The following is a 168819-nucleotide window of genomic DNA, read 5'->3' as shown; positions in this document are numbered from 1 at the left end:
TCTCCCATCGCCGGGCCGTGGCCGAGGTCGGGCCGGAGTTCGGACATGCACTCCATGCGGTCACGCGACAACTCGGCCACCGCGGTGAAGTTGACACGAGCATCTCAAAGCGTCATGTGCGTTATGAGTGCACAAGTCTCTACCGGGGATTGCTGCACCGTGCGGTCCGTCCCAAGAACTCCGCGACAACGGCGCGCCATCGGCCCATCAAGACGACCGCGGAGATCGCCGCGACCGTTCGGTGCGATGGCGACAATCGCCCCAACCATGCCGTTGACGTCGCCGCCCCCTTCCAGCTTCCGAAAGCGGATCTTCCGATCGAGGCCTATGTACTGGGGGCATGGCTCGGAGACGGGAGTAGCTGGTCTGGCAGCCTGACGTGCTTCGATGAGGAGATCCTTGCGGAGATCGAAGCGGCCGGACAACCGGTCAAGCGGCGCCTCACCCCGGGGCAGTTCGGTCTTCCGGGGCTCACTCGCAAGATCAAGGATGCGGGGCTGTGGCGGAACAAGCACATCCCGGCCCCTTATCTGCGGGCGTCTGAGGAGCAGCGGCGGGCGTTGCTGGCGGGGATGCTCGACACCGACGGGTACGTGTCGAAGATTGGGCAGGTGCAGCTCGCGTTCGTCAACAAGCGGCTGGCCGAGGGTGCCCACGAGCTGATCCTCAGCCTCGGCTACCGCGTGACGATGACGACCAAGCAGGTCAAAGGCCGGTCCCCCGAGACCTCGATTTATTATCGAATGAATTTCACGCCCGCGGAGACGGTGTTCCGGCTGCCGCGTAAGGCGGCGCGGCAGCGTGCGGTCGTCGACCCGAAGGCGCGGGTGCGGTACATCGTGGACGTGCGGCCGGTGAAGAGCGTGCCGGTGCGGTGCGTCCAGGTCGACAACGCCGACCACATGTACCTGGCCGGACGGTCCTGCATCCCGACGCACAATTCCACGCTCGCGCTCGACTTCGCCCGAGCGGCGTCCATCAAGCATGGTCTGGCCTCGGCGTTCTTCAGTCTGGAGATGGGCCGCAACGAGATCACGATGAGGCTGCTGTCGGCGGAGGCGCGGGTGGCGCTGCACGCGATGCGCTCGGGGACCATGCAGGACGAGGACTGGACGCGCCTCGCCCGGCGGATGAGCGAGGTCGCCGAAGCACCGCTGTTCATCGACGATTCGCCGAACATGTCGATGATGGAGATCCGGGCCAAGTGCCGTCGGCTCAAGCAGCAGCACGACCTGCGTTTGGTGATCATCGACTATCTGCAGCTGATGACGTCCGGAAAGCGCGTCGAGAGCCGCCAGGTCGAGGTGTCGGAGTTCTCCCGTTCGCTGAAGCTGCTGGCCAAGGAGCTGGGCGTCCCGGTCATCGCGCTGTCGCAGCTCAACCGCGGTCCCGAACAGCGGACGGACAAGAAGCCCATGGTGTCCGACCTGCGCGAGTCCGGGTCAATTGAACAAGATGCCGACATGGTGATCCTGCTGCACCGGGAGGACGCCTACGAGAAGGAGTCGCCGCGGGCGGGCGAGGCCGACCTGATCGTCGCCAAGCACCGCAACGGCCCCACCGCCACCGTCACCGTCGCCTTCCAGGGCCACTACAGCCGTTTCGTCGACATGGCCCAATAGCCTCCCGAGTCCACGACCGGCCTTCGCTCGCGATGCCGCGAAAGTGCTGGGCGGGCGCGAATCGGGGATCTCCGGTGCGGGCTTCCTCCATACCGGGTTGGGAAGGGGTGGGTGTGGTGGCTTCAGGGGGTGTTGAGAGGCCCGCGGCCACGGGTGGACATGGCCGTGGGCCCGGACCCGCTGGACTTCGACGGGTGGGTGTCGACCGCGGGTCAGCTTCTGGTCGATCGCGCGTTGCTGGTCACGGATGTCAGGTCACGGCGTAGGCGCAACGTGCGCCGCTTCTCAAGGGAGGCGTCGTGCCCAGGCAGATGGTCGCCTGTACGGTGCCGCCGCGCTGTCCTTTGGAATTGTTGACGCTTGCGCGCAGCGTCTCACAACCGGACGCGGCCTGGGCCTGGGCGGGAACGACGGACGCGAAGGCGATGAGGGCGGCGGCGGTGCCCGTCAGCATCGCCGCGGTCCGCCGGATTCGCGGTTTCATTTCTACGCTCCTTTTTCAGAACAGATCACGCGATTGTCGGCCGGCTCGCGGGCGGTCAGTCACCGATCCTGGCGGTCACCCAGGTGCTACAGGTGTTGATCGGTGCGGAACAGACCCTCAGCGTGATCCTCCCGTTCTCCCGCATGTCGTAGTTGCAGGTCTTGTCCACCTGCGGGAGGGTCACGCGGCAGGTTCCCGAGCGGCCGTAGTCCGTGGACCATTCGACCCAGCTGGCGGTGCCCTGGTAATGCGACACCCATACTTTGTCGCCGTACGAGATGAAACCGCCTCTGGCATAACTGTTGTAGACGACGACGTCTTCAGCGTAAGCGGCCGGGGCGGCCGCGAATGGGACGGCGAACGCGGCGACGGCGCCAACGACGGCGGCGACGGATCGATATTTCATGAACGCTCCGGTGTCTTTCGACGGGCGCCTTGCCCGCCAATCGCAGCATTCCCGGCCGCGAGCGTCATGTCCTTGCCTATGCGTCGCGGCCGCTTGCCGATCCGTCCAAGATCTTTCCGTGTCGGTGCAGGAGCCGGTACTCCTTCGGGGGCATGCCGAAGGAGGCGCGGAAGGTCCGGCTGAAGTGGGCGGCGTTGCGGAACCCCAGCGGGCGGCGATGGCGTGGACGGTGACGTGCCGGAGCGCCGGGTCGATGAGGTCGCGACGGCAGCGGGTCAGCCGCCGTTCCCGGATCCAGGCCGCCACGGTGACGTCCTGGCAGCTGAAGAGGCGGTGCAGCCTGCTCAGCGACAGGTGATGGGCCGCGGCGATCGTGGTGGGCGTCAGGTGGGGGTCGGACAGGTGCGCTTCGATGAAGGCCTGGATCTGGGCGATCATGATCCGGTTCCCGGCCTCGGTCGGGACCGCCCGCTGGGCTTCGAGGTGGTGCGCGCACAGGGCCGTGATGAGGTCGGTCCCGATCCCCGCCAGCCGGGCCGCGTCGGCACGGGTGTGGCCGTGGCCGCTGCTGAGGTCGGTGAAGCACTGCGTCAGAAGCCTGATGACCGTTTCCGCCCCGTGCAGATGCGTGCCCAGCAGCGGATTCAGTGCCTCTCTGGTAAAGGGAAGGAGGCTGGGGTCGATCTGCGCCATGACGATGGTGGAACGGCTGTCGGGACGCCTGTCGTCGCCCGTATGCATGATCCCGTGAAAGGGGCGGGAGGAGTCGAACAGGATGAGTTCGCGGGGCCCGAAAACGGCCTGCCCGTCGGCCTGGGAGAAAGTTTGCGCCCCGTTCAGGCTGAAGACCAGCGACAGCATTTCGGGATCACACTGCGCGATGAGTTTTCTGGACCGGTAGACATGCGACAGAGGCAACGTCAGTCGGGACACCTGTAAGGTGCCGAAGTTCAGAATACGACCGGCGACGCGATAGTCGGTCGTGGCGTCGCTGCGGACGACGACCGGAACCAGCGCCTGCCGGTTGATCTCCTCGAACCAGGAGAACCGTTCCGAGGCGGGAAGATGCTCGGTGGAAACCTCCATCTCGATCACCTGAAGAACCTCGCGAGACGCCCGTTGGCGAGGCGGGTCAAGCCGCCGGACCGGCCGAACTTCCGGCGGGATGAACCGCGTGTGATTCCCAGGGACCTGAAGAGGTCCGCCGAATCGTCAAATGCGGTGACGGCGAGCTCTTCCGTCCATCCGTCGGAGAGGACCGCTTCGCCTGATTGAGGGTCGTAGGCCTGGAGCCCTGTTACCGTCTGGATGATCTCGCACACAGCATGGATTCGCCTGAGCAGACTCAGGGCCGCGTCCCCTTCGCTCCAGTAGGGCACGGAGAGAGACCATTCGCCAGAGATGCAGTACACCTGCAACGCCATCGCCTCGTGGATGATCTCCCAGGCGGGCGGATCCTCCATAACCGAGATATCGCCCAGTAGCTCACGCACCTTGGCGACGACCAGATCCCAGTGCGGTGGGCGAGTGAGGACGTCCGGGCCGGCAGACCGTTCCTCCAGGGCGTCCATGGCGTCTTCCCAAGACTGGCCAGGCTCCGGATCCAGGAAATTAATGGCATAGCTCACGGACACAATCTAGAGGTAGCATACGTCAACCGAGTACGGCACAAGGCCAATGTCAGAAAAGCCATCACGTGCGACTACAAGGTGTCACCAAGTTCGATGACGCTCATCACGTGTTCGATTCGGTGTAGACCTCGAAGCCGTACATTGACAGACCCTTGCCGCAGCCCGAGCACCTGGGGCCGCCATGCAGGATCTCGGTGACCAGGGAACGCGAGGCCAGTTGGCGAACTCGGTGACGTCGTCCTCGCTGGTGAAGCACCGGACGGTGGTGTGGGGTGTCGCGCGGGGGGGCATCAGAACACTCGTCGTGGCGGTGTTGCGGTTACGCTGCGGGCATGCCTGACCAGGAACGCCGTGCCACGGTCGAGGACGTTCACGAGCTGGCACTGGGCATGCCTCACGTGACCGTCGAGCACGGGAAGAGCGGAAATCCCGTCTACCAGGTCGGCGGGAAGTCGTTCGTGTTCTTCCGTACTCCGCGTCCCGATGCCGTCGATCCCGACACCGGGGAGCGCTACCCGGACGTGATCGTGTTCTGGGTGCCGTCCGAGTCCGACAAGCTGGCGCTGGTTCAGGATCAAGCGTCGCCGTTCTTTACGACGCCGCACTTCGACGGGCATCGATCCGTGTTGCTGCGCGGGAGCCGGGTCGGCGAGATCACGTTGCGGGAGCTGACGGAGATCGTCCAGGACGCCTGGCTGTCCCAGGCGTCGCGCCGGAGGGCGACGGACTGGCTCGACGCTCACTCCTGAGGACGGCTCGGCGCCTCGTCCGGGACGGCGACGCCGGAAAGTGTCGGACCCTGTTCGTAGTGTTCCAATCAGCAGTACGAACAGGGGGGCAACAAATGACGATCGTCGTGACCACTCCGACCGGACATGTCGGGTCCCGCGTGGTCAGATTGCTGTTGCAGGCAGGGGTGCGGCCGCGGCTGCTGGTCCGTGACCCGGCGCGGCTCGACGCCGAGATCCGGGAGCGCGCCGACGTACGGCGTGGTGATCTGACCGACGCCGCGTTCGTCCGGGAGGCGACGTCCGGTGCGCGGACGGTGTTCTGGGTCGATCCGACACCGCACACGTCCGAGGAGCCGATCGAGACGTCCGAGCGAACGGCCGGGCCTCTGATCGAGGCGGCTCGGGCCGGGGACGTCCAGCGGGTCGTGCTGCTGAGCAGCGTCGGCGCCGAGAAACGCCACGGGGTCGGGCATATCGACGGCCTCGCCAGGATCGAGGAGGGCCTCGACGCCACCGGCGCCGACACGCTTCACCTGCGCTGCGGCTACTTCTTCACCAACCTCTTCATGGACCTGGACGGCCTGGCCTCCGGCGTGCTGACCACGTCGTTCCGGCCCGACAGACCCATGGCGTGGGTCGATCCACGCGATGTCGGCGACGTCGTCGCCGCCCGTCTCCTCAGCGACACGTGGCGCGGGCACCAGGTGCAGGGCGTCCACGGGCCGGAGGACCTCTCGTTCGAGCAGGTCGCGCGGATTCTCACCGAGGTGCTGGGCAGGCCGGTCGACCTGAACGTGATCGGCGACGACGACGTCCGTGCCGCGCTGCGGTCGGCGGGCATGGCGCCCGGCACCGTGGAGGGCATCGTCGGCATGTCCGCCGGGACGCGCGACCTGACGCCCGAACAGCCGCGCGACGTGCTGACCACAACCCCCAGCACCCTCGCGGCCTGGGCCTACACGCACCTACGCCCAGCCCTCCACAAACCATGACCTAGAACCACCACAGCGCCCGCACCCCCACCACAACCCGCCACAGCGTCACACGCCCAAGTCACGCCGCCGCTACGGATCACCAAGTCGCAGCGGTCATCACGACCACCGTGCTGTGGTCGGTCACGACCGCTGTGCTGTGGTCGGTCACGACCGCTGTGGCGGGACGGGGGGTTGCGGGCCGCTGTGTTGTGGTCGTCGTTGGTGTGGTGGTTGGGCTGGGGTCAGGTTAGGAGGGTGTCTACTTCGGCGTCGTAGAGGAGGGCGGGGTCGAAGCCCATGCCGGTGAAGTGTCCGGCCAGTTCCAGGGAGAGGACGCCGTGTACGCGCGTCCAGAAGATCAGGGCGCGGTGTGTGACCGGGCCGGGGCGGTGTCCCGCTCGGAAGGTGAGGCCGTCCAGGTGCTCGTCGAAGGGGGTTCGGTCCGCGGGGACAGGGGGGACGGCGTCGAGCATGACCGCCATCAGCTCGGCGGCGATCTTGGTCGTGTCGGGCGGTGCGTGATAACCGGGGACGGGGGTCCCGTAGAGGAGGAGGTAGCGGTGCGGGGCCTCCAGGGCCCAGCGGCGCACGGTGCGGGCGAGGGCCGCGAGGTCGGTGCCGCCCTCGGCGGTCGCGCGGAAGGCGTCGGCCAGGCTGCGGTAGGCGTCGGTGATCAGTTCGGTGATCAGTTCGTCGCGGTTGGCGAAGTAGCGGTACAGGGCCGGGCCGCTCATCCCCATCCGCTTGGCGATCGCGTTGAGGGACAGCGCGGAGGCGCCCGCCGTGGCGATCTGCTCCCAGGCGCGGTCCTTGATCTCCGTGCGCACCTGTGCCCGGTACCGCTCGCGGGGGGACGTCGCGATCTCCGCCATGTCACCGCCTCTTCCGTCATTCATCGCCGTCACCACTGACGATAAGTCCATCCGACCGGCGCCCGGGGCCTCGTCCTTGACGGCGGCGCCCGAGTCCGCAACTCTAGTTATAGCTTCTAACTTTTGCGATAGCTTATCGCGTCAGGTTCAGCGACGAAGGGTGTGCGACATGACCAGAGCCAGCCGACGCGCGATGTGGACGCTCGCCGTCGCGGTCGCCGCGGGGGCGACGATGATCACGCCCGCGCTCGCCGCGCCCGGTGGCGGCGACGGGCCGTCCGGCGGCATCGCGTGGCGGGACTGCACCGACGCCGAGTTCACGGGCATGCGGTGCGGGACGATCAGGGTGCCCGTCGACTGGTCGAGGCCGCGCGGCCCGCGCGTCGAGTTGGCCACGGTCAGCCGTCCGGCCGACGACCCGGCGCACCGCGTCGGCACGCTGATGCTCAACAATGGTGCCGGACGATCGGCGATCGAGCAGCTCAGGCTGGCGATGCGCTCCGGGCTCCCGAACATCGCCGGGGACATGGCGAAGCGGTTCGACCTCGTCGCGCTCGACCCGCGCGGCGTCGGGCACAGCGCGCCCGTCCAGTGTTCCGAACCGCTGAGGCCGGAGGGTGTCAGCTATTTCGCGAAGGACCGGCGGGCGTTCCAGCGGCTCGTGTCCCATAACCGCGCCTTCGCCCGCGACTGCGTCCGCCACAACGGCCAGGTGACGGCGAATGTCGACGCCGTCAGTACCGCCCGCGACTTCGAGGCGGTTCGGAAGGCGCTCGGGGAACGGCAGCTCAACTGGTACGGCATCCTCGAAAGCACCGTGCTCGGACGCACCTACGCCGACCTGTTCCCCGGCAGGTTGCGCACCATGGTCCTCGACACCGCGCTCGATGACACCCACGGCACCCTCGGCCGGATCTTCAACGAGGCGGCCGCGGCGGAGCAGGCGTTCGACCGATTCGCCGCCTGGTGCACCGGTTCGCCGGACTGTGCGCTGCATGGTCGTGATGTCGGCGCGGAGTACGACGCGCTCGTCGCCCGCGCCGACCACGATCCCATTCCGGTGGCGGACGGCTCGCACCGTCCGGTGACGGGCGAGGACATTCGCGTCGTCACGCAGAACTACCTGAACATCTCGTTCATCCAGTGGCCCAAGCTGGCGGAGGCCATCGCCAAGGCGCGGGCGGGCGACGCCGTCGGGTTCGCCGTCGAGCCCGACCGGACGTTCGACCGCGTCCAGGCGCAGGCCCAGGCGTGCCTCGACATGGCCCGTCCGGCCCGGACGTTCCAGCAGGTCACGCGGGTGCGCAAGCGTCTCGCCGCAATCTCCCCGCACCTCGGCGGCGCCGTCAGCTCCTGGACGGCCTACGCCGGGTGCATCGGGTCGCCGATCCGTCCCAAGCCGGTGGACGCGGGCGGACGAGTCCACGGCGCGCCGCCCGCGCTGGTCGTCCAGTCCACGCACCAGGCGATGGCCCTGCACTCGGAGGGCCGCGCCCTCGCCGCGCAGCTCCCCGGCAGCGTCGTGCTCAGCCGGGAGGGTGACGAGTACAGCATGTTCCTCATGTCCAAGTGTGTCCGGGACGCCACCAACCGGTACCTGACCGACCGCGTCCTGCCGAAGCCGGGCACGATCTGCACGGACTGACCGCCGCCGTCGTGCCGCGTCCCGCGTCCCGCGCCCCGAAAGGGCGCGGCCCAAAGACGATCAAGGGTTGACTGATCGTCGAACCCGATTCACGCTTGGCGCAACTGACCGGTCAGTCTCCCGTCCCCCTCATTCATCAGGAGACCGGATGCTGTCGCGGGTGACATCCCGCGCGGCGGCCGCCCTGGTAGCCCTCGTCATGCTCGTCGGCGTGCCTCTGCACGTCGACGCCCTTGGCGCGGGCTCCTCGGTGCGACGCAACGCGCACGCCAAGACCATTCCGACACCCCAGAACTACTTCGGCTTCGCCATGGGCACGACCGGCAAGCTCGCCGCGTTCGACAGGATCGAGCAGTACTTCCGACTCGTCGCCGACCGTTCCGACCGGGTGACTTACGAGGTCGCGGACAAGACGACGATGGGCAACGACTATCCCGTCCTTTTCGTCAGCTCCCCGCGCAATCTGCGCAACCTCAAGCAGATCGTGCGTGACAACCAGCGGCTCGCCGACCCGCGCGGGATCTCCGAGCAGGAGGCCCGGCGGCTGTCGGAGCGGAGCAAGCCGGTGTACCTCATCGAGGGCAGCCTGCACTCCACCGAGGTCGGCAACACGCAGGCGCTGGTGGACATCGTGCACCGGTTCGCCACCGAGGACTCCGACTACACCGACACCGTGCTCGACAACGCGGTGCTGCTGATCATCCCGTCCGGCAACCCGGACGGACAGCACCTCGTCGTCGACCACTTCAACAAGACCGCGGGCACCAACTACGACCGCGTGTACCCAGACCTCTACCACCGTTACGTCGGACACGACGACAACCGCGACTGGTTCATGTTCACCCAGCGGGAGACCCGTACGCGGGTCAGGTTGGAGCAGACGTACCGTCCGGTCGTCGCGCACTACATGCACCAGTCCGGACCCGTCGGGCCCCGGCTGTGGACGCCGCCGTACGACGAGCCGCTCGGCAGCGGAGTCGACCCGATCACGCTCCAGTCGGCGACGTCGCAGGGCCAGCAGGCGGCGCGGGCGCTGACCGCCGAGGGCAAGAAGGGCGTCGGCACCGACGACGCCTACGGCATCTTCTGGAACGCCGACGTCATGGCCTTCTCCACGTTCCTCGGCACGTCGCTCTACCTGACGGAGATCGCCACCGCCAAGGACCTTGCCTACCCGTACACCTCGTCCGACGGCAAACCGCTCGGCCCGCAGGACCGGACGATGCGGATGCTCCAGCCCTACGACAAGAACACCTGGACGCTGGAACAGATCGTCGCGTACGCCGAGACCGCCGCCTACGCGGGGATCGAGAACGTCGCGAAGAACCCCGAGTCGTGGCTGTTCAACAACCTGTACCAGACGTCGCGCAACGGCGTGGCGCTGCCGGACGTCGAGCCGGGCACGCCGTATGCCTACGTGATCCCGGCCGGGCAGCGCGACCCGTTCGCGGTCCTGGAGATGATGCGGATCTTCGAGTTCGGACGGGTGGAGATCGAGCAGGCGCTGGCGCCGTTCGCCGCGGGCGGCAAGAGCTACCCCGCGGGCTCGTACGTCCTGCACACCCGGCAGCCGCTCGGCCGCTGGGTCGACCAGCTCCTCAAGATCGACAAGTATCCGGAGAAGGCGGCGCGCAAGTGCGCCCAGTGCCCGCTGATCATGCCGTACAGCGAGACGACGGACAACGTCGCCCTGCTGCTCGGCGTGGACGTCGACCCGATCGAGCAGCCGTTCGGCGCGGCCCTTCGGCGGGTCGACCAGGTACGGCCGCAGTCGACGCGGATGCCCGCGCCGCCCGGTGAGGGCGGCGCCTACCTCGTCGGTCCCCAGTCGTACGGCGTGGCGCACCTTCTGTCCCGGTTGCAGAAGGCGAACGTGCCGACCTTCCGGGCGGCCAAGAAGTTCAGGGAGTCCGGACGGGCGTTCGCACCCGGAACGATCATCGTCCCGGCGAGCCCGCAGGCCCGGCAGGTGTTGCAGGACGTCTCGGCCGCCACCGGCCTGCGCGTCTTCGGGACGGACGTCCCGCCCAGGGTCGAGGGCTTCGACCTCAAGCCCGGTACCAGGGTCGGCCTGATCCGCGGGGCGAACAACATGCCCGGCGGTTGGATGATGTGGATGTTCGACCAGTACGGCATCAACTACAAGGTGGTCTCCGCCGACGACTACGACGACCTGGCCGGGAAGTACGACACGATCGTGCTCTCCGACGGCGTCTCAAAGAACACCATCGTCAAGGGCCTGGACCCGGAGAAGAACCCGCCCGAGTTCCGGTGGGCGCGGGGCGTCGGCCACGAGGGCTGGACGAAACTCGCGGACTACGTCTCCGGCGGCGGCAACCTGGTCGCGATCGGCGGCGCGTCCGAGACCGCCCGGCAACTCCTCAAGCTGCCGATCGACAACGCCGCCCCGTCCGACCCGGCGAAGCTCAACGCGCCCGGGACACTGCTGCGCGCCACCTACGACCCGGACGTCCCGGCCGCCTGGGGCATGCCGGACAAGGCCGCCGTCTGGTTCAACCGCGACGCGGCCTACAAGATCACCGGCGACGCGCAGGTGGCGTCGAAGTACCCCGATGACGGCGACCTGCTGGTCAGCGGCTACGCACACGGCACCTCAACCCTGAACGGCCTGGCCAACGTGGCGACGTTCGACATCGGCAAGGGCCACGCCACGATCGCGGGCAGCGAGATCACCTTCCGCGACTGGCCCCGCCAGACCTGGCCCATCGTCATCAACTCGATCTACCAGGGCCCCTCAACCCCAACAAAGAACTAACCCAGATCGCGGTCGGCGGGCCGCCCCAGCCCGCCGACCGCGACACCCTCCCGGCCCCCGCCCGCGCCACCACGCACCCCAAACCGCCCACACTCCCGTCCGCTCCATGGCTTCTACTGCGGTGGATCTAGTCGTAGGACGGCTGTGTGGTGGACGTGGCGCTTGATCTCCTCGATAGGGGCGTCTGGGGCGAAGGGCAGTTCGGGGTCGTGGTGGCCGGACGCCGACAGGTAGATGGCGAGGACCCGTGCCGCCTGGTCGCCTTCCACCAGGACGGGGCGGCGTTCGGTGTCGTTGCCGCCGGGGGCGTCGCGTTCGATACGGCAGCGTTCGGCGGCCAGCAGGTTGCGAACCCAGTCGCGGGCGCGCGTCGACGAGCAGACGTACAGATGGCCGTCGACGGTGGTGACGTTCACGCCGAACGGTCGTGGCATCCCGCTGCGGCGTCCCACGACGTCGATCACCCGCGGCACTGGCTGACCCTCCTGGTAGGGCGGTGGCTCCTGCGCGCGGAGTTGCTCGATCATCGCCTGGGCCGCCGCTAGCCGGTCGGCGGGAGCGGGGGCGGGAGCTGGGGCGTCGTCCATGGTGCACCTCGAAACGGTCCGTTGGTCCATTTTCCGTCCGCTACGATATGGTCCGCTGGTCCATTTCGGCAAGGGGTGTCTGTGGTGAGCGAGCGGGCGGACGTGGTGCGCAACCGAGCCGCGGTGCTGCGGTCCGCTGAGACGCTGTTCGGCCATGAGGACCCGAGTCGCGTGACTCTCGCCCGCATCGCGCAGAGCGCGAATGTCGGTAAGGCCACCGTGCTGCGACACTTCGGGGATGTCAGCGGCGTCGTCGAAGCCGTCCTGGCGCCTAGGGTCAGCGCACTGCGGGACGCCGCGCTCACGGGCGGCCCACCGCTCGGCCCCGGTGCTCCGGCCCGCGAAGGCATGCACGCTTATGCGGACGCGCTGTTCGACTTCGTCCTGGACAACCGCACATTGATCCGCGCCCTTGAGGGCCGTCGGCCGCACGCCTACTACGCGAACCCGGCCAGCCAGTTCTGGATCAGCGAACTCGGCCGCCGGATCCACGCCGCCGACCCCGCCGCCGACGCCGACTACCTCGCCCACGCTGTGTTCACGGCGATGCGCGCCGACGTCATTGACTACCTACGGCTTGAGCAAGGCATGACGACCGACCGAATTCGAGCCGGTCTCCACACGCTGCTCCCCTGACCGAGGCATTGTGAGCCTGAGCGTCGCAGGGCGGCCGTGCGCTCCGCGTCGTTCGCCCAGGACGATCGCTACCGGTGTCATCGTGGGAGCCGTTCGCGGGTCTTCACGCATCGACGATGGTCACGTCGGACGCCAAGGCGCGGGCGGCGTCGGCGAAGTACTGTTCGTCGGCGTCGTGGGTGAGGCCGAGGATTACGCCCTGGCTGAGGCCGACGAACAGTGCCCGGAGCGCGATGACCAGGCGTTGTGCCTGGTGCGAGGTCAGGACGCCCGCGCTGTGTGATCTTTCGGTGAACAGTTCGATCAGGTGGTCCTCGTGTGCCCGGATGGAGGCGGCGAGTCGTGACCGCAGGTCCGGATCGTGTGCGGCCATGTCGAGCAGGGTGATCTGGAGCGTCAGGGCGGCCATCGCGTCGGGAGCGTCACAACTGCGCCGGTAGTAGCGGGCGAAGGCGTCGACCGCTTCGAGCAGATCCAACTCGGCGGGAACCGTCTGCTCGATCTCCTCGTAGTGCGGCCGCAGGTAGTCGGTGACCAGGGCGACCACCAGTCCGCTCTTGCTGCCGAACAGCGAGTAGACCGCGCCCGTGGTCAGGCCGGCCCGCTCGGCGATCTCGTCGAGCTTGGCGCGGTATCCGTCTCGGGACACGACCTGCAACGCGGCGTCCAGCAGGGCGCGCCGGTTGTGCTCCTTGGCCTCCGATCTCGTTCTTCTCATAGTTTGGTTATTCTAGTAATCAAGTTACGGGAACGCGAGTTGAGGCGAGCATCAGGGAGGAAGCTCATGGCCCAGGGACAGGACATGACATCGGCGGCGCCACCCCGCCGGAGGATCGGGATCATCGCTGACGGCGCTACCAAGGTGGTGCTCGCTGCCGTCTACCTCGTCGGCGCTGCCCCGCTCGGCGACCGGCTCGGCGTGTCCGTCTGGCTGATGGTCGCCTCCGGTGCGGCCCTGCTGATCGGAGGTGGGATCGAGGTCAGGCGGCTACGCTCGCGCGTTCGGGTTTCGCGTCGTCCGACAGGGCGGGACGGCGGCGCGGCAGGAAAAGGGTGACGAGGAGTCCCACGGCCATTCCCACCGCCGTCAGCAGGACGACCACGAATTCGCCGTCGGCGGTCGCGGCGCGCAGTTCGTCGCCGGTCGTGCCGTCGGTGCCGATGTCCGCGATGACGGTGAACACCGCTAGTCCGATGGCGTTTCCGATGTTGAGCGCGGTGGAGGCGATGCCGTTCGCGACGCCCTGTTCGTGCGCGGCGGTGCCGGTCGCGGCGGCGATCCACATGCCCGTCCAGACGATGCCCTGTCCGATGCCCGAGACGATCAGTCCGGGCAGCAGTGCCGTGTAGCTCGCGTCCGCGTCGAACCCGAAGGCCAGGCCCACCGTCCCGATGGCGCCGACCACGAAGCCGATCAGCAGGGTCGACCGGATGCCGATCCGGGACGCGAAGCGCTCGCCGAGTTGGGTGCCCGTCGCGATGGCGATGGACGGAACGAGGAAGGCCAACCCGGTCTCCAGCGCGCTGTAGCCATGCACGGTCTGCATCAGCACGGTCAGGAAGTAGGGCAGAACACCGAACGTCGCCATGAAGATGAACGTGGCGGCCGCTCCGACCGTCAGGCTGCGGTTACGGAACAGCCGGAACGGCATCAGCGGATCGGCACTGCGCGACTCGATCACCACGAACACCACGAGCAGCGCCACGGCCAGCACGGCCGCACCGACCACCAGCGGGCTGCCCCAGCCCAACTCGGGCCCTTCGACCAGGGCGAACACCAGCAGGGTGGAGCCTCCCGTGACGGTCAGCGACCCGGGCACGTCGAACTTGCGGCGCTCCGTGCGCGCCGCGTCCCGTGGGATCACCACCAGCGCGGCCAGCGCGACGAGCCCGGCCAGCGGAACGTTGACGTAGAAGACCGCGGACCAGCCGAAGTTCTCGGTGAGCAGGCCGCCGAGCAGCGCGCCGAGGGTCAGCCCGGACGCCCCCGCGCCGCCCCACACGGCCAGTGCCCGGTTGCGCTGCGCCCCTTCCCGGAACAGCGTGTTGATCAGGGACAGCGTGGACGGCAGCAGGAGGGCGCCGCCGATGCCCTGCACCGCCCGCGCGGCGATGATCGTCGCGGGGTTCGTCGCCAAGCCGCCCGCCAACGACGACAGGGCGTAGATCGTCAGGGCCAGGACGAAGATCCGGCGGCGGCCCAACAGGTCGGCGGCCCGGCCGCCGAACAGCAGGAAGCCCCCGGCGAGGACGACGTACGCGCTGACCACCAGCTGCTGGGTCTGTCCGGGGAAGCCGAGGTCGGCGCCGATCTCGGGCAGCGCGACGAACACGATGTTGAGGTCGAGCGCGTAGATGAGCTGGGCCAGTGCCAGCAGGGCCAGCGTCCAGCCGAGCCGCCTACCGGTGACCGGGCTCTGTGCGTCGGACATGCGAGTGCGCCCCCATGGGTTGCGAGGTGTCGACGGGCGGACCCGCCAAAGTATGACTATACGAATACTGACGTACAGTCGTACTGGAAAGCAACTCATTGTTCGACAGTCGCGGTACAGTGCGACTATGAGGTACCGGCACCCCGATCCCGCTCAGATCCGTATCGACGGAGTCCTGTCGGCGCTTGGCCATCCGGTGCGGCTCGCCTCCGTCCGCATCCTGGACGGCGGCGGCGTGCACAACTGCGGAGACATCGTGAAGATCCTGGGAGCCACGTCGAAGTCGACCATGACGCACCACTGGCGGGTGCTGCGCGAGGCCGGGGTGATCTTCCAGGAGCCGTCCGGCCGGGAGAACCTGCTCCGCCTACGCCGCCCGGACCTGGACACCCGCTACCCGGGACTCCTGGACGCCGTCCTGGCGGGGGCCGCAACCGACGACGTCACCGACTGACGCCGACTTCCCGACGACGTCCGACCGATGCCGCCGTCTCGACGACGTCCGACTGACGGGGACGTCCGACCGACGCCCGGTGAGCCGTCCCACCTGCCTGGACGTGGGGTTGTGGATCGTCCGACGGCAGGCCGGACGGGTGTGGCCTATTCGCTGATGTCGCGGTAGGTCCGCAGATCGGCCATCTGACCGTCCTTCATGCGGACGAGCCAGACCAGCCGCGTGCTCGGGTCTTGTGCGGTCTGGCCGACGGTGCCGACCGCGACGACGAGGTCTTCCTCGCCGAGAATGGATTCGATCTCGAACCGCAGGTCGGGCCGGGCGGCACGGAGCTGCTCGACCGCCTCCCGCACGCCGTCCGGTCCGGCCACCTCGGGATGAGCGTGATCGACCCAGTCGGGATGAAGGATCTCGGACGCGATCGAGACGTCCCCGGTGTTCCACATCTCGAAGTACCGCGCGACGATCTGCCGGGGTGAAAGAGCGTCATCGCTGGTCATCAGCACTCATTTTCCATGTCGGAGGGGGGTGTCGGGCCGCGGCGGGCGCCAGCGTCCTTCTCAGGACGTTCGACGAGCCTAGCCCGATCACGGGGCGGACCATGCCCGACCTCCCGAAATGCCTAGGGAACACTGCCCCTCGCGTTACCCGGGGTGCTCGACAGGTGACGGTGCGGGACGCGAACCCGCGCACGCCGAGCGGCCATCACTTTGTTCTTTCTTCCAACCGGTGGTCCGCGACCTCATTTTCAGGGCGAGCTGCCTTGTGGGAAACGCGACGCCCGCCAGCCAGCAGGGCGTAGAGCGCACCGGACGCCGCTATGCCGGTGGCGATCCAGAACGCGAGCGCGAAGCCCGAATCGTCGGGGAGCGACGTACCGGAGATCGTGCGGGACGCCAGAATCGCGGCGGCGAGTTGGCTGCCAACGGCTCCGCCCACCGTCCGGGCCACGGTGTTGATGCCATTGGCCGTGGCGAGGGCGTCCGGTGGGGTGACGTCGTGAATCAGTTTCGGCAGTGCCGCCATGGCGAATCCGAAACCGGTGCCGATCACGGCGTACGCTGCCACGGCCTGCCATTCCCGGGCGTGGAACATCGCCATCGAAGCGCCGCCGACCGCGCTCAGAGCGAGCCCGACCGCAAGCGGGGCACGCGGGCCGAGCACGCCGCTCACTCGTCCGACCGCCGCACTGGCGGGCAGGCCGAGCAGTGTCCCGGGGATCAGGAGCAGCCCGGCCACCGTGACCGACGTCCCGAATCCGTAGTCGACCAGGCGCGCCGCTTTCGGAGGCAGACCCGTCGGCAACTCGGAGAGCTTGGGCACCAGGACATAGAAGACGAACTGGGTAGCGCCCAACAGAAAGGCCCCGACATGGGCACCCGCGATAGGACGACCGAGCAACAGAGCCGGGCTGATCAGCGGATCCGAAACCCGGTGCTCCCACCACAGAAACACCCCGCAGAACAGGACACCGCCCGCGAACAACCCGAGCGCCCGCCCCGAGGACCAGCCCCAGTCCGGTCCTTCGGTCAGCGCCAGCAGCACACTGACCAGGGCCAAGCCCAGCAGCACGGCACCGGCGACGTCCAACGGCGCCGGAGCGGTCGAGCGGCTCTCGGGCACGTACCGCCAGACGGCGACCAGAGCCAGCAGAATCAGAACGCTGCCCGCGACGAACAGCCACCGCCACGAGACGTGATCGACGATCAGGCCCCCGACGACCAGAGCGACACCCGCCGCGCCGCCCACCATGCCCGAGGTGAGGCCCAGTCCGAACGCCACCCGGCGCGGGGGTAGCACGTCCCGGATCAGTCCCAGGGACAGCGGCAGCAACGCGAGGCTGACGCCCTGGACGCCGCGAAAGGCGATGAGCGCGCCGACGTTCCAAGAGGCCGCCGCGCCGATGTTGCCAAGCAGATGCAGCACCAGCGTGACCAGCAGCATCCGCCGTTTGCCGTAACTGTCACCGAGCCTGCTGATGAGCGGGGTGAGCACCGCGCTCGCCAGCAGCGTGGAACTCAGCACGGCCCACGAGGCACCGGCGGCACTCGTGCCGAGTTCGACCTGGAGGACTCCCAGCGTCGGCACCAGCATCGTCTGCACGAGGGAGTAGGACAGGACGGCCAGGATGAGGGCGAGCAGAGCCTTCGTCCCTGACCTGGCGGCGGGAGCCGTCAATGATCACCCCTGGGTCGACGCGGAAGATTTGCGACCAACGTTCGCTAATTCTGGAGCATAGGCATCACACTCCCTCGGCCACAAGCCCGGGGCCCGGTATGGTGCGCGCATGAACGGACGTGCTCCGGGCCGCCCGCCCGTCCTGTCCCGCGCCCGAATCATCACCATCGCGCGGCGCATCGCGGACGACGAGGGGCTTGAGGCGCTGACCGTACGCCGGGTCGCGCAGGCACTCGGCACCGGACAGGCATCCCTGTACCGCCACATCCAGGACCGCGACGAACTGCTACGCCTCCTCGCCGACGATGTGGCAGCCAACCTCCCGCACCTGCCCGCGCACCCCGATCCCCGCGACCAGATCATCGGCCAATGGCTGGACGCCTACGACTACCTGTCCCAACACCGCTGGGCGGCCCGAATAATCGCCGAGGGCGAGCACGTCGCGGACACCGCGGCCCCCTTCACCGACGGCGCCCTGATCGCCCTCGGCGCCCTCGCGGAAACAACCCCCAACGCGGGGGCTGATCTCCGCCGCATCTACCGCGTCCTGTGGCACCTGCTACTCGGCCACGTCCTCAACGTCCACCCCCTAGGCCACACCCACCCAGAAGCCGAAACCACCACGAGCACCCCCCGCGACGACTACGCCTGGGCCCTCCCACGCGTCCTAGACGCCCTACTCAAAACCCCCTGACCAAAGAACCGACCGGACGCCGGGACCCACAACAACGCCAACACCCCGATCATCACCACCCAACCGACCACGATCAGCACGCGCACCTCGACGCGGTCCTCCGACATGAACAACCACGCCCTTGCCCACGAACTGGATCGCGATCAGGCCGCTCAGCAACACCCGGACCCAGTTGCGCGGGCTTCTGAGTAATACGGCTAGCCCGCAGAAGGCGGCGCCCCACACCACGTGAAAAATGTCGGCAAGCACATGCGGCGGATAGACCAGGGCGAATAAGTGGCCCGCAAGCAGGACGAACGTCCCCGCGATCGCCGCCGTCACAGTCCAAGGCACGCTGCTACGCGCGGCCAGCGAAGTCATGAGTCCTCTCGTGATCGCCATGCCGCCCATCACAACGCTAGAACCCCCTCCCCACCCAGACCATGGAGCTATCCCCAGGGAACTCGCCGATCCCGCTGCACCCGCACGCGGTGAGGCCGGTCCACCGCAGGCCCCATGCTGAGTCACCGCGATCTCCAGAGCGGTGACTCGGGGTCAGACCTTGCCTGTCCCGTGGCACCCTGGGCAGTTGCGCTGCTCGGTCTTGTTGTCCACGTTGTAGGTCTGTTTGCCGGTTCCGTTGCACATGGAGCAGTCGACGGGTTTGCTGTGCTTGCCCATTTCAGAGGGTCTCCACCTCGTGTGCCGGTTCGTCCAGCCAGATCCGTGTGCCCGCACGGCTCACGGACAGACCAAAGCGTTCCTTTCCCGGCTGTCCCCAGTTGGTCCACTGGTGGTAGACGGTTGTGATCTCGTTCCATAGGTCGCGGGGGCCCGACTGCTCGACGTCCGCTGTCGCGGAGCCGGGCTGGTGGACGACCAGGGCGCGGGAGTCCTCACTGCGTGCCGCCAAGCGGTAGGAGCCGTCGTCGTTGTCGAAACCGCCGCCCTCCACGCCTGGCATGCGTCCAGCCAAGGCGACGTCGAAACCCTGTCCGGCCTCGGCGATCTCGCGAGGAGCCACCGTGGACCGGGACTTGCGCACGTCTCCCTCCACCAGGCTGGGCGCTCTGCGCTGGCCGCGCAACAGCATGAAGCCGCACGGCTCTCCGACCGTCCCGGAGGCCGTCCCGTCTTCGACGACGGTGAGCTTGACGAGGTTGCCTGTCTTCCAGCCCGGCATCCATGGCAGCACGACCACTCCGCCGGGTCGGGTCTGTTCCACCCAGGCATAGGGGATGTCGGACGCTCCGACAGTGACATGCACTCGGTCGTAGGGGGCCCGCGCGGGCCAGCCCTGCGTCCCGTCCGCGGTGACCACCTGGACGTCGAGCCCGATGGAACGCACATTCGCCGCCGCCCGCGCGGCAACGGCGGCATCGACTTCCACACTGACGACATTGGCGTCGCCGACCTCGTGCGCCAACAGGGCTGCCGTCCACCCGGTGCCCGTTCCGATCTCCAGCACCCGATCGCCAGGACCGGCGTCCAGCAGGTCCAACATCTGGGCGACCAGATGCGGGGCGGACGTCGAGCTGGTGGCGACCGCGCGGGGATCGGCATCGGTCTTCGCCACGAGGTCGACCGCGCCGTCATCGAGCTGAACGCCGATCGCGGTGTCACTGTGCACGACCTCCCACCAGCGCGCCGGGTCCTCTGCCCGATCGATCCACGAACTCGGATCGTCCATAACGGGCCCCACCACGGCAACGTCCGGGACGAAGAGGTGACGCGGCACCTTTTCCAGCAGGAGCTCCCAGCGAGCCGTGGGCTGGACGCCGGGGCCTGTCACGGTTCGACGCCCATGAAGTCGGCGAGGTCAAGCGTCGCCTGAGACGGCATCCTCGGCCGCGCGTCCAGCAACTCCCGGGTGATGTCCCGCGCATACTGCTGATACCGCAACCACGACGGGTGCTCCCGCCGGATCGTGGTCATGATTTCAGTGGCCTTGCCCGAGTCGCCAGTCTGTAGCTTGGCCTGGGCCACGACCAGGCGGTGCCGGTCCCACCCGGAAGTGTTGGTCTTCCCGACATCGCGTGGCGCATTCTGGGCCAGCTCCAGTGCCTTGTCCGGGTGCCCGTCGAGCACTTCGATTTCAGGGCCGAGCAGCGCCGTGGTCAACGGCCCGAACGCGACGTGTCCAGCACAGTCGCCATGCTGACGGCCGAGCCGGGCCCCGGCGGCGTTGGCGGCGTTTACATACCCGCGTGCCTCCTTCGGCCGGTTGTTGCGCGCTGCCGCCGCCGCTGCCCGTAGGAGTAGGTACCCCCAGCCAGACAGCTCGTCCGCCGTCGCATCGCTCATCTTCGGTTCGGCCTGGTCGGCGGTATCGACGCATAGCCGCTCCACCTCGGCGAGGCGGCCCTGTCGCAGCATCGCCCACGCCTGGGCGGACACGGCAGAGGCGGCGAGCGGGGTGTGCCCGATCTCCAGCGCGTCCCGCAACGAGGCGTGCAGAGAGATCAGCGCGAGGTCATGCGCGCGAATCTGGATCAGGTACCGGCCGGCCAGGCCGGTGACGTCGGCGCGCAGCCGGAGGGCCTCGCGGTGCTCGTCGCCGGCGTCATGGGCATCGACGTGGTGATGTGCGGACCGGACCAGGGCGGGCATCAGCACGGCGAGGTCGTCGTAGGCGTCGGCGTGGTACTTGGCCGCTACGGCTGACACGGCGGCGCGGAGCCGACCGAGGTCCGGTTGGTCGGCGTCCGCAGTTCCGTAGAGAGGCTTGCCTCCCATGCCGACGGGTGGGTTGATCGCGGAGCGCATGTCGGCGAGGACCATCTCGTCGACCGCGGCCTCCTTCGGTTCGGGTGAGGATGCCGCGACGAACCACACAGTGGTGACGCCGAGTGCGCGGGCAAGCTGGTGGTAGGTCTCCATTCGACATGTGCCGCCCTGCTCCAGCTTCTTGATGACTGCGAGGGAGAGACCCGCCCGCTCGGCGAGTTCTTCCTGTGTCATTCCGCGTCGACGTCGCAGCTCCCTAACGCGGTCCGAAATGCTACTTTTGTGCACGGGCCCTGCCCCTTTCTGACGGTCTCGACAGCCTCAGAGTAGGTCGCAGGGCCCGCCGCGTCAGGGTCTAGAGACAAACGGCCACGCTCCGTATCCCTTGCAAGGTGGGCGAATCGAAACAGCCGCGCATCATCCCTGTATTCGATCCGTGACTCTGCGTAGCTTCACCGGCAACCCCGCAGCCAGGGAGCCGAAGATGAATGACGCAGATGAAGCACCGTACCCGTCAAAGGCCGAAGTGTTACAAGCCGAGTACGCGCACGAATGGGATATCTGGCGGGAAGTCCGGCCCAACGGACGGCACGGTGACTGGGTCGCCGAGACCCTGCCCGATGTTCCTGACCACCAATTGTTGCGGGCCAAGACCATTGATGGGTTGGCCGCGCAACTGCGCGAGGCCACGTCATGATCGCGGTCACTGATGCGACGGTTCGGCTTGATGTCGCGCCTATTCAGCGGGCTGAGATCCGCGAGTTGGAGCGCCGGTACGGCGTGAGGGCGCGGTTCGGGTTCTTTACGCGGGAGTGGTGGGCGCTGGATGGCGATCGCCTGGTAACGGCCGCGACTCCCGACCGCCTTGGCGAAGCGGTCATGCTGGCGCGCTGGTCGGATGGACGCGGGGCGTCGCCATGAGGCCACGCGGTGACCTGGCCCTGGCGGTGGGGCAGAGCTGATGAATGGTAGGCGCTCACAGATTCTCGGAGGTGATAGCCATGTGCGCTTCGGTCCTTGCCCCGGAGGTTCCGACGATCGTCCTTGAACCGTGTGATCAGGCTCCTCGGTTGGCACGGGGGTTTCTGGCGGAGCGGTTCGTGGAGTGGGGGATCGAGGACGACTACGTCGGGCGGCTTGTCGCCAGTGAGCTGGTCACGAATGCCTGGAGGCATGGGGAAGGGCCCATTGTCGTGCGGGTGTTTCGCGACGGCGGCGCGGTGGTCGTCGAGGTGTGGGATGGCGGAGAGGGGCGGCCGGTCATCAGGTCAGAGGACCTCGACGCCGAGTCCGGGCGAGGGTTGATGCTCATGGCGCAACTGGTGCGGACGTGGGGTTTTCGTCCGCTCAACGAAGGAGGGAAGATCACGTGGGCAAGGTTTTAGCGAACGTCTTGCGGGTGCGACGGGCTGTTCTGAGATGGCGCACCTTGCGGAATACGGACACCGCCATTCGATATCTGGACGCGCTCGTTCCCGAGTTGGAGCGACGCGGGCGGCGCTGTGTGAAGACTTATCACCCGGAGGTCATTCCCGTCCGTGTCCCACTGCTCAGGGTCTATGGCGCCGATCTCGCCATGACTTTGTGTGTGCTGGCCGGGCCCGGTGGCTGGGGGTTCTACGAGGCCCCGCATGGATTGTGTGGGTATCTGCATGACTGCGATGACATCGAAGCTGCGGCCAGGACCGTAGATCACTTTCTCCACGTTCGGTCCGTGCGCGATGAATGAAGACGGCGTCCAGCGGCCTTGATGGGCTGGTGAACGTGCTCGTCGGCGCGGCGGATCGGCTCCATGGCGGGAGAGAGCCGCTTCAGTGCTGGGCGGCTGAGGAGTCGATCTCTTTGATGATCTGGCCGCCGAGTTCGCGTTCGAGGAGCGCCATTCCGCTCGTCTCGGCAGCGGTGTCGTCGGCGTCCGCGTCGCCCTCGGGGTCGACCTCGTCGCTCTCGTCCACGGGTGGTGGGCTGGGCGGTGGCGGTTGTGTCGATTCCGGGTGTGGGGCTGGGCGCTCGTCGCTGTCGCGTGGGGCGGGAGCCGGTGGCGGGGTTGGCGGGGCGGCGGGTTGCGATGGGGATCCGGAACCGAAGCCCGCGGCGGGTTGTGAGGAGCCGAAGCTGGACGACGGGCCGCCGGATGGGCGTCCCGTGTCGGGTCGTTCGCTGCCGCCGCCTCCGCCGACCACGGTGTCGATGCGCCAGTCGACGCCCATCCGCTCCTTGAGGACCGCGCGGAGAACCACATCCCTGTTGCCGCCCACGAAGTTCTTTCTCGCGCCCTCGCCGTCGAAGGAGAGTGTCAGGACATTGCCGTCGACCGAGACGGGACGCACTCCCGAGGCCACCGCCGTCCACGCGACGATGCTCTTCTGCTTCACGGCTTGGACGATGTCCTGCCAGTGTTGCTGGACGGTCGACACGTCCATTCCGCCCCCGCCGCGAGGCTGCGCGGCAGGTGCGTCGGAGGCCGGTCGGCCGCCCGGGGCAGGAGGCCCTTGAGCTGCGGCCCTGTCGTTATCCACAGAAGCCCGTTCGGCCCCCGGAGCGCCGTGGCCAGGGCCGATACTAGAAGTGGGGGGGCCCACCCGGGGTTGTTCTCGGGGTTGCTCTCGCTCCGACCGTCCCGCCTGGCCCGGCCCCGTCTGTCGGGTCTGGTCTGCTTGTTGGGTCTGTGGGGGGTTCGCGTTCTGGGGCGGGGCGCTCTGTGAAGGGGTGGCTGGCCGGGGTGAGGTCGGTGGGACGGGGGTGGACGGCGTTGGGGAGTGATTGCCGCCTGGCGCGGAGGTGCCTTGGGGGGCCTGGCGTTCCAGTTGGTCCAGGCGGGCTAGGACGGAGGACTCGTCCTGGTAGGCCGCGGGGAGGAGGATGCGAGCGCAGATCAGTTCGAGGAGCAGTCGCGGGGACGTGGCGCCGCGCATCTCGGTGAGGCCGGTGTGCAGCAGGTCGGCGGCGCGGGTCAGTTCGCCGGGGCCCAGCGACGACGCCTGGCGCTTCATCTGGTCCAGTTCGTCCGGTGGCGCGTTCAGCAGGCCCGAGCTGGCCGCCTCCGGGACGTTCGACAGGATCACCAGGTCGCGGAGGCGTTCCAGCAGGTCGGCGGCGAAACGGCGCGGGTCCTGGCCGCTTTCGATGACGCGGTCGATGGCGGCGAACACGGCGGCGCCGTCGCGGACCGTGAACGCGGCGATGACCTCGTCCAGGAGCGCCGAGTCGGTGTAGCCGAGCAGCGAGACGGCGCGAGCGTAGGTGATGCCCTGTTCGTCCGAACCGGCCAGGAGCTGGTCCAGGACAGACAGGGTGTCGCGGGCGGAACCGGCGCCCGCGCGGACGGCCAACGGGAGGGCCGACGGCTCGTACGAGACGCCCTCGGCCTTCAGGATCTCCTCGACCAGTTCATGGAGGACGCCGGGCGGGATCAGCCGGAACGGGTAGTGGTGGGTGCGCGACCGGATCGTGCCGATGACCTTCTCGGGCTCGGTGGTCGCGAACACGAACTTCAGGTGCGGCGGCGGCTCCTCGACGAGCTTCAGCAGCGCGTTGAAGCCGCCGCTGGTCACCATGTGCGCCTCGTCGATGATGTACACCTTGAAGCGCGCCGACACCGGGGTGAAGAAGGCCCTTTCCCGCAGGTCGCGGGCGTCGTCGACGCCACCGTGGGACGCGGCGTCGATCTCGATCACGTCGATGTGGCCCGTCCCGGAGGGGCCGAGGGCGACGCAGGAGTCGCATTCGCCGCACGGGTCGGGAGTCGGGCCCTGCTCGCAGTTCAGCGAGCGGGCGAGGATACGGGCGCTTGACGTCTTGCCGCACCCGCGCGGACCGCTGAACAGGTACGCGTGGTTGATCCGGCCGTTGCGCAGCGCCTGTTGCAGAGGCTCGGCGACGTGCTCCTGCCCTTTCAGCTCGGCGAACGTCGCTGGCCGGTACTTGCGGTACAGAGCCAGACTCATCGGGGGCCCGCCCTCCTCGGGAAGCAGAGCGTCAGTATGTCGCCGTCAAACCAAGGGACCCCCCGCACACCCGCCAGAGCCTGCTTATCCTTGCTGCCTTCCGGCCCTGGGGAGGTTCACAGGGTGACGCCGTGCGAGGGGTCGACCTCAGTCTATGGCATCCCCAGCCCCGGATTGGCACGCTTACGCGCGTAGTCTCCGCCGCATGCCCACCTCGACGCACGACACGCTCCTGCACATCGCCGAACGGACCCACTGGGACGCCGCCCGCGTTACGGGAGGCCCGTACAGCATGTCCACATTGGGCAGAACACTCGATGAAGAGGGCTTCATCCACTGTTCGTCTGACATGACTCAGGTGGACGGTGTCCTCAGCCGGTTCTACGGCGCCGTACCCCGCTCAGACCTGGTTCTGCTGGTCGTCGACGTGTCCCGTCTGGGGGTCCCCGTCCGGTACGAGCAGGTCGGCGACGAGGTCTTCCCGCACGTCTACGGGCCGATCCCGATGCCTGCCGTAATCGATGTCAGGTCAGTGCCCGAGAACCGGTAGGCTGCCCCGTGGAGGATTCGCCTAGTGGCCTAGGGCGCACGCTTGGAAAGCGTGTTGGGTTCACGCCCTCACGAGTTCGAATCTCGTATCCTCCGCTCGTCTGACCTGGCTTAACGCGATGAGGGTGGCACCCACGGGTGCCGCCCTCATCGCGTTCAGTCTCAGTTGCCCTTGCGGAAGCTCACCCAGGGCCGGGCCTGGCCTCCTGGAAAGACAGATTCACTGCACCGAGGGTGCCCAGCAGCTCAGAGCCGCCGGACGATGCATCGCCCTCCAACGCGCCGTGGCCGTCCAAGCAACCGGCATGACCTTCTCCACCGAATCCGCCGAGGACTTCGTCCACGAACGCCCGGTCCAGGTCGGCAAGGTCACCAAGGGCACCACCCTCAACGCCAAATAGTCCGACGTTTTGCCTATCAACGTCCGAAGCCCGCCCGAGTCGCTCATCTGACCTGCCGAAACACATTTGGATTTCCCGAAGCTGCACCAGCGTCGTGCATGCGCGGCGGCAGGAGTGGTCGGCGAAGGAGTGCGGTCGGCGGGCGGCCACTCCTTTTACGCTGGACCAGTGAAGTCTGTGGTGTTCGATGTCGGCGAGACCCTGGTGGACGACACGCGTGAGTGGGGGGCGTGGGCTCGTTGGCTCGGCGTCCCCGCTCACACGCTGTCGGCGCTCGTGGGCGCCGTGACCGCCCAGGGGCGCGACAACGCCGACGCGCTGCGGTTGATCCGGCCGAATTTCGACCTGCCAGCCGAACGCCAGGCCCGAATCAATGCGGGATGCGGTGAGCAGATCACCGAGGCCGACCTGTACGGCGACGTCCGCCAGACCCTGGCTGGGCTGCGCGCCCGGGGTCTGTGGGTCGGCATCGCGGGCAACCAGACCTCGCGCGCTGGTGACTGCCTGCGTGCACTGGACCTGCCTGCCGACGCCATCGCCACCTCACAGGAGTGGGAGGTGGCCAAACCGGACCCAGCCTTCTTCACCAGGCTGGCCGAGTGGGCACCCGGCACGCCCGGTGAGATCGTCTACGTCGGGGATCATCCGGCTAACGACATCGGACCCGCCAAGGCCAGCGGGCTACGGACGGCGCTCGTCCGCCGGGGACCATGGGGGTACCTGTGGGCAGACGACCCGGAGGGCGGCGGGGCTGCGGACTGGGTGCTCGACGGCTTGGCCGAACTTCCCGACCTCCTCAGCTGACAACCGGCGCTTGCCGAACGCGGCCGTGTACCGTACCCGCAGTAGCTATTACGGAGCGTTCGGTGACCCGGGACAAGCAGGTCGGCCATCGCATCGCCGCAAGACGCGTGGCGCGCCGCCTCACTCAGCGCCAACTGGCCGAGAACGCGCACATCTCGCTCAGCACCTTACGCAAGGTCGAGCAGGGCAGCCGCTCCGCCACCGACCGAGTCCTGGAGTCGATCGCCGATGCGCTCGGGGTCGCGCCCGAGGCCCTCACTGGCCGCCGGGTACATACCGACAGCCGCGTGCATGCGGCGGTTCCCGACCTTCGCGCCGCGATCGACGCATATGACATCCCCGATGACGGGCCGGTGCGGCCCCCCGCTCGGCTGCGCGAGGCGACCGACGCGGCAATGCGGCGCCGCCTGACCGCCCAGTACACGCGCCTGGCCGAAGAACTTCCGCCACTGCTCACCGAGCTATCGCGTGCCGTGCTGGTAGGTGGGCCCCGGCGGCGCATCGCTGCGGGCCTCCTCGCTGCGGCCTACCGCTCCGCCGACGCCGTCGCCTACAAGTACGGCTACTACGACCTGTCCGCGCGACTGATCGAGCTGATGCGCCGTTCCGCGCAGATCGCTGAGGACCCGGCGCTGATCGCCACAGCTGCCTACGTCCGAACTGAGGTGTTTTTCGCCGGAAGTCGTAGTCTCGCGCCTGGGCTGCGGGCGCTGGAAATCGCGCTTGACGACCTGCCGCCTCTGGCCTCGGTGGATCTGCGCGCTGCTGCGGGCGCCCTGCATATGCGTGCCGCCGTCGTGGCAGCCAGACTGACAGAGGACTTCGCAGCCGTCGACGACCACATCAAGGAGGCCCGGCGCCTCGCGCAGGAGGTACCCGAGGGCGTCTACCACGGAACCGCCTTCGGCCCGGCCTCGCTGCATGTCCACGAAGTCTCGGTCGCTGTCGAACTCGGGGACGCGACCGGTGCCGTCCAGCTCGCGTCGGGGGGGAAGACAGCCGTCGAAAGGCCGCAGCTGGACGGCCTGCCCGCAGAACGCCGCTCGCACTACTACGTCGACTTGGCACGCGCTCAGCTGTGGCTGGGCATGCGGGACGAGGCGGTTACCTCGCTTCAGACGGCCCGGCAGATCGCTCCCCAGCACGTCCGCGAGCATCCGTTCGTCCGGGATGCCCTGGTAACTCTGCTTCGCCTACATGTGTCACCTCCGCACGCCTTGGTCGCATTCGCCGAGTGGGCGCGCGTCATTTAGGCAGCTCAGGTGCTGTGACACCAGGTGTGTCACTTCCTGGCCTTGTGAGGCACGAGCATCGGTGTACGGGCCAGTGCGGCTGCACGGCCCCCGGGTGACAAGACGGCCCCGACCCACTGTTCGTGCAGTGGGGGCTCCGGCCTGACCGGAAGGAGACTTCGGCTGTGAAGAAGGTACCGCCTTCGCCACGCTCCAAGGGAGCGGGCGGCGATGAGGCGGAGCGGGCCGAGTGGCTCGACCGCCTCCATGAGGACTTCCCCGGCTGGGCGTTCGGGTACGCGCGGTACTCCAAGGTTCCGTGGGAGGCCCAGCGTTACCCGTTCCGTCTTCCACCCGGCGGCGGCGTCTCCTGGATCGAAACCACCACCCCGGAAAGGCTCCGCGAACTCGTCGGCGGCGTCCTCCAACTCGAGGCACAGCTCGACGCCGAGGACGGCGCACGGACCGCCGATGCGGTTCCCTCCGAGCGGTGTGTGCGGTGACCGCACCGTGCTGTGCCCAGCGGCGTGACGCGGCGCGGCGGGTGTGGCTGGGTGCCCTTCTCTGGTTTGGGGGTCTCGGCCCGTGGTGGCTGACGCTCGCGGGCCGTTGCGCCTGCGAGGAGTCGCCCCGTGGGCGCTGACGACACGACACGCATCAACATCGAGTCGATCCACCAAGCCGAGATCTACGACCTGGAGAACCGGTTCGGAGTGATCGCGTGGTTCGGGCACCACACCCGGCACTGGTGGGCGCTGGACGGCGACCACCTCGTTGAGGCCCGCACGCCGGACCGGTTGGGCGAGGAGATCATGGGTGCCCGCTGGTCGGACGCCCAGAGGCAGGCGCCTGACAGCGGCGCGTGCGGCGACGGGGAGGGCCAGGACGTCACCGAGTTCTTCGTCCCCCGGCGCCGATGAGCTGGAGCGGCGCCGCCCCTCTGATCCACGTTCGTCAACCGCTCGCTCACCGCTGTCCGGAACCGCCGGGCGGCGGCCCGACCCAACGAAAGGACTCAACGTCCAGGAACCCAGAGTGCTCACCTGCCGGCTGGCTACCAACCCAGGAGTCTGCCGGACGGCTTACTCCCAGAACTGATTAGGAACCATGAACCCCCAAGGTCCCTTAACACGCGACGATCACCCCAGCACGAACACGACCGTCGCTGGCGGACCCCCCTCCGACGCCTTCACCCGCGCCCCAAAGCTGTCGGCTGCGCCGTCGTGGTCTCTGCGGTACGCGCTGGCCGCGCCGTTCGTCAAGCTGGCGGCGGTGTTGGTCTACCTCGTCGTGGCGACGGTCGCGCTCACGATCACGGGGGCGGCCCCGAGTCGCGAGGACAAGACCGGCCAACTCGTCCTGGCTGCGGCGTGCACGGTGGCGGCCGGGCTCGCCACGCTCTGGCTGGTGGCCGTGTGGCGGCACAAGCGGGTACGGCCACGCCTGGCCGACTTCGCCTTGGTCTGCTCGCCTCGGCGCCCGGGCGCCGTCATCGGGTGGACGCTCGGGACGGGCGCGGCCGTGGTGTTGGCGATGGGCGTCTACGCGCGGCTGGTCCCTGCCCGGCAGGACGCCGCCCAGGCGGTGCATGACGCGCACGGCGCTCAGTTGGCCGCGCTGGTGCTGCTGACAGTTGTCTTGGCCCCGGTCAACGAGGAGGTGTTGTGTCGCTGTGTGGTCTACGGGGGACTGCGGTCCTGGCGCGGGCCGTGGTGCGCGGTGCCGGTTAGCGCCCTGGTCTGGGCGCTGCCGCACGCGGACTGGAAACTGATGCCTCTTCTGGTCGCGGTCGGGATCGCGCTGGCAGTTGTGCGGGAACAGACTGGGTCCCTCGCCCCGACGATCGCGCTGCACTCGGCGTTGAACGCCGCTGCCGTGTCTGTCTACAGTCCCCTGCTCACTGCGGCGCTGGCCGGGGTGATGCTCACCGTCTGCGGCCTCATCGCTCTGCAACCACCCCGTAGGCGCCTGCCTGCGTCATCTCATCAGGCAGGGGTGACCTGGTGACCGGCGGGCAGGCGGTTCCCGGACGGGTGCGATGCCGGACGGTCGCTCTGGACTTCGGCGGCACGATCAGCACCGATCACGCAGACCACATCCTCGGCCAGAAGAGGGTGGAACAACGAGCTGCCGCCGCACTGCACGAGATCGCCGGGATGGGGGTGCGTCTCCTGCTGGCGTCGAATGCGCTGGCACCAGAGACCCGCTGGCCAGCGCTTCAGGCGGCGGGCGTGCATGACCTTTTCGCGGTGGGCCTCATCTCGTACGCACTCGGGGTGGCCAAGGACGAGCCGCTGTTCTACGACCTGGTCCTCACCGCAGCGCGGTGTCCGGCCCGGGAGGTGCTGTTCGTCGGGAACAGCATCGCCGATGACGTGGCCGGGCCAATGCGCGCGGGCATGCAAGCGTGCCTCGTCCGACCAGGCGGGCTGCGGCCCGACGAGCAATTGCCAGATGGCGCGTTGCTGATCAGTCATGTCGCCGAACTGCCCCCACGCCTGGAGATCAGGTGACCACTCTCCAGGCTGCTCGCTGAGGCCACCACACCACCGCCGGAGGCGGATCCCATGCAGACACCCGAAGCGTTCGGCCCGGCTGAGCGGCTGTACGCGGCCGTCCGGGAACGCGCCCCCAAGCTCGCCGTAGCCATCGCCCACGACGACGAGACCGGTCTACCGCACGTGCACGTCACCGCTGGCTACGCCGGGCCATGGACCGTGCGGTGGAAAGGCGGGCGCTACCAAGGGCGGGTCCTCGAAACCGACCCATGGACACGGCTTCCGCACGATCCCGGCGAGGCCGCCGAAGCCATCGTCGACACCCTCCAAACGGTCGACGCTAGCCAACGCCCTTGAAACCCCGCGACCCGGGTTGAAGGCGCGCGCCCGGGTCGCGGTACCAACCCTCACTAGGCGCGCAAGCAGGAAGAGGTGCCTGCTATGACCTTCAAGACCGCCACAGACAACCCGCTCGCAGCACTCGCCGTGCGTCTTCAGCTCTACGGGCTCACCACCCATCTCACCGGCAAGGGGCTACACGTGATCAACCCCAAGGTTCCGGGATGCTGTGACGACGTCCGGCACCCTGCCGACCGGATCACCTGCCATCGGCGGCCCGCTGAGGATGGGCTCGACGGCGGGCGCTGGTTCTGGACGAGTTGGGGTGAGTCCCTCGCGCCCGTTCACCGTGTGGACGACGCGCTCATCCGCGTCCGAGCAAATCTCACCCGGGCGAATCACGAGCGGGATCATCTCGCCGAGATCGGGTAGCGGCCCTGCCGCAGCCCGCTATGCCTTCGACAAGGGGCCGGGTGCCGGGTCGGCTGACCTGGCACGATGCCCAGCCCTTCAGTCTCAGTTCTAGTCTCATTAGCGCAGCGTTCGGGCGCGTTCGGGCCGGTCCGCCGAGAGCCTCGCCTGCTCGACTCGGGCCGATGAGCTGGCGCCCTGTACGGACGTGATCATGCACGGACGGTGGTCAGCAGACTTGGAAAGCGTGTTGGGTTCACACCCTCACGAGTTCGAATCTCGTATCCTCCGCCTGGTATCGAGGCCGGTGTCCTGTGTGGGCACCGGCCTTCGTGTGTCTCGGGAGCCCGCGTACACCTGGGTGGGCTGGGCGTCCAGCACTTCGGCGCGGTGTGCTCTGGCCGGACGCGGACCGGTCGCTTACGGAACCGTAGGTAAACCGGGCGCCCGTTCTTCGTTACTTAGTAACGAAGCGTCTGAGCTGCGGGGTAATGGTTTACCGGACGTGGCAAGCGAGGTGACTCATGTTGTTGAGTTGCCTTCTCGGGGTCATGGCGACGCCGTAGACTCAGGGGGTGATCTTCAAGGCGGTGGGAGAGGGAAGGCCCTATCCGGAGCACGGTCTCTCGTCCAGGGACTGGGCCAAGATCCCGCCTCGTCAGGTCCGCCTCGACCAGCTCGTGAGCACCAAACGGGAGATGGACCTCCAGTCGCTCCTGTCGAAGGACTCCACGTTCTACGGCGACCTGTTCCCCCACGTCGTCCAGTGGCAGGGGGAGTTGTACCTGGAGGACGGCCTGCACCGGGCGCTCCGGGCCGCGCTTCACCAGCGGCAGGTGCTGCACGCCCGCGTCCTCGACCTGGACGCCGTCGACCTGGCCTGACCCCGACCCGAGCCCGAGACCGAGCTGGCCTAACCCCAAGCTGGCCTGTCCCCGAGCTGGTCTGACCTCAAGCTGGTCTAACCCAAACGGGCCTGAACCCGAGCTGGTTTGAGCCCGAGCTGGTCTGAGACCGAGCCCTCGTAGGTCAGACGCGGGCGGTGGTGTTGGACGTTGTCGTTGGTGACGCGGACAGTCCTGCTGCCTCCAGTGCCTTTCGGTACGCCGTCGCGGCCGTCGCCGGGTCCCGGACGAGTTCGAACAGTTCGCCCAGCTCACGGTACAGATGCGCGGCCGGACGCCCGGCGGGCATCGTCGACAGCTGCTCGGCCGCGGCGCGCAGCACGACGTGCGCGGCCCTCGGTTCGCCCTGGGCGACCCGCGCGCGGGCCAGGACGAGACGGGCCAGCACGGTCTTCTGCGTGCGCGACGCGAGGTCGCTGCCGGACGGCCGGGAGTGAGGCTGCGGCGCCGCCAGCGCCGAGCCGGTGTCCAGGAACTGTTCCAGGGTCGAGATGGCGTTCTCCAGGTCGCCGATCAGCACGAGCGCGCGCGCCCTGGCGATGGTGCTTTCGGTGGATTCCGCACCGTCCAGGCACGCCGTCCCCTGAAGGAGCTTCAGCGCCTCCTGCGCGGACTCCGGGGAGCCCTCGGGACGGGGGCGTTCGAACCCGTACTCACCGGCGGGCATCGGGTCGTGCCGCGCGTCGGCCGAGAACGGCATGACGCCCCTGAGCAGCGCCTTGGCGGCCGCGAGGGACAGCCGTGCGCGCGACTGCGCCGGGCCCTGGTCGCTGCGCGCGGCCAGGGCCTGGTCGGCGAGGTACAGGGCGTCGCCGATCGCGCCCTCCTCCAGCGCGCGCAGGCTGGCCCGCTGGTAGTGGACGCTCGCCGGCTCGTCCTCGTCGCTCTTCGGGTGTAGGAGGCGTTGTCCCAGCTCATGGGCCCGCGCGGGGTCGGAGCGATCCACGTAGGCGAGCAGGAGGATCCGTCCGACCTCGGTGTACTCCTCGCCGACGTCCAGCCCCAGCCGGTCGAGCCGTTCGACGGCGCGTTCGCCGAGCGCGACGGCCTGACCGAGGTCGCCGACGGCGTGGTAGCAGCGGGCCAGGGCGATCACCGGCGGCAGCCAGCTGGCCCGTCCCGGGTCGCGTTCGGCGTGCTCGCGCAGCTCCTCGAACAGGGCGATGGCCTCGTCGGCGCGGGCCAGTTCCTCCAGGGCGCGGGCGCGGCCCCACCGGGCGCGGGACGTCAGGTCGGGGTCGTCGCTGCGGGAGATCACCTCGTCGAAGCCGATCTCGGCGCCGGCGGCGTCGCCGCTCAGCAGCGCGAGGTGGGCATGGCGCTCCCGGACCTCGAGGTGGGCGCGCTGCTCCGGCTCGACGCCCTCGGCGAGATACTCGGGCGTGCAGCCGAGGCGCTCGGCGAGCATGCGCAGGACGGTAGGGGTCGGGGTGCGCTTACCCGACTCGATCAACGAGATATAGCTGTCGGAAAGGTCGTGACCGGCGAGCTGTGCCTGCGACAAGCGTCTGGTCAGCCGCAGGTTGCGGACACGTTCGCCGACGTTGCCTGGACCCGGCATGTGGACTCACTTAGCGGAAGTAAACAGGCGGCTGGGGTGCCGACATGATTGCACATTGCGGGTTATCGCACATCGAGAGTAATGAAGCGACGCGTGCTGGGGCGACCCGGCGGGGTGCACCGGACCTACGAGGGTACGCCGCCGCGCCGCCCTGGCGGACCGGTCGAGGCCGGGAGTCGGCCCGGCGATCGCGACACCTGTCACCCTCGGACGGTATCTGACCATCCAGAAAAGATCGCAAAAACCGCCGATATTGACCAGTGCGCCACGCTTCCGGGCCAGCACTGGTCGACGGACCCGGGCCCAGTCGGGCTCGCCGTCCGTCCCGCGGACCGCGCTGTCGGCGCCGATCACGCGGCCGCTAGAACTGGTCGTCGGGGCCGGGGCCGGTGGAGACGTCCTCCGGCTCGACCGTCTCCCGTGGCCTGCGCGGCGGCGGGGGCGGCGGCAGCGGCTCGTCCGGCGCCGGGTTCTTGTTCGGGAAGATCATCTCGCAGACTTCGAGGTAGAGCTGCTCGGGGTAGGGCAGGAAGTCCACGTTGGTGAGCGCCTGGTCCTGACCGGCGGACTCCAGGACGAACTCGCCGTAGCCGAGCATGCGGCCCGCGATCGTCCGCTTGAAGCTCATGTCGGTGACCTTGGCCAGCGGCATCATCGCGACCTTGCGGGTGATCAGGCCCGTGGTCAGCAGCATGCGCTGGTTGGTGATGACGAAGTAGTCGACGGACCATTCCGCGACCCGCCACACGAACCAGGCGAGCAGGATCAGCCAGCCCCACCACACCCAGGTGATGGCGGCGGTGACGGTGTTGCTCAGCACGCCCGCGAGGATCAGGCCGCCGAGGACGAGGGCGACGGGGACCATCAGCACGGCCGGATGCCGCCGCACCGTGATCACCTGGTTCTCGTGCGGGAGCAGGTACTTGTTGACCGACGCGGGCGCGGAGTCTCCGGGGGTGACCAGCCTCATGGGGGCCTCAGCCGATCGCGTTGACGAAGGTGGCGAGGGATCCGGCGGCGGAGGCGAGGCCGTTCGCCGCGTTCTCCACCGACTGGGCCGCGCCGTCCGGCTGCTGGATCACATAGAACGCCACGAAGGCCGCGGCGACCCATGTCATGTACTTCTTGGCGGGCACGGCTGCCTCCCGGAGCATTGACCCCACGGACCCCGATTCAGTTTCGCACAGCCCGCACGACCGGCAAAGCACGCCGCCGACGCGGGTTGCCCCCCGCCCCACGGCCTCTCGCCGCGTACGCGACGGGGCTGTTGTCGCGTCCGCCACGGCATTTCGCCGCGTCCGCCATGGGCTGTTGTCGTGGGCGACACCGGCTGTTGTCGCGCGCGCCACGACATGCTGCCGTAAGCGTTATGCCCTGCGGGATTTACGGGGCGTTGCCGAGGGAGGAGCGGCGGGCCCGGCGGCGTTTGTCCGCCGCGACCGTGGCGAGCACCTCCAGGTGCCTGCGCGCGATCCGTTCCACGAGGTCGGGCGGGGCCGCCCCCGTGACCTCCTCGGCGCCGTGTCGTGCGGCGGACACGCATCGGTCCACCGTGTCCGCGGCGTGCACCCCTTCGAACTCCTCAGTGAGCCGCTCCCCGATCGCGGCATAGCGCGGCAGGTCGCCGTCCCCTTGGTGAGCCATGACGTGTCCTCGCGGTCGCTCGCGCCGCCCGGTCCGTAACGGTCCCCTGTGCCGGGACGGCGGAGGGGAACGCGCGCTGGCGTTCCGTAGGCCCTTCGTACCCTGTGCCGCCGGGAACGAACATCGCCGCCGTCCACGCCCCCGAATCGTGACGCGCCGGGGCGGGGACGGGTGTCAGACGACGCCGTAGAGGCGGTCTCCGGCGTCGCCGAGGCCGGGCATGATGAAGCCCTGCTCGTTGAGGTGGGAGTCGATCGCGGCCGTCACCACCCGGACGGGCTCGGAGATGTCGGAGAACGCCTGTTCCAGGTATTTCAGGCCCTCGGGGGCGGCGAGCAGGCAGATCGCGGTGACGTCGTCGGCGCCGCGCTCGAACAGCAGCCGGATGGCGGCGGCCAGCGTCCCGCCGGTCGCGAGCATCGGGTCCAAGACGTAACACTGCCGCCCGGACAGGTCGTCCGGCAGCCGGGTCGCGTAGGTCTGCGCCTGGAGCGTGCCCTCGTCCCGGACCAATCCGAGAAAGCCGACCTCGGCGGTCGGCAGCAGGCGGGCCATGCCGTCCAGCATCCCGAGCCCGGCGCGCAGGATCGGCACGACGAGCGGCTTCGGGCTCGCCAGCTGGACGCCCTGGGTCGCGACGAGCGGGGTGCGCACGGTGGCCTCCGCGACCCGGACGTCGCGGGTGGCCTCGTACGCGAGCAGGGTGACCAGTTCGTCGGTCAGGCGGCGGAACGTGGGGGAATCGGTGCGGACGTCCCGGAGCGTGGTGAGCTTGTGCGCGACGAGCGGATGATCGACGGCCAGGGTCTGCATGCGCTCACCGTAGACCAAAGACCGCCCATCGCCCGGCTGGCCAACGAACCTGGATAGGACGCACTGAGCTGGGCACTATGGCGTTATGAACAGCGAGAGCGATCAGCGGCCGGGAGGTCCCCCGCGGGCACGCGAGTCCGCACCCGACCCGCCCGGCCCAGCGGCGCCTCCCGCCGAGGCCACCGCACCCCCGCCGACCACCCCGCCGACCCAGCCAGAGACCGTGCCGTCCCCCTCAGTGCCCGAGGCCATCGTGACCGATGTCACAACGGAGCCGGACGTCCCCCCGCGGCCGGGTCCGCAGGGCGACATCTCGCCCGAGCAGGTGCGCGAGCATCTTCGCCGTCGGGCGATCTTCCTGCGGGAACTGGCGGAGGCCCGTGAGCTGCGTCGTCGGGTGACGCCGCACCGGTCCCGGCGTGCGCGGATCCACGCGGCGCTGCGCCGCCGGACCTTCCGCATCAACTGACCGAGACCGGGCCCGGTAGATTCCTGCCGTTGGGCACCGATTCGTGGCGCTGACTCCCGGCCTCACGCGCGGGTGCGGCGGCCAGTTTGGCCGTCGGGTGCGCGAGCGCCGTCCGCATCTGCGACCATGCCCTGGCAGGAGACGCGCCGGTGGGGTGGAAATGACGGATGTGGACGCGACGGACTTCGCGGTCGTGGTGTATCGGGAATACGAGGGCTGGGAGGCCGAGGTCCTTCCGGTCGCGTTGACCGAGGACCTCGCCGGGCTCATCCACGCCCTGCGGCAGCAGCCGAGCCTCGGCGGCACGATCGGACTGGTCTCGGTCGGCGACGACTTCTTCGTCGCGATCCGGCTGCTCGGCGACGACGTCATGGTCTTCCTGTCGGACGTCACGGCGTCCGTCGACTGGCCGCTCGCCGGACAGGTCCTCGACTATCTGGACATTCCGATTCCCGAGGACGAGGAGCTCGACCAGGTCCTCCCCGTCGGCGACATGTCGATCTTCGCCGATCTCGGGCTGGACGAGATGGAGCTCGGCGCCATCTCCGGCGACCTGGAGCTGTACCCGGACGAGATGCTCCTCAGCATCGCCGGTCGCATCGGCTTCGCGCCCGCCTTCGAGCGCGCCACCGACGCCGCCTGACCGCGCCGTCCGGACGACGTCCGCGCGGCCACAGATCGTCACCGGAACCCGGTAACGGGCGCGCACATTTGCGGCGACGGCGGGCTTCGGCGGAGGTAAACGCAGGTAAGGGGTGTGACCGGGGCAACCTCCTGGGTCACAATGAGCACGTGTCCTATTTCGCTGCCGTGTTCGCGCGGACCCCGCAGGGGTGGGTCGGCGCCGAGGCCGTCCTCGCCGAGGCCGAACACGTCGATGACGTCGCCGATCTGATGCGGGAGGCGGCCGTCGAGTCCTATGGCGACATGGTGGTGCTCCTCGTCGAGCAGGACGACGACTGGTTCGCGGTCGTCCGGCTGGACGGCGACGACGAGCCGCGCGCCTACCTCTCCGCCGTCCACGAGGACGGGCTCGGCTCGCTGCTCCAGCAACTCGTCGGGGACGTCCCGGACGGAGACCCCGCCGGTGACCCGGCCCTGCTCGACGACCTGGGCGTCGACGCCGAGCGGCTCGACGACCTCGGCGAGCGCGGGCTGCCCGGGGACGCCCTGCTCACGGTCGCCGAGCAGGTCGGCTTCGGCGAAGAGTTCGACCGTCTCCGTGACTGAACCGCGGCCGGGCCCCGAGACGGCGGCGGTCTACGCGGGCCTCGAACCGGCGATGCGGCGCGCACTGCGGGAGGCGCGCGAGGCGTTCGGCGACGAGGAGGTCCCGGTCGGGGCCGTCGTCCTGGACGGGTCAGGCGAGATCATCGGGACGGGCCGCAACGACCGCGAGCGCAGCGCCGACCCGACCGGCCACGCGGAGATCGTCGCGATGCGGGCCGCGGCGGCGTCGCTCGGGACGTGGCGGCTGTCCGGATGCGCGCTGGTCGTCACGCTGGAGCCGTGCACGATGTGCGCGGGCGCGTCCGTCCAGGCGCGGCTCGGCCGTCTCGTGTACGGCGCCGTCGACCCGAAGGCGGGCGCGGTCGGATCACTGTGGGACGTGGTCCGCGACCGCCGCCTCAACCACCGCCCCGAAGTGATCGCCGGGGTGCTGGCGGACGAGTGCGGCGCGCTGCTAACCGAGTTCTTCGCGCACCGGAGAGTCCGGTAGGCTCTGCGACGGTGGTGTCGCCTAGTGGACGAGGGCGCACGCCTCGAAAGCGTGTGAAGTGCAAGCTTCCGTGGGTTCGAATCCCACCACCACCGCATCTCGAAGGCCGCGGTTCCCTTTCCGGGACGGCGGCCTTCCGCATGTGGGCGCGTTCATGAGTCGGCGGCCGTCCGGCGGGGACGCTGGAAGATCATCGTGAACATGCCGCGCGGATCCGGGCTGTCTGGGTTAGCCGACGGTTACCAGTGCCACGCCTGCTATGGCGATGGCCATGCCGATTCGTTGGACGGCTTGGAGTCGCTCGCTGTAGGCGATTCTGGCGAGCAGGACGGTGATCGCCGGGTAGAGGGACGTGAGGACGGCGGCGAGGCTGAGCATCCCCGCGTGGACGGCGACGAAGTACAGGACGTTCGCGCCCGCGTCCAGGGCGCCGGAGAGCAGGGCGAGGAGCAGCAGCGTCCGTCCCGGCACCGGCGGGCCGAGGTCGCCGCGGGCCGCGACGACCGCCAGCGCCGCCACGACGACGGCTAGGGTGCCGACGCGGGCGCCGACGATCGGCCAGAGGCCGGTGCCGTCCCCGGCCGTCTTCAGCAGGACGAAGAAGATGCCGAAGCACGTTCCGGACACCGCGGCCGTCAGCGGGCCCGAGTCGAGGAGGCGCCGCCTGCCTGGGGACGGGGCGTCGCCCTTCCGGGGTTCCATGCTGACCAGGCCGATCGCGACGAGGCACAGTAGGACGCCGAGCAGCACGGCCACGTCCAGCCGCTCGCCGCGCAGCGTCCCGACCCCGACCGGGAGCACCGCCCCGGCCAGCGCGGACACCGGCGCGACCACGCTCATCGGCCCGCGCGCGAGCGCCCGGTAGAACGTCATCATCCCGGCGCCGCCGCAGACGCCGCCGAGGAATCCCCAGGCCATCGGCGCGGCCTCCATGCTTCCGCCGTGGACCAGGGCGGAGACTGCGACGACCAGCAGCCCCGCCGGAACGGCCCAGACCAGGACACGCAACGCCGTGGATTTTCGAGAGACCGCGCCGCCGAGGAAGTCCGCCACCCCGTAGGCGAGCGCCGCGCCGAGCGCGAGAATCGTGACCATCACGGCCCGCCGACGAGGCGGCTCGCCACCCGCACGTCGGGGGAGATCGTCCGCAGCCGTTCCGTCAGCCGTTCACCGGCCTCCTCAAGCCGCTCGATCGGGTAGGGCTCAAGGCGTTCGAGCAGGAAGAAGCCGTTCTTGGTGGTCTCGGTCAGCCGCGTCCGGACGCACTGGCGCCAGTTCCACCGGCGGCAGGTCACGCCCTCGTCGTCCCGCCAGACGACCTCGCCCGGATCTGGGTGATCGACAGCCGGTTCACCGTTTGCGACAACGTCGAACGGCTCGTCGCCCGTGGCCCGCACCAGCCGCGCCGCGCCCCGGTAGGCGTCGAGATCCTCACCGCCGATCGGCAGCGCGTACTCGACGCTCACCGCGTTGTAGGCGTCCACGACCCTGTTGATTGACGGGAGGGAACTGGCCCGGCGGAGCAGCGCGTCCACCGAGGGCCGCGTCCGCTTGGGTTTCGCCCCGAACGCCCGGTAGGCGTCGTGCCAGGCCTCGACGTGCGGATCGTCCGGGTTGGCCTTCTCGGCCGCCTCGGCCAGCCAACCTTCCGACATCTGGTCGCTGGGCCCGTTCTCCAATCCCTCGGCGGCCACCACGAGCACGGCGAAGTCGGGCCGCAACGCCCGCACGGCCTCGTCGACCACGACCCGGTCCAGCATCCTCGCATCCTCCGTGACGGTCACTTTAATGACATGTGGATACCATCATACCGACCGACGCAAGGTGCGGTAGGACACGTACGGAAGACTGGGGGCCCGAACGAGCAGGGAGGACGGTTGAGCGAGCAGGAGGCGATCGGCGAGGCCGTGGCGCGCACCGTGCGGGCGCTGCGCGCGAGCCACGGCTGGAGCCTGGACGAACTGGCCGGACGCGCCGGGGTCAGCAAGGGAGTCCTGGTCGGCCTCGAGCAGGGCCGCGGCAACCCGAACCTCGGCACCCTCATCCGCATTTCCGACGCCCTCGGCGTACCGCTGACACGGCTCGTCCAGGTGGAGGAAGAGCCGCCGATGCGCCTCTTCCCACCGGAACGACACGTCGTCCTCTGGCGAGGCGAACACGGCGGCACCGGAACCCTCCTCGCCGGAAGCGACCCGCGCCCCTCCCTGGAACTGTGGAACTGGATCCTCCAACCAGGAGAAACCCGAGAAAGCGACGCCCACGTACCCGGCACCAAAGAAATCATCTACGTGAACCAGGGCACCCTCACGCTGGGCGTAGACGGCCGAACAGACCTGGTAGAAGCAGGCGCCGCCGCCGTCTTCGTCGGCGACCGGCCCCACTCCTACGGCAACGAGACCAACGAGGACGTTCGTTTCGTCCTCGCCGTCTTGGACTTGTAATCCGGGGCTGGTCTTACGCCGTCGTCCAGCTCGGTGGTGCACAGGTAGGTCGGCAGGACCGTGATGCCCGCGCCCGCCGTCACGGCGGCCAGGGCAACGCGCAGATCGGGGACGACGACGGCGGGACGTCGGGTCAGCCTGGTGCCGAACGCCCGCCTCGGCCCGAGGCGTAGCCGAAGCCACCCTGGCCGCGCTCGCCTGACCCGACCCATCCCCCGGCCAACCCAATACGTCCGTCTGTCTTCCTTCACGGCCCGGCCGTCTCCGCGCTGGGTCTGGTGTGGTTGGCCTGCTGATCGGCTTGTCGTGCTCGGGGGTTAGGAGGTTAGGCGGACTGGCATGGCTAGGTAGCGGTAGCCGGTGTCTGTTTCTTCGGGGGTCGTCTCGTCGTCTTTCTTGTCGGGGATGCCCGTTAGGAGGGCGGCCTTGGTGGGGCCTGCGCACTCCAGGCGGGCGTGTTGGGTGTCTATGCCTGCCAGACCGTCCAGGAGGTACTGGGGGGCGAAGGCTATGTCGATGTCGTCGCCGGTGAGGTCGACGGCCAGGGACTCGTTGGCGCGGGCGGAGTCGCCGGTGGCGGCGCGGATGCGGACCTCGCCGGACGTGAAGGCCAGTTGGACGGGGGTGCCGCGTTCGGTGACCAGGGCGGCGCGCTTGATGGCCTCGACGAACGGGGCGACGGGGATCTCGGCCACGGACGACCAGGTGCCGGTCAGGCGGGACTTGTAGTTGATGTACTGGTCGTCCAGCAGGCGGCTCGTCATGCTGCGGCCGCCGCCGGACACGCCGATGAGGGTGTCGGCGTCGTGTCCGCCCAGGTCGATGGCGACCTCGGCGCCGCGCCTGATCGCCTTGGCCGTGTCGGCGAGGGTGCGGGCCGGGACGACGACTCCGGCGGTGAAGGCGGGGTCGGCGGGTGACCAGGTGAGTTCGCGGGCGGCGATGCGGTAGCGGTCGGTGCAGGCGAGCCACATCGTGTCGCCGTCGATGTCGATGCGGACGCCGGTGAGCATCGGCAGCGTGTCGTCGCGTCCGGCGGCGGGGGTGACCTGGGCTACGGCGGCGGCGAACAGGTCGCCGGGGATGGTCCCGGCGCGGGCGGGCGGCTCGGGGAGGGTGGGGTAGTCCTCGACGGGGAGGGTCAGCAGGCCGAACTCGGCGGGGCCGCAGCGCACGACGACTTCCGAGCCCTTGGTGAAGACCTCCACGGGGTGCGGGGGGAGGTTGCGGACGATGTCGGCCAACAGTCGTCCGGGTACCAGGGCTCGGCCCGGTTCGGTGACTTCGGCGTCCTCGCGGGCGCGGGCGGACACCTCGTAGTCGAACCCGGCCAAAGTGAGGCGCCCCTCGTCGGTGACCTCGATGAGCATGCCCGCGAGGACGGGGAGCGCGGGACGGGCCGGGAGCGTCCGCGCCGCCCAGGCCACGGCGTCGGCAAGGGTCTGCCGCTCGACTCGGAACTCCACGTGATCTGCCTTTCCCCGATTCTGGCCTACACCCGCACCGTAACCCGGCCCACCGACAGTCAGAACAAGGCGTCTTCGACGATCTTGGATTTGCGTTCGAAGTCGAGGAGGTAGCGCTTGCGGTCCAGGCCGCCGCCGTAGCCGGTCAGGTCGCCTGTAGAGCCGACTACGCGGTGGCAGGGGACGATGATGCTGATCGGGTTGCGTCCGTTGGCCAGGCCGACGGCGCGGGACGCGGATGGCTTGCCGAGGTCCACGGCGAGCTGGCCGTAGGTGGTTGTCTCGCCGTAGGGGATCTCTTGGAGCGCCGACCATACGCGCTTCTGGAAATCGGTGCCCTGGAGGTTGAGGGGCAGGTCGAAGTCGGTCGACTCGGCGGCGAAGTAGGAGGTGAGCTGTTCGGCGACGGTCGCGAAGGGTGCCTCGTTTGGGTCGGCTGGTAGGCCGAAGGTCTCTGTGGGTGGACGGTGCCGTTGCAGGTCCATGTAGAGACCGGACAGGGCTCCGTCCAGGGCCACGAGTGTGAGTGGGCCCATGGGGCTGTCCAGGACGGCATGGGTCGGTTGCACTGGGTTCCTCTCAGGGGGTGGGAAGCAGGTTGATGGCGTGGTCGCCCGTGGCCCACAGGTACTGGACGGCGTAGGCGCGCCAGGGACGCCACCCGGCGGCACGCTGCGTGAGGGCCGCAGGGGTGGAAGGCAGATCGAGTGTCTTGGCGGCGGCGCGGATTCCCAAGTCGGTGGGGATGAACGCGTCAGGGTCGCCTAGTGCGCGCATCGCGATCGTCTCCACGGTCCATGGGCCGATGCCGGGTAGGGCGGACAAGTGGGCGCGGGCCTTTTCCCAGTCACTTCCTACACCGAGGTCCACCTGGCCGTTCGCCAGCGCGTCGACGAGGGTCGTGATGGTGGTTCGGCGGGTTTTCGGGAACGCGAGGGTTTCGGGATCGAGTGCCGACAGGGCGGACGGGGTTGGGAAGAGATGGGTCAGGCCGCCGTTGGGGTCGTCGATGGGGTCGCCGTGGGCGGTGACCAGCCGTGCCGCGTGGGTGCGGGCCGCTGCTGTGGAGACCTGCTGTCCGATGACGGCCCGTAGGGCGAACTCGGGGGCGTCCACCGTTCGCGGGACGCGCCGTCCCGGGGCCTTGTCGACGAGCGCGGCCAGGGCGGGGTCGGTGCGGAGGAGGTCGTCCACGGCGACGGGGTCGGCGTCGAGATCGAGGGTCCAGCGGCAGCGGCTGATCGCGATGGTGAGGTCGCGCAGGTCGCTCAGGGTGAGCGTGCAGGTGATGTGGTCCGGGCGGGGGCTCAGCGCGGCGATGCCGTGGCCGTGGGGCAGCCGCATGGCGCGGCGGTACGCGCCGTCGCGCCATTCCTCGACGCCGGGGACGGCGGTCGCGGCGAGGTGGCCGAACAGGTTGTCGGGGCAGAGTGGCGCGCGGAATGGCAGGCGTAGTGAGAGTGCTCCTGAACCGGCGGGCGGATGTCCCTTGGCGACTCGGTCGCGCAGACCGGTCGGGGTCAGTGCGAACACGTCGCGGACGGTGTCGTTGAAGGCCCGGATGCTGGAGAACCCAGCCGCGAACGCGACATCACCCATGGGGATGGGTGTCGTTTCGATCAGGAGCCTTGCTGTCTGCGCGCGCTGGGCCCGTGCCAGGGCGAGTGGGCCCGCGCCCAACTCGGCGTTGAGTTGGCGTTCGATCTGGCGTGTGCTGTACCCGAGCCGACGGGCGAGGCCAGGGACTCCTTCACGGTCGACCACGCCGTCGGCGATGAGCCGCATGGCGCGGGCTACGACGTCCGCGCGATGGTTCCATTCCGGTGAGCCGGGCGACGTGTCGGGACGGCAGCGCTTGCACGCGCGGAATCCCGCCTGCTGCGCGGCCGCCGCGCTAGGGTAAAAGCGCATGTTCTCGGGTTTCGGTGCCACGACCGGGCAGCTCGGGCGGCAGTAGATCCCGGTGGTGATGACTCCGGTGAAGAACCAGCCGTCGAAACGGGCGTCCTTCGCCTGGACGGCCCGTACGCACCTTTCCGCGTCCTCGTGCATGCTCTCCAGCATCGCCGATGGTCAGGGCGTTCCACTAGCGATAATCCGACATCAACGTCCGAAGCGCGCAGCCGGCATGACCTCCCAGGTAATCGCCCCGCGACACCCGACCTTGGCAGCGTAGGGGGCGTCGCCGGGACGAACCCGGCCGAACAGAGCGGGGTCATGAAATGAGCGATGTTCAGCAGCGGGTGGCGCGTTACCTGGCGATCTGGAACGAGACCGACCCGGCCGCGCGGCGGGCCGCGATCGACGACCTGTGGACCGACAGCCCTGTCTACGTCGACCCGCTCGGTGTCGCCGAGGGACGCGACGCGATCGACGCTTTCGTCGCCGCGGCGCAGGAGCAGTTCCCCGGCCTGGTGTTCCGCGCGGCGGGCACCGTGGACGCCCACCACAACGTGGCCCGTTTCACCTGGGAACTCGGTCCCGAGGGCGGTGAGGCGCTCGTCGTCGGTTTCGACGTCGCGGTCTTCGCCGACGACGGCCGGTTCGACCGCGTCCACGGATTCCTGGACAAGGTTCCCGCCTGACCCAGGCACGGGGCGCAGAGTTGATGAAGCGCGCCGCCGTCGACCGTTACTGGGCGGCGGCGCGGAAGTGGGCTCCACCTCCAGCAGGAAGGCGAGGCCCTCGTTCGCGGCGTGCAATGGCCCAGGTAGTCGCACGCCGATACCGTACTCGGTGTGGACGAGATCTCCTGGCTGGAGGGCGGCCGGGAGCAGTGCGTCCGCTGGCGGTCCGAGAGCGGCGCCCCGGCGCCTCGGCGTGTGGTGGTCGCCGACGACGCGACGCGCGCGGACGACGCCTACCGGCTGGCCTGTGAGGGGACCGCGCTGTTGTGGCGCGGCGACTTCCAGAACGCGCGTCAACTCCTCACGGCGATGGCCCGCCGAATCGATCGCCCGCCACGGCGGCGTGTGCGCAAGCCCGAGCCCTCTCAGGTGCAGGCGTTCCATCTGTTCCGTCAGGCACGGGCCCAGCGCGCGCGGACGCTCGGCATGCTGCTCATCCCCTTCGACCCGGGCCACACGATTCCGCTACGCCGCGCCCCGGACGTGCAGGACGCCTGTACGGAGGCCTACGGCCCGGACAGCGAGCCCTACGTCACGTCTCTGCGTGAACTGCTCGGGCTCATCGGCGCACACGAATGGCGTGCGAAAGGCGTGTCGATCCCCGCGTTGGGCGGTGACCGCATCCATCCGCACTACGGCGTCTTCTCCCCAGTGAGAGGCGAGTACGTGGACTTGGTCGCCGAAGCGCCACTCGTGTCGGGGAAGACAGCGTTCGACGTAGGGACCGGTACGGGTGTGCTGGCAGCCGTCCTCGCACGCCGAGGTGTGGGACGGGTTGTCGCCACGGACAACGACCCGCGCGCGCTTGCCTGCGCCCAAGAGAACGTCGACCGGTTGGACGTGGCGAACCGGGTCGACATCGTCCAGGCTGATCTGTTTCCGGAGGGGCGTGCCGGTCTTGTCGTTTGCAACCCGCCGTGGGTGCCCGCCAAGCCGTCGTCCCCCTTGGAGCGCGCTGTGTACGACCCGGGTAGTCGGATGCTTCGCGGATTCCTCAACGGTCTCGGGGAGCACCTCGAACCAGACGGCGAGGGTTGGTTGATCCTGTCCGACCTTGCCGAGCACCTCGGGCTGCGCGAGCGAGATGAGGTTCCCACGCTGATCGAGTCGTCCGGCCTCCAGGTTGTGGGACGGCTCTCCGCCAAGCCGCGCCATCCACGCGCCACCGACCCCGACGATCCGTTGCACGCCGCCCGTGCCGCCGAGACCACGACCCTGTGGCGGCTCACCAACCGGAAGTCAGACGTGACTCCGATGAGTGGTGTGGGGCCCTATCGCGCCTAGCAGTTCGAGGGCCTCGATGGTGGGGCTCCCCGGTGGCGGGGTGAAAACGACCAGGCACTGGTCTTCGGCAGGGGTCAGCAGGGTCTCCGCGTCGAACTCGATCGCGCCGACCTCCGGATGCAGGACCTTCATGCGGCTGGTGCGGCGCACCGCGACCTCATGCCGGTCCCAGAGCGTCGCGAACTCGTCGCTCGCGCGGCGGAGTCGTCCGACCAGGGCGGACGAGGCGGCGTCGTTGCCCCGGCGGCCCACCGCGGCGCGCAGGTCGGCGACATGGACGCGGCTGTAGTGATCGTGCTCCTCCGGCGGGTACCCGGCCCGGACGAAGGGGTCGGTGAACCACCGCCAGACGATGTTCCGGTCGCCGGGCGCCACCGTGCACATGCAGCCGAACAGGGCCTCGGACATGGCGTTCTGCGCCAGGACGTCCCCGAGGTCGCCGATGATCTGCGCCGGGACGTCCCGCAGCCGGTCGAGCAGGTACAGCAGGCCCGGCCGGACGTGCTCGCCCGCGAACGGCCCGGCCGGAGGACGGTGCCCGGCCAGGACGTACAGGTGGTCGCGTTCGTCCGAGGTCAGCCGGAGCGCCCGGGCGAGCGCGCCGAGCAGCTGAGTGGACGGCTGCGGGCTCCGCGCCTGCTCAAGGCGCATGTAGTAGTCGGCGGACATCCCCGCGAGCTGCGACACCTCCTCGCGCCGCAGCCCGGGAGTGCGGCGCCGGGGCCCCGCCGCCAGGCCGACCTCGTGCGGCCGCAGCCGTTCGCGGGAGCGGCGGAGGAAGTCGGCGAGTTCCCGGCGGTCCATGTCCATGCCTCCATGGTGGGCGATGCGCGGCGACTCAGCCTGGGATCGTTTGTCCTAGTCAGAGCGGTCCGCTCCTCATCGCCGTCCAGCGCGGGCAGCGTTGCGGGCATGACGACACTCACCGTTGGAAACGCCCGTATCAGCTACCGCACGGAGGGTTCGGGGCCCGCGCTCGTCCTGGTCCACGGCGTCGGGCCCGGCTCGCTCATGTGGGACACGATCCTCGACGACCTCGCCGCCCGGAACACCGCGCACCTCCCCGACCTGTCCGGCAGCGACTCCGCCGAGGACGACGGCGCGCCGCTCACCGTCGAGACCCTCGCCGAGCAGGTCATCGCCGTGATCGAACATGCCGGGGCCGGGCCCGCCGACGTGGTCGGCTTCTCGCTCGGCGCCCCCACGGCCGCCGCCGTCGCCGCGCGGCGTCCCGACCTCGTCCGGCGGCTGGTCACCGTCGCCGGGTTCGCGCACGCGGAGGACGAGTACGTCCAGCAGCTGATGACCACCTGGCTGAACCTCACGGCCAGCCCGGAGGGTTTCGGGCGTCTCGGGACGATGACCTCCTTCAGCCGGAGGTTCCTCAACGAGATCGGGCACGAGGCCACCGAACAGATGCACGGGTTCATGCGTCCCGTCCCCGGACGGCTGCGGCAACTCGACCTCCTCCTGCGGCTCGACGTCCGGGACCTGCTCCCGAGGATCACGGCGCCCACGCTGGTGATCGGCTGCACCGAAGACCTGACGATCCCCGTCGAGAACCATCGCGAGCTGGCGGGCGCCATCGCGGGCAGCGAGTACGTGGAACTCGACTCCGGACACGTGGTGATGGGGGAACGGCCCACCGAGTTTTTGAAACTCGTCCACGACTTCCTCGCCCGGCCGTAACGAGCGTGCGCGCGCGTCGAGCACGATGGGGTGATGCGTCCCACAGATCAGCAGACCATCCTCATCACCGGCGCGACGGACGGGCTCGGCCGCGCGCTCGCCGCCGATCTCGCCGCCGAGGGCGCCACGGTCCTCGTCCACGGACGCGACGACCAGCGCGGCAAGGCGGCCCTCCAGGAGATCGGCGGCGCCGCGTCCTGGTACCGCGCCGACCTGGCGTCGCTGGCCGAGACCCGCGCGCTGGCCGAGGCCGTCCGCGCCGACCACCCCCGCCTGGACGCGCTGGTCAACAACGCGGGTATCGGCAACGACGGGCCGCGCCGGGAGAGCGCCGACGGGCACGAGCTGACGTTCCAGGTGAACTATCTGTCCGGATATCTGCTGACCCGGCTGCTCCTGCCGACCCTCGTCGCGTCCGCGCCCGCGCGGATCGTGCACGTCAGCAGCATCGGCCAGCAGGCGATCGACTTCGACGACGTCATGATCACGCGCGAGTACGACGGGATGCGGGCCTACCGGCAGAGCAAGCTCGCCCAGATGATGTTCACCGTCGACCTCGCCGACGAGCTGGCCGGGACGGGCGTCACCGCGAACGCCCTGCACCCCGCCACCTACATGCCGACGAAGATGGTCACCGCCACCCCGCTCAGCACCCTGGAGGAGGGCGTCCAGGCGACGCGCCGCCTCGTCACCGACCCCGACCTGGACGGCGTCTCGGGACGCTTCTTCAACGGTCTTCAGGAGGCCCGCGCGGAAGCCCAGGCCCACGACCCCGAGGCCCGTGCCCGCCTGCGCGCCCTGTCCGACGAACTCACGACCCCCTGACACCCGCCGGGGCACACCGGTGGGCGCACTTACCGCATGCTGGTGCGAACCCGTAGTCTCGTGGGACGGACATCCGGTGGCTGGCGGAGCGCCAGAGACAAGGTCCGCGCGCGGGCCGTGAGAAGGAGTGCACCGTGGAACCCGGTGGTCAGTTGAACATGCAGGAACTGCTCCAGCAGGCGCAGGCCATGCAGGAGCAACTCTTCAGCGCGCAGCGCGAGCTCGCCGAGGCCGAGGTGACGGGAACCGCGGGCGGCGGCCTCGTCACCGCGACGGTGAACGGGCAGGGCGAGATCACGGGGCTGGTGATCGACCCGAAGGCCGTCGACGTCGACGACCCGGCGGACACGGCGGAGACCATCGCCGACCTGGTCCTGGCAGCGATCCGCGACGCCGGACGCGAGGTCCAGGAGTTGCAGCAGGAGAAGATGGGCCCGCTCGCGCAGGGCCTCGGCGGCGGCATCCCCGGCCTCGGTGGCGGCGGCGGAGGCGGCGGTGGGCTGCCCGGCGGTTTCCCGGGCCTCGGCGGCGGCCCCGGCGCCTGAGCGCGACAGCGCGCGCCAGGACACGGCGCACGCCAAGACCACAGCGCACGGCCAAGACAGACGACCCAAGTCAGACGACCAAGACAGACGACCTGAGACGCGGCAGAAAGGAGGGGTCCGTTGTACGAAGGGGTGGTCCAGAACCTCATCGACGAGTTGGGCAGGCTGCCGGGCGTCGGTCCCAAGAGCGCGCAGCGGATCGCCTTCCACCTGCTCGCCGCCGATCCCGGTGACGTGGAACGGCTCGGCAAGGCGCTCAAGGAGGTCAAGGACAAGGTCCGCTTCTGCAAGACCTGCGGAAACGTCGCGGAAGAAGAGGAGTGCCGGATCTGCCGTGACGCCCGCCGCGACCCCCAGGTCATCTGCGTCGTCGAGGAGTCCAAGGACGTCGTCGCGATCGAGAAGACCCGCGAGTTCCGCGGCCGCTACCACGTGCTCGGCGGCGCGATCAGCCCGATCGAGGGCGTCGGACCCGACGACCTGCGCATCCGTGAGCTGATGCAACGCCTCGCGGACGGGACGGTGACGGAGCTGATCCTCGCCACCGATCCCAACCTGGAGGGCGAGGCGACGGCGACGTACCTCGCCCGGCTCGTCAAGCCCATGGGGCTCACCGTCACCCGTCTGGCCAGCGGCCTGCCGGTGGGTGGCGACCTGGAGTACGCCGACGAGGTTACGCTCGGCCGCGCATTCGAAGGACGGAGGCTGCTCGATGTCTGACACCAACAGCCCGCAGGACTGGAACGCCCTGGCCGAACGGGTCGCGTGCCATGTCGACAACTACCTGAACGGTCTGGAGGCCGTGGCGCGCGGTGACGGCGGCACGCACACCATCCCTCTGCTCCTTCTCGAGGTCTCGCAGGTCATCCTGGCGGGCGCGCAGCTCGGCGCCAGCGCCGACGTGATCCTCCCGGACAACTGGGAACCCGAGGTCGGCGACGATCCCGATCTCGACAGCGTCCGGCAGGGCCTGTCCGAACGCCTGAAGGTGATGGACGAGTACGTCGAGGTCTTCGACCCGTACAAGGACACCGAGGCGACGTCGTACCGGCTGTCGGACGACCTCGTCGACGTCGCGAGCGACCTCGTCCACGGGCTGCGGCACTACAACCAGGACCGTCCGCTTGAGGCGCTCTGGTGGTGGCAGTACTCGTACTTCAACCACTGGGGCAACCACGCCGGTGCGGCCCTGCGCGCCCTGCACGCCTTCGTGGCGAACTCCCGCCTGGACGTCGCGTCCGAGGCCGCCACCACCTCGTAACGGCTCGGCACGTCGTGGCGGCTCAGCCGGGGGCGCCGGGCCTGATCGGTGCGTCGAGTGCCGCCGCGACCAGTTCGGCGGCCTTCTCGGCGTCCGAGCCGAGCTGTCCGCCCTCCCCGGAACCCCACGTGTACGCCTCGAGTTCGTCGTCCCACCAGACGACGACCGTGCGGCCCCGGTGTGCGGCGCGCAGCCCGGCCTCGCCGTCGGCGCCGGGCCGCGACACCGACACCTGCGGGGCGCGCCGCCGTAACGCCGCGAACAGGATGTGAAGCGGGTCTCTGCGGACGCGTGGCAGTTCCTCGAACGCGGCCATCGGCTCTCCCTCGGGTCGGTCCCCGGCTGGCGGACGCCCGGACCGGGATCGGCGCCGGGGTGGCGGATCGACGTGCGGGACGCGATCCGCCGTTACATAGACGCCCGACCCCGCCCCCGGGTGGTCATTCGGGGCCGAACGGCCAGTTCGACGGCACGGTCAGGGTGCCTTGTAGCTGGTCAGCGCGTCCCAGTCGATGTTCGGTGGCGTGATTCCACGTTCGGACAGGTACGCCTGGGAGCGTGTCTGCCCGTCCTCCAGCCACTCCTGGTAGGACGGCGGTTCGCGGTGGCCCGCGGGGCGCGGCACGCGCGCCGGGGTCAGCATCCACTCGCCCCGGATCTCGGCGGCCTCGCCGGTGACGAGCAGCGAGGCCAGGTCGCCCGCGTGCCCGTCGTGCCGGTGCCACAGCAGGTCGGCCGGGCCCGAGGTCCCGGCGAACGGTCGCGCCGGACGGAGCCGCAGCGTGCCCGCGTCCGTCCACGAGACCGTGGCCCGCGTCGAGCAGGGCGCGCCATGCCGGTCGCGGGCCGCGAACACCGCCGTGGGGTAGCGGGTGAGCGCGTCGGAGATCCGTTCGTTCATGGACGCGCCGTCGGGCGGCGGCGGTTGCCAGTCGCCGCCGGTTACCGCGGGCTCCAGGACGTCCACCCGCAGCGGTGTGACGACGATGGGCAGCCGCGTGTAGAACCAGCCCATCGCACTGCGGTAGAAGGGGTCGTCGGTCGCGTCGGCCCATGGGGGACGGGCGTCCAGGACACCGCGCCAGTAGCGTTCGAGGTCCTGCGGCGGCAGCACGACCTCCGGGGCGGTGGCCCTGCCCTGGATTAGCACCACGGGCATGCCGGTCAGCCCGCTTCCGGCGGGATCCGAGTACAGCAGCGCGACCCGGCCGTCCCGGCGGATGTCGAGCACCTTCCGCGAGTACGCGGCCGGGGTGGTCAGGACGATCTCCCCCCGCTCGCCGAACCACACTCCCGCCATCGGTCTGGTGCTCACGCCCCCGGCCGGGGTCAGCGTGGTGAACTCCAGGACCCGCGTGCTGGACAGGACTTCCGCTACTTTCGCGTCAAACTCCACGAACCCCTCCGGAACGGTCTAGGTGGACGGAACGCTAAGACCTGACCGGCCTCCGCGATCATCTGGAAGGGGTCCGCATCCGGTCACGATATGGCTAGGTTGATCATTGCTTGGCACGTTGGTCGGAGCGTCCCGCTCGGGCCGGGGCGCGCGCTAGGAATTGGGGGCCGCGGATGCGGCGACGGCTGGTCGCTCTCGGGCTGACGGGATGCCTCGCCGTGAGCGGGTGCGGAGGCGGCGACGGGTCGTCCATCCTCGACGAGAAGACGCTGGTGGCGGGCGTCCGGCCGGACCTTCCCGGCATCGGTTTCCGGCAGGCGGACGGACGGTTCGAGGGCCTCGACGTCGACGTGTCCCGCTACCTGGCCGAGCGGATGGGGAAGAAGGTCCGCTTCGCCCCGGCGCTGGCGGCCGACCGGGAGCGGCTGCTGCGCGACGGCGAGGTCGACATGGTGCTGACCTTCTGGCTGGAGCCCGAATGGACGCAGCGGCTCGCGTTCGCGGGCCCGTACCTGCTGTCGTACCAGGACATCCTCGTCCGGAACGACGAGCATGCGGTGCGCGGCGTGCGTGACCTCGCGGGACGCAGGATCTGCGCCGTCACCGGGTCCGGCGCGGCGGAGGCGGTGACGCGGGAGCGGCAGGTGGCGGCGGTGCCGGTGCCCGCGAAGTCCTACGACGACTGCATGCGGATGCTCGCCGACCACCGCATCGACGCGATCACGACGAACGACACGATCCTCGCCGGGCTGAAGGCGCGGCAGGGCGGCGGGTTCCGGCTGCTGAACTCCAGGTTCGGCGAGCGGCGGACGGGCATCGCGATCCGCAAGGGCGACCCCGACGGGTGCGAGGCGCTCAACAAGGCCATCACGCGGATGTACCAGGACGGCACGATGGCCTCGCTCATGAAGAAGTGGTTCGGCACGTCCGGCCTGGACCTGTCGGACGTCGAGGTCCCGCAGTTCGAGGGCTGCCTCTGACCGTCCCGCCGAGGTTGGGGCGCGCCGTCACGGGCATGACCGGTTCGGCTGAAGGGGGCGGCAGTGGAGCAGGGCGGGAACGGGTGGCCGAGGCTGCGGGTCGACGACTGGGTCGAGACGCGCGACACGTTGCACATGTGGGCGCAGATCGTCGGGAAGGTCCGGCTCGCGCACGCGCCGCTGGTGAACCACTGGTGGCAGGTGACGCTCTACGTCAGCCCGCGCGGCCTCACCACGTCGGCGATCCCGTACCGGGACGGCGTGTTCGACATCGAGTTCGACTTCGTCGACCACCGGTTGCGCCTGCGCTCCGGCAGCGGAGCCGCGCGCGATGTCGGGCTGGTCCCGATGCCGGTCGCGGAGTTCTACGACCGGACGATGCGCGCCCTCGCCGACCTGGGGATCGAGACGGACATCCAGGGCCGTCCGAACGAGGTCGATCCGTCCATCCCGTTCGCGGAGGACGACCAGCACACCTCCTACGACGCGGCGGCGGCGCACCTGTTCTGGCGCCAACTGCTCCAGGCGGCGCGGGTGATGGGACGGTTCAGGTCCAGGTTCACCGGCAAGGTCAGCCCCGTGCACTTCTTCTGGGGCGCGATGGACCTCGCCTGCACGCGCTTCTCCGGCCGGACGGCGCCGCGCCACCCGGGCGGCGCCCCGAACTGCGGCGACTGGGTGATGGAGGAGGGCTACTCTCGGGAGCTCAGCAGTTGCGGCTTCTGGCCGGGCGGCGGTGAGGAGGGCGCGTTCTACGCCTACGCCTACCCCGAGCCGGACGGGTTCGCCGACCGTCCGGCGGGGCCGTCCGCCGCCTTCTACAGCCGCGAGAACGGGCAGTTCCTGCTGCCGTACGAGGCGGTGCGCGCCGACCCGGACCCCGACGAGGCGCTGCTCGAATTCCTCCAGGACACCTATGCGGCGGCGGCCGACCTCGGCGGCTGGGACCGGCCCGACCTGGAGGTGGACCCGGCGCGCTGGGACCACCTGGCGCGTCAGGGCTGAGGAGCGCCGTACCCCGGCTCGGACCCGGGGCCCTGCGGCTGACCCTGGCCTGTGCCGCCACCGCTCGTGACGGCGTTGCCCGTGACGCCCTTGCCCGGGTTGCCGTTGTTGTTGCCGGGGCCTCTCGGCGGAGTCGCCGTATGCCTCGGCCTCTTGGTCTTCTTCTGCTGGCCGGGCGGGGTCGACTTCTTCTGCTGGCCCGGCGCCCCGGCCTTGCCGTGCTCCTTCGACGGGGAGGACGAGGGCGACGGCGTCGGCGAGGTGCCGGGCGTCGGCGTGTACGGGGGGAGACGGGTCGCCGGGGTCGAGTCGCCGCGCTTGCCCTCGCGCTTGTCGAACGTCGGGCTGGGGGAGAGCGCGGGGCTCTGGCCCGGGAGCTGGCCGGTGATCGTGGCGTAGGCCGCTCCCCCGGTCAGGATCAGCGAACCGCCCACGACGGCCAGGACCTTGATCGTCAGGAAGCGGCGCAGCATCGCCGCGCGGGACCGGCGTTCGGGGACCGGCGCGGCCCGGAACGCGGCGACGGCGGCGTCCTCGCCCGCCAGTTCCTCCGGACGGCCGGGCGCGGCGGCGGCGGAGAGCAGGGCGCGCAACCGGGCAGGCCCGACCGCGCCGTCGAGAAGGCGCTCGGCGGCGCGTTCGTCGAGGCCCGGGGCCCGATGCTGGTCGCTCATGTCACCCCTTCAGCGCCTGTACCACCGCTTTTGTCACTCTGGGCGAGCGGAGCGGGGTCGGCGGGGGCGGCGGACAGCCGCTCGGCGAGGCGCCGCAGCCCGCGGTAGGCGGCGGTGCGGACGGCGCCCGGCCGCTTGCCCAGGACCTTCCCGGCGGCCTTGGCGTCCAAGCCGACGACGACGCGCAGCAGCACCGCCTCGGCCTGGTCGCGCGGGAGTTCGGCGATCAGCCGGAGGGCGTCCTGGGTGGCGATGCCGTCGAGGGCGTCGATCTCGGTGTCGGTCTCGGCGGCCATCGTGACCAGCTCGTCGACGGGAAGGTCGGAGCCGGGACGCCGCGACTTTCGGCGCAGGTGGTCCAGGGCCCGGTGCCTGGTGATCGTGGCGGTCCAGCCGCGGAAGCCGTCGAGGTCGCCGCGGAACGAGGGCAGGTCACGGGCGATCTGCAACCACGCCTCGGACGTGACGTCCTCGGCGTCCGCGCCGACGAGCGCGCCCGCGAAGCGGATCAGGCGGGGCTGGACGTCGCGGTAGAGCATGCGAAAGGACTCCTCGTCGCCGTCCTGCGCCGCCCGCAGGGCACGACCGAGTTCGTCCTCGTCGGCCCGTTCCACCCCCACCATTGTGCAGGGATTCGGATGACCGTGTGACACGTACGCGGTGGTTCGACGCTGAAGCAGTCATGGACACGCCTCTCGGCACCCGCCCGCTGCCACCGGTCACGGAGACCGAACCGGTGTTCGTCGACGCGACCGGCGGGCGTGCCCGGTTCGGACGGCGCCTCGGCCTCGCCGCCGGGGCGGTGCTCGTCGTGTTCACGGGCGCGGTCGGGATCGGCCTCGCGACCGGGCCGAACGTGCCGTTGACGCCGTGGAGCGAACCGTCCACCCGGCCGAGCGTGCGGCTGAGCCGTCCGGCGACCCCGACGGAGCGGCCGGACGGGCGGCGCGCCGCCGCCAGCCCCGAACCCGCGAGGCGACCCGCGCGCACGGCTCCCGCGGCGCCACCGGCGAAGCCGTCCGCCGCCGATCCCGCTCCGCCCAGGACGACCACGACCCCGACCCGTCCGGGCAGGTCGCAGGCCAGCCCGCCAGCGTGGGGGCGTAAGAAGAAGAACCGTTGACCGCACGGCACGGCGAGCCCAGGGGGCACTGGGTCCTGCTGATCCTCGGCGGCCTCGTGCTGGCGATGCTCCTGCTGCTGGACGGGTTCGCCGCCAACGTCGTCGGTGAGGCGCCGCGCGGGGAGGATCCGGCCACGGGGCGCGTCCCGGCGGCGGTCAGCTCGGGCGGGCCGGTCGTCAATCTCTCGGAGGGCGTCCCGCACAGCAGGCGCCTGCCGCCGAAGACGATCGCGCTCACGTTCGACGACGGACCCGACCCGACATGGACCCCGCGCCTCCTGGACGTCCTGCGCCGCCACCGCGCGCACGCGACCTTCTTCACCGTCGGCGCTCGCGTGGCGCGGAACCCGGGGCTGACCCGCCGGATCCTGCGCGAGGGCCACGAGATCGGCTCGCACACGTACACGCACGCCGACCTCGCCGCCGTGCCGGCATGGCGGGCGCGCCTGGAACTGGACCTCACACAGCGGGCGCTGGCGGGGGCGGCGGGCGTCCACACGAGGCTGCTGCGGATGCCGTACTCGTCGCGTCCGGACGGCCTGACCGGGCCGGAGTGGCAGGCCGCGAGGCGGGCGGGCGGGGACGGCTACCTCGTCGTGTTCACCGACCGCGACACCGAGGACTGGAGGCGTCCCGGCGCGGACGCCATCGTCCGGGCCGCGCTCGCCGGGTCGAAGCGCGGCGAGGGCGCGGTGGTGATGCTGCACGACTCGGGCGGCGACCGGTCCGGGACCATCGCGGCCGTCACGCGGATCATCGAGCGCCTCCAGCCGCAGGGGTACCGCTTCACGACGCTCACGCGGGCGTTGGGGCTGCCGTCCGCCGAGGTCCGGGTGCCCGCGTGGGAACGTGCCATCGGCTGGACGCTCGTCACCGCGCAGCGCGCCGCGTCCGCCCTCACCGCCGCGATGAGCGTGCTGTTCGCGGTGGCCGGGGTCGCGTACATGCTGCGCCTGGCGGTGCCGCTGCTGTTCGCGCACGCGCATCGGAACAAGACGCGGACCGCCGAGGAGCCGATACCTGGCGGGGGGATGCCGCCCGACCCGTTCCCGCCCGTCTCCGTGATCGTCCCCGCGTACGACGAGGAGGCGAACATCGCGGCCACGATCGCCTCGCTGCTGGACACCGACTATCCGGGCACCGTCGAGGTGATCGTGGTGGACGACGGGTCCACCGACCGCACCGCGCCGATCGTCGGGTCGATCGCCTCGTCCGCCGTCCAGCTGATCCGCAAGCCGAACGGCGGCAAGCCCAGCGCGCTGAACGAGGGGATCGAGGCCGCCCGTGCCGAGATCCTCGTGCTCGTGGACGGCGACACCGTCTTCCAGCGCGACACGATCCGGCACCTCGTGGCGCCGTTCGCGGACCCCCGTATCGGCGCGGTCAGCGGCAACACCAAGGTCGCCGACCGGGGCGGCCTCCTCGGTCGCTGGCAGCACATCGAGTACGTGATCGGCTTCAACCTCGACCGGCGGATGTTCGACGTCCTGCGGTGCATGCCGACCGTCCCGGGCGCGATCGGCGCGTTCCGCCGGTCGACGCTCGCGCGGGTCGGCGGCGTCCCCGGCGACACCCTCGCCGAGGACACCGACCTCACGATGGCGATCTGCCGCACCGGGCTGCGCGTCGTCTACGCGGAGAAGGCCCTGGCGTGGACGGAGACGCCGTCGTCGCTGCGGCAACTGTGGCGGCAGCGCTACCGCTGGTGCTACGGGACGATGCAGGCGATGTGGAAGCACCGCCGCTCGGTGCTCGAACGCGGCGGCTCGGGACGGCTCGGCCGCCGTTGCCTGCTCTACCTTGCGGCCTTCCAGGTGCTGCTACCGCTGTTCGCGCCCGTCACCGACCTGTTCGCCCTGTTCGGAGTGGTGTTCGGTGATCCGACGGTGCCCGTCCTCACGTGGTTGGCGTTCGTCTCCGCGCAGGCCGCCACCGGCGCCTTCGCGCTGTGGCTGGACGGCGAACCCATCCGCCCGCTCTGGTCGCTGCCGCTCCAGCAGTTCGTGTACCGGCAGCTGATGTATCTGATCGTCGTCCAGTCCGCCGTGACGGCGCTGCTGGGCGCGCGGCTGGGCTGGCACACCGTCCGCCGGACGGGCGCCTCAGCCGACCTCAGAGACGCGACCGTCAGAGCCAGGGAACAATCCGGCGGACCCGTCGGTTACACATGACGGCCGGTGTGCCTGGTGTCCCCGGGCCTCACCTTTCGCCTTCACGGAATACCGTTCGGCTGGAGCCGTGTCGTGCCATTCGCCGAGAGGCGACCCACACACCGGTTCAGACCGAGACCCCGCCGGGTCGCACGACCCGGTGGGGTCCTGGTCGTTTCGGGGCCGCTGCCAGACTTGCGGCATGAGTCTCGCGGCGCATCTGGAAGAACTCGGCCGTCCGCTGGTGGACGAGCAGCTTCGGCACCCCACTGTGCGGGGCATCGCCCAGGGGAACCTTGACGAGGCGGTCTTCCGCTCCTGGCTCGAACAGGATTACCTCTTCCTGCACGACTACGTGCGCGTATTCTCGCGGCTTGCCTGGCAGGCGCCCGCGGCCCATCTTGGAGACCTCGTCGACCTGGCCTACGCGACGTTTCACGAGGAACTCGATCTGCACCGGTCGCTGTCCGCGAGCTTCGAGGCCGACCTGGAGGGCGCGACGAAGGGCCCGGCCTGCGCGGCGTACACGTCGTTCCTGCTGGACAGCGCCGCTGTTTACGCCGACGGTCTCGCCGCCCTCTACCCCTGCATGTGGGGCTATTCGACGCTCGGACGGCGGCTCGCCGAGAAGCCGCCGTCCGAACCGCGCTACCGCCGGTGGGTCGACACCTACGCCGACCCGGGATTCGCCGAGCTGACCGCCCGCATCGCCCAGATGATCGACGAGTCGGGCGCAGACCCGGGCACAGCCGAACGACTGTTCCTGGAGGGCATGCGTCACGAACTCGCCTTCTGGGACGTCCCGCTCTGACCGGGCCCCCGCTGTGTCGGCTGTCCCGCGCTGCCGACCCGGCGCTGGCCTCCTTCGTCGCCACCTTGCGGTCAGCGGGCTTCGGAGCCCGTGGTCAGCGGCTTGAACCCGCGCAGGCGCAGGCTGTTGCTGACCACGAAGACCGAGGAGAACGCCATCGCGCCCCCCGCGATCATCGGGACGAGCAGGCCGGACGCCGCCAGCGGGATGGCCGCCACGTTGTAGGCGAACGCCCAGAACAGGTTGCCCCTGATCGTGCCGAGCGTGCGCCGGGCCAGCCGGATCGCGTCCGCCGCGGCCCGCAGGTCGCCGCGGACGAGGGTCAGGTCGGACGCCTCGATCGCCACGTCCGTGCCGGTGCCCATCGCGAGGCCCAGATCGGCCTGCGCGAGCGCGGCGGCGTCGTTGACCCCGTCGCCGACCATCGCGACCGTCCGGCCCTCGGACTGGAGGCGCTTGACGACGTCCACCTTGTCCTGAGGTAGGACGTCGGCGATGACCTCCGTGATCCCGACCGCGTCCGCGACCGTCCTGGCCACGGTCTCGTTGTCGCCGGTCAGCAGCACCGGACGCAGCCCGAGCGCCGTCAGCTGCTCGATCGCCTCCCGCGACGTCGGCTTGACCTGGTCGGCGACGGTGACGACCGCGCGGGCCTCGCCGTCCCAGCCGACCGCGATCGCGGTGTGGCCGAGGTTCCGTGCCTCCTTCATCGCCTGTTCCAGCTCGGGTGTGAGCCGCTGCGCCCATTCGGCGAGGAGCTGCGGACGGCCCGCGAGGACGCCGTGACCGTCCACCATCCCCTGGACGCCCAGCCCCTCGACGTTGGCGAAGTCCTCGACGGTGCCGAGTTCGCCGACCCGCTCCGTGGCGCCCTTGGCGATCGCCTGTGCTATCGGGTGCTCGGAAGCGTTCTCCAGCGCGCCCGCCAGCCGCAGGACGTCGGCCTCGTCGACGCCGTCGGCGGTGATGACGTCGACCAGGGCCATCCGTCCGGTGGTGACGGTGCCCGTCTTGTCCAGGACGACCGTGTCGATCTTCCTTGTGGACTCCAGTACCTCCGGGCCCTTGATCAGGATGCCGAGCTGCGCGCCGCGTCCCGTCCCGACCATGAGGGCGGTCGGGGTGGCGAGGCCGAGCGCGCACGGGCAGGCGATGATCAACACGGCGACCGCCGCCGTGAACGCCGCCGCGAGCGGTTCGCCGGTGCCGATCCAGAAGCCCAGCGTGCCGAGCGCGAGCGCGATCACGACCGGCACGAACACGCCGGAGATCCGGTCGGCGAGCCGCTGCACCTGCGCCTTGCCGGTCTGCGCGTCCTCCACGAGCCGCGCCATCTGCGCGAGCTGCGTGTCGGAGCCGACGCGGGTGGCCCGGACCACAAGCCGCCCGCCCGCGTTGACGGTCGCGCCGACCGCGGTGTCGCCGGGGCCGACCTCCACCGGGACCGACTCGCCGGTCAGCATGGAGGCGTCCACGGCGGACGAGCCCTCCTCGACCGTCCCGTCCGTGGCGATCTTCTCGCCGGGACGGACGACGAACAGGTCGCCCACGGCCAGCCGGTCGACCGGGACGCGCTCCTCGCGCCCGTCCCGCAGGACCGAGACCTCCTTCGCGCCCAGTTCGAGCAGCGCCCGGAGCGCGGCGCCCGCGCGGCGCTTGGACCGCGTCTCGAAGTACCGTCCCGCCAGGATGAACATGATCACGCCGGACGCGGCCTCAAGGTAGATGTTCATCGACCCGTCCGACCGGGTCATCGAGAACTCGAAGCCGTGCTTGACGCCCAGCTCACCGGCGGTGCCGAAGAACAGCGCCCACAGCGACCAGGTGAAGGCCGCCAGCGTGCCGACCGAGATCAGCGTGTCCATGGTGGCCGCGCCGTGCCGCAGGTTGATCGCCGCCGCCCGGTGGAACGGCCAGCCCGCGTACACGACGACCGGGGCCGCCAGCGTCAGCGACAGCCACTGCCACGCCTCGAACTGGAGCGCCGGGATCATCGCCATCGCGATGACCGGCACCGACAGCACGACCGAGGTGATCAGCCGCTGCCGCAGCGCCGTGAGCCCGTCGTCCGGCTCGGGAGCGGCTTCCTGGGCCCTCGGCGGAGCCGGGAGTTCGGCCTTGTACCCGGCCTTCTCGACGGTGGCGATCAGCTCGTCCGGGGACACGTCCCCGGAGTACTCGACCCGAGCCTTCTCGGTGGCGTAGTTGACCGTCGCGGTCACGCCGTCCAGCTTGTTGAGCTTGCGCTCGATGCGGTTGGCGCACGACGCGCACGTCATACCGCCGATCGCCAGCTCGATACGCTCGGACGCGGTGTCCGTGCTCATCGCTCCTCCTCCGCTTCAGATCGGTCAGTGCGTGTGCGGCTGGTCGTCGTGCCCACCGGTCGGCGCCGCCTGGACGCTCCCTGCGTGCACGGTGAACTCGGCCGTGCGGACCTTGCCGTCGTGCTTGAAGTCCAGGTAGAGCCGGTAGGCGCCTGGGCTCGGCGCCTCGGCGAAGAACGTGATCCCCGGGCCCGGCTCGGTCTCGCCGTCGCCCGGCTCCCCGTCCGGGTGGACGTGCAGGTAGGCGAGGTCGCCCTGGCGCAACGCCACCAGGTGACCGTACGCCTCCAGGTAGGGCTCCAGATCGGTGACCGGCCTGCCGTCCTTGCTCACCGACAGGGTGAGCTCCGTGGACTTGCCCGGGGTGAGGCCGCCGGACAGCGTGACCTCGTACCCGTCCACCTTCGCGACCCGTGCGGGTTCAGGCAGCGGCGCGGGCCGCAGGTCGCCGGGGACGAAGACGTCGGTCCCGAGCGTGAGTTGCCGCTTCGCGCCGTCCGGCTGGACGTCGGTGAAGAACCGGTACACGCCGGGCTTGGCCAGCGTGATCGGCACCGTCCAGACGCCCCCGCCCGCCTCGGACGGGTGCAGATGCTGGAAGCCCGACAGGTCGCGGCGCGCGACGATCAGGTGCAGCCGCTTGCCGTGCAGGGGCGTGTATCCCGTGACGGGCTTGCCGTCCGGGCCGTTGATGGTGAACCGGAAGTCGGTCCGCTCACCGGCCGCCAGCGTCGTCCCACGCGGGACGAGCGTGTAGCCGTCCTCGGAGATCTGGAGACCGCCGGGCGCGTGACCAGCCGCCCCGCCATCTCCGCCGCCCGCGGCACCGCCGTGCCCATGGGACGCCGTCTCGGCCGACGCCCCAACGGGCCCGACGACCTTGCCGAGTCCCGCCGCGCCGCCGAAGACGACCGCCAGACCCACCGCATAAGCTCCGACTTTGGTCGCGCTGTTCATTCCGACTCACTCCGTTCAGAGGCGCACCTGGTGCGCTCCGGTCATGCCTTCAGCTCGTAACCGGCTTCTTCCACGGCGCCCTTGACCTGGACGACGTCGAGGGGCGCGTCACTCGTCACGGTGACCTTTCCGGTCGCCAGATCGACATCGACGCCGGTGACGCCCGCGATCTGCTCGACCTCCTCCGTGACGGAGCTGACGCAGTGGCCGCAGGTCATTCCGGCGACGGTGTAGGTGGCGGTGCTCATCTCGCGACTCCCTTGATTGTTACCCCTAGGGGGTATCTCCCGGGCCTCATCGTGCCATAGCGTTACGCTCCTGACAACCCATACCCCCTATGGGTTATTTCGAGATCCCGGTCACATGCCCGCCGAGTCCGGCCAAGGGAGCGCTTGTGGCGGTTACCCACGGGTCGTTACGCGGAAGTTATCCACACCCTGTGTGACCGCTCGTCCGCGCACTCCTCCACCAGTTCAAGTGGATTCGTAGAGGTATAGCCCTTGAAAACGCCGCCCGCCCGGACGCATCGCGAGTTGTGCACAGGGTTTTCCACAGGCTTCCACAGCCCTGTGGAAACCCCACGACCGGGGGTTTCGTACTCTCTTAGGGAGGTCGTTCGCGTCGCGAGTGGCGCCAGGGCGGGACGGAGTATCCACGTATGCCTGAGTTGCCTGAGGTGGAGGCGCTGGCCGCGTTCCTGCGGGAGCGCGTCGTCGGCCATGTCATCGCCCGCGTCGACGTCCTCGCCATCTCCGCGCTGAAGACGTACGACCCGCCGGTGACCGCGCTCGGCGGGTTGACGGTCACGGGCGCGTCCCGGCACGGCAAGTTCCTCGACCTGGACGTCGACGGCATCCACCTGGTGATCCATCTGGCCCGCGCGGGCTGGCTCCGATGGCGGGACGAGATCCCGACCCGACCCGTCCGCCCCGGCGGCAAGAACCCGCTGGCCCTGCGCGTCCACCTGGACGACGGTTCGGGCTTCGACCTGACGGAGGCGGGCACCAAGAAGGGTCTCGCCGTCTACGTCGTCCGCGACCCCGCCGACGTACCCGGCGTCGCGTCACTCGGCCCCGACCCCCTGAACGACACGTTCACCCCCGAGGCGCTCGCCGCGATCGTCGGCGGAAAACGAACCCAGATCAAGGGCCTCCTCCGCGACCAGAAGGTGATCGCCGGAATCGGCAACGCCTACTCCGACGAGGTCCTGCACGTCGCGAAGATGTCCCCCTTCAAAATCGCCGCCTCACTGACCGAGGACGACGTCGCCACCCTCCACAAGGCCATCGTCACCACCCTGCAAGACGCGGTGGCCCGCTCCCGCGGCCTGGAGGCACAGGACCTCAAGGGCGAGAAGAAGACGGGCCTACGCGTCCACGGCAAGACAGGCCAGAAGTGCCCCGTCTGCGGCGACACGGTCCGCGAGGTGTCGTTCGCGGACTCGTCCCTCCAGTACTGCCCCACCTGCCAGACGGGCGGCAAGCCACTAGCCGACCGCCGCATGTCCCGCCTGCTGAAATAGGGTGCTTGCCCTGACGACCTGGATTAGCGCGCCAGCTAACGCAACTCTGCCGTCAATCGGTTGATGTATGCGGGAGCCACAGTCCGAATCGTGTCTTCCGGGATGTCGCCTTTATGGGCTGCGACGGCGAGATCTACGCCGGGCGTCCGTGCGCCACCGAATAGATCTCGAAGCAATGTGATTCCATTTTCGGTGACACTGCTCACGCGCAGGTCCTGGATGAGGGAATTGAAGGTCGCAGCCACTTGCTGGGCAGGGACGGTGGCCATGATGCGATAGACGTCGCCCGCATCCTTGTTGGTGAGGCGATCTGGGTGAGTGCTGACCCGGGCAAGCCGCTCGCCGATCTTGTAAGATTTGGCTACCAACAGGGCAGCGGGCCCCGCGACCTTGGCGGTGATGCTGCGCGTGTCTGCTGGATCGAGGCTCCGGATGGCCATTGGTCCGCAGTCGACGGCACAAACCTCCAGTCCGGCGACCCAACGTGCGGTCATCTTGCCGTGCGGAGGAATCTTGGCGCTTCTGCTACCAATATTATCCGCGAGATCTTTACCGACAAGGATGTCTAATTCGATCGGAATTCTCTTGTCACCGACACGCTCGGTACGCACCCATAGGCCCGGTTGGCTGGCCTGCATAAGGTCAAATCCGGCCGCCCGTAGCGCTTCGTCCAGCTGTGGGTGATCACCCAGCAGGGCCGGGTCGATGCTCAGGTCGGCGTCAGAAGTAAATGGGGCGTTGCGCATGGTGGCGTCAGGCGTGCGTAGGTAGACAGCCTGGGCCCCGACGACGGTGAGTGCCTCCAGATGTGGACGCAGGGCGGTAAGTCCGTCGAGGAGCACGCGCCGTGCGGCGACGACTAGGTGATCTCGGTCAACGCCTTCAGGGACTGCGGAGATGACTAACTCCCTTTCCGGACACGGATCTTGCCATGGGTTGCGCTTGGCCTCGGGGTTCGGTATCGGCGCAGCCCCGTGACTGAGGCATGGTCACCACGTGGTCGAGACTGAGCAAGCCTTGGCGAGCTTTCGCCGAGTCTTGATTCCCAAAGGTAGATCATAGGGTAGACGGCCCTGATTAAGTAGGCAGACGGTCCGCACGCCACTCTTTCGTATTGCCCTGCATGTAGCTAAGGACAGCTTCGCCCTCTGCGGGCATTCTTCCGGGGCCAGATAGGCAGTCCAGAACGATCTGACTCAAAGCCACGTGGCGCACCCCGCCACGGTCCACGGTCCGTTCGAAGACCACCGGGTCGTGGGCTCGCAGCAGAAGCACATCGGCCCCTTTGTCGACGCGCAACAGGCCGAGTTCGTCTCCAATCTCGTCAGGCAGACGCGGCGCACTGGCGGGATGATAGAGCATCAGCTGTCCCCCCACGGCCAAGGGCGCCACCGCGCGCGCGGCATATGAACCAGTAAGGGCTATCCATTCGCTGTGTTCCGTTAGCATGGCGGGTAGCGCCTTGAGTACCGCGTCGATGCCGTTCGGGGCTACCATGCCGACGTAGGAGTTGTGCCGCAGCAGGTCGTAGTGCTCAGCGCGAAGGCGCAGGAGATCAGGCCAGTCCACTTGAGTGATAACCCGGCCATCGCGCCGGATCAGTCGTTGCTCCTCTAGGGCTTCTACAAGTCGAGAAACATAGGGCAAGCTGAGCCCAGTCACCCTAGCGAGATCCGTGGCTCTGTAGGGCGGGGTGACGTCGGTCAAGATCCGTACAAGCCGAGCAGCCTTGGCCCCAGCCAATGTCGTCCTGCTGCTTCTGGTGGCCCTCGAACGCGGAGCACGGCTCGTGCCCTGGGCGTAGATGGCGATGGCAGGCCTGGAGACACGCAGAGACACGTTGCCGGTGAGGTCAATGTATCCGATGTTGTAGTCCTGCAAGAGCCGTCGGACGCGTGGTGTGATCCAAGGGGCGATCACCAGAAGGTTCGTGTAGTTGCTCACTTGCCGCAGCAACTCCAACTTGGGGAGCAGTTGCTCGTCCACGAGGCGGGGGGAAACTCTACTTCTCAGATCGACCATCACCTGCGTGAAGACGCTGTCGCCGTCTGCCTTTACTTGGATCATGACATCGAGGCGTCGCCTCGTGCTTCTGACCTCCTGCGAGGCTGGCTGGACGGTGACCTTCCAGTCGGGGCCGAGCAGGTCACGCAGGACCGCCAGCCCCTGCTCAAGGAGTGAGTCTGGGGTCAGGGCATCGGGCTCCGCCAAGGGTTCCACCAGGTCATCATGGCAGAGAGAACACCAAGCTTCCGGGTAAACTTGCCCATGACGCCAACTTTCTTCATCGAGGCAAGTGCAGGATCCAGGCAAGTTATCCCCGGAGCGTCACTTGCCTGTGACGGACAACATGCGCTTTGTGTGGGTTGAAGGCGGGCTACGCGCGGGCAGTCGTCTCAGTCATAGCCACGCTGTGGGACGCGGCGGCGCGTTTGCGTAGACCCCAAGGGAGGGAAGAAGACCGGCCCGCGCGTCCACGGGATGACCGGCCAGAGATGCCCGCCTGCTGAAGTGAAAGGTCAGCCCACCGCGACGGCCTCGATCTCCAGCAGCCACGACTCGTCGTAGATGCCGGTGATGATGATCGTGATCGCCGGCCGGTGGTCCCCGAGGACCTCGTGCCGGATCCGGCTGTTCGCCTCGCGGTGCCGCCGGTCGGACAGGTACACGGTGACCTTGGCGAGGTTCTCCACGGTCATGTCCGCGGCGGCCAGCACGGCCCGCACGTTCTCCCAGGCAAGGCGGCACTGCCCGTCGAAGTCGGCGGGAACGTCGCCCTCGATGGTCCAGGGCGGCTGACCACTGATGAACAGGGTCCGCTCCGCACCTCGAACCAGCGCGGCGTGGGCATAGGCGGGTGACGATTCCGGCAGTTCGGCGGGATCCACGGAGTCGATCGAGAGGGTCATCGCGCTCCTCGCAAGCGATGGGGAGGCGCCCATGATCGCAGACCCACGACGCTCTCACCCACCCGTCGCACGGCGACGACGGCGAGCGAGATCGAAGGCTGCGCGACCTGGATCTAGATCCGTACGTCGTCGGGGTCAGAACTCGTCGAGGCCGCCGACCTGGCCGATGGTGAAGATGTGCCGCGTCGCGGCGCAGATCGTCTCCAGGGTGTGGATCGGCGTGCCCTCGGTCGAGTAGGAGGCGCGCAGCACCTGGACGACCCATTCGCCGGGGTCGAGCTGGAGCGTTTCGGCCTCGAAGAGGGTCGCCGGGCGCGAGGTGAGCGTCTCTTCCGCATGCCCGAAGGCGTAGCCGAGCGCGACGATCGCGGCTTGGAGGGAAGGTCGGACGAACTCCGGCTCGGCGATCCTCGTCCCGGTGAACAGGTCGGCACGGAAGTAGGAGGTGGCGACGCGGACGGGCACGTCGTTGGCCGTCATCATCTTGCGGCGGGCGAGGACGTCGTCGCCGGGGTCGACGCGCAGGCATGCCGCCACGTGTTCGGTCGCGGGCTCGTTGCCGATGTACAGCATCCGGCGGCCGGGCGTGATGCCCTGCCGCTCGGCCTCGGTCAGGAACAGGGACGCCGAGCCGCGGGTGGCGGGATCCGTGGGCAGGGCACGCTGGACGATCACCGAGGGCGCCTGGCTGACCGGTGCGGCCGGGGCCTTGGCCACCGGCCCTTTCCGCATCTGCGAGACACGGCCGGGTGTGACGCCGAGCACCTTGGCGATGTCCTCCAGCGTGTGACCGGCCTCGCGGGCCTCAGCGATCGCGCCGCGGCGGATCCGAGCGGCCTCCTCGGTGAGGCCCTGCTGCTCGGTCATGGTGCGGCTGATCGCCCGTGCACGCTCGATCGGGTCGGCGATGGCGGAGATGTCCCGCAATGTCCTTAGATCCACGTGATCGACTCCGGTTTTCGCTGGCGAACTTTAGGGCCCCTATTGCTCGCGTGGCCTGGGCGTTCTAGCCTCACCCCGAGACGACTTTAGGCCCCCTAAAGTCCTTCACGTCGAGGGGTGTCCCATGGGTACAGGCATGTCCGGCCGCGCGGACCAGTCTCCTACAGGGGGGATCAAGGCCGCAGCGTCCCCCCTCGACCGGACCAAGGCCCGGCTCAAGGCGGAGTTTCCAGGCTGGTCCATCATCCACTCCGACCGTGGCCGGTGGTGGGCTATGCGCGGGCCCCTCGACCGCGAAGACCTCAGTAGGGAAGCGTCTGTCGACGCGGACACGGCGGAGGAACTCGCCGAGCGGATCCGGGCGGTCAGCCGTGGCGCCCTGTGACCGGCTGCCCGACGACACGGCCCGAATCGACCCCGTCCCGATCCGGGTCGCGGAGGCGCGGCGGATCGAGGCGCGGTATGGGGGCGTGGTGTGGTTCGGGTACTTCACGCGGGGGTGGTGGGCGCTGGTGGACGAGGCCTACCTCGTCGAGGGCGCGACCCCGGACCGGTTAGGCGAGGCCATCATGGCCGTCCGGCGCCGCGTCCGAAGTGCAGCCCCTCCGCCACCGTGGTGAGCTACTCCAACTGACGGCGATCCATGCCCAACCTTGCTGGCGTTCCGAACCAGGGGTGGGACGGGTCAGGCCCCGGCGGGGCCGGGGCCTGACGGGGTTGTGAGGCGAGCCGGAACGGGGATGGCTCGGTCAGCGGACCTTGGGGACGTTGCCGAACAGCGGGCCGATCTTTGACCAGCGGTTCAGCTGGCAGCCGTCGTCACGGGTGAACTTCGTGTCGATCGGCTTGCCCTGCCAGGTGCCCTTGACCGTGGCGATCTCCGGGCCGCCGTAGATCATGGTGCAGGGCTGGTTCTCGGGAACGGGTTTGAAGGGGTCCTTGACCTTGGTGAGCGCCGCGCAGGCGGCGGCGGCCTTCGGATGGTCGCCGCTCGGCGGCTCGCAGCTCAGGGTCCAGGACTTGGCGGGTGCCTCCTTGGAGGCTCTTACGTTGATCGTCAGCGTGTTCGCCGGTGCGGAGGGCTTGACGGACGTCGTGCCCTGGGGCGCGCCGGCGGGATTTCCGTTTGCCTGTTCGTCGCCGCAACCAGCCAGGGTCAGGAGCATGGCCAGTCCGGGCGCCGCGAACAGGAGCGTCCGATACCGCATGCGTGATTCGACGCAGGGGTGCTTCGCGCGGTTCCATGGGGGTGTGATGAATTTCGGGGACGACGTGCCGGCGGTGGGAGCCGCTGAGGTTCCGCAGGACGGATACCTCCTGGACGTCCGGGAGCAGGACGAGTGGGACGCGGGCCACGCGCCCACGGCGGTCCACATCCCCATGGGGCAGCTCGGCGACCGGGCGTCGGAGGTCCCCCGCGACCAGGAGGTCTTCGTGATCTGCCGGTCCGGGGCGCGGTCCGCGCAGGTGACGGTGGCGCTCAACCAGGCCGGCTGGCTGGCCAGGAACGTCGACGGCGGCATGAAGGGCTGGGCCGAGCTGGGTCGTCCGATGGAGGCCGAGGGTGACGGGACCCCGTACGTCGCCTGACGGCGGGTGCTCCAGTGATCAGTTCCGGTTTGAGTGATCTATGCCCTTTTTAGGGCGGCCGACCGGTTGTACGATCGGCGCGACCGATACCCGCGGGAGCTCGGGCCACAGCCGGGCTGAGAGGGCGACCTTCGAGGCGTCGCCGACCGCATGAACCTGTCCGGGTAATGCCGGCGTAGGGAGCGTGTCCCGTGACGTCCAAGGTCGATCGGCGCTCGGACGAGCGTCCCCGCAACGAGGCGCCGCTCACGCTCGACGAGCCCGCGGCGAAGATCCTTGGTTTCTGGGATCAGAGCGCCTTCTGGGGGAACCTCGGGGTCAGCCTGCTCGCGTTCTCCGGGGCGTACACCGTCCTCGCGCCGAACGCGGACGGCGTGCCGACGCTGCCGATCATGGCGGGCATCGTCGCGATGGCGGTGGGAACGGTCCTGGGCGGGCTGATGCTGGGCCTCGCCGCCGTGCCGGGGGCGCGCACCGGGCAACCGGCGATGGTGCTGCTGCGCGGCCTGTTCGGGGCGCGGCTGTCGTACGCGCCGACCGTGCTGAACATCGCGCAACTCGTCGGCTGGGGCACGTTCGAGCTGATCGTCATCGCGGATGCGGCGCGCGAGCTGTGGGACGGCGTGCCGCGCTGGAGCTACGTGATCGCGGCCGGGGCGATCACGACGGTCCTGACCGTCTGGCCGCTGGGATCGGTGCGGTTGCTGCGCCGGTACGTGACCGTCGCCGTGGTGATCGCACTGGTGTACTTCTACGTCCAGCTGCTGCGCGAGCCGCTGCCCGATCTGACCGATGGGTCGTGGGGCGGGTTCTGGCTCGGGGCGGACGCGGCGCTCGCGGTGTCGATCTCCTGGGTCCCGGTCGCCGCCGACTACACCCGGCATTCCCGGACGGAGCGGGCCGCGTTCGGCGCGGCGGCCGTTGGATATTCCGTTACGCAGATCGTCGCGTACGTCCTTGGGCTGCTGGCGTTGGCGATCGTGGCGGGCGACACGACCAAGGTGTTCGATCCTTTCCTCAACGTCACGCTCGGCGTGGTGTTCTTCGCGATCTTCGTGTTGCGGGAGGCGGACCAGTCGTTCGCCGACACCTACTCGACGGCCGTGTCGATCCAGAACCTCGTGCCGCGCGCCGACCGCCGGGTGCTGAGCGTCGCGCTCGGCGTCCTCGTCACGGTCCTCGCGCTGGCCCTGGACATTGGCGACTACGCCGGATTCCTGTCACTGATCGGTTCGGTGTTCGTGCCGATGCTCGGCGTGCTGGCCGCCGACTTCTTCCTCGGACGGCGCCGCCGCGCGGACGGGTGGGATGTGTCACGTGCGGCGCCGTCCCGCTGGGGCATGATCGCCGCCTGGGCCGCCGGGTTCGTGGTGTACCAGCTCATCAACCCCGGAACCGTCGGCTGGTGGGCGGATTTCTGGGCGGACGTCCAGGACGCTCTGCACTTCGCCCCGCACACCTGGATGAGCGCGTCGGTGCTGTCGTTCCTCGCCGCGGGCCTCGCCGCGCTCCTCGTCGGCAGACTTACTGGAAAGTAAGGTTTCTATGTCGGCCGCCAGGAGGGGGAAACTTTCGGCGTAAGTTGCCCGGCGGCGGCCGGGAGTCCGGTGGCACGATGACAGACGTGCATCACCACGTCCATGACCCGATCGCGCGCGCCGTCATCGAGAGCGCCGCCGACGCCATCGTGGCCGTGGACCAGCGGCACCGCGTCACCGTGTGGAACCCCGCGGCCGAACGGATGTTCGGTTGGAGCGCCGAGGAGATGGTCGGACGGGTGCCCCCGATCGTCCCCGCTGAGCTGAAGGCCGAGCACAACGCCGTCCAGGAACGGCTCCTCACCCGGCGCGGCGACGGCGAGAACGGCGGCGAGAACGGCGAGGACGTCCAAAGCGGCGGGAACGGGAAAGGCGAGGTCGAGGGCGGTCAGATCTCGATCGCGACCCGCCGGTTCCATCGCGACGGGCGCCTCATCGACGTCCGGATCGACACGAGCCTGCTGAAGGACCCGTCCGGGACGCCGCTCGGCTGGGTCAGCGTGTACCACCCGGTGGACGAGGACGAGATCGTGCAGCATCACATGACGGAGCGGGCCCGGCTCGTCCGGCGGCTGAACGACATCGTGGCCGACCTGAACGCCGAACTGGACCTCGCCGTCGTGCTCGACCGGATCACCGCCGCGCTGATCGAGCTGACCGGCGCCGACGCGGGCGGGTTCGTGCGGATCGAGGGCGACCGGCTGCGGCTGGTGAGCATGTCCGGGTTGCCCGAGCATATTCGCGGCACGTCCGCCGATCTGCGGTCGAGCCTCGTCGGCGAGCTGCTGAGATCGGGCAAGACGGTCAAGCTGGCCACCGGAGAGCAGCGGCTCGGCGACCTGATCTGGGCGGAGCTGCGCGGGCTGCACTCGATCGCGCTCGGCCTGTCGTACTTGCAGAACCGTCCGTACGGCGCGCTGTACGCGCTGTTCTCCGGCCGCAAGATCGGGCACACCGAGCTGGAGCTGCTGGAGCTGCTCGCCGGGCACGCCGGGGTCGCGGTCGGCAACGCGGTCGCGTACGCGGAGGTCGTCCGGCAGCGGGCGCACGAGCGCGCGGTGATCGACTCCAGCGCGGACGGGATCGCCGTGCTCGACCGCGACCTCGTCGTCCGGCAGTGGAACCCCGCCGCGCACACCCTCACCGGCATCGCGCCCGAGCACGCGCTCGGTCGGCCGCTGCCGTTCGACATGCCCGCGCTCGGCGAGATGCTGACGTTCCGGCTGGAGTCGGGCACGTGGCTGAACGTGCTGGCCGCCGAGATCGAGGAGACCGGCGAGCTGGTCGTCGACTTCCGCGACGTGTCGGAGGCGAAGTCCCTGGAGGAGGCCAAGGACCTGTTCCTCGCCACCACCAGCCACGAGCTGCGCACGCCGATCACGGTCGTGCAGGGGTTCGCGTCCACGCTGGTCAACCGGTGGGACGAGCTGTCCGACGTGGACCGCCGCGCCGCCGTCGCCACGATCGCCGAACGCGCCCAGTCGCTCGGACGGCTCGTCGAGCACCTGCTGCTCGGCTCCCGCGCGGGCGCGGACGAGCTGGCCGTGACGATCGAGCCGTTCGACCTGACGCGGGTGCTGGAGGGCGTGGTGGCCGGTTTCCGGTCGCTGTCGCCGCTGCACCGGGTCGAGTTGGAGGTCGCGCCTGATCTGCCGTCCTGCCAAGGGGACGCGATGGCGACCGACATCGTCCTCGGGCAGCTGCTGGAGAACGCCTTCAAGTACTCGCCGGACGGCGGGACGGTCAGCGTCCGCGCCGTCCGGGAGGGTTCCGGCATCGTGGTCACGGTGACCGACGAGGGCATCGGCATCCCCGACGGCGACCATGAGCGGATCTTCGAGCGGTTCGTCCAGGGGGAGGCCGGGGACCGCAGGCGGTTCGGCGGCATCGGGCTCGGGCTGTACATCGTGAAGCGGCTCACGGAGGCGCAGGGCGGGTCGATCTCCGCCCATCCGGCCCGGCACGACAAAAGTGAGAGATATCACAGCGACTCGCCGGGGCAGGATGACGCTCGCCGGGTGGAGTCGTCCGGAGGGCTCCCGAATGTCCTGTTGCGTGCGGCGGAAGCGCGCGGACCAGCAGGTGGCGCCCACGCGGGGCACGGAACCAGCATGCGCCTCGTGCTGCTCGCGGCCCGCTGAACGGCCTCGCGCTCATGGACCAACGCGATTACCCAGAGTGGTGAAGGACTGTCCGCAGGGCCCTTCCAGGACCGTTTTGACCAGGCCTTTCGGTGATCTCGGCGGGTGACGGGGTTGGCTTCCGACCGGAGTAGGGGTTGACTCCTGCGGGAAAGTACGGTGTCCACGGGGTGCGGTGGACGAAACGCGCGCGCGAGGAGTAAATCCGCCGTTGGCTGGATAGATCCTTGGATGGTTGCCGTTCGTGACCGGGATTCAGAGCCAGAGGTGATCACCGTGACCGGATGGCCGGTGACTCGTTGTAGAGGTGGCGAAGTGAATCGGTCGGGTTTCCGGTCCCGCCCAACAGGGCATTTCGGACGTACCGGAAGAGCGGCGACGGGTCCCGTCCGAGTCGAGAAACCACGGGGAGGTGAGGGCGTCGAGCGTCGTACTGCTCCCACACGCACCGTCCAGCGTCGCGGTCGCCCGTAAACGCCTCAGCTCCGAGCTGGTCGACTCCGGCGTCTACGAGGACATCGTGGACGACGCGAGCGTCATCGTGAGCGAGCTGCTCAGCAACGCCCTCCGCCACGCGCGGCCGCTGCCGTCCGGCCAGGTCAGGGTGTGCTGGGTGCGGCGCGGCGACGTGCTGGAGCTTGAGGTCAGTGACGGCGGCGCCATGACCGAGCCACGCCGTGGCCCCGGCACGCTGTCCTCGCTCGGCGGGCGCGGCCTCGGCATCGTCGAGGCGCTCTCCGACGGATGGGGCGTCCGTCACGAAGACGGCTCCACGACCGTGTGGGCCGTCCTGCGCACGTTCAAACCGTCCGCCACCAACGGGGCGTCGGCGCCCGCCGTGGCACCCGCCACCATCCCTGACCTGGCCGATTTCCCCGATCTGCTGGACGAGCCTGACGACGACCGCCGCGACGGGACCAGGAACGCGACCGCGCCCAGCCGCGCCTACCCGGCCTGACCGAAATCCCAGGAAATTCCCCGTTTATGGGGCGCACTCTGGAAGAACCACCGCAGACCTTGTATGGTCCTCAGACAGCTCGGGCGATGTCGTGCCCCCGTCGACACCGCCCGAGCTGTTCTATGTCCTGATGTCCGTACGCCCGTGTTCTGTGTCTCGGCGTTCTAGGTCCCGGTGTTCTGTGTCGCGGTGTTCCAGAGTTCCGGGGTGTCGCGGAGAAGCGGGCAGGACATGCAGCGCGGGCCGCCGCGTCCGGTGCCCAGCTCGCTGCCCGTGATGCGGATGACCTCGATGCCCGACGCCTCCAGTTGGGCGTTCGTCTCGATGTTGCGCTCGTAGGCGACGCAGAGCCGGGGCGCCACCGCGAGGGTGTTGTTGCCGTCGTCCCACTGCTCGCGCTCCGCGGTGACGGGATCGAGCCCGGTGTCGATCACCTTGAGCCGGTCCAGGCCCATCGCCTCGGCGGCGGCGTCCAGGAACGGCCGGGGCTCGGCGACGCGCAGTTCGCCGCCGTCGAGCGTGACCGCCCAGGCCGTCAACGAATGCGCGACCGGCGGATACATCACGACCGTGTCGACGTCGACCATGGTGCAGACCGTGTCCAGGTGCATGGTGGCGCGCTCCTGGGCGATCGGGACCGCGAGGACGGTGTGTGCGAGCCCCGCCTCCGTCACCTGGCGGGCCAGCCGCTCCACGCCCGCCGGGGTCGTCCGCTCCCCGGTGCCGACGGCGATCACGCCGGGGCTCAGCAGCAGGACGTCGCCGCCTTCGAGGTGTTCGAGCGTCGGCTCGTAGATCGGCCGCATCCCGGCGAAACGCGGATGGTGCGCGTAGACGAGGCCGAGCAGGTCCGCCTCCCGCCGCCGGGCCTCCATGGCGAGGCTCGTCACCGCCACCCGGTCGCCGATCCACGTGCTGTTGTCGCGGGTGAACAACAGGCCGGGCAGCGGGTCGATGATGAAGTCCAGGCGGTCCATGAGGCGGTAGACGAGGCCGTGGCCCGCCTTCAGCTCCTCGTGCGCCAGGCCCGCGATCAGCGCGTGCGCGAGCCGCTCGGGATCGAGGTCGCGCAGGTACGACTCGACGACCCGGCGGAGCTGGTCGCCGAGCCGCAGGTCCACGACGGCGTCCGCGATGGCCTGCTCGCGGGCGGGCTCGTACTCCAGGGCGTCCTGGAGAAGCTCCACCACGTAGAGGACCTCGACGCCGCGTGACCGCAGCGCTTCCGCGAAGGCGTCGTGCTCCTCCTGCGCCCGGCCCGCCCACGGGATCGCGTCGAACAACAACTTGTCGCTGTTGCGCGGGGTGAGCCGCTTCAACTCCGCGCCGGGACGGTGCAGAAGGACCGTCCGGAGCCGCCCCACCTCGCTGGTCACCCGATGTTCGTTCACCCTCCGCAGTCTAGGTCGTGTGATCATCCGGGCCCCGGCCTGTGCCACCATGCCCTGTGCAACCATGAGAGGGGTGCCCGGCAGATCGGCGGCGCTGCCGCTGCACCTCACGTCGGCGACGTTGCTGCGGGTGTCCGCCGAAGGGGTCGCGACGGCGCTGGTGCTGACCGTCCAGGCGCGCACCGGGGACGCCGCCACCGCCGGGTACCTCCAGACCGCGATGACGCTCCCGTACGTGGTGAGTGGGCCCGTCCTCGGGAACCTGCTGGACCGGGTGGGACGTCCACGCCGCATCGCCGTCCCGCTGGCCGTCGGATACGCCGCCGCCACCGGGCTCCTCCTCGTCACGGCCGGACGCTCCCCGCTGGTCCTGGCGTTGTGCGTCGCGGCGGTGATCGGCTGCACCGAACCGATCGTGGTGGCGCTGACGAGCCTGCTGCCCCGGTTCGTGTCCCCGGCGCGGCTGTCCCGCGCGTACGGGCTTGAGGCGTCCAGCTACAACCTCGCGGGCATCGCGGGCCCCGGCCTCGCCGCGGGACTCGCGGCCCTCGCGGGCGGCCAGTACGCCGGTACCGCCGTCGTCGCGGTCGGGCTGCTCGGCGTCCTGACGCTCCCGCTGCTGCCCTTCCCCGGCCCGGACGGACCCGCCGCGCCGAAGGCGGGCCTCGCCTCGATGATCACGGGCGGGCTGGTCGTCCTGGGCGAGGGCCGCGTGCTGCGCGCGCTCACGGTGGCGACCACCCTCGCGTGGATGGGCTTCGGCGGCGTCGCGGTCACGGCGGTGCTCCTGGCCGAGCACATCGGCGCGGCGCCGAGCGCGGGCGGACGTCTCCTCGTCGCGATGGCGGTCGGCTCCCTGATCGGCTCCCTGGCGTCGAGCCGCTGGCTGGCGCCCAAGCACGCCGAACCCGTGATGCTCGTCGGGCTCGTCGCGTTCGGCGCCTCCCTCGCCGCGCTCGCCGTGACACCGACCACGGCCTGGGCGACGGCCGCGTTCGTCGTGGCGGGCGTCTGCGAGGGCCCGGTGTTCGCCGCCACGCTGATGCTCCGCCAGCGCGAGGCGCCCCCCGACCGGCTCGGCCAGGTCAACACCACGGCGGGCAGCCTCAAGATCGGCGCCTCGGCGCTGGGCGCCGCCCTCACGGCCGCGTCCGCCGACGCCATCGGGGCCACCGGCCTCATCCTGGCGATCGCCGCGTTCCAACTGACGGGAGCCGCCGCCGGGCTGCTCCTGCTCCGTCTTCCCGCAGGTCAAAAACCGATCGACGCCGTGGAATCCGAGACGTAGCCTTCGGGCATGACCATGGCAGTCGGCACCCGGACGCTCGCAGGCCTCAGCCTGCTGAGCGCGGTTCCGACTGCCCTCCCGGCATCGGCATTCGCGGCCGTCGGCGGCGCGCGAAGCTGACCCCTCTCCGTCCCACCCTTCGGAGAACCAGCGGAGAGGCGGCAGCGCTAGAACGTGATGCGGTGTCTGCCCCGGTAGCGAGGCCGCCTCCGGTCCACCGCAATCGCGGCGGACAACAACCCCGCGAACCCGCCGCTGGACGTCACCAGGGCCCAGATGAGAGTTTCCCTGATCACTGGGCTAACCCCCACCGTTCAGCCTTGACTTCACGGCCATGAGCGCATCCGTGATGCGGGCCGCCTCCGCGAGCGGGGCTTGGCGGACGGTGAAGAACCACAACCGCCCGCCGTCATCCTCCCGGGGGTTCACCGTGATGACCTCGGCGAGGCCGTCATCACGGGACACGCGGAGCCCTTCCGAGGTCGTCTCCGCCGTGTATCCGTGGGCGCGCAGCACGCTGCCAAGCGCGTACAGCGCGGGCATAGCATCTGGGGTCATGGGTCGAGTCGCCTCCACGGGCGGTCGGTCCGTAGGCCCCGACACGGCGCGCTACCGCCGTGTCGGGGCCGCTCACTCCCCACCATGCGCTTAGTTACGCAGAGTTGAGAAGAGAATAGAAACGCAGCGAACGGAAGCATTGCGTCCCGTTCCGTACCGTTACGACATGGCGCAGCTTGATGGCATTGAGCCGCTACGGGACCAGCTAGTGGCGGTGATCGCTGCTCGGATCGCATCTGGCGAGTACCGGCGCGGCTCGAAACTGCCCACCGCCGCGCAGCTCGCCGACGAGTTCGACATCTCCGCTCGAACCGTCACGGACGCGATCGCCATCCTCCGCGAGCAGGGTCGAGTCATCGGTGTCCGTGGGAGAGGCGTGTTCGTCAAGCCGGAGGACTAGCCCAACGCGCGTCGTGTGGCTGTGCACGACCCTCTATGTGCGCGACCTTCTACAGGCCCCGGGGCTCGACAGGTTCGGGCAGGCGATGGACCGGGCAGAGGCGGGCGACAACACGGCCATGCTGCTGCGCGGGGTCAAGCGCGACCAGGTGCGGCGCGGGCAGGTCGTCAGCGTACCGGGCGCGATCCGGCCGCATCTGCGGTTCCGGGCGCGCGTCCGGGTGCTGACCGCCGACGAGGGCGGACGGAGTCGGCCGTTCTTCCACGGCTACCGGCCGCAGTTCCACTTTCGGACGACGGACGTGGTCGGCGGCGTCGACCTGGGCGGGGACGGCCGCATGGCGATGCCCGGCGACGCGGTCGACATGACCGTCGAGCTGGGCCGTCCCGTCGCGATGACCGAGGGCCTCGGCTTCGCCGTCCGCGAGGGCGGGCGGACGGTCGGCGCCGGAACGGTCACCGAACTGCTCGACTAGCCGCATCGGAAGGCCCGGCGGGGACCCGCCGGGCCTTCCTCCCCGTGTGGGGACTTTGGGGACTTGGTCCGGTGATGAGGGCGAATCGCTGGCGAAGGGCGATCTTGATGTGGTGGGATTTCGGAATCGTCCCCGGCTGACCCCCCGTCTGGAGAACGTGTGCGATCTGCCCGCGCCCTGATTCCGCTTCTCTCGATCTGCGCGTCCGCCGCGGTCGTCACCGCCGCGGCGGTGGGAGCCAACATCGAGGGTCTGCCGGGCGGGGGCGGTCCCGCCCATGCCGACAGCGCTGCGAACCGTCCCGGCGCCGCCGTGACCGTCACGGCGATGTCGTGGAACGTGTGCGGGGGCGCCAGGCCAGGGTGCCCGCTCGGCGCCGCTCCCGGCAGGCTCACGAAGGAGATCGTCCAGCGGATGCGGGCGACGCAGGTCGGGGGGCGCACGGTCACGGCGAACGCCGTCCTGCTCCAGGAGGTCTGCGAGGGGAACGTGCGCGCGTTCAAGAAGGTCGGCTGGCTGTCGAGCTGGTCGTGGGCGTTCGCGGCGCCGTCCAAGGGCCCGTCCTGCGCGGACGGGCAGGGGCGGCTCGGCGTCGCGATCGGCACGGCCGCGCGGCTCGTCGAGCCGGAGCACGCGAACCTCCCGGCCCCCGCCGGGAAGGCGCGGATCGCGCTGTGCGGCGACGTGCCGTCCTGGACGACCCGGGTGTGCGTCACGCGGCTGGAACAGCCCGAGGACGCGAAATGGCGGCGCAGGCAGGCCGACGCGCTCGCCGGTCTCGCGGGGAGCGGACGGGTCCTGTTCGGGGGTGATCTCGGCGCCGCGCCGCAGAACCGGGCCTTCGACTCGCTGTACAAGTCGTACGCGGAGTGCGACCAGTCCGGGACGTCGCGTTCCGGTGCCAGGACCCGCCAGAACTGGACGGGCGCCGCGGTGGAGAAGGACGACTACCTCTTCATCAACCGGTCAGCCGCCGTGTCGTGCAGCGTGCCGGCGGACCGGGTGAGGGTGTCGGACCACCGGCCGTTGTCGGCCGTGGTCCGCTACCGCTGATCGGCCGCCGCGCTAACGGCTCTTCGACATCTTGGACACGGCCGTCACGGCGAGGACCACCAGGACGGCGATGAAGCCGACGAAGAAGAAGAGCTTCAGCATCGACAGGATGGCGCCGATGACGGTCATCGCCAGCCATACCGCGAGGATGACACCGAGAATGGTCAGAATCGTCTTACCCATGCCCCCACCGTATGCGCTCGTCCCGGCATAGGGCATCACTCTCGGGGACGACCCCGAACGGCTCGGTGCCAGACGTTCGGCGGAGATCCACCCTGATACCCGGCTCGGGGCCCACCCTGACCCGTCCCTGCCCCTCCTCTTGTGCGCGACGCCGGTGCATGATGGTCATATGAGCGATGACCAGTGGGCGGGAAGCCCGGCGGACCGTTGGCGGACCCTGCCCGCGAGAATCCCCCTGGAAGACACGGTGGCCGTCCAGGAGGTCCCGCCCAAGCCCCAGGTGATCGCCGACCCGGGGAACCCCAAACTCGACGAGGCCACCAGGTACCCGGTCTGAGCCGCGCCGCAGGTCAGTAAGGCTGTGCCGGGGGCTGGTTGGGCTGCGCCGGGGGCTGGTACGGCTGGCCGGATGCGGGCGGCTGGTGCGGTTGGCCGGGCGCGGGCTGCTGGTGCGGCGGGGCGTAGCCGCCCGGCTGGGCGAATGGCTGGCCCGGCTGGGCGAACGGCTGGCCCGGCTGGGCGAATGGCTGGCCGGGCTGGGGGAGATGTCCGCCGGGTTGGCGGCTCGACTGGAGGCTGCCCGCGACCATCAGGACGCGCAGGCCGCCGATCGCCCCGGCGACGACGGGCGCCAGTAGGTCCCATTTGTCGAAGTGCGGCTTCAGCACCTCGACGACGAAGTCGGACGGGACGGAGCCGTGCGTGAAGGCGTACGAGAGGATGCCCGTCCGGACGCCGACAAAGAGCGCGACATACCCGGAGATCGCCGCGACGATCGGGGCGACGGGCCCGCGCGGACGGGTCATCATGAGCCCGATCGCGGTCAGGAAACCGACGACGGCGCACAACAGCGCGTAATAGGCGGTGGAATGGCGGAATCCCACCAGCACGTCAGTTTCGTAGATCGCGGCGAACATCAGGATCGTCCCGGCGACCGTGGCGACCGCGCCGCCGACGAGAACGAGCGCGATGGTTCCGAAGAGGGGGGTGGCTGTGCGTGTTCGAGCCATCCGGCCATTAAAGCGGTGATCTTCCGGGACCGCGAGACGGTTCAGGGATCGAGCGACTCGGCCATGGCGCGGAAGGTGGGGCAGGGCCAGCGGGACATGCACGCCCGGCAGCGCCGGATCGGGTTGTCGGGGTCGCTGGAGATGCCGCCCGCCTCCTGCGGGCGGTGCAGGTCGAGCAACCGGACGCCCAGGTCGGCGAATGTCAGGACTTCGTCACGCGCACCGGCGAGGAACGCCAGATCCTCACGGGACAGGCGCGTCTTGATGGGGACGAAGCCGTCCCGGTTGGTCAGGCGGTTCAGATAGCGGGTGGACGTCCGCCACGAACTGGACTTCGCCGAACGCACGCGGATCGCCTCCAGGCGTTCGCGCAGCCGGGCCTCTCTCGGGTCGGTCTCCATGTGCGGCACACCACCTCCGCTGTTGCACGTGCACAGCCTCTCTTACTCTGGCGCCCGGCGAGAGGGGAACCGCCGAGATCGCTTAGGCCCGTGCCCGGAACCTCGACCGAAACTGAATTCGGTCCATTACGGTGTGTAGTTCTCAAAGCGTACAAGCCTGACCGGGCGGCGACACGCCCGTGCCACAGGGGACTTGGCGAACTGTCTGGCCCACGGGCCGTTCGCGAGATAGTGTGCCGGACGTGGAGCTAAACGTTTCGACCGCGTCTCAGGAGGGTCACGCCGTCGTCACGGCGACCGGTGAGCTCGACCTCTACACCGCGCCGCGGCTACAGGCGGCCCTCGCTGGGCTGCTGCGCGAGCAGATCGACCGGATCACGGTCGATCTCAGCGGGGTCGAGTTCTGCGACTCGACCGGCATGAACGTGCTGCTCGCCGCCATGAAGCGACTCAAGGAACAGGGCGGGGCGCTCGACCTCGCCGCCCCGCGTCCGGCCGTCCGGCGCATCCTCCAGGTCACCGGGCTCGACACCGTCTTCACCGTCAACGACGCCGTCCCGGCCCTGGACGCCGGCTGACCCGTCCCGCCGAGTGACCCGTCCGGTCGGCTGACCCGTCCCGGCGGGTGAACGCCCGGCGACGCGGGCCGTTCGCGCGGGTAACGGCTCGTATCGTTCCCGACCGCGCGACCCGCCGCACCGCCGCCACGGACTACGATCGCCGATATGCAGGACGTAGCGGTGATCATCCCGGCCAAGGACGAAGCCGACCGCATCGCGGCCACCGTCAAGGCCGCCCAGGAACTCCCCGGCGCCGACCTCGTCATCGTGATCGACGACGGCTCGTCCGACGGCACGGACCGCGTCGCCCGGGAGGCCGGGGCACGGGTCGTCCGGCACAGCCGCAACCGCGGCAAGGGCGCCGCGATGGAGAGCGGCGCCGAGGCCGTCCGGCTGCTGGACGAGGGCCGCGACGAGCCCCGCCACCTGCTGTTCCTCGACGCCGACCTCGCCGAGACCGCCCGCGAGGCGGCGCCGCTGACCGAGCCGGTGCGCTCCGGCGACGCCGACATGACGATCGCCGTGTTCACCACCACCGTGAAGCTCGGCGGGCACGGGTTCGTCGTCCGGCTGTCCCGCGACGGGATCCGCCGCGCCACCGGCTGGGAGGCGACGGCCCCGCTGAACGGGCAGCGCTGCCTGACCCGCGCCGCGTTCGACGCCGCGCTGCCGCTCGCCGCCGGGTTCGGCGTCGAGACCGCGCTCACCATCGACCTGCTCCGCCAGGGCTTCCGCGTCGCGGAGGTCGAGGTGCCGCTCGCGCACCGCGCCACCGGCACCGACCTGCGCGCCCAGTTGCATCGCGCCCGGCAGTTCCGGGACGTGGCCAGAGCGCTCGCCGCCCGCGAGCCCGCCACGACCCGGCTGGCACGCGCGCTGACCCGGAGCCCGGACGGCCTTCGCGGCAGCCGCCGGTGACCCGACTCGGGACGATCGGGCTGGGCGGCATCGGGCTCAGTCTGGCGTGCTTTCTCTGTACCGCGCTGCTGGGGCCGTCGGTGTTCCAGCCCGCCCTGGGGGGCCCGCGCCACGAGCCGCCGTTCTCGCTGAACGTCGACCCGTCCCCCTACCTGGTGATCGGGCTCGTCGTGACGGGGGTCGCGGTGGGCGCCGCCGGGCTCGTCCTGTGCTTCGTCGCCGCCCGCAGGGGCTGGCGGGTCGGGGCGCGTCCGCTGGTGGTCGCCGGGCTGCTGGTCGCGTTCGCGTTCATGGTGATGCCGCCGGTCGGGTCCACCGACCACCTCAACTACGCCTCGTACGGGCGGATGGCGGCGACCGGCCACGACCCGTACGCGACCCGCGCCGTGGACCTGCCGGGCGACCCCGTCGCCGGGGCGCCCGAGGAATGGCGGACCACGCCCTCGGTGTACGGGCCGATCGCGACAGGCGAGCAGGCGTTCGCTGCGTGGATCGGCGACGGATCGGTGCGGCTGACCGTGTTCGTCCTGTCGGTCGTGAACACGCTCGCGTTCGCGGTGACGGCGCTGATCCTCTACCGGACGGCGAAGGACGAGGAACGACGGCTCCGCACCGCCCTCCTGTGGACGTGCAACCCGCTCGTGCTGTTCCACCTGGTCGCGGGCGCGCACAACGACGTCCTCGCCATCGCGCCGATGGTGGCGGCGCTCGCCGTGTTCGGCGGACGGGCCCGTCCCGGCTGGGCACGGGCGCTCGCCGCGGGCGTGCTCGCCGCGGCCGGTGCGGCGATCAAGGTGCCCGCCGCGCTCGTCGCGGGCGGCGCCGCCTGGACGCTGCTGCGCGACGCGCGGACCGAACGCCGGTGGCGGTCGATCGGCGCCCTCGCCGCCCTGGTCGCCGGGGCCGGAGCCGTCTCGGCGGTCTCCTACGCGCTGGCCGGGCCGCACGCGCTCGACCGGGTGCGGGAGGCGAGCGACATGGTCTCGTTCGCGACGCCCTGGCACCTTCTCGACGAGTCCCTCGGACGCGGCGGTCAGCGCACCATCATCAAGACGGGCGCCGTCCTGCTCGGGCTGGTGCTGTTCGTGCTGCTCGCCCGCGTCCTGCCCAAGGACGACGAGCCGGGCGGCGTCCAGCGGGGCGGTCTCCTAGCGGCGGACGAGGAGCACCGGCGCATCGCGGCCGCGTTCGTCCTCGCGTGGCTGCTCGCCGCGCCCTACGCGCTGCCCTGGTACGACGGGTTCGGCTGGGCCGTGCTCGCCCTACTCCCGTGGACGCGGGTCGACTGGATCCTCCTCGCCCACACCACGGCCCTCAGCCTCGCCTACCTGCCCGCCCGCGCGCCCGCCCGCATCAAGCTGCCGGACGACCTGTCCTGGCTGTTCACCGTCGTTCGGCCGACCGTGGTTCCGTGGACTCTGCTGGCGATTCTGACGGCGCTGGCGATTCAGAGTCTTCGTTCCACAGATCGATCTCCAGCGACCGGACCCCGGCGGCGAGCATCAGCGGAGTCGCCAGGCTGAACGAGACCGACAGGATCACCATGCCCGAGTCGTTCACCAGTGTCCCGATCACGCCGACCGTCAGCGCGCACAGCAGCGCGGGACGCATCGTCACGCTGTGCTCGTAGGCGCGCTGGAGCAGCGACACCCGCCACCGCGTAGGCCGCGCCAGGACGAAGAACAGGAACCCGAGCGCGGCGGCGAGCGGCAGCGTGAGATGCCAGTAGCCGATGCTGTGCACCATGGCGTCGAACTTGCGGACGATGACGCCCCAGGCGTCGCCGTCCATGAGGTCCTGCCAGAACCGGCCGAGGTGCGTCGGGTTGGCGCTCTTGGAGTTGACGTAGGAGATCAGCAGCACCAGCACCGCGCCCGCCACGCAGAACAGCGCCAGCTTCAGCGGTGACACGCGCCGCCCGGTGACCATCAGGCCCAGCATCGCGAACGCGGGGACCATCGCCAGCACGCCGCCGAAGTCGCTGCCCCACGCCGGGAGGCCGTCCACCGCGACCGCGAACGCGCCGATGCCCGCGACGATGCCGAGCGCGAGCCGCTTGCGTCCCGCGCGGACCGGGAACTCCGTCAGCCACGCCGCCGTCAGCATCGCGGCGACCGCGAACAGCGAGAACGCCTGGTTGCCGAAACCGTAGAAACGTCCGGCGACGAGCGCCGTGTACCCCATCAGCGTGTTCAGCTGGAGCTTCGACCCGGTCATCACGTCCAGGGCCAGGACCAGCGCCGTCACCAGGGTGATCACCAGTCCGGGAGCGAACGCCGACCGCCGCCACGGCCCCGCCAGCGCCACCCCGGTCAGCAGCCCGGCGAAGCCGATCACCGTACAGATCAGGATGGGCGTCGCGCTGTCGGCCCGCCACCACGGCAGCAGCCCCGCGAGGAACGACGCGCCGGGCACCGCGCCGCCGAGCAGCGCGATCACCCGGGTGCCGCCCAGTATCCGCGCCCGCGACCTGCGGTCACCGCCGACCCGCCGCAGCGCGAACGCCGCGATCAGGTACAGGACGAGCTGCGTCGCGAACAGCACCCAGTAGAACGACGTCTGGACACTGCGGATCGCCTGCGCCGCGACGTCCTGGTCCTCCAGGGACTCGACCCGGTCCTGCGTGGAGTCGGAGGACGGCTGCGTCCGCCACTGCGACCCGACGGCCTCCTTCGGCTGCCGCAGCCCGAGCAGCTTCAGCGCCGTCGCGGTGAGGTCGGTCAGCGTGACCAGGCCGTCCTGCCGGGTCGCGCTGGACGACATGTACCCGCGTCCGAACAGCCCGGTGTCGCCGCTCGACTTGCTCCGCGCGATCGCGACGCGCAGGTGCGGGGCGACGCCGATGTCGGACAGCCCGGCGACCAGCACCGTCGTCCCGTCCGGGACACCCGCCACGACCTGCGCGACCCGGCGGTCCGCCGCGGCGGTGGCGTCGGCCCGCTTGCGCTCCGACAGCGGGATCTGCTCGCCCTTGGCGTTGACGCCCGCGTCGATGTAGGCGCGGAAAAGGTCGTCCACGTCAACGGCGGTAAGAGAACAGCGCGCCCAATCCTCGGGAGTCGCCCGGTCGGGGGCGTCGACGTACCGGTCCACCCGCCCCCCGCCGTTGCCGACGCCGAACACCGCGCCGGGCCCGACCGCCGTCGTGCAGCCACCCGCCCGCTGGACGGCGTCGCCGAGCAGCCCGACCTGCGCGTGGTAGTTGGTGTCGGCGTTGTCACTCTTGATCTCGGGCCAGCCGGGCGCGATGGCCCCACCAACCGGCGGCGGGCCCGTGGGGGACCGCTGACCGGGCAGGATCGGCGCCGCCGGAAGCGCACAACTACGATGCGGCAACCGCGAACGCTGCCCCGCCGACAACGTCAGCCAACCATCGGTCGGACACGTGTTGGTCCTGGTAGTGCGGATGCTCAGCCCCGCCGCCGACCCCCCCGCCACCAACTTCCACAACGCGGGCGTCTCCGTCCGACCGATGTCACTCCACATCAGCCCCGGCACCCCAACGATCACAACCCGCCCGCTCGGCGCCGCCTCCGCCCGGGCGACCGACCCACCCGAAACAGCGACCGGCAACGCCGTGAGCACAGTGATCAGAAAAGCGAGGAACACACCGATCTTGGCTCCCCGCAAAGTCATGGGGCTCAGGGTACAAGAGGGCGATGACCGTGTTGGGGCCATATCCTGCGGGCTGTGGACGGTCCGAGGGAGCAGGCGGTCGGTGGGCGGCGGTGGACGGCGGCCGATCTGCTGGCCGTTCTCGCGGGGGTCGTGGTCGTCGTGGTGGCGGTGTCGCCGATCGCGGCGCGGTGGCTCGGTAACGAGCCCGACCAGCGGCTTGTCGATCTGGAGGTCTATCGGGAGGGCGGGCGGGCCATCCTGCGGGGTGCTCCGCTGTACGACGTTCTGACGCAGCCGCCGCAGTTTCTGCCGTTCACTTATCCGCCGTTCGCGGCCGTTCTGGCGGTGCCGTTCACGGTGATGCCGTGGCGGGCTGCGCAGTTGGTGTGGACGGGTCTTATCTGTGTCGCACTCGTCATTTGTGTGCGGTACGCCTTCCGTGACCTGATCCGCCGTACCGGACGCTGGGCACCGCTCACAACGGGTGTGCTGGTCGCGGCGATGGCTTGGCTCGACCCGGTTCGTGACCAGTTCCGGTTCGGCCAGGTCGGGGTGTTCCTGCTCGCGCTGTGCCTGGCCGACTGCTGTGCCCGGGCGCCCCGCTGGCCGCGCGGCGCGCTCGTGGGGCTGGCCGTGGCGATCAAGCTGGTGCCGGGCGTCTTCCTGATCTACTTCCTGATCACCGGGCGGCGGGACGCGCTCGGCAACGCGCTGTTCACCGCCGCCGCCGCGACGCTCGGCGGGTTCGCGTTGCTGCCGCACGACTCGTCCGACTACTGGTTCGGCGCGCTGCTCCAGGGCGGCGACCGGACGGGCGCGGTCGACGGCACCACCAACCAGGCCGTGCAGGGGATCGTCGCGCGCATCCTGCCCGAGGGGCCCGCCCGGACGCTGGTGTGGCTCGTCCTCGCCCTGATCGTCGCGTACTGGGGGTTCGTGTGGGCGCGGCGCGCGTCCGAGGCCGCCGAGCTGCGGACGGGGGCCGACTCGTCCAGCCTGCTCCTCGCGTCCGTCGCGATCGTCGGGCTGCTGTCGGTCGTGCTGTCGCCGGTGGGCTGGATCCACCACCTCGTCTGGATGATCGCCGTTTTCGGCGCCCTCGCGGGGGACGGACGCGACGTCCGGCGGTGCCTGGCCGCCTTCGGTCTCTGGTTCCTGTTCCTGTTCCCGGTCCCATGGTGGGGACGATCCCTGATCGGTCCGGAGCACTCCGTCATCTCGGAATTCGCAGGACAGGTCACCCGTGACTTGTTCGGAATCGCCGCGCTCGCGTCGATTGTCGTCCTTGGAACCTGGCTGATCGGACGAACGGAACCGGGGATCGCCGACGAAGATCCTTCGCAACCCGAGGTCAGGATGGGTACGCTCAGCCCGTGATGCTTGTCGCGGTGGCCGTCGCGGGTCTGGTCGCCGGGGTTGCGGGGCTCTCCATCGCGGTGGTCGCCCACAACCGGGTGAACCAGATCGTCGACGAGTGCGGGGAAATGCTCAGGCGCCAGCTCCAGGTCGCGAGCGGGTCGGCGGACGAGCGCGCCCTGCGCGATCTCGCCATCGTCCACTACGACGCCCTCAAGGAGATGTCGGGGCACCGGTCCTTCTCCCTCGCCCTGATCAACGCGGTCGGCGACGGCATCGTCATCAGCTCCATCAACGGGCGCACCGAGACCCGCACCTACGCCAAGGCCATCCGCGACGGACACCCCGTCGAGATGCTCTCCCCCGAGGAGAACCAAGCCCTGCGCGCCGCCCGCCTCGGCAAGGGCCCCATCATCACGATGGACGACCCGCTCCCCGACTTCGGCAACGGCGACCGCACCTCCACCGCGCGCGGCGTCTGACAGCGCCCGGCAACGCCCGCCGGACAACGCCCGCCCGACAATGCGCGGCGCCTGACAATGCGCGGCGCCTGACAACCGGGGCTTGACGTTCCGGGCAGTAGAATCGGTCTCCGACGCGAAACCCACCAGGAACCCACGCACCGGGAGACCCCGTGACCGCAGACGACAGGCCGGAGCGCTACGCCTACCTGGGTCCGCGGGGCACGTTCACCGAGGCCGCGCTGCTGACCCTCCCGGGCGCCGCCGAGGCCGAGCACCTGCCGCTGGCGACCGTCCCCGCCGTCCTCGACGCCCTGCGCCGCGAGGAGGCCGACACCGCCGTCGTCGCCCTGGAGAACTCCGTGGAGGGTTCCGTCCCGACGACCCTGGACGAGCTCGCGACCGGCGAGCCCCTCAACATCGTGGGCGAGATCCACCTACCGGTCTCGTTCGCGCTGCTCGTCCGGCCCGGCACCGGGCTCGCCGACATCAAGACCGTCGCGTCCCACCCGATCGCGCAGCCGCAGTGCCGCCGCTGGCTGCTCGACAACGTGCCGGACGCCGAGTGGCGCGCCGCGACGTCCAACGCCGAGGCCGCCCAGCACGTCGCCGACGGCCACTACGACGCCGCCCTCGCCGGGTCGTTCGCCGCGTCCCGCTACGGCCTGTCCGTCCTCGCCGAGGACATCCACGACGTCGCCGACGCCGTCACCCGCTTCGTCGTCCTGCACCGCCCCTGCCCGCCGCCCGCCCCCACCGGCATGGACAAGACGACCATCGTCGCGTTCATCGGCGAGGACCACCCGGGCGCCCTGCTGGAGATCCTCACCGAGTTCTCCGTCCGCGGCATCAACCTGACCCTCATCCAGTCCCGCCCCACCGGCGCCGGTCTCGGCTCCTACCTGTTCTGGCTCGACTTCGAGGGCCACGTCGCCGACGCCCGCGTCGCCGAGGCCCTGATGGGCCTGCGCCGCGTCTGCGCGGACGTCCGCTTCGTCGGCTCCTACCCCCGCGCCGACCAGGTCCGCCCCGCCATCCGCCGCGGCACCCACGACAAGGACTTCACCGAAGCCGCCACCTGGCTCACCTCAATCCGCACCGGCCGCCCCTAGCCGCGCCCGCCCACACGTCGGCGTTACCAGGGGCGTGTTGTCATGCCCTGATCGCGCACGGTCATAAGGGCTTCGTTGACGTTCGCTGTCGTAGGCTGCGGGCGTGGTCATGGACTTCGATCTTTATGAGCGGGATCTGTGGGACGGGCGTGCGCCCGCGTATGAGCGGGGGTTCGCTCGGGTCACCCGGTACATGGTTGATCCGTTGCTGGACGCGGCCGGGGTCGTGGACGGGACGCGGTTCCTTGATGTGGGGACGGGGCCCGGGTTCGTGTCGCGGGCGGCGGTGCGCCGAGGGGCCGTGGTGTCGGCGATGGACGCCGAGCCCGGCATGGTGGAGGCGGCGCGGCGGAACGTTCCCGGGCTTGACGCGCATGTCTCCGTCCTGCCCGAGGTGCCGTTTCCGGACGGGACGTTCGGCGCCGTGGCCGGGAACTTCGTCATCAACCACGTGGGGGAGCCGCACGTGGCGCTCGCCGCGTTGCGGCGGGTGCTCGGAAAGGGCGGGCGGCTGGCGTTGAGCTGCTGGGTGATGCCGGGGAGCGGCGCGCTCGGGATCGTCCGGGAGGCGACGGAGCGGGCGGAGGTGCCGTGGCCGGACGACATCCCGGCGTCGCCGTTCATGGAGTACGGCGAGACGGCGGCGTTCCGGCGGCTGGTGGCGGAGGCCGGGTTCGGTGACGTGACGGTCGAGGAGGTGACGTGGGAGCACGCCGTCGACCCGGAGGAGTGGTGGGAGACGGGCGCGCTGTCCCGGGTCGGCACCAACGGCGTCATCGTCGGACGGCAGGACGCGGCGACCGTCGCCCGGATCAAGGCCGCCTACGACGAGATCATCGCCGGCTACGCGCTTCCGGACGGAAGGGTGGCGCTCCCCGCGCACGCCCTGCTCGCGAGCGGGATCCGCTGAAGCGGCGATAGTCGCGCGCGCGGGAGGGGGTCCGGCCGGTAGCCTCGGGTCTGTGATCGACCTGCGAGCTCTTCGAGAGGATCCCGAGCGGCTGCGCGCCTCGCAGCGCGCCCGCGGTGAGGATGACGGCGTCGTCGACCGGCTGCTCGACCTGGACGAAAGGCGCCGGACGGCGCTGACGTCGTTCGAGCGGCTGCGGGCGGAGCAGAAGAGTTTCGGCAAATCGGTGTCGAAGGCGCAGGGCGACGAGCGGCAGCGACTGCTGGCGCGGGCCAAGGAGTTGGCGCAGCAGGTCAAGGCGGCCGAGGCCGAGGCCGACCGGCTCGGCGCGGAACTCGACGCGGTGCTGAAGGGCGTCCCGAATCTCATCGAGGACGGTGCTCCTCCCGGCGGCGAGCAGGATTTCGTGGTCTTGGAGCATGTCGGCGAGCCGACGAAGTTCGACTTCGAGCCGAAGGACCATCTGGAGCTGGGCGAGTCCCTCGGCGCCATCGACATGGAACGCGGCGCGAAGGTGTCGGGCGCGCGGTTCTACTACCTGACGGGCGTCGGCGCGCGACTCCAGTACGCGCTGCTCAACCTCGCCGTGGAGCAGGCCGTCGCGAGCGGGTTCGTCCCGATGTACCCGCCGGTTCTGGTGAAGCCGGAGGCGATGGAGGGCACGGGGTTCCTCGGCTCGCACGCCGCCGAGGTGTACCAGCTTCCGGACGAGGAGCTGTACCTGGTGGGGACGTCGGAGGTCCCGCTCGCCGCCTACCACATGAACGAGATCATCGACCGGTTGCCGCGACGGTACGCGGCCTGGTCGTCGTGCTTCCGCCGCGAGGCCGGTTCGTACGGGAAGGACACGCGCGGCATCATCCGCGTCCACCAGTTCGACAAGGTGGAGATGTTCTCCTACTGCGACCCGGCCGACGCGCACGCCGAGCATCTGCGGCTGCTGGAGTGGGAGAAGGAGATGCTCGCCAAGGTCGAGGTGCCCTACCGGGTGATCGACGTGGCGGCGGGCGACCTCGGCGCCAGCGCGGCCCGCAAGTACGACTGCGAGGCGTGGGTGCCGTCGCAGAACACGTACCGCGAGGTCACGTCGACGTCCAACTGCACCGAGTTCCAGGCGCGGCGGCTTTCGGTCCGGTACAAGGACGACGGCGGCCGCAGCCGTCCGGTCGCGACGCTGAACGGCACCCTGGCGACGACACGCTGGATGGTCGCGATCCTGGAGAACCACCAGCAGGCGGACGGCACGGTTCGCGTCCCCAAGGCGTTGCGGAAGTTCCTGGGCCAGGACGTCCTGGAACCCGTCGACCGCTGAAGCCCGCCGGAGCGACCGTCGGAGGCGTCACCTAGGGTTGTTCGCATCTGCCCTGGAAGGTGACATGTCTGAACCTGTGCCGCGTCTGATCGCCACCGATCTCGACGGGACGATCGTGCGTTCCGATGGAACGCTCTCGGAGCGCACGATCGCGGCCCTGGCCCGGGTGGAGCGGTCCGGGGCGATGCTCGTGATGGTGACCGGGCGTCCGCCGCGCTGGATGGCGGGGGTCGCGGCCGCCGTCGGGCATCGCGGCGTCGCGATCTGCGCCAACGGCGCCGTCGTGTACGACCTGCACACCGAGACCATTCTGCGGACCCGGGAGATCCCCGCCGACGTGCTCGCCGAGGCGGTCGCGCGGCTGCGCGCCATCTCGCCCGAGTTCCGGTTCGCCGTGGAGAGCCCGACCGGTTTCGTGGTCGAGGACGGCTACCTGGTCGAGGGCTGGGACGTCGAGTCCCTCGGCGGACGGGTCGTGGACGTCGCCGAACTCGTCCGCCAGAACGGCGCGAAACTGCTGGCGTTCCAGCCCGATGCCGACCCCGACTCGCTGGTGGAGAAGGCCGTCCAGGCGGTGGGCGACATCGTGACCGTCACGCATTCGTCCGGGCATGGGTTGCTGGAGATGAGCGCGCATGGCGTTACCAAGGCCAGCGCGCTTGCCTCGTTGTGTGCTGAACACGGGATCGCGTCGAGTGACGTCACGGCTTTTGGCGATATGCCGAACGATCTGGCGATGCTCACGTGGGCGGGGACATCGTATGCGGTCGCGAACGCGCATCCGCTGGTGCTGGCCGCCGTCACGCATCGGACGTCCCGCAACGACGACGACGGTGTCGCGGAGGTTCTCGAACGCCTCTTCCCGTAGGGACGGCCGCACCCGCGCGTGCGGATGCGGCCGTTCACGTCGTGTCCTACAGGCAGTCGTGTCCTACAGGTAGGGGCCGGACGAGTGGCTGCCGGGGGAATCGTCGTCCGCCCCGGGTGGCATCATCCCGGCGGGCAGGGCGCGCCGCATCTGCTCCAGCTGGGCCCGCGCGGCCATCTGCTGGGCGAACAGCGTCGTCTGGATGCCGTGGAACAGGCCCTCCAGCCAGCCGACGAGCTGCGCCTGCGCGATCCGCAGCTCCGACTCGCTCGGCACCGTCCCCTCCGTGAAGGGCAGTGACAGCCGTTCCAGCTCCGCGACGAGTTCGGGGGCGAGACCGTCCTCAAGCTCCTTGATGGACGAACTGTGGATCTCCCGGAGGCGGGCCCGGCTCGCCTCGTCCAGCGGGGCGGCCTTGACCTCCTCCAGCAACTGCCGGATCATCCCGCCGATCCGCATCACCTTCGCGGGCTGCTCGACCATGTCGGTGACCGACTTGCCCTCGGGTTCGCCGTCACCGGCGCCCTCGACGGTGAATCCGTTCGGGCCGACGACGAGGATCTGCGGATCCTGTTCAGAATGGTTCTTCGAAGGCTCGCTCATAGTCCTTTCATCCTCACACGGTCAACACGACTTTGCCGACGTGACCGCCCTCTTCGAGCAGCCGATGCGCGCTCGCCGCGTCCGGCATCGGGATCCGGCGGTCCACGACCGGCCGGACGGCGCCGGACTCCAGCAGCGGCCACACGTTCTCGCGGACGCTCGCCACGATCTCCGCCTTCTCCGCGTCCGGACGCGACCGCAGCGCCGTCGCGTGCACGAGCGCGCGCTTGCTCAGCAGTTTGCCGATGTCCAGCTCCGCCTTCGTGCCGCCCTGCAACCCGATCACCATCAGCCGACCGCCGGTGGCGAGCGCGTCCACGTTCCGCGCCAGGTACTTGGCGCCGATCAGGTCCAGGATGACGTCGTACGGGCCGTGCTGGACGAAATCGTCTTCGCGGTAGTTGACGGTGACGTCTGCGCCGAGTTCGCGGCAGCGGGCCGCCTTCTCTTCGCTGCCCACTGTCGTCACCACCCGTGCGCCGTGCGCCTTGGCGAGCTGGATCGCGAACGTCCCGATGCCGCTGCCGCCGCCGTGGACCAGGAGGGTCTCCCCGGCGCTGAGGCCCGCGAGCATGAACACGTTCGACCACACCGTGCACGCCACCTCGGGGAGGCCCGCGGCGTCGACGACGTCCACGCCGCGCGGCACCGGAAGCAACTGCGCGGCGGGCACGGCGACCCGTTCGGCGTATCCGCCGCCGCTGAGCAGCGCGCACACCTCGTCGCCGACCCGCGGGCCGGTGACGTCGGCGCCGAGTTCAGCGACACGGCCCGACACCTCAAGACCGGGGTACGGCGGGGTGCCGTCCGGGGGCGGGTAGAAGCCTTTTCGCTGCATGACGTCCGCGCGGTTGACGGCGCTCGCCGCGACGTCGACCAGGACCTCGCCGGGCTTCGGCGCCGGATCGGGCACCGTCCGCCATTCCAGGACGTCGGCGTCGCCCGGTTCGCGGATCACGATCGCGTGCATACCGGCCACGCTACCGGGCGCCCGGACGTGCCACGGCTGGCTCGTCCGTCCCATCCCCAACGTCGATCTCCGCAGGGGACGCATGGTATTAGTGCGCGGGTATCCTGCGTGGGGGTCTGTTTGCCCACCTGCACCCGTGTCGATCATCAGAGGCGTGCCCGAGGGGGAAGAACGGTGGCAAGGAACGAGCACGACGGGCGTTCTCTCGAAGAACGGCTGGCCTCCCTGGACGCGATGAGCGGAGACTCGACTCCCCAACCTCCCCAGCAGACCCCGCCCTCCGGAGCCGAGGGCGAACAGGCCCAGCAGCCTCCCCAGCAGGCTCCGCAGCAGGGCCCGGCCGAGCAGGAGAACGCGCCGCCGCCGGGAGCGGTCCCGCAACCTCCGCCTCCGCCCCCGAACGAGCAGTTCGACCCCAACGCCAACCCCTGGCTCAGCGCGCCGCCGCCCACGTTCCAGCAGGCCCCCGAGGGCTTTCCGCCCGACAACTTCGGGCCGCCGCAACCCCCGCCGTACGAGGGCGGGCCCATGCCGCAGCCGTTCGACGGCGGAATGCTGCCCCCGCCGTACCCGCCGCCGCAGGCACCGTACGACGCCAACGGCACGATCGCGCCGCCCCTCGAACAGCTGCCGCCGTACCCGTCCGAGCAGCTTCCCCCGCAGAACCCCGAGCCCCCGGCCCAGCCGTACGTCCCGTTCGACATCAACACCGGCCAGCCCATACCTCCCGACCCCAGCCCGGGCGGTCAGCCGTACCCGCCGTTCGACCCGAACATCGGCCAGCCATACCCGCAGGACCCGAACATGGGCGGCCAGCTATTCCCGCCCTTCGACCCCCACACCGGCCAGCCGTATCCCCCAGACCCGAACATGGCCGGTCAGCAGTTTCCGCCGTTCGACCCGAGCACTGGCCAGCCTTACGCGCAGGACCCGGGGATGGTCGGTCAGCCGTACCCGCCGTCCGACCCCAACGCGGCGGGTCAGCAGTTGCCTCCGATCGACCCGAGCACTGGCCAGCCTTACGCGCAGGACCCGGGGATGGTCGGTCAGCAGTTCCCGCCGATCGATCCCAACACCGGGCAGCCCTATCCCCGGGTCGACCCGAACACGGGTCAGCCGTACGCGCAGGTCGACCCCAATACTGGGCAGCCGTACGCGCAGGTCGATCCGAACACCGGGCAACCGTACGTGCCGATCGACCCGAACACCGGCCAGCCCGTGCAGGGGTACGGGTATCCGCAGGGGTATCCCGGGCAGGCGCAGCAGCCGCAGAACGCCGACAGCCTCAGTTCCGAGAACCTGCTCGGCGAGCGGCGGATCGCGCCGTCCTCTGGGTGGCGGCGCGCGGTCTACAAGGCGACCGCGGGCAGCATCCACCCGGGGGAGTCGCAGGGTGACCTGCGCCGCAAGGATCTGATCGCGCGGGCGCGGACCGTTGTCGCTGGCGGGCACCACCGGGTCGCCGTCATGTCGTTGAAGGGCGGCGTCGGCAAGACGACCACCACGACCGGACTCGGCTCGATGCTGGGCTCGCTGCGCGGCGACACCGTCATCGCGGTGGACGCCAACCCCGACCGCGGGACGCTCTCGGACAAGGTCAAGCTGGAGACGGCCGCGACCGTCCGCGACCTGCTCAACAGCCGGGACAGGATCCAGCGGTACGCCGACGTCCGGGCGTTCACCTCGCAGAACAACGCGCGGCTCGAAGTGCTGGCGTCCGACCGCGACCCGGCGGTGAGCGAGGCGTTCAGCGCCGAGGACTATGCCGCCGTGGCCGTCGTCCTGGAGCAGTACTACTCGATCTGCATCACCGACTGCGGGACGGGCCTGCTGCACTCCGCGATGGCGGGCGTGCTGAGCCTGGCCGACCAGCTCGTCCTCGTCAGTTCCCCGTCGGTGGACGGTGCCCGCTCCGCGAGCGCCACGCTGGACTGGCTGGAGGCGCACGACCACGGCCATCTCGTCCGGAACGGCGTGGTGGTGCTGTCGATGGTCCGCAACCGCACCCGCAGCCAGGTCGACCTGGACAAGCTCCAGGCCCACTTCGAGAGCCGCTGCCGCGCCGTCGTCCGCATCCCGTACGACGACCACCTGGAGGAGGGGGCCGAGGTCGAGCTGGAGCAGCTCGCCCCGGCGACCCGTGAGGCGTACCTGAACCTGGCCGCCGTCGTCGGCGACGGCTTCGCCTACCAGCGTCCACAGGCGTGATCGCCCGCTAGCGTTACGGTTCGTGAACGGTGTGTACGTGGGTAAGGCGGGTCCGGACGCCGCCGCCGACCGTGGCTGGCTGCTCGGGCACTTCAAGCCGCCGGGGGAGCTGCGTCGCAGCGACGAGGTCGAGGTCAAGTGGGGCGTCCACCCGAAGGGGGAGCGCCGCGCCGAATGGACGACGGGCGAGCGACGCACCGCGTTGCTGGTGCTGGTCAGCGGCCGGTTCCGGATGGAGTTCCGCGATGGTGACGTGGTGCTGTCCGAGCAGGGCGACTACGTGGTGTGGGCACGCGGCGTCGACCATTCGTGGTGCGCGGAGGAGGAGTCGGTCGTCATGACCGTCCGCTGGCCGTCCATCCCCGGATACGCCGTGCCGTGACGACGACGGTGCCGCTATCGTGGGCGGTGGTCATCTGGAGAGTTCGCATAGTGGACTAGTGCAGGCGCCTTGAAAGCGCCCAGGGCTGGGGACAGTCCTCGTGGGTTCGAATCCCACACTCTCCGCTCACACCGCCGCCACGCCTGGTGTCCGAAGTGCCCGGCTCGGTCGTATTCGATCCGTTACCCTCGTCGGCATGTCGCAGACACCCCAAGACCCGGCGGGTACCACCCACCAGTTCCAGAACTTCGCCGCCCAGGCGCCGCCGCAGAAGTCCGGGCCGAACGTCGCGCTCATCGGCGGCATCGCCGCGGCGGTCGTGGTCGTCGTGGCCCTCGTGGTCATCATCGCCATGCTCGCCTGACGCCGTCGTGCCCGTGCCCGTCTGACGGGATCAGCGGCCGGACTTCGAGAAGTGTTGGTAGTCCTTGGCGCCGTTCCATTCGCCGCCCCAGCCCCAGCCGATGGACGCGAACGCCTTGACGACCTTGTCGTCGGCGTGGATGACGCCGGGGTCGTCGTTCTTTCGGTTCTTGTACTTCTTGCAGTCGGCGTGGGCGGTGTGGCCGTCGGCGTAGACGTACGGGTTCTCGCAGGGGTTGATGTCGATCGCGAGGCCGTAGGCGTGCTGGGAGAAGGCCGTCGAGCCTTCGGCGGGACGGCAGTTGAACGCGGAGGTGTTGTCGGCCTCGATCGACTCGAAGTCGCTGGCCTTGTACTTGTCGACCGGTTCCATGCGCTTGATCGGGTAGCGCATGTCGTAGAGCTTCTCGAAGACGCTCGCCACGTCCTTCGCTTCCTTCGCGTTGACGATGAGCTGCCCGTCCTCGTGCGCTCTGTCGTCCATCCCCCAGTACGGCATCTTGATCAGGCGCAGGCCGGACGGCGGCACCGGGCAGCCCTTGCGCCACGAGTACTTCAGGTCACCGGCGCCGACCTTCGTGATCTCCGCCTCGAACGTGGGCGCCGCCGTGGGCCCGGACGGGGACTCCGACGCGGACGAGGTCGGCGCGGGGGAGGCCGTCCCGTCATCGTCGTCGGAACCGCCGCAGGCCGCCGCGGCGGGTGCCGCGGTGATCAGCGCGGCAAGGAAAGCGGCGGTGCGAATAGGCCATCTACCTGGCATCTTTCCAGCATGGCATGTCCAGCGGCATACACGTACGAGCCTGGATTCGCTACCGTGCGAGTGACGGCACGCCCGCCGGATAGGGGCCGGGACGGACGGGCCGTGAAACTCATCCGTCCGCCGGGCATGTCGCCCGCGGTGTCCGGCCCCGGGGGGAGCCGGGATGGCGGAACCTCAGGAGAGGGACCTCCCCAGCCTGGAGGACGAGATCTTCGCCGTGGCGCACAGCGTGGAGGTCGACGAGACCGCGCAGCCGCGCCTCCAGCCGGACAGGGCCCAGGTGTTCGTGGAACGCGCCCGCGTCTTCCTCGGCCGCGACGTCAAGGCGCTGGCGACGGGGTTCGGCAGCTTCCTGTTCGTCGACGCCGTGATGATGTACGCGCCGCTGATGACGAGCCGCCGCCCGAGCCTGTTGCCGCAGTTCGTGACGTTGCTCGTCCTGGCGTTCGGGCTCGGCGGGCTGCTGGTGTGGAAGGTGGGCGGACGGTGGCGGACGTTCGGCCACGGCATGATGCTCGCCTGGGTGTTCCTGACCCTGGTGTCGGTCGGGTTTCTCACCGGCGTGAGCGTCCCGCTCTAGGCCGTGTCCGTCCCGCACCAGGCCGTGTCCGTCCCGCACCAGGCCGTGTCCGTCCCGCACCAGGCGGGGGCCGGGTCAGGGAGTGGCGCCGACGCGTTTGAGGACGAGGGAGAAGGCGCGCCCGACGGCTTCGAGATCCTTGGGGTCGATCGCGTCGATGAAGAACGCCCGGACGGTCTCGACATGGTCGCGGGCGGCGCGGTCGAGGGCGTCGAAACCGTCCTCGGTGAGGTGCGCGTAGACGCCCCGCTTGTCGTTCGGGCAGCTGTCCCGCTTGACCAGGCCCTTGGACTCCAGGCGGGAGCAGGTGTGCGACAGGCGGCTGCGGGACTGGCTGGCGTTCTCGGCGAGTTCGGCCATGCGCAGCCGCCGGTCGGGCGCCTCGGAGAGCCGGACGAGGATCTCGTACTCCGACACCGACAGTCCGTGCCTGGCCTTCAGATCGCGGTCCATGATCTCGGTGAGCCGGACGCTTCCGTCCACGTACGCCCGCCAGTCGCGCTGCTGGGAGGCGTCGAGCCAGCGAGGTTCGCTCATACCACGGAGTATAGGCACAAATTGAAGATTCAACTAATGCGTGTCATTTTCACGTTACCAGGCCCCGGCGACATGGATTCGCGTCCCGAAGTCGCGGAGTCGGGTGACGGGCGGGGACGGCGTGCGCTAGTGTGTTCGAACAGTCGAACACAGGTTCGACGTGATGATCGAACGCGCTCGCCCGGGGAGGCGGCATGGTGGCGACGGTGGCCACGAGGGGGCCGGACGGCCAGGCGCGCTGCGAGCGGCGGCGGGAGCACGCGACACGCCGCAGCGGTTTCTACGCAAATCTACGGCCCCAGCTATATCGCCTCATAGAGTCCGACAGCGTGGACCCCGTACGCAACCCCTATGCCCCGGGCGCCGGGCAGCGTCCCCCGGAGCTGGCAGGCCGCGACCGTGAGCTGAGGCAGTTCGAGGTCGTGCTCGAACGGGTGGCCCGCGGCCGTCCCGAGCGCAGCATGATCGTCACGGGGCTGCGCGGGGTGGGCAAGACCGTGCTGCTCAACGCGTTCCGGTCGATGGCGATCCAGCGGCTGTGGGGGACGGGCAAGATCGAGGCCCGGCCCGACCAGTCGATCCGGCGGCCGGTCGCCTCGGCGCTGCACCGGGCCGTGCGTGAGCTGGCGCCCCGGCACCGCGCGCCCGACCGCATCGAGGAGTTCCTCGGCGTGCTCAAGGCGTTCGCGCAGTCGGGTCCCGAGCCGTCCGGCAAGGAGAAGGCGCGCGCGCACCGGTGGCAGCCCGGCATCGACGTGCCCGCCTCGCGGGGCCGTGCCGACTCCGGCGACCTGGAGATCGACCTCACCGAGTTGTTCGTCGACGCCGCCTCCGTCGCGACCGACGTCGGCGCCGGGATCGCCCTGTTCGTCGACGAGATGCAGGACATCCCGGCCGACGACGTGTCCGCGCTGTGCGCGGCGTGCCATGAGTTGTCGCAGGTCGGCGGCCCGCTGATCGTGGTCGGCGCCGGGTTGCCGCACCTGCCCGCCGTCCTGTCGGCCAGCAAGTCGTACTCCGAGCGGCTGTTCCGCTACGCCCGCATCGACCGGCTCGACCGCGAGTCCGCCGATTACGCCCTGCTCGCCCCCGCCGAGCGGGAGGAGGTCACCTTCACCGAGGACGCCCTCGACGCGCTGTACGGCGCGGCCGACGGCTACCCGTACTTCGTCCAGGCGTACGCCAAGGTCGTCTGGGACGTCGCGCCCGACACCCCGATCACCGCCGACGACATCAAGGTCGCGGCCCCGGAGGCGGAGAGCGAACTGGCGGTCGGCTTCTTCGGTAGCCGCTACGAGCGCGCCACCCCCGCCGAGCGCGACTACATGCGCGCCATGGCGATGCTCGGCGACGACCCGGTGTCGACCGCGTCCGTCGCCGACGAGCTGGGCCGCAAGCCGTCCAGCCTGTCGCCAGCCCGTGACGGCCTCATCAAGAAGGGCCTCATCTACAGCGCGGAACGCGGCATGGTCGCGTTCACCGTCCCGCACTTCGGCACGTTCCTCCGCTCCCAACCCGCCTGATCCCGTCTGACTCATCCGGCCCATCCGATCCCATAACGATCTCTAGCGAAATCGCTAGAGATCTGTAGAGAACGACATCACTACCCTGTCGTCAGCGAACTCTAGGACCCTCTAGCGGCAGGGCTAGAAAGCCGTAGATTCTTCTGTCATGCGCTCTGGCCTTTTCTACGGCTCTCTACGCCCTCCGGTAGAGAAACAAAGAGAGATCGACACAGCAGGTCAGGCGCGGGCCGAGGCCTCGTCGACGATTCTCTAGCCATTTATTGGACGAGTCCAAGAATGGGCTAGAGAATCGCAGAGAGGTCGTGCGCGTCCGGTGCCGTCAGCGCCGAGCGGACCGTCCGGTCGCGTTCGGCGGTCGACACCGCGAACACGACCTCCAGACTTCGTCCGGCGACGCGGGCCGGGAAGACCACGAAACGCCAGCAGCCCTCCCGCCACACGTCCAGCGGGACGGCGCTCGTGATGACGTTCTCGTGCTCCACCCACGCGGGGCTGTTGAAGAGCGTCGCGTACGTCTCTCCGATCGGGCTGCGCCGCCGCTCGCACGGCGTCGACGTGCGCGGACAGCGCGGCAGCCCGCCCCGTTCGAGGACGGCGGCCAGCTCGGGCGACAGCGCGGCCAGCAGCGCCACCTCCACCGCGAGCACCAGCCACACCTGCGCCTGGACGTCGCGCAACACGTCCAGCCCCGCCATCGGCGCCCCGAGCGAGGCGACCCCGGCCCCGGTGAACAGCATCGCGCGCACCACGCTGCGCCGCTCCACCCGCCGGGGGCTCAGCCCGCCGAAACAGCCGCATCCCGCGTCCGGACGGCGGACCCGCAGCTCACCGACCACCCAGGTCGCGGCGGCGAACACCACCGTCGTCGCCAGCCGCACCGACAGATGCGACGTGACCAGCAGCGCCAGCCCGAGCACGCCCTCGCCGAGCCCGAGCCCGACCGCCATCCCGCGGTTGCCGCGCAGCGCGGTCAGCCGCGCGAGGCCCGCGGGCACCGGCACGCCGTGGACGCGGTGCGAGGCGTTCGCCGCCGGTTCCCGGACCGTCAGTTTCGCCAGGCACGCGGCCAGCAGCACCGCCGCCAGCAGCAGCACCTGCGTGTTCTGGAACGCCGTCACCATGCCGCCGCCCCCTCCGGCACGGCCCCGGCGGAGGAACGATCCACCGGGTAGAACCGGCGCCGCGCGCCGCCCGGCAAGGGCCGGATCGCGGCGTTGAAACAGCCGGACTCCAGGTCGCCGCCGAGGCCCGCGAACAGGGCGGGCGTCAACTCCACGATCCGCCCGCGCGGCGACGCCCCGCACTCCACACAGCGGTCGCAGTAGCGTGCCGCCACGCAGCCGCACTCGACGATGGGCACCGGCGCCGCGCGTCCGGTGCACTCGTTGTGGACGGAGACCTCGCTGCCGATCGACAGATACGGGAAGGCGACGCAGCCGGACGGGGCGTCCACGCACCCCCCGGCGTCGCCCTCGGGATCGACCGCCGGGTACGCGGCCCCCTCCCCGTCGACCGCCCGGCCGTCGAACCAGGTCGCCGTGCCGCGCAGCACACTGGGCACGGGCGCGGCGACCCGCGGCGAGGCGAGGTCGTCCGCCCGGTACCCCGGCTGTGACGTGCCCGGATGCACTGCCAGCGGCCCGCCTGGCGTCCGCACGCAGATCACGTCGATCAGGTATCCGGGCTCCAGCCGCGGATGCCGGACGAGTATCCGGCCGAGGGCGCGCGGCGGGATCTCCACCCGGGTCCGGCCCCTGTGCGGGCCCATGTCCACGTCCACGCCGTCCTTGCCGCACGCCAGGATCGTGCCGGTGACCCGGCCGATGTCGGCCCAGACGCGGTCGGCGACGCGGACGCCGCGCGCGGCCGCCCCGTCCCGGACGGCGCGACCCTCCCTCGGCCGGACGATCACCTGGTGGCCCGGTCTGAGCAGGGCGGAGCCCCCGCGACCGCCGTGCCAGACCGCCGTGTCAGGCGCCATCGCCAGGCGGACCTCGTCGTCCACGGTGCCGACGACGAGGAGATGCGGGGCCGTGTCGAGCACGATCCCGGTCACCGCGGTCGGCGGGGGGCCCGCCGGCTCCGGGCTACCGTCGTCCTGGGACGTTCCGAGGACGGCGGCGCGGCGTCGGCGGCGGCTCGCTCCACGGTGTTGAGGTGGCGGCATGCGGGGCTCCGGCGTCCATCATCACTCTGGGCCACAGCTGTTAGGACAGCGAGTCAAGAGTCACGTACGGTGACTCGCGCTGTCGACGGATTTGTCGCGATAAGTCAGCTGGTGGAGGACGTTTGATCTACCCGGGATGAAGATTATCCTCTGGTTGACCCGGATATGTATTTTCCGTATGCCCGAAATTACGATCACCGTGCGATCGTCGACCATACGGGGAGCCGGTGGCGGCTCCGCAACCCCTGGTCCGGTGGTGAGGTGAACGGGACGCGGCACGAGGAGTTCCGCGCGTACGTGGCGGAACGCGGGACCGTGCTGCTCCGCGCCGCGAACCAGCTCACCAGCGACCGCGGCGAGGCCGAGGACCTCCTCCAGGCCGCCCTCGCCAAGACCTATCTCGCCTGGGACCGCATCCAGAACCCGGCCGCCGTCGACGGCTACGTCCGCCGCGCCATGGTCAACACGCAGATCTCCTGGTGGCGCCGCCGCAAACTCGACGTCTACCCGACCGACCGGCTCCCGGACCGTCCGGTGGACGACCACACCGGACGCAGCGAGATGCGCGACGAACTGGGCCGCGCCCTCCGCCATCTCCCCGAGCGGCAGCGCCTCGCCGTCATGCTCCGCTACTACGAGGACATGTCGGAACGCGAGATCGCCGAGACCCTGGGCATCAGCGTCGGAACGGTCAAGTCGACCGTGTCCCGGGGCATGACCAAACTTCGCGAACTCATGACCACCCGCTAGCCCCGATCGGCGCCTCGTCCGGGGCCGGGCTCACACGGGCCCACGCGGGCTCACACGGGCCCACGTGGGACGCGCTGGGACGGGAACGCGCCAACACGTAAGGTCACAGGTGTGGCACTACCCCGCACCTACGAGTCACAGAACTGTTCGATCGCGCGGTCGTTGGAGGTCGTCGGCGATCGGTGGACGCTGCTGGTGATCCGCAGTGCCCTCCAGGGCGTGCGGCGCTTCGACGACTTCCAGGACGAGCTGGGCGTGGCGCGGAACGTCCTCACCGACCGGCTCAACCGGCTGTGCGAGGAGGGCGTGCTGCGGCGCGTCCCGTACCAGGAGCGGCCGGAGCGGCACGAGTACCGGCTGACCCGCAAGGGCGTCGAGCTGTGGCCCGCGATGATGACGCTGATGATGTGGGGCGACCGCCACTACGCGCCCGAGGGGCCGCCCCTGATCATCGGCCACCGGGGCTGTGAGGGGAGCCTGACCCCGCGGTTCACCTGCGACTCCTGCGGCGCGTTCCTCGAACCGACCGACGTCGAACCGCGTCCGGGCCCGAGCGCCTGACCGTAACGAGTTGCTTCACACAACTTTCCGCGCTGCAATGGGTTGCATGGAACAACTCGCTACCCGCTCCTGGGACCTGCGGTTCCGCCCGTACGGGATCGCCGATCGGGTGAGCGTGCTGCGGATGTCGGACCGGCTGTCCGCCGACAGCCTCTACACCCGCTTCTTCGCCGGGACGCCCCGGCTCCCCCGCCACTACGTCGCCCTGCTCGACGGCCTCGACCACTGGGACCGGGAGGCCATGGTGGCGCTGGACCGCGACGAGATCGCGGGCATCGCCGAGTACGTCCGGCACCCGGGACGGCCCTGGCGCGCCGGGCTCGCCGTCCTCGTCACCGACCGGTGGCAGCGGCGCGGCGTCGGCACCGCCCTCGTCGTCTACCTCGCCGAACTCGCCGCCCGGCGCGGCATCACCGAGTTCGACGCGGACGTCGTGCTCACCAACAAGGGCGCCGTCCGGTTCGTCAGGCGCGGCTGGCCGGCGGCGCGCTCGACCAGGGACGGCGCCTCGACCCACTTCCGCCTCCCCCTGCCCAGCACGGCCTGACGTTCCTGCTTACGATGGCCCGCATGACCCAGAACCTGCTCGGCGGCCTGCCTCCGACCGAACTGCCGGACAACCCCGAGGCGCGCGAGTCCCTGGAGAACGGCCTCGACCCGTTCGAGGTCGCCGCCCGCCACCCCGACTACCCGGCCGCGTGGGCCGAACTGGCCGACCGCGCGTTCGCGAACGGCAGCGTCATCGACTCCTACGCGTTCGCCCGTACCGGCTACCACCGCGCCCTCGACCAGCTCCGCCGCGCCGGATGGAAGGGCCAGGGGCCCGTTCCGTGGGAGCACGAGGCCAACCGCGGCTTCCTGCGGTCCCTGCACGCCCTCGGCCGCGCCGCCGCCGCCATCGGCGAGGACCACGAGGCCGAACGCTGCAAGACCTTCCTGCGCGACAGCAGCCCGACCGCCGCCGACACCCTGGAGGCGTCCTAGCCGCCGCCGTCACCCCGTGAGGAGGTCCTCGGCGCAGACGCGGAAGGCCGCGAGCAGCCGGTCACGGTCACCGGCGCGGGTCGCGAGCACGACATGGCTCGGCTCGACGCCCTCCAGCGGGACGGTGGTGAGGTCGGGCCGGTGCCGGATCCCGGCGGGGACGATCGCCACGGCCTGCCCGGCGGCCACGAACTCGTTCTTGTCCTCGACCGCGTCCACGACGGGACCGTCCGGCGCCCGGGACCCGTCGGGGCGCGGGTCGATGCGCCAGTGCGCGTTCCAGGCCGCGTCGGACGACAACAGGGGCAGCGGCTCGTCGGCGATGTCGTCGAGCGTGAGCGACTCGCGGTGGGCCAGCCGGTGGTCGAGCGGCATCAGCACCACGCGCGGCTCGTCGTACAGGACGGTCACATGCAGCCCGCCGGTCGGGAACGGCAGGCGGCACACGGCCGCGTCCACCCGATGCTCCAGGAGGGCCGTGCGTGGCTCGTCCCACTCCAGATGAAGAGAGCATCATGCGTGTTTTCGTCACCGGCGCCACCGGATTCGTCGGGTCCGCCGTGGTCCGCGAGTTGAGGGACGCCGGGCACCAGGTCGTCGGCCTGGCCCGTTCCGACGCGGCCGCCGCCGCCGAAGCGCACCTTGGCGACCTGGACGATCTCCACGGCCTGCGCGAGGGGGCTCGCGCCACGGACGGCGTCATCCGCCTGGCCTACCGAAACGACCTGGTGTTCAACGGCGACCTCGACTCGGCCGGACGGGCCGACCTGCGCGCCATCGAGGCCATCGGCGAGGCGCTCGACGGCACCGGCAAGCCGTTCGTCGTCCCGTCCGGCACCCTGTCGGTCTCCCCTGGCGGCCGGGCCACGGGGGAGGACGAACCCGACCCGGCGTCGCACCGGGCCCCGGCGGAGAACGCGGCCCTCGCGCTGGCCAGGCGCGGTGTGCGGTCGTCGGTGGTGCGCCTCCCGCCCTCCGTGCACGGCGACGGCGACACCGGCTTCGTCCCCGCCCTGATCCGCATAGCCCGCGACTCGGGCGTCGCCGGTTATGTGGACGACGGCGCCAACCGCTGGCCCGCCGTCCACAACCGAGACGCCGCGAATTTGCTCCGACTGGCCCTGGAAGAGGCCCCAGCGGGCGCGCGGCTGCACGCGGTCGATGACGAGGGCGTGCCATTCCGCGAAATAGCCGACGTGATCGGTATTCAGTTGGACGTGCCAGTCAAGAGCATTCCCGACGACGAGAAGAACGCGCACTTCGGTTTCCTGTCCGCCTTCGTGTCGCGGGACGTCCCCGTGTCCAGCGAACTGACCCGAAAGCTCCTCGACTGGCGTCCCACCCGGCCACGCCTCCTCCAGGACCTTCACGTGGGCCACTACTTCACCGGCTGATCGAGCGCCGCGCCCGGGGCGGCGGGTGCTCCGGTTTCCTCGCCGCCCAGGTGCGGGTACGCTTTGATCGCAAGAGGCCCCTTCGCGCACTTGCGGCGACCGGGGCCTTCGTCGTGGGGAAGGAAATGTGGCATGCCTGCCATCGTTCTTGTCGGGGCCCAGTGGGGAGATGAGGGCAAGGGCAAGGCGACGGACCTGCTCGGTGGGGACGTCGACTACGTCGTCCGCTACCAGGGCGGCAACAACGCCGGGCACACGGTGGTCATCGGCGACCAGAGCTACGCGCTGCACCTGCTGCCGTCCGGGGTGCTGTCCCCCGACGTCGTCCCGGTGATCGGCAACGGCGTGGTGATCGACCCGGCCGTGCTGCTCCAGGAGATCGACGGCCTGCGCGCCCGCGGCGTGAGCTGCGAACGCCTGCTGATCTCGGCGAACGCGCACCTGATCATGCCGCACCACCGGGCCCTGGACAAGGTCACCGAGCGCTACCTCGGCAAGGCCAGGATCGGCACCACCGGACGCGGCATCGGCCCCACCTACGCCGACAAGATCAACCGCATGGGCATCCGGGTGCAGGACCTGTTCGACCCGAACATCCTCACCCAGAAGCTCGACCTGGCCCTGCGCGAGAAGAACCAGGTCCTGACGAAGGTCTACAACCGGCGCCGCATCGAGACGGGCCCGATCGTCCAGGAGTACCTGGAGTACGGGGAGCGCCTCCGGCCGTTCGTGGGCGACACCACGCTCGTCCTCAACGAGGCCCTCGACGACGACAAGGTCGTCCTCCTCGAAGGCGCCCAGGGCACCCTCCTGGACCTCGACCACGGCACCTACCCGTTCGTGACGTCGTCCAGCCCGACCGCGGGCGGCGCCTGCGCGGGCTCCGGCATCGGCCCCACGAAGATCACCCGCGTGATCGGCATCATCAAGGCGTACACGACCCGCGTCGGCTCCGGCCCGTTCCCCACCGAACTGCTGGACGAGCAGGGCGAGTACCTGCGCACGACCGGCGGCGAGTACGGCGTCACCACGGGCCGAGACCGCCGCTGCGGCTGGTTCGACGCCGTCATCGCCCGCTACGCCACCCGCGTCAACGGCATCACCGACTACTTCCTCACGAAGCTGGACGTCCTGTCCGGCCTGGACCAGGTCCCGGTCTGCGTCGCCTACGAGGTGGACGGCACCCGCGTGGACGAACTGCCGACCACCCAGACCGAGTTCCACCACGCCAAGCCGATCCTCGAACACCTGGACGGCTGGCAGGAGGACATCACCGGCGCCAAGAAGTTCGAGGACCTCCCCAAGAACGCGCAGGCCTACGTCCGCGCCCTGGAAGACCTCTCCGGCTGCCGCATCTCCGCGATCGGCGTCGGCCCGGGCCGCGACCAGACGCTGTCACTCCGCCCCCTGGTCTGACATGCCCGTAGAGGTCCACGGCCACCGCGGCGCCCGAGGACTCCGCCCGGAGAACACCCTCCCCGGCTTCGCCCACGCCGTGGCCCTGGGCGTGGACGCCATAGAACTGGACGTCGGCCTAACCGCCGACAACGAGGTCGTCCTCAACCACGACCAAACCCTCTCCCCCCACAACCTCAAAGACACAAAACCAGCCCACCCAGGCGACCCGGCCTACCCCTACGTGGGCAAACGCATCCGCGACCTGACCCTCCCCCAACTCCGCACCATCAACGCAGGCGCCGGAGGAATCCCCACCCTCACCGAAACCTGCGCCCTCCTAGCCCCCACACACATAACACTCTCGGTAGAACTAAAAACCGACCCCACCTGGCCACCTCACGAGATCGACCTCCTCCTCGGAACCACGGTGGAAATCCTGACGTCCGCAGGCCTGACAAACCGAACCCGCCTCCTGGCCTTCGACTGGCGAGTCCTAACCCAGGCCCGAGACAACCACCCCACCTTCGGCCGAGTAGCCCTGGCCGAACGCAAGACCCTGACCCCCAACACCACCTGGCTGGCAGGCCAATCCCCAGCCGACCCAGTCTCAGCCGCCGCCGAGATAGGCGCCACGGCCTTCTCCCCAGAACACGTCCTGACGACCCCACCCCTGGTAGAAGCGGCCCACGCCAGAGCCCTCCCAGTAATCGTCTGGACGGTAAACACCCCAGAAGAGATGACTCGCTTCATCGACTACGACGTCGACGCCATAGTCACCGACTACCCCGACCGCCTGATCCAGCTCCAAACCGCAACGCCTCGATGATGAGCAACGGCTACGCGCGCTGAACACGGACCTGATCCGCGTCCGGCCCTCCGAGCAGAGAACGCCCTTTCTCGTAGCGGTACTCAGTGGCACGCCTGATCCGTGCCGTGTCGTCAGCGGCCACGGGTCGCCTCCTCGCAGGCACAGTGACCGGCGAGTGGTAGCCACAAGTTGCCGAGGCCCCCAAACCAGAACAGGGTGTCCATGCACATCCATCGCCGCGCGCCGCGCCGCTGAGCACAGCACGGCGCGGTCACCGGGTGTACCGCTCGGCGGGGACCGTGGCGACGGCCCGTGCGGTGTCCTCGGCGTCGAGCTGTGCCTCGATCTGGAGGACGCCGTCGACGAACACCCAGCCGGGGAAGCCCTCACGGAGGCGGGCTAGCTGCTGCTGGATGTCTTGCGGGGTAGAGGTCATGGGACCGTCCTGGCTGCGACGCGCGTGATTCTTCGGTCACCATTAGTGAACCTTGAGGCACGCAGAGACCCTGTCGAAGCCAGCAGGCAAGCACTGAGTGTCATAGAGGCTGTTCCGGAAGACCGCCGGATCAAGCGTGTGACTCTCACCGCTCGCCGCGTCCTAGAGGCCCTCCCCGAGCAAGCCCGTACACTCCCAGCCGCCCGGGAACTACGCGCATTGACCTCCGCCTAGCCCACCGGATTCTAGGGCTCAGCCACCGGCTCCAACGTCAGCTATGACCTCGACGCCATAGTCACCGACTACCCGAGCGTCTACGCCGAATTCTCGACTAGCCAGTCGGTGGGTGTACCCACGAGGCGAAGCGCTGGTCTGGTGCCGCGTCTTCGCGCCAGTACCTGAGGACGGTCTCGTGCACGATGTCGAGCCGTTCCGCTGCTATGAGGCACGGGAGCGGTTCCCGTCCCCCGGCGTCCGCGTCGAAGGCGACCAGGACAGGCGGTTCCTCACCGAGCCGTCGAGCGATCGACGACGACTCCTCACGAGTGGACGCACGAAAGACGGGGTCGTGGAACGTCGAAGGGCAACTGACGTAGAGCGGCGTGCTGAAGTTCAACTCCAGGCCGTGGTGGTAGGTGAGGTCGAAGTCAGCGGCCAATTGGAACCTTGCGCCGCCCCACGACATGACTTCCCAGTCCCACCAGGAGCCTTCGGGTAGTCGGAGTGCGCCGTGCGACCGTTCAGCGTTCACTTCCAGCCTCCGCGAGGCTCTACAACCAGCCGTTTCGGCGGAAGCCCCTGTGCAGCGAGAAACATGCCAGGGCGATGACCGCGAGGATCATCGGGTAGCCGTAGCGCCATTCGGTTTCGGGCATGAAGGTGAAGTTCATGCCGTAGATCCCGGCTATGGCGGTCGGGACCATGAAGATGGCGCCCCAGGCGGAGATCTTCCGCATGTCCTTGTTGTCGGCGACGGTGACCTGGGTCATGTGGGCCTGGAGGATGGGGTTGAGGAGTTCGTCGTAGGCCTCGACCTGTTCGCGGACGCGGGTGAGGTGGTCCTCGACGTCGCGGAGGTACTCCTTGATCTCGGCGGGGACGAAGCGGCGGCCCGACAGGTGGCGGAGGGGTCCGGCGAGGGGGCCGACGGCGCGCTTGAGCTGGATGACCTCGCGCTTGAGGCGGTAGATGCGGCGGGATTCGTCGGTGCGCTCGGGGGAGAAGACGGCCTCTTCGACCTCGTCGATGTCCTCCATGACGGCGGCGGCGACGGAGACGTAGCCGTCGACGACGCGGTCGGCGACGGCGTGCAGGACGGCGGCGGGGCCGAGGGCGAGGCGGGCCGGGTCCTGTTCGAGGTCGCCGCGGACGGGGCCGAGGGCGCCGTGGGCGCCGTGCCGGACGGTGACGACGAAGTCGGGCCCGCAGAAGATCATGATCTCGCCGGTCTCGACGACCTCGGCGCCGCCGGGTCCGCTGGAGACGTAGCCGACGGTCTTCATGACGACGAAGTGGACGTCGTCGTAGCGTTCGAGCTTGGGCCGCTGGTGGGCGTGGATGGCGTCCTCGACGGCGAGCGGGTGCAGGCCGAAGACCTCGGCGAGGTCGGTGAGTTCGGCGGCGGACGGCTCGTGCAGCCCGACCCAGACGAAGCCCGCGCTGTCGCTGTCGCCGTCCGCGGTGAGGCGGCCGTCGCGGATGAGGCGGACGGCGTCGGCGATGGTCGCGGTGGACGCGCGGTGCCCGTCGATGTAGGCGGCCCAGTCGATGACGGCGGAGTCGCGGCGCGGCGCCCGGACGCCGGGGCGGCCGCGCGTCTTGAACAGCGCGCGCCCTGGGCGGACTCGTGTCATGGCCATGAGGTGCTCCTAACCCGCCTGGCCACGCACGTCGCGGCGCGCTCTACCCGGGCCGGTCAGCGAGGGGAGCGCGCGGGAGCGGTGGCCGGACGCCAGATGGAGGCGGACGGTCGGACAGTCCGGCTCGGACTGTGAGGGTTTTCCGGCGAACTGCAAGGATCACCAGGACTCATCCCGACCACCTCCTTTCAGGCGTCTCGACAGCAGGCGGTCAAGCCCGTGGAAGCTTACCAGCCGACATTTAGGACGCCGTCCCTAACAGTGAGGTTCACATCTCGGGATGTGATGGTCGCCTCAGTGCTCTGGTGCGGGTCAAAGGCCCAGTAAGCTCGCGTGGCGTGCGAGTACTCGTCCTTGGATCGGGTGGCCGCGAGCATGCGCTCGCCCGCGCCCTGCACCGCGACCCCGCCGTGACCGCCCTGCACTGTGCCCCGGGCAACCCGGGCACGGCGGCGATAGCGCAGAACCACCAACTCGATCCGTGTGATCCGACGGCGGTGAGGGAGCTGGCGGAGCGGCTGGGCGTCTCCCTGGTGGTGGTCGGCCCGGAGGCGGTGCTGGTGGCGGGCGTCGGTGACGCTCTGCGGAAGGCGGGCATCCCGTGTTTCGGGCCGGATCGGGCCGCCGCGCGGATCGAGGCGTCCAAGGCGTTCGCGAAGGAGATCATGGCGGCGGCCGGGGTGCCGACCGCCGAGTCCCGGGTGTGCGACACGTCCGCGCAGGTGGAGGAGGCGTTCGACGCCTTCGGCCCGCCGTACGTGGTGAAGGACGACGGCCTCGCCGCCGGTAAGGGCGTCGTGGTCACCGAAGACCGGACCGCCGCGTCCGAGCATGCCGCCGGGTGCGAGCGGGTGGTGATCGAGGAGTTCCTGGACGGCCCGGAGGTCTCGCTGTTCGCGCTGTGCGACGGTGCGCACGCCGTCCCGCTGCTGGCCGCGCAGGACTTCAAGCGCGCCTACGACGGCGACGAGGGCCCCAACACGGGCGGGATGGGCGCGTACACGCCGCTTCCGTGGACGCCGCCGGGGTTCGTGGACGAGGTGATGTCCACGGTCGTCCAGCCCGCCGTGGACGAGTTGCGCCGCCGCGAGACCCCGTACGTCGGAACCCTGTACGCGGGATTGGCGCTGACGTCCAGGGGCGTACGCGTCGTGGAGTTCAACGCGCGGTTCGGTGACCCGGAGACACAGGTCGTCTTGGACAGGCTGGCGACCCCGATCGGGACGCTCCTCCAGGCGTGCGCGATCGGCGGTCTCGACCCGTCGCTGCGGCCCGAATGGCATCCAGGCGCGGCGGTGACGGTCGTGGTCGCCGCCGAGGGCTACCCGTCCGCCCCGGTGAAGGGCGACGAGATCACCGGACTGGACGAGGCCGCCGCGACCCCGGGCGCGTACGTGCTGCACGCGGGCACGAAGCTCGACGAAGACGGCCGTCTCGTCGCGTCGGGCGGCCGTGTCCTCAGCGTCGTCGGCACCGGCGCCGACCTGGGCGAGGCCCGCGACGCCGCCTACGCCGCCGTCGCCAGGATCGGGCTGCGCGGGTCGCATCACCGCGGTGACATCGCGCTCAGGGCGGTGCGCGCGGGGGCGTGACGCCCCGCCCGGACGGCGGACCGCGCGACCTGGGACAATCGTCGGGTGATCGAACGGTACACGCTTCCGGAGATGGGGCGCGTCTGGAGCGACGCGCACAAGTACGAGCTGTGGTGCCGGGTCGAGACCCTGGTGGTCGAGGCCCACGCCGAGGCCGGGACGGTCCCGCCGGAGGTGGTCGAGCCGGTCCGGAAGGCGCCGCCGCCGACGCCCGAGGCGGTGCACGAGATCGAGGCGGTCACCCAGCACGACGTGATCGCGTTCCTGTCGGCGTGGGCGGACAACACCGAGCCCCGGGAGGCGGCCCGGTACGTCCATTTCGGCATGACGTCGTCCGACCTGCTGGACACGGCGCTGGCGATCCAGCTCGTCGAGGCCACCGACATCCTGCTCGCCAAGGCCGACACGCTGGTCGCGACGCTGCGCGACCACGCGCTCGCGCACCGGGCGACGCTGCGGGTCGGCCGCACGCACGGCATCCACGGCGAGCCGGACGTGTGGGGCCACCGCGTCGCCGACTTCGCGTTCGCGACGGCCCGGTCGCGCGACCGTCTCCGCCGGGCCCGCGAGGCCGTCGGCGTGATGGCGATCTCCGGCGCGGTCGGGACGTACTCCAACATCGACCCGGCGGTCGAACTGCACGTCGCGCGCAAGCTCGGCCTCCGCACGGCGGACGTGTCGACGCAGGTCGTGATGCGCGACGGCATCGGCGAATGGGTATCGGCGCTGGCGGTACTGGCGACGGTGTGCGAGGCGATTGCGCTGGAGGTGCGGCACGGGCAGCGCACTGAGGTCCGCGAACTGTGGGAGCCGTTCGGGAAGGGTCAAAAAGGCTCGTCGGCGATGCCGCACAAGAAGAACCCGATCATCTCGGAGCGGCTGGCCGGGATGGCGCGGATCGTGCGGGCGCAGATCGTCCCGGTGCTGGAGGGCATCCCGCTCTGGCACGAGCGCGACATCTCGCATTCGTCGACGGAGCGGATCGCGTTGCCGGACGCCTCCATCGCGCTCGACTACATGCTCAATCTGACGAATCGCCTCATGTCCGGACTTGTCGTCGATGAGGCGCGGATGCTGGCCAACCTCGAATCGACCGGCGGCCTCATCTACACCTCGACCGTCCTGCTCGAGCTGGTCGAGGCCGGGATGTCGCGCGACGACGAGGCGTACCCGCTCGTCCAGAAGGCCGCGATGGAGACCTGGGAGACCGGCGTGCCGTTCCGCGACACGCTGCGCAGGCACGCCGCCGAGAACGGCCTGAAGCTGGACGAGGCGCGCCTGGACGAGGTGTGCCGCCCCGAACGCTTCGTCGAGCGGCTCGGCCCCGTGTTCGACCGCCTGGCCGCTCTCCAGTAGAGACCGATCCGACCGGAGGGACCTTGACGGCGACCCTGACCGAACTGAACGCCTATCCACTCAAAGGCGCCCGTGGCACGGCCCTGACTCGTGCGGACCTGTCCGCGCGGGGCCTGCCGTTCGACCGCGAGTTCATGCTCGTCACGCCCGAGGGCAGGTTCCTGTCCCAGCGGGAGTTGGGGCGGATGGCGCTGCTGCGTCCGTCCTACGACGGCGAGGTCCTCACGGTGCACGCGCCCGGCCTCTCGCCGCTCGTCCACAAGGCCGTGGACGACGGCGAGGTCCTGGACGTGACCGTCCACCGGAAGGAGTGCGAGGGCGTCCACCAGGGCGACGAGGCCGCGGCGTGGTTCTCGGCCTTCCTCGACCAGGACTGCCGCCTCGTCCGCTTCACCGGGCACCGGGACACGTCCAGGGGCGGCGGCGAGCTGATGTTCGCCGACGGGTACCCGCTGCTGCTCATCTCCGCCGAGTCGCTCACCGACCTGAACGCCCGGCTGGACGAGCCGCTCCCGATGAACCGGTTCCGTCCGAGCCTGGTCATCGAGGGTCTCGGCGCGTTCGGCGAGGACGACGTCCGCCTGCTGCGCATCGGCGAGACCGTCATCGAGATGGTCAAGCCCTGCGGCCGCTGCGTCGTCACCACCACCGACCAGGACACCGGCGAACGCGGCCGTGAACCGCTGCGGACGCTCGCCACCTACCGCACCCGCGACCGCGGCATCCAGTTCGGCCAGAACTGCGTCCCGCGCACGCTCGGCACGCTCACGCTGGGCGATCCGGTGAAGGTCCTGGAGCCGCGCCGTAACTGACCGCAACCTGATCGCACCAAGCTTGACCATGATCGGGGTGAACCTTCGCCGTTCGTCGGGCATCCCAAGGAACAGACCGACGTCCACAGGGCGAGGGCCGGATCCGTCACTCCCGGCCCGGTGGTTTACTTGGGTCGCGTTGGCGCAGAGGGGGGATCGTTCGGCGCGCTCGGCCCTCGTGCTCCCACTGGCAGGCACGTACCCCGCATCGAAGGAGTAAGGCGGCATGAGCATGGGCCACGAGGTTCGCTACCGCGTGCGCGGCGGCCGGCAACTGCACGGCACCGTATTCGTCCAGGGAGCAAAGAACGCCGTGCTGCCGATGATCGGCGCCTCGCTCATGGCCTCCAAGGGGCGCACCGTCCTGCGCAACGTCCCGATCATCGAGGACGTGCAGCGCGCGGTGGAGCTGGCCCGGGCCATCGGCGCGAAGGCGGAGCTGCACGAGACCGAGCGGACGCTGGTGATCGACGCCTCCACGCTGAGCAGCCCGGTGCTGCCCGCCGACATCGCGTCCCGGTTCCGCGGCTCGTTCCTGTTCGTCCCGGCGCTGCTGCACCGGCTCGGCGAGGCCGTCATCGAGGGCGTCGGCGGGTGCAACCTCGGCAGCCGCAATCTCGACTTCCACTACAACGGCTTCAAGCGGATGGGCGCCACGGTCACCGAGCAGGTGGCCGACAACGGCGACGGCATCATCCACATCAAGGCCGGTGACCTGCGCGGCGGGACGCTCTACTGCGACACCCCGTCCCACACCGGCACCGAGAACCTGATCATGGCGGCGGCGCTCGCCCGCGGCACCACGCTGATCAAGAACGCCGCGCTGGAGCCCGAGGTGCTGGACAACATCGCCATCCTCCAGGCGATGGGCGCCAAGATCAGCGGTGGCGGCACCGGCTTCGTGACGGTCGAGGGTGTCGAGGAGCTGACCGCCGTCGAGCACACCGTGATGCCCGACCGGATCGACGCGGGCGTGTTCGTGATGGCCGCCGCGATCTCCGGCGGCGACCTGAACCTCGTCGGCGCCACGCTGGAGCACCTGGGCGTCGCCGCCGACAAGCTGGAGCAGATGGGCGTCGAGTTCCACCAGCAGGGCGCCGTCCTCCAGGTCCGCCGGAACCGGACGCTGCGTCCGATCAACGTCATCACCGACGAGTACCCGGGCTTCGCCACCGACCTCCAGTCGCCGATCATGGCGCTGTCCTGCCTGGCCGAGGGCCCGTCCTACATCTATGAGCGGATCTTCGACGGCCGGTTCAAGCTGGCCGGTGAGCTGGCCAAGATGGGCGCCGACATCGAGGTGGACGGCAACCGCGCCAAGGTGAACGGCCCGCGCGGCCTGCGCGGCGCCGAGGTCGAGGCGCACGACCTGCGCTGCGGCAGCGCTCTCGTCCTCGCCGGGCTCGCCGCCGAGGGCGAGACGACGATCACCTCCGGCTACTACCTGGACCGCGGCCACGCGCACACCGCCGAGCGCCTGTCCCAGCTCGGCGCCGACATCGCCCGCGAGGTCGGCTAGCCGCCGCCCGCACCGCGCCGCCGCGCTCGCCGGACCCTCCGCGCAGCCGGGCCCGCCTTGCCAGCCTTGCCCGCCTTGCCAGCCTTGTCCGCGGGCCGCTGCGCCAGCCGGGCCGCCGGGCCGTTGGTCCCGGTGGCGCCGCCGTGGCGGCGCGGCTCCGGAGGCCACTCCGGACAGGCTGAATCGGCCGAATGTGGCCCCGTTCTGACCGACTTGGACGCCGTCCCTGACGAGTCGTGTCACCTCCGCGACCGAAATCCGTTCAGCGCAGTGTGACCGTCCGACTACGTATGGCATGCTGGGGACGCCCCACCTCCGCAGCGGGCATCGCGCTGAACTGGGAAGAAACCCATGGAACGGTCCGGATCGGACGGGCCGAAACGCGGTAGAAAATCACCGGCGCGGGCCCCCGCCCCGGTGCCAACGGATCACTCGTCTTCGCGACCCGCCCGTCACCGGGACGGATGGGTTTCGTCACCGCGTGAACCAAACCGGCGCCACAGGTGTCTACTTTGTGCACAACAGCGCCGGAAGTGCGCAGCCCGGGTGATTTCGGGTCTTGTTTTTCAACTTCGGACGACCGAAGATGCAGGATCAAGGCTGGCCGAATGGTGACAAATTACTGACTAGGGGGTCCCGTAGGTTACTTTTTCGCCGCAGTCTTGATTCGATTTCGCGTCTGAGCGTCACACACCGTCCCCCCGAGCGTGGGGGTTGAGAGAAGACGGCTGAGGGCCCGAGGGACGCGGGAACGGACGAGAACCGCGGTGCTGGGTCAGAAGGCAGGGGCGACAAGCCATGAGACAACCGTTGGGCGGAGCGTGCGCGAACGTGTGGTCGGGGCCGGACCCCCGCCGAGAGGATGGACCGGAAGCGAGCGATCATCGATGACGGCCGCACGAACGGGGTCGGTCACCCCCGACCTCACGATCGGCGTCGTAGGCCCGCATGACCTCGTCGAGAGGGTCATGCTGATGGGCCACGGCCCCACACCGGTACCGAGCCGGCTGGTGGCCGCCGCCTACAGAGACGAACAGGAGGCCGCCGACAAGGTCGTGCGGCTCGGCTCGGGCGTGGACGTGTGCCTTTTCGCCAGTCCCGTCCCCTATGACTTCGCACGGAAGGCGGGCGTCCTCACCATGCCCGCCACCTATGTGCCGTTGAACGGCGCCGCCCTGCAAGGCGCATTACTGCGCGCCTCACTCGACGAACGCTTCGACCCGGCCAGGGTGAGCATCGACGTGCTCGGCCGTGCCGAGGTCGAGGAGGCGTACTCCGAGATCAGCCTGGGCACCGAACAGGTGCATCTGCGGGAGGAGGCCGCGGGTCCCGGCACGCTCGCCGCCTTCCACGAGCGGCTGTGGCGGCGCGGCGCCACCACCGTCGCGATGACCTGCGTCCACGCCACCGCCGAGCGGATGGAGATGGCCGGGGTTCCGACGATCCGGGTCCGCCCGACCGGCGCGGCGATCCGCAGCTCGCTCCAGACCGCCGCGCTCCTCGGCGCCCACCACCGCCTGGAGGAGTCCCAGCTGGTCGTCGTCCTGGTCGACGTCCCGACCCTGCGTGAGACGCCCCGCCGCGTCACCCCTCGATACTGGGCGACGAGCTGAAACTCGCCCTCCACCGCGTCCTCCTCCAGGAGGCGCACCGGATGAACGCCTCCGTCTGGCCCCTGGACGACCACAGCTACCTCGTCATCGCCACGCGCGGGTCCGTCACCGCGTCCACCGAGGGGTTCCGGACGCCCCCGTTCGTCGAACGCGTCCGCGAGGAACTCGGCCTCGCCATCGAGGTCGGCATCGGCATGGGCCGCACCGCGCACGAGGCGGAGAACCACGCCCGCGCCGCCCTCGCCCGCTCCCAGAGCTCCCAACGCGCCCAGGGATTCGCCCTGGACCGCGACGGGCGCGCCCTCGTCCCGGCGCCCCGCACACCGCCACGCACGCAACCGCAGGCCAAGCCCAAGGGCCTGGAGATCCTCGCCCGCCTCGCCGACAAACTGGGCGACCAGGAACAACCCCTCATCGTCGACGCGGAGAACGCCGGAAAGATGCTCGGCGTCACCCCCCGAACGGCCCGCCGCCTCCTGCGCACCCTCGTCGAAGAGGGCCTCGCCTGGCCACTCCCCCCGAACCGCACCCCGCAGCCGGGCCGCCCCCGCCAGCTCTACCGCCTCATCGTCGAAAAGCTCGGCCCCACGAAGACCACCTGACCCCTCAGCGCAACAGCGACAAGCGTTCGATCAGCTCGGCCTCCAGACGCGGCGGCCATGGGAACAGCGGCGCGGCCTCCCGCAACTGGGCGAGGCCATGCAGCCCCACCCAGAGCGCCGTCGCGTCGGAGGCGGGCACCACGCTGCCCGACCTCCCCGCCTCCGCACACGCCGCGAGAGCCCCCCGCAGGACGTCGGAGGCCGTCATGCCCAGCGCCGCCGCGTCTGCGGCCAGGCCGGGCGACCGTTCGGCGGCCTGACCGGCGTCCCACACGGCGCCGAACATGATCCGATAGCGGCTGGGCCACTCCCGGGCGAACGCCAGGTACGCGCCGCAGACCGCGCGCAGGTGATCGACCGGGTCCGGGTGCTCGGGAACGTCCCGCAGGGCCTTCTCCAGGACGGCGAACGCGTCCTGGCACACCGCGAGCAGGAGCGCGTCGCGGTCGGCGAAATGCGGGTAGATGGACGGCGCCGCGATGCCGACCCGCCGGGCGACCGCGCGCAGGGTGATCGCGTGCTCGGTGCCGCCCTCGTCGAGGAGCGCCGTCGCGGCCTCCACGATGTCGGCGCGAAGACGGCCGCCGTCGCCTCGGCGGTTGCCCTGGAACGACGACGACCCCTCCGCACTCGCGTCGCTGTTCACCCGGGACGGCGTCTACCAGGACCTGGCGTTCCAGCAGACCTGGCGCGGCCACCGGCAGATCGCCCTCTGGCACTCCATCACCCACCAGGGCATCACCGGCGTCCGCATCAAGGTGACCAACGCGTTCCGCGGTGGCGACCACGTCGCCGTGCAGTGGACGTTCTCCGGCACCATGCGCGGAGCCCCCGCCTCGTTCACCGTCCCCGCCACGACGATCATGCGGCTGCGCCATGGTCGCATCGTCAGCGACGTCGACTACTACAACCGCGCCGACCTGCTCAAGCAGTCAGGGCTCCCCGCCGACTGGACCCCGCCGACGAGCTGAACGCGCGGGCGCCGCAGAGCATCGAGGAGCGCGTCGAGGCGGGCTTGCCGGATGTCGTTCGCCGAATGTCACCGACTAGGACGTCGGATCGGGGCCGAGGGCGCTGTCCAGCAGTTCGCCCAGGGTGTCGAGTTGGGCGGCCGACAGGCCGTGGAACGAGGTCGCGAAGACGGCGTCCACCGCGTCCTGCCCCTCGGCGCGCAGCCGTTCGCCCTCCGCGGTGAGCCGGTGCCGCACGGCCCGCCCGGGGCCGGGAATCCGTTCGATCAGCCCGCGCCCGGCCATCCGGGTGGCCAGCGAGCCGAAGGACTGGTCTGTCTGGAAGGTCAGCACCGCGAGGTCGTGCAACGAGGCGTCCGGGGACCGGTGCAGATGGCGCAGGGTGTCCCACTGCGCGAGCGACAGCCCGAGCGGCGCCAGCGCGCGGCTCAGCGCGCGGTGGTGGCGATATTGCAGCCGTTTGACGGCGAGGGCGACGTCCGCCGGGCGGTGCTTCATGCGAGCGACCCTATCTACTCACCAAGGTTGCTTATATAAGGAAGCTTATATAAGGTTCCTTATATAGTGAGACAGGAAGGGAGCCTATGAGCACCCGCACCGAGACCGATGCTCTCCGGCGCACCCGCGCCGACACCCGGACCGTTCGGACCTCCACCGCAGGTCCGGTCGAACTGACGATCCGGGACCGCGACCGCACCCGGCCGTTCCTGCTGCTGCACGGCGGCGGGGGCGTGCCGACGATGGCGGATTTCGCCGACCTGTTGGCCGAGCGCACCCATTCCCGGGTGCTGCTGCCCACCCACCCCGGCTTCGGCGGCACACCGGAGGCCGCGGGGCTGACCGGCGTCGCCGGGCTCGCCCGGGCCTACGTCGCACTGGTGGAGCAGTCGGACCTCACCGACGTGACCGTGGTCGGGAACTCCTTCGGGGGCTGGCTGGCCGCGGAGATCGCCCTGCTGGAGAGCCCACGGGTGAGCGGCGTGGTGATCATCGACGGGATCGGCATCGAGGTCGACGGCCATCCGATGACCGATGTCCGCGGCCTCTCTCCGGCCGAGTTGCGGGCGCTCTCCTTCCACGACCCCGGTAGGGCGCCCGTCCCGCCGAGCACCGGTGGCACCGGGCCGAGCCCGGACGTTCGGGCGCTGACGCGCTACACCGGCCCGGCCATGTCCGACCCCACGCTGGCCGAGCGGCTCGGGGGCCTCGACCTGCCCGTCCATGTCCTGTGGGGCGAGAGCGACGGCATCGTCGACATCGAGTACGGCAGGGCCTTCGCCGCCGCGATCCCGATGTCGACGTTCACGCCGCTGCCCCGCACCGGCCACCTCCCCCAGGTCGAGACGCCCGAGGAACTCCTCGGCGCGCTGCTCGACCTCGGTACCCGATGACGTCCGCCGGAACGGAGAGGCCCCTGATGCCCGTCCCACTCACGGTGACCCGGATCGGTCACGCCTGCCAGCTGATCGAGATCGGGCCGGTCCGCGTCCTCACCGACCCGTGGTTCAGCCGGACCGCGACCTACTACCCCGGTGAGCCGGTCGCGACGACCGTCGAGGGCCTCGGCCGAGTCGACGCGCTGGTGATCAGCCATGAGCACTACGACCACTGTGACCTCGACGCGCTGGTCACCGGGGGCTTCGATCTCGACGTCCCGGTCGTCGGGCCCGGTACCGTCGCGGCCGTCGCGCGAGCCAGGGGGACCGCGACCCGCGCCACTACGCCGACGCGGTCGCGCGCCTGGCCCCGGACGTCCAGGTACGGCTCGTCCTACCCGGCACCCCGGTCCCTGTTCCCTGAGTGTTCAGTTGCGGTGGGGGAATTCGCTGGCCGCCGTCAGGAAGGCGTCGTTCTCCTCGGGGGAGCCGATCGAGACGCGGGCGCCCTCGCCGGGAAACGGGCGGACGCTCACGCCCTCGGCGTCGCAGGCCTCGGAGAACTCCATCGTCCGGTCGCCGAGGCGGAGCCAGACGAAGTTGGCCTCGGTCGGCGGGACGGTCCAGCCGTCGGCGAGCAGGGCGTCGCGGACGCGGTCGCGTTCCTTGACGGTGCCCTCGACGCGCTCAAGGAGTTCGTCGGTGGCCGCCAGGGAGGCGATTCCGGCGGCCTGGGCCACCGAGTTCACGCTGAAGGGGAGGAAGGTCTTGCGGATCGCGCCCGCGACCAGCGGGTGTGCGACCAGGAAGCCGATGCGTAGGCCAGCCAGGCCGTAGGCCTTGGAGAAGGTGCGGAGGATCGCCAGGTTCGGACGGTCGCCGCGCAGCGTCAGGCCGTCGGGGACCTCGTCGTCGCGGACGTACTCGCGGTACGCCTCGTCCAGCACCACCAGGCAGTCCGGCGGGACGCGGTCCAGGAACGCCTCGATCTCCGGGCGGCGGACGATCGTGCCCGTCGGGTTGTTCGGGTTGCAGAGGAAGATCAGTCGCGTTTTCTCGGTGATCGCGTCGGCCATCGCGGCCAGGTCGTGCGTCTCGTCCAGGATCGGCACCTGCACCGGGGTCGCGCCGGACAGCGACACCAGCAGCGGGTACGCCTCGAACGACCGCCAGGCGTAGATCACTTCCGCGCCGGGCTCGGCGACGGCCTCCAGCAGCATCTGCGTCATGCCCACCGAGCCGCAGCCGACCGCCACATTGTCGGCGGGGACGCCGCAGAACGCGGCGATGGCCTCCGTCAGCGCCGTCGCGTTGTTGTCCGGGTACCGGTTGATGTTCTTGGCGGCCTCGCCGATCGCGTCCACGACCGAGGGGAGCGGGCCGTGCGGCGACTCGTTGGACGACAGCTTGAACGAGCGGCCCTCGGCCGACACCACGACCTTGCCGGGCTTGTAGGCCACGAACCGGTCGAGGACGGAGCGGAAGCGCGGAGTGGTTGCCTCGGACACCGTTCTCCTCCAGGTGGAACAGGGATGATCGGCCCCCAGCCTACGCAGCGTCCCGCATCATCCAGCAAAGGGCCACGATATGGACGAACTCCCAGTCACGGGTGTCGTCCGGCCACCAGCCACGGTTGAACGCGTCCTCGGCGAAATCCCGCAGATAGCCCATCAGGGCGTCCTCGTCGGGTGTGCCGAGTTCCCGCCGCAGGCCCGCCACGTGCTGGTCGACGGCCGCCGCGAGCCCCGGTGACCCGGCCATCTCCGCGACACCGGCCTCCCCGATGTCGCGGACGAGCAGGCTGAGCATTTCGGGCGACTCACCGTTCATAGGCAGCGAAACTAGCAACCGTCCCAGACCGGTCTCTACGTCACCCCAGGTCACGGCCCCGGGGCCGAAGCATCGGCGGGCGCAGCTGTTCGGCGTCCCCGCGCCGGTACAGGCGGGCGGGACGGCCGCCGTCCCGGGTGGTCGTCCGGTCGGTCGGGATGAGGAACCGGTCCGCGCCGGTGACCTTCCGGTGGAAGTTCCGTGGGTCGAGGTTGGTCCCCCACACGATCTCGTAGACCCGGCGCAGCTCGGCGACGGTGAACTCGGGCGGACAGAACGCGGCCGCCAGCGACGTGTACTCCAGCTTCGCCCGCGCGCGCTCCATCCCGTCGCAGAGGATCCGGCGGTGGTCGAAGGCGGCCCGATCCTGGTGGACGAGTTCGTCCACAGCCGTCCACAGCACCTGGGCACGGCTGGACGCGGGCAGATCCGGCGCCAACCCCAGATACGCGACGCTCACGACCCGCTGCCTGGGGTCACGATCTGGATATCCGTACGTGGCGAGCTGTTCCAAATGGATTCGTACGTCCGCGAGACCTGCCCGTTCCGCCATTAACCGCGACGCCGCGGCGGGCAGGTCTTCGTCCAGCTGAATGAACCCGCCGGGCAACGACCAAGCCTCCAGATAGGGCTCCCGGTCACGCCGCCACCGCAGCGCGCACAGCCGTTGCTCCCGCACGGTGAGCACCACGAGATCGACGGACACGGCCAGGCGCGGGACGGACATGCCGGAAGTCTATTGGGGGCCGGGCGGGGGCGTCCGAACGATGAAGGCCCGGCCTTGGGGGCCGGGCCTCTGCGTTGGAGGGTCAGTCGTGTTGGACGGTCAGTCGTCGTTCTTTGGGGGCTCCGGGGTCGTGGTGGTCACGGCGGGCGCCGAGCCGTTGTGGTTGTTCGAGCCGTTCTGGGTGTTCAGGTTGCCGAGGAGCTGGCGGGCGACACCGAGGCCGGTGCCGCCGAGGGTGAGGGCCTTGGCGAGCATGTCCTCGACGCCCTGGGCGCCGTTGAGGACGACCATGTTGTCGACGTTGCCGAACACTCCGGCGCCCGCCTCGACGATCTGGGGCCACTTCTCGGCGAGCTGCTGGGCGATGACCGCGTCGGTGTTCTTGGCCAGCGCCTCACCGCGGGCCTTGATCGCCTCCGCCTCGGCGAGACCCTTCTGGCGGGTCGCGTCGGCCTGGGCCTCACCGAGCAGCCGGATCGCCTCGGACTCGCGCTGCGCCTTCAGCTGGACCTCGGTCGCGGCGGCCTGGGCGTAGGAGATGCGCTCGTCGCGTTCCGCCTCGGCCAGCTTGACCTGCTCGTACGCGCGGGCGTCGGCGGGCTTGCGGACCTCGCTCTCCAGCCGCTTCTCGGTGCGCTCGGCCTCCAGTTCGGCGTTGCGGGTCTCCTTGAGGATGACCTCCTGGCGGGCCTGCTGCGCGGCCTGCTTCACCTGGCCGTCGTACTCGGCCTTCTTCATCTCGGTGTCCCGGATGACCGCCGCGTTCTCGCGCTCGGTCTCCTGCTCGCGGACGGTGGCCTCCTGGTTGCGCTCGGCCTCGGCGATGCGGGCGGCGGCGGCGACCCGGGCGGCGTGCGGGCGTCCGAGGTTGGAGATGTAGCCGGTCTCGTCGTCGATCTCCTGTATCTGGAGGGAGTCCACGACCAGGCCGAGCTTGCTCATCTCGTCGGCGGCCGAGCCGCGGGTCTCGGACGTGAGCCGCTCGCGGTTGAGGATGAGGTCCTCGACGGTGAGGTTGCCGATGATCGAACGCAGGTGACCGGTGAACAGCTCGTGGATGGCGCCGTCCATCGACTTCTGCTGCTCCAGGAAGCGGCGCGCGGCGTTGGCGATCGAGACGAAGTCGTCGCCGACCTTGTAGATGACGACGCCGCGGACCTTCACCGGGATGCCCTGCTGCGTCACGCAGTTGACTTCGAGGTTGGAGGCGCGGCTGTCGAGACGCAGCCGGCGGGAGGTCTGGAAGCCGGGCATCACGGCGGTGCCCTTACCAGTGACGATCTTGAACCCGAGGCTGTCCACCCCGTCGATCGGCTTGGACCTGGCGCCGAGGCCGGAGATGATCAGCGCCTCGTTCGGCTCGGCGACCCGCCAGATCAGCTTGAACAAGATGATCAATACGATGAGGGCGACGACCACGGCGATCGCCATGACGAGCACGGGCATACGGCCTCCTCATTCTGTTGTGGGCGGCCGGCCCCCGAGGTCAGGCAGGTCCGCGTTTCCCAATAGACGCAGCGGACGATCGTCTGGTTCGTCCCGGAACACGTCCCATATTGGCCGATCCGCCCCGAGACCCCTCCCGGCCCGCCACGCGGCGCGACCAGCGGCCGAGCGCGGCCGGTCGCCGAGCGCGGCTAGGCGCCGAGCGCGGGCGCCACGTAGACCGTGCGCGGCGGGTGGTACTCGACGACGACGACGATCGTGCCGACGGTGATCTCGTCGCGCGGGTCGACGGGGTGGGCGTAGAACGCCTCGGCGCCGCCGCGGACGGCGATCATCACCTCCCCGACCGTGCCGGGACCGACCCTGCCGGTGACCCGGCCCTCCTTGCCGATCAAGGGAAACCCCCGCTCTCCGCACGACGTAAGGCGAACGCTATCCGGAAGACCCCGCCGCCCGCACCAACGGGCCGTCAGGGCAGGATCTCGCCGGTCTGGTCGAGGGCGGCCCGGGCCAGCCGCTCGGCCTCGGCGCGGGTCGCGGTCGGGCCGAAGAGGGTGATCGTGGCGAGGAAGTGGCGGCCGCGGACGACGACGTACCAGGTGCGGGTGCGGATCTTCTCGCTGACCGTGGCGACGCCGACCGTGCGGGAACCGTCGCCGATGTCGCCCTTCGGGGTCTCGACGACGCGGTGCTCGGCCCAGGAGGCACCGGCCCGGGTGCGGAACCGCAGGCAGCCCTCCGGGACGCGGGCGTTGACCTGCTTCTCGGCGTCGGCGGCGGACATGCCCATCAGCGTCTCGGTGACGGCCAGCCCCTTCTTGGTGAACGTGACGAGCGCGGCGGGGACGTCGCCCTTGACGGTGGCGCCGACGCGGCCCGTCCCGCAGTCGCGCTTGTCGACCTCGGTCTTGCGCTGGAGCCGGGCGGCGTTCTGGATGGCCGTGAGCGTGCCGTACTCCCCGGAGTCGGGGTCGCCGACGCGGCGGTAGCCGGGCAGGCGGTCAAGGAGCGCCTGGGACAGTTGGGCGGAGGTGTAGCCGACGCCCGCGACCTCGGCGGGCGCCGTGCCGTGGACGGGACGGGCGCGTTCGTCGCCGCCGCCGCACGCGGTGATCGCGGTGCCCGTCGCCAGCAGCAGCATGATCGGGAGGAGCCTGTGCGCCATGGGCGCGACCCTAGGCGCCGGGGGCCGGACTCGCCGTGGACGACACGCCTTCGGGACGAATCACCCGCCGGAAACGGTCAGGCGTGTTCGCTCAGGCCTCTTCGGCGCGGTCGTTGTACTCGGCCGCGTACTCCTGCCCCGACAGCTTCTGGATCGTCTCGACGATCTCGTCGGTGATGGCGCGGCGGGCCTTGGCGGGCGGCAGGTCGCGGTAGTGGGAGAAGTCCATCGGGGGGCCGATCCGCACGGTGGGACGGGGGCCGAACACGCGCGGGCTGGACGCGCCGATGGGCTGGATCTTCTCCGTCCCCTCCAGCGCGACGGGCAGGACGCGGGCCCCGGACTCCAGCACCAGCCAGCCCACGCCCGTCCGGCCGCGGTAGAGGCGCCCGTCGGGGGAGCGGGTGCCCTCGGGGTAGATGGCGAACGCGCCCGCGTTCTCCAGGACCTCGGCGGCCTGTTCGAGCGAACCCATCGCGGCCCGCCGCGCGCCGCGCCGGACGGGCACGTGCCCGAGGTTGGTGAGGAACCAGCGGACGAAGCCCTTCCTGAGCCCCCCGCCCTCGAAGTAGGCGGCCTTGGCGATGTAGGTGACGGGACGCGGAACGGCGAGAGGGATGATGAAGCTGTCGATGAAGGACAAGTGGTTGCTCGCCACGATGAGCGGGCCGTAGTGGGGCACGTGCTCGCCGCCGATGACGCGGGGTCGGAATAGCAGCCAGAGGATCGGACGCACCACCCGCGTCATGAACGTGTAGAACATCCAGCCTCCCGAATTCGCCACCGCCACTCTAACGTCTACGCCGATCCGGCCCTCGGTCAGCGCACTCCTTTCACCGTGCCGAGCGGGTCAGGAATTGCCCATCCCCTGGTAAATGGGGTGCGGTACCCCCTTATCCACCATTCCTTACTACGTAGTAAGTTTCGCTTCGGTAGGTTATTGTGGTCGTTTCCCGGATGTCCCGGGACGCGGCGGGACGGTGCCGATGGTCCTGTCGGGTAGTGTGAACAGGGGGTACCGGGAGGGCCGTCCGCGCGTGGTACGGTCTGGGCCGCGACCAGGCGACCTGGTTCTTTTCCGAGGAAGCACTTGGATTGAGGGCACCGGTGCGCAATCCTGAGGAGTCACCTGAGATGGCCGGGTACCGCCGGAGTGGGGCGAGGTGACGATGGACTTCGACGTCAATCTGATGCGCGACGACCGCTGCACGCTGGTCCGCGTGCACGGCGACATCGACGTGGTGTCCCGCGAACGCTTCGAGGCCGCGCTGTTCGAGGTCGTGGAGACCGGCGAACCCATGGTCGTCGACATGCGCGAGGTCACCTTCTGCGACTCGACCGGCCTGAACGCGATCGTCGCGGCCAACCGCCGCGCCACCGAACACGGCACCACCGTCGCGCTCGTCGCGCTCCCACCCCGCGTCCAGCGGGTCTTCCACATCACGGGCATCGACAAGTTCATCCCCGTCTACGACACCCTCCGCGAGGCCCTCGGCGACCTCCCGTCCACCTCGCGCCCGTAACTCACGCCCGCAAGGCGACCCCGACCACCCTCCGCGACCACGCAGAGACGCCAACCACTGCGATCGCGTCCGAAGGCTGGTTCGAGCTTGCGAGAACCAGATCGCGAAGCGAGCCGCCAGGCGAGTCGAGAGCGATGCAGCGATCGCACCGCAGTTCACGACGATGGAGGCCCTCCAGGGCCGAAGGAGGAGCGCACTGCCATAGTCACGTGCAGCCCTCGAACTGGGGGACGCTGGTGTTCAGTTTGAGGCCTGAGTCGCCGAACCACTTGGTCAGCAGGCGTTGGGCTGTTCCGTCCTGGTACATGCGGGTGATGGCCCGGTTGACCTCTTCGCAGCCCTTCAGGTCGCCCTTCCTGAGGCCGACGCCGTACTTCTCGTCCGTGAACGGCGCGTTGATCATGCGTCCGGAGCGGCCCGCGGCGAAACCGGCGAGGATCAGGTCGTCGGTGGAGACGGCGTCGAGCCGTCCGGCCGCGAGGGCGTCCATGCAGGCCCCGTAGGTGCCCACCGTCACCGGCTCGGCGGCGACCCGGCGTTCCTCGATGACGCGGCGCCAGGAGTTGGAGCCGGTCACCTCGCAGATCCGCCTGCCCCTCAGGTCGCGCACGTCCCTGATCGCGGTGGCGTCCGCGCGGACGAAGGTGTCCTGGTGGGCGACGTAGTACGGCCCGCCGAAGGTGACCTTCATCTTGCGCTTCGCGGTGATCGAGTACGTCGCGACGATCATGTCGACGGTGCCGTCGGCGAGGGCCTTCTCCCGGACCGACGAGTTCGTCGTCCGGAACTTGATCCTGCTCTTCGGGACGCCGAGCCGGCCCGCGATGTAGGTGGCGACGTCGATGTCGAAGCCCTCGTACGTCCCGTCGGGCCGTTTGACGCCGAGGGCGGGCTGGTCCTCCTTGACGCCGATGATCAGGGAGTCCTTGCCCGCCATGGTCTCCTTCTGCGTGCCGCCGAGCCCGCAGGACGACAGGCAGGCCGCCACGGAGACCACGGCGATCACGGTTCGCGCGGCGCGCATGGACTTCTCCCTCACCGGAACTCGGCCAGCCTGGGGCGGACCCCGACGAGGATCAGCAGGGCGATGGCGGCGGCCCCGGCGGCCGGGACGGCGTTCCAGCCGCGCAGCCCGCCGTCCGCGTCCTTGATCGACTTGTCGAAGGCGTGCTGGTGGACGGCCGTCAGCGCGCTGAGCGCCGTGTCGTAGGCGGCGAAGTCGCGGATCGCGTTGGACGTGCGCCCCATACGCAGGTCGATGGCGCCGGTGCGGTTCGCGGCCGCCGCGAGCCGCCGCATCTGGGCGTCGTTGCGCTGGACGGTCCGGTAGGCGTCCAGCGTCCTGCCCAGCGCGGTGGCCTCGGGGCCCTTGCCCATCCGGCGCGCCTCGTCGCCGAAGAAGCCGAGGAACGGCACGTCCTCGCTTCCCGGCTGGTAGGCGCCGAGCTTCTGCTCCAGGCCGGTGTAGTAGTTCCCGAGGTTCACCGGCTTGTCGCCGATGTCCGGGTAGACCACCGACAGCGACTTGTCGAGGTAGGTCTGCTCGTAGGTGTCGGCGCGGCCGGGGTCGAGGAGGAAGCGGCTCTCGTCGGCGAACGCGCTGTGGCTGATCGCGCGGGCCCTGGACAGTTGCAGGATCGAGTCGAAGCCGTCCTCCTTCGCCGTTCTGATGTGGCCCGCGTGGGTCGTCAGCAGGCCGGTGGCGACGGCGGTGAGCGCGATCGTCGCGATCGTCGCGAGGACCAGCGCCGGGTTGAGGACGCGGCGGAACGTCCGCGCCAGGTACAGCTGCGTCGCGATCAGGAACAGCAGGACGATCACGCCGGTCGCCGCGACCCAGGTGCGTCCGGCCAGCACGGCGGAGCGTTTCGTCTCGTACGACTGCCGGACGTGCGCGCCCGTGTCGAGCGTGATGTTGTACGCCTTCGGCAGCAGTTGGAGCTTCATCAGGTCGGTGGCCTGCCGGTACGCCTCGATGACGTCGGCCGGGAGGGCGCCCGGGGCGTGCGCGGCCTGCTCGTCCAGCTTCATGGCCTGCCCGACGAGGCGCTCGTACTGCCCGAGGCCGTTCAGCACCTCCTGGACGGTCCGCCGCAGCGCCGGGTCGCGCCCGGCGAGCTGCGCGGCCATCACGGCGGCGGCGTCGGCCTCCGCGCGGCGCCGCTCGTACACGCGCAGCGACTCGTCGTACCCGATGCCGAGACGGTGCTCGCGGCCGATGAGCAGGATGTTGGAGACCTGCGCGTCCATGTCGCTGAGCGCGAAGTACAGGGTTCCGGTCGCGACGACCTGCGGGCCCGCGTCGCGTCCGATCGTCTGGACGGAGTCGCGCGCGTTCCCGATCGTCACGGTCAGGACGGCCAGCATCGCGACGATCGCGGCCAGGCACAGCGCCACATGCGTGCCGATACGGCCGGGGATCGTCTTGAGCCACCGGCCGCGCACGAACGTCGCGAGACGTCCCCGGCGCGGCGGGACCGGGTCGGCGGACGGACGCGGCGCCCGCGCGGCCACGGACGCGGGCCCGGAAGGCCGCGCCGCGGGTGGACGGGACGCGGGCGGCGCGGGGCGGACCGGTGACCCGTGCGGCGGAGTCAACGTCATGTGCTCGGGCCTCCCTCCGGTTCGCTGCTGTGCCGCGTTCGTACCGTACGGACAGACCGGGTGTCGAGCGACATTTCATCCGCCTTGGACACGTGTCGCTTCAGCCGCACCGTGCCCCGGGTGGGGTCGACGACGTCCACGACCCTGTCGAGCAGGTCGGATATCTGGTCGTTGCCGACCTCGCGGGCCAGCACCACGGCGCGGCCGAGTCTGGCCGTCGCGGTGTCCTCGTCGCCCTCCCGCCGCGCCTCAAGGCCCTCCTGGACGGCCTCCGCCAGCTCCGACTGGCCGGTGTGGTGCGCGACCCGCCGGTCGATCGTCGTCGAACGGGCCGCGTCGGCGGTCCACTCGGCGAGGACGTTGCCCGTCGCGAGGACCTCGTCGCCCGCGATGAGCTTCACCCACGCGGCGCGCATCTGCCGTCCGACGTCGCCGGGCTCGTCGACCTCGACGCACAGGTGGTACTCGCGGTCCTCGCTGCCCCACGCGCCGAGCGGGTAGTCGCCGGTCTGCGTCCCGGACTCGACGCGCCTGCCGGTGAGGTCCTCCACGGTCGGGACCATCTGCTTGACGAACCTGAGCCGCGCGCGCTGGGGCGTCCAGACGCGCAGGGCGACGTCCGCGATCTCCTTGCTCATCACGGCCCGCGTCATCGCCAGGAAGTCGGCCTCCAGGTCGGCGGGGTCGGGGACGTCGAGGAACCCGCCCAGCAGCGCCGAGGTGATCCTGCGGAGTTCGGCGACCTCCCAGTCGGTGCCGACACCGCGCGCGTCGCAGAGGAAACGTCCGGAACACACTGCCAGCGTCGCGTCCAGTTCCTCGGCGGACTCGTGCTGGTTCTTGCCGTCGGTCAGCAGGACGGCGTGTTTGACGGCGCCGTCGTACCCGGTGAACAGCCGTTCGGTGAGGCGCAGCCACGACCCGATCGCCGTCCCGCCCGCAGCGTGCAGCCGCGCGACCGCGTTCACCGCGCGGCGCCGGGACGTCTCGTTCGCCTCGACGAGCTGCTCCCCGCGCGGATAGATCATGCGGGGTTTGTTGGCCCCCGCGACCACGGCGAAGCGCACGCCGTCGCGGAGCATGTCGACCGCCGCCCGCGCCGCCCGTTTCGCCGCCGCGAGCTTGCCCCGGTACGACATCGACCCCGAGGTGTCGATGAGGATGACCTCGGCGGCCGACGCGCGCTCACCGCCCTCGCCCCAGGAACGCGCCTCCACGGTGACGATCGCGTGCATCTCCCGCCCGTCGGCCGGGAGGAAGGGGTTCTGGTCCACGCGGATCGTGAACCCGGGGACGCCGCTCATCGGCCGGGCTCCCCGCGCTGGTCGGTGTCCCTGCCTGGAAACTCGATGTCCCTGCTTGGAAACATGGTCAGAAGAGGGTCCTTGGGCGCACGGCGTTGGCGCGTCTGACCATCGTGTGCCGGTGCTCGGCGCCGTCGGCGAGCTTGGCGAGGACGCGGTAGGTCTCCTCCAGCTTGGCGCGCAGCGACGCCTCGTCAAGCCCGGTGCCGAGGACGGGCTGCCGGATGCCGAGCGGCAGCGTGCGTCCGGTGCGGACCCAGCCGAGCGCCGCCTCCAGCACCTCGGCGGTGAACATCGCGGCGCGCTCGGTGTCCAGGCGCAGCGACGACAGGCGGCGGCCCGCCTCGACCAGCGCGGGCGCGCCCAGCTCGCCGGGGCCGCGTCCGCGCACCGCGACGGCGACCGCCGCGAGCTGCGCGGCGAGGTAGTGGCTGGAGACCCGGGGCACCGAGTCCAGGACGCGCTCGGCGGAGCGGCGGTCACCGGCCACGAGCCGGGTGCGTGCCAGCCCGAACGCGGCGCTCACATGCGTGGGGTCGGTGCGCCAGACCATCTGGTAGAACCGGTCGGCCTCCGCCAGCGTGCCCATCAGCTCGTAGCAGAAGGCGAGGGCCAGCTTGGGCGCGTGCTCGCCGGGCGCCAGGTCGTACAGGTCGTTGAAGACGGCCGAGGCGTCGCGACCGCGTCCGTCGGCGAGGGCGCGGACGCCGCGGTACCAGTCGACGCGCCAGTCGTCGGGGTCCTGCGCGGCCAGCTCCTCCAGCAGCCGGTGGGCGCCGCCGAGGTCGTCCAGCTCGATCCGGACGCGGACCAGCGCCAGCCTGACCTCCCGGGACGCGACCGGCGCGGCGCTCAGCGCGGCGGCGAGGTCGCCCGGGTCGCGGGCGGTGAGCCCGGCGAGGAACGCGGCCGCCGGGTCCGCACCGGACACCAGCGGGACGGGCAGCGCCGCGGCGGCGGCCGCGGGCTCCAGCGGCACGAGGATCGGCGGGGACCCGGTGGCGGCGGCGTCCGGGCCCACGATGTCGGTGCCCGCCGTGGTCTGCTCGGGCCCGAACAGCGGCGACGGCGCGGGGCGCGGGCGGCCGTCCTCGGCCGACAGCACCTCCCGCAGGACGCCGGTGAGCTGCTCGGCCATCTCGGCGGCGCTCTGGAACCGGCGGGCCGGGTCGGGGTGGGTGGCGCGGCGCAGCAGCCGGTGGTACGACTCGTGCCGCTGGAACAGCGACACCTCCTCGCGGGGCGGCAGGCTGCGCAGATGCCGTCCGGTGTAGCCGCGGAACGGGAAGCTCAGCACCGCCAGCGTCCGGCCCACCGTGTACAGGTCGGACGTGATCGACGGGCCGCGCGACCCGATCTCGGGCGCCTGGTAGCCGGGGGTGCCGAAGATCGGGCTCTCGGCGTCGAACGCGCGCCGCACCCCGCCGAGGTCGATCAGCTTGAGCTGCTCCTCCGACTGGATCGCGTTGTCGGGCTTGAAGTCGCAGTACAGCAGCCCGACGCCGTGCAGGTAGCCGAGCGCGCTCAGCACCTCGAGCCCGTAGGCGATCACCTGGCCGAGCGGCAGCGCCGACCCGTCGCCGTGGTCGCGGCGGACGCTCAGCAGGATGTCCTTGAGCGACCGGCCGCCGACGTACTCCATCACGATGTAGCCGGAGTCGCCGTGCCGGACGAAGTTGTAGATCTTGACGATGTTGGGATGCTCGACCTCGGCGAGGAACGCCCGCTCGGCCGTCGCGGCGGCCAGTGAGTCGGCGTCCCCGGTGTCGAGCAGGCCCTTCAGGACGACCCACCGTTCGCTGACGTTGTGGTCGCGGGCCAGGTACACCCAGCCCATGCCGCCGTGCGCCAGGCAGCCGAGCACCTCGTACTGCCCGCCGATCAGCTCCCCCGCCCGGAGCTTCGGCGTGAACGAGAACGGGTGCCCGCAGTTCCGGCAGAACCCCTCGGTGCGGCCCGGGCGACCAGCCCGGCTGCGGCCGACCTTCTCGTCGCAGCGGCTGCAATAGCGCCGGTTCTCCGGGACCTCCGGCTTCTCCATGATCGCCGAGGCGGGGTCGCGGGCCGGGACGGGCGGCACCTCCACCAGCCCGGCGCCGAGCATCCCGCGCCTGGACGATCCGCTGGAGCCCGTGCCGCGCGAACCGCCGCGCGACGCCGTCCGGCCCGACCCCATGCCCCGGCTTCCCGAGCTTCCGGACGTGGGTCCGGACCGTCCACTCTGCGCGGACGGCACGGACGGGCGTGAGGGCGCGGACGGGCGTGACGGGGCCGACGGGTGCGAGGGGACGGACGGCTGCGGCGGCGTCGGCTGCCTGGTCGTGGCGGGTGCCGGGGGCGTTCGCCCGGCCTGCGCGAACTGTCCCGATCGGGTGGTCGGCGACGGACGCATGGATCTCGGAGGCTGCGTGACCCGGGTCGGCGGCGCCACCTCGGGATACACGACCCCGGTGGGCCTCGCGGGTTCAGCGGGTTCGGCGGGTTCGACGGGCTGCGCGGATTCGGCGGGGGCCGCGGTGGGACGCGACCGCGGCGCCATGCCGCAGACGTCGCAGAAGCCCTCCGTCTCGACCTGGCCGGTGCAGCCGGGCTGGGCGCATCGGTTCATCGCCGGGTCCCCGTCTCGTTCTCACACGCCCTGAGCGCCCGCTGGAACTCGGCGAGCGCCGTGGTGGCCCTGCGCAGGTCACAGGGCGCCGTCCACAGTACGTCGCGCGCCTCGCCGTACAGCTCGGTGAGCCGCTCGTCCTCGACCACGCCCAGCCGGGCGGCCTTGGCCCGGTACGCCTCCAGGCGTCCGCGCAGCTCACCGCGCCGGTCGAGCAGACCGGCACTGAGACGCAGATCGCCGCGGACCCGTTCCAGCGCCTCGTCCGCGGCGCGTTCGAGCTCGGCGAAGCGGCCCGCCATCTCGACCCAGCGGCCCGCCTCGCGGAGCCGTTCCAGGGCGGCGAGCCGGTCGCGGAGCGCGGTGCCGAGGCCGCGGCTCGGCGCGGGCAGGTTCGGCGCCTGGATCTTGGTGAGGGCGGTGGCATGGGTCTCGCGGGCCCGCCGCTCGGTGCCCTCGATCTCCTCGATGGCCGCCGTGACCTGCGCGACGAGCGCGTCGTAGTCGTCGCGCATCCGGGCGACCCCGGCGAGCTCGTCGCCCAGCGCGGTCAGGGTGGCGCGGACGCGGTCGAGCCGGGTCGTGTCGGGGCGCCCGTCCCGGACGAGCGACAGCGGGTCGGTGCGGACGATGCGGCCGAGCGCGGTCAGCTCGCGGCCGACGCGGTCCAGCTCGGGGTGGCGGGTGCCGTCCAGGGAGTGCGCCAGCAGGGCCGTCTCCCGCCAGCTCTCCTCCACCTCCTCCATGGGCAGCAGCAGCGCCGTCCAGGCGGAGTCGGCGGCGGCGATCTCGCCCGCGACGAACGCGTAGGCGTCCGACATCATCGTGACGGCCTCGTCCAGCGTCACCCGCCGCTCGCTCGGGCCGAGGAGCGTGCGGTCGCGCAGCGGGATCTCGCCGCCCGGCAGCTCCACCGACGGGCCGCAGAGGAGGCCGGACAGCGCCACCATCGTCTCCGCGTCCGGACGGGGCGTCTCGTCCCGCAGCGCTGTGGCCTCGTCCAAGACGCATTGGTAGGCGTCGAAAAGGGCCCACAACGTCGTCATTCTGGACTTGGCGTCCTCCCAGCGCCGCCATGTCTCGCCGGTGAGCCTGGCGCCGTCCAGCAGGCGGCTGCCCTGGTGTCCGTCGAGGTCGAGCAGGGAGGAGGAGATGCGGTCGCGGTTCTCGCGGAGCCCGCGCAGGGCATGGTCGACGCCTTCACGGCTCATGGGCGCGGCAGCCCCGGCCCCGCTCTGCTCCAACGTCAGCCCCGCGATTCGCTCTCCCGACCAAGCCCCCGAGCGGTGCCCGGCAAGGCGGTCTGGGAGCATGGACCAGCCAGTATCGGACGTACGCTCTCATACAAGTGTGATCCGTGACACTGAACGAGACAAGCGTCCGCGGCCCCCAAGTTGATCTCGCGGGCCCGAAATCCCTTGGCGCCAGGCGGTTCGCGCGCCCGTACCCTGTCCGCGGGGAACCTCGTTATCCCAGGTGACGTTACGACTTGTAGTGCTCTACGAAGGGAGTGGTGAGTCCGCGGTGTCGGACCCCAGTCATAGACCCGGTGCCCGATGCTGAGCGCGGCGCTGGGAGTGCTCGCGGTGATCCTCCTGACCGCCGCCACCGGATATTTCGTCGCCCAGGAGTTCGCCTACGTCGCCGCCGACCGCGCGACGCTCGAACAGGCCGCCGATCGCGGTGACACCTCCGCCCGGCGGGCCCTCAAGGTCATCGGCAGGGTGTCGTTCATGCTGTCGGGCGCGCAGCTCGGCATCACGATGACGACCCTGGTCGTCGGATTCATCGCCAAACCCGCGCTCGCGGAGCTGATCCGGCCGTTGCTGGACGTCGCGGGCGTGCCGGAGGGCGCGACCGGTGCGATCGCCCTGGCCACCGGGTTCGTGTTGGCGACGCTCGTCCAGATGTTGCTCGGCGAGCTGTTTCCCAAGAACCTCGCACTTGCTCGTGCTGAGTCGCTCGCTCGTGCGTTGTCGGCGTCCACCCTCCTGTACCTGACGGTGGCGGGGCCGCTGATCCGGCTGTTCGACCGGGCCGCCGAACGCCTGCTGCGCGCCGTCGGGGTCGAGCCCGTCGAGGAGTTGCACGGCGGCGCGACGCTGGAGGAACTGGGCGACATCATCGGCAAGTCGCACGACTCCGGGCATCTGCCCGCAGACCTGTCCGGCCTACTGGAGCGGGCCGTGTCGTTCGGCGACCTCACGGCCGACGCGGTGATGGTGCCGAGGCCGCAGGTCAGGACGCTGCCCGCCACCGCGCCCGTCGCCGACCTCGTCGGGCTGATCCGCGAGACCGGGCACAGCGCCTATCCGATCTACGGGCAGGAGGTCGACGACGTGGTCGGGGTCGCGGGCGTCCGCGAGGTCGCCGACGACGCGCTCGACCAGTCCACGCCGGTCGGCCGGGTCGCCCGCCCGGCGCTGCTCGTCCCCGGCAGCCAGCCGCTGTACGGGGTCATCGAGCACATGCGCGACTCCGGCGAGGAGTTCGCCTGCGTCGTGGACGAGTACGGCGGCCTCGCCGGGATCCTCACCTTCGAGGACGTCGCCGAGGAACTGGTCGGTGAGATCTCCGACGAGACCGACCGGCGGGAGGACGCGCCGACGTCGGGACCGGACGGGTCCTGGCTCGTCGACGCCGGGATGCGCATCGACGAGGTCGGCCGCATCACCGGGCTCGACCTGCCCGAGGGCGACGCCTACGACACCCTCGGCGGGCTCGTCATGGCGGGGCTGCGGCGGCTGCCGTGCCCGGGCGACCACCTCACCGTCGAACTGGACGCGGGCGCCGTCGACCTGGAGGTCGTCAGCGTGGCCCGCCGCGTCGCCCAGAAGATCATGATCCGGGTGGCCGCCGGGCCCGGGGTCGCGGAGCGTCCCGAGCGCTCCGACCCGCCGTGCGAGGTGCCCGAACAGGCCGTCTCCGGGGACGGGACGGTGGAGTCGTCATGGACCCGCTGACCACACTGCTGATCACCGCCCTGCTGCTGGTCGGCAACGGGTTCTTCGTGGCGGCCGAGTTCGCGCTGGTCGCCGCCAACCGGCCGCAGCTGGAACGTGCCGCCGCCAAGGGCAGCCGTCCGGCCGTGGCCGCCGTCGCCGGGGTCCGCGAACTGTCGCTGATGCTCGCGGGCGCCCAGTTCGGCATCACGATGTGCTCGCTGGGGCTTGCGATCGTCACCGAGCCCGCGTTCGAGCACTTCCTCGAACCGCCGCTGCACGCTGCCGGTGTCCCGGAGGCGGGCGCGAAGGCCATCGCGTTCGGGTGCGCCCTCGCCGTCATCACGTTCCTGCACATGGTGGTCGGGGAGATGGCGCCGAAGTCGTGGGCGATCGCGCATCCCGAACGGTCGGCGGTGATCCTCGCGCTGCCGTTCCGGGCGTTCGCGAAGGTGTCCCGGCCCATCCTGTCGTCGCTGAACGCGGTGACCAACGCGCTGTTGCGGCTGTTCCGCGTCACGCCGAGGGACGAGATCGACTCGCACACCGACCCGGCGCGGCTGAGCCACCTGGTCGGGGAGTCCCGGCGTCTCGGGCTGATCGGACGGCGCGACGGGGAGCTGCTCCGGCGGGCGATCTCCGCGCGGGAGGCCACGGTCGGACGGCTCGTCGTGCCCGCCACGTCCGTCACCACGATCGGCGCGGACGCGACCGCCGCGCAGATCCGGCGGACCGCCACCGCCAGCGGCCACAACCGGCTGCTGGTCCGCGACGGCGACGGCGCGATGACCGGGATCGTCCACGTCCGGGCCGCCATCACCGAACCCGGCGGGGACCGTCGCGCCGGTGAGCTGGCCCATCCGGCGCCCGTCCTCACGGCGGAGACGACCGTCCTGGACGCGGTCAGCCGCATGCGCCGCGCCCGCGCCCAGCTCGCGGTGGTGAACGGCGCGGGCGGCGAGTTCGCGGGCATCGTCACCCTGGACGATCTCCTCGCGGAGCTACTGGCCACCAACCCGCACTGACGCCGACGACGCATTTGCGACAAACGCGCAGGTATCGACGTGCTGCAATGCGTTTTTCGAGTCATCGTTAGACCCATGAGCGGACACGGAGAGCTCCCCGCACACGACCACGGCCCCGACTCCGGCCAGGGCCACGCTTCCGGTCACGGGCACGGCCACGGGCACGGGCGTGGCTCCGGGCACGGGCACGGTTCCGGTCACGGGCACGGTTCCGGGGGCGGCCAGGGGCATGGGCATTCGTCCGGCCATGGGCGGTCGTTCAAGGGGCGGGTTCTGCATTTCGTGCGGCCGCATTCGCATGAGGCGGCCGACAAGGTGGATTCGGCGATGGAGGCCAGTGCGCAGGGCATGCGCGCCCTGTGGATTTCCCTCGCTGGCCTCGGTGCGACCACCGTCCTGCAAGCGGTGGTGGTCGCGTTCACCGGTTCTGTGGCGCTGTTGGGGGACACGCTCCACAACGCCGCCGACGCGCTCACCGCCGTCCCGTTGGGCATCGCGTTCGTTCTCGGCAGGCGTCCGCCGACACGTCGCTACACCTACGGGTACGGGCGTGCCGAGGATCTGGCGGGCGTGGTCATCGTTCTCGCCATCGCGGTCTCCGCCGTGGCCGCCGGGTACGCGGCCGTCCTGCGGCTGGCTCATCCACAGCCTGTGGACCATCTGGCGGCCGTGGCGGGCGCCGCCGTCGTCGGCTTCGCGGGCAACGAGCTGGTAGCCCGTTACCGGATCCGGGTGGGCCGCCGCATCGGCTCCGCCGCCCTTGTCGCCGATGGCCTGCACGCCCGGACTGACGGGTTCGCGTCCCTGGCCGTCCTGCTGGGCGCGGGCGGCATCGCGCTGGGCGCACCCTGGGCCGACCCCGCCGTGGGCCTGCTGATCACCGTCGCGATCATGGGCGTGCTGTGGCAGACGGCCCGGGAGGTGTGGCGCCGCCTCATGGACGCCGTCGATCCCGCTCTCGTCGACCGCGCCGAGGCCACCCTTTCTTCGACACCCGGCGTGCTGGCCGTGGGTGACGTCCGGCTCCGGTGGATCGGGCATCGGCTGCGCGCCGAATGCGATGTCGTCGTCGATCCCGCGTCCACGGTCGTGCGGGCGCACCAGATCGCCGTCGACGCCGAGCACGGCCTTCTGCACGCGCTGCCCCGGCTGTCGGGCGCGCTCGTCCATCCCGATCCCGAACCGCGCGACGGTGAAGATCATCACGCGGCCCTGGCGGGGCACCGCTGATCGGTGACCTGTGAGACGTTAGTCCCGAGCAGAAGGGGAAAAACGGCCCCGGGCGGTCGATCTGGGACGGGATGGCGTCGGTGAAGCAGCCAACAGACAACAGCGGGCCGGAAGAGAGCCCGGACACGCTTGAGGACGAGGAGCGCACGGCCGCGTCAGGTCCCGAACCCGAGGAGCAGGGCCAGGGCGAGGACCGGGACGAGGAGCAGGGCGAGATCCAGGACGAGGACGTCGTGCTCGATCCTCGGCCGGAGTTCGGCACCGTCCCGATCCCGGAGGCCGGTGGGACGCCGCTGCTCGGCACGGACGCCGTCGCGGACGGCTGGGGCGGCCGCGAGCTGGTCGAGGACGTGTACGGGCCGCTGACGGAGTTCTACGAGGGCATCGACGCGCGGCTGAAGGAGGTGCCCGAGGACGTCCCCCCGGTCGGGTGGGCGCCGCACATCGCGGCGCTGCGGGCCCTGCGCGAGGAGCGGGTCGCCGGTGACTGGGAGATTCTGGCCCGGTTCCTGGTGGCGCCCGGCGCGCTGGAGGCGACCGAGACGCTGCGTCTCGTCCAGGCCGAGGACGTGGACGGGGCCGTCCACGAGATCGTCAAGGAGCTGGCGGCGGCGGACGGCCGGGCGCTGCTGGTCGCGCCCACGCCCGAGCGGGCCGCCCGGCTGCTGCGGACCGTGGAGGACGACCCCGACGTCTTCTCCCTGATGATCGAGACGCAACCGGCGACGGCGGAGTCGCCGTCCGTCCGGACACAGGACCTGCCGCCCATCGTCGACGAGGAGTACGCCGAACCGCCGCCGGTGCGGGAGTTCGGGTCGAACGGGACGGTCGAGTTCAAGGCCCTGACCGAACCCCCCGAAACACCAGACCCCGAACCCGACCCCGATCCTGGGGCGGAGGCCGGGTCGGCGGCGGTGACGCGCGCCGAGCCGCTTCCCGCGGTGCCGCTGACGGAGCCCACCGTCCCCGAGGAGGGCCAGTCGGCGCCGGAGACGCGGGTGCGTTCCGCGGCGTTCCGTCCGATCGGGGAGGCGTGGCGGCTGTCCTGGGAGACGGAGACGCGGCTGCTTCGGCGCGGCCTGATGTGGCTGGAGCAGTGGCCGAGGGACGCGGCCGCGCTGGAGGCCGTCCGGGCGGAGAACCTGCGGCGCCGCGAGGCCCTGGACGCCGTGCGGGCGGAGCTGACCGGCACGATCGAGGAGTCGCGGGACGCCGCGACCGCCGCCGAGCAGGCCGCCGCCGACGCCGACGCGGAGGCCGAGCGGCTCGCCGCCGTCCAGTCGGAGGCGGAGGCCGACCTGGCGGGCCCCCGCGCGGAGGCGGATCGGCTGCGGGCGGTCGCGGACGAGGCGGCGAACGAGGCGAACGCGTTGACCAGGGCGGCCGACGCCTCCTACGCGCGATGCGTCCAGCTCGACGAGCGCGCCAGGACGGCGCAGGCGGAGTTGCATGGCGCGCGGCAGACGGAGGAGTCCCTGACCGACGAGCTGGACCGCGCGCGGGAGGCGCTGCCCGGGGCCGCGGAGGAGGCGCACCGGCTGACGGCGGCGGACGCGGACGCGGCGGGTGAGGGCCACGCGGCGTACTACCGGCTGGTGTCGGCGGAGTCCGCGCTGTCGGCGCTGCGCCGGAAGATGACGCTCGGGCAGCGCCTGCACGTGGCGTCCCCGCCGTCCGAGCTGCGGACGCTGCGCGAGGAGGTCAGGGCCAAGACGCGGGAGGCCGACGAGGCCGCCAAGCGCGCCCGGGAGGCCAAGGAAACAGCGGAACACGCGGAGCGGGTGCGGCGCGGCCTCGCGTCGTTCGTGTCCGAGGGCGGGGCGCGGCTGCGGCAGGCGCAGGAGGCGCAGGAACGTCTGGGAACAGAGCTGAGCTGGCTCGCGACGGAGCGGGAGACCGCGACCGCCGACCACCAGGACCAGGCCCGGCTGGCGACCACCGCCGTGGAGAAGGCGAACGAGGAGGCGGCCCGCGCGACGGCCGCCCGGCAGGCGGCGCAGGCCGTCGAGGCACGGGTGCGCACGGCCCGGACGTCCCGCGAGAAGGCCCTGGCGGCGGCGCGGCAGGCCAGGTCGGACGCGGAGGCCGCCGTGACCCGGGCGGCGGAGACGGCGACGGCGCTCGACCGGCACACCGCCGACGCCGAGGAGGAGCTGACCGCCCACGAGTCCGATCTGGAGACGGCGGTTCAGACCGAGGCGCGGTCGCGGGAGAACGTCCTGGAGATCTGCGGCTCCGACCCGGCCGACGACCCGGGGGCCGTCCCCGCGCACCAGACCCGCGCGATGGCCAGGATCGAGCAGCTCACCGCCTACATGGACGGGGCGCGCGGGCCCGATGGCGACGCCTTGCTCCGCACCGCCGACCTGGTCGTCGGGACGCCGACCGGGGCCGGTCTCATCGCGGGCGACGAGGAGTTCGACGCGCTGATCGTGGCCGACGCGGGCGAGATCACGGACGCGGAGTTCCTCGTCGGCGCCGTCCGGACCCGCCGCTGGATCCTGGTGGGCGCGCCGGACGTCCGTCCCCCGGAATACAGGGAATACGCCGACGCGCCACCGGGCGGCGGGCTGGAGAAGAGCCCGTTCGAGCGCGCCGTGACGGCCGCTTCCGGCCTTGTGGACGTCCGCTGACGGTTCAGTCCCTGTCGTCCCTGTCCTTCCGGTCCCTCTTGTCCTTGTCGGGGACGAGGACGTGCAGCGCCCAGCCGACCACGCCCACCACGATGGCGCCCCAGAACGCGGGCCAGAACCCGGTGACATGGAACGGCAGGTCCAGCTCCTCGGCCAGCTCGCTGGTGAGCCAGAGCAGCAGGGCGTTCACCACGAGCCCGATCAGGCCGAGCGTCAGCACGTAGAAGGCGCACCCGAACACCTTGATGACCGGCTTGATGACGGCGTTGACCAGGCCGAAGATGACGGCGACGGCGACCAGCGTGAGGGCCCGGCGGCCGGCCGTGTCGCCCTCGACCGAGATGCCGTTGATCAGGACCGTGGCCACCCAGAGGGCGACCGCGGTGATGCCCACCTTGAGAAGAATCCGCACACCACGATGATGTTCGCCGGGGACGCCGCTCGCATCCCTCTACGCGGCGATTCGTGCGAACGTTCCAGTCATCATCCGGAACGAGCCCGTCCAACCGGAAACCGGCGCGGTCAGTCGGCGCGGTCGAAGAACGGGGAGGTGGCCGAGACCTGCGAGCGTGGCGCGACCCGTGTGCCCTGGGCGGTGGGGGCGGCGGCCTCACGCCGCTGTTGCCGCCTGTTTCCAGAGGGCCGGGCGGGCGGCGCGGGCTGGGCCGACACGGTCGGCTCCGGCCGGGAGGCGGCCTTGCGGACGCGGGCGAGTTCGCGCTGGAGGCGACGTTTCTCCATCTCCAGGGTGGTCAGCGACTCCTCGTGCTCTTCGCGTAGTTCGCGCAGGTCGCGACGGGTGCGCGCGCGGCGGGCCGCGCCCATGAAGGTGAGTGCCACCCCGGCGACCAGGACGACGGCCGTACCCGCTCCGACCAGGAAGACCTGCCACTGCTCGTGCACGCCCGGCACGGTCTGGCCGAAGACGACGAGGTCCGTGGGCTCGGTGTTGTCGAGCACCACGCCCACGGTCGCGGCGATGGCGACCGCGACCAGCAGGAAACCGAGGAACACCATGCGGAGATCTCCTCTGCGTTGACTCCCGGGGGGGACGGAGGATCTCCACCATGCCAGAAGGCATGGTGATCATATAGTTCCGTTGGATAAATCCAGGTCAGATGGTATTCGTCCGTTTCAATGCGCGTGGTCCCGGTCGCACCGGGTAGTGATGGTCGCCGAAGGCGCGCGTCGAGAGCCGTGGAGGAACCCATGCCCCTGCTGGCCGTCGTGTTCGACTTGGACGGCGTCCTCATCGACTCCGAGCCCGTCTGGGAGGAGGTCCGGCGCGGCTATGTCGCGGACCGCGGCGGCCGGTGGCTCCCCGACACGCAGGAGCGTCTGATGGGGATGAGCACCGTGGAATGGGCCAGATACATCGCGGACGACCTCATCGACGGTGTCACGGCAGAGGAGGTCGCCTACGAGGTGATCGACCGGATGACCCAGCGGTACCAGGAGGCGTTGCCACTACTGCCGGGGGCCGAAACGGTCGTGCGTCGTATGGCGGCGCATCGTCCGCTAGGGCTGTCCAGCTCGTCTCCGCGTGCGCTCATCGACCTGGTGCTTGGCAAGCTCGGGGTGGACTTTCTGTTCCGCGCGACCGTGTCCACCGAGGAAGTCGACCGTGGCAAGCCCGCACCCGACGGCTACCTGACCGTTGCCGCCCAGTTGGAGGTGCCCGCGCGCGCTTGCGTCGCCATAGAGGACTCCAGCAACGGCCTTCGCTCCGCTCACGCGGCGGAGATGACGGTCATCGCGGTTCCCCGTCCGGCGCACCCGCCCGCACCCGACGCGCTGGCCCTGGCGGCCCATGTCGCGGATGATCTTGACGAGATCACCCCGGAGCTGGTCGAGGTTATCCACAAGTGAGAGTTCCCGGGGACGAGGGTCGGAGGCGGCTCCTACTATGGCCGCATGACTTCCCCCGAGATCCCGGAGACGCTCGACGTCCTGCGGCGCGTGTTCGGCTACGACGCGTTCCGGGACGGCCAGCGGGAGATCATCGAGCAGGTGGCCGGGGGCGGCGACGCGCTCGTCCTGATGCCCACCGGCGGCGGGAAGTCGCTGTGCTACCAGATCCCGGCGCTCGTCCGTAAGGGCACCGGCGTCGTCGTCTCCCCGCTCATCGCCCTCATGCACGACCAGGTGACCGCCCTGCGCGGGCTCGGCGTCCAGGCGGGCTTCCTCAACTCCACGCAGGATCTCGGCGAACGCCAGGTCGTCGAGGCGCAGCTCGTGGCGGGCGAGCTCGACCTGCTCTACCTCGCGCCCGAGCGGCTGCGGCTCGCCGCGACGATCGACCTGCTCGACCGGTCCGACATCTCCCTGTTCGCGATCGACGAGGCGCACTGCGTGTCGCAGTGGGGGCACGACTTCCGGCCCGACTACCTGACGCTGTCCGGCCTGCACGAACGCTGGCCCGACGTGCCCCGCATCGCGCTCACCGCGACCGCGACGGACGCCACCCGCCGCGAGATCGCCGAGCGGCTCCAGCTCGAACAGGCCCAGCATTTCGTGGCGAGCTTCGACCGGCCGAACATCCAGTACCGGATCGAACCGAAGACCGACGCCAAACGGCAGCTCCTGCGCCTCCTCCAGACCGAGCACAAGGGCGACGCGGGCATCGTCTACTGCCTGTCCCGCAACTCGGTCGAGAAGCACGCCGCGTTCCTCACCGAGAACGGCATCGAGGCCCTTCCGTACCACGCCGGGCTCGACGCCGAGACACGCGCCACCAACCAGTCCCGCTTCCTCCGCGAGGACGGCCTGGTCGTCGTCGCGACCATCGCTTTCGGCATGGGCATCGACAAACCGGACGTCCGCTTCGTCGCCCACCTCGACCTGCCCAAGTCCGTCGAGGGCTACTACCAGGAGACCGGACGCGCCGGACGCGACGGCCTGCCGTCCACCGCCTGGCTCGCCTACGGCCTCCAGGACGTCGTCAGCCTCCGCAAGATGATCGACAGCGGCGAGGGCGACGCCGCGTTCCGCCGCCGCCAGGCCACCCACCTCGACTCGATGCTCGCGCTCTGCGAAACGGTCGAATGCCGCCGCGTCCACCTCCTGAACTACTTCGGCCAGTCCGCCGAGCCCTGCGGAAACTGCGACACGTGCCTGACCCCGCCCGAGTCATGGGACGCGACCGTCGCCGCGCAGAAGGTCCTGTCGGTGATCGTGCGGCTCGACCGGGAACGGCGCCAGAAGTTCGGCGCCGGGCACATCATCGACATCCTGCTCGGCAAGAAGAGCGCGAAGGTCATCCAGTTCGACCACGACTCACTGAAACCGTTCGGGGTCGGCACCGAACTGCGCGAGACCGAATGGCGCGGCGTCGTCCGGCAACTGCTCGCCCAGGGCATGATCGCCGTCGAGAGCAACCACGGCACGCTCGTCCAGACCGACGCGAGCGCCGACGTCCTGCGCGGAGACCGCACGGTCATGATGCGCCGCGAACCGGAACGTCCCGCGACCAAGCCAGCCAAGACCGCCAAGGACCGCAAGACGGCCCCCGTCGAGCTGTCCGCCGAGGCGATGCCGATCTTCGAACGCCTGCGCGCCTGGCGCGCCGCCACCGCCAAGGAGCAGGGCGTCCCCGCCTACGTCATCTTCCACGACGCGACCCTGCGCGAAATCGCGACGGCCCTCCCGTCCTCCCTGGCCGAACTGGGCAAGGTCAACGGTGTGGGGGAGAACAAGTTGGCCAAGTACGGCGACCAACTCCTGACGACGCTCAACGACGACACCCCCTGAAAGCGGCGGCCTGAATGCGGCGGCGACCCGATTCCCAGGGTTCTCCCAGGGTTGAACGGGGGCTCCTACCAGCCGCCGCCGGTTACATATGCACATGCGAATCAACAGGATTACGCTCGTGTCCGGGGCGAGCGCCGTCAGCCTGCTCGGGCTCGGAATCGGCCTCTACGTCGCCGTCCCCGCGGCCGCCGCCGACCCGTCCCCGACCCCCAAGGCGTCGTCATCCACAAGCGCGCATCCCCGTAAGGCGCACCCGCGTAAGGGCGAATGGGGCAAAGGCCATCCCCACCTGCGCGCCCGTCCCTTCCGCGGCGTCCACGGCGAGGCGACCGTCCGCCGCAAGGACGGCTTCCACACCACCGCCTGGCAACACGGCAAGATCACCGCCATGACGTCGAACACCGTCACCGTCCGCAGCGACGACGGTGTGTCCTGGGCCTGGACGTCCAACGGCGACACCCGCGTCCGCAAGAACAACGAGAAGTCGGCGCTCAAGGCCCTCGCCACCGGCGACCAGGTCCTGGTGTTCGGAGAACAGTCCGGCACGACCCGCACCGCGCGGCTGATCCGCGTCCCCAAGCCGCGCTGACCGGGTACCGTCAGTTCGACGACCAGGCACGATCTGCGGGAGCCGATGAGCGAGAACCGGCGAGTGCTCGTCGTGGACGACGAGGCCAACATCCGCGACCTGATCGAGGTCGCGCTGCGCTTCCACGGCTTCACGACCGTCACCGCGGGCACCGGCGAGGCGGCGCTGGCGGTCGCGGAACACGACCGGCCCGACCTGATCCTGCTGGACGTCATGCTCCCAGACCTCGACGGCTTCGAGGTGTGTCGGCGCCTGCGCGCGGGCGGCGACCAGGTCCCGGTGATCTTCCTGACGGCACGGGACACCCCGTCCGACACCGTCACCGGCCTCACCCTCGGCGGCGACGACTATGTCACCAAGCCGTTCTCGATCGAGGCCCTGATCGCGCGGGTGCGGGCCGTCCTGCGCCGCGCCGCCCCGTCCGACACCGGCGTGCTGCGCGTCGCCGACCTCGAACTGGACGAGGCGCACTGGCGGGTGCGGCGCGGCGGCGTCGACGTCGACCTGTCGCCCACCGAGTTCCGCCTCCTGGCGTACCTGATGCGGAACGAGGGCATGGTGCTGTCGCGGACCCGGCTCCTCACCGACGTGTGGGGCTGGGACCACGGCAACCCGCAGGTCGTCGAGACCTACATCAGCTACCTGCGCCGTAAACTCGACCCGCTCGGCACCCCGCTCATCCACACCCAGCGCGGCGTCGGCTACGCGCTGCGGCCATGACGCTCAACGCCCGCCTCCTCACCGGCCTGCTCGCCATCACCTGCGCCGGGCTGACGATCATGGGCCTGGTGAGCGCCTTCGTCCTGCGCGGCTACCTGATGCACCGGGTGGACGAGCAACTCCAGGGCACCCGCGACCGCGCCGTCTCCCGCCTCCTGCGTCCCGGCCTCCCCGAACAGGGCGTGGCCCCGGCCCGGTTCGTCGTGCTGGCGGTCGCCCCGTCCGGACGAGCACACGTCCTCAGCGGCGAAGACCCCCACGCCGTCACCGAAGTGGAAAAACTGGGTGCCGACAAACTCGCCGAGCACGCAAGCACACTCGCCCCGTTCTCCCTCCCGGGCCTCCGCGCCGTGGCGCGGCCCTGGCGGAACGGCATCGTCGTCGTGGCGTCCCCCCTCGACGAGATCCACTCGGCGGTGCGCAACCTGATCCTCTCGGAGATCGCCACCGCGGCGCTCCTGCTCGCCGTCCTGATCGTCCTCGGCCGCTGGCTCATCGGCCGAGGCCTGCTCCCACTCAGCCGGATGGCCGTCACCGCGCACGCCATCACGACCGGCGGCGACCTGCGCGCCCGCATGCCCGACCCGGGCCACCGCACCGAGGCCGCCCGCCTGGCCGCCGCGATCAACGTGATGCTCGAACGCATCGAGCAGGCGTTCTGGGCGCGCAGCCGCTCCGAATCCCGCGTCCGCGAGTTCGCCGCCGACGCGTCCCACGAATTGCGAACCCCACTGACGACGATCCAGGGCTACGCGGAGCTGTACCGCCACGGCGCCCTCGGCCCCGACGAGCTCCCCGACGCCATGCGCCGCATAGAAGGCGAGGCGGGCCGCATGAACAACCTGGTCACCGCCCTACTGGACCTGGCCCGCCTGGACCGCGAGGCGTCCCTGCACCCCACCCCGACCGACCTGGTGTCCCTCGCCCGAGACGCCATCGCGGACGCGACCGCCGCCGCCCCCGACCGTCCCCTCCACCTGGACGCGCCCGACACCCTCATCACGAACGTCGACGAACCCCGCATCCGCCAGGTCCTGGCGAACCTCCTGGCCAACGTGCAGGCCCACACACCCCCGGGAACACCCGCCACGATCCGCCTGGCACCGGGCATCATCGAAGTAACCGACGAAGGCCCCGGCATGGCCCCCCAAGACGCCGCCCGAGCCTTCGAACGCTTCCACCGCGCCGACCAGAAAACAGCCCCCGGCGCAGGCTTGGGCCTCCCGATCGCCGCCGCCATAGCCGCCGCCCACGGCGGCCGCGCCGAACTGCTCTCCGAACCGTCCAGGGGAACAACGGTCCGCATCACCTTCGCCCAAACTCCCCCCGAAGCCGGACGTTCATAAAAAACCAGCATCCCCCAACCGCATTCCCAAAGAAAAGTCGCCCCCACCAAGCGTCCAGGCAACAGACCGCCAAACTCCACACAACTCACCCCCGCCCAGAGTTAGGCCGCGACCAATCGGGCACGAGCACCAGGCAGGTGGGGGGCTGGACGTCCGTCGCCGCATTCCAGGCGACGAGGAGGCACCCATGACCCAGCCCGACCGTGAGCCCACTCCGCAACCCCCCTTCGCGGACGCGGCGCCACTGGGCCTGGCGGCCTTCGCCCTGACCACATTCCTCCTCTCCGCCAAGAACGCCGGCTGGACGCACGGCACCGACGCCTGGCTCAGCTACGCCCTGGCCTACGGCGGCTTCGTCCAGGTCCTCGCGGGAATGTGGGAATTCCGCAACCGCAACATCTTCGGCGCCACGGCCTTCTCCTCCTACGGCGCCTTCTGGCTCGGCCTGGGCCTCTACGTCCTCCTCGTGGCAGGCGAGACGACCCCCGGCCAAGAGGCCAACGACCTAGGCTGGATCCTCCTGGCCTTCGCCCTCTTCAACACCTACATGATGCTGTGGAGCGCCCAGGTCAACCAGGCCGTCCTGGCCGTCTTCGTCACCCTGGAAGCCACAGAAATAATCCTGGCAATAGGCAACCTCACCACCAGCGAAACAGCCATCAAGGTAGGTGGCTACATAGGCGTACTAACCGCCCTATGCGCCTGGTACGCCTCCGCCGCCGGCGTAATAAACAACATGCTCGGCCGCCCCTACCTAACCGTAGGAAGACCAATCCTAAAAGACCTGATTCCCAGCACCCACCGCCACTGACACCTCAACACACGACTTGCCCCGCCAAGTGGATCATGCTTGGCTCCTCGGTGGAGGTGGGGAGTCATGTATGCGTCCGACGAGAACTGGCGCGAGGTCGACGCCTATTTCGAGGCATCCCTCATCACCGAGGACGACGCGCTCGCCGCGGCCCGGGCGTCGAGCGCCCACACCACCATGCCCTCGGCGGACGTGACCGCCAACCAGGGCAAACTCCTGGCGATGCTCTGCCAGCTCGCCGGTGCGACCCGCGTGCTGGAGTTCGGCACCCTCGCCGGATACAGCACGGTCTGGCTGGCGCGCGCCGTCGGCCCCGGCGGCCACGTGACCACTCTGGAACTGGAAGAACAGAACGCCAAGGTCGCCCGACAGAACCTCGAACGCGCAGGCGTCGCCGACCGGGTCGACATCCTGGTGGGCTCGGCGGCCGAATCGGCACAACGCCTGATCGACACCGGAGCGGACCCCTACGATTTCGTCTTCATCGACGCGGACAAGCCGAGCAACCCGGCCTACCTACGCGCATCGCTGGAACTGACCCGCCCCGGCGCCGTGCTCGTAATCGACAACGTAGTCCGCCAAGGCGCGATAACCGACCCGAACAGCCCCGACAAACGAGTCCAAGGCGTACGCGCGGTAGTAGCCGACATCGCGAACAACCCCCACCTGGACGCCACCACCCTCCAAACAGTTGGCGCAAAAGGCTGGGACGGCTTCACCCTAATCCGCCGAACCAATTGACAGACTCGAATCGCCCCCAAGAACCCTCACCAACGCGAGCATCTCCCGCATGATCCACGTAACGCTGGACACGGACGCCGACCCCATTCCTCTGCTGATGTTGCAAGCCGAGACATGGGAGGTACACATCAGGGCGCCTCTCGCAGACCTGTCCCGGCTAAGCAAAATCCGCACGGCAACATGGGACGACCGACGATCAATCCAAGCAGGCACCTGCGGACTCTCCCCAGTGTTCTGGTCCATCACCAAGGACGCCCAGGCAACGATCCTGATCGGCCAAGACGACGAAACCTGGCACACCGCCTTCCTCATCCCACTAACAGCCATAGACCAGATCGTCACCCTCACCCACTAACACCGCCCACAGCACGGCCATGGCGAAGTCGAGCAGCGGATGCGCGTTGCTGGGGTGCCGCAGCTTGGACAGCGACCCCACTACTCGACGCCCAACCACACAGCAAGTGGCCAAGCCACAGCCCCCTGGCCGGGGCCGCGAGCACAGTGCGGCCCCGCACGCCGTGAAACCTCGACGACACGCCCGCCCGATGGTCTCGTGTAAGGGCTTTGCGACCTCCACCACATCCACGCGGCGACGCCCTCCCCCGCGTATGTCCCGTCCACGGTGATGGCGCGCGGGCACGCTGACCCGTGGACCCTTCGGCCTACGCACACGGGGTCGATCACCAGTTCGTGCTTCCAAGGAGCGCACCAGACTGACGGTTCTATCGACGTGCTTCCGCTGCCTCCGGTGTACCTCTGGGCACTGCACGCACGAGAGTGTCGGTCGTCACCGTCCACCGCCGGTGACGCCTGGCAGGAGAGCGGCTCGTCTCACCACGCGGGCCAGCCACCTGATCGAACTCTGCAACGTCAACCGCGCCTTCGAGCCGTGCTGTGCCGCGGCCGCGATTCGGATTGCCCGCGCGCACGGCTCGCCTTGCAGCGGATCTGGTGGGAGCTGGGCCTGCGTCGCCAAACGCGGCGGCGAGTGCCTTCGGGCTTAGATTGAGCGACCGCGGGACACCGGTGGTGCCCGCAGGCCGACCGGATCCGATTGCGGAACACCACGTGCATCCTGATGGAGGAGGCGGGCGTCCCAAACTCCGTCACCAGCATCTAGGTGGGCGACTAGGACTCGGCGTTCGCACAGAAGATGTACGTGCAGGCGACGAACGAGGATCTTGAGACGGGCGCCGACGTGCTCGGCAAGCTGTACAAGATCAGTTAGGCATGTGAGAGATTGTGAGACGACGGGCCCTAAACGATCTTCAGGGCGCCATCTCGTGAGTGAGAACTAGGGCCCTGACCTGCGTCTACTTGTGCGCACCCGAAGGGATTCGAACCCCTAACCTTCTGATCCGTAGTCAGATGCTCTATCCGTTGAGCTACGGGTGCCTGCTCTCCTGGCTCTCACCTGGAGGTTTGTTCAACGGGCCCAAAGTCTAGCAGGTGGCGCATAGGTGATTGACCCCATGAATCCGGCCCGGCGTCTCCACCCGAGTCTAGGGCACGCGCGCCCTGGACCGGCCGCGGAAGGGCCAGCCCCCACATGGCTGATCACACGTGACGGTGACTACAGCATCGCCTCGCGGGACGCGCTGCGGTCCATGTTCTCCCACTGACACCGAAGGCGTCCTCTATTGGGGCTCGGTTGTGGGTCTTCCGGAGTCGAGCGCATCGCGAATGTCGACGGTCACGCCTGTGAGCCAGCTCGGGGTCGTTGGAGGAAGCTTGCGGAGTCGATCTGGAGGTGTGTGGTCGGGCGGGGCGCTTACTCCAAGGGCCGGAGAACGGTGGCGTCTCGGGTGGTGGTTGCCACGGTGAGGTTTCTGGGCTTGTTGAGGGTTCGGGCTTGATCGTGGCGGCCCCTCGCCGGTCACCCTTCTCGGCGGTGGCGAAGTGGACATGGGCGTTGAGTCGGGCCTTCTGGGCCTTCAATGGTGGTGGCGCGCGCGGCGGGTCGAGCACTCCGAGACCGGGAGGGTCTGCGGGACTGAGGGGGACGTTGGGGGCGGACGCTACTCGGTGCCTTCTTCGTCGTCCGCGATCGTCTCTTCGAGCTTGCGGCCCACCAGGATCCGAGCCAGGCGGGTCGGCCATGGATCTTCCGACATTGCCCAGATGATCTGCTCGGACTGGGTGCGCAGGCCGCCTGGAGGGCCGTCGGGTTCGGGGGCTTTGAAGTTCACCTCCAGCGTGACGCTCACGATGCCGTTGGCACGCTCTGTCGGATGGCCTGTTCGCTCGTCGTGTTCGACGACGCATGCGGCGAGCCGTTGGGAGACGGGGGAGTCTTCTGAGGTGATGATGCCAGCGAGTCGGAGGGCTTCGGCGTAGGGGATTCCCAGCCGAGAGGCGACGGCCTTGACGGTTCCGGGGCGCGGCGAGCGGGGTTGGGTCTTCCAGTTCTCGATGGTGTTGCGCGAGATCTCTGCCCGAGCCGCCAGCTGCTTGTTCGACCAGCCGCGATCGAGCTGGATGGCCTTCAGCCGGTTGTAGAGCTGAAGCGCGGGAGGTTCGGACTGCTTACTCATGTCCTCAGATGTAGCACGGCGCGGGCAGCATTGGGCAGCTTTGGGCAACTCGGGGCAGCCCAATTGTGCATAGAGTTGTTAAGAGATGCTCAGAGTTGTACTGTGATCGTGTCAGCACAGCGCGCTCCTAGGCGGGGAGGGCAGGGGTGGTTCAGTACCTCACCAAGGCGGAGGTGGCCGAGCGGCTCGGCGTCAGTGAGTACACAGTTGGGCGATACATTCGTAAGGGGCTGCTCACCGCGATGAAGACGACCGATACTCAGCAGGGCGCCGTCCGCGTCACCGTCGCCAGTTATGAGGCCTACGTGGCCCGCCATACCGTCTCTCCAAAACGCGCCCGGTAGCCCTACCCGTGAGTGGGTCTTGATCGCGATGGGGTGGGGCGTGTCCGGGGAGCAGCGGAGCGGGAGCCTGCGCTGCGGCAGGGGCTGGGCGCGTGACGTGTGGAGGATGCGTCTGACGCGTAGGTGCGGGTGTTGAGCTTGGCCGGTAGGCATTCCTCCACTGAGGTGTGGAATCATCCACCGATCACGGCGCTCGCGTCTCGTGACGCACAGTTTTCGGGGAAGCCTTGGTAAGGCCCCTGCGCTCCTGGCGAATAGCCTTCTAGGATGCTGACTCCTGAGAGAGATTCTCAGGGACGGGGCCTGGTACCTGCTGGTTCTAGAGACTTCGCTCGGTACCAGGCCCCTGCCGTCATCGCGTCGCGAGCACGATGATGATCCATGCCAGGAAGCGCAGAAGCTCCATGGCCACGCAGATCACATGCGTTCGCTTGGCGTAGCTGACGGCGTTGGGCTCGTCCATGGACGTGCCCCCTCCCAATCCCGGCTCGGGGGGCGGCCGGGAATGCCCGCGCTGATGAAGTCCACCTAGCGCCGGCGGCAAGGCGGCTCATCTTGCGAGCTGATCGGAGACTAGCGCGACTCGCGATGGCGCGTGAGATCAATTCCTAGACGCAGCGCGAACAAGGGCAAAGAAAGGCGTTTGAGGTTTTCAAAAGAAAATGTGCCGCTAAAGTTGGAATTCCCACTCTTGCCCAGTTTGTCGACTATTTCGCTAATGGTGGATTTGGTGGAAGGTGCCTACCGTCCAGCGCTGCGCTGAGGGACGGCCGGTTGACCAGGCGTAACGTCCGCCCAAGTCGCTGCGCCAGCCCCCGTGACCCTGCCTGCTCGGCCCTCCCGACGCCGCACAACCGTCCACCCATGCGGTGGTCCGCGTCGGAGATCCCACTCACTTAGCGGCGCCTGGGCTCCCGCACATCGACCGTCGTCGAGTTGAACGTGGCGAATATCTCGCCAATGACACCGCGCCTACGTCTCTCGGCTTCTCGGACAACATCAAGACTGCTCGCATGACGCGCGTCCTAGAAACAGCTCGTCCCTCGCGTCCGATGCCCGGCGGGAGCCAGGAAGCAGGCGTAACGGCCACGCAGAGGTGACCGGCGGAGCCCTGCTGGAGGCTCGTCCCGACCCATCGGCGGATCACGACGGTCGCCGCATGACGATCAGACGCCGACAGCCGATACCCGCGAGGGTCGGGCGCCCATTCGTGTGTACGCGCATGAACGCGCGTCGGAGGAAGATCACGCCTGTGACGCCAAGCCGGGTCGTATGACCGGCCAGTGAGCGTGCGACGCCAGCCCACCGGGTGGTCGGTCGACCGGTGTCGCCGCCCGGCCCCCACCCCCACCTGCCGACCTCGCTCGGCAGCGTGAGCGTCAGAGAACTCGACACTCACCCACGAGAACCCTGTACTTGATCAGTAGGCCCCCCAGCCCTGATCCATCTGCAACGGGATCACGTCCAGGTGTACCGCTGGCGGCGTCACCGCATCGAGCAGGTTGGTCAGCCGTGGACGTCCGCATGAGGGACTGCTTCACCACGCTCCACGGACAACCGGCCAAGCGGTGCCGGATTTGCCGCATAAGTGTGAGCTGGGTCACGGAACCCTACGTGGTGGCATCGCGCCAAAGGGGTGACCGAGACGGAAGTGACGTGTGAGGTTCACGCCCGTCCGAAGCCCATCCCCCCTGAAGGAGATTCCATATGCGCATGTCTGCCGCCAAGCTGGTCGGTGCGCTCGTCGTCGGTGGCCTGATGCTCGGTTCCACGGGCTGCGGGGCGGTCGACGCCGCCACCGGCGGCAAGAAGTCGACGGCGTGCAAGAACATCGAGAGCGAGCTGCGGACCTTCTCCACCAGCGCGTCTGTGACGTCGCCGGACGGCGCATCGACGGCGGCGCAGAAGTTCACCGACACGGCGGCCAAGGTGCGCAGCGAAGGTCAGAACGCGGGCGGCGACGTGGAGACCGCCGCGACCGCGTTCGCGGGTGACCTGGACAAGTCCGCCGAGATGCTGCGGAAGCTGAGCAGCGGCGACTTCTCGTCCGCCGGACAGCCCAACACCGCCGACCTCCAGCAGCACGGCAACGACCTCGCCGACGCCTGCGGGTTCAGCGGTTTCCGCCTGGGCGGCTGATGCTCCTCGTTCCGCTCCCGCGGCCCCGGGAGCGGACCGTCGGCTTGTTGTCATGCGTAGCGGTGCGATCTCGCACTATGCTTCTGGGACGCCCGAGCCAGACTTTGCCGGTTGGCGCGCCGAACCGGTAGCCTGTCTGGGCCTGACGGCTACTGGAGGATTCGCCTAGTCCGGTCTATGGCGCCGCACTGCTAATGCGGTTTGGGTTCACGCCCATCCGGGGTTCAAATCCCCGATCCTCCGCTCTCTGACCAGGGACTTCGCCAAAGATCATGTCTTCGGCGAAGTCCCTGTCGCGTCTGAGATGTTCGGAGCTCTGGGCCTGGTGTGCATGGGGTGTCAGGGGGCGTTCCCGATCCGGGATGCGGCGGGTCTCGTTGCTTTGGTTGAGGCTCGTAGCCGTGCGGCGAACAACCATGGTCCGGCGGGGTGCCTGCATGGTGTTGGACGCTGTACGTGGCTAGCGCGGCAGGGGCGCGTTGCTTGCCGGGCCTGGCGGGGTCGCCGTGGGCATCCTTGATCGCGAGGTCGCCTCTGTCGGGGGGCCTGTACGAGTGGTTGTGCGCGAACCTCCCCATGACGACGTGCACGAGTTCCGGTGGTGGAGGTGTTTGGTCGCGTCGTGAGGTCAGGCTGGTTGTGGGGGGATGGTTGGGCTTGGTGGGCGGGGCCGTGTAGGGGCTGGCCTGGATGGAGTAGGGGCTTGCTCGTCCAGCGAGGACAAAGTCGCTGTTCGGTTGTTTGTCATGGGGGGCGCGGGCCCGGGCGCCGATGTTCAGGCTTTGCTGATCGAAATTTTCCGCGTTGACAAGGGGCGTCTCGCGGAGACCTGGGGTATCACCGAGGGGCCGGACCCGCGACGGTGAGAGTTCACGCTCAGCTATTGGCATTTGTTTGTTGCGCGTGGCTGGCTGATGCAGGGCGCGGGGCTGGCGGAGTTGTGTGGTCGGGGTGTTTTGGGGGCGGCGCCTTTGGGGTTGGCGTCGTGCCCTTGAGGGGAGGGTTGTTGTGTTGGGGCTTTGGGTTAGTTTGATTCTGGGGTTAGGAGGACTGCGAATGAGAGGTGCCTGTTTGTGGTGGGGCTGGCGGACGCGGCGATTTGGCCGTTGTCGTTGATGCCGTAGGCGGCTGTGATGCGCAGTCCGGTGTTCGGTGGGATCAGGGTGTCCAGGTCGGTGCGGACGCCATTGTTGTAGACCCAGCCGCCGCGGCCGTCCCCGACGATCGTGCCGGACCTGTTGATGGCCTGGGCCGTGCCGGACGTGCTGCCGCCGAGGTCCGGCCACAGGTCGACGACCTTGCCGCCCGCGAACATCACGGGGTGCCGGGGTGCGAACTCGCCGCCGTTGATTCCGGCCGCGCCGACCGCGACACCGCTGGAGTTCATGGCGTGTGCCTCTGACCATGTGCTGCCGGGCAATGTGCCTAGGTCTGATGGGGTGCCGTTGCGCCAGACTGTGGCCTCGGCCTTGCTGGTGTCGTTCGAGGTCGAGGACAAGCCGAGGACTTGGCCGTCGGACGTGATGCCGAACGCCTCGGCCGCCCGGCCACCGGGCAGGGGCGCGAGGAGGCTGGTATTACCGTTCTGGTAGAGCCAGGCCTTGCCGGTGTCGAGACCGGTGCCGGCGATCTGGTCGGCGTCGTTGATCGCCCGCGCCTGGACGTGGCCGTCAGTTGGCAGAATCCCGAGGTCGGTCGGGGTGCCGTTGCGCCAGACCACTGCGGTCTGCCGTATCGGCAGCGTGTTGAAGGCGGCGCCGACGACGGTGTCGGACGAGTTCAGGCCGTATGCCACGGTCGCGTCGGCCAGGGACGGATCGTTGGGCGCGATACCGGGCAGGTTGGTCAGTTGTGTCGGGCTCGTGCTGAGGTAGGCGGCCTGGCCACTGTGGCCGAGGAACGTGGCCACGCCTGCGGTGTGCCCGGCGGCGTTGATGCCGTACGGAACGTTCCCAAACGCACCGTTCGTAGCTTTGATCATTGTCAGTTGGTAGTGGACAGGGGCTGTGGTGGTCGCGTGGGCGGGGACGGCGGCGGCGGTCGCGATGGCAATGGGCGCTGTCAGTACAGCGAGGGTTCGTGTGATCCGTTTCCGCATATTTTCTCCCGAGGAGAGTTAGTCGACACACGGAGATATGTGTGCGGGTTACACGTTGCCTTGCTACCGGAGCCAGTGCTCATGGTGGATGGCACGTCCATTGGTGGCGTTCTGATCTGAGGGCCGCGTCGCTGTGGGTTGCCGTGGCGGGTGCGTAGGTTGGGTTTTTGCGGCTGGGTTCAGAGTGTTTGTGGGGCCAATGTGGCTGGGTGAAGCGGAGCAGGTTGCCGGAAGGGTCGAGGAAAGCGCAGTCGCGGTCGTTGTTGGGACGGGTGATCGGTTCTTGTATTACTTCCGCGCCTGCGGCTTCGAGGTGCTCGAAGATGCTGTCGCAGTTGTCGGTTATGAAGACGAGGTAGCCCAGCAGGCCCTTGGTCATCAGGTCCGCGATCGTATTTTGGTCGGTTGGCGAAACGGTCGGGTTTGTGCTGGAGGATTGGAGGAGGATCTGTGTGTCGGGTTGGGAAGGTGGCGTTACGCTGACCTGTCGTGTCCCGTGGCGAGTTGTTTCGGTGCGTACCTTGAAGCCGAGCACGTCGCGGTAGAAGGCGAGGGCCTTGTCCAGGTCGTGGACGGCCAGAGCGCATGCCGAGAGCTTGAGATCCTCGCGGGTCAACGCCGTTCCTTGTCGGCGGGGAGGACGATGATGTCGATGTCCTGGATCCGGTCCAGATCGGTGTTGACGTCAATGTGGGTGATCTTGTCGCTGTCGACGGTGAAGGTGATGACCGCCTTGGGACGGCCCAGGTGTGACCAGACGGCCGCCGGTACGCCGTCCACCAGTGCGAGCCGGGCGCCCTGAGCTCGTCCGGTGAAGAAGGTCGCGACCTCCTGGCCGCCACGGAGGTCGCCGACCACGGCGTCCGGGGCGAGTAGGTCCAGGAGGGCGGCGAAATCCCCGCCCCGCGCGGCCGCCAGGAAGGCTTCGACGATCTCGCGCTTCGCTGAACGCGCGGCGTCGGACGCGTCCGCCGCTCCCTGCACCCGGCGCCGGGCCCGGCTGGCGATCTGCCGGGCGGCCGTCGGGGAGCGGTCGATGATGGTGCCGATCTCGGCGAACGACACGGCGAAAACGTCGTGCAGGACGAACGCGAGCCGCTCGGCCGGGGCCAACTGGTCGAGTACCACCGTGAGTGCGACGCCGACCGAATCGGCCAGCAACGCCTCGGCCTCGGGGCCGTCCTGTCCGGGTGGACGGACGCTCGCCTGCGGTTCGGCAGGCAAGGCCCCGGCTGACTCCTCGCGCCGGTTCCGGCGTGCTTCGAGCATGTTCAGGCAGACCCGGGCCACGATTGTGGTCAGCCACCCTCCCGGATTCTCCACCTGGTCGGTGTCGGCGCGGCTGACCCGCAGCCACGCCTCCTGCACCGCGTCCTCGGCCTCGCCGCGCGAGCCGAGCATCCGGTAGGCAACCGCGTGCAAGCGGTCCTGATGCTCGGCGAACCGCGCACCGATCCAGTCTTGCTCAACCATCTGTCACATTCCTTCGTCTAGCCGGTCATTACTGATTGACCGGCGAACCCACACCGATGTGACGACCGGGCCCGGCGTGGCCCGTCCAGCGGTCGGTTCAGGCGGTACCAACACCTCAAGTATCAGGAGACAAGCCATGAAAGCGCACGTCAGCTCGATCCTCCTCGGCGTCAGGGACATGGAGGCGTCCAAGCGCTTCTACACCGAAGGGCTCGGCTGGAAGATCAAGGACGACTACGGCATCTCGGTGTTCTTCGAGTCGGACGGGGCCTCCCCCGTCGGCTTCTACGGCCGGGACGGCCTGGCCGACCAGGTGGGCGTGAGCTCGGAGGGCAGCGGCTTCAGCGGACTCGTCCTCACCTACGTCGTCCGCAGCCAGGCGCGGGTGGACGAGATCATGTCCGAGGCCGAGAAGGCCGGGGCCACGATCCTCAAGCCCGCCGGTGTCCTGCCGTGGGGCGGGTACGGCGGCACCTTCGCGGACCCGGACGGCTACATCTGGAGCCTCGGCTACAGCGACCAGAAAGCCGATCAAGCTTACGCGGAGTAGCCGCGCGAAGGCCGTCGGACGAGATCGAGACGGCCAGGTGGGTTCGGCGTCGACGCGGAGGGACGCGCCGACGCCGAACCACCACCCACCGCCAGCCGCCGCCCGGCCGGGCGGCACCTAGACTGAAATCACCGGGAGAGAACCGTGTCATTGCAGGTGAGCACCATCATGCTCGGCGTCGAGGACCTGACCCGCGCCAAGAAGTTCTACGCGGCCCTGGGCTGCGAGATCGACCAGGACACCCGCCGTTTCGTCTCGTTCAGCCTGGGCGACGGATCCTCGCGGCTGGCCCTCTACGAATGGGACGCGGCGGCACAGGACGCGGGCGTCCCCGCGCAGGGATCCGGATTCCGCGGCGTCTCATTGCACTTCAACCCCGACTCCAGGGAAGTCGTGGACGAGACGATGCGCAACGCCGTGGCCGCCGGTGGCAGCGTGGTCAAGGAGGCGGCCGCCGCCAGGTGGGGCGGGTACTTCGGCTACTTCAGCGACCCGGACGGCTACCTGTGGAAAGTCACCACCTATGCCTCTTGATGCTAAGGAGCACGCCGTGAAGTTTCGCACCCTGGTCGAGCCGCCCGAGCCAATGCGAGGGCTGGAAATTCCGCCCGAGGTGGTGGACGCACTCAACGCAGGCGCCCGACCACCCGTAACGATTACCATCAACGGACACTCCTGGAAGAGCCGTGTCGCGATCATGCGTGGCCGCCACCTGCTCGGTCTCAGCAAGGCCAACCGAGCGGCCGCGGGCGTCGAGATCGGCGAGGAGGTTGAGGTCGAGCTGGAACTCGACACCGAACCGCGCGTCGTCGTGGAGCCCCCGGACTTCGCCCGCGCCCTGGACGCCGACCCGACCGCCCGCGCCGCCTACGACGCCCTCACGCACAGCCGCAAGCGCGAACACGTCCGCGCCATCGAGAGCGCGAAGAAGCCCGAAACACGCCAACGCCGCATCGAAAAAGCCCTCACCACCCTCCGCACCTGAAACCACACCCCCTCCTCACCCTCCCCGAGGCCTTCAGCTTTTGGCCATGGACAGGGACGAGTTCGTCGTCAGGCTCTCGGCCGACGAGGCCCTGGTGTTGTCAGAATGGCTGGAGCGGGTGCAGATGACCGAACTCAGCCGCATCGTCGACGACCCGGCCGTGTGGCGCCCGTTGCATAAGATCGCGGGCACGCTCGACAAGTCGTTGCCGTGGATCTTCGCACCGGATTACGCCGAACACCTTGCAGCTGCGCGCACACTAACCGCCGACGACCCGGACGAGCCAACCGATAGGGAATAAAGAGAAAAACATCGGCTCGCTCGATTGCGCGCCATAGTTGATCTGTTATGGAATGGCTTGCCTTTATGACATCCGACGAATGACCAAATTGGCGGCACCTGGAGCGGGACGCTGGGTGGGCTCAGTGGGTCGCGGCCCGTCTCTCCTAGCTCGGTTCCTGTCCGGTATCGCCCGTCGCCGCTACGGATTCAATAGCCGTGCTGGACCACGGGTCAGCCCCCTCGGCCGCAGTGATGGCAGCGTGGCCATGCCGGTGCAACTGATCGCGTTCCGCGTCCGGGATGGTCATTGACTCGGCAAGTATGGCGGCCAGCGCGTCCACTTTGGCATTGTCGATGTCGGCGTGGAAGATCGTCCGGATGTTCTCATCGGGCGTGATGATGTCGATCGCTGAGCGTCCGTTTCCGTCCCGGGTGGGGGCACGAACGTATCGCACCTTTTCTATCGGGATCTCCTGACCTATCTGACCGTGCTTACGGAATGTGCTGATCTTCGCCGTGATGATGCGACGATCCGTGACTGCGACCATATTCTTTGCCGCCGCCTTGTCGATCGCCGCTACCGCCTTCTCCTTTGTTGCCGCTACCTTCTCCTTCGCTCCTCCGGACGCGACACCAAAAGCACCGAGGACATCGAGTTGGTCGGAGAAGCCGAGGACACGAAGGCTCTCGCCGTCCTCAAGGAACCATCGCAGGATGCGAAGATACGGTTCGAGCTCCAGCGAGTCGGGTCCGCAGACGACGTCCGGAGTCTCGAGCGGAGGGACGGGCGGATGGAGAGCGTCGGCAAGAGGCTGGATGGCCTTGAGAAGTTGGGCGCAGGTTAGGCGGGCGGCTTTCGAGTCCTTCCGCTTCCGGGTCAGCGGCATTGTCGCGCGGCCGGGGAGCTGGGCGATGATTCGTAGTTCCCGCGTCAGCGAGTAAACGAGGCTCGTCATCTCGGCCAGAGCGGAGTCGCGCTCCTCGCGAGCGTCGCGCGCGATGACTTCGACGAGCCGTGCCTCGTCCGCGTCCTCGCGTCCGGCGGCGCTCGCCTTCGCGGCGCGGAGTACCTGATGCTTGGTCAGTGCTTCGAGGGAGGACCGGAGGGCGTAGGCGTCGAAGACGATGGTCTCGGCGTTCATTTCGAGATATTCACGCCGGTCATGTGCGCCAAGTTTTTTGATCTTCTGGACGTGGCCCCTGACGTAACTCTGGTACTGGTCACGTGCCGTACCCAGGTCCGCCTTTTTCGTCGCGATGGGTTCCCATACGTGAGGCGTGACTGATCCAACCTCTCGCGCCTCGCGAAACGCGTCATCGACGGTTTCGACAAGCCCGCTAAGCGCGGCCCACTGCGCGCGGGTCACCGTTGTGAGGACCTGGTTTGTCAGCGCGATGTTGGTCTTGGCGAGGCTTGTGATCACACTCAGCTGCACCTGAAGAGCGGCCATGGCCAGCGCCGGCCCGATCGCGGCCAAGCTCTGCGCCATGCTCACCTGAGTCAGGGGGATGAAGCGGGCCTGCGCAGCGATCTTGCTGTTGGCGAATATCGCCCCGAGGTATGCGCCGTCCTTGACGGCGAGCGTCCCGCCGGCGTTCAACAGGGCCTGTGTCGCGCCGCTGACCCGATAGACCCCTTCCAGGCTGGCGAACGCGTTTGCGAGATTACCTCCCACGGTCGCGGTATTTCCGATCGAGGCGAGGAAGGTAGAGATCTGCTCGCGGTCGGTGGCTGACACGAGCCCGAAGTCGATCGGTTCAAGCATCAGTTCGCTTTTGAGGTCCTCAGTGATTTCGCCGGAGACGGCGACAACCCCTGGGAAGATCTCCGCCAGGACCGCCGATGCCGTTGTCGAGTCGCCACCCGAACCGGTTGTCAGATCGTCCCCGGCGGGCGAGTCGGTGCTGTCGCCCTGGCCGTTCTCCTCACGCTCGGTGAACTCCATCGAGTCCGAAGGGTCCTGCATGGGTTCTCCTTACGGGGGCGTGAAACGGCCAAGCGGCGTCGGCGTTCACTGGCGAAGGCTACGGTACGACGCGCCGTCCACCCCCGTGAGCTGTCGGTGCGTGGAAGCCGAGACGTGCCAAAGTTGGTCGGACTCAGCATGGGTCGAGGAGACGTTGCGAGCCTCGAACTCAATCGCTATTCAGGCGGACTGGGCAGATGGTGTACGTGGCATCGTCCTTCGGGGAGTTCCTTGGAAGCGCTGCGGACCACCTGTTCGTGGTGGGTGAAGACGATGACCTGGAATCGGTCGGCCATCGTGTCCAGAACACGCAGAGCGGCCTCTGTGCGCGGTTCGTCGAAGGTCATGAAGATGTCGTCGACGGCGATCGGAAGGGTGTGGCCGGCGGCGGCATGGCGCTCGAGAGTGGCCAGCCGAAGCGCTAGATACAGCTGGTCCTGGGCGCCCTCGCTGAGGGACGTGGGCGCCAGCAACGATCCGGTGGATGTTTTGGCGCGGACGCTCGGACGTTCCTCGTCGGACAGTTCGAGGCCCGTATAGCGACCAAGGCTCAATTTGGAGAACACCTGCGAAGCCTGCACCAGGACGGGTTCCTGGTCGCTGTCCCGGTATTCGTTCATGCAGGTCAGGATGGCGATCCTCGCGGCTTCCAGGCGCAGGAACTCCTCGGCGTCCTCGGCCAGTTCGGCGCAGATCGCGGCGCTGTCGGCGGCGGCCAAGGCGGCGTCCCCGCCGCCGTTGAGCCGACCGAGTGCGTCCCGCCTTGTCGTCCGCCGTTCCAGCCAGTCGTCCTTGGTCTCTTCGAGGTCCTCGATCTGGCGGCCGAGTTCGACCAGCTCGCTCCCCAGTTCGTCGGCGGACGTCTCCGCCGCCTGCTGGCGGAGACGGGTGAGCTTCGTCCCGGACGGAAGGGCTCGCTGGATCTTCGCCAGGGCGGTGGACGTCTCCCGCAGGTCGCGGGCGCGGTCGACCGCCTGCTCCATCGCGTCGTTGGAGGTCACGCCGAGGCGCGCTCGGAAGTCCCGCAGGCGGCCCTCGATCTCGTCGAGTTCGAGTTCGGCGTCGTCGACCTGTTGGACGAGTTTCGACCTGTGATCGAGCAGACCCTGGCGTTTGCGGTCGTCGTCCTGTTGCTTCCGCAGGTCCGCCGCCAGTGTTTCGGCGGCCTGTCGCCAGTCGGCGGTGGACACCGGGGCGCCGCGGCCGCAGGAACGGAACGTCTCCCGCAGCAGGTGCTCGAAGTCGGAGATCCGCTGTTCGGCCTGCCGGACGCCGTCCTCGATCACGGTCGCGACATCGACCTCTCCCGCCACCCGCATCAGGGTGTCCAGGTCGGTCAACGCGGTGTCCAAGTCACGGTCGGCGGGCAGGCCGGCGTTGCGAAGGAACTGTTCCCATTGTTTCCGGTGATCGGTCACGGCCTGCTCGGCGTCGGCCTCGTCGGTCGCCGCGTCGGCGAGTTCGGTTTCGGCGTTGTCGAGGTCACGCCGCGCCGCCGTCCGTCTAGCGTCGACGTCGGCGTGTTCGTCGAGGCGGACGCCCGCCATGTTCAGCATTTCGGCGAACGGTAGGGCGTCGTCGAGCCGCAACAGTTCCTTGAGCCGGGCGGTGCAGGTGGCGAGGCGGTCACGTAGTTCGTGCAGGTCAACGTGAATGTCTTCGAGGTCCTGCGCGTCGGTCCTGAGCCTGTCGACATCGTCCAGGACGCCCGTTCCCCGGCCGGGTTCGGGTGCGGTCGCGGGATAGTCCTTCCACAGCGCGTCCCAGGACAGCCGCGCCTGTGCCAGGTCGGTCTGCGCGTCCTCGACCATCGACTGGAGTGCGGGAACAGTGGATTCGCCTTCGGTGATCTCCCGCTCGAGTTCGGCTCTCCTGTTCACCTCCTCCACATGCCGCAACATCAGGTCGACGATGGTGTCGGCACGCCGCACGGCTTCCTGAAGAGAGCCCTGGACGCTCGGGTCGTCCCGGAACCGGGTGATGAGTTCGTCCCGCCGGGCCCGCTGGATGCGGAGTTCCTCACGGGTCGGTGGGGAGTCGTCCGTGACGAGCCGTGCGAGTTCCCGCCGGTGTTCCCCGAGTTGCCGCTGAGCCTGGTCGAGTTCCGTGGCGCGGTCGCGGAGCCGCTGGTCGAGGTCGCGGACGTCGCTTTCGACTTCGGTGACTCGTCCGCGTTCGGGGAGCCGGAGCTCCAGGACGTCGGAGGGCGTCAGCTCGGGCAGTTCGAGCCGGTTCAGTGCCCGGTGGAACCGCCGCGTGCGCTTCTTCTCCTCGGCCTGCTTTTCCGCCAGCTTTTCCGGTAGGTCGCGTGGCGCCGTGGCATGCGCGTTCCTTAGGTGCGTCACGTCCTCGGTCACGGGGAAGGAGCCGAGTCGTTCGGCCAGCCGCTCGCGCTTCGTCCGGTGTCCTTTGACCGCGTCCCGGGCGTGGGCGAGCGCGTCATGGTGTTTGTGACCTTCGTCCCTCAGCCGTTGTCCCAGCGTGCGGAGTGCGGCGGGGAACCGGTAGCGGCCCTGTTCGTCCAGGGTCGCCCGCGGATGGACGGTGTGCAGCCGCGAAAGGGCGTCGCCGCGAGTACGCGCCGCCTTCTCGGACGACTCGTCCCGCCGCGTCACCTCGTCCAGGATCGCCGTGATGTCCTTCGAGAGCCGTTCGATCGCGGCGGCATGCGGGAGGAGGGACCCGTCGTCGCCGATGTCGGCGAGCTGCTGATCGACGTCCGCGACCAACGGGCTGTTCTTCGAGCGCACGGCGTCGTGGTTGCTGTGTTTCGTCAGCAGGTCGCCGAGCTGTTCGCGGATGTCGTCGGGGGCGCACGGCCCCTGCTGGGTGATCTCCTCGATGTGCGCTTCCAGGTCGCGCTGCTCGTCCAGCGTGGGAAACATGTCGAGAAGCTGCTGCTTTGCGGCCCGGAGCGCCCGCTTGTCCTTCAGTTCCTTCTCGGTCGCGACGAGGTTGTCGGCGGCCTCGGTCACGGCCTGTTCGGCCTCCCAGTACTGCTCGGGGCGCAGCATCGCGTCGCGGGCGTCCTGCCGGGCCTCCTTCAGACGCTTCAGCGCGGCGTTGATCTTCGGGTTGGTCCTCCCCCGGGGCAGGTACAGCAGACGTTGCCTGCTGTCGATCTGCTTCAGGACGGCTTCCAGCCGCATCCCCGACCGGGCGGCGGCGAGCAACTGGGCCATGTCGCCTTCGCCGGACGCGAGCAACGCCCCGCCCTTGCGGAGTTCGGCGCTGTTCAGGGCGAACTCGGTGGTGAAGGTGTCGCGGTCGATGCCGCCGAGGAAGGGGACGAGTTCCTCCTGCCCGATCGGCGTCCCGTCGCCGTCCACGAGCGCGTCCCTGCGCTTCTTCCGGCGGACGATCTCTAGCGCCACCCCGTCGGGGGCCGACAGCCGGGCGCCGAGCCGAGTCTGGCCGCCATGCAGGTAGGCGTACGGGGTCCCGTGGTCAATGCCGTACAGCAACTGGTCCAGGGCGCTCAGCGCGGTGGACTTGCCTGCTTCGTTGGGGCCGTGGACCAGGTGGACGCCGGGCGCACCAAGGCCTTCCAGGCTGTAGCCGTCGAAGGCGCCGTAGGCGATGAGGTCGAGACGGTCGATGCGCATTCCGGTCACCGCGCTTCCCGTAGGAGGGACTCCACGAGCTGGTAGGCGTCCTCGGCCAGGCCCGCCACCCATGTTTGATCATCTGGATTCACGCCGTCCGGTCCCTTGACCTGCGCGGGAAGAGCCCCGGTGAGCGGGTGGCGGGAGAGTTCGGCGGTGAGGGCGTCCGGGTCGGCGCCCAGGGCCTTGAGCACCCGCCGGATGTCGGCGAGCACTCCGGCGGTGTCCGCGCCGGAGTCGCCGATGTCGTCCCCGGTCGTGCGGATCCTGAGCTTCTCCAGCCACAGGTGCGGGTAGTGCCCGGCATCCGCGCGGAGCTGGTTGAGCATCTGCTCGTGGCCCCGCCACAGCGCGGCATGGGTGGACGTCGCGCCGGTGAGGGTGACCCGTACGGCGGTCAGCCGTTCTTCCGGGATGCCCTGGAAGCGCCGCCGGACGGCACCGAAAACCTGGTCGATGTCGTTGGTTCCGGTCACGTCCACTTTTAGGTGCTCCCAGCGGGCGGCGTCCAGGTCGTGGTGGACGACGGAACGGACTCGAAGGTCGTTGTCGTCAACGGTGATGACCGCGCACCCTTTCGGGCCGGTTTCGCGGGCGTGCCGTCCCTGGATGTTGCCGGGGTAGACGATCCAGGGTTCCTCGCTGACGATCTGCCGGGTGTGGATGTGGCCGAGCGCCCAGTAGTCGTAATCCTTGGCTTCGAGGTCCGCGACGGAGCAGGGTGCGTACCGTTTGTGCTCGGCGTGGCCTTCGAGACCCGTGTGCAGCAGGCCGATGTTGAATAGTCCGCCGTACCGCGCCGGATATCTGGCGGCGAGATTCTCGGTGAGGTCCCATTTGGCGAATCCCTGGCCATGGACGACGAACCCGGCCTTCTCGTCTTGGACGGTCTCGGGCTTGTCCGTCGCGAAGACGTGCACGTTGTCGGGAAGCCGAAGGGAACGCATCGTGCGGTTCTGCGCGTCGTGATTTCCGGAGACCATGTACACCGGGATCTCGGCTCGTCCGAGGTGTGCCATCTGCCGACTGAAGTAGAGCCCGGTCTGGTAGTCCTGCCAGTCCCCGTCGTAGACGTCGCCGGCGAGGAGGACGGCGTCCACGTGCGACTCGATGGCGAGCTGGACGAGTTTCTCCAAGGCTCGTCGAGTTGCCAGACGCAGATCTTCTTCGGGGGCGCCCTCGTAGGCCGAGAGTCCTCGTAACGGGCTGTCGATGTGAAGATCGGCGGCATGCAGGATCTTCATGATCTCCCTTTTCGCTGGAACCCGGAGCGACGTCCGGCTGGTCCTTGGCGAGGGGACTAGGTGAACGCTAGCCCTCTGTTGTGGCGTGTCTGCTCAATGTGACGAAACAAGCGCTGTGCGGTGACGGTGGCGGAATATGAGGCGTCTCCCGCGCCACCGGCCGCTCTTTCCATCGGCCGTGGAGCCCGCGACCGGGGAGAAGGACGGGCCGCACTCGTGTCGAAAGGCGTGATCAACGCCTCTGGGCGCGGTTGACGGCCGCGTCAGGATGCGACCCGGGCTCGTGCCGCTTCGGAGAACAGGGGATTGGTCATGGCGACGATTTTGGGGTGGAAGTTTCCCTTCGCGCACACGAGGCCCGTCGCCTTCTCGCCGGGGGCGAGGCTGGTCGTGTCGATCTGGCCCTCGTACTCGCCGAGGGCGGAACTGCTGTCGTGCTTGGTGTTGCCGGTGTCGGTGATCGAGAAGTAGAGCGGATTGACCTCCAACTGCTTCTTGGTCTGGTTAGTGACGGTGACCTTGACGCAGGACAGGGCGTCGCCGTCGCTGAGGATGCTCTTCTTGGCGTGCGCCCGCTTGGCGGTGAGTTTGATGGGGAATGTCTTGCCCTTGGCCGGGCTGCCGCTCTTGCCCGCGGGCTTGCCGGGGTCCGCGGACTGGACGGCGACCGGGTCCTGTTCGAGGTTGCAGCCTGCGGTGAGGACGGCGACCGCCCCGAGGCTGATGATGATTTTGCGCATGGGTGCTCCTTGATGCCTGGGCGCGCTCTGGACTGATCGCAACCGGATGAGAGTTCGGGGCCGCCCGGCGGTCCTGGGCAGGTCGGGCGGACGGTGGCGCGTGGTCAGCTCTCGGCCACAGCGAGCAGTTCGTAGAACTCCTCGGTGTCGATGACCGTGGTGTCGTGGCCGGAGTCGCGGAGCCGTTCGGCCTTGGCGAGCTTGCCGGTCTTCATCGCGCCGGGTGCGAGCTGGCGCGGTTCGATGCCGCCGACCACCACCAGGTCGACGAACCTGGTGACGTTCAGGACGGCCCGGCCGCCGAGGGCCGCGATCCGTTCGGCGGCCACAGCCCTCGTCATGGTCGGCAGTGATCCGGTGAAGCAGATGGTCAGCCCGTAGAACGGGTTGTCCGGGTCGGCATTGGGCTCGGCGTCAGGAAACGGCTTGCGGCGCGTGGCTCCCCTGTACCTGCACCCCTGGCGGACGCCGCCACGGTAGGAGCCCATCTGGATCCTGTGGGCGGCGAGAAGGCCGTCAAGGGTGGCCGTGCCCTGCCGTTTCAGGGCGGCCAGCATCACCTGCGCCGCGGCCCGCGCGTCGTCACCGGCGTCATGGTGGTGCGGCAACTCGATGCCCAGGGCGTCGGCGAGCACCGGGAGCTTGTACGCGAGCAGCCCGGTCCAGGCGCGTCTCGCGACCACGAGTGTGCAGGCGAACCGGAGGTCCGGAACGTGAAGGCCGCTCGCCTCGCAGGCGTCGGTAAGGACTCCGATGTCGAAGGCCGCGTTGTGCGCCACGAAGGGGACGTCGCCGACGAACTGGACGATGCGTTCCAGTGTCTTCGCCCAGCCGGGCGCGTCGCTGACGTCGTCGGCCGTGATGCCGTGAATGCCGACGTTGTAGGCGTCGAAGTGGTCGCAGCCGTCCGGGGGCCTCACGAGCGATGACCACTCCTCGACGATCTGCCCTTCCTTCACCTTGACCAGCCCGACGGAGCACGGGCTCCCCCGCAAGGCGTTCGCCGTCTCGAAGTCGATCGCCGCCCAGGTCGTCATCTGTCGCTCCTCACACCGAGCCGTTGAAAGCATGACCATGGAAGCATGACGTGAAAGCACTGTCAAACAGCTTCGGAAGGTTGGATGGTGTACAGTGGCGATGCTCCCGAAAGCTGACAAGGATGTGCCGATGGCATCGCAGAGCGAGCAGCTGACCGCCGCCGAGATCTCTCGGCTCGCCGGTGTGACGCGGGCGACCGTGAGCAACTGGCGACGTCGTCACACCGACTTTCCGCAGCCCAGCGGCGGGACGGAAGCCAGTCCGAGCTACGACCGGCGCCAGGTCGAGGCCTGGCTCGACGCCCGTGGTCGCCTCCCCGCGCGTTCGGCGAGGGACGACCTGAAAACCCGGCTACGCGGACGCACGCCCCGCGACGTCGAAGCCGTGGCACTGTTCACCGCGCACGTGGCCGGGCTGAACGAGAGCAAGCGAAACAAGGTCACCACGCTCGACGACGACGAGCTGATCGACCTGCACGCGGCCGCGGTGTCGTCATCCACCGACCCGGCGAAAGCGGGCCGGGCGGAAGTGCCGACGGCGCTCCTGCGGTCGGCGGCGAATGTGGCGCTCACAGAGGGGACACTCGCCGTCTTCGAGGTACTCAACGAGCATGCCGAAGCCCCGATAGGCATCCGCGGGACGCACCCGACGCCGGCAATGATCACTGACCTGATCGCCGACCTGGTAACGGCCGGAGGCCGCCGGGTCCGCGACGTACTGGACCCGGCGTGCGGAGGCGGACGCCTTCTTGCCGCCGTCGCGACGAGTCTGGAGCCAGACGCACCCGTGTACGGGCAGGAGTACCGCGCCGTCACCACCGCCCAGGCCAGGGCGCGTGTCGCGGGAGAGGCCCCCAAAGCATTCGTGGACGTCCGAACCGGAGACAGCCTGCGCGACGACGCCTTCCCCGACCTCCGAGTGGACGCCGTCGTGTGCAACCCGCCCTACGGCGACCGCGAATGGGGACACGACGAGTTGGCCTTCGACCCGCGCTGGGCGTACGGTGTCCCACCGCGTTCAGAGTCCGAACTGGCGTGGGTGCAACACTCGCTGGCGCATTTGCACGAAGGCGGACAGACCGTCCTGCTGCTCCCACCGGCTACCGCGTCACGCCCATCCGGCCGCCGAATCCGCGCCGAACTGCTCCGCCAAGGAGCGTTGTGCGCGGTCATCGCGCTTCCGGCGGGCCTCGCCGTCCCCCACCACATCGGCCTTCACTTGTGGATACTCCGACGCCCCGAGGCCGACCGCCTCGGCCGCGACCTGGTCCTGCTCATGGACGCCTCCGAGGAAGCGACCGTCACCGAGCAGCCGCCCGGTCAAGCCAAGTCGTCCGGCGCCAGCGAGTTCCACGAGACGATCCTCAGCGTCTGGAAGGCGTTCACGGCGCCCACCGGGCCCGCCGAGTTCACCGAGATCCCGGGAACAGCGCGCGCCGTTCCGGCGATCGACCTCCTGGACGATTTCGTCGATCTGTCACCGGCACGGCACGTCCGCACGGCGCTGGTGATCACGCCGGACGCGGCCCTACGCGACGTCG

General features: G+C 69.8%; 172 protein-coding genes, 5 tRNA genes, 1 other RNA gene, 4 pseudogenes and 1 riboswitch (1 of these 183 running past the window's edge). Of the genes and pseudogenes, 103 read left to right on the top strand and 79 right to left on the bottom strand.

Annotated elements, in window-relative coordinates:
* Positions 1-1622 (top strand): DnaB-like helicase C-terminal domain-containing protein (locus ABD808_RS28450; protein WP_344902769.1); only part of this gene is annotated, 1622 nt, incomplete at its 5' end.
* Positions 1623-1872: 250 nt separating this feature from the next.
* Here the strand turns inward: ABD808_RS28450 and ABD808_RS28445 are convergent.
* Genes ABD808_RS28445 through ABD808_RS28435 form a run of 3 tightly spaced genes read right to left on the bottom strand, consistent with a single transcriptional unit; the run spans position 1873 to position 4140 of the window.
* Positions 1873-2106, bottom strand: coding sequence for a hypothetical protein (locus ABD808_RS28445; protein ID WP_344902766.1), 234 nt, complete (start codon positions 2104-2106; stop codon positions 1873-1875).
* Between the two features lie 55 nt (positions 2107-2161).
* On the bottom strand, positions 2162-3598 hold the full coding sequence (locus ABD808_RS28440; protein WP_344902763.1) for an AraC-like ligand-binding domain-containing protein: 1437 nt from the start codon (positions 3596-3598) through the stop codon (positions 2162-2164).
* Positions 3599-3603: 5 nt separating this feature from the next.
* Positions 3604-4140: a hypothetical protein gene (locus ABD808_RS28435; protein WP_344902760.1), complete on the bottom strand. Its 537-nt coding sequence runs from the start codon at positions 4138-4140 to the stop codon at positions 3604-3606.
* A 335-nt stretch (positions 4141-4475) separates the two neighbouring features.
* Here ABD808_RS28435 and ABD808_RS28430 point away from each other — a divergent pair, with 335 nt between their 5' ends.
* On the top strand, positions 4476-4892 hold the full coding sequence (locus tag ABD808_RS28430) for an MmcQ/YjbR family DNA-binding protein (RefSeq protein ID WP_344902757.1): 417 nt from the start codon (positions 4476-4478) through the stop codon (positions 4890-4892).
* Positions 4893-4987: 95 nt separating this feature from the next.
* Positions 4988-5866, top strand: coding sequence for an NmrA family NAD(P)-binding protein (locus ABD808_RS28425; RefSeq protein ID WP_344902754.1), 879 nt, complete (start codon positions 4988-4990; stop codon positions 5864-5866).
* 224 nt (positions 5867-6090) lie between these two features.
* Here ABD808_RS28425 and ABD808_RS28420 read toward each other — a convergent pair whose 3' ends face one another.
* Complete coding sequence (locus ABD808_RS28420; protein WP_344902751.1) at positions 6091-6744, bottom strand: TetR/AcrR family transcriptional regulator; 654 nt, start codon at positions 6742-6744, stop codon at positions 6091-6093.
* Positions 6745-6889: 145 nt separating this feature from the next.
* On the opposite strand from ABD808_RS28420, the gene ABD808_RS28415 reads away from it, so the two are divergent.
* Together ABD808_RS28415 and ABD808_RS28410 are read left to right on the top strand one after the other, a co-directional pair.
* On the top strand, positions 6890-8365 hold the full coding sequence (locus ABD808_RS28415; RefSeq protein WP_344902748.1) for an alpha/beta fold hydrolase: 1476 nt from the start codon (positions 6890-6892) through the stop codon (positions 8363-8365).
* Positions 8366-8513: 148 nt separating this feature from the next.
* Positions 8514-11141 (top strand): M14 family zinc carboxypeptidase, encoded by a 2628-nt coding sequence (locus tag ABD808_RS28410; protein ID WP_344902745.1) that lies wholly within the window; start codon positions 8514-8516, stop codon positions 11139-11141.
* Positions 11142-11254: 113 nt separating this feature from the next.
* Here ABD808_RS28410 and ABD808_RS28405 read toward each other — a convergent pair whose 3' ends face one another.
* A complete protein-coding gene (locus ABD808_RS28405) occupies positions 11255-11728 on the bottom strand; it encodes a PNPOx family protein (RefSeq protein ID WP_344902742.1) in 474 nt (157 codons plus the stop codon).
* An 84-nt stretch (positions 11729-11812) separates the two neighbouring features.
* Here ABD808_RS28405 and ABD808_RS28400 point away from each other — a divergent pair, with 84 nt between their 5' ends.
* The gene (locus ABD808_RS28400; RefSeq protein WP_344902739.1) at positions 11813-12364 is read left to right on the top strand and encodes a TetR/AcrR family transcriptional regulator; all 552 of its coding nucleotides are present in this window, start codon (positions 11813-11815) and stop codon (positions 12362-12364) included.
* Positions 12365-12467: 103 nt separating this feature from the next.
* Here the strand turns inward: ABD808_RS28400 and ABD808_RS28395 are convergent, their stop codons facing one another.
* Positions 12468-13082, bottom strand: a complete 615-nt coding sequence (locus ABD808_RS28395; protein ID WP_344902736.1) for a TetR/AcrR family transcriptional regulator — start codon at positions 13080-13082, stop codon at positions 12468-12470.
* A gap of 262 nt (positions 13083-13344) precedes the next feature.
* Entirely contained in the window at positions 13345-14796 is a 1452-nt protein-coding gene (locus ABD808_RS28390) for an MFS transporter (protein ID WP_344902733.1), read from the bottom strand.
* A gap of 127 nt (positions 14797-14923) precedes the next feature.
* On the opposite strand from ABD808_RS28390, the gene ABD808_RS28385 reads away from it, so the two are divergent.
* Positions 14924-15250, top strand: a complete 327-nt coding sequence (locus ABD808_RS28385) for an ArsR/SmtB family transcription factor (RefSeq protein WP_344902730.1) — start codon at positions 14924-14926, stop codon at positions 15248-15250.
* 146 nt (positions 15251-15396) lie between these two features.
* Here ABD808_RS28385 and ABD808_RS28380 read toward each other — a convergent pair whose 3' ends face one another.
* Positions 15397-15750 (bottom strand): ester cyclase, encoded by a 354-nt coding sequence (locus ABD808_RS28380; RefSeq protein ID WP_344902727.1) that lies wholly within the window; start codon positions 15748-15750, stop codon positions 15397-15399.
* 205 nt (positions 15751-15955) lie between these two features.
* Positions 15956-17428: an MFS transporter gene (locus tag ABD808_RS28375; RefSeq protein ID WP_344902724.1), complete on the bottom strand. Its 1473-nt coding sequence runs from the start codon at positions 17426-17428 to the stop codon at positions 15956-15958.
* 109 nt (positions 17429-17537) lie between these two features.
* Between ABD808_RS28375 and ABD808_RS28370 the strand changes: the two genes are divergently transcribed.
* Positions 17538-18122, top strand: a complete 585-nt coding sequence (locus ABD808_RS28370) for a TetR/AcrR family transcriptional regulator (protein ID WP_344902721.1) — start codon at positions 17538-17540, stop codon at positions 18120-18122.
* On the opposite strand, the gene ABD808_RS28365 is transcribed toward ABD808_RS28370, so the two are convergent.
* The 3 genes from ABD808_RS28365 to ABD808_RS28355 form a co-directional block, all read right to left on the bottom strand.
* Positions 18105-18482 (bottom strand): hypothetical protein, encoded by a 378-nt coding sequence (locus ABD808_RS28365; protein ID WP_344902718.1) that lies wholly within the window; start codon positions 18480-18482, stop codon positions 18105-18107. The two genes, ABD808_RS28370 and ABD808_RS28365, sit on opposite strands and share 18 nt — an antisense overlap.
* Before the next feature lie 301 nt (positions 18483-18783).
* Positions 18784-19731: a methyltransferase domain-containing protein gene (locus tag ABD808_RS28360; RefSeq protein WP_344902715.1), complete on the bottom strand. Its 948-nt coding sequence runs from the start codon at positions 19729-19731 to the stop codon at positions 18784-18786.
* A gap of 158 nt (positions 19732-19889) precedes the next feature.
* Entirely contained in the window at positions 19890-21116 is a 1227-nt protein-coding gene (locus ABD808_RS28355) for a helix-turn-helix domain-containing protein (protein WP_344902713.1), read from the bottom strand.
* A 148-nt stretch (positions 21117-21264) separates the two neighbouring features.
* On the opposite strand from ABD808_RS28355, the gene ABD808_RS28350 reads away from it, so the two are divergent.
* From ABD808_RS28350 to ABD808_RS28340, 3 genes are all read left to right on the top strand, one after another.
* Positions 21265-21525 (top strand): hypothetical protein, encoded by a 261-nt coding sequence (locus tag ABD808_RS28350; RefSeq protein ID WP_344902711.1) that lies wholly within the window; start codon positions 21265-21267, stop codon positions 21523-21525.
* Positions 21522-21749, top strand: a complete 228-nt coding sequence (locus ABD808_RS28345; protein WP_344902708.1) for a hypothetical protein — start codon at positions 21522-21524, stop codon at positions 21747-21749. The genes ABD808_RS28350 and ABD808_RS28345 overlap by 4 nt, the downstream gene beginning before the upstream one ends.
* An 80-nt stretch (positions 21750-21829) precedes the next feature.
* Complete coding sequence (locus ABD808_RS28340; RefSeq protein ID WP_344902705.1) at positions 21830-22213, top strand: ATP-binding protein; 384 nt, start codon at positions 21830-21832, stop codon at positions 22211-22213.
* 426 nt (positions 22214-22639) lie between these two features.
* Here ABD808_RS28340 and ABD808_RS28335 read toward each other — a convergent pair whose 3' ends face one another.
* Positions 22640-24775 carry a DNA polymerase III subunit gamma and tau gene (locus tag ABD808_RS28335; protein WP_344902702.1) on the bottom strand — a complete coding sequence of 712 codons (2136 nt, stop codon included), beginning with the start codon at positions 24773-24775 and terminating at the stop codon, positions 22640-22642.
* A 50-nt stretch (positions 24776-24825) separates the two neighbouring features.
* Positions 24826-24921, bottom strand: an RNA gene (gene ffs, locus ABD808_RS28330) — signal recognition particle sRNA small type.
* Positions 24922-24980: 59 nt separating this feature from the next.
* Between ffs and ABD808_RS28325 the strand changes: the two genes are divergently transcribed.
* The 11 genes from ABD808_RS28325 to ABD808_RS28275 all read left to right on the top strand — a co-directional run bounded on the left by ABD808_RS28325 (position 24981) and on the right by ABD808_RS28275 (position 31893).
* Complete coding sequence (locus tag ABD808_RS28325; protein ID WP_344902699.1) at positions 24981-25325, top strand: DUF952 domain-containing protein; 345 nt, start codon at positions 24981-24983, stop codon at positions 25323-25325.
* A 10-nt stretch (positions 25326-25335) separates the two neighbouring features.
* A tRNA-Ser gene (locus ABD808_RS28320) sits at positions 25336-25420 on the top strand.
* Between the two features lie 473 nt (positions 25421-25893).
* A complete protein-coding gene (locus tag ABD808_RS28315; protein ID WP_344902696.1) occupies positions 25894-26529 on the top strand; it encodes an HAD family hydrolase in 636 nt (211 codons plus the stop codon).
* A gap of 62 nt (positions 26530-26591) precedes the next feature.
* Entirely contained in the window at positions 26592-27782 is a 1191-nt protein-coding gene (locus tag ABD808_RS28310; protein ID WP_344902693.1) for a helix-turn-helix domain-containing protein, read from the top strand.
* 164 nt (positions 27783-27946) lie between these two features.
* On the top strand, positions 27947-28264 hold the full coding sequence (locus ABD808_RS28305) for a hypothetical protein (RefSeq protein WP_344902690.1): 318 nt from the start codon (positions 27947-27949) through the stop codon (positions 28262-28264).
* A 129-nt stretch (positions 28265-28393) separates the two neighbouring features.
* Positions 28394-28681, top strand: coding sequence for a hypothetical protein (locus ABD808_RS28300; RefSeq protein WP_344902687.1), 288 nt, complete (start codon positions 28394-28396; stop codon positions 28679-28681).
* A gap of 187 nt (positions 28682-28868) precedes the next feature.
* Positions 28869-29768, top strand: a complete 900-nt coding sequence (locus tag ABD808_RS28295) for a CPBP family intramembrane glutamic endopeptidase (RefSeq protein WP_344902684.1) — start codon at positions 28869-28871, stop codon at positions 29766-29768.
* The gene (locus tag ABD808_RS28290; protein ID WP_344902681.1) at positions 29765-30274 is read left to right on the top strand and encodes an HAD family hydrolase; all 510 of its coding nucleotides are present in this window, start codon (positions 29765-29767) and stop codon (positions 30272-30274) included. Before ABD808_RS28295 ends, ABD808_RS28290 begins: the two co-directional genes overlap by 4 nt.
* A 54-nt stretch (positions 30275-30328) precedes the next feature.
* On the top strand, positions 30329-30616 hold the full coding sequence (locus ABD808_RS28285; protein ID WP_344902678.1) for a hypothetical protein: 288 nt from the start codon (positions 30329-30331) through the stop codon (positions 30614-30616).
* Between the two features lie 84 nt (positions 30617-30700).
* Positions 30701-31030: a hypothetical protein gene (locus ABD808_RS28280; protein WP_344902673.1), complete on the top strand. Its 330-nt coding sequence runs from the start codon at positions 30701-30703 to the stop codon at positions 31028-31030.
* Positions 31031-31584: 554 nt separating this feature from the next.
* Positions 31585-31893, top strand: a complete 309-nt coding sequence (locus tag ABD808_RS28275) for a type II toxin-antitoxin system VapB family antitoxin (RefSeq protein ID WP_344902670.1) — start codon at positions 31585-31587, stop codon at positions 31891-31893.
* 145 nt (positions 31894-32038) lie between these two features.
* On the opposite strand, the gene ABD808_RS28270 is transcribed toward ABD808_RS28275, so the two are convergent.
* The 5 genes and pseudogenes from ABD808_RS28270 to upp form a co-directional block, all read right to left on the bottom strand.
* Positions 32039-33475 carry a helix-turn-helix domain-containing protein gene (locus ABD808_RS28270; protein WP_344902667.1) on the bottom strand — a complete coding sequence of 479 codons (1437 nt, stop codon included), beginning with the start codon at positions 33473-33475 and terminating at the stop codon, positions 32039-32041.
* Positions 33476-33947: 472 nt separating this feature from the next.
* Positions 33948-34445: pseudogene (locus ABD808_RS28265) on the bottom strand (PH domain-containing protein); the annotation flags it as partial.
* A gap of 7 nt (positions 34446-34452) precedes the next feature.
* Entirely contained in the window at positions 34453-34611 is a 159-nt protein-coding gene (locus ABD808_RS28260; protein ID WP_344902664.1) for a hypothetical protein, read from the bottom strand.
* A gap of 247 nt (positions 34612-34858) precedes the next feature.
* Entirely contained in the window at positions 34859-35119 is a 261-nt protein-coding gene (locus tag ABD808_RS28255; protein ID WP_344902661.1) for a hypothetical protein, read from the bottom strand.
* 174 nt (positions 35120-35293) lie between these two features.
* Positions 35294-35932, bottom strand: a complete 639-nt coding sequence (gene upp / locus ABD808_RS28250; protein WP_344902658.1) for a uracil phosphoribosyltransferase — start codon at positions 35930-35932, stop codon at positions 35294-35296.
* A gap of 85 nt (positions 35933-36017) precedes the next feature.
* Here upp and ABD808_RS28245 point away from each other — a divergent pair, with 85 nt between their 5' ends.
* From ABD808_RS28245 to ABD808_RS28225, 5 genes are all read left to right on the top strand, one after another.
* Positions 36018-36401: a hypothetical protein gene (locus tag ABD808_RS28245; protein ID WP_344902655.1), complete on the top strand. Its 384-nt coding sequence runs from the start codon at positions 36018-36020 to the stop codon at positions 36399-36401.
* Between the two features lie 160 nt (positions 36402-36561).
* Entirely contained in the window at positions 36562-37044 is a 483-nt protein-coding gene (locus tag ABD808_RS28240; RefSeq protein ID WP_344902652.1) for a tRNA adenosine deaminase-associated protein, read from the top strand.
* Between the two features lie 149 nt (positions 37045-37193).
* Positions 37194-37631: a tRNA adenosine deaminase-associated protein gene (locus ABD808_RS28235; protein WP_344902649.1), complete on the top strand. Its 438-nt coding sequence runs from the start codon at positions 37194-37196 to the stop codon at positions 37629-37631.
* A gap of 52 nt (positions 37632-37683) precedes the next feature.
* Positions 37684-38121 carry a tRNA adenosine(34) deaminase TadA gene (tadA, locus tag ABD808_RS28230; protein ID WP_344903525.1) on the top strand — a complete coding sequence of 146 codons (438 nt, stop codon included), beginning with the start codon at positions 37684-37686 and terminating at the stop codon, positions 38119-38121.
* A 10-nt stretch (positions 38122-38131) separates the two neighbouring features.
* Positions 38132-38216 (top strand) — tRNA-Ser (locus ABD808_RS28225).
* Positions 38217-38349: 133 nt separating this feature from the next.
* Here the strand turns inward: ABD808_RS28225 and ABD808_RS28220 are convergent.
* Together ABD808_RS28220 and ABD808_RS28215 are read right to left on the bottom strand one after the other, a co-directional pair.
* Positions 38350-39216 carry an EamA family transporter gene (locus ABD808_RS28220; RefSeq protein ID WP_344902646.1) on the bottom strand — a complete coding sequence of 289 codons (867 nt, stop codon included), beginning with the start codon at positions 39214-39216 and terminating at the stop codon, positions 38350-38352.
* A complete protein-coding gene (locus ABD808_RS28215) occupies positions 39216-39881 on the bottom strand; it encodes a B3/B4 domain-containing protein (RefSeq protein ID WP_344902643.1) in 666 nt (221 codons plus the stop codon). The genes ABD808_RS28220 and ABD808_RS28215 overlap by 1 nt, the downstream gene beginning before the upstream one ends.
* A 117-nt stretch (positions 39882-39998) precedes the next feature.
* Here ABD808_RS28215 and ABD808_RS28210 point away from each other — a divergent pair, with 117 nt between their 5' ends.
* Positions 39999-40562, top strand: coding sequence for a helix-turn-helix domain-containing protein (locus ABD808_RS28210; protein WP_344902640.1), 564 nt, complete (start codon positions 39999-40001; stop codon positions 40560-40562).
* Between the two features lie 317 nt (positions 40563-40879).
* On the opposite strand, the gene dnaN is transcribed toward ABD808_RS28210, so the two are convergent.
* Genes dnaN through ABD808_RS28190 form a run of 3 tightly spaced genes read right to left on the bottom strand, consistent with a single transcriptional unit; the run spans position 40880 to position 44080 of the window.
* The gene (dnaN, locus tag ABD808_RS28200; protein ID WP_344902637.1) at positions 40880-42028 is read right to left on the bottom strand and encodes a DNA polymerase III subunit beta; all 1149 of its coding nucleotides are present in this window, start codon (positions 42026-42028) and stop codon (positions 40880-40882) included.
* A 59-nt stretch (positions 42029-42087) separates the two neighbouring features.
* A complete protein-coding gene (locus ABD808_RS28195) occupies positions 42088-42597 on the bottom strand; it encodes a methylated-DNA--[protein]-cysteine S-methyltransferase (protein WP_425548987.1) in 510 nt (169 codons plus the stop codon).
* 10 nt (positions 42598-42607) lie between these two features.
* Positions 42608-44080: a DNA-3-methyladenine glycosylase 2 family protein gene (locus tag ABD808_RS28190; RefSeq protein ID WP_344902631.1), complete on the bottom strand. Its 1473-nt coding sequence runs from the start codon at positions 44078-44080 to the stop codon at positions 42608-42610.
* A gap of 170 nt (positions 44081-44250) precedes the next feature.
* Between ABD808_RS28190 and ABD808_RS28185 the strand changes: the two genes are divergently transcribed.
* The gene (locus ABD808_RS28185; protein WP_344902628.1) at positions 44251-44613 is read left to right on the top strand and encodes a nuclear transport factor 2 family protein; all 363 of its coding nucleotides are present in this window, start codon (positions 44251-44253) and stop codon (positions 44611-44613) included.
* A 153-nt stretch (positions 44614-44766) separates the two neighbouring features.
* Positions 44767-45939, top strand: coding sequence for a 50S ribosomal protein L11 methyltransferase (locus tag ABD808_RS28180; protein WP_344902625.1), 1173 nt, complete (start codon positions 44767-44769; stop codon positions 45937-45939).
* Here ABD808_RS28180 and ABD808_RS28175 read toward each other — a convergent pair.
* Positions 45895-46749, bottom strand: coding sequence for a helix-turn-helix transcriptional regulator (locus ABD808_RS28175; protein WP_344902622.1), 855 nt, complete (start codon positions 46747-46749; stop codon positions 45895-45897). The two genes, ABD808_RS28180 and ABD808_RS28175, sit on opposite strands and share 45 nt — an antisense overlap.
* A 102-nt stretch (positions 46750-46851) precedes the next feature.
* Between ABD808_RS28175 and ABD808_RS28170 the strand changes: the two genes are divergently transcribed.
* The 5 genes from ABD808_RS28170 to ABD808_RS28150 all read left to right on the top strand — a co-directional run bounded on the left by ABD808_RS28170 (position 46852) and on the right by ABD808_RS28150 (position 50259).
* Positions 46852-47628, top strand: coding sequence for an alpha/beta fold hydrolase (locus ABD808_RS28170; RefSeq protein WP_344902619.1), 777 nt, complete (start codon positions 46852-46854; stop codon positions 47626-47628).
* Positions 47629-47661: 33 nt separating this feature from the next.
* Positions 47662-48453, top strand: coding sequence for an SDR family NAD(P)-dependent oxidoreductase (locus ABD808_RS28165; protein ID WP_344902616.1), 792 nt, complete (start codon positions 47662-47664; stop codon positions 48451-48453).
* Between the two features lie 134 nt (positions 48454-48587).
* Entirely contained in the window at positions 48588-48998 is a 411-nt protein-coding gene (locus ABD808_RS28160) for a YbaB/EbfC family nucleoid-associated protein (protein WP_344902612.1), read from the top strand.
* Positions 48999-49118: 120 nt separating this feature from the next.
* Positions 49119-49718 (top strand): recombination mediator RecR, encoded by a 600-nt coding sequence (gene recR, locus ABD808_RS28155; RefSeq protein ID WP_344902609.1) that lies wholly within the window; start codon positions 49119-49121, stop codon positions 49716-49718.
* Positions 49711-50259 (top strand): DUF5063 domain-containing protein, encoded by a 549-nt coding sequence (locus tag ABD808_RS28150; protein ID WP_344902606.1) that lies wholly within the window; start codon positions 49711-49713, stop codon positions 50257-50259. Before recR ends, ABD808_RS28150 begins: the two co-directional genes overlap by 8 nt.
* Before the next feature lie 22 nt (positions 50260-50281).
* On the opposite strand, the gene ABD808_RS28145 is transcribed toward ABD808_RS28150, so the two are convergent.
* Together ABD808_RS28145 and ABD808_RS28140 are read right to left on the bottom strand one after the other, a co-directional pair.
* Positions 50282-50575 (bottom strand): hypothetical protein, encoded by a 294-nt coding sequence (locus ABD808_RS28145; RefSeq protein WP_344902603.1) that lies wholly within the window; start codon positions 50573-50575, stop codon positions 50282-50284.
* A 159-nt stretch (positions 50576-50734) separates the two neighbouring features.
* The gene (locus ABD808_RS28140; RefSeq protein WP_344902600.1) at positions 50735-51655 is read right to left on the bottom strand and encodes a pyridoxamine 5'-phosphate oxidase family protein; all 921 of its coding nucleotides are present in this window, start codon (positions 51653-51655) and stop codon (positions 50735-50737) included.
* 173 nt (positions 51656-51828) lie between these two features.
* Between ABD808_RS28140 and ABD808_RS28135 the strand changes: the two genes are divergently transcribed.
* Together ABD808_RS28135 and ABD808_RS28130 are read left to right on the top strand one after the other, a co-directional pair.
* On the top strand, positions 51829-52635 hold the full coding sequence (locus ABD808_RS28135) for a transporter substrate-binding domain-containing protein (RefSeq protein ID WP_344902597.1): 807 nt from the start codon (positions 51829-51831) through the stop codon (positions 52633-52635).
* A 63-nt stretch (positions 52636-52698) separates the two neighbouring features.
* A complete protein-coding gene (locus ABD808_RS28130; RefSeq protein ID WP_344902594.1) occupies positions 52699-53640 on the top strand; it encodes a DUF5996 family protein in 942 nt (313 codons plus the stop codon).
* On the opposite strand, the gene ABD808_RS28125 is transcribed toward ABD808_RS28130, so the two are convergent.
* Entirely contained in the window at positions 53631-54314 is a 684-nt protein-coding gene (locus ABD808_RS28125; protein ID WP_344902591.1) for a hypothetical protein, read from the bottom strand. The genes ABD808_RS28130 and ABD808_RS28125 overlap by 10 nt on opposite strands.
* The gene (locus ABD808_RS28120; protein ID WP_425548986.1) at positions 54311-54937 is read right to left on the bottom strand and encodes an RNA polymerase sigma factor; all 627 of its coding nucleotides are present in this window, start codon (positions 54935-54937) and stop codon (positions 54311-54313) included. Before ABD808_RS28120 ends, ABD808_RS28125 begins: the two co-directional genes overlap by 4 nt.
* Before the next feature lie 59 nt (positions 54938-54996).
* Between ABD808_RS28120 and ABD808_RS28115 the strand changes: the two genes are divergently transcribed.
* The 3 genes from ABD808_RS28115 to ABD808_RS28105 all read left to right on the top strand — a co-directional run bounded on the left by ABD808_RS28115 (position 54997) and on the right by ABD808_RS28105 (position 58398).
* Entirely contained in the window at positions 54997-55437 is a 441-nt protein-coding gene (locus ABD808_RS28115) for a hypothetical protein (RefSeq protein ID WP_344902585.1), read from the top strand.
* Positions 55434-57608: a bifunctional polysaccharide deacetylase/glycosyltransferase family 2 protein gene (locus tag ABD808_RS28110; RefSeq protein ID WP_344902582.1), complete on the top strand. Its 2175-nt coding sequence runs from the start codon at positions 55434-55436 to the stop codon at positions 57606-57608. The genes ABD808_RS28115 and ABD808_RS28110 overlap by 4 nt, the downstream gene beginning before the upstream one ends.
* 181 nt (positions 57609-57789) lie before the next feature.
* Complete coding sequence (locus ABD808_RS28105; protein ID WP_344902579.1) at positions 57790-58398, top strand: TenA family protein; 609 nt, start codon at positions 57790-57792, stop codon at positions 58396-58398.
* 71 nt (positions 58399-58469) lie between these two features.
* Here the strand turns inward: ABD808_RS28105 and ABD808_RS28100 are convergent, their stop codons facing one another.
* The 3 genes from ABD808_RS28100 to ABD808_RS28090 are packed head-to-tail and all read right to left on the bottom strand — an operon-like array spanning position 58470 to position 61930.
* Positions 58470-60725, bottom strand: a complete 2256-nt coding sequence (locus tag ABD808_RS28100; protein ID WP_344902576.1) for a heavy metal translocating P-type ATPase — start codon at positions 60723-60725, stop codon at positions 58470-58472.
* Positions 60726-60749: 24 nt separating this feature from the next.
* On the bottom strand, positions 60750-61682 hold the full coding sequence (locus ABD808_RS28095; protein WP_344902573.1) for a hypothetical protein: 933 nt from the start codon (positions 61680-61682) through the stop codon (positions 60750-60752).
* A gap of 41 nt (positions 61683-61723) precedes the next feature.
* The gene (locus tag ABD808_RS28090) at positions 61724-61930 is read right to left on the bottom strand and encodes a heavy-metal-associated domain-containing protein (protein WP_344902570.1); all 207 of its coding nucleotides are present in this window, start codon (positions 61928-61930) and stop codon (positions 61724-61726) included.
* Between the two features lie 410 nt (positions 61931-62340).
* On the opposite strand from ABD808_RS28090, the gene ABD808_RS28085 reads away from it, so the two are divergent.
* Positions 62341-63204 (top strand): Fpg/Nei family DNA glycosylase, encoded by an 864-nt coding sequence (locus ABD808_RS28085; protein ID WP_344902567.1) that lies wholly within the window; start codon positions 62341-62343, stop codon positions 63202-63204.
* Positions 63205-63239: 35 nt separating this feature from the next.
* Here ABD808_RS28085 and ABD808_RS28080 read toward each other — a convergent pair whose 3' ends face one another.
* The 4 genes from ABD808_RS28080 to ABD808_RS28065 all read right to left on the bottom strand — a co-directional run bounded on the left by ABD808_RS28080 (position 63240) and on the right by ABD808_RS28065 (position 67055).
* Positions 63240-64046: a hypothetical protein gene (locus ABD808_RS28080; protein ID WP_344902564.1), complete on the bottom strand. Its 807-nt coding sequence runs from the start codon at positions 64044-64046 to the stop codon at positions 63240-63242.
* A gap of 235 nt (positions 64047-64281) precedes the next feature.
* On the bottom strand, positions 64282-65424 hold the full coding sequence (locus ABD808_RS28075) for a helix-turn-helix domain-containing protein (RefSeq protein WP_344902561.1): 1143 nt from the start codon (positions 65422-65424) through the stop codon (positions 64282-64284).
* Between the two features lie 299 nt (positions 65425-65723).
* Entirely contained in the window at positions 65724-66113 is a 390-nt protein-coding gene (locus tag ABD808_RS28070; RefSeq protein ID WP_344902558.1) for a RidA family protein, read from the bottom strand.
* A gap of 135 nt (positions 66114-66248) precedes the next feature.
* The gene (locus ABD808_RS28065) at positions 66249-67055 is read right to left on the bottom strand and encodes a GntR family transcriptional regulator (protein WP_344902555.1); all 807 of its coding nucleotides are present in this window, start codon (positions 67053-67055) and stop codon (positions 66249-66251) included.
* Between the two features lie 124 nt (positions 67056-67179).
* On the opposite strand from ABD808_RS28065, the gene ABD808_RS28060 reads away from it, so the two are divergent.
* Together ABD808_RS28060 and ABD808_RS28055 are read left to right on the top strand one after the other, a co-directional pair.
* Positions 67180-67440 carry a hypothetical protein gene (locus tag ABD808_RS28060; protein ID WP_344902552.1) on the top strand — a complete coding sequence of 87 codons (261 nt, stop codon included), beginning with the start codon at positions 67180-67182 and terminating at the stop codon, positions 67438-67440.
* Positions 67427-67675 (top strand): hypothetical protein, encoded by a 249-nt coding sequence (locus tag ABD808_RS28055; protein WP_344902549.1) that lies wholly within the window; start codon positions 67427-67429, stop codon positions 67673-67675. The genes ABD808_RS28060 and ABD808_RS28055 overlap by 14 nt, the downstream gene beginning before the upstream one ends.
* A 129-nt stretch (positions 67676-67804) precedes the next feature.
* On the opposite strand, the gene ABD808_RS28050 is transcribed toward ABD808_RS28055, so the two are convergent.
* A complete protein-coding gene (locus ABD808_RS28050) occupies positions 67805-68263 on the bottom strand; it encodes an SSI family serine proteinase inhibitor (RefSeq protein ID WP_344902546.1) in 459 nt (152 codons plus the stop codon).
* A gap of 46 nt (positions 68264-68309) precedes the next feature.
* Between ABD808_RS28050 and ABD808_RS28045 the strand changes: the two genes are divergently transcribed.
* The 4 genes from ABD808_RS28045 to ABD808_RS28030 all read left to right on the top strand — a co-directional run bounded on the left by ABD808_RS28045 (position 68310) and on the right by ABD808_RS28030 (position 73282).
* Complete coding sequence (locus ABD808_RS28045) at positions 68310-68645, top strand: rhodanese-like domain-containing protein (protein ID WP_344903522.1); 336 nt, start codon at positions 68310-68312, stop codon at positions 68643-68645.
* Between the two features lie 82 nt (positions 68646-68727).
* Positions 68728-68844, top strand: a riboswitch (TPP riboswitch).
* Entirely contained in the window at positions 68837-70183 is a 1347-nt protein-coding gene (locus ABD808_RS28040; protein WP_344902543.1) for a purine-cytosine permease family protein, read from the top strand. (Overlaps the previous riboswitch by 8 nt.)
* A gap of 77 nt (positions 70184-70260) precedes the next feature.
* A complete protein-coding gene (locus ABD808_RS28035; protein WP_344902540.1) occupies positions 70261-72324 on the top strand; it encodes a sensor histidine kinase in 2064 nt (687 codons plus the stop codon).
* Positions 72325-72736: 412 nt separating this feature from the next.
* On the top strand, positions 72737-73282 hold the full coding sequence (locus ABD808_RS28030; RefSeq protein ID WP_344902537.1) for an ATP-binding protein: 546 nt from the start codon (positions 72737-72739) through the stop codon (positions 73280-73282).
* A gap of 164 nt (positions 73283-73446) precedes the next feature.
* On the opposite strand, the gene ABD808_RS28025 is transcribed toward ABD808_RS28030, so the two are convergent.
* On the bottom strand, positions 73447-74673 hold the full coding sequence (locus ABD808_RS28025; RefSeq protein ID WP_344902534.1) for an arginine deiminase: 1227 nt from the start codon (positions 74671-74673) through the stop codon (positions 73447-73449).
* A 73-nt stretch (positions 74674-74746) separates the two neighbouring features.
* Between ABD808_RS28025 and ABD808_RS28020 the strand changes: the two genes are divergently transcribed.
* Positions 74747-75961 carry an MFS transporter gene (locus ABD808_RS28020; RefSeq protein ID WP_344902531.1) on the top strand — a complete coding sequence of 405 codons (1215 nt, stop codon included), beginning with the start codon at positions 74747-74749 and terminating at the stop codon, positions 75959-75961.
* A gap of 300 nt (positions 75962-76261) precedes the next feature.
* Here ABD808_RS28020 and ABD808_RS28015 read toward each other — a convergent pair whose 3' ends face one another.
* On the bottom strand, positions 76262-76519 hold the full coding sequence (locus ABD808_RS28015; protein WP_344902528.1) for a hypothetical protein: 258 nt from the start codon (positions 76517-76519) through the stop codon (positions 76262-76264).
* A gap of 166 nt (positions 76520-76685) precedes the next feature.
* Here ABD808_RS28015 and ABD808_RS28010 point away from each other — a divergent pair, with 166 nt between their 5' ends.
* The 3 genes from ABD808_RS28010 (at position 76686) to ABD808_RS28000 (ending at position 78447) form a co-directional block, all read left to right on the top strand.
* Complete coding sequence (locus ABD808_RS28010; protein WP_344902525.1) at positions 76686-76919, top strand: winged helix-turn-helix domain-containing protein; 234 nt, start codon at positions 76686-76688, stop codon at positions 76917-76919.
* 37 nt (positions 76920-76956) lie between these two features.
* Entirely contained in the window at positions 76957-77394 is a 438-nt protein-coding gene (locus tag ABD808_RS28005) for an EF-Tu C-terminal domain-related protein (protein WP_344902522.1), read from the top strand.
* Positions 77395-77553: 159 nt separating this feature from the next.
* Positions 77554-78447 (top strand): endonuclease/exonuclease/phosphatase family protein, encoded by an 894-nt coding sequence (locus tag ABD808_RS28000; RefSeq protein ID WP_344902519.1) that lies wholly within the window; start codon positions 77554-77556, stop codon positions 78445-78447.
* 12 nt (positions 78448-78459) lie between these two features.
* Here the strand turns inward: ABD808_RS28000 and ABD808_RS27995 are convergent, their stop codons facing one another.
* Positions 78460-78630, bottom strand: a complete 171-nt coding sequence (locus tag ABD808_RS27995) for a hypothetical protein (protein ID WP_344902516.1) — start codon at positions 78628-78630, stop codon at positions 78460-78462.
* A gap of 169 nt (positions 78631-78799) precedes the next feature.
* Between ABD808_RS27995 and ABD808_RS27990 the strand changes: the two genes are divergently transcribed.
* On the top strand, positions 78800-78967 hold the full coding sequence (locus ABD808_RS27990; protein WP_344902513.1) for a hypothetical protein: 168 nt from the start codon (positions 78800-78802) through the stop codon (positions 78965-78967).
* A gap of 13 nt (positions 78968-78980) precedes the next feature.
* Here ABD808_RS27990 and ABD808_RS27985 read toward each other — a convergent pair whose 3' ends face one another.
* Together ABD808_RS27985 and ABD808_RS27980 are read right to left on the bottom strand one after the other, a co-directional pair.
* Positions 78981-79640, bottom strand: coding sequence for a hypothetical protein (locus ABD808_RS27985; RefSeq protein WP_344902510.1), 660 nt, complete (start codon positions 79638-79640; stop codon positions 78981-78983).
* Between the two features lie 41 nt (positions 79641-79681).
* On the bottom strand, positions 79682-80041 hold the full coding sequence (locus ABD808_RS27980) for a hypothetical protein (RefSeq protein ID WP_344902507.1): 360 nt from the start codon (positions 80039-80041) through the stop codon (positions 79682-79684).
* 242 nt (positions 80042-80283) lie between these two features.
* On the opposite strand from ABD808_RS27980, the gene ABD808_RS27975 reads away from it, so the two are divergent.
* From ABD808_RS27975 to mptB, 3 genes and pseudogenes are all read left to right on the top strand, one after another.
* Entirely contained in the window at positions 80284-80619 is a 336-nt protein-coding gene (locus tag ABD808_RS27975; RefSeq protein ID WP_344902504.1) for an STAS domain-containing protein, read from the top strand.
* 147 nt (positions 80620-80766) lie between these two features.
* Positions 80767-81519, top strand: coding sequence for a glycosyltransferase family 2 protein (locus ABD808_RS27970; RefSeq protein WP_344902502.1), 753 nt, complete (start codon positions 80767-80769; stop codon positions 81517-81519).
* Positions 81516-82406 (top strand): annotated as a pseudogene (gene mptB, locus ABD808_RS38660) (polyprenol phosphomannose-dependent alpha 1,6 mannosyltransferase MptB); the annotation flags it as partial. The gene ABD808_RS27970 and the pseudogene mptB, both read left to right, overlap by 4 nt.
* A 496-nt stretch (positions 82407-82902) precedes the next feature.
* On the opposite strand, the gene ABD808_RS38655 reads toward mptB, so the two are convergent.
* Positions 82903-85155 (bottom strand): hypothetical protein, encoded by a 2253-nt coding sequence (locus tag ABD808_RS38655; protein WP_425548985.1) that lies wholly within the window; start codon positions 85153-85155, stop codon positions 82903-82905.
* Positions 85156-85209: 54 nt separating this feature from the next.
* Here ABD808_RS38655 and ABD808_RS27960 point away from each other — a divergent pair, with 54 nt between their 5' ends.
* From ABD808_RS27960 to ABD808_RS27935, 6 genes are all read left to right on the top strand, one after another.
* Positions 85210-86514 (top strand): glycosyltransferase 87 family protein, encoded by a 1305-nt coding sequence (locus ABD808_RS27960; protein ID WP_344902496.1) that lies wholly within the window; start codon positions 85210-85212, stop codon positions 86512-86514.
* Positions 86514-86975 carry a DUF4446 family protein gene (locus tag ABD808_RS27955; RefSeq protein WP_344903519.1) on the top strand — a complete coding sequence of 154 codons (462 nt, stop codon included), beginning with the start codon at positions 86514-86516 and terminating at the stop codon, positions 86973-86975. The genes ABD808_RS27960 and ABD808_RS27955 overlap by 1 nt, the downstream gene beginning before the upstream one ends.
* Positions 86976-87127: 152 nt before the next feature.
* On the top strand, positions 87128-88066 hold the full coding sequence (pheA, locus tag ABD808_RS27950) for a prephenate dehydratase (RefSeq protein ID WP_344902493.1): 939 nt from the start codon (positions 87128-87130) through the stop codon (positions 88064-88066).
* Between the two features lie 109 nt (positions 88067-88175).
* A complete protein-coding gene (locus ABD808_RS27945) occupies positions 88176-88976 on the top strand; it encodes a class I SAM-dependent methyltransferase (protein WP_344903516.1) in 801 nt (266 codons plus the stop codon).
* 52 nt (positions 88977-89028) lie between these two features.
* A complete protein-coding gene (gene serS / locus ABD808_RS27940) occupies positions 89029-90288 on the top strand; it encodes a serine--tRNA ligase (protein ID WP_344902490.1) in 1260 nt (419 codons plus the stop codon).
* Between the two features lie 64 nt (positions 90289-90352).
* Positions 90353-91156 (top strand): HAD family hydrolase, encoded by an 804-nt coding sequence (locus tag ABD808_RS27935; RefSeq protein WP_344902487.1) that lies wholly within the window; start codon positions 90353-90355, stop codon positions 91154-91156.
* A gap of 63 nt (positions 91157-91219) precedes the next feature.
* Here ABD808_RS27935 and ABD808_RS27930 read toward each other — a convergent pair whose 3' ends face one another.
* Entirely contained in the window at positions 91220-91759 is a 540-nt protein-coding gene (locus ABD808_RS27930) for a bacterial proteasome activator family protein (RefSeq protein WP_344902484.1), read from the bottom strand.
* 13 nt (positions 91760-91772) lie between these two features.
* The gene (locus ABD808_RS27925) at positions 91773-92729 is read right to left on the bottom strand and encodes an NAD(P)H-quinone oxidoreductase (RefSeq protein WP_344902481.1); all 957 of its coding nucleotides are present in this window, start codon (positions 92727-92729) and stop codon (positions 91773-91775) included.
* Between the two features lie 174 nt (positions 92730-92903).
* Here ABD808_RS27925 and ABD808_RS27920 point away from each other — a divergent pair, with 174 nt between their 5' ends.
* From ABD808_RS27920 to ABD808_RS27905, 4 genes are all read left to right on the top strand, one after another.
* Positions 92904-94937 (top strand): MinD/ParA family ATP-binding protein, encoded by a 2034-nt coding sequence (locus ABD808_RS27920; RefSeq protein ID WP_344902478.1) that lies wholly within the window; start codon positions 92904-92906, stop codon positions 94935-94937.
* A 22-nt stretch (positions 94938-94959) separates the two neighbouring features.
* The gene (locus tag ABD808_RS27915; RefSeq protein WP_344902475.1) at positions 94960-95319 is read left to right on the top strand and encodes a cupin domain-containing protein; all 360 of its coding nucleotides are present in this window, start codon (positions 94960-94962) and stop codon (positions 95317-95319) included.
* A 36-nt stretch (positions 95320-95355) separates the two neighbouring features.
* Positions 95356-95444: transfer RNA gene (locus tag ABD808_RS27910), tRNA-Ser, on the top strand.
* 71 nt (positions 95445-95515) lie between these two features.
* Positions 95516-95683 carry a hypothetical protein gene (locus ABD808_RS27905; protein ID WP_344902472.1) on the top strand — a complete coding sequence of 56 codons (168 nt, stop codon included), beginning with the start codon at positions 95516-95518 and terminating at the stop codon, positions 95681-95683.
* Between the two features lie 30 nt (positions 95684-95713).
* Here the strand turns inward: ABD808_RS27905 and ABD808_RS27900 are convergent, their stop codons facing one another.
* Positions 95714-96445: a M15 family metallopeptidase gene (locus ABD808_RS27900; RefSeq protein ID WP_344902469.1), complete on the bottom strand. Its 732-nt coding sequence runs from the start codon at positions 96443-96445 to the stop codon at positions 95714-95716.
* Between the two features lie 163 nt (positions 96446-96608).
* Between ABD808_RS27900 and ABD808_RS27895 the strand changes: the two genes are divergently transcribed.
* A complete protein-coding gene (locus ABD808_RS27895; protein WP_344902466.1) occupies positions 96609-97025 on the top strand; it encodes a hypothetical protein in 417 nt (138 codons plus the stop codon).
* 75 nt (positions 97026-97100) lie between these two features.
* Here ABD808_RS27895 and ABD808_RS27890 read toward each other — a convergent pair whose 3' ends face one another.
* Entirely contained in the window at positions 97101-97562 is a 462-nt protein-coding gene (locus ABD808_RS27890; protein ID WP_344902463.1) for a MarR family winged helix-turn-helix transcriptional regulator, read from the bottom strand.
* 329 nt (positions 97563-97891) lie between these two features.
* Here ABD808_RS27890 and ABD808_RS27885 point away from each other — a divergent pair, with 329 nt between their 5' ends.
* A complete protein-coding gene (locus ABD808_RS27885; RefSeq protein ID WP_344902460.1) occupies positions 97892-99085 on the top strand; it encodes an ATP-binding protein in 1194 nt (397 codons plus the stop codon).
* A 284-nt stretch (positions 99086-99369) separates the two neighbouring features.
* Here ABD808_RS27885 and ABD808_RS27880 read toward each other — a convergent pair whose 3' ends face one another.
* A complete protein-coding gene (locus ABD808_RS27880) occupies positions 99370-100209 on the bottom strand; it encodes a MauE/DoxX family redox-associated membrane protein (protein ID WP_344902457.1) in 840 nt (279 codons plus the stop codon).
* Positions 100203-101255 carry a hypothetical protein gene (locus ABD808_RS27875; RefSeq protein WP_344902454.1) on the bottom strand — a complete coding sequence of 351 codons (1053 nt, stop codon included), beginning with the start codon at positions 101253-101255 and terminating at the stop codon, positions 100203-100205. The genes ABD808_RS27880 and ABD808_RS27875 overlap by 7 nt, the downstream gene beginning before the upstream one ends.
* Positions 101256-101516: 261 nt before the next feature.
* On the opposite strand from ABD808_RS27875, the gene ABD808_RS27870 reads away from it, so the two are divergent.
* The 4 genes from ABD808_RS27870 to ABD808_RS27855 all read left to right on the top strand — a co-directional run bounded on the left by ABD808_RS27870 (position 101517) and on the right by ABD808_RS27855 (position 103550).
* Positions 101517-102005, top strand: a complete 489-nt coding sequence (locus ABD808_RS27870; RefSeq protein ID WP_344902451.1) for a SigE family RNA polymerase sigma factor — start codon at positions 101517-101519, stop codon at positions 102003-102005.
* 111 nt (positions 102006-102116) lie between these two features.
* Positions 102117-102566: a winged helix-turn-helix transcriptional regulator gene (locus tag ABD808_RS27865; RefSeq protein ID WP_344902448.1), complete on the top strand. Its 450-nt coding sequence runs from the start codon at positions 102117-102119 to the stop codon at positions 102564-102566.
* A 46-nt stretch (positions 102567-102612) separates the two neighbouring features.
* On the top strand, positions 102613-103113 hold the full coding sequence (locus ABD808_RS27860) for a GNAT family N-acetyltransferase (protein WP_344902445.1): 501 nt from the start codon (positions 102613-102615) through the stop codon (positions 103111-103113).
* A gap of 14 nt (positions 103114-103127) precedes the next feature.
* Positions 103128-103550 carry a DUF3151 domain-containing protein gene (locus ABD808_RS27855; protein ID WP_344902442.1) on the top strand — a complete coding sequence of 141 codons (423 nt, stop codon included), beginning with the start codon at positions 103128-103130 and terminating at the stop codon, positions 103548-103550.
* Between the two features lie 9 nt (positions 103551-103559).
* Here ABD808_RS27855 and ABD808_RS27850 read toward each other — a convergent pair whose 3' ends face one another.
* Positions 103560-104051, bottom strand: coding sequence for a LysR substrate-binding domain-containing protein (locus tag ABD808_RS27850; RefSeq protein WP_344903513.1), 492 nt, complete (start codon positions 104049-104051; stop codon positions 103560-103562).
* Positions 104052-104065: 14 nt separating this feature from the next.
* Here ABD808_RS27850 and ABD808_RS27845 point away from each other — a divergent pair, with 14 nt between their 5' ends.
* The 3 genes from ABD808_RS27845 to ABD808_RS27835 all read left to right on the top strand — a co-directional run bounded on the left by ABD808_RS27845 (position 104066) and on the right by ABD808_RS27835 (position 107168).
* Positions 104066-104944: an SDR family oxidoreductase gene (locus ABD808_RS27845; protein ID WP_344902439.1), complete on the top strand. Its 879-nt coding sequence runs from the start codon at positions 104066-104068 to the stop codon at positions 104942-104944.
* A gap of 132 nt (positions 104945-105076) precedes the next feature.
* Positions 105077-106360 carry an adenylosuccinate synthase gene (locus tag ABD808_RS27840; RefSeq protein WP_344902436.1) on the top strand — a complete coding sequence of 428 codons (1284 nt, stop codon included), beginning with the start codon at positions 105077-105079 and terminating at the stop codon, positions 106358-106360.
* A gap of 1 nt (position 106361) precedes the next feature.
* Positions 106362-107168 (top strand): glycerophosphodiester phosphodiesterase family protein, encoded by an 807-nt coding sequence (locus tag ABD808_RS27835; RefSeq protein ID WP_344902433.1) that lies wholly within the window; start codon positions 106362-106364, stop codon positions 107166-107168.
* Positions 107169-107421: 253 nt separating this feature from the next.
* On the opposite strand, the gene ABD808_RS27830 is transcribed toward ABD808_RS27835, so the two are convergent.
* The 3 genes from ABD808_RS27830 to ABD808_RS27820 form a co-directional block, all read right to left on the bottom strand.
* Positions 107422-107586, bottom strand: a complete 165-nt coding sequence (locus tag ABD808_RS27830; protein WP_344902430.1) for a hypothetical protein — start codon at positions 107584-107586, stop codon at positions 107422-107424.
* A gap of 331 nt (positions 107587-107917) precedes the next feature.
* On the bottom strand, positions 107918-108337 hold the full coding sequence (locus tag ABD808_RS27825; RefSeq protein WP_344902427.1) for a hypothetical protein: 420 nt from the start codon (positions 108335-108337) through the stop codon (positions 107918-107920).
* 19 nt (positions 108338-108356) lie between these two features.
* Positions 108357-109445: a magnesium and cobalt transport protein CorA gene (locus ABD808_RS27820; RefSeq protein WP_344902424.1), complete on the bottom strand. Its 1089-nt coding sequence runs from the start codon at positions 109443-109445 to the stop codon at positions 108357-108359.
* Between the two features lie 338 nt (positions 109446-109783).
* Here ABD808_RS27820 and purD point away from each other — a divergent pair, with 338 nt between their 5' ends.
* The 5 genes and pseudogenes from purD (at position 109784) to ABD808_RS27795 (ending at position 116939) form a co-directional block, all read left to right on the top strand.
* Positions 109784-111037, top strand: coding sequence for a phosphoribosylamine--glycine ligase (purD, locus tag ABD808_RS27815; RefSeq protein WP_344902421.1), 1254 nt, complete (start codon positions 109784-109786; stop codon positions 111035-111037).
* Positions 111038-111082: 45 nt separating this feature from the next.
* Positions 111083-112393, top strand: a complete 1311-nt coding sequence (gene purB / locus ABD808_RS27810; protein ID WP_344902418.1) for an adenylosuccinate lyase — start codon at positions 111083-111085, stop codon at positions 112391-112393.
* A gap of 23 nt (positions 112394-112416) precedes the next feature.
* Entirely contained in the window at positions 112417-113205 is a 789-nt protein-coding gene (locus ABD808_RS27805) for an MOSC domain-containing protein (protein WP_344902415.1), read from the top strand.
* A 232-nt stretch (positions 113206-113437) separates the two neighbouring features.
* The gene (gene murA / locus ABD808_RS27800) at positions 113438-114724 is read left to right on the top strand and encodes a UDP-N-acetylglucosamine 1-carboxyvinyltransferase (protein WP_344903510.1); all 1287 of its coding nucleotides are present in this window, start codon (positions 113438-113440) and stop codon (positions 114722-114724) included.
* 968 nt (positions 114725-115692) lie between these two features.
* Positions 115693-116939 (top strand): annotated as a pseudogene (locus ABD808_RS27795) (transcriptional regulator).
* Positions 116940-116943: 4 nt separating this feature from the next.
* Here the strand turns inward: ABD808_RS27795 and ABD808_RS27790 are convergent.
* On the bottom strand, positions 116944-117585 hold the full coding sequence (locus ABD808_RS27790; RefSeq protein WP_344902412.1) for a TetR/AcrR family transcriptional regulator: 642 nt from the start codon (positions 117583-117585) through the stop codon (positions 116944-116946).
* Here ABD808_RS27790 and ABD808_RS27785 point away from each other — a divergent pair.
* Positions 117539-117910 carry a nuclear transport factor 2 family protein gene (locus ABD808_RS27785; protein WP_344902409.1) on the top strand — a complete coding sequence of 124 codons (372 nt, stop codon included), beginning with the start codon at positions 117539-117541 and terminating at the stop codon, positions 117908-117910. The genes ABD808_RS27790 and ABD808_RS27785 overlap by 47 nt on opposite strands.
* A gap of 75 nt (positions 117911-117985) precedes the next feature.
* Here the strand turns inward: ABD808_RS27785 and ABD808_RS27780 are convergent, their stop codons facing one another.
* On the bottom strand, positions 117986-118408 hold the full coding sequence (locus ABD808_RS27780; protein ID WP_344902406.1) for a MarR family winged helix-turn-helix transcriptional regulator: 423 nt from the start codon (positions 118406-118408) through the stop codon (positions 117986-117988).
* An 86-nt stretch (positions 118409-118494) separates the two neighbouring features.
* Here ABD808_RS27780 and ABD808_RS27775 point away from each other — a divergent pair, with 86 nt between their 5' ends.
* Positions 118495-119301, top strand: coding sequence for an alpha/beta fold hydrolase (locus ABD808_RS27775; protein ID WP_344902403.1), 807 nt, complete (start codon positions 118495-118497; stop codon positions 119299-119301).
* Positions 119298-119618 (top strand): annotated as a pseudogene (locus tag ABD808_RS38650) (MBL fold metallo-hydrolase); the annotation flags it as partial. The gene ABD808_RS27775 and the pseudogene ABD808_RS38650, both read left to right, overlap by 4 nt.
* 96 nt (positions 119619-119714) lie before the next feature.
* Here ABD808_RS38650 and hisC read toward each other — a convergent pair.
* The 7 genes from hisC to ABD808_RS27740 all read right to left on the bottom strand — a co-directional run bounded on the left by hisC (position 119715) and on the right by ABD808_RS27740 (position 125217).
* Positions 119715-120794, bottom strand: coding sequence for a histidinol-phosphate transaminase (hisC, locus tag ABD808_RS27770; protein WP_344902400.1), 1080 nt, complete (start codon positions 120792-120794; stop codon positions 119715-119717).
* A 40-nt stretch (positions 120795-120834) separates the two neighbouring features.
* The gene (locus ABD808_RS27765) at positions 120835-121116 is read right to left on the bottom strand and encodes a DUF6401 family natural product biosynthesis protein (protein WP_344902397.1); all 282 of its coding nucleotides are present in this window, start codon (positions 121114-121116) and stop codon (positions 120835-120837) included.
* Between the two features lie 40 nt (positions 121117-121156).
* Complete coding sequence (locus ABD808_RS27760; protein ID WP_344902395.1) at positions 121157-121843, bottom strand: NUDIX hydrolase; 687 nt, start codon at positions 121841-121843, stop codon at positions 121157-121159.
* Between the two features lie 99 nt (positions 121844-121942).
* A complete protein-coding gene (locus tag ABD808_RS27755; protein WP_344902392.1) occupies positions 121943-123289 on the bottom strand; it encodes a flotillin family protein in 1347 nt (448 codons plus the stop codon).
* Between the two features lie 191 nt (positions 123290-123480).
* On the bottom strand, positions 123481-123684 hold the full coding sequence (locus tag ABD808_RS27750; protein WP_344902389.1) for a hypothetical protein: 204 nt from the start codon (positions 123682-123684) through the stop codon (positions 123481-123483).
* Between the two features lie 74 nt (positions 123685-123758).
* Positions 123759-124454, bottom strand: a complete 696-nt coding sequence (locus ABD808_RS27745) for a hypothetical protein (protein ID WP_344902386.1) — start codon at positions 124452-124454, stop codon at positions 123759-123761.
* Between the two features lie 91 nt (positions 124455-124545).
* Positions 124546-125217, bottom strand: coding sequence for a lysophospholipid acyltransferase family protein (locus ABD808_RS27740; RefSeq protein ID WP_344902383.1), 672 nt, complete (start codon positions 125215-125217; stop codon positions 124546-124548).
* Positions 125218-125623: 406 nt separating this feature from the next.
* Between ABD808_RS27740 and ABD808_RS27735 the strand changes: the two genes are divergently transcribed.
* Positions 125624-125977 (top strand): STAS domain-containing protein, encoded by a 354-nt coding sequence (locus ABD808_RS27735; protein WP_344902380.1) that lies wholly within the window; start codon positions 125624-125626, stop codon positions 125975-125977.
* Positions 125978-126182: 205 nt separating this feature from the next.
* Here the strand turns inward: ABD808_RS27735 and ABD808_RS27730 are convergent, their stop codons facing one another.
* From ABD808_RS27730 to ABD808_RS27705, 5 genes are all read right to left on the bottom strand, one after another.
* Positions 126183-127001 carry a glutamate ABC transporter substrate-binding protein gene (locus ABD808_RS27730; protein ID WP_344902377.1) on the bottom strand — a complete coding sequence of 273 codons (819 nt, stop codon included), beginning with the start codon at positions 126999-127001 and terminating at the stop codon, positions 126183-126185.
* An 11-nt stretch (positions 127002-127012) separates the two neighbouring features.
* Complete coding sequence (locus ABD808_RS27725; RefSeq protein ID WP_344902375.1) at positions 127013-128581, bottom strand: hypothetical protein; 1569 nt, start codon at positions 128579-128581, stop codon at positions 127013-127015.
* Positions 128578-129885, bottom strand: coding sequence for a VWA domain-containing protein (locus tag ABD808_RS27720; protein ID WP_344902372.1), 1308 nt, complete (start codon positions 129883-129885; stop codon positions 128578-128580). Before ABD808_RS27720 ends, ABD808_RS27725 begins: the two co-directional genes overlap by 4 nt.
* 67 nt (positions 129886-129952) lie before the next feature.
* Positions 129953-132493 carry a serine/threonine-protein kinase gene (locus ABD808_RS27715; RefSeq protein ID WP_425548984.1) on the bottom strand — a complete coding sequence of 847 codons (2541 nt, stop codon included), beginning with the start codon at positions 132491-132493 and terminating at the stop codon, positions 129953-129955.
* Positions 132490-133704, bottom strand: a complete 1215-nt coding sequence (locus ABD808_RS27705) for a hypothetical protein (RefSeq protein WP_344902365.1) — start codon at positions 133702-133704, stop codon at positions 132490-132492. Before ABD808_RS27705 ends, ABD808_RS27715 begins: the two co-directional genes overlap by 4 nt.
* Positions 133705-134049: 345 nt before the next feature.
* On the opposite strand from ABD808_RS27705, the gene ABD808_RS27700 reads away from it, so the two are divergent.
* From ABD808_RS27700 to ABD808_RS27685, 4 genes are all read left to right on the top strand, one after another.
* A complete protein-coding gene (locus tag ABD808_RS27700; protein WP_344902362.1) occupies positions 134050-135456 on the top strand; it encodes a hemolysin family protein in 1407 nt (468 codons plus the stop codon).
* Positions 135444-136460 carry a hemolysin family protein gene (locus ABD808_RS27695; RefSeq protein ID WP_344902359.1) on the top strand — a complete coding sequence of 339 codons (1017 nt, stop codon included), beginning with the start codon at positions 135444-135446 and terminating at the stop codon, positions 136458-136460. Before ABD808_RS27700 ends, ABD808_RS27695 begins: the two co-directional genes overlap by 13 nt.
* A gap of 75 nt (positions 136461-136535) precedes the next feature.
* Entirely contained in the window at positions 136536-137690 is a 1155-nt protein-coding gene (locus ABD808_RS27690) for a cation diffusion facilitator family transporter (RefSeq protein WP_344902356.1), read from the top strand.
* 80 nt (positions 137691-137770) lie between these two features.
* Complete coding sequence (locus tag ABD808_RS27685; RefSeq protein ID WP_344902353.1) at positions 137771-140323, top strand: hypothetical protein; 2553 nt, start codon at positions 137771-137773, stop codon at positions 140321-140323.
* Between the two features lie 4 nt (positions 140324-140327).
* Here the strand turns inward: ABD808_RS27685 and ABD808_RS27680 are convergent, their stop codons facing one another.
* Together ABD808_RS27680 and ABD808_RS27675 are read right to left on the bottom strand one after the other, a co-directional pair.
* Positions 140328-140735: a phage holin family protein gene (locus tag ABD808_RS27680; RefSeq protein ID WP_344902349.1), complete on the bottom strand. Its 408-nt coding sequence runs from the start codon at positions 140733-140735 to the stop codon at positions 140328-140330.
* 110 nt (positions 140736-140845) lie between these two features.
* Entirely contained in the window at positions 140846-141340 is a 495-nt protein-coding gene (locus ABD808_RS27675; protein ID WP_344902346.1) for a hypothetical protein, read from the bottom strand.
* A 192-nt stretch (positions 141341-141532) separates the two neighbouring features.
* Between ABD808_RS27675 and ABD808_RS27670 the strand changes: the two genes are divergently transcribed.
* The 8 genes from ABD808_RS27670 (at position 141533) to ABD808_RS27635 (ending at position 148635) form a co-directional block, all read left to right on the top strand.
* A complete protein-coding gene (locus ABD808_RS27670) occupies positions 141533-142192 on the top strand; it encodes an HAD family hydrolase (RefSeq protein ID WP_344902343.1) in 660 nt (219 codons plus the stop codon).
* A gap of 45 nt (positions 142193-142237) precedes the next feature.
* On the top strand, positions 142238-144073 hold the full coding sequence (gene recQ, locus ABD808_RS27665) for a DNA helicase RecQ (RefSeq protein WP_344902340.1): 1836 nt from the start codon (positions 142238-142240) through the stop codon (positions 144071-144073).
* A 94-nt stretch (positions 144074-144167) separates the two neighbouring features.
* On the top strand, positions 144168-144662 hold the full coding sequence (locus ABD808_RS27660) for a DUF5666 domain-containing protein (RefSeq protein WP_344902336.1): 495 nt from the start codon (positions 144168-144170) through the stop codon (positions 144660-144662).
* A gap of 45 nt (positions 144663-144707) precedes the next feature.
* Entirely contained in the window at positions 144708-145382 is a 675-nt protein-coding gene (locus tag ABD808_RS27655) for a response regulator transcription factor (protein ID WP_344902333.1), read from the top strand.
* Complete coding sequence (locus ABD808_RS27650; RefSeq protein WP_344902330.1) at positions 145379-146728, top strand: sensor histidine kinase; 1350 nt, start codon at positions 145379-145381, stop codon at positions 146726-146728. The genes ABD808_RS27655 and ABD808_RS27650 overlap by 4 nt, the downstream gene beginning before the upstream one ends.
* Before the next feature lie 187 nt (positions 146729-146915).
* The gene (locus ABD808_RS27645; protein ID WP_344902328.1) at positions 146916-147539 is read left to right on the top strand and encodes an acetate uptake transporter; all 624 of its coding nucleotides are present in this window, start codon (positions 146916-146918) and stop codon (positions 147537-147539) included.
* Between the two features lie 66 nt (positions 147540-147605).
* On the top strand, positions 147606-148280 hold the full coding sequence (locus tag ABD808_RS27640; RefSeq protein ID WP_344902325.1) for an O-methyltransferase: 675 nt from the start codon (positions 147606-147608) through the stop codon (positions 148278-148280).
* Positions 148281-148329: 49 nt separating this feature from the next.
* Positions 148330-148635 (top strand): hypothetical protein, encoded by a 306-nt coding sequence (locus tag ABD808_RS27635; protein WP_344902322.1) that lies wholly within the window; start codon positions 148330-148332, stop codon positions 148633-148635.
* A gap of 967 nt (positions 148636-149602) precedes the next feature.
* Here ABD808_RS27635 and ABD808_RS27630 read toward each other — a convergent pair.
* Positions 149603-149675, bottom strand: a tRNA-Arg gene (locus ABD808_RS27630).
* Positions 149676-150298: 623 nt separating this feature from the next.
* Complete coding sequence (locus ABD808_RS27625; protein WP_344902319.1) at positions 150299-150814, bottom strand: helix-turn-helix transcriptional regulator; 516 nt, start codon at positions 150812-150814, stop codon at positions 150299-150301.
* Positions 150815-150960: 146 nt separating this feature from the next.
* Here ABD808_RS27625 and ABD808_RS27620 point away from each other — a divergent pair, with 146 nt between their 5' ends.
* The 3 genes from ABD808_RS27620 (at position 150961) to ABD808_RS27610 (ending at position 153540) form a co-directional block, all read left to right on the top strand.
* Positions 150961-151158: a helix-turn-helix domain-containing protein gene (locus ABD808_RS27620; RefSeq protein WP_344902316.1), complete on the top strand. Its 198-nt coding sequence runs from the start codon at positions 150961-150963 to the stop codon at positions 151156-151158.
* Between the two features lie 1707 nt (positions 151159-152865).
* On the top strand, positions 152866-153297 hold the full coding sequence (locus ABD808_RS27615) for a hypothetical protein (RefSeq protein WP_344902313.1): 432 nt from the start codon (positions 152866-152868) through the stop codon (positions 153295-153297).
* A gap of 154 nt (positions 153298-153451) precedes the next feature.
* Positions 153452-153540: transfer RNA gene (locus ABD808_RS27610), tRNA-Ser, on the top strand.
* 781 nt (positions 153541-154321) lie between these two features.
* Here ABD808_RS27610 and ABD808_RS27605 read toward each other — a convergent pair.
* The 3 genes from ABD808_RS27605 to ABD808_RS27595 all read right to left on the bottom strand — a co-directional run bounded on the left by ABD808_RS27605 (position 154322) and on the right by ABD808_RS27595 (position 156868).
* Complete coding sequence (locus ABD808_RS27605) at positions 154322-155278, bottom strand: hypothetical protein (protein WP_344902310.1); 957 nt, start codon at positions 155276-155278, stop codon at positions 154322-154324.
* Positions 155279-155474: 196 nt separating this feature from the next.
* Positions 155475-156011 (bottom strand): VOC family protein, encoded by a 537-nt coding sequence (locus tag ABD808_RS27600; protein WP_344902307.1) that lies wholly within the window; start codon positions 156009-156011, stop codon positions 155475-155477.
* A complete protein-coding gene (locus tag ABD808_RS27595; RefSeq protein ID WP_344902304.1) occupies positions 156008-156868 on the bottom strand; it encodes a sigma-70 family RNA polymerase sigma factor in 861 nt (286 codons plus the stop codon). Before ABD808_RS27595 ends, ABD808_RS27600 begins: the two co-directional genes overlap by 4 nt.
* Positions 156869-157004: 136 nt before the next feature.
* On the opposite strand from ABD808_RS27595, the gene ABD808_RS27590 reads away from it, so the two are divergent.
* The 4 genes from ABD808_RS27590 to ABD808_RS27575 all read left to right on the top strand — a co-directional run bounded on the left by ABD808_RS27590 (position 157005) and on the right by ABD808_RS27575 (position 158704).
* Positions 157005-157418, top strand: a complete 414-nt coding sequence (locus ABD808_RS27590) for a VOC family protein (protein WP_344902301.1) — start codon at positions 157005-157007, stop codon at positions 157416-157418.
* Positions 157419-157562: 144 nt separating this feature from the next.
* Positions 157563-157952 carry a VOC family protein gene (locus ABD808_RS27585; RefSeq protein WP_344902299.1) on the top strand — a complete coding sequence of 130 codons (390 nt, stop codon included), beginning with the start codon at positions 157563-157565 and terminating at the stop codon, positions 157950-157952.
* A 16-nt stretch (positions 157953-157968) separates the two neighbouring features.
* Positions 157969-158403, top strand: a complete 435-nt coding sequence (locus tag ABD808_RS27580; RefSeq protein WP_344902296.1) for a YdeI/OmpD-associated family protein — start codon at positions 157969-157971, stop codon at positions 158401-158403.
* A 46-nt stretch (positions 158404-158449) separates the two neighbouring features.
* Positions 158450-158704, top strand: a complete 255-nt coding sequence (locus ABD808_RS27575) for a hypothetical protein (RefSeq protein ID WP_344902293.1) — start codon at positions 158450-158452, stop codon at positions 158702-158704.
* A gap of 145 nt (positions 158705-158849) precedes the next feature.
* Here ABD808_RS27575 and ABD808_RS27570 read toward each other — a convergent pair whose 3' ends face one another.
* From ABD808_RS27570 to ABD808_RS27550, 5 genes are all read right to left on the bottom strand, one after another.
* A complete protein-coding gene (locus ABD808_RS27570) occupies positions 158850-160652 on the bottom strand; it encodes a hypothetical protein (protein ID WP_344902290.1) in 1803 nt (600 codons plus the stop codon).
* A gap of 176 nt (positions 160653-160828) precedes the next feature.
* Positions 160829-164257 (bottom strand): AAA family ATPase, encoded by a 3429-nt coding sequence (locus tag ABD808_RS27565; RefSeq protein WP_344903507.1) that lies wholly within the window; start codon positions 164255-164257, stop codon positions 160829-160831.
* A 5-nt stretch (positions 164258-164262) separates the two neighbouring features.
* Complete coding sequence (locus ABD808_RS27560; protein ID WP_344902288.1) at positions 164263-165501, bottom strand: metallophosphoesterase family protein; 1239 nt, start codon at positions 165499-165501, stop codon at positions 164263-164265.
* 263 nt (positions 165502-165764) lie between these two features.
* Positions 165765-166241 carry a DUF4352 domain-containing protein gene (locus tag ABD808_RS27555; protein ID WP_344902285.1) on the bottom strand — a complete coding sequence of 159 codons (477 nt, stop codon included), beginning with the start codon at positions 166239-166241 and terminating at the stop codon, positions 165765-165767.
* A 104-nt stretch (positions 166242-166345) separates the two neighbouring features.
* Complete coding sequence (locus ABD808_RS27550; protein WP_344902282.1) at positions 166346-167278, bottom strand: exonuclease domain-containing protein; 933 nt, start codon at positions 167276-167278, stop codon at positions 166346-166348.
* Positions 167279-167408: 130 nt separating this feature from the next.
* On the opposite strand from ABD808_RS27550, the gene ABD808_RS27545 reads away from it, so the two are divergent.
* Positions 167409-168819, top strand: partial view of an N-6 DNA methylase gene (locus ABD808_RS27545; RefSeq protein ID WP_344902279.1) — the 5' portion only. It continues 698 nt past the right edge of the window; only the first 1411 of its 2109 coding nucleotides appear in the window; the start codon lies at positions 167409-167411; its stop codon lies beyond the right edge, outside the window.

Origin of the sequence: Actinomadura meridiana (genome assembly GCF_039537545.1) — a bacterium.
GTDB classification, from domain to species: Bacteria; Actinomycetota; Actinomycetes; order Streptosporangiales; family Streptosporangiaceae; genus Spirillospora; species Spirillospora meridiana.
Note: the sequence above shows the minus strand (reverse complement) of the source record. Positions and strands in the feature narration are given on the sequence as shown.

Excerpts from the sequence above, each read along its gene's own strand:
- ABD808_RS28445 (WP_344902766.1), bottom strand. The coding sequence starts at position 2,106 with ATGAAACCGCGAATCCGGCGGACCGCGGCGATGCTGACGGGCACCGCC.
- ABD808_RS28440 (WP_344902763.1), bottom strand. The coding sequence starts at position 3,598 with ATGGAGGTTTCCACCGAGCATCTTCCCGCCTCGGAACGGTTCTCCTGG.
- ABD808_RS28430 (WP_344902757.1), top strand. The coding sequence starts at position 4,476 with ATGCCTGACCAGGAACGCCGTGCCACGGTCGAGGACGTTCACGAGCTG.
- ABD808_RS28425 (WP_344902754.1), top strand. The coding sequence starts at position 4,988 with ATGACGATCGTCGTGACCACTCCGACCGGACATGTCGGGTCCCGCGTG.
- ABD808_RS28420 (WP_344902751.1), bottom strand. The coding sequence starts at position 6,744 with ATGAATGACGGAAGAGGCGGTGACATGGCGGAGATCGCGACGTCCCCC.
- ABD808_RS28415 (WP_344902748.1), top strand. The coding sequence starts at position 6,890 with ATGACCAGAGCCAGCCGACGCGCGATGTGGACGCTCGCCGTCGCGGTC.
- ABD808_RS28410 (WP_344902745.1), top strand. The coding sequence starts at position 8,514 with ATGCTGTCGCGGGTGACATCCCGCGCGGCGGCCGCCCTGGTAGCCCTC.
- ABD808_RS28405 (WP_344902742.1), bottom strand. The coding sequence starts at position 11,728 with ATGGACGACGCCCCAGCTCCCGCCCCCGCTCCCGCCGACCGGCTAGCG.
- ABD808_RS28395 (WP_344902736.1), bottom strand. The coding sequence starts at position 13,082 with ATGAGAAGAACGAGATCGGAGGCCAAGGAGCACAACCGGCGCGCCCTG.
- ABD808_RS28390 (WP_344902733.1), bottom strand. The coding sequence starts at position 14,796 with ATGTCCGACGCACAGAGCCCGGTCACCGGTAGGCGGCTCGGCTGGACG.
- ABD808_RS28385 (WP_344902730.1), top strand. The coding sequence starts at position 14,924 with ATGAGGTACCGGCACCCCGATCCCGCTCAGATCCGTATCGACGGAGTC.
- ABD808_RS28380 (WP_344902727.1), bottom strand. The coding sequence starts at position 15,750 with ATGACCAGCGATGACGCTCTTTCACCCCGGCAGATCGTCGCGCGGTAC.
- ABD808_RS28370 (WP_344902721.1), top strand. The coding sequence starts at position 17,538 with ATGAACGGACGTGCTCCGGGCCGCCCGCCCGTCCTGTCCCGCGCCCGA.
- ABD808_RS28365 (WP_344902718.1), bottom strand. The coding sequence starts at position 18,482 with ATGACTTCGCTGGCCGCGCGTAGCAGCGTGCCTTGGACTGTGACGGCG.
- ABD808_RS28345 (WP_344902708.1), top strand. The coding sequence starts at position 21,522 with ATGATCGCGGTCACTGATGCGACGGTTCGGCTTGATGTCGCGCCTATT.
- ABD808_RS28340 (WP_344902705.1), top strand. The coding sequence starts at position 21,830 with ATGTGCGCTTCGGTCCTTGCCCCGGAGGTTCCGACGATCGTCCTTGAA.
- ABD808_RS28335 (WP_344902702.1), bottom strand. The coding sequence starts at position 24,775 with ATGAGTCTGGCTCTGTACCGCAAGTACCGGCCAGCGACGTTCGCCGAG.
- ABD808_RS28325 (WP_344902699.1), top strand. The coding sequence starts at position 24,981 with ATGCCCACCTCGACGCACGACACGCTCCTGCACATCGCCGAACGGACC.
- ABD808_RS28295 (WP_344902684.1), top strand. The coding sequence starts at position 28,869 with ATGAACCCCCAAGGTCCCTTAACACGCGACGATCACCCCAGCACGAAC.
- ABD808_RS28285 (WP_344902678.1), top strand. The coding sequence starts at position 30,329 with ATGCAGACACCCGAAGCGTTCGGCCCGGCTGAGCGGCTGTACGCGGCC.
- ABD808_RS28280 (WP_344902673.1), top strand. The coding sequence starts at position 30,701 with ATGACCTTCAAGACCGCCACAGACAACCCGCTCGCAGCACTCGCCGTG.
- ABD808_RS28270 (WP_344902667.1), bottom strand. The coding sequence starts at position 33,475 with ATGCCGGGTCCAGGCAACGTCGGCGAACGTGTCCGCAACCTGCGGCTG.
- ABD808_RS28255 (WP_344902661.1), bottom strand. The coding sequence starts at position 35,119 with ATGGCTCACCAAGGGGACGGCGACCTGCCGCGCTATGCCGCGATCGGG.
- upp (WP_344902658.1), bottom strand. The coding sequence starts at position 35,932 with ATGCAGACCCTGGCCGTCGATCATCCGCTCGTCGCGCACAAGCTCACC.
- ABD808_RS28245 (WP_344902655.1), top strand. The coding sequence starts at position 36,018 with ATGAACAGCGAGAGCGATCAGCGGCCGGGAGGTCCCCCGCGGGCACGC.
- ABD808_RS28240 (WP_344902652.1), top strand. The coding sequence starts at position 36,562 with ATGACGGATGTGGACGCGACGGACTTCGCGGTCGTGGTGTATCGGGAA.
- tadA (WP_344903525.1), top strand. The coding sequence starts at position 37,684 with ATGCGGCGCGCACTGCGGGAGGCGCGCGAGGCGTTCGGCGACGAGGAG.
- ABD808_RS28220 (WP_344902646.1), bottom strand. The coding sequence starts at position 39,216 with ATGGTCACGATTCTCGCGCTCGGCGCGGCGCTCGCCTACGGGGTGGCG.
- ABD808_RS28215 (WP_344902643.1), bottom strand. The coding sequence starts at position 39,881 with ATGCTGGACCGGGTCGTGGTCGACGAGGCCGTGCGGGCGTTGCGGCCC.
- ABD808_RS28190 (WP_344902631.1), bottom strand. The coding sequence starts at position 44,080 with ATGCACGAGGACGCGGAAAGGTGCGTACGGGCCGTCCAGGCGAAGGAC.
- ABD808_RS28185 (WP_344902628.1), top strand. The coding sequence starts at position 44,251 with ATGAGCGATGTTCAGCAGCGGGTGGCGCGTTACCTGGCGATCTGGAAC.
- ABD808_RS28175 (WP_344902622.1), bottom strand. The coding sequence starts at position 46,749 with ATGGACATGGACCGCCGGGAACTCGCCGACTTCCTCCGCCGCTCCCGC.
- ABD808_RS28170 (WP_344902619.1), top strand. The coding sequence starts at position 46,852 with ATGACGACACTCACCGTTGGAAACGCCCGTATCAGCTACCGCACGGAG.
- ABD808_RS28165 (WP_344902616.1), top strand. The coding sequence starts at position 47,662 with ATGCGTCCCACAGATCAGCAGACCATCCTCATCACCGGCGCGACGGAC.
- ABD808_RS28150 (WP_344902606.1), top strand. The coding sequence starts at position 49,711 with ATGTCTGACACCAACAGCCCGCAGGACTGGAACGCCCTGGCCGAACGG.
- ABD808_RS28145 (WP_344902603.1), bottom strand. The coding sequence starts at position 50,575 with ATGGCCGCGTTCGAGGAACTGCCACGCGTCCGCAGAGACCCGCTTCAC.
- ABD808_RS28135 (WP_344902597.1), top strand. The coding sequence starts at position 51,829 with ATGCGGCGACGGCTGGTCGCTCTCGGGCTGACGGGATGCCTCGCCGTG.
- ABD808_RS28125 (WP_344902591.1), bottom strand. The coding sequence starts at position 54,314 with ATGAGCGACCAGCATCGGGCCCCGGGCCTCGACGAACGCGCCGCCGAG.
- ABD808_RS28120 (WP_425548986.1), bottom strand. The coding sequence starts at position 54,937 with ATGGTGGGGGTGGAACGGGCCGACGAGGACGAACTCGGTCGTGCCCTG.
- ABD808_RS28115 (WP_344902585.1), top strand. The coding sequence starts at position 54,997 with ATGGACACGCCTCTCGGCACCCGCCCGCTGCCACCGGTCACGGAGACC.
- ABD808_RS28105 (WP_344902579.1), top strand. The coding sequence starts at position 57,790 with ATGAGTCTCGCGGCGCATCTGGAAGAACTCGGCCGTCCGCTGGTGGAC.
- ABD808_RS28100 (WP_344902576.1), bottom strand. The coding sequence starts at position 60,725 with ATGAGCACGGACACCGCGTCCGAGCGTATCGAGCTGGCGATCGGCGGT.
- ABD808_RS28095 (WP_344902573.1), bottom strand. The coding sequence starts at position 61,682 with ATGAACAGCGCGACCAAAGTCGGAGCTTATGCGGTGGGTCTGGCGGTC.
- ABD808_RS28090 (WP_344902570.1), bottom strand. The coding sequence starts at position 61,930 with ATGAGCACCGCCACCTACACCGTCGCCGGAATGACCTGCGGCCACTGC.
- ABD808_RS28085 (WP_344902567.1), top strand. The coding sequence starts at position 62,341 with ATGCCTGAGTTGCCTGAGGTGGAGGCGCTGGCCGCGTTCCTGCGGGAG.
- ABD808_RS28070 (WP_344902558.1), bottom strand. The coding sequence starts at position 66,113 with ATGACCCTCTCGATCGACTCCGTGGATCCCGCCGAACTGCCGGAATCG.
- ABD808_RS28060 (WP_344902552.1), top strand. The coding sequence starts at position 67,180 with ATGGGTACAGGCATGTCCGGCCGCGCGGACCAGTCTCCTACAGGGGGG.
- ABD808_RS28050 (WP_344902546.1), bottom strand. The coding sequence starts at position 68,263 with ATGCGGTATCGGACGCTCCTGTTCGCGGCGCCCGGACTGGCCATGCTC.
- ABD808_RS28045 (WP_344903522.1), top strand. The coding sequence starts at position 68,310 with ATGAATTTCGGGGACGACGTGCCGGCGGTGGGAGCCGCTGAGGTTCCG.
- ABD808_RS28035 (WP_344902540.1), top strand. The coding sequence starts at position 70,261 with ATGACAGACGTGCATCACCACGTCCATGACCCGATCGCGCGCGCCGTC.
- ABD808_RS28015 (WP_344902528.1), bottom strand. The coding sequence starts at position 76,519 with ATGACCCCAGATGCTATGCCCGCGCTGTACGCGCTTGGCAGCGTGCTG.
- ABD808_RS28010 (WP_344902525.1), top strand. The coding sequence starts at position 76,686 with ATGGCGCAGCTTGATGGCATTGAGCCGCTACGGGACCAGCTAGTGGCG.
- ABD808_RS27995 (WP_344902516.1), bottom strand. The coding sequence starts at position 78,630 with ATGGGTAAGACGATTCTGACCATTCTCGGTGTCATCCTCGCGGTATGG.
- ABD808_RS27990 (WP_344902513.1), top strand. The coding sequence starts at position 78,800 with ATGAGCGATGACCAGTGGGCGGGAAGCCCGGCGGACCGTTGGCGGACC.
- ABD808_RS27985 (WP_344902510.1), bottom strand. The coding sequence starts at position 79,640 with ATGGCTCGAACACGCACAGCCACCCCCCTCTTCGGAACCATCGCGCTC.
- ABD808_RS27980 (WP_344902507.1), bottom strand. The coding sequence starts at position 80,041 with ATGGAGACCGACCCGAGAGAGGCCCGGCTGCGCGAACGCCTGGAGGCG.
- ABD808_RS27970 (WP_344902502.1), top strand. The coding sequence starts at position 80,767 with ATGCAGGACGTAGCGGTGATCATCCCGGCCAAGGACGAAGCCGACCGC.
- ABD808_RS38655 (WP_425548985.1), bottom strand. The coding sequence starts at position 85,155 with ATGACTTTGCGGGGAGCCAAGATCGGTGTGTTCCTCGCTTTTCTGATC.
- ABD808_RS27955 (WP_344903519.1), top strand. The coding sequence starts at position 86,514 with ATGCTTGTCGCGGTGGCCGTCGCGGGTCTGGTCGCCGGGGTTGCGGGG.
- ABD808_RS27945 (WP_344903516.1), top strand. The coding sequence starts at position 88,176 with ATGGACTTCGATCTTTATGAGCGGGATCTGTGGGACGGGCGTGCGCCC.
- ABD808_RS27935 (WP_344902487.1), top strand. The coding sequence starts at position 90,353 with ATGTCTGAACCTGTGCCGCGTCTGATCGCCACCGATCTCGACGGGACG.
- ABD808_RS27930 (WP_344902484.1), bottom strand. The coding sequence starts at position 91,759 with ATGAGCGAGCCTTCGAAGAACCATTCTGAACAGGATCCGCAGATCCTC.
- ABD808_RS27925 (WP_344902481.1), bottom strand. The coding sequence starts at position 92,729 with ATGCACGCGATCGTGATCCGCGAACCGGGCGACGCCGACGTCCTGGAA.
- ABD808_RS27905 (WP_344902472.1), top strand. The coding sequence starts at position 95,516 with ATGTCGCAGACACCCCAAGACCCGGCGGGTACCACCCACCAGTTCCAG.
- ABD808_RS27900 (WP_344902469.1), bottom strand. The coding sequence starts at position 96,445 with ATGCCAGGTAGATGGCCTATTCGCACCGCCGCTTTCCTTGCCGCGCTG.
- ABD808_RS27895 (WP_344902466.1), top strand. The coding sequence starts at position 96,609 with ATGGCGGAACCTCAGGAGAGGGACCTCCCCAGCCTGGAGGACGAGATC.
- ABD808_RS27890 (WP_344902463.1), bottom strand. The coding sequence starts at position 97,562 with ATGAGCGAACCTCGCTGGCTCGACGCCTCCCAGCAGCGCGACTGGCGG.
- ABD808_RS27880 (WP_344902457.1), bottom strand. The coding sequence starts at position 100,209 with ATGGTGACGGCGTTCCAGAACACGCAGGTGCTGCTGCTGGCGGCGGTG.
- ABD808_RS27875 (WP_344902454.1), bottom strand. The coding sequence starts at position 101,255 with ATGCCGCCACCTCAACACCGTGGAGCGAGCCGCCGCCGACGCCGCGCC.
- ABD808_RS27860 (WP_344902445.1), top strand. The coding sequence starts at position 102,613 with ATGGAACAACTCGCTACCCGCTCCTGGGACCTGCGGTTCCGCCCGTAC.
- ABD808_RS27855 (WP_344902442.1), top strand. The coding sequence starts at position 103,128 with ATGGCCCGCATGACCCAGAACCTGCTCGGCGGCCTGCCTCCGACCGAA.
- ABD808_RS27845 (WP_344902439.1), top strand. The coding sequence starts at position 104,066 with ATGCGTGTTTTCGTCACCGGCGCCACCGGATTCGTCGGGTCCGCCGTG.
- ABD808_RS27840 (WP_344902436.1), top strand. The coding sequence starts at position 105,077 with ATGCCTGCCATCGTTCTTGTCGGGGCCCAGTGGGGAGATGAGGGCAAG.
- ABD808_RS27835 (WP_344902433.1), top strand. The coding sequence starts at position 106,362 with ATGCCCGTAGAGGTCCACGGCCACCGCGGCGCCCGAGGACTCCGCCCG.
- ABD808_RS27830 (WP_344902430.1), bottom strand. The coding sequence starts at position 107,586 with ATGACCTCTACCCCGCAAGACATCCAGCAGCAGCTAGCCCGCCTCCGT.
- ABD808_RS27820 (WP_344902424.1), bottom strand. The coding sequence starts at position 109,445 with ATGGCCATGACACGAGTCCGCCCAGGGCGCGCGCTGTTCAAGACGCGC.
- murA (WP_344903510.1), top strand. The coding sequence starts at position 113,438 with ATGGGCCACGAGGTTCGCTACCGCGTGCGCGGCGGCCGGCAACTGCAC.
- ABD808_RS27780 (WP_344902406.1), bottom strand. The coding sequence starts at position 118,408 with ATGAAGCACCGCCCGGCGGACGTCGCCCTCGCCGTCAAACGGCTGCAA.
- ABD808_RS27775 (WP_344902403.1), top strand. The coding sequence starts at position 118,495 with ATGAGCACCCGCACCGAGACCGATGCTCTCCGGCGCACCCGCGCCGAC.
- ABD808_RS27765 (WP_344902397.1), bottom strand. The coding sequence starts at position 121,116 with ATGAACGGTGAGTCGCCCGAAATGCTCAGCCTGCTCGTCCGCGACATC.
- ABD808_RS27760 (WP_344902395.1), bottom strand. The coding sequence starts at position 121,843 with ATGTCCGTCCCGCGCCTGGCCGTGTCCGTCGATCTCGTGGTGCTCACC.
- ABD808_RS27755 (WP_344902392.1), bottom strand. The coding sequence starts at position 123,289 with ATGCCCGTGCTCGTCATGGCGATCGCCGTGGTCGTCGCCCTCATCGTA.
- ABD808_RS27745 (WP_344902386.1), bottom strand. The coding sequence starts at position 124,454 with ATGGCGCACAGGCTCCTCCCGATCATGCTGCTGCTGGCGACGGGCACC.
- ABD808_RS27740 (WP_344902383.1), bottom strand. The coding sequence starts at position 125,217 with ATGTTCTACACGTTCATGACGCGGGTGGTGCGTCCGATCCTCTGGCTG.
- ABD808_RS27735 (WP_344902380.1), top strand. The coding sequence starts at position 125,624 with ATGGACTTCGACGTCAATCTGATGCGCGACGACCGCTGCACGCTGGTC.
- ABD808_RS27730 (WP_344902377.1), bottom strand. The coding sequence starts at position 127,001 with ATGCGCGCCGCGCGAACCGTGATCGCCGTGGTCTCCGTGGCGGCCTGC.
- ABD808_RS27725 (WP_344902375.1), bottom strand. The coding sequence starts at position 128,581 with ATGACGTTGACTCCGCCGCACGGGTCACCGGTCCGCCCCGCGCCGCCC.
- ABD808_RS27720 (WP_344902372.1), bottom strand. The coding sequence starts at position 129,885 with ATGAGCGGCGTCCCCGGGTTCACGATCCGCGTGGACCAGAACCCCTTC.
- ABD808_RS27715 (WP_425548984.1), bottom strand. The coding sequence starts at position 132,493 with ATGAACCGATGCGCCCAGCCCGGCTGCACCGGCCAGGTCGAGACGGAG.
- ABD808_RS27705 (WP_344902365.1), bottom strand. The coding sequence starts at position 133,704 with ATGAGCCGTGAAGGCGTCGACCATGCCCTGCGCGGGCTCCGCGAGAAC.
- ABD808_RS27700 (WP_344902362.1), top strand. The coding sequence starts at position 134,050 with ATGCTGAGCGCGGCGCTGGGAGTGCTCGCGGTGATCCTCCTGACCGCC.
- ABD808_RS27695 (WP_344902359.1), top strand. The coding sequence starts at position 135,444 with ATGGACCCGCTGACCACACTGCTGATCACCGCCCTGCTGCTGGTCGGC.
- ABD808_RS27690 (WP_344902356.1), top strand. The coding sequence starts at position 136,536 with ATGAGCGGACACGGAGAGCTCCCCGCACACGACCACGGCCCCGACTCC.
- ABD808_RS27675 (WP_344902346.1), bottom strand. The coding sequence starts at position 141,340 with ATGGTGTTCCTCGGTTTCCTGCTGGTCGCGGTCGCCATCGCCGCGACC.
- ABD808_RS27670 (WP_344902343.1), top strand. The coding sequence starts at position 141,533 with ATGCCCCTGCTGGCCGTCGTGTTCGACTTGGACGGCGTCCTCATCGAC.
- recQ (WP_344902340.1), top strand. The coding sequence starts at position 142,238 with ATGACTTCCCCCGAGATCCCGGAGACGCTCGACGTCCTGCGGCGCGTG.
- ABD808_RS27660 (WP_344902336.1), top strand. The coding sequence starts at position 144,168 with ATGCGAATCAACAGGATTACGCTCGTGTCCGGGGCGAGCGCCGTCAGC.
- ABD808_RS27655 (WP_344902333.1), top strand. The coding sequence starts at position 144,708 with ATGAGCGAGAACCGGCGAGTGCTCGTCGTGGACGACGAGGCCAACATC.
- ABD808_RS27650 (WP_344902330.1), top strand. The coding sequence starts at position 145,379 with ATGACGCTCAACGCCCGCCTCCTCACCGGCCTGCTCGCCATCACCTGC.
- ABD808_RS27645 (WP_344902328.1), top strand. The coding sequence starts at position 146,916 with ATGACCCAGCCCGACCGTGAGCCCACTCCGCAACCCCCCTTCGCGGAC.
- ABD808_RS27640 (WP_344902325.1), top strand. The coding sequence starts at position 147,606 with ATGTATGCGTCCGACGAGAACTGGCGCGAGGTCGACGCCTATTTCGAG.
- ABD808_RS27635 (WP_344902322.1), top strand. The coding sequence starts at position 148,330 with ATGATCCACGTAACGCTGGACACGGACGCCGACCCCATTCCTCTGCTG.
- ABD808_RS27625 (WP_344902319.1), bottom strand. The coding sequence starts at position 150,814 with ATGAGTAAGCAGTCCGAACCTCCCGCGCTTCAGCTCTACAACCGGCTG.
- ABD808_RS27615 (WP_344902313.1), top strand. The coding sequence starts at position 152,866 with ATGCGCATGTCTGCCGCCAAGCTGGTCGGTGCGCTCGTCGTCGGTGGC.
- ABD808_RS27605 (WP_344902310.1), bottom strand. The coding sequence starts at position 155,278 with ATGATCAAAGCTACGAACGGTGCGTTTGGGAACGTTCCGTACGGCATC.
- ABD808_RS27595 (WP_344902304.1), bottom strand. The coding sequence starts at position 156,868 with ATGGTTGAGCAAGACTGGATCGGTGCGCGGTTCGCCGAGCATCAGGAC.
- ABD808_RS27590 (WP_344902301.1), top strand. The coding sequence starts at position 157,005 with ATGAAAGCGCACGTCAGCTCGATCCTCCTCGGCGTCAGGGACATGGAG.
- ABD808_RS27575 (WP_344902293.1), top strand. The coding sequence starts at position 158,450 with ATGGACAGGGACGAGTTCGTCGTCAGGCTCTCGGCCGACGAGGCCCTG.
- ABD808_RS27570 (WP_344902290.1), bottom strand. The coding sequence starts at position 160,652 with ATGCAGGACCCTTCGGACTCGATGGAGTTCACCGAGCGTGAGGAGAAC.
- ABD808_RS27565 (WP_344903507.1), bottom strand. The coding sequence starts at position 164,257 with ATGCGCATCGACCGTCTCGACCTCATCGCCTACGGCGCCTTCGACGGC.
- ABD808_RS27560 (WP_344902288.1), bottom strand. The coding sequence starts at position 165,501 with ATGAAGATCCTGCATGCCGCCGATCTTCACATCGACAGCCCGTTACGA.
- ABD808_RS27555 (WP_344902285.1), bottom strand. The coding sequence starts at position 166,241 with ATGCGCAAAATCATCATCAGCCTCGGGGCGGTCGCCGTCCTCACCGCA.
- ABD808_RS27550 (WP_344902282.1), bottom strand. The coding sequence starts at position 167,278 with ATGACGACCTGGGCGGCGATCGACTTCGAGACGGCGAACGCCTTGCGG.